The following is a 230,686-nucleotide window of genomic DNA, read 5'->3' as shown; positions in this document are numbered from 1 at the left end:
ACCGCAGGCACCGTCGCCACGCTGGGCGTCGGCACAGGCGGCGGCGCGGCATCCGCGGGGTTGTCGAACAGGTCGACCACCAGGCGGTTGCCATATTGAGCGTTGGGCGCCAGGGAAAAGCTTTTGGGGGTCACGGCCTTTTTCAGGTCGATGACCACGCGCAGATCGGTCGGCGTGCGCTGGGCCGAGCGCATGGCGGTAATGGGTGTGTTGGCGGTGGAGACCTTCAGCGGCGCCGCCAGGCTCGCACCGTTGATGTCGATCACCAGGCGATCAGGCGCCGTGAGGGTAAAGACGCTGTGCTGGACCGGGCCAGACAGGTCGAACACCAGTCGCGTGTTATCCGGCGCCCGCCACAGGCGAACACTTTTCACCTGTGAAGCAGCCAGAGCATTGACAGTCATTGCCGCAAGCAACACCCCCACGACAGCAACCAACGCGCGAAAGCGCATACCTAACCCCACCAATTATTTGAATTCCAGTGCCAAAGCGGCGCACCACGACTGGCCGCGCACGCTCTGGGGCAACAACTTCAACTGACGTCCGTGCTCATGCGGCGTAATGGTAATGGTCATGTCCGGCTTTGGCAAAAAGCCTGTGCCTTTATTTGGCCACTCGATCAGGCATAACGCGTCTTCGTCGAAATAATCACGGATGCCCATGAATTCCAGCTCTTCGGGGTCCACCAGGCGATAGAGGTCGAAGTGGAAAGCGCGAATATTACCGATCTCATAGGGTTCGACCAGGGTGAACGTCGGACTTTTTACCGCACCGGCATGCCCCAAACCGCGAATGATGCCCCGGGACAGCGTGGTCTTGCCCGCCCCCAGGTCGCCCTCGAGGAAGATCAGCCCCGCCCCGGCCGTGACCTGGGCAATGCGCCGGCCCAGGTCGACCATGGCCTCCTCATCGGCCAGGAAAAAAATCACTTCAGACACGGCGACTGCTCCTCCAACAATTGACGAATGGCCGGTATCAGATCACTGGCGGCCAGGCCGCGGCCAAACGTGCCCTGGCGATCCCCTGCCGTGGCGTGCAACCACACGGCCAGGCAGCTTGCTTCATAAGCGGGCATGCCCTGGGCCAGCAGTGCGCCTACCAGCCCGGCCAACACATCGCCCAGCCCTGCCGTCGCCATCGCCGGATGGCCTTGGTCACAGCGCGAAACACGTCCGTCCGGGCTGGCGATCAAACTGCCGGCCCCCTTGAGAATAGTCACCGCGTTGAATCGCTGGCTCAACGCGCGCGCCACCTTAAGGCGGTCGGCCTGAACCTCGGCTGTCGAAATGCCCAACAGGCGCGCGGCTTCGCCCGGATGCGGGGTGATCACGCAGTTGGCCGGCAGGCTGACGCTGCCGGTCGCCAGTTGATTCAAGGCGTCGGCGTCCCAGACTTGCGGCTGCGGCGCGTTGGCGGCGACGGACAGCAGGCTTTTACCCCAGGCTGCGTCACCCAGACCGGGCCCGATCACAATCACCGAGATCTTTTCCAGCAGGCCCATCAGTTGATTGGCCGAACTCACGCCCTTTGTCATCACCTCCGGCAGACGTGCCAGCGCGGCGGGAACATGCTCCACGCGTGTCGCCAGCGACACCATCCCCGCACCACTGCGCAATGCACTTTCGGTACTGAGCAGCGCTGCCCCGCCAAAGCCTCGGTCGCCGCCAATCACCAGCAGGTGGCCAAACTGGCCTTTATGAGCGTCCAGCGAACGCGCAGCCAGTTGCGGCAAGTGGCCCGGCAACAACAGCTGAACGTCGGTTATTTCGTGTTTTGTCTGAGGCATGCGTCTTCAAGCTCCGATGTCTGGCAGAATTATACGCATCTAACCTGTGGTTTCCCGTGTCTCATGCCCGCTATTACCTCCGATCTGCCCGCCCTCGCCCAATCGATCAAAGACTGGGGCCGCGAGCTGGGCTTCCAGCAAGTCGGCATCAGCGGCCTGGACCTGGCCGAGCATGAACAGCACCTGCAACGCTGGCTCGACGCGGGCTACCACGGCGAGATGGACTACATGGGCGCCCACGGCAGCAAACGTTCGCACCCCGACGAGCTGGTGCCGGGCACCTTGCGCGTGGTGTCGCTGCGCATGGATTACCTGCCCGGCGACACCCAGATGGCGCAACTGCTGGCCCAGCCGGAAAAAGCCTATATCTCGCGCTACGCCCTGGGCCGGGACTATCACAAGCTGATCCGCAAGCGTGTGCAGCAACTGGCCGACCGTATCCAGGCGCAGATCGGGCCGTTCGGCTTTCGTGCCTTCGTCGACAGCGCGCCGGTCCTGGAAAAAGCCATCGCCGAGCAGGCCGGCCTCGGCTGGATCGGCAAAAACACCCTGGTCCTCAATCGCAAGGCCGGCAGCTATTTCTTCCTCAGCGAACTGTTTGTCGATTTGCCATTGCCGGTGGACCCACCCCACGCCACCGAACACTGCGGCCGCTGCACCGCGTGCCTGGACATCTGTCCTACCAACGCCTTCGTCGGCCCCTACGTGCTGGATGCCCGGCGCTGCATTTCCTACCTGACCATCGAGCTCAAGAGCGCCATTCCCGAAGACCTGCGCCCACTGATCGGCAACCGTGTATTTGGCTGCGATGACTGTCAGATCGTTTGCCCGTGGAATCGTTTCGCCCGCACCACCGCCGAAAGCGATTTCAAGCCACGGCATAATTTGGATAACGCGGAACTTGCCCAATTGTTTATGTGGGACGAGGATAAATTCCTCAGCAGCACCGAAGGCTCACCCTTGCGCCGCGCCGGTTACGAGCGCTGGCTGCGAAATTTGGCGGTGGGCCTGGGCAATGCGCCGTCGAGCATTGCGGTGCTGGAAGCGTTGAAGGCGCGGCGCGATTACCCGTCGGAACTGGTGCGTGAACACGTGGAGTGGGCGCTCAAGCAACACGCCGCACGCTAGTGTACGTCGTCGTTGTAGACGAACTTGGGCATTTCCCAGTGAAAACGGATCGCCAGCAGGCGTAGTAGAAAGCCGCTGAACAGGGTCAGCAGAATCGCCTGTTCGCTGGGCAATTGCAGATACAGGCACAGCAAGTAGAACCAGGCGGCCAGGAACGACACGCTGGCGTACAGCTCACGGCGAAAGATCAGCGGGATGTCGTTGCAGAAGATGTCTCGCAGGATGCCGCCAAATACGCCGGTGATCACGCCGCTGACTGAGGCCACCAGCATGCCGTGCCCCATTTCCAGGGCGGTCATGCAGCCGATCAGGGTGAATGCCACCAAACCCAAGGCATCCAGCGCCAGGAACAGCGAGCGCAGGCGGCGCATCAGCGGTGCGATAAAGATGGTCACCAGCGCGGCCACCGAGGTCAGCACCAGGTATTCAGGATGCTTGACCCAGGTCAGCGGGTAATGCCCCAGCAGCACATCACGCACCGACCCGCCACCCAGCGCCGTCACGCAGGCAATCAGCACCACGCCAAACCAGTCCATGCCGCGTCGACCGGCGGACAAGGCGCCGGTCATGGCTTCGGCGGTGATGGCGATGAGGTAGAGCATCAACAGCATGATGGCGATCCTTGCAGGGAGGCCGGCAGTCTAATCATTTGCTGATGGCACCAAAAGGGGGCGCTCCGAGATAAACCCGGTCGCCCTTGCACACTTGGATTTGCAAATCCATTCCAATGTGGGAGGGGGCTTGCCCCCGATGGCGGCCTCTGGGCCGACCAGGATGTTGGATCGGACCGTGTACATATCCGTTTCTGCGGTAACGGCTGCTATGGGTTCCGCCCTTACGGCGGCTCACTTTTGAAAAGCGCAAAAGTAAGCAAAACGCTCTTGCCCCACCACTCGGCACCTCGCTAATGCTCGGTGTGCCCGAACGCAGGCTTGAATCCGTGGGCCGCCGCCACGCGCCATCCATGGCGCGGGGCGGCTAACCCGGCGTCCTGCCGGGTTACCCACGGATTCAAGCCTGCGTTCGGCCAGCGTGGTTTAACGGGGCGCCTGAGATCAAGATCAAAAGCCAGATCAAGAGCGACTCGCTGCGCATCGTGGTTACTGTTGGGCACTGCTGAGTTATGTAGATACCTATGCCCCGATAAGGGAGTGTCAGTTAATGCATCCGGGCCTGACACACCGCCATCGGGGGCAAGCCCCCTCCCACATGTCCAGCGGTCGCGTCGAATTCACGCCTTGATGAAATGCTTGCGGTAGTGCTGCAACTCGGCAATCGATTCGCGGATATCGTCCAGCGCCAGGTGCGTGCTGCCCTTATGGAAGCTGTCCTTGACCTCCGGCGCCCAGCGCGCAGCCAGCTCCTTCAAGGTCGACACGTCCAGGTTGCGATAATGGAAGTAGCTTTCCAGCCCCTTCATATGCGTATAAAGGAAGCGCCGGTCCTGGCAGATGCTGTTGCCGCAGATCGGCGACTTGCCCCTGGGTACCCATTTCTCCAGGAAGGCGATGGTTTGGGCTTCGGCTTCGGCCATGCTGATGCGGCTCTCGCGTACGCGCTGGGTCAGGCCCGAGTTGCCATGGGTGCGGGTATTCCACTCGTCCATGGTGGCAAGCACGGCATCGCTGTGGTGAATGGCGATCACCGGACCTTCGGCCAAGGTGTTGAGGTTGCTGTCGGTGACAATCGTCGCCATCTCGATGATGACGTCGGTGTCGGGGTTCAGACCGGTCATTTCCAGATCGATCCAAATCAGGTTCTGTGGGTTTTGCATGGCTTGATTCTCTTGGCACCTTGGCGTAGCTGCGCAGTTTAGCAGGCGGCGCCGTGCTAGACTCGCGACCGTTTTACCCAACTTTTGCATTATCGACACGGAACACCAATGGCCAAACGCCAGCTCAATCGTCGCCAAAACTGGCGCATCGAAAAGATTCAAGGTGAACGCGCAGCGCGCGCCGCCAAACGTGAATCCTCCGCCGTGGAAGCGCTCGAGGGCGGCGACCTGGGGCCCGAACAAACCGGCCTGGTGATCGCGCACTTCGGCGTGCAGGTCGAAGTCGAGGCGCTGGAAGGCGAACTCGCAGGCACTGTGTCCCGCTGCCACCTGCGCGCCAACCTGCCCGCGCTGGTAACGGGCGACAAAGTCGTGTGGCGCGCCGGCAACCAGGGCATCGGCGTGATCGTCGCCCAGTTGCCACGCAGCACTGAACTGCGCCGCCCCGACAGCCGCGGTCAGCTCAAGCCAGTGGCGGCCAACGTCGACATGATCGTGATCGTGTTCGCGCCGCTGCCCGAGCCCCACGCCAACCTGATCGACCGCTACCTCGTCGCCGCCGAGCATGCCGGGATTCGCCCGCTGCTGCTGCTGAACAAATTCGACTTGATCGACGAACAGAACGCTCCGGCGCTCAACGCTTTGCTGGCGGTCTACCGCACCCTGGGCTACCCGGTGCTGGAAGTGTCGGCCCATCACGGCAACGGCATGGAACAACTGCAACAGCAGTTGGACGGGCGCATCAGCGTGTTTGTCGGCCAGTCGGGCGTGGGCAAGTCGTCGCTGGTCAACAGCTTGCTGCCGGAAGTCGACACCCGTGTCGGCCCGCTGTCGGAACTGTCCGGCCAGGGTACGCACACCACCACGACCGCACGGCTGTTCCACTTCCCAGGTGGCGGTGAACTGATCGACTCCCCGGGCATTCGTGAATTCGGCCTCGGCCATGTCAGCCGCAGCGACGTGGAAGCAGGCTTCATCGAGTTCAACGACCTGATCGGCACCTGCCGCTTCCGCGACTGCAAACACGACCGCGAGCCGGGTTGTGCATTGCTCAAGGCGCTGGAGGATGGGCGTGTGCAGCAACAGCGCATGAACAGCTATCGATCGATTATTGCGAGTTTGCCTGAGAGCAGTTACTAAGCCGCCAGCCTCTGTAGGAGCGAGCTTGCTCGCGAAGACACCAAGCGCAACGCGGGCATTCTGAATACACGCGTTATCGTTGACGTTTTTCGCGAGCAAGCTCGCTCCTACAATGAGACGGCCTTGTCGTATCTGGAGATTACGACCCCGGCGCCGGCGCAGGCACCGTCGGGTCCTTCACCCCACCGTCATCAAACAGGTTCAGCTTTTGGCGCAGCTCATGGGCCGGCAGCGGCTCCTGACCTGGCGGGAGCGCGTTCGGGTCCGCCGGCACTTCACCGGGAGCGCCCTCACCCTGTGCAGGCGGTGGTGGCGGCTGATCGCCCTCGATCGCACGCTGGGCCTTTTTGGTCAACACAACGATATCGATACGCCGGTTGATCGGGTTGAACGGATCTTTCGGATCAAACAACTGCGATGACGCAAAGCCCACCACCCGCGCCACTTGCGGGTCCGGGTAGCTGCCGGCCACCAGCGCACGGCGGGCGGCGTTGGCGCGGTTGGCCGAGAGCTCCCAGTTGCCGAAGTCGCCCTGCCCCGCATAGGGCTTGGCATCGGTGTGGCCGCTGACGCTGATCTTGTTCGGCACGGCCTTGATGGTGTCGGCCATGGCCAACAGGATATCTTCGAAGTACGGCTTCAAGCGCGCGCTGCCGGAATCGAACATCGGCCGGTTGGCGGCGTCGGTGATCTGGATACGCAAGCCTTCCGGGGTGATCTCGAAGGAAATCTGATCCTTGAACTTGAGCAGTTGCGGGTTTTCCTCAACCTTGTTCTGCAGTTCTTGCAGCAACAGCTCCAGGCGCTCTTTCTCGACCTGTTCGGCCATGCTCTCGACCTTATCGCGCTCAATCGGGATTTTTTCCTGGGGCGATTCGGTCTGCACCTCCGGATTGATGGTGCGCTCCGGCGCCAACTGCGGCGAGCCACCCAGGTCGATCACGAAGGGTGTACCACTTTCCGAAAAACCAATCGGGTCCTTGAAGTAACCCGCAATGGCGATCTTCTGTTCAGGGGTGGCGGTGGACATCAGCCACAGCACCAGGAAGAACGCCATCATCGCCGTCGCGAAGTCGGCGAAAGCGATTTTCCAGGCGCCGCCGTGATGCCCCGCGGCGAAGCGCTTGACGCGCTTGATGATGATCGGCTGGTTGTTTTCCATGGCTTAGCGACCGCGAACCGCTTGTTCCAGCTCGGAGAAACTTGGGCGATGTTTCGGGTACAAGACCTTGCGCCCGAACTCCACTGCCAGCGACGGCGGCATGCCCGACGCCGAGGCGACCAGGGACGCCTTGATCGCTTCGTAGAGGTTGATTTCTTCCTTGGCGTCATGCGCCAGGGAGGTGGCGAGCGGGCCGAAGAAACCGTAGGCCGCCAGGATACCGAAGAAGGTGCCCACCAGCGCCGCACCGACGTGCATGCCGATGGCCGCCTGATCGCCCTCGCCCAGGGAGGCCATGGTCACCACGATACCCAGTACCGCCGCGACAATACCGAAACCCGGCATGCCGTCGGCAATCCCGGTCACGGCGTGGGAAGGATGCTCCAGCTCTTCCTTTAGGCTGAACAGCTCCATGTCGAACAGGCCTTCGAGCTCATGGGGCGCCATGTTGCCGGAGGACATGATGCGCAGGTAATCGCAGATATACGCGGTCATGCGCTCGTCCTTGAGCACGGCCGGGTACTTGGCGAAGATCGGGCTGGCGGCGGCGTCTTCGATATCCCCTTCGATGGCCATCATGCCTTCGCGGCGGCTCTTGTTGAGGATCTCGTAGACCAGCCCCAGCACTTCCAGATAGAACGTGTGGGAGAAGCGCGAGCTGAACATGCCCAGCGACTTCTTGATCACGTGCATGGTCATGTAGCCGGGGTTGGCCTGCAAGAAAGCGCCAAAGGCGGCGCCGCCAATAATCAACACTTCGAAAGGCTGAATCAGCGCGGCAATCTTACCGTGGGACAGGACGTACCCACCGAGCACACTTGCGATGACGACAATGATGCCGATAATTTTAGCCATAGGGGATCTGTACTTGCGCCGTCGGGTTCATGGACATAGTGGGTGCAGCTGAAAAACTCTTGTTCTACTTATCGGCAAAACTGCGCCAGACTATAGCCCGTTAAGGCGAAAAGCCAATTCAGCCCGTTACGGGTGTGTTGAACACATATGATGATCGCGCCCCAACCATGGCTAATGAAACGACAGTTCCAACTGCAAGACCCACCACCCTCGCCGCCTGGATTCAGCGCTTGGACGACGTGCTGCTGCCCGTTCCCCAGGTCAGCCACGAGCGTGTGTGCAAAGCCATCCGCGACAGCCGCAGCTCATTGAGGGACATTGCCGAGCTGATGCAAGACAGCCCGGCCCTGGTGCTCAGCGTGATGCGCGAGGCCAACAGCCACACTCACGGCAGCCTGGCGGAACCGGCGGAAAACCTCGAAGTGGCGCTCAATCGCCTCGGCCTTAAACGCGCCGAAGAACTGTTGGCGCGCCTGCCGTCGGTGCCGGCCCGTGAGATTCCCGTCGCGCTGCGCCAACTGCTGCTGGTCAGCCAGCACGCGTCCCAGCAAGCCAACGGCCTGTTCGGCAGCCGCCTGGCGCGCCTGTGGCAGGACATCCATTGGGGCAGCCTGCTGTTTCTGTCACCGTTGTGGCCGATGGCCGTGGCCTACCCCAAGCTGCTTGAGGAATGGGAGCTGCGGGTGATCCACAAGGGCGAGTCGGCGCGCAAGGTCGAGCAGCAAGTGTTCGGCGTGCGCCTGTTGGACCTGTGCCTTGGCCTGACTGCGGCCTGGCACCTGCCGATCTGGGTATCCCAGGGCTATAACCTGCTGCTGGGCGAGCGGCGTCTGCTGGTCAAGGCATTGCGTATCGCCCGCGAAGACGACCCGCTGCGCCACCAGCAGTTACTCGACGCCGAACCCAACCTGCGCCGCTGGCTGAATCAGCCGGCCAATACCGTACTGTTGGCCAACGGTCTGGCGATGTCGGCGCAGGAATCCTGGACCTGCCCGCACACCGAGCGCTGGCAATACCTCACTGCGCTGTACCTGCAGGAGCCACTGAGCGAGGTGCAGCAGCAGGTTCACCAGCAAGCGGTCACCAGCGCCCGCAGCACCTTGATGCCTGACCTCTGGCACCCGGCCCTGTCGCTGATCTGGCCGTGGGACGTGCAAAAAGTCCATCGTGGCTTGCTGCCCGCACCGCCGCCGACGGCCGAAGCACTGGCGCTGTGGCGCAACCGTTGCACAGAGCTGCTGGTCGAACCGAGCCGCTTTGCCAATGCGATGCACCTGACCACATGCGCCAAGGAAGCCCTGGTCGCCAGCGGCATGCAGCGCGTATTGCTGTTCATGGCCGATCGCGCCTTGAGCACCTTGCGTGTGCATCAGGCCGATGGCTTGCCGAAGGATGCGGCCAACCTGAGCCTGGACGTGGTCAACAGTACATTGCTGCAACGCCTGCTGGAAAAGTCCGCCCAGGTGCGTCTCGGCCCTGACAACCATGCGCAGTTCGCAGCGCTGCTGCCGCCAATCCTGCGCCGCCTGTTTACCGGCGAGCACCTGCTGTTGCGCTCGCTGAGCTGTAATGGCCGCGTGGTCATGCTGATGGTGGCGGACCAGGGTGGCGGGCCGTTCTCGGAAACCACCGTGCAAGCCTTCGGCAAAACCGCGCAATGCGTCGAAAAAGCCCTGCACAGCTTTACCAACCGCAGCGCCTGATGCTTGCGCTACAATCGCCCTCCTTTATCGCCAACATTTGTGCCCAGGAGACCTCACATGCCTGACTTCTCTGGCTTGCCGCTGGTGATCGAATGCAGCGACCTGCAAGGTCGCCTTGATGCCGAACACCTGATTCTGGTGGACCTCACCAGTGCCGCCCGCTACGCCGAAGGGCATATCCCCGGCGCGCATTTCGTTGACCCCAAGCGCACCCAACTGGGCCAGCCGCATGCACCCGGTTTGCTGCCGCACAAGGCTGACCTGGAAAAGCTGTTCGGCGAGCTGGGCCACACACCCGATGCCACTTATGTGGTGTATGACGACGAAGGGGGTGGCTGGGCCGGACGCTTTATCTGGATGCTCGACGTGATCGGCCACCAGAAGTATCACTACCTCGACGGTGGCCTGCTGGCGTGGCTGGACGAGAAGCACCCTGTTTCCACCGAGATACCCGCGCCAGCCAACGGCGCGGTCAGCCTTACGCTGCACGACGGCCCCACCGCCACCCGCGAATACCTGCAAAGCCGGCTCGGCGCCGCCGACCTGGGTATCTGGGACGCACGCGGCCCGCTGGAGTACTCCGGTGAAAAAGTCCTCGCGGCCAAAGCCGGGCACATCCCCGGCGCCGTGAACTTCGAGTGGACCGCCGGCATGGATACGGCGCGCAGCCTGCGCATCCGCCGCGACATGCCGCAAATCCTCGAAGACCTCGGGCTGACCCGCGATAAAGAAATCATCACCCACTGCCAGACCCACCACCGCTCTGGCTTCACCTACCTGGTGGCCAAGGCGCTCGGTTATCCACGAGTCAAAGGTTATGCCGGTTCCTGGGGCGAATGGGGCAACCACCCCGACACCCCCGTTGAGATTTAAGGTTTAAGGACAGTTATGAAAAAGCAGTTGTTTATCCTCAGCCAGTATTTGCTGCCACACCACTTGCTCTCGCGCCTGGCCGGCTGCATTGCCGAGTGCCGCGTGCGCTGGTTCAAGAATGCCTTCACCCAATGGTTCGCCAAGCGTTACCAGGTGGACATGTCCCAGGCGCTGGTTGAAGACCTGACCGCCTATGAGCACTTCAATGCCTTCTTCACCCGCGCACTGAAAGACGGCGCGCGCCCGCTGGATCAAACGCCGGGCGCCGTACTGAGCCCGGCCGACGGTGCCGTCAGCCAGCTCGGCCCGATCGAACATGGCCGTGTGTTCCAGGCCAAGGGCCACAGCTTCAGCGTGCTGGAACTGCTGGGCGGCGACGCTGCGCTGGCTGCGCCGTTCATGGGCGGCGACTTCGCCACCATCTACCTGTCGCCAAAGGACTACCACCGGGTGCATATGCCACTGGCCGGTACCTTGCGCGAGATGGTCTATGTGCCAGGGCGAATTTTCTCGGTGAACCAGACCACCGCCGAGAACGTACCGGAACTGTTTGCGCGTAACGAGCGGGTGGTCTGCCTGTTCGACACCGAACGCGGCCCGATGGCCGTGGTATTGGTGGGCGCGATGATCGTGGCCTCGATTGAGACCGTATGGGCCGGGCTGGTAACGCCGCCCAAGCGCGAACTGAAAACCTTCCGTTATGACGAAGCTGCCCGTGCACCGATTCACCTGGAAAAAGGTGCGGAGCTGGGGCGCTTCAAGCTGGGTTCGACCGCTATCGTGCTGTTCGGGCCGGATCAGGTGAAATGGACCGAAGCGTTGTTGGCAGGCTCGCCCGTGCAGATGGGCCAGGGTATCGCAACACCCAAGGCCTGACGCAGAACCAAGTGTGGGAGGGGGCTTGCCCCCGATGGCGGTGGACCTGTCAATACATCTCTGACTGGACTACCGCAATCGGGGGCAAGCCCCCTCCCACATTTTTGAGCACGTTTCGTCAGTTAGAGCTGCCCATCACGGTCGCGCAAGCCCAGCAGATACAGCACCCCATCCAACCCCAAGGTCGAAATCGCCTGCTTGGCCGACTGCTTGACCAACGGCTTGGCGCGGAACGCCACGCCCAGCCCGGCAATCGCCAGCATTGGCAAGTCGTTCGCGCCGTCGCCGACCGCAATGGTCTGTTCCAGGCGCAAGCCTTCCTTGTGTGCCAGCTCCCTGAGAAGGTCCGCCTTGCGTTGCGCGTCGACAATCGGTTCCACCGCCACGCCGGTCACTTTGCCATCCACCACTTCCAGCTCGTTGGCAAACACATAGTCAATGCCCAGCTTGGCCTGCAGTTGCTTGGCAAAGTAGGTGAAGCCACCGGACAAGATGGCCGTTTTGTAGCCCAGGCGCTTGAGTTCGGCGAACAGGGTTTCGGCGCCTTCGGTCAGGCGCAGGGAAGCGCCGATGGAGTCGAGCACGCTCACGTCCAGGCCCTTGAGCAGCGCCAGGCGCTCCTTGAAGCTGGCACGGAAATCCAGCTCACCGGCCATTGCCCGCTCGGTAATCTCGCTGACTTGCTCGCCTACACCCGCCGCCTTGGCCAGCTCGTCGATGACTTCGGCTTCGATCAGGGTCGAGTCCATGTCGAACACCGCCAGACGACGATTGCGTCGGAACAGTGAATCCTCCTGGAAGGCGATGTCGACATTCAGCTCCTGGGCCACGCTCAGGAATTCGGCACGCAGCGCTTGCGCATCGGCCGACTCGCCGCGCACGGAAAACTCGATGCAGCCCTTGCCTTTGTCCGCCGGCGTGTCCAGCGGCATACGTCCCGACAGGCGGTCGATATGGTCGATATTCAACCCGTAATGCGCCGTGATCGAGCTGACGCGCTGCAGTTGTTCGGCCGTTACCTTGCGGGTGAGCAACGTCACGATATGGCGTTTTTTGCCCTGGCCTTCGACCCAATGCTGGTAATCGGCTTCGGACACCGGCGTGAAACGCACCTGCTGATCGAGTTTGTAGGCCGTGAACAGGATGTCCTTTAGGACCGACGATGCCTGCTCGGTGCTGGGAATTTCCACCAGAATGCCGAACGACAGGGTGTCGTGGATCACCGCCTGGCCGATGTCGAGAATGTTCACACCACCCTGGGCCAGAACACCGGTAATGGCAGCGGTGAGACCCGGTCGGTCAAGACCTGTGATGTTGATCAGGACAATTTCGCGCAAAGCGCACCCCCAGGCTGGAAAAAAACCGCATTCTACCCACTTTCAGTGACCATCGGGCACAGCCAGCGCTTTGCCGGTCATGGGCCTGTCGCTATACTGCGCGTCAACTTCACGGACCAAGAGCCGAGCGCAAGTGAACCGGCCCACGCCAGTAAAAACCGATAACTTCTTCCTGCTGATCTTCCGGGCACTGCGCCACCGCCGTGTACCGATCGCATTACGCATCGCCAGCCATAACGTGATCCTGGTCGCTCTGGCCCTGGTGATCTACGCCTGCGTGATGGGTTTGCAGTTCAAGCAGGCCATGCATGAGCAAGCCGACGCCCTGGGCGAGAGCCTGACCACCCAGACCGCCACCTCGGCGACTGAGTTGCTGGTGTCCAACGACATTCTCAGCCTCAACGTGCTGCTCAACAACCTGACCAAAAACCCGCTGGTGGCCCACGCTGCCATCTATAGCGTGGACAACCGGATCATGGCCGAAGCCGGGCAGCGCCCGAAAAACGGCCTGCTGGGCGAAGCCGAGGGCCTGTACCAGAGCAATATCACGTTCCAGGATGTGAAAGCCGGCCAATTGCGCATCAGCCTGGACATGCAACAGTTCCAGCAACCGATGACCATCAGCCTGCAAAGCATGGGCATCCTGAGCGCGATCCTGTTGGCCCTGGCCCTGGCCTTGAGCCTGCGCCTGGGGCGGCATATCTCCACGCCGTTGATGCAACTGCGCATCTGGCTGCGCGATATCGACGAACATACCCCGGCCACGGACCGCCAGGACGAAATCGGCGACCTCGCGCGCCAGCTGCATGCCAGCTTCGCGCCGGAGCCGACGGTACCTGAGGTTGAACCCGAGCCGGAGTACGACGAGGCCGACTACAACGACGACGAGCCTGAGTTTGAAGTGCGCGACCTGCGTGACCCAGGCTTTGACGAAAGCGCTCCGGTGGCGGGTTTGAAGCCTGCGCCACGGCATGTGGTCAAGGCCGAAGAAGACGAGCTGGATGACGAAGACCCGTTCGCCGACCTGCGCGATACCGCAGACACCGCGCCTGCCGTAGCGCCGAAAGCGCTTGCGCCCAAGAGCACCGAGCCCCAGTACAGCGCCGTACTGGCCGTGCAACTGGGTGCCCAGGACCAACTGCGCCGCCTGCCCCGCGCCCGCTTGACGGAATTGCTGGAACGCTACCGCGACTGTCTCGACCAGGCGGCCTCGCTCTACCAGAGCGAACTGCACACCCTGAACGACGGCAGCACGTTGATGCTGTTCCACAGCGAAGACAGCGGCGAAGATTACCTGACCAACGCCATCTGCTGCGGCGAGTTGCTGCGCGCCCTGGGCCATGCCTTGCAGATCGAAGTGGCGGACAGCGGCATTACCTTGCAATTGCAGTTGGGCCTGACGGTGGGCGATGACCTGTTCGGCATCAGCCAGATCGACCTCTTGCTGACCGAGATTGCCCAGGATGCCCTGGCCTTGTCCCAGCACAGCCGCAACCTGCTGCTGGTGGAGCGCAAGATCAGTGAAGACACGCTGATCCGCCAGCGCGCACGCATCCGCCCAATTGCCAGCCCTGAGGGCGCCAGCTGTGTGGAGCGTTTGATGGAGCCGTATCCGTCGATGCTGGAGCGCCAGCTGGCGCGGATGCATGAGACCCGCAAGCCCTGAAGCACAATGAGGCATTAATGTGGGAGGGGGCTTGCCCCCTCCCACAGTTAATTGTGGTGCAGCTTAAATTGCAGCCCAAACAAAAGGCCCGCTTACTCAGCGGGCCTTTTGTTTGCCTGGCATTCAGATCAAAACCTGAACACTTCCAGATCCGTACGAATCGGTGTTGCCATCGGCATCTTCGGTTTTTCCGGCGTTGCGGGCTTGGCTTGTGCCGGTGCCTGCTTGCGCGGTGCCTCGGCAATCGGCGGCTGGTTGGCCAGCGGCTTGAGCGCCACCGACAACTGCTGCGCCAGGTGCTGCAACAATACGCCCTGGGCCTGGACCTGGGACGCGGTGGTGCCGGCATGTTCTTCCTGCAGGTGCACGATACGGTTGTCCCGTACTTGCCCGCGACGGTCGATCAAGCGCCACTGTGCATCCAGGATCGCCGGTTGCGACTTGCCGGAGTCAAGCCGCGTGATAGTCAGCAACACCTGCACATCCGGAGAAAACCCGGATGGGCCTGGCGCCAGGACCACGCGCTGGCTGTCCAACTGACCGGCCACCTGACGCAACATCAATTGATTGATATCGGAAGAAAGGCTGCCCGCCCAACGACCATCCGTGGAACCTTGCAGGCTTCCGTCGTTCTGACGTTGGAGCAGGGTCTCGCGTTGCAGGTAATCAGCAACGATGACCGGACCCAGCAGGACCGCCATGCCGGCGGTCTGTGCTGGCTGAGCCGGACTTCCGCTGTCCAGCTGGTACAGCGACACCGGCTGGTGCGTGCTGCAACCCGCCAGCCCCAACAGGCCAGCGAGCATCAAAAATAGAGGAAGGCGTGGAGCAGTCATCATCCCATCCAGGTGGCTGCCACAAGGCGAACCACAATGTAATACTAAAAATAACCTAAACACGCTCGGCCACGCCGGCGCTGGAAAGGCCATATCATCCGTGAATATGCGCCATGACTCCAGCGCCAAAGCGTCGATCTACGCGTTAAATCGTAGATCGAGGCCTCTAGTACGCCTTAAGCAGGCGTTTCTACCAACAAAGCATCCACTCGCTGGAAGCCTCGAGGCAGTTTGTTGCCGCGTCGACCGCGCTCGCCCTTGTAGTGCTCAAGGTCGTCAGGGCGCAGCGACAGCGTGCGCTTGCCGGCCTGAAGCACCAGCGTAGCGCCTTCGGGGATCACGGCAATGTCGGTCACGTACTCTTCGCGACTGGCCACCCGCTCTCCCGGGATACCAATGATCTTGTTGCCCTTGCCCTTGCCCAGCTGCGGCAGGTCGCTGATCTTGAACACCAGCAGACGCCCTTCGGTGGTCACCGAGGCCAGCCAGTTGTGCTCACGATCCTCCACCGGTCGCGGCAGGATCACCTTGGCATTGTTCGGCAGGCTCAGCAGCGCCTTGCCCGCCTTGTTCTTGGCCTGCAGGTCTTCACCCTTGACCACGAATCCGTAACCGGCGTCGGAGGCGATGACATACAGCGAATCATCGTCCGGCAGCAGCACGCACTCGAAATTCGCCCCCGGTGGCGGTGTAAGGCGCCCGGTCAGCGGCTCGCCCTGCCCTCGTGCGGAAGGCAGCGTGTGGGCCGGCACCGAATAACTGCGCCCGGTCGAGTCGATAAACACCGCAAACTGGTTGGAACGTCCGGCGGCGGCGGTTTTGAAGCCATCACCGGCCTTGTACGAAAGCCCCGTGGCGTCAATATCATGCCCTTTGGCGGAGCGAACCCAACCCTTTTCCGACAGAACGACGGTAATTTTCTCGTTAGGCAGCAGCTCGGTTTCTGTCAGAGCTTTCGCTTCCGCACGCTCGACAATCGGCGACCGGCGGTCATCGCCGTAGGTTTCGGCGTCCTTGATCAGCTCGCTGCGCACCAGCTTCTTGAGCTTGGCTTCACTGCCCAGCAGCGCTTGCAGCTTGGCTTGTTCCTTGAGCAGTGCGTCCTGCTCGTCGCGCAGCTTCATTTCTTCCAGCCGCGCCAACTGGCGCAAGCGGGTGTCGAGGATGTAGTCAGCCTGGATCTCGCTCAACTCGAAACGCGCGATCAGCTCGGCCTTCGGGTGCTCGGCGGTACGGATGATATGGATCACTTCATCCAGGTTGAGGTAGGCGATCAACAAGCCGTCCAACAGGTGCAGGCGACGCTCGACCTTATCCAGGCGAAATTGCAGGCGCCGGCGCACGGTCTGTACGCGAAACTCCAGCCATTCCACCAGCAGGTTACGCAGGTTCTTGAGCTGCGGCTTGCCGTCCAGGCCGATGATGTTGACGTTGACCCGATAGCTGGACTCCAGGTCGGTGCTGGCAAACAGATGCTGCATCAGCACTGCATGATCCACCCGGCTGTTGGTCGGGATAATCACGATGCGGCAAGGGTTCTCGTGGTCGGACTCATCGCGCAAGTCGGCGACCTGCGGCAGCTTCGACGGTTTGGCCTGCATCAGCGCGGCGATCTGCTCCAGCACCTTGGCGCCGGACACCTGATGCGGCAACGCGGTCACGATAATGTCGCCATCTTCGACGTGATACACCGCGCGCATGCGCACCGAACCCTTGCCGGTTTCGTACATTTTCAGCAGGTCGGCGCGCGGCGTGATGATTTCCGCTTCGGTCGGGTAGTCCGGGCCCTGAATATGCTCGCAGAGCTGCTCGACCGTGGCTTTTGGCTCATCCAACAGGCGAACGCAGGCGGCGGCGACTTCGCGCAGGTTGTGCGGCGGCACGTCGGTGGCCATGCCGACCGCGATGCCGGTGGTGCCATTGAGCAGGATATTCGGCAAACGTGCCGGCAACACCAGGGGTTCGTCGAGGGTGCCGTCAAAGTTGGGCCCCCAGTTCGCGGTGCCCTGGCCCAGCTCGCTGAGCAATACTTCCGAATAACGCGACAGACGCGCCTCTGTGTAACGCATGGCGGCGAAGGACTTGGGATCATCCGGCGCCCCCCAGTTACCCTGGCCGTCGACCAGGGTGTAGCGGTAGCTGAACGGCTGGGCCATCAGCACCATAGCTTCGTAGCAGGCCGAATCGCCGTGGGGGTGGAACTTGCCGAGCACGTCACCGACGGTACGCGCCGACTTCTTGTGCTTGGAATCGGCGTCCAGGCCCAACTCACTCATGGCGTAGATAATGCGCCGTTGTACCGGCTTCAGGCCGTCGCCGATATGCGGCAGGGCACGGTCCATGATCACGTACATGGAGTAGTTGAGGTAGGCATTTTCGGTGAAGTCAGCCAGCGATCGGCGTTCTACGCCATCTAAGCTGTCTGCGAGGATGTCACTCATGCGGGCCTCATCGTTGGGTAAGGCGCAGCGGAACTGCCGCTGCGCTGATTCAATTCAAAAAAGTCGCGGCTCACGGCTGGGCACTCCAGCCACCGGCCGGGGCGGCAAACCGATAGACCACCGGACGCTTTTCACCGTCGGCACGCGCGCCAAAATTATTGTCGATGCCAATCCAGGCGCCGTCGGCGTCCACCACCAGGGCTTCGGCCAGGCCATAAGGTTGGGGGTAACGCCGTTCGGGCGTCAGGGTTTCGTCGGCAAACGACCAGCACAGCTCAACCTTGGCCGTCACCGTATCGCGTCGGCAAATCTGGAATGCATTGCGCTCCAGGGTGAACAGCTTGTCGTTGAACAGCGCCAGGTCGGCAAAATCCTTGGACACGGCCTTGGCGTTGGTGAACTGCGCCGGCTGCACTTCCAGCCCGGCCTCGCTCAACAATACGCAAGCCCCCTCGCAATCCCACACGCTCTGCCCGCGCTTGATCGAGATCAGGCCACGGCGCTCACGCTCGGCGGCCAGCCAGATCTGATTGCCTTGCGGGTTCACCGTCAGGCCTTCGAACAACGCATTGAAGTGCAGCAACATGCCGCTGGCCCGCGCCTCGCGCACCATGCCCGGGGCGATCTTCAACCATTCGGGGGCGCCGGCTGCCGGTACCTGCAACACCGCCGCATGGGCTTCGCTGACGATGTAGCGGTTGCCTGCGGCATCACAGCTGATGCCTTCGAAATCCAGGTCTCCACCGCGAATGAACGAAGCCGCCTTGGTGCGCGAGCGCAACCCCCACGGCAAGCCGGATTCGGGCACCGGGGGTACGTCGATCGTCAATGCCTCGGCGTTCCAGGTCGGCTCGCGGGTGTCCAGACGATAAATCCGGTCATCATCGCGGTCCGATACCGTCCACAGGTCCTTGCCGCACAGCGCCAGGCCCGACAGGTTGCCGCCGCGCATGCCGTCTACCGGATGTTCCGACACCAACTTGAGCTCAGCCACAGGCGCGGCCACCCCATCGGTGGCTGCCAACCCGCACACCATCAGGATCGCCAGGGCGACGCCTGTGCGCATCAGCCCAATACCTCGGCCAGGTTGCCTTTGGATTCGAGCCAGGCCTTGCGATCCGGCGCACGCTTTTTCGCCAGCAGCATGTCCATCATTTCCGAAGTGCCGGCGAAGTCTTCCAGGGTCAACTGCACCAGACGCCGGGTGTTCGGGTCCATGGTGGTTTCGCGCAGTTGCGGCGGGTTCATTTCACCCAGGCCCTTGAATCGGGTGACCTGTGGCTTGCCGCGCTTCTTCTCGGCCACCAGGCGATCGAGGATGCCATCGCGTTCGGCTTCGTCCAGGGCGTAGAAAATCTCCTTGCCCAGGTCGATGCGGTACAGCGGCGGCATGGCGACGTAGACGTGACCGGCATCCACCAACGGGCGGAAGTGCTGCACGAACAACGCGCACAGCAAGGTAGCAATGTGCAGGCCGTCGGAGTCGGCATCGGCGAGGATGCAGATCTTGCCGTAGCGCAGCTGGCTCATGTCCGCTGCGCCAGGGTCGACGCCGATGGCCACGGCGATGTTGTGCACTTCCTGGCTGGCCAGCACTTCGCTGCCATCGACTTCCCAGGTGTTGAGGATCTTGCCGCGCAACGGCAGGATCGCCTGGAATTCCTTATCCCGCGCTTGCTTGGCGGAACCGCCGGCGGAATCACCTTCCACCAGGAACAGCTCGGAGCGCATCGGGTCCTGCCCGGCGCAATCGGCCAGCTTGCCGGGCAATGCCGGCCCCTGGGTGATGCGCTTGCGCTCGACTTTCTTGCTGGCCTTGAGGCGACGACCGGCGTTGTTGATCGCAAGCTCCGCCAGGGCCAGGCCCAGTTCCGGGTGCTCGTTGAGCCACAGGCTGAAGGCATCCTTGACCACACCGGAGACAAACGCCGCCGCCTCGCGGGAGGACAGGCGCTCCTTGGTCTGGCCGGAGAACTGCGGCTCCTGCATTTTCATCGACAGCACGAACGCAATGCGTTCCCACACGTCTTCCGGCGCCAGCTTCACGCCGCGCGGCAGCAGGCTGCGGTATTCGCAGAATTCGCGCATGGCGTCCAGCAAGCCCTGGCGCAAGCCGTTGACGTGGGTGCCGCCCTGGGCGGTGGGGATCAGGTTGACGTAGCTTTCCTGCACGCTGTCGCCACCTTCGGGCAACCACAACAGCGCCCAGTCGACGGCTTCCTTGTTACCGGCCAGGCTGCCGCAGAACGGCGCGTTGGGCAGGCGTTCGAAGTCGCTGACCGAATCTTCCAGGTAGGAGCGCAGGCCGTCTTCGTAGTGCCACTCGACCTTTTCGCCGGTGCCTTTGTCTTCAAAGCTCACCAACAGGCCCGGGCACAGCACGGCCTTGGCCTTGAGCACATGCTTGAGACGGCTGATGGAGAATTTCGGCGAATCGAAGTATTTCGGGTCCGGCGCGAAGTACACGCTGGTGCCGGTGTTGCGCTTGCCGACGGTGCCGACCACTTCCAGCTCGGTGGCTTTGTAGCCATCGGCGAAGGTCATCTGGTATTCGTTGCCGTCACGCTTGACCTTGACCCTGACCTGCGTGGACAAGGCGTTGACCACGGAAATGCCCACGCCGTGCAAGCCGCCGGAGAACTGGTAGTTCTTGTTGGAGAACTTGCCGCCGGCGTGCAGCTTGGTGAGGATCAGTTCGACGCCCGATACACCCTCTTCCGCGTGAATGTCCACCGGCATGCCGCGACCGTCGTCGGACACTTCCAGGGAGTGGTCGGCGTGGAGAATGACCTGCACCGACTTGGCGTGCCCGGCCAAGGCTTCGTCGACACTGTTGTCGATGACTTCCTGGGCAAGGTGGTTCGGCCGACTGGTGTCGGTGTACATGCCGGGGCGTTTGCGCACCGGGTCGAGGCCCGAGAGGACTTCGATGGCGTCGGCGTTATAAGAGCTAGCGCTGGGAGTGGCCATGGGGTCTCGTCGTGAGTCGTTCGATTAAAAAATGACCTGCGATTTTTACAGTGACGAAAAATCGAAGGATTGATACTGATCAGCGCCAATGCCGGCAAAGCTCAACAATGCCGGCAATTGCTGGGCGAACCCTTGGTAACCGTGGTCGCCACCGGCCTGGATGCGCAAGGCACAGGCCCGGTAATACTGCTGGGCCAGGCGATAATCCAGGGTTTCGTCCCCGGTCTGCAACCACACCTGATAACGCGCGGCGTCCTGAGGAGCCGGTACTTCCAGCTCGGCCAACGCCGTGACGTGGTCGAGGGTCAACTCCCAGCTTTCGTCGGTGTAGAGGTTCTTCTGGGTCCCCAGGTAGCCGTCAAACATCCGATGGGGGCTGACCGCCGGGTTGACCAGCAGCGCCTTGAGGCCATGGCGTTCGGCAAGATGGGTTGCATAGTAGCCGCCCAATGAACTGCCGACCAGCAGCGGCCTGCCCAGTTCTGCGATGGCCTCCTCCAATTGAGGAATCGCCTGACGCGGATGGTGATGCAGCGCCGGAACACGCAGCTGCTCGGACAGGCCAAGCTTGCCCATTACGGTGATCAACTGGCTGGCCTTGTTGGAGGCCGGCGCACTGTTGAAACCGTGAATATAGAGGATCGAAGCGGACATGCCGGGCTCTCCGTGACTCAGCCAAAGAGGCGCAGTTTACAGGGATAAGGGGCCTGTGTGAGAACCCATGTGGGAGGGGGCTTGCCCCCGATGGCTGAGTGTCAGTCAGCACATGTGGCAGCTGACACACCGCCATCGGGGGCAAGCCCCCTCCCACATTTTGATCAGTGTTTACAGCTGTTAATAGCCGTTGCTGCCGTAGTCGACGGTGAAAGCGAAATCCCTGACCCGCTCCACCCCGGTCTCCAACCGCCCGTCGGCATGCAAACGCAGCCAGCGATAGCCTGGGGCCTGGTCGCTGACCTGGAAGTCCTCACTCCCGGGCGCGAACTGGATGCAGGTGGACGGCGACGCCAGCAGGCGCACGCCGTTGCGCTCGCTGTCGATTTCCTGGTGCACATGCCCCCACAAAACCGCTTTCACTTGGGGGAAGCGGTCAAGCACGGCAAACAGCGCGTCCGGATTGCGCAGGCCGATAGGCTCCATCCAGGCGCAGCCGATCGACACCGGGTGATGATGCAGGCACACCAGATGATGCCGGTTCGGCGCTTCGCTCAAGGCCTGGACGAGCAGTTGCAGCTGCTGGTCCTGCAGGTAGCCGGGCACGGAACCGGGTACGGCGGAGTCCAGCAGGGTCACGCGCCAGTTGCCGACGTCAACCACCGGCTCCAGCAGGTCGCTGTGCACGGCGGCGTCGGCCATGATCTGCGGCTCATCGTGGTTGCCGGGCAGCCAGCGCGCGGGAGCGGCTATCGGCGCCGTCATATCGCGAAAATGCTGGTATGACTCAAGTGTGCCGTCCTGGGACAGATCTCCCGTGGCCAGCACCAGATCAATGTGCGACTGCTGTTCGCGAACCAGGTCGATCACCCGCTGCAGGCTTTCGCGGGTGTTCATGCCCAGCAGCGTAACGTCTGCATCGGCAAACAAATGGCTGTCGGACAGTTGCACCAACAGCACAGCGTCAGGGTTCATGGCGGATACGCTCGGCAAGGCGCTCTCCCTAGCGGTCACAGGAATAGACAGGTGGGGCAATTATGCTGGGGCAGGACGCAAAGAGGAAACCCAGGGAAACAAACGCAGTTCACATCTACCGCACGACTTCGAACTCATGGCCCAGGGCCAGGCAGTGACTCAGCCATTCGCCGAGGAACACATTGAGCTGGGCTTTCTCATCGGGCTGGTGCATGAACACATTCGGGTAAGGATAGATGCTGCGAAAGCGTCGCGCATGTTCGGCGCTGATCACTTCGGCCATGCGTGCATCGTGGTACACCTGCACTTCCAGCTGCGGCACCGGCAGCCAGGGCAGGCTGTGCTCCTGGCGCACACGCAGGGTGGTGGTGTACGGGCAATTGACGATGACTTCCAGGGTCAGCACGCCGAGCATCTGGTCGCCGTGGGTCACGGCAATGCGCCGCGCCTGGGGCGTGTGGCGCATGTCGGGGAGCAGGCGCATCAGCCGCGCATAGTTGGCCTCGCACGCGGCTTGCAGCCCGATCAGGTCAACCCGGTAACGTTCCCGTGCCTTTACTGCCATAGCCCCCTCACTTCCGCGCGATTAAGCGCAAGCCATTGCAGGGCGATAATGCTGGCTGCATTGGAAATCCTGCCGTCGCGCACAGCCTGGAAGGCATCTTCGAATGCCCAGGTGGTCACGCGGATATCTTCGGCCTCTTCTTCCAATCCATGGATACCACCGGCCTGTGAGCTGTCGCAACGGCCCAGGTACAGGTGGACGAACTCGGTACTGCCGCCTGGCGACGGGAAATACTTGGTGATCGGCCACAGCGCGGAGAATGTCAGCCCAGCTTCCTCCTCGGCTTCGCGGTGTGCAACCTCCTCGGGTTGCTCGTCCTTGTCGATCAGGCCGGCGACCATTTCCACCAGCCACGGGTTGTCGGCACGCCCCATGGCGCCGACGCGGAACTGTTCGATCAGCACCACTTCATCGCGCTGCGGATCGTAGGGCAGTACGCACACCGCATCATGGCGCACAAACACTTCACGATTGATCACGCGGCTCATGCCGCCGTCGAACTTCTCGTGGCGCAGTTGCACCCGATCGAGCTGATAGAAGCCCTTGTAGGCAGAGTCGCGCTGAACAATCTCGATATTCTTCGGCGTCGACTTCGTAAAGTCCGTCATATTCTTCCTCGTCATAAGCCGTGCAGTGGGCGCCATCCTAACGCGCCCAAGTGGCTCGGCGCAGCCCCTTTCCGGTTGCCGGGATAGACGGCGGGCGTCAAACTCACACTAATCAGTCTAGTGGCGAACTGGCGGCCCTGTTGGCAGTCCAAGCGCTACTCTTTTCGCTTTCCATCGATTTACGAAGGACACACATGTCGCTTTTAAAAATCGCCTCCATGGCTTGTATTGCCTTGACCCTGGGTGCCTGCCAGAGCCTGTTCCAGCCCGGCCAGCTCAAACCGCTGGACGTCACCACCGACAAGTCGGAGCAGATCAAGCCCGGCTGCGGCAGCCCTGATTGTCCGCTGGTGAACATCGACACCGTGCATTTCCCCGCCGACCCGCAACTGGACAAACTGGTCGAGCAGCGCCTGCTGCAGATGACTCGCACCACGCCCGGCGCCAGCGTGCCGGCGACCCTGAATGCCTACCGGGACAGGTTCCTGCGCGAATCCCCCGACCGCCACAGCATGTACTTGCAGGCCAAGGTACGTGAGCAGCATGACGGACTGGTGATCGTTGAAGTGTCCAGCTACCTGGACACCGGCGTGGCCCACGGTGAACCTGGCCGCGGTTTCATCAACTATTCACGGGTGCTGCACAAGGAATTGAGCCTGGCCGACATGCTGTTGCCCGGCCAGGAGCAGGCCTTCTGGAATACCGCGAAAGTTGCCCACAACAGCTGGTTGATCAACACCAAAATGGACCGCGACCCGGAGTTCGTGAAGAACTGGCCGTTCCAGAAAACCCCGAACGTGGCCTTGACCAGCGGCGGCGTGGTGCTCAAGTACAACGTCACCACCATCGCCCCCTACGCCCAGGGGCTGATCGAAATCACCATCCCCTATGCGCGCCTGACCGGTGTGATCAAGCCTGAGCTGATGCCCGCGCGCCACTGACCGCCCGCCCCAGGATGAACTGCAGCAACCCTGCCAGCAGCAATGCCGGCAGGGTTGCGCCGATTTCCGGATACAGGTGCGCCAGCAGGTGGTAGGTGCCGATGCCGCCCAGCCACGCCAGCAGCGCCGGCCAATGCAGCTGGGTCACCGCGCCCTGGCGCCGACGGCGCAGGATGAAGTGATCCACCAGTACCACGCCGAACAGTGGCGCAAACACTGAGCCGATCAGCAACAGGAAGTTCTGGTACTGCGCCAGGGGCGCCAGGCAGGCAATCACGGTGCAAATCACACCGATGGCCAACGCCAGGTGCTCGACTTTCAAACGCAGCAGCATCCCGCTCGACACCGCCGCCGAGTGAATGTCGGCAAAGGCGTTTTCCGACTCGTCCAGCAGGATCAGCAACAGCGGAATACCGAGGCCGGCACCGGCCAGGGCCAACAGCAGCGCATTGACTTCACCGCTGGGCGCAAAGGCCAGGGTGTAGGCCACCCCCAGGCTCATCAGCCAGAAATTACCGATAAAGAACCCCAGCGCGGTGCCGCCGAACACGCTTTTCGCGCGCTTGCCAAAGCGTGAGTAGTCGGCGATCAGCGGCAGCCACGACAGCGGCATGGCGATGGCAATGTCAAAGCCCACCGCAAACGGCATCGAGCCGTCACCGGCCTGGGCCCACAGCGCGACGAGGTCGGCCCTGGCGAACAGGTTCCAGGTCAGCCACAGACAGGCCGCGAGCAGCAGCCAGATGCCCCATTTGCGCAGGATTTGCCGCACGAAGGTCAGCGGGCCACTCACCGCCAGCACGGTGGCAAGGCCACCAAACAACACGGTCCACAACAAGGGGCTCGCCAACAGGCTGCCCTCGCTGAACGCACGCGTACCCAACAAGCTGGCGGCATCGCGCATGACGATGATTTCGAACGAACCCCAGCCAATCAATTGCAGCAGGTTCAACAGCGCCGGCAGGCTCGCACCGCGGCTACCGAGGCTGAGCTTGAGCGTCGCCATGGCGGACAGCCCGGTGTCGCTGCCGATCACGCCGACGGCGGCCAGCAACAGCACGCCGACCAGGGTGCCGAGCAAGATGGCCAGCAATGAACCCGACAACCCCAGGCCCGGCGCCAGTAAGGCGCCGGTTTGCAGGACCATCAGGCCGATGCCGAGGGAGAACCACAGGGAGAACAGGTCGCGGGCGCCGAAGACGCGCCTGTCCTGGGGGACTGCAATGTCCGGCGAATAGGTGCTCGGTTGAATGCTCAAGGGTGGAATCTCTGAGGGGCATTTGTTGTTTGAAAGACGGCTATCGGGGGCAAGCCCCCTCCCACATTTCGAAGTGCGAACACATTCAAGTGTGGGAGGGGGCTTGCCCCCGATGAGGCCGGTACAGGCGCCTGCAATCCCGAATCAGACTTTCTTGTAGAGCTGACTGCCTTCCTGCCTGAACCGCTCCGCCTGCTCGGCCAAGCCCTTGGCCACGTCCACATCCACCGCTTCAATGCGCTGGTTGGCCGCGTACTCACGCACTTCGTGGGTGACTTTCATCGAGCAGAATTTCGGCCCGCACATCGAACAGAAATGCGCGACCTTGGCGGACTCTTTCGGCAGGGTCTCGTCGTGAAACGCCCGCGCGGTGTCCGGGTCCAGGCCCAGGTTGAACTGGTCTTCCCAACGGAATTCGAAGCGCGCCTTACTCAGCGCGTTGTCGCGAATCTGCGCGCCCGGATGGCCTTTGGCGAGGTCGGCGGCGTGGGCGGCGATCTTGTAAGTGATGATCCCGGTCTTCACGTCATCCTTGTTCGGCAAACCCAGGTGTTCCTTGGGCGTGACGTAGCAGAGCATGGCGCAACCGAACCAGCCGATCATCGCCGCGCCGATGCCGGAGGTGATGTGGTCATAGCCCGGCGCAATATCGGTAGTCAGCGGGCCGAGGGTGTAGAACGGCGCCTCATCGCAGCATTCGAGCTGCTTGTCCATGTTCTCCTTGATCAACTGCATCGGCACGTGGCCGGGGCCTTCGATCATGGTTTGCACGTCGTGCTTCCAGGCGATCTTGGTCAGCTCGCCAAGGGTTTCCAGCTCACCGAATTGCGCGGCGTCGTTGGCGTCGGCCACCGAGCCCGGACGCAAGCCATCGCCCAGCGAAAAGCTGACGTCATAGGCTTTCATGATTTCGCAGATTTCTTCGAAATGCGTGTAGGCGAAGTTTTCCTTGTGGTGCGCCAGGCACCATTTGGCCATGATCGCGCCGCCACGGCTGACGATGCCGGTGACGCGGTTGGCGGTCAGCGGCACATAGCGCAGCAATACACCGGCATGGATCGTGAAGTAGTCGACGCCCTGTTCGGCTTGCTCGATCAGGGTGTCGCGAAACAGTTCCCAGGTCAGGTCTTCCGCCACACCGTCGACTTTCTCCAGTGCCTGGTAGATGGGTACGGTGCCGATCGGCACCGGCGAGTTGCGGATGATCCACTCGCGGGTTTCGTGGATGTGCTTGCCGGTGGACAGGTCCATGATGTTATCGGAGCCCCAGCGAATGCCCCAGGTCATCTTCGCCACTTCTTCTTCGATGGACGAGCCCAGCGCACTGTTACCGATATTGCCGTTGATCTTCACCAGGAAGTTACGGCCGATAATCATCGGTTCCAGTTCAGTGTGATTGATATTGGCCGGGATGATGGCGCGGCCACGGGCGATTTCTTCACGGACAAATTCGGGCGTGATGATCTTTGGAATGCTGGCGCCAAAGCTGTGTCCCGCATGCTGCTGCTTGAGCAGGCCGGCGGCGCGGGCTTCCTCAAGCTTCATGTTTTCGCGGATGGCCACATATTCCATTTCGGGCGTGATGATGCCTTTGCGCGCGTAGTGCATCTGGCTGACGTTGGCGCCGGCCTTGGCCCGTCGTGGGTTCTGCAGGTGGGCAAAGCGCAGGTAGGCCAGGTCCGGGTTATCCAGGCGTTCCTGGCCGTAGCGTGAGCTCAGGCAAGCCAGTCGCTCGGTATCGCCGCGCTCTTCGATCCAGGGCGAGCGCACGTCGGCCAGGCCTTTGCGCACGTCGATGATCACGTTGGGATCGGTATACGGACCCGATGTGTCGTAGACCACCACCGGTGCATTGATTTCACCGCCGAACTCGGTGGGCGTCACATCCAGGCTGATTTCGCGCATGGGCACGCGAATATCGGGACGCGAGCCCTGTACATAGATCTTCTGTGAGCGGGTAAACGGCTGCACGGAACCGGAGTCGACCTTGGCCGATTCACTCAAGTGCACGGTGTTTTTTGATTTTTGGCTTTTTAATTCGGTGCTCATCAGGGCTCTCCAACTTATCCGGGCGGTGGATTGTTGTCGGAGCGAACCTGTGACGGACGGACGCACTGAAACCAGTGCTGTGCCTGCGCACGAGGGTTGTTCGATTGTCGAACAACATCCCGGACGAAGCACAAGAGGACTCGCCGGGTGACGAGAAATCTTGTTCCCTACGCAGGCGCTAACCTGATCAGGTTCAACGGGATCCGGTATTTACCGATCTCAGCCTTCCAACAAGGCACCCCGACAAGAACCCGGCCAGTCTAGACCATGGCGTGGGCAAATTGCCAATGACACTGTCGTCAGGATGATAAATGGCGTAATTACAGGATTGTTGTGCCGAAGCCCGCCCACTACACTCCTGAGCTGCCTCAAGGCTTGACGCTCCCTCTTTGCCACCGTAGCCTTGGGCAATAAATTATCATCGTAATATTTATTCAGGGATCGCCTCATGCTGCGCAAACTTTCACTGGCAATTGCCGTGTCTTGTGCGACCAATGGAATGGTCTGGGCAGCTGAAGCGCCCTTGTCCGCCAACACCGACCTGGTCAGCGTCTACCAGGAAGCGGCGAGCAACAACGCCGACCTGGCCGCTGCCCGCGCTCAATATGGCGCGCAGAAAGAAGTCGTGCCCCAGGCGCGCGCAGGCTTGCTGCCGAATCTGTCGGCCGGTGCCGACAGTAACAACGTGCGCACCCAGATCGACCAGCCCGCCGCCACTGCCAGCCGCGACGCGCACTCCTGGCGCGCCACCCTGAGCCAGCCGCTGTTTCGCGCCGATCGCTGGTTCCAACTGCAAGCCGCCGAAGCCGTCAGCGAGCAAGCCTCGCTGCAACTGTCGGCCAGTGAACAGAACCTGATTTTGCAAAGTGCCGAGAGCTACTTTGCAGTCCTGCGCGCGCAAGACAACCTGGCCTCGACCAAGGCCGAAGAAAATGCCTTCAAACGCCAGCTCGACCAGTCCAATGAGCGCTTCGATGTGGGCCTGTCGGACAAGACCGATGTGCTGCAATCCCAGGCCAGCTACGACACCGCTCGCGCCAACCGCATCGTGGCCCAGCGCCAGGTGGACGACGCCTTCGAGGCGCTGATCACCCTGACCAACCGCCAGTACAACTCGATCCAGGGCATCGTCCATACGCTGCCGGTGCTGCCGCCGGCGCCGAACGACGCCAAGGCCTGGGTCGAAACCGCCGGGCGCCAGAACCTCAACCTGCTGGCCAGCAATTACGCAGTGACAGCCGCCGAGGAAACCCTCAGGCAGCGCAAGGCCGGCCACTTGCCGACGCTCGATGCGGTTGCGCAATACGAAAAAGGCGACAACGATGCCCTGGGGTTCAGCAACCCGAACCAGTTGCCCATCCCGTACGGTGGCGATGTGTCGCAACGCACCATCGGCTTGCGGTTGAACATCCCGATCTACAGCGGCGGCCTCACCAGCTCGCAAGTGCGTGAATCCTATTCACGTCTCGATCAGTCCGAGCAGCAACGCGAAGGCCTGCGCCGCCAGGTGGTGGAAAACACCCGTAACCTGCACCGCGCCGTCAACACCGATGTGGAACAGGTGCAAGCACGCCGCCAGTCGATCATCTCCAACCAAAGCGCGGTGGAAGCCACGGAAATCGGCTATCAGGTGGGCACGCGCAATATCGTCGACGTACTGGACGCACAGCGTCAGCTCTACGCGTCAGTGCGCAACTACAACAACAGCCGCTACGACTACATCCTCGACAACCTGCGCTTGAAGCAAGCTGCGGGCACGTTGAACCCGGGGGATCTGCAGGACCTGACGCGCTATTTGAAAGCCGACTACAACCCGGACAAAGACTTCCTGCCACCGGACCTGGCCAAAGCTGCCGCCGAGCAACTGAAGGCCCGCCCAGGTTCTTGACCACACCGCAAAACCAATGTGGGAGGGGGCTTGCCCCCGATAGCGGTCTGTCAGCTCAAGTAGTTTTGACTGACACTCCGTCATCGGGGGCAAGCCCCCTCCCACATTTTGGATGGGTGTTGAGTCAGTGAGCGATCAATCGGTCCAGCCCATCCAGCAAGCGCTTAAGCGCGCCCTGGTTAGCCTGCATCACCTTCAATCCCGCCTCTGCCATCCTGCGCGCATCCTGTGGCAACTCGAACAACTGCCGCACCGCCTCGGCCAAACCGTCTGCGTCATCCACCTCGCGCAACGCCCCGGCCTCGCGCATCATCGCGCTGATTTCCAGGAAGTTGAACAGGTGCGGCCCCATGATCACCGGCTTGCCCAGCGCGGCCGGTTCCAGCGGATTATGCCCGCCGGTCGGTACCAGGCTGCCGCCGACAAAGGCGCTGTCGGCCAAGGCGTAGAGAAACAGCAATTCGCCCATGGTGTCGCCAAGCAGCACTGAGGTATGTACATGGACCGCTTCGCCACTGGAACGCCGCACTGTGGCAAAGCCTTGCTGCACGCACCGCTCGAAAGTCGGCCCGAAGCGCTCCTGATGACGGGGCACCAGAATCAACAGCGCATTGGGATAGCTGGCGAGCAATTGACGATGGGCGGCGAGCACGACTTCGTCTTCGCCTTCGTGGGTGCTGGCGGCGATCCACACCGGACGCTCGCCGGCGCCCCACTGCTCGCGCAAGGCGGCGGCGCGTTCGGGCAGTTGCGGGTCGATGGTCAAATCGAACTTGATCGAACCCGTGACTTCTACCGTCTCAGGCCGAGCCCCCAGATTCAGGAAGCGTTCGGCCTCGGTTTTGGTCTGCACCGCAAACAAGCTCATTTCTGCCAGCATCGGCGCAGTCAGTCTGGCAAAACGCGCATAACCCTTGGCCGAGCGCGCCGACAATCGCGCGTTGGCCAGGGCCACCGGAATGCCGCGTTGGACGCAGGCGTGAATATGGTTGGGCCACAACTCGGTCTCCATGATCACTGCCAACCTGGGCTGTACCCGGTCAAGGAAACGCCTGGCGGCGCAGGGTAAGTCGTACGGCAGATAACAATGCTGGACACGCGGCTCATCGGCAAACAGCGCCCGGATTCGCTCGGAACCTGTGGGCGTCATGCAGGTGACGGTCATCGGCAACTGCGGGTAGCGCTTCAGGAGGGCACGGATCATCGGCGCGGCGGCAATGCTTTCGCCCACCGACACCGCATGCACCCAGATCCCGCCGGGCTGCATCACGGGCAAGCCATAGGAAAACCGCTCGCCCACGCGCCTGGCATAAGCCGGCGCCTTGCGCGCGCGCAACCACAGACGTAAAGCCACCAACGGCAGCGCCAGGTAAAACAGACAGGTGTAGAGAGTTCTATTCATGGCGGCGGAGTTTATCGGCTTTTTCAGTCGATCGCCTGCAAGCACTCGGCAAAACGTTCAGCCAGAAAGCGCGCGGCAGGCCCAAGGTGCTCATCGCGGCGCCACACCAGTTCCACCACCAGCGCCGGCGGCGTCCATTCGCTGTGCAGTTCAACCATCTGCTGTTGATAGGTGGGGTATTGCACGATGTGCCGTGGCAACCAGGCCCAACCCAGGCCGCTCATCAGCCATTCGGCCAACACATAGAAGCTGTCGGCCCGCCATACCAGCGGACTGGCGGCTTCACTGCCGGGGTAGACGCTGGTCTGGGTCGACATGAGCAACTGGCGAAACTGCGCCAATCGTTGACAGTCCACGTACCGCAACTTGGCCAAAGGGTGATTCACACCGCACACCGTGACCATTTCCACGCTGCCCACCACCCGCCGCTCAAGGGCTTCGGGAATCTGGTCGTGGTAGAACAGCAGGCCCAGGTCGGCCTGGCGTTCCACCAGCTTGCGCGCCACATCGCCCTGGGCGGCGCTGGACAACTGCACCTCCAACAACGGGTAGCGCAGCGCCAGCGCCTCAAGACTGTCGAGCACCGGCTGGAACAACATCGCCTCGTCCTGGGCCAGGCGCAGACACGCTTCCTCGCCACGGGTCAGCGAGAGTGCCCGTCCCGTCAGACGCTCACACTGGCGCAGGACTTCACGCGCTTCCTCCAGCAACACGCTGCCGGCTTCGGTCAGGCGCGGCTGACGGCCGCTGCTGCGCTCGAACAGGCTGACGCCGAGGTCCGCCTCAAGCAACGCGATGGCGGTGCTGACGGCCGACTGCGCCTTGCGCTGCCCACGCGCCACGGCGGAAAACGAGCGCTGTTCGGCGACGCTGACAAACAGGCGCATCTGTTCCAGATCCCAAGGCACGCTCATGACTTAACCTATCTTCAATTCGGATAGGTAATGACTTTACCGCATCTGTTGAACCTCTAGAATGCCGACCTTATCAAACCAGCTTCACCTTGAGGATTGCACCATGAACGCCGCCTACTGTTACCTGGCCATCGCCATCTGCTCGGAAGTAATCGCGACCGTGTCCATGAAAGCCATCAAGGGTTGGAGCACACCTGTTCCGCTGTTGCTGGTGATCGTCGGTTATGGCATCGCGTTCTGGATGCTGACCCTGGTCGTGCGCACCGTGCCGGTTGGCGTGGCTTACGCCGTCTGGGCCGGCATGGGCATCGTGATGGTCAGCATTGCCGCGCTGTTCATCTACGGGCAGAAGCTGGATATCCCGGCCATGCTGGGGATGGGGCTGATCGTGCTGGGCGTGGTGGTGATCCAGCTGTTCTCGAAAACCGCCGGTCACTGACCGCCCCTCAACAGCCTGTATACTGCGCCCCTTGTCTTGAACATTGAGGTCGCCGATGCCATCCGTTATTTCCACCGACGTTCTGATTGTCGGCGCCGGGGTTGCCGGCCTCTGGCTCAATGCGCGCCTGCGCCGCCAGGGGTTTTCCACGGTGCTGGTGGAAAGCGCGACCCTGGGTGGCGGGCAAAGCGTGAAGTCCCAGGGGATCATCCACGGCGGTGCGAAATACGCCCTGCACGGCGCCCTCACCGGCGCCTCCGAAGCGATTGCCGACATGCCGCGCCGCTGGCGTGAAGCTCTGGCCGGCAATGGCGAATTGGACCTGTCCGGCGTGCGCCTGCTCTCTGAAGCCCATTACCTGTGGTCACCCGGCACCCTCGCCGGCAATCTCACCAGCTTTTTCGCCAGCAAGGCCGTGCGCGGCCGTGTCGATCAGGTCAAGGGCGACGAACTGCCGGTTGCGCTGCAGGATCGTCGCTTCAAGGGCAAGGTCTACCGCCTCGCGGAATTGGTCGTGGACGTGCCCAGCCTGATCGAACGCCTGGCGGAGCTGGCCGGTAAGGGTTTGCTCGCAGGCGAACATATCGAACCGCTGCGTGACGGCGACACCTTGGTGGGCTTGAAGGTCGATGGCCGCGAAATCCGCGCCCAGCGCATCGTCTTGAGTGCCGGCGCAGGCACCGCCGACTTGCTTGCGGTCCTGGGCTTGAGCCAGCCGGCGATGCAAACCCGCCCGCTGCACATGATCCTCGCCAAAGGCCCGGGCCTGAAGCCGTTGTATGCCCATTGCCTGGGCGGCGGCACCAAGCCGCGTCTGACCGTGACCACCCACCCGGCCGCGGACGGCAACTGGGTGTGGTACATCGGCGGCGATATCGCCGAAGCCGATGGCGTTGCCCGCACACCTCAGAAACAAATCGCTACCGCGCAGAAAGAACTGGCCCAGTTGCTACCATGGATCGACATGAGCCAGACCCAGTGGGCCACCCTGCGCGTCAACCGCGCCGAGCCACTGCAATCGGGCCTGAGCCGTCCCGACAACGCCTTCCTGGCCGAACAGGGTCGCCTGCTCGTGGGCTGGCCAACCAAGCTGGCCCTGGCACCGGACTTCGCCGACCGGGTCATCAACAGCCTCGAACGCGATGGCATCCGCCCAGGCGCCAGCGAACCCCTGCCCGACCTGCCCAAGCCCGTGATCGGCCAACCTGCCTGGGAGCACCTGTTGCCATGAGCCTGCCCACTCTGCACGACCTGCATCGCCCCCTGGGCAGCACCGGCCTGCTGGTGTCGCCCCTGGGCCTGGGCACCGTCAAGCTGGGTCGTGACCAAGGGGTCAAATACCCCAGCGGTTTTCAGATTCCAAATGACGACGAGGCGCGAATGCTGCTGCGCCAGGCGCGCCAGTTGGGTATCAACCTGATCGATACCGCACCCGCCTACGGCCGCAGCGAAGAGCGCCTGGGGCCACTGCTGCGTGACCAGCGCAAGGATTGGGTGATCGTCAGCAAGGTCGGCGAAGAATTCGAGGACGGCGTGTCCCGGCACGATTTCAGCGCCGCCCATACGCGGATGTCGATCGAGCGTAGTCTGAAACGACTTGAAACGGATTTTATCGACCTGGTGCTGGTGCACTCCGATGGCAACGACCTGCACATCCTCAACGACTGCGAGGTTTACCAGACCCTGGCGGAGCTGAAAAAAGAGGGCAAGATCCGCGGTTTCGGCTTCTCCGGCAAGACCGTTGGAGGCGGTGTGAAGGCGCTGGAACAGGGTGATTGCGCCATGATCACTTACAATCTGAACGAACAGGCCGAAAAAGCCGTCATTGATTACGCGGCGGCCCATGGCAAGGGCATCCTGGTGAAAAAAGCCCTGGCCAGCGGCCACGTGTGCCTGACGCCTGGAATGGATCCAATTCAGGCCAGTTTCACGTTGTTGTTTGCGCAAACGGGCGTCGCCAGTGCTATTGTCGGGACCATCAATCCGCTGCACCTGGCCCATAACGTGGCAACCGCTGCCCGGGTCATCCGTCAACTCTGATGCCGCCCACGCGGCCGACCCCGTCGCACAAAGGAGCCGACATGCCGCGTACGCTCATAAGAAAGAACCCGAGCAACTTCAAGACACTGCCGCTGCACGTGGAAGCCACCCCCGAAGGCCTGAGCTACCAGAGCGTCGGCATGCCGCTCAACTTCGCCCAGACCCTGCAACGGCGCAAGCCGGTCGAGGTGCCGGACGCCGAACGCTTCGCCCTGGAACTGGCGAATCTCGGCGTCTCAGTGCGCCTGACCCTGCACTGGCAAAACAAGGATTACTGGGTGCTGGTACGCCAGCGTCGCCAGGATCGCGGCGATGTGGTGCTCAAGCTGATCTCCGGCTACGTCCCCGCCCATGAACTGAACCTGCCGCTGCACACGGCCATTCAGGAAATTGCCGAGGAATGCCTGCTGGAAACCCCTGAGGGCTGGCTCGGCGGGCGCTTCAACGATACCTGGCTGCCGGCGCCCTACTCCGCCGCGCTGCATTACCGTGAAGCCCTGCCGTTTCGCCTGAGCCCGCTGTCCGGCGCCGCGCGTCCGGTGCGCTGCGCCACCACCCAGTTGATCGAGCGTCCTCGGGCCTATGTGCACCTGCCGACGGCGTCACTGCAGCTGATTTACGACCTGCGCCTGGAAGTGCCGAAGGAAGCCAAATCCCTGAGCCTGTTCCATGTGGATGAGCGCCTGGAAGGTGACCAACTGGTCGCACGCCTGGATCGCAAGCGTCCGGACCTGTACCTGATGCCGCTCAAGGACGGCGAGCCCCTTGCCGAGCTGTACACCGTCAAGAAGGACCAACTGTATCCGGCGAGTACACGGGGTTTGTACCTGGCCGAAAGCTTCGCCCGCCAGGACGGCTGGCTGGTGCGTGATGAGCGGATTCGCTGGAAGGACTGGCTCAGGCAGCAAGGCCTGGCAGAGCCGGAAAAAGAGTCGAAGCTCAAGCGCTTGACCGGCAAGGCGCAGCAGATGCTGCGCAAGATCGTGCCGAAGAAAAAAGCCAGGGGCTGACGCACACCCGATATCGCTATCGGCCTGCGGCTCAGCCTTTGAGCAAGCGCTCCAAGCCGACCTTCAACGGGGTAGGTTCAGGCAGGGTGAAGCTTGCCAGCAGGCGCCGATTGTCGGCCCGTGAATGGCGGATATCCCCCAGGCGCGCCGGTCCGTAGGTAATGACCGGCAACGTGCCCACCACTTGCTCCAGTGCCTGCAGCACCTGCTTGAGCGTGGTGGCGTGGTTCCAACCGACGTTGATTGCCCCTGCGGGAATGGTCGGCAACTCGATGGCCTGCACCAGCACATCCACCAGGTCCTCCACATACATGAAATCACGGGTTTGTTCGCCATCGCCAAACACGGCAATGGGCAAGCCCTGCTGCACACGCTCGCTGAAAATGCTGATCACACCGGAATACGGCGATGACGGGTCCTGGCGCGGACCGAAGATATTGAAGAAGCGGAAAATGACCGGCTCCAGGCCATGCTCACGACGGTAGAAGTCGAAGTAGTGCTCACTGGCCAATTTGTCCGAGGCATAGGGTGTCAGCGGCGCCTTGGTCGTCTCTTCGTCGATGGAGGCACCCTCGCCGTTGTTGCCGTAGACCGCTGCGCTGGACGCGTACACCACACGCTTCACGCCGGCCTTGCGCATGGCTTCGCAGATATTCAAGGTGCCGATGAAATTGCTCTGGTGCGTGCTGACCGGATCGTCCACGGATGCCTGGACCGACGCCACGGCCGCCAGGTGAACCACCGCCGACGCGCCAACGACCACTTGAGCCAAAAGCTCGGCGTCGGCCACATCACCTTCCACCAGTTGCACGCGCGAGTTATCCAGGGGCAGGTTGCTGCGCTTGCCGGTAGACAGGTTATCCAGCACCCGCACCGAATAGCCCTTGGCGAGCAACGCGTCAACCAAATGCGAACCGATGAAGCCCGCGCCTCCGGTGATCAATACCCATTTATCAGCGTTATTCATTGTTACGTATTTTCTCGACGATGGCCGTGGTCGAACTGTTTTCTACCAACCCCAGCACTTTGACGGTGCCGCCGTAGGCGCTGACGATGTCCGCACCGACCACCTGGTCGACGGAATAGTCACCGCCCTTGACCAGCACATCAGGCTTGACCTGGGCCAACAGGTTTTCCGGGGTGCCTTCAGAGAAGCTGATCACCCAGTCCACCGCACCCAATCCAGCCAGGACCGCCATGCGCCGGTCGACGCTGTTGATCGGTCGGCCCGGGCCTTTCAAGCGGCTGACGGAGGCATCATCGTTGACCGCGACGATCAGGCGATCGCCCTGGGCGCTCGCCTGCTCAAGGTAGGTCACGTGACCGGCGTGCAGGATGTCGAAACAGCCGTTGGTGAACACGATGCTTTCGTTGTGGGCGCGTGCGTCGTCAATCGCCAACAGCAATTGCTCGAGCCCCAGCACACCGCGCTCCGAACCTTCGGAACGCTGGATGGCGCGACGCAACTCGGGGGCGCTGATGGCCGCGGTGCCCAGTTTACCCACCACAATGCCCGCCGCCAGATTGGCCAGGGCCACGGCATGGGGCAGTTCCTCGCCGGCGGCGATGGACGCGGCCAGGGTGGAAATCACCGTATCACCGGCGCCGGTGACGTCGAACACTTCCCGCGCACGCGCCGGCAGGTGCATCGCCGGATGGCCGGGACGCAGCAGCGTCATGCCATGTTCGCCACGGGTCACCAGCAGGGCGCCGAGTTCAAGGTCGGCCATCAGCGCCGCGCCCTTGCTCACCAGTTCATGCTCATCGGCGCAACCACCGACGACCGCTTCGAACTCGCTGAGGTTGGGCGTGATCAGGCTGGCGCCTCGATAAATCGAGAAGTCCTTGCCCTTGGGATCGGCCAGCACCGGAATGTTGCGGGCCTTGGCGGCCTGGATCAGCACCTGGTGATTCTTCAGGGCGCCTTTGCCGTAGTCGGACAACACCAGCACCTTGATGCCTTCGAGCAACGCATTGACCTGGTCACCCAGGGCCAGGGCGTCGGTGGCAAAGGGTTCTTCGAAATCGATACGCAGCAATTGCTGGTGACGGCTCATGACCCGCAGCTTGACGATGGTCGGCTGATGGGCGATGCGCTGGAACAACGCGCGCACGCCGGCACCGCGCAGGCTGTTGGCCAGGCTGTCGGCCGCTTCGTCGTCACCGGTCACACCCACCAGGGAAGCCGGGGCGCCGAGCGCGGCAATATTGAGGGCAACGTTGGCAGCGCCACCTGGACGGTCTTCGATTTGCTCGACCTTGACCACCGGTACCGGCGCCTCAGGGGAAATCCGTGAGGTACCACCATGCCAGTAACGGTCGAGCATGACATCGCCGACCACCAAGACAGGGGCTTGATTGAATCGCGGCATGGACAACTTCATGGAGCAACCCACATACAAAATGAACAGGGGCGCGATATTAGCACAGGGTTTGCGATGGCTTGCGCCCACCGCAGGGCAAATGTGGGAGGGGGCAAGTCCCCGATCGCCACAGTAGCTTCACAACGCTGTAACGCCCAACGCTAACCACGAGGCGCAGCGAGTCGCTCTTGATCTTAGGCGCCCCTTGAAACCACGCGGCCGAGCGCAAGCTTGAATTCGAGGGTAACCCGCAGAACGCCGGGTTAGCCGCACCGGGCCGGGGATGACCCATTGCGGCGGCCCAGAGGCCGCCATCGGGGGCAAGCCCCCTCCCACATTTGGACCGGGGTCGACACAAAATACCGGTCGGCTCTAAGGCTGCCGTGCTTTTGATCTTGATCTTAGGCGCCCCGTTAAACCACGCTGGCCGAACGCAGGCTTGAATCCGTGGGTAACCCGGCAGGACGCCGGGTTAGCCGCCCCGCGCCATGGATGGCGCGTGGCGGCGGCCCACGGATTCAAGCCGGAGTGAGCAACCGAGCCCAAGCGAGGTGCCGAGTGGTGGGGCAAGAGCCCTTTGGTTACTTTGGGGCTTTTCCAAAGTGACCCGCCGTCAGGGCGGAACCAATAGCAGCCGTTACCGCAGAAACGGATATGTACCCGGTCCGCCCCAACATCCTGGTCGGCCCAGAGGCCGCCATCGGGGGCAAGCCCCCTCCCACATTCGAGCCGTGGCGCCTGTTGGATCAGGTGATGTCGGCCGCTACCGGCGCATCCAGGCCCATGGCATGCAGGCGCGCGTAGTAGCCGTTCTGCGCCAGCAGTTCACCATGGGTGCCGCGCTCGACGATGCGCCCGTCGTCCATCACCAGGATCAGGTCGGCCTTCTCGATGGTGGACAAGCGGTGTGCAATCACCAGCGTGGTGCGGCCCTGCATGACCTTGTCCAGCGCGGCCTGGATATGCCGCTCGGACTCGGTATCGAGGGCCGAGGTGGCCTCGTCGAGAATCAACACCGGTGCGTTCTTGAGCAGCGCACGGGCAATCGCCAGGCGCTGACGCTGACCACCGGACAACAGAACGCCGTTCTCGCCGACCTGGGTATCGAAGCCCTTGGGCAACTGGTCGATAAAGTCCTTGGCGTTGGCATCCGCCGCCGCCGCTTCAACGTCTTCGCGAGGCGCGCCGGCCAGGTCGCCATAGGCGATGTTGTTGGTCACGGTGTCGCTGAACAGGGTCACATGCTGGGTGACCTGGGCAATGTGCTTGCGCAGGTTGAGCAGCTTGTAGTCTTCGATCTCGATGCCATCCAGCAGGATTTCACCGCTCTCATGGTGATAGAACCGCGGGATCAGGCTGGCCAGGGTCGACTTGCCACTGCCCGAACGCCCCACCAGCGCGATCATCTGCCCGGGTTCGGCGGTGAAGCTGATGTCCTTGAGCACATGGCGTTCGGTGCCGGGGTAGGTGAAGTTCAGGTTGCGCACTTCCAGGCGACCGCTGACCTTGTCGCGCTCGAGGGTGCCGTGGTCGACCTCCACCTCTTCGTCCAGCTGTTCGAAAATGCTTTCGGCACCGGCCACGCCTTTCTGAATGGTCGAGCTGACTTCCGAGAGTTGGCGGATCGGCTTGGGCAACAGACCGGCCAGGGTGATGTAGGCCACCATGTCACCGGCCGACGCATCGCCGCGCAGATACAGCACCAGGAACATCAGCACCGCCATCGCGGAGTAGATCACCAGTTGCAGCGCCGGGGTGTAGATCGCCCCGGTGCGGGTCATGCGCAGTTGCTTGTTGGTATTGCTCTGGCTGGCCTTGAGGAAACGCTTCTCTTCATAGACCTCGCCACCGAAGCTGCGCACCACGCGGTAACCCTGGATGGTTTCCGAGGCGACGTGGGTTACGTCACCCATGGCCACCTGGATCTTCTTGCTCTGCTTGCGGAATTTCTTGCTGGCTGTGCTGACCATCACGGCAATCAACGGCAGGATGGCAATCATAACCAGCGTCAGGCGCCAGTTCATGAACAGCAGCGAGGCAAACAGGAAGATCACCGTCATGCCTTCGCGGATCACCACCTTGATCGCATCGGTCGCCGCCCCCGTGACCATGGTCACGTTGAAGGTGATGCGGGAAATCAGGTGCCCGGAATTGTGATTGTCAAAGTAACGGTTAGGCAGCGTCAGCAGGTTGTTGAACAACTGCACACGCAAATCGTGGACCAGGCCCAGGGAGACCTTGGCCAACAGGTAGTTGCCCAGGAATGAGCCCAGGCCCTGCCAGGCCGCGATCAGAATGATCAGCAGCGGCACCGCCTGCAGCAACTGCAGGTCGCGCAGGAACGGCACGGTCGGAAACAGCACGGCTTCGGGATTGGAAAGGCCGTCGACAAAGTATTTGAGGATGTAACCCAGCATCGGTTGGGTCGACGCGAAAATCAGAAATCCAAGGATACTCAGCGCGAACAAGCCCATATAAGGCTTAACGTAACTGAGCAGGCGGAAGTATATTTTCAAGCTCGAAGGGCTTGCGCTCGGACTGGAGTCGGTCATATCACGCGGCGTTTTGAAAAAGGAGGCTGACTTTAGCACAGCTTCTCTGTTGTACTTGCACCCGGCGTACGCCGCGACCCGGCAGGATCACGCGGGCGACATTACATGGCCACCTCCTCGGGAGGGTCGGCTTTCTCTTTCCGGAATGGCTCTATCGTATGCACTCCAAGCGCCTTATCTATGGCTCGAATCGCGTTTTTGACTTCCTGGTCCTGTGGATTTTGCCTGTTGGCTTGCTGTTGCTCTTGAGTGCACTGTTCTTCGTCGGCAACCGCAATGTACTGCACCGGATCGTCTACCTCCTGTTCAGCGTGCCCACCCTGTTCCTGTTGTGCATGCGCCCCAGGGAACTCAAGGACCTCTTGCGCGAACCGATCGCCCTGGCGTTCCTGGCTTTCTCCGCGTGGGCACTGACCAGTCTGCTCTGGAGCCCCGAGCCCAGCGCCGACACCGACCTGTTCAAACGCCCGCTGAACACCTTTATGCTGTTTGGCGGCTGTGGGCTGCTGTTGCACTACCGCAACGAGTTGTTCAAGCCAATCTTCTTCGGTGCCGCAGTGATTGCGCTGGTGGTGTGCCTGGGCAACCTGGTGGCCTTCGCGAAGGCGTACGAACCTGGCATGCGCATGATCGGCGGCCTCGGCGCCCTCGACAATCCGTTGCTCAGCTCCCATCTGTTCGGTTTTTTCACGGTGTACTGGCTGTACGTTTGCATGACAACCCAACGCCTGAAGGTGCTGTGTTTCAGCTTGCCTGCTCTGGCGATCATGACCATGGCGGTGCTGGCAACCGGCTCGCGCACGCCGTTAGTGGCGTTGATACTCGCCGTTGCGTGGATAGCCGTTATCAGCCAGAACCGCCGTTCGGTATTGCTTGTCGCCGGCACTGTGGTTGGCACGGCCGTGATGGTATTTTTCTATCCCGAATCGATTTTTATGCGTGGCAGCTCATTCCGCCTGGAACTCTGGGGTATGTCATTGCAGCTGATTGCCGATCACCCGTGGATCGGCCATAGCTATGACTCCGAGTTGTACTTGACAATGGCCGACGGCTACCAGCTACGCGAACCCCATAGCTTTGCCCTTGGCGTGCTCTATTACGTCGGCATCATCGGCTTCATCCCCTGGGTCTTCATGCTCGGCTATGCCCTGTACAAGGGCATGCAACGACGCGCACAACCGCTGTTCATCCTGGCCTCGTCCCTGCTGGTCTACGGCATCGGTGCGGGCCTGACCGAAGGCGGCGGCATCCTGTCGCGACCCAAGGAGCATTGGTTCCTGCTGTGGATCCCGTTGGCGATCATTACCGGCCTGAGCATCGCCCAGCGCCACCGCAGCCTGCTGCGCATGTCGGTGCAGTCGATCAAGCGCCCGGCGTTTGACCAGCTGTGCAGCAATGCCCAGGTGATTGAAGCCGATGGCCTGGGGCCAAAGGTCCTGCGCCTGGAAGACGGCAGCTTTCTCAAGCTGTTCCGCCCGCGCCGTTGGTACACCTCCGGCAGCTTCAACCCGTATTCCGAGCGTTTTGCCAGCAACAGCGAACAGTTGCGCAGCCTGGGCATTCCCACCCCGCACATCCTTGGCCTCTACCACCTGCCCGACGCCAGCGGTGCCGTGGCCTACACCCCGCTGCCCGGCCTGACCCTGCGCCAGGCCATGCAAAGCCTGGACAGCAGCCTGCGCGAATCGCTGGTCGAGCGTTTCGGCCGGTTCATGGCGCAATTGCACGAACGCGGTGTGTACTTCCGCTCGCTGCACCTGGGCAATGTGCTGCTGATGGACGACGGCGAGTTCGGCCTGATTGACGTCGCTGACCTGCGCATCTACCCCTCGCCCCTGCGCTACGCCTTGCGCCAGCGTAACCTGCGTCACATGCAGCGCTATCCGCAGGACCGCAACTGGCTGTTCGAAACGCATTTCGAGCAGTTGGTTAAGGGCTATGCGACGGTTGCCAGCCCGACGGCCACGGCGAAACTCCGCGAACAAGTACATAGCCTGGCCAGCCCGGCCAGCTGATAAAAAAGGCGACTATCACTGCCGTGATAACCGCCTTTTTTACATCCCTCGTCTTCAGCTCCTCAGCGGCGTCAGATACAGCCGCACCAAGCCACGCATGGTCTTGCGCCCCCAGAATTTCAGCGGGATCTGCTTGAGAATCTCCCGCGCCAATGGCCGGTCACGGTCGGCGGTCTTGAGGAACATCGAGTTCAGGAAGTTGTAGCGCACCGCATCGTAGGCCGGGTGATCGCTGAACTTGGCGTAGGTATTGAGGATGTTCTGGATCATGTAGCGATGGTTTTTGTAGGTATTGCTGGCGTGCTGTCGGTACTGCGCCATGACTACGTCAAGCGCATCGATGGTGTAGCCCGCCGCGGTTATCTTCAATTGAATCAGCAGGTCTTCCAGGGGAATCAGCGGATCGAAACCACCGACTTCCTCCAGCGCTTCGCGGCGGATCAACATGGTTGGCGCGGGTGGAAACGGCTTGCGGTCCATGAACATGTCGTCGAAGTCGAGACTGCGAAACGGCACATCACGGCGTTGTTTTTTCTCCGGATGCAGGTTGCCGTCACCGTCGATCAGCTCGATGTTGCCGGCGCAGATCCCCACCCTGGGCTTGCCCTCCATGTAGGCCACCTGGGTCGCGATACGGTCGGGCAGCATGATGTCGTCTGAGCCGAATGGCGCGATCAGGCTGCCTTTGGCGCGGGCAAGCGCGTTGTTCAGTGTGGCGGTCAGACCCTGATTCTGCTGCACCTGGAAATCAAACCCGTGCTCGGCCTGCAGCCGCCGGATGCACTCGACGCTGTCATCCTTGGAGCCGTCGTCGATCACCAGCAATTCGATGTTCGGGTAAGTCTGGCCGATCACACTCAGGATGCTCTGCTCGATGTACCGAGCGTGGTTGTAGGACGCGATAATCACCGAGACCAACGGTTGTTGCGCTGTCATGCTCTACCTGCTTCTTTCAAACCGGTTTCGATCAAATCCAGATACTTGCCCTGGAACTCAGCCAAGGCATGGTTTGCCTCCAGATAACGGAAGACCTGCTCACCCTTGGCACGTAATTGTTCATCACTCATGGCCAGGTAAGTGTCGAGCGCCGCAGTCAATTGCTCCACATTGCCGGGCTCATGAGACAAGCCGCCCGCCCCTTCAACCAGCGGCAACATGGCCGGCCCGTTGGAGGCGATCACCGGCAGGCGCCCACTCATGCCTTCCAGCAACGCCAGGCCCAAGCCTTCAAGCAGGGACGGCATGGTCCAGATATCGAACGCACGTACGTACTGCAGACCGTCCTCACGAAAGCCCAGCAAATGCGCACGCCCCACGAGCCCAAGACGCTCGATGTCCGCCCGCAGGTCAGCTTCGGCACGGCCGGAGCCGATGATGCCCACCTGAGCCTCTGGATATTTGTCCTTGAGCCGGGCAAACGCCTGCAACAGGTGCGTGTGCCCCTTGATCGGGACCAGGCGCCCCAAGGCACCAATCATCCGTGCCTCCAGAGGCAAGCCAAGGGCCTGCCGCGCCTGCTCACGCGGCAACTGCAAGGCCTCGGCCTGGGGGATGTCGATCGCGTTGGTAACAAAGGTGGTGTTCTCGTGGGTAAAGCCACAGTTCAAGCCCACCAGATAATCCCTCACCGCCGCCGAAACCCCGACAAACCGCCAGGCCGGAGTGACCATGCGGCGCATCTGGCGCCGACGATAGGCCCGCTCATACTCGCCGAAGCCGTGGGAGATGCCGATGCACAGGGGAATCTTCAACCAGCGGTTGAGCGCCAGCATCATGTTCACCGACTTGAAGCGGTTACAGATAACCACGTCGAACTTCTGCTCACGGCAATACTTGTAGATTTCCCACATTGCCCGCAGACGAATGCCCTTCAGGGCTTTCTCGGGAAATTCGAAATATTTGGAATGGTCGGCCACGCTCAGCGGCTGGCCCGGCTGGGGGCGCCCACTGAGGAAGGCCGATGTGACCTCGAACCGTTCAACCGGCAACGACTTGACGATCTGCTCACCGAGGTCGGCAAAATCATGAAGTTTGACGTTGTAGTCCGGCTGTAGCTGCAAAACCTTGAAACGAGGCTTCATATTGCTCCATGAGGCAACCGGGCTACTGCGCGCAGCCCGACGTAAAAATCAACTTCAGTCCTGCTTGAGCACCCAAAGCAGTTCATGACGGCGCACGGCCTTGCGAAAAAACTCATTCTCGCCGTAAGGCGATGGACAACGACCCGCGAGCAATTGTTGCAGCAGACGGCGCACGCGCCGCTTGAAGGGCGGCCGGGGTTGCAGGTCATGCATCATGCCCAGCGCCATGGCCTTGTCCTGCTGCTGGCTCAGGCTCAACACACGGCAGTAGGGTTCGAATACCTGGCCGGCATCGAACTGCGGCGGCAACGCCACACCGGCGCCCGAATTGCCCATGGGCCAGCGGTCGTTATCATGCAGGTGGTTGGCGTACCCGAGCAATGTGCTGGGTTGCCACTCCAGCCCTTGCAACGCTTCAATAACGGCGTTGTAGGCGCAGATATGATCCGGGTGAGGGTCAAGGAGCGGTGTCGGCAACACGATCACCTCGGGCCGGGCCTTGAGCAGCACCGCACGTAGATCGGCAATCAGATTGACCCACGTCGGTGCACCGTCCAGATCGCCGGGCAGGGTCACGCTGTTGAACCGGCGAAACAGCCGCGTATCGTCCAATTGCGCCTCGCGGGATGCCTGGGGCTGATCCGGCGAGGCCTGCATGGCCGGCAGTTGCAGGCAGAAGTAGCCCAATTGCACGCACTGTGCTTCGGGAACACCGGCCCAGCGCGGCACGCAAATGCTGTCCCAGGCACGCAGGCGCCCTTTGAGTCGAGCGGCATCGGCCTGCGCCAGGCCCATCTGCTGATAGTGCTCGGCTTCGATTTCGCCTGCGGTGAGGGTCACGATCCAGCTTTCATCCGCCTGGGCATAGAGGCCAAAGGCGGCCAGTTCGGCGTCGTCGGCGTGGGGGGCGATCACCATGACCCGCTGACGGGCATAATCAGGCTGACGGAAAATCCACAGGCTGGGCTGGCCGACCACGCGGCACAAGCGACCGCGCAACGTCAATTCACCCGCCGCCAGCGTTGCGGCAGAACCGGTCAGATTCAGGTAGCGCTTGCCCGCCACACCGCGCTCGAACGCCTGACAATCCCCCGCCAGCTCGACCGCCGGATCAAGGAAGCGCCCGAGCCACCCGCTCTTGAGCTGCACTTCAAGGATCAGCGTCTCGCCACCCGCCAGTTCCAGCGGCGTCTGCGGCACCCATCGCCCGTTATCCAGGCGCAGGCCAACCTGCTGGCCGCTCGGGGCGAAGTGGTACTGATAGTCGTCATTGGGCGAATAAAACAGATGATCGGCGAACCAGGCTTCGTGAGCCACCCACAGCAGCAGCGCAAGAATCAGCGGCAGCCACCAGGCCACCAGCACACCGGTCGCAACCAGTATCAGCAGGCAGATCAATAGCGCAACGCGCTTATTGCGCCGATGGCGCTTGAGCAATTGCTGTTTGCGGCTCATACGCTGAACACCGGCACCGGGTTACACCAGCGCTCTTTATATTCACGGTCGGCACGCCCGAACGAGAAGCGCAGCGGCAAATCCTGCGCGCGCGCATGTTCCCAGGCACTTTGTGTATTGAGGAAACTCAGCACGCTCCCCGGGCTGAACGCACGGGTCTCAGGGTCGACGCCACCGTTGACGTACTCAACGCTTATCCATTCGGGCGCTTGAACGCGATACACCACCTGCACGGCAATCGGCGCGTCATTGAGAAACAGCACCGAACCGATCAGGAACGCCTTGAGCAATTCCAGCACCTCGGCCAGTCGCTCGGCACCGGTGGCGGGAAAGCCCCAGCGCCGCTGGAACAGATCGCAGTAAATCGCCGCAAGCTCCACGCCGGAAAACTCGCTGACCGGCCGCACCACGCCACCCGCTTCCTCGAGCAAACGCAATTCACGGCGCTGGTTGTAGCGAAATTTTTTCGACAGGTCTTCGGGGGTGCGCGCCATGGCCAATTGCTCGGCCTGGGGCTTGAGCGTACCCACGCGACCTTGGTTCAGCGCCGACAAATAACGGCCACGGTGACGCAGCGGCACCTGCGCATCAGCGGCTATCGGCAGGATGATCTCGGCATTGCCCAGGTCAAACAGGCCCTTCTTGCCGGTGCGCTTGAGCACGTCCTTGGAAAGAGCCAGGTCGCGTCCCCAGGTGGCGATTGCCCCCTTGAGTTCACCTCCTTGCTCCCAGCCCAGGTAACGCACCGGAATTTGCGCCAACCCCGCCAGGCGTTCGATCACCTGGGGATGGGTCGCCACGCTGCCGCCGTAACGCTGCCAGGCCTGGGCGTAGACGTCGGCATCGACAGGCGTCCAGCCACGTTCACGCCAACCCTGGAAGCGGTTCAGCATTTAAACCACAGCGTCATAAGGGTCCACGCCATCCTTGACCACCAGGATGTCTTCCATGATCAGGTACTGCAGGTCGGAGCCGAAGAACATGTTCAGCGCGTCGGTCGGCGAGCAGATCATCGCTTCGCCACGACGGTTGAGCGAGGTGTTCAGGGACACGCCGTTGCCGGTCAGGACTTCCAGCTCTTTCATCATGTCGTAATAGCGCGGGTTGTACTCGCGCTTGAGCACCTGGGCGCGGGAGGTGCCGTCTTCATGCACCACTTCCGGCACGCGGGTCTTCCATTCTTCCGACACTTCAAAGGTGAAGGTCATGAACGGCGCCGGGTGGTCGACCTTGATCATGTGCGGGGCCACGGTGTCGAGCATCGACGGGCAGAAAGGCCTCCAGCGCTCGCGGAACTTGATCTGGTGGTTGATACGGTCGGCCACGCCGGTGGCGCTCGGGCAACCGATGATCGAGCGACCGCCCAGGGCACGCGGGCCAAACTCCATGCGGCCCTGGAACCAGGCCACCGGGTTGCCGTCGACCATGATCTTGGCGATGCGCTTGGGCATGTTTTCGATCTTGCGCCAGTTCGGCTTGCTTTCATGTTTGGCGCAGGCGGCAATGACGTCTTCGTTGCTGTAGGACGGGCCGAGGTAGACGTGTTCCATCTTCTCGACCGGCACACCACGAGCGTGGGACACATAGGCGGCCGCACCCACGGCAGTGCCGGCATCGCCGGACGCCGGCTGCACGAACAGCTCCTTGACGTCATTGCGGGCGATGATCTTCTGGTTCAGCTTGACGTTCAGCGCGCAGCCGCCGGCAAAGGCCAGCTTGCCGGTGTCCTTGAGGATGTCGCCCAGGTAATGGTCGATCATCTGCAGGGCCAGTTTCTCGAACAGCGCCTGCATGCTGGCCGCGTAGTGGATGTACGGCTCGTCGGCGATATCGCCTTCGCGCTTGGGACCCAGCCACTCGATCAGTTTTGGCGAGAAGTAGAAGCCCTTGCCCTTTTCCTTGTAGCGGCGCAGGCCGATGACGTTGGCGTAGTCGGTGTTGATCACCAACTCGCCATTTTCAAAGGAAGCCAGGCGCGAGAAATCGTACTTGCTGGCATCGCCATACGGCGCCATGCCCATGACCTTGAACTCACCGTCGAGCATCTCGAAACCGAGGAACTCGGTGATTGCGCCATACAGGCCGCCCAGGGAGTCCGGATCGTAGAATTCCTTGATCTTGTGGATCTTGCCGTTTTCGCCATAGCCGAAGAACGTGGTGGCGTACTCACCCTTGCCGTCGATGCCCAGGATCGCGGTTTTCTCCTGGAAGCCCGAGCAGTGATAGGCACTGGAAGCGTGGGCCAGGTGGTGTTCAACCGGTTCGATCTTGATTTTCTTCGGATCGAAGCCCAGTTGCTCCAGGCACCAGACAATCTTGTTGCGATAGCGCTTGTAGCGGCGATTGCCCATCAGGATCGCGTCGAGCGCGCGGTCCGGGGCGTACCAGTAGCGTTTGGCGTAGTGCCAGCGCGCCTCGCCGAACAGGCTGATCGGGGCGAACGGGATCGCCACCACATCAACGTCGGACGGTTTGATGCCGGCCTGTTCCAGGCAGAACTTCGCCGACTCGTAGGGCATGCGGTTCTTTGCATGTTTGTCGCGTACGAAGCGCTCTTCTTCGGCGGCCGCAATCAGCTTGCCGTCGATATACAGGGCCGCGGAAGGATCATGGCTAAGGGCGCCGGACAGGCCAAGAATCGTCAATGCCACTGGGGTCTAGCCTCTTTTAGTCTGCATGCAGGCGCAGCGCGCCTGAAAAAAGTGTGCCTCCCGCCCGGGCGGGAAACAGCTAAAGGGCGGGATTATAACTTAAAAGCAGCAGGAAGCTGTTAGCGGCAAGGGGCTAGCGCAGGTCGATGCTGCCGTCGGTGCTTTGCCGGTAGACGGTGTAGGGGAGCAAGAGCGTGTCCATGACGCCTGACAGCGGCACATCAATGAAGGTCCAGGGCACGCTGTTCAGCGCCAGGCTGCTCCCCGTACTCGGCGGCCCGTGCAGAACACACAGGTTATAAGTCACCCCGCTGTAGATACGCGGCACGGACTGGCAATAGGTTTTATCCGCCTTGAGCGCTCTCACGGTGGCGGCATCTTCACGCATCACCGTGGTGACGGTCCCGCAGCCAACCATCATCGACGCACTCCACGCCAGCACCAGCAACTTCATATTTGTTGTGCACATGCCCAGCTCTTCTTTTTTGAATGAGGTCGAAAATCTAGCATCGCCCATCCAACGGTCCAGGCGCCTGGCGCCGTCGCTTTGCGTGGGAAACTTCCTGTTCAGCCCAACGGCAACCAGGTTCGGCAAAATCGAGGGGAATCGTTAAACTTGCGACATTTGCGCCTACGCCACTCAACATGCGTTGCGCCACGGACTCGGCCTCTTCATGACCCTACCCGCTCCCACTCCCCTCGCCCTGCTCCTGCTGGGCCTGTGCAGCACCGTCCAGGCCGAAGAAACGCCGTTGCTGCTGGACCCCAGCGTGGTCACCGGCTCGCGCAGCGCCAGCCCGACCTTCGACCTGCCGTACTCGGTGGACGCCATCAACCGCGAACAGATCAGTGCCGGTCAACTTGGCATCAACGCCTCCGAAGCCCTGTCCCGCGTGCCTGGCCTGGTGGTGCAGAACCGCCAGAACTATGCGCAGGACCTGCAGATTTCTTCCCGTGGCTTCGGTGCCCGCTCGGCGTTCGGGGTGCGCGGCATCAAGCTGATTGCCGATGGCATCCCCGCCAGCACCCCGGATGGGCAGGGCCAGGCGGCAACGTTCAACCTCGACACCGCCGAGCGCATCGAAGTCCTGCGCGGCCCGGCAGCGACCCTGTACGGCAGCAACGCCGGCGGGGTGATCCAGATGTTCTCCCGCGACGGCGCAGGCCCGCCACGCATCGGCGCCGAAACCCTGGTGGGCAGCGACGGGCTGAACAAAAACCACCTCACCGCCGAAGGCGCAACCGAGGGTGCAGGCTTCGTGCTGGACGCCTCGCGCATGGACACCAATGGCTACCGCGACCACAGCAGCGCGCGCCGTGACCAGACGTTCGCCAAGCTCAACTTCCAGCCCGATGACGACAGCAAGCTGGCGTTGATCTACAGCAGCCTGGAACAGAACGGTACCCAGGACCCGCTGGGGCAGACCTGGGCGGCGTACAAGGCTGACCCGCGCTCGGTGAGCACCAATGCGCTGACCTACAACACGCGTAAAAGCATCGACCATCAGCAACTGGGCATGAACTACGAGCGCTACATCGGCGATGCGACGCTGCAGGTCAATGCGTATACGGGGCGGCGCAGTGTGATTCAGTACCTGTCGATCCCCAGGGGCACCCCCGCCAACGAGCGCGGCGGTGGCGTGGTGCAGTTTGACCGCACGTTCTACGGTGGCAGCGCGCGCTGGATGCAGCCTATCCAGAGCGCGCCGGGGGAATTGACGATCATCGCGGGCCTGGACTTCGACCAGAGCGAAGACAGCCGCCACGGTTACCAGAACTACAGCGGCGCCACCCTGGGCGTGAAAGGCCAGCTGCGCCGCGATGAAATCGACACCGCGCGCAGCCTCGACCCTTACCTCCAGGCCAACTGGGCCCTTGGCCGCTGGACCCTGCAGGCCGGCATTCGCCACAGCACCATGGAGCTGGAGGTGGACGATCAATTCCTCGGCAACGGCGACGCCAGCGGCAGCAAGACCTACCAGAAGAACACGCCGTCGATGAGCGTGATGTACGCCTTCACGCCCGACCTGCACGGTTACGTCAGTGCCGGCAAAGGCTTCGAAACGCCCACCCAGGCCGAGCTGGCCTATGCGCCGGGTAACGTCGAGGGTTTCAACTTTGGCTTGAAGCCGTCGCAAAGCACGCAATATGAAATAGGGTTGAAGGCACAACTGAACAGCACCCGCATCAACGCTGCGCTGTTTCAGATCACCACTGATGACGAACTGGTGGTGCAGCAATCCATCGGCGGTCGCACCAGCTATCAAAATGCCGGTCGCACGCTGCGCCGTGGATTCGAACTTGGGGTCGAGAGCCAACTCAGCGAGCAGTGGAGCGCCAACCTCGCCTACACCCGCCTGCAAGCCACCTACGACAGCGACTTTGCCAGCGGCGCGAACACCATCGACAAAGGCAACTACCTGCCCGGCGTGCCGCAAACCACGCTGTTCACCGAGCTGAACTGGAAACCACGGGACTGGGTGAGCACCGCCATCGAAGGCATGTACCGCAGCAAAGTCTATGTCGAAGACACCAACCGCCAACACGCCGCACCGGGCTACAGCGTATTCAACTGGCGCGCACGGTTTGAGCAGAAGATCGAGCACTGGACATTCCACCAGACCTTGCGCCTGGATAACCTGCTGGATCGTCAGTATGTGGGCTCGGTGATCGTGGGGGACGGCAATGGACGCTACTACGAAGCGGCGCCGGGGCGGTCGTGGTATGCGGGGGCTGGGGCTGAATACCAATTCTAATGTGGGAGGGAGCTTGCTCCCGATGCGGTGGGTCAGTTACACAGGCATTCACTGACACACCGCATCGGGGGCAAGCCCCCTCCCACACTGACCGCGTTCACACCTTCAGATGTGTAAATACAGTCAAATGTGGGAGGGGGCTTGCCCCCGATAGGGCCGAAGGCCCGCTTCACCCGGCGACGCTGACCTCTTTGGGCAACCGCTGATCAATCACCCGATACAACGCACTGTCCTGCGGCCAGTTGCGCATGAACCGCGCACGGTCTTTGGCATACGCCGCAGCAAAGCTGGCAACCGAGCTGTGTTGGCACATGGCGTCCAGGTCGATCATCGCCCAGCGCCCTTCGCTCCAGAACAGGTTGTGGCCCTTGAAATCCCCATGACTGATGCGCGCCTCAATCAGCTCGGCGAACAGCCGGTCCAGCGCCAGCAGTTCATCTTCCGGCGCATCGCCGCCTTCAACATAGGGCGCAAAGCGCTCGATGATGTCCGGCCCCGGCAGGTATTCGGTGATCAGATAGGCACGGCTGCGCAACCAGAAAAAGCGCTTCTCCAGGACCGCCAGCGGCTTGGGCGTGGCAAAGCCGAGGAACGCCAGGCGATTGCCTTCGCGCCAGGAATGCCAGGCACGGCTCGGGCGCCAGAAGCGTTTGAGCCAGTGGGTGAAACCCTTGATGTTGTAGCGCTTGATCACCAGAGGCCGGCCGGCCACTTCGACCCTGGCCACGCTCGCGGCGCCGCCGGTCTTGTACAGATGGCCCTGGTCGAGCAGCGCATCGGCCTTTTCAAGCACTGGCAGCATGGCCGCCTCTTCCTCACGGCGAATCGCGCGCAGACCAAAGGCGCCACGTACCACGCTGAACAGGGTGCATTCGCGGCCGACCTTGTTCAGGTAGTCGCGCAAGCGCCAGGCGCTGACTTTGCGCACCTGCTTTTCCAGAGCCTCCAGCGGCAAGGCATGTTCGCCGTTGGCCAGCAGGTAATACACCAGCAACTCTTCGGTAAACGGCGCGAGGTTTTTCGGCAACTGGGCAAAGAACACCCCGAGGTTTTCCAGCACGCGATTGCGCGACAGCGGCTTGCCCGCCTCTTCGACACGAATCCCCGCGCCATCAATCAGATACAGCTTGCCGCCCTGGCGCAGCAGGTTGTCCAGGTGCAGGTCTTCCTGCCACAAGCCCTTGGCATGCATCTGCGCAATCGCGCCCAGCGCGTCGGCGAGCACGGCGGTTTGTTCGTCGGCCAATGGCGGCAAGCCTTCGACAGCAAGCCAGGCGTCGGCCAGGCTGTGGGCGCCTTCGAGAAACTCGAACAGCAGCCAGCCACCCTCGCCTTCCTGCAAACCGTCGGCCAGCAACAGCGGCGTGGTCAGGCCTTGTTCGGCCAGCAAACGCACCCCGCTGCGCTCACGCTGGAAATGCCGCGCCGCCGAATTGCCAACCAGCAGCTTGGCCAGCACCGGGCGACCGCGCCATATTGCGGCGCCGACGTAGCGCTGCCCCGGCAAAACCCGCAGCAGGCTGAGCAGTTGCAGTTGGCCCGGGCCTGCCGCATCGACCAGGTCGAGGGTCAGCGGCAGGCTGGGAGTACGGCCGGCATTCTTCAGCTCGGACAAACGCATCAGCGGTTTTCCTTGTGGCTGCGGCGCGCGGTAAGACGCTGATACCAGGTGGCAACCAGTGCACTGTCTTCAGGCTGCTCAAGATACGCCGCCAGCAGCTGTCGCACCTGCGCATCCGACCATTGCGGCGCGCGGCGCAGCAGGGGTTCGAGGTCCTTGACCCGGTCACGCCAGCCGAACAACAGCGGGCGGGTTTTCTCAAGGTCGATCAACTGCGCGGCGTAACCGTCAGCCGTGGCCTGCAGGAAAATATGCTTGGGATAAAAACAGCCATGCACCTGCCCCACGCTGTGCAACCGACGCGCAAGCCTGCCGCAGGCCAGCAGGATGGCGCGCTGCTGGGCGTCGCTCGACTGCGACCAGTGTTCCAGCAACGAGTCCAAATCGTTCCAACCGTCCAGGGCGCGGGTAAGCAACATCGCACGGCGCTCGCCCTTGACCTTGCGCTCGCCGAAGAACACCGCCTGCAAGGCAGGAATGCCCAGCTTGCGGTACAGGCTGATATTACGAAACTCACGGGCAAAACTTGGCTCGCCGAACGGCCGGTACAAGGTACGCGTCAGGTAGTTGCTCTGACGCTTGAGGTAGTAACCCTGACCCTCAAGTTCCAGGCGATAAACGCTGCTCCATCCGTCGCCGCTGGTGTTGGGCTCATCCACCGCATCCAGTTGCTTGGCCCACAACGTATCGAAGCTGGCCAGGCCGTTGCGCTCAAGCAAAGCGCGGTCTTCGACCGCGAGGAAGTCACTCATTCACGCCCCTCGAAAAACTTCACCACATGGCGAATCCGTTGTTTGTCTGACGTCGTCAGGTGCGTGCGTTGGCGGTATTGCATGTAGAAACGCAGGCGCTGGGTGGCCGACAGATGATACTTGGCGACCTTGTCCAGGCAGGCCAGGTCTTTGGTAATGCGGTATTTGAGCCAGAAGCCGCGCCAGAAATCGCCGTTGGGACAGTCGATCATGTACAGCGTGCGCTGATCGTCCACCAGCAGGTTGCGCCACTTCAAGTCGTTATGGGTGAAGCGATGGTCGTGCATGGTCCGCGTGTACTCGGCGAGCTGACGGCTGATACCGTCGACCCAGCGAGGGTCTTTCAGACGCGGGTCATTACGTTCGGCCAATACCGATAAATCCTCGGTTCTGGGCAGCTCCCGGGTGATCATTGCACCCCGGTCATAGGCCAGGCCCTTGCGATCCAGGCCCCAGGCCACCACATCGGCGGTCGGAATACCCCATTTGGCGAAGCGCTTGAGGTTCTGCCATTCGGATTTCACCCGCGGCTTGCCCAGGTAGCGGCGCAGGCCTTTGCCGGCGCCGACGTACCGCTTGACGTAATAATTGATCCCGCCGCGCTCCACCCGGATGACTTCCGACAGCGGGTCGCGGGTCAGGCGCTCGCCTTGCAGGGCGAACACGGCTTCCAGGCTGCCAAAGTCGTCCGCGAGCGCAGCGTAAGCGGGTTCCAGGTTCCAACCCGCCATCAGAGTGCATCCCCGTAACGCTGCTTGCGCGCGTAGAGCTTGTCGGCCTTGCCTTGCAGCCACAGCAACAGGGCGCTTTCCTCGGCGAGGATCTGGCGCAACGGCTGCTGGAAATAGCCCTTGAGAAAGCGCAGCTTGTCGCGGCGGGTCAGGCCGATGTCCAGCGCCGAGAAGTACAGCGCGGCCAGGTCCTTGTCACGCCAGCGATGGCTGATTTTGTCGCGTGTCTGGGCGCGGTGCAGGTCGATGATCGAGAGCTTGAAGTTATCCGCCGTCACCGGCGTATCGGTGTGCAGCAGGAAGTGGCAGATGTAGCAATCACGGTGGTTGACGCCGCCGCGATGCATCATGCCGGTCATGCGCGCCACTTCAGCGATCAGCGCGCGCTTGAGACGCGGCTGCGGCGGCTGCTTGAGCCAGTCGATGCTGAAATCTTCCAGGCTGACAGTCGGCGCCAGTTCTTCGGTAATGATGAAGGAGTGCTGATCGGCCGGGTTGCTGCCGCGCTCGCCATAGGCCACGGCGGTCATGGTCGGCACGCCCAGTGCCTGCAGGCGCTGGATCGCCAGCCATTCCTGACCGGCGCCCAGCACCGGCAGCTTGGCGGTCACAAGGTTCTTGACGATCTCGCCCCAGCCGATCCCACGGTGGATCTTCACAAAGTAGCCGCGGCCATCTACCTCGGTACGCAGCGTGCGACGCGCCTCCAGTTCACGGTAAACCTCGCCTTGCAGGCGCTCGACAGCGGCGAACGCATCCTGCCCGGCCCAGAGGGTTTTGAACGGTTCGGCAAGCATCAATTTCATCGTTTTGGCTCCGCCAGAATCACATCCGCAGCGTGCTGCGGCATGCTATAGAGGTCGGCCGTCTCGGCGAAGGCCAACCCATTGCGGCCCCAGGCCGCGCGCTGTGCAGAATCAGACAACATCCGCGCCAGGTACCCGTTGAGCTGCGTCTGTTCGAACGGCTCATCCAGGACCAGGCCACTGTCGGCTTCGGCGATGTAATGGGCATAGCCACATACCGCCGAGACCAGCACCGGCAACCCGGCCACCAGGGCTTCGAGCAAGACCGTGCCGGTGTTTTCGTTATATGCCGGGTGGATCAACAGGTCGGCGCCCAGCAGGAAACGCGGGATATCGCTGCGCCCCTTGAGGAACTGCACGTTATCGCCCAAACCCAATGTGGCGCTCTGCAATTGGAATACTTTGGGGTCGTCCTGGCCGATTACAAACAGACGGGTGCGTTTCTTCAATTGCGACGGTAACGCCGCCAGCGCCTTGAGGCTGCGGTCGACGCCCTTGGTCTTGAAGCCCGAACCGATCTGTACCAGCAGCAAGTCGTCCTCGCCCAGGCCGAATTCCTTGCGGAACCCTTCGCGTATCATGGCCGCATCCGGCGGCGCACGGCGATCCTGGGCAATGCCCGGCGGCAGCAGGTGGAAGCGTTCCAGCGGTGTGGCGTAATGCTTGATGAACAGCGGCTGCTGCACCTCGGAAATCATCAGAATTTCGGTCTTGGCGTCCTTGGCAAACACGGCGCGCTCGTAGTCGGCAAAGTGCTTGTAACGACCAAAATAACGGTACAGCGAATGACGCAGGTTTTGCGCCTTGTCTTCAAAGCAGCCGTCGGCGGCGTAGTACACGTCAAGGTCAGGCATCTTGTTGAAGCCGATCAGGCGATCCACCGGGCGTTTGGCAAGGTCGGCTTTCATCCACGCGCTGAGCTTCTCGTTGCGCCGATGGTTGAAGAATGCCTTGACCGGCGCCACCAGCACTTCGAAGCCCGGCGGGATATCGCCCTCCCAGATCAAGGTGTACACGCGGATTTTATGCCCGCGTTGCTGGCACTCCAGGGCGATGCGCATGAAGTCGCGCTGCAGGCCACCGAAGGGAAAATATTTGTACAGTACGAAAGCCAATTGCATCAGTGCAGCTCCTCAGCCAGTAACAACGTGCTCAGCCGGCTCGCTACACGCTCAGGATTCAGGCGCGTGAAGCACAGGGGCGACTCGCGCTTGATGTCGAACCGCCGCAGGTCATCGGCGGTGGGTTGATAAGTGCATTGCTTTTGCAGGCACGGCGCACACGGCCAGTCGCTGGCCAGGTGGATCTGGCCCTTGCCGTAGGCGCCGGTGAGGCCCGGATTGGTAGGCCCGAACAGCGAAATGGTCGGCACATCCAGCGCAGCCGCCAGATGGCCCAGACCGGTATCCACCGCCACACAGGCACGGGCACCGGCCAACACACGGGCCACGCCCGCCAGGTTCAGTTTTGGCAGCACTTCGGCGTTGGCCAGGCCTTGAGCCAGGCGCTCGGCGCGGGCTTTTTCAATGGCGCTGCCCCACGGCAATTTCACGTCCACGCCCAGGCGGCCCATGCGTTCGGCCAGTTCGCGCCAGTAGGCCTCGGGCCAGTGCTTGGTGTCCCAGGTCGTGCCGTGCAGCAGCAACACGAAGGGTTTCTTCGGCGGCAGGCCCAGCAGTTTCTCGACGCTCAGGCCATAGTCGCCCAGGCCCTTGGGCAGGTCGTAACCCAACGCCACGGCAAACAGTTGGCGCAGACGCTCCACCGCATGTTGTCCTCGGGCCACGGCCAGGCGGCGGGAATAAAAGCGCGCCGCCAGGGGTTCGCGTGCCGAGCTTTTATCGAACCCGGCTACCGGCGCCCGCACGTAGCGGGTCAGCCAGGCACTTTTCAACAGGCCCTGGGCGTCGATCACCAGGTCATACCGGGTCGACTGCAGCGCCTGTTTGAACCGCCGCCATTCGCCGCTCTTGAGGGTTTGCCAGAGGTTCTTGCGCCAGCGACGAATCGCCACCGGGATCACCTTGTCTACCGCCGGGTGCCAGGTCGGGATTTCAGCGAAGCCTTCTTCCACCACCCAGTCGAAACGGATGCCGGGGATCGCCCGCGCCGCGTCGGTCAGTGCCGGCAAGGCGTGGATCACGTCGCCCAGGGATGAGGTCTTGATTACCAGTACCCGCAACTCAGTGAACCTCGACCACGTCGCCCTGCAACCGCTGCAACGCGTCGGTCACCGGCTGCGGCAGCAATTGGCGCAGGCAATTGTAGTGGCCGAAACGGCAGGTGCGCTCAAAACAGGGGCTGCAATCCAGGCCCAGGCGCACCACTTCGACCTTGTCCGCCAGGGGCGGGGTGAAGCCGGGTGACGTCGAGCCGTACACCGCCACCAAGGGACGGTTCAGCGCGGCGGCGACGTGCATCAGGCCGGAATCATTGGACACCACTGCGTCGGCGCACGACAGCAGGTCGATGGCCTCGGCCAGGGACGTCTCGCCGCTGAGGTTCACCGCCTCTTCGCGCAGCCCCGGAATCAGACGCTGGCGAATATCCTCACCCACCGAATGATCGTTCTTCGAGCCAAACAGCCACACTTGCCAGCCTTCGCGAATTCTGGCCTCGGCGACTTTGGCGTAATGCTCCGACGGCCAGCGCTTGGATTCGCCAAACTCGGCGCCCGGGCACAATGCCAATACCGGGCGATCCAGCGTCAGGCCGAACTTGGCCAGCGCCGCAGCGCGGGTCAGCGGGTCAATCTGCAAGCTGGGGCGCGGGTACGGCTTGGGCAGCTCAGCGCCCGGCTCGTAGGCCAGGGCCATGAAACGTTCGATCATCAGCGGGTAGCGGGCTTTGTCCAAGGTGCGTACGTCATTGAGCAGCACGTAGCGAAACTCGCCGCGCCAGCCGGTACGCTTGGGGATGCCGGCAAAAAACGGCACCAGCGCCGACTTCAGCGAGTTGGGCAACAGGATGGCCTGGTCGTACTGGCCGGCCATGGCTTTGCCGATGCGACGGCGGGTCGCCAATTCCAGCGCGCCATGGCCGAGCGGAAAGCTCAAGGCCTTGCGCACTTGCGGCATGCGCTCAAGGATAGGCCGGCTCCACTCAGGGGCGAGCACGTCGATCTGGCAGTCCGGATAGCGCAGCCGCAGGCACTGGAACAGTGTCTGCGCCATCACCATGTCTCCGACCCAGCTGGGCCCAACGATCAGAATATTCATGTCATTTCCACAAACGATGCGGGGAGGCTTATGCCTCCCCGCCCTAATAGTGTTTCAGCTCAAGCCCAGCGTTTGCCAGATTCGCATCACCTGTCGCCGTTCGTCGGCGAACTGGTCGCCGGCCACGGTACCGGCCTCGTTCTGCAAGGCTTGGCGGTGCGCGGCTGAGCGGTAGGCCTTATACACTTCACGCAGCAAGTGAGCATCGGCGGCGGGCATCAGCCCGACCTGCTCCAGGCCCTCGAGGATGCGGATATTGTCGGTGTAGCGCAGCAACGATGGATGTTGCGCAGACCACGCCAAAGCGGCGTATTGCACCATAAATTCAATATCGACGATACCTCCGGCGTCCTGCTTGAGGTCGAACAGCGCCGTGGCTTCGAAGGCATTGGCGCCCCTGCCGGCCGTTGTGCTCTTGGTTCCCAGGTTATCGCGCATCTTGGCGCGCATCTCGCTGACCTCCTGGCGCAGCTTGGCCAGATCCCGCTCACGCCCCAACACGTTAGCGCGTACCTGCTCGAATGCATGGCCCACATCCTGGCTGCCGACCAGGACGCGTGCGCGAATCAGCGCCTGATGCTCCCAGGTCCAGGCTTCATTTTGTTGATAGCGATCAAACGCGCCCAGCGAACTGACCAACAAGCCGGACGCCCCTGAAGGTCGCAGGCGCATATCCACTTCGTACAACTGGCCGGAGTTGGTCTGGGTGGTCAGCAGGTGAATGATGCGCTGGCCCAGACGCGTGAAGAACTGCGCGCCGTCGATCGGCTTGGCGCCGTCGGTCTCGGCCTGCGGGTCGCCGTCATGGATAAACACCAGGTCCAGGTCCGAACCATGCCCCAGTTCGATACCGCCGACCTTTCCATAACCGACAATGATGAACCCGGGATCGCACAGGCTGCCGTCCAGCCGTTGCGGCGAGCCGTGACGGGCGACGGTCTGGCGCCAGGCCAGGGCCAGCACTTGCTCGAGAATGGCTTCGGCGAGCCAGGTGAGGTAGTCGCTGACTTTCATCAACGGTAGGCTGCCGGCGATTTCCGACGCCGCCACGCGCAGGCGGTGCGCCAGCTTGAAATGGCGCAGCGCTTCCATCTGCTGCTCGAGGTCGTCTTCGGGGATACGCGTGAGGCGCTCGCGCAACTCGGCAGCCAGTTCCGGCGCCAGCGGTGGCTTGAACAGGCGTCCTTCGTTGAGCAATTCATCCAGCAACAGCGGAAAGCGCGTGATCTGCTCGGCGATCCACGGGCTCGCGGCGCACAGGGTCAATAGACGGCGCAAGGCATCGGGATTCTCGGTGAGCAGCACCAGGTAAGCGGAACGCCGGGCGACGGCCTCCACCAGGGGCAGTACGCGCTCCAGTACCAGGTCCGGATTGGCGTGTTCGACAGCCTGGGCCAGCAAGCGCGGAATAAACGCATCCAGGCGCTCGCGACCGAGGCGCTGCATGGCGCGCAGTTGCGGGCTACCGCGCAGGCCGGCCAGGGCTTTGAGAGCCTTGGGCGCGTCAGTAAAGCCGCCTTCGCCCAATTGGCGGCAGGCCGCGTCGTCGTCCTGGGACTCTTCCCACAGCGGAAGCCACTCCCCACCGACAACCAACTCGCTTTCTTCACCCTCTTCTTCATCAGGGTCGGCAATCACTTGGCGGAAATGCCAATCCACCCGCCCACGCCAATACATCAAGCGCTCGTGGAACGCGGCCCAATCGGCAAAGCCCAGCATGAAGGCAATACGCGCCTGGTCTTCGGGGCTGTCCGGGAGCATTTGGGTCTGGCGGTCGGCAATCGCCTGGATCGCGTGCTCGGTGTAACGCAGGAATTCGTAGCCATTGCGCAGCTCGGCAATCACCGCGGGCGGCAGGTAGCCCTGGCCTTCCAGGGTGCCGAGCACGTTCAACAGCGGGCGTTGCTGCAGGCTGAGGTCGCGACCACCGTGGATCAGTTGAAACGCCTGGGCGATAAATTCCACCTCGCGAATACCGCCCGAACCCAGCTTGATATTGTCGGCCATGCCCTTGCGCCGCACTTCCTGCTGGATCAACTGCTTCATGGTGCGCAGCGCTTCGATGGCCGAGAAGTCCAGGTAACGGCGATAGACGAACGGGCGCAGCATGTCGAGCAGTTGTGCGCCGGCCACCTGGTCTCCGGCGACGACGCGGGCCTTGATCATGGCGTAGCGTTCCCAGTCACGGCCCTGGTCCTGGTAGTACTGCTCCAGCGCGTTGAAGCTGAGTACCAGCGCGCCCGCCGAACCGTAGGGGCGCAGGCGCATGTCGACGCGAAACACGAAACCGTCGACGGTCATCGGGTCGAGGGCCTTGATCAATTTCTGACCAAGACGGATGAAAAACTCCTGGTTATCCAGGGCGCGCTTGACCCCCACTGTCTCGCCGCCTTCGGGGTAGGCGAAGATCAGGTCGATATCCGACGACAGGTTCAGCTCCACGGCCCCGAGCTTGCCCATGCCGAGGATGACCATGTGCTGCGCCTCGCCGCTGCGCCGCCCGGTTGGCGTGCCGAACTGCACGCAATGGCGCTGGTACAGCCACTGGTAGGCCTGGTCGATACAGGCGTCGGCCATGTCGGAGAGGTCGCGACAGGTTTGCACCAGATCAGCCTGGCGGGTCAGGTCGCGCCAGATGATGCGCACCTGCTGGCGCGTGCGCTGGCGGCGCAGTACACGGCCCATCTGGTCTTCTGTTTCAGCCTGTTGCACGGCACCGGCAATCTGCCCGCACAGTTCACCCGGCGCAAAACCCCGGTCCAGTTCGCCCCAGGCCACCAGCTCGAGCAACATCAAAGGGTCACGGACACTCTGTTCAATCACGAAATCACTGGCGGCGCACACCCGCGCGAAGTCGGCCCAGCGTTGCGGCGTCCAGCCAGAAAGGCCATGATCGTCATCCAGCGCGGCCACGGCGTCACGAAATGACTGCTCGGCCCGGCTGGCGTAAGGCAACAGAATGGCCGGCAGTTCGGCCAGCGTAGGAAGGCTCATGGTCTATCCTTGATCGGCGGGTAAATGGCGTGTAGTTGTGAACGCAGGAGCCCTGCTCGATGAAGGACTGTCGAACAAAAGTTAGAAATAGCTGAAATTAAATTAATCTTGGCAGGCAACATCAAACTTTCACCTTTTCTTGTTCGCAATAGACCAACAATAACGATTATGCTCACCAGCCAGACCGAGCCATACGCTCGGTCTTGTGTAGTTTTACTACTCGTATATACATTCGAAAGGCTGAAATGGCCGACGATTTGTAGTAAAACTACAGGACGCCGAAGCAACCTTCGGCCATCCAAGAATTTATGTCGTCTGCCCACAAGGCCAGTCGCAAATTTCAGGCAACCGATTCTGGTAGCCTTTCCGCCCTGGAGCAAGCCATGCAAGACCTCGATCCCGTCGAAACCCAGGAATGGCTGGACGCCCTGGAATCGGTTCTCGACAAAGAAGGCGAAGACCGTGCTCATTACCTGATGACCCGCATGGGCGAACTCGCGACCCGCAGCGGCTCGCAGTTGCCTTACGCCATCACTACGCCATACCGCAACACCATCCCCGTTACCCACGAAGCACGCATGCCTGGCGACCTGTTCATGGAACGCCGCATTCGCTCGCTGGTACGCTGGAACGCCATGGCGATGGTAATGCGCACGAACTTGAAAGATTCGGACCTGGGCGGTCACATCTCCAGCTTCGCTTCCAGCGCAACCCTGTATGACATCGGCTTCAACTACTTCTTCCAGGCCCCGACCGACGAACACGGCGGCGACCTGATCTACTTCCAGGGCCACACCTCGCCAGGCGTCTACGCCCGTGCGTTCATGGAAGGTCGCATCAGCGAAGAACAAATGAACAACTTCCGCCAGGAAGTCGACGGTCAGGGCCTGTCGTCCTACCCGCACCCTTGGCTGATGCCTGATTTCTGGCAGTTCCCGACGGTATCCATGGGCCTGGGCCCGATCCAGGCGATCTACCAGGCACGCTTCATGAAGTACCTGGAAGCCCGTGGCTTCATCCCCGAAGGCAAGCAGAAAGTCTGGTGCTTCCTGGGCGACGGCGAGTGCGACGAGCCGGAATCCCTGGGCGCCATCTCCCTGGCCGGCCGCGAGAAGCTGGACAACCTGATCTTCGTCATCAACTGCAACCTGCAGCGCCTCGACGGCCCGGTTCGCGGCAACGGCAAGATCATCCAGGAACTCGAAGGCGTGTTCCGCGGCGCTCACTGGAACGTGACCAAAGTCATCTGGGGCCGCTTCTGGGACCCACTGCTGGCCAAGGACGTCGACGGTATCCTGCAACGTCGCATGGACGAAGTCATCGACGGCGAGTACCAGAACTACAAGGCCAAAGACGGCGCGTTCGTTCGCGAGCACTTCTTCAACACGCCTGAACTCAAGGCAATGGTTGCCGACCTGTCCGACGACGAGATCTGGAAACTCAACCGTGGCGGCCACGACCCGTACAAGGTCTACGCGGCGTACCACGAAGCGGTCAACCACAAGGAACAACCGACCGTCATCCTGGCCAAGACCATCAAGGGTTATGGCACCGGTGCCGGCGAAGCGAAGAACACCGCGCACAACACCAAGAAAGTCGACGTCGACAGCCTGAAGCTGTTCCGCGACCGCTTCGACATCCCGGTCAAGGACGAAGAGCTGGAGAACCTGCCGTTCTTCAAGCCGGAGCCGAACAGCGCCGAAGCCCGCTACCTCAGCGAGCGCCGTAGCGCCCTGGGCGGTTTCGTGCCGCAACGCCGCGCCAAGAGCATGAGCATCCCGACGCCGCCACTCGATACCCTCAAGGCTATCCTGGACGGCTCGGGCGACCGTGAAATCTCCACCACCATGGCCTTCGTGCGCATCCTTGCGCAACTGGTCAAGGACAAGGAAATCGGTTCGCGCATCGTCCCGATCATCCCGGACGAAGCCCGTACCTTCGGTATGGAAGGCATGTTCCGCCAGTTGGGCATCTACTCCTCCGTCGGCCAGCTCTACGAGCCAGTCGATAAAGACCAGGTGATGTTCTACAAGGAAGACAAGAAGGGCCAGATTCTCGAAGAAGGCATCAACGAAGCGGGCGCCATGAGCTCCTTCATCGCTGCCGGTACTTCGTACTCCAGCCACAACCAGCCGATGCTGCCGTTCTACATCTTCTACTCGATGTTCGGCTTCCAACGTATTGGCGACCTGGCCTGGGCAGCTGGCGACAGCCGTACCCGTGGTTTCCTGATCGGCGGCACCGCCGGCCGTACCACGCTGAACGGCGAAGGCCTGCAACACGAAGACGGTCACAGCCACATCCTGGCTGCCACCATCCCGAACTGCCGCACCTTTGATCCAACCTACGGCTACGAGCTGGCGGTGATCATCCAGGACGGCATGAAGAAGATGACCGAAGAGCAGCAGGACGTTTTCTACTACATCACCGTGATGAACGAGTCCTACCAGCAGCCAGCCATGCCGGCCGGTGTGGAGGAAGGCATCATCAAGGGCATGTACCTGCTCGAGGAAGACACCAAGGAAGCGGCGCACCACGTACAACTGATGGGCTCCGGCACCATCCTGCGCGAAGTGCGTGAAGCGGCGAAGATCCTGCGTGACGAATTCAACGTCGGCGCCGACGTGTGGAGCGTGACCAGCTTCAACGAACTGCGTCGCGACGGCCTGGCCGTAGAGCGCAGCAACCGTCTGCACCCTGGCCAGAAGCCAGCCAAGAGCTATGTCGAAGAATGCCTGGCCGGCCGTAAGGGTCCGGTCATCGCCTCTACCGACTACATGAAACTGTTTGCCGAACAAATTCGCCAGTGGGTCCCGTCCAAGGAATTCAAAGTCCTGGGCACCGACGGTTTCGGTCGCAGTGACAGCCGCAAGAAGCTGCGTCACTTCTTCGAAGTCGACCGTCACTTCGTGGTGTTGGCAGCCCTGGAAGCCTTGGCTGACCGTGGTGAGATCGAACCCAAGGTGGTGGCTGACGCCATCGTCAAGTTCGGGATCAACCCGGAAAAACGCAACCCACTGGACTGCTGAGGAGACTTTTTGTGAGCGAACTCATTCGCGTACCTGACATCGGCAGCGGTGAAGGTGAAGTAATCGAGCTGTTTGTGAAGGTCGGCGACACCGTCGAAGCCGACCAGAGCATCCTGACCCTGGAATCGGACAAGGCGAGCATGGAAATCCCTGCTCCCAAGGCCGGCGTGGTCAAGAGCCTGAAAGTGAAGCTGGGCGACCGCCTGAAAGAAGGCGACGAACTGCTGGAGCTGGAAATCGAAGGTGCTGCCGATGCTGCGCCTGCGGCTGCCGCTCCGGCCGCCGCTGCACCTGCACCTGCTGCTGAACAGCCTGCCGCTGCCGCCGAGGCCCCAGCGGTCCCGGCTGCCGCACCTGCCGCCGCCAGCGTCCAGGACATTCACGTCCCGGACATCGGCTCGTCGGGCAAGGCCAAGATCATCGAGCTGCTGGTCAAGGTCGGCGACACCGTCGAAGCCGACCAGTCGCTGATCACCCTGGAGTCCGACAAGGCCTCCATGGAAATCCCTTCGCCGGCTGCCGGCGTGGTGGAAAGCATTGCGGTCAAGCTGGAAGACGAAGTCGGCACCGGTGACTTCATCCTCAAGCTGAAAGTACAAGGCGCTGCGCCTGCGGCCGCTCCAGCACCGGCCGCCGCTCCGGCTGCCAAGGCTGAAGCTGCTCCGGCTGCTGCCGCCCCTGCGCCTGCTGCAAAAGCTGAGGCCGCTCCGGCCCCTGCTGCTGCCGCACCTGCGCCAAGCGGTGCCAAGGTTCACGCCGGACCGGCTGTACGCCAACTGGCCCGTGAATTCGGCGTCGAGCTGAGCGCCGTCTCGGCCAGCGGTCCTCACGGTCGCGTGCTCAAGGAAGACGTGCAGGCTTACGTCAAGGCCATGATGCAGAAGGCCAAGGAAGCGCCGGCTGCCGGTGGCGCTACCGGGGGCTCGGGCATTCCGCCGATCCGTACCGTGGATTTCAGCCGTTTCGGCGAAATCGAAGAAGTGCCGATGACCCGCCTGATGCAAATCGGCGCGGCCGGCCTGCACGCGAGCTGGCTGAACATCCCGCACGTGACTCAGTTCGACCAGGCTGATATCACCGACCTGGAAGCCTTCCGCGTTGCGCAGAAAGCCGTGGCCGAGAAGGCCGGCGTGAAGCTGACCGTGCTGCCCCTGCTGCTCAAGGCTTGTGCGCATCTGCTCAAGGAACTGCCGGACTTCAACAGCTCGCTGGCGCCAAGCGGCAAAGCGATCATTCGCAAGAAGTACGTGCACATCGGCTTTGCGGTCGACACGCCTGACGGCCTGCTGGTACCGGTCATCAAGAACGTCGACCAGAAGAGCCTGCTGCAACTGGCTGCCGAGGCTGCTACGTTGGCGGCCAAGGCCCGCGACAAGAAGCTCACCCCGGACGACATGCAGGGCGCGTGCTTCACCATCTCCAGCCTCGGTCACATTGGCGGCACTGGCTTCACGCCAATCGTCAACGCGCCGGAAGTGGCGATCCTGGGTGTGTCCAAGGCAACTATCCAGCCGGTATGGGACGGTAAAGCGTTCCAGCCCAAGCTGATGCTGCCACTGTCGCTGTCCTACGATCACCGTGTGATCAACGGCGCCGCAGCGGCACGCTTCACCCAGCGCCTGAGCCAGTTGCTCAACGACATCCGCACCATCCTGCTGTAAGCCGCAGCGGCCTCCCCTGGCGGGAGGCCACCGCCGCATCGATTTCCGAGCGCCACGCTCGTACCTCAACCCCGCCACTTGGCGGGGCTTTTTTTGGGGTTTGCTGTACACATAGGACAGGCTTGTACACCTTCCGTCACCCCGATTGCAGAAATCCCCCGCGTGGCCGATAACAGGCTTATAGCACTTAGCCTTCATCCTCTCTTGTCAGTGCGTGCCGCATGATGCAACCTTGCCGCAAGCAACAGTAAAGAGGGGCGTGAGCCCGGCGCCGTGCGCATTTTCCCAAGCGAGTTTCCCCCATGAAAAGCCAACCCGATGTCGCCCGTATGGCGACCGAGGTAGTGACGCAATTACCGGTGCCTTCGCGCCTCGGTATGCTGCGTTTCGAACGGCTTAATGAGGCAAGCTGGGCGCTGCTCTACCTCGACCCGAACTGCGAGCGCCAATTCGGCCTGCCGGCGGTCGAACTCTGCGCCCTGCTCGGCACGCCGTACGCCAGCCTGATGGAGCCCCAGGCGCGCTATCAGCTGCACGACGCGATCCAGCAGCAACTGACCCATAGCGCCCACTATCTGGTGCGCTACACCCTGCACACCAACGACGGCCCGCTGAGCCTGCTGGAAATGGGCGAGGCCTACAAACAGCACAACCGTCACCTGCTGCGCGGCTACCTGATGGTGGTGGACGGCCTGTTCAGCGAACTGCCCGTCACGGTGCCGACCGCCGACCTGGAAAACCAGAACAGCCGCCTGCAAATCGCCCTGGAACTCAACCAGCGCGCGCAGCAGGAGCAACTGCAGCACCTGGAGCGGGTACGCGCCCAGCAGGAACTGATCCTGCTGTTGGCCCGCCAGCGCTACACCACACCCAATTCGTTGCAAGAAGCCGCTGAACTGATCACCCGCAGCGCCTGCGACATCTATCAGATCGATTGCGCCAGCATCTGGAACCTGGAAGGCCAGCGCCTGGTGCCGATTTCGGCCTATCACCGCGCCGATCAACGCCACCATTTGCCCGAAGCGATCGACGCCAGCTGCTTCCCCGATTACCTCGAAGCCCTGCACAGCAGCCGTGCCATCGATGCCACCCATGCCATGCGCGACCCGCGCACCCGGAAAATGGCCGAAAGCCTGATCGCCAAGGATGTCCACGCCATGCTCGACGCGAGCATCCGCGTGGATGGCCAGGTCGTCGGCGTGCTGTGCCTGGAGCAAAGCGGCAGTTCGCGGGCATGGCAGTCCGATGAAATCGCCTTTGCCGGCGAGCTGGCGGACCAGTTCGCCCAAGTCATCAACAACCACAACCGACGCACCGCCACCAGCGCCCTGCATCTGTTCCAGCGTGCCGTGGAACAGAGCGCCAACGCGTTTCTGCTGGTCAATTGCGATGGTGTGGTGGAGTACGTCAACCCAAGCTTTACCGCCATTACCCAATACAGCGCCGAAGAGGTGCATGGCCACCGCCTGGCGCAGTTGCCGGCCCTGGAGAACCTCAGCGAGTTGCTGTTCGACGCGCCGTCGGTCCTGGCCAAAAGCAACAGCTGGCAAGGCGAATTCAAAAGCCGGCGCAAAAACCTGGAACCCTACTGGGGCCAGTTGTCGATTTCCAAGGTATATGGCGACAACCGTGAGTTGACCCACTACATCGGCATCTACGAAGACATCACCCAGACCAAGCTGGCGCAACAGCGCATCGAACGCCTGGCCTACACCGACAACCTGACCAACCTGGGCAATCGCCCGGCGTTCATCCGCAACCTCGACGAGCGCTTTGCCCGCGACAGCGACAGCCCGATCAGCCTGCTGCTGGTGGACATCGACAACTTCAAGCGGATCAACGACAGCCTCGGCCACCAGACCGGTGACAAGCTGCTGATCAGCCTGGCCCGTCGTCTGCGCAACAGTTTGAGCAGCGGCGGCAGCCTGGCGCGCTTTGCCAGTAACGAGTTTGCGGTGCTGCTTGACGATGCCGACATGGAGACCGGCCAGCAGGTGGCCAGCCAGTTACTGGCCACCCTCGACAAACCGATGTTCGTCGACAACCAGTTGATCAGCGTGACCGGCTCCGTGGGCCTGGCCTGCGCGCCGTTGCACGGGCGCGATCCGCAGACGCTGATGCGCAACGCCGGCCTGGCCCTGCACAAGGCCAAGGCCAACGGCAAACACCAGGTGCAGGTGTTTACCGAAGCGCTGAATGCCGAGGCCAGCTACAAGCTGTTTGTGGAAAACAACCTGCGCCGCGCCCTCACCCAGAATGAGCTGGACGTGTTCTACCAGCCCAAGCTTTGCCTGCGCAGTGGTCGCCTGCTGGGCATGGAAGCGCTGTTGCGCTGGAACCACCCGGAAAAGGGCATGATCCGCCCCGACCAGTTCATCAGCGTGGCCGAAGAGACCGGCTTGATCATCCCCATCGGCAAATGGGTCGCCCGGCAGGCATGCCGCATGAGCCGTCGATTGACGGCCGCGGGCCTGGGTAATTTGCAGGTGGCGATCAACCTGTCGCCCAAGCAGTTTTCCGACCCGGACCTGGTGGCCTCGATTGCCACGATCCTCAAGGAAGAACAGTTGCCGGCCAATCTGCTGGAGCTGGAGCTGACCGAAGGCCTGCTGCTGGAAGCCACCGAAGACACGCGCCAGCAGCTGGACCAACTGAAGAGTTTTGGCCTGACCCTGGCCATGGACGACTTCGGCACTGGTTACTCGTCGCTGAGCTACTTGAAAAAATTCCCCATCGACATCATTAAGATTGATCGAAGCTTTATCCATGAAATCCCGGATAACCAGGACGACATGGAGATCACCTCGGCGGTCATCGCCATGGCCCACAACCTCAAGCTCAAGGTAGTAGCCGAAGGCATCGAGACCGCCGAGCAACTGGCGTTCCTGCGTCGGCATCGTTGCGACGTGGGCCAGGGCTATCTGTTCGACCGGCCAATCCCCGGCGCAGATCTACTGGAAAAGCTCAAACGTTATCCACGCGGGCCAATTGCCTGACAGCGCGGTAACACTCGGGCACACTGGCTGTCTGAAAATTTACTGTTACTCAACCTGACGAGAGGACTGATCATGGTCTTGCGCTCGGAAATTCTGGTGAACAAAAACGTGCTGCCTACTCAAGAACAAGCCTTGCCCGGCCGTGAAACCCCGATGGCATTGCCCGAAACTCACTTCGTCAACGGCAACCCGTTGCTGGGCCCTTTTACTGACGACGTCGGTTTCGCGATCTTCGGCCTTGGTTGTTTCTGGGGCGCCGAGCGCAAATTCTGGGAGCGCGACGGGGTGGTCAGTACCGTGGTCGGCTACGCCGGCGGCTTCACGCCGAACCCGACCTACGAAGAAGTCTGCTCGGGCCTGACCGGCCACAGCGAAGTGGTGCTGGTGGTATACGACCAGGCCAAAGTGAAATACGAAGACCTGCTGAAGATGTTCTGGGAACTGCACAACCCGACTCAGGGCATGCGCCAGGGCAACGACATCGGCAGCCAATACCGCTCGGTGATCTACGCCACCACGCCGGAGCAACTGGCAGCGGCCAAGGCCAGTGCCGAGGCCTATCAGCAAGAGCTGACCAAGGCCGGCCTGGGCGAGATCACCACCGAAATCGACGAAGCGCCGACGGTGTACTTCGCCGAGGCGTATCACCAGCAATACCTGGCGAAGAACCCGCAGGGTTATTGCGGCATCGGCGGCACCGGCGTGACCTGCCCGATCTAAAGCACAACACAGATTAAAAAATGTGGGAGGGGGCTTGCCCCCGATAGCGGAGTGTCAGTTACTGATGTAATGACTGACACCCAGCAATCGGGGGCAAGCCCCCTCCCACATTGGGTTCTGCGTTTGTATTGAGATTAGTTACTCAGCGATGAGCCAATCCATCTGCCACCCGCCCTGGGTCTGGCCAAGCTGTTTGGACAGCCATGGCAGCAGTTCACGCAATTCCTCTTCCAGCCCCCACGGCGGGTTGGCAATCGCCAGGCCCGAGCCGGTCAAGGTGTTGGGCGTGTCCAGCGGGTGCACCAGCAATTCCACGCGCAGCAGCTTCGGCGCGCCGGTGCCGGCCAGGTCCTGGTAAAAGCGGCGCAACATGCGGTGGTCTTTGACCGGGTACCAGATCGCCGCGACGGTCTGACGCATGCGGCTGACGGCTTCCTTGAGGGACGCCGCGCAACGCTGCATTTCATCGAGTTTTTCGAACGGCGGGTCGATCAGCATCAGCGCGCGTTTTTCCGGCACCGGCAACAAGGCGCGCGGCACATGCCAGCCTTCGCCCAGGTGCACCTTGACCCGGCGGTCCCCCTTCATGTTGTCCTTGAGCAGTACGCCGTCTTCCGGGTGTTTTTCGTTGAGCAACACACGGTCCTGGGGGCGCGTCAGGCGGCGCGACAGCTCCGGCGAGCCCGGGTAGTAGCGCAACTGGCCATCCGGGTTCATCTCGTGCAGCACGCGCATGTAATCGGCGGTGAGCGGCGGCAGGTCGTTGGCGCCCCACAGGCGGGCGATGCCTTCCAGGTATTCACCAGTGCGGTTGGCCTGGTCGCCCTGCAGGTCATACAGGCCAATGCCGGCGTGGGTATCAAGGTAGGCGAACGGCTGCTCCTTGCGCGACATCAGGGCGATGAGACGGGTCAAGGTCAGGTGTTTGAAGACATCGGCGTGGTTGCCGGCGTGAAAGGCGTGACGATAATTCATGGTTGCTCCTGCGCAGGGGGCGAAGTTTACCTTCTACCGGCGCAAAGGTGCAGGGCCGCATGGCGGGTGGCATCTTTGTCTAACTCAGCTGCGACTGGAGGTAATCGACCAGCGCCGCATGGCTGGCCCCCCGCCTGCGCACGAACCAGCCAAGTTTGTGCTGCAAGGTGGCCGGCGTAAAGGCGGCATACAGATCAGGACGCTGCGCTTGCAGCCATTGCAGCAGGTTGTCGATCAGCACGCCCGGCGACTGCTCCTCCAGGTGCCTGAGCAACGCGGCTGGCACTCGCCACCACGGGCACGCTTGAGCTGGCGTGACCGGTCCAGTTGCCAACGTCAGCGGCCGGCCATTGATAAGGTAACGCCCAAACACCGGCAAAACCGCGCCTGCCTGGCCATCCAGGTGCTGCCACATCGGCTCAAACCGGGCGCCATCCCAGAAGCGGAAAAACACCGCCTGGTCATTGGGCAGGAATACCTTGCTCAAGCCTTGCAGGTGGGCGACCACGCTTTCCAGTGGGCTGGAAGATACCGCCAGCCACCCCCAATCGTCGGCTGGCGTGGCGGCTACCCAATCGAGAAACGCGCTGCCCGGCTCGACGATGCCCACGTAAGGCATCACCGCCTCCCACTGGGCGTAGGCCGTGCCTGCCCAGATCGCTTGGGGCAGCGGCCCCGCCGCCGTGGCTTGCCAGGCCGCGAGCGGCCTGGCGTCGCTGGCATTGCCCAGTACGGCATAGATTCGCTCATCGGCCCGCAGGGGATGCTGTGCCAGCCAAGTGCAGGGGTCCATGGGTGTGTGCATCAGGAAACACTCCCTGCATGCCCGGTGATGTCGCACTGCCCGGCCCGACAACGCTCGCACTCCTCGCAAAACGGCGCGCTGCGCTTGAGGGTGGCCACTTGCACAGGGCTCAGGGGAAGCGGGATAACCGCCTGCAGCGCCTCCTTCAAACCAGGCGTCAACGGCGCCATCGTAGCGGCAGGCGCCCCGCCAGGCTGAATGGGCACACTGCTGAAAATACCGCCCGCCGACAGCGTGATCGACTGCCCTCCCGCCTGAATCGTAACGCTGGCCCCCGCATCGATGACGATGCTCTGCCCTGCCCCCAGTTGAAGGGTGCGACCGACACGCATGTGCTGCGAACCGCCGACCATCAGGTGGTCATCCTGCTTGAGTTCAGTCAGGCGATTGCCGTGGGTGATGCGTTGCTCTTCGCCCTGCAACTCATGGTGCGACTCGCCGCCCACCGTAACCCGGCGCTGGTTATCGACCTGCACCTGCTGGTCATGCAACACGTGCTGGGTCCAGTCGCGCTGAGCGCGCAGGTAAATTTCCTCGGCGCCCTTGCGGTCCTCGATGCGCAGTTCGTTGTAGCCGCCACCACCGGGGCTGCTCTGGCTGCGAAAGATACTGCGGGTCTTGTCTGCCGGCAGATCGAGGGGCAAACGATTCGCCGCGTTGGGCAGGCAGCCCATCACCAGCGGCATGTCCACGTCGCCATCAACGAAGCCCACCAGCACTTCCATGCCGACGCGCGGGGTCAGCACCGCCCCGTAACGGTCATGGGCCCAGCCGCTCGCCACGCGCAGCCAACAACTGGAATGTTCGTTGTGTTCCCCGTCGCGATCCCAGGCCATCTGCACCTTGACCCGACCGTATTCGTCGCAGTGCACCTCACTGCCGACAGGCCCGGTGACCACCGCGTTCTGGTAACCCGACAGCTGTGGCCGGGTCATGATCACAGGCGTTCGGAACGGCACCTCCCAAGGCGTCACGACAAATTCGTTGCTGTAGCCTGCGGGCACGTCCTCAGGCGCAGACTCCTCCAATACTTGCGGCTGCTGCCCGGTATGGTGCAGCTGGGTGACCAGCCACAGGTCATTCCACTCCTGACGCGGGTGATCGGCCATCTTCAGAAACTGTCCGGTGACCAGGGCCGGCTGGTCGCTGATACCGCTGGCCTGGCGAAAGTCACTGCGATGACGCTCCAACACACGTTGCGCCAGGTACTTGCCGTGCGCTCGATCCGTAAAGTCACCGGGGTAGCGCTGTTCGTCGAGGCAGGGGCGTTGCGCGCTGGAGGCCGTGCTTTCCAATACCAGACTGGGTTTCTTGAAATCGTAGGCCCGCAGGTTCACACCGGCGGTACGGGTTTCGAGCCGCAACATAAAGCGCTTGATCGCCGGAGCCCCGGCCACCATCCCGGAACCGGCCAAATAAGACGTGTCCTGGTCCGGCTGCCTGAACACGCTCTGGTCATCGCCAAACACCAGCAAGTGGCGCTCGGGACTGTGCTGAAAGTGGTAGTGAATGCCCGACTCAACGCACAAGCGCTGGATGAACTGCAAATCGGTTTCGTCGAACTGAACACAGTACTCACGCTCGGGATATTGACCGCTCAGGCGAAACACAAAGGTATTCGCCTGAATATCCTGAGCCTCCAGCACCAGCGCAATGATCTGCGGTACGGTTTTTTGCTGAAAGATTCGCTGGTGGCTGCTGTGTTCCAGATACGCCAACTGCGGCACCAGGGTGATCTGATAACGGGTCAGGCGCTTGCCCGAATCGCCTTGCGCGACGCGGTAAACCTGGCCATGAATGCCATGGCCGTGAGCGTCGAACCCCAGGAATGCCTGGCGGTGCAGAAGGCTGTCGAGGTCAAGGTCGGGTTGTTCGCTGACCAACTCGAGGTCAAAGCGAAAGGGCAGGCTGATGAATTCATCGCCCGTGAATCCATGAACCTTGAGATCACAAGGCTCCCCATCCAGGGTCAGATTAAAGGCACTTTGATTGGCAGGAGCGAACATCCGGTGTTTCTCTGCGAAGGGTGAGTGAGCGATTCTGCAACAGCCGTTTACCGAGTCGGGCACTGCTACGAAAAATAAGTAAGGTCCTACATCCTCAGCGCCGAAATCCTCAAGGCCCAATCGTTCAGGCAAAAAAAAGGCCCGCATCCGTCGGACGCAGGCCTTCTTTTCGATGACCGGGCGATCAACGCCCAGCGGTATTACTTGTTGAGGTTGTAATCTTTTTCCGCCGCATCAAAGCGCTCGACCATACCGGCAGTCGGTGCACCCATCTTGCTCACGAAGTAGATCGCCAGGCTGGCGAAGATGAAGCCTGGGATGATTTCGTACAGGCCGAGCAACTCGAAGTGTTTCCACACGATCACGGTAAACGCGCCCACCAGGATGCCGGCCAGTGCGCCGTTGCGGGTCATGTGTTTCCAGATGACCGAGATCAGCACCACAGGGCCGAAGGCGGCGCCGAAACCGGCCCAGGCGTAGCTGACCAGGCCCAGTACGCGGTTTTCCGGGTTGGCGGCCATGGCGATGGCAATCAAGGCCACTACCAGCACCATGATCCGACCGACCCACACCAGCTCAAGCTGGGAAGCCCCCTTTCGCAGGAATGCCTTGTAGAAGTCTTCGGTCAGGGCGCTGGAACACACCAGCAATTGGCAGCTCAGGGTGCTCATCACGGCCGCCAGGATCGCCGACAGCAACACACCGGCAACCCATGGGTTGAACAGGATTTTGGCCAGTTCGATAAACACACGCTCAGGGTTTTCGGTCACGGGACCGGCCACCTCAGGATGCGCCGAGAAGTAAGCGATGCCGAAGAAGCCCACCGCCACGGTGCCGCCCAGGCACAGAATCATCCAGGTCATGGAGATGCGGCGCGCGTTGGCAATCGACTTTACCGAATCCGCCGCCATGAACCGCGCGAGAATGTGCGGCTGGCCGAAGTAGCCCAGGCCCCAGCCCATCAGCGAGATGATACCGATGAAGGTGGTGTTTTTCAGCATGTCGAAGTTGGTCGGGTCCTTGGCTTCGATGGCCAGGAAGGTGGTGTCCACGCCGCCGGTGGCCAGCAGTACGATGATCGGCGTCAGGATCAACGCGAAGATCATCAGCGTGGCTTGCACGGTGTCGGTCCAGCTGACCGCCAGGAAACCGCCGATGAAGGTGTAGGCGATAGTCGCTGCAGCACCGGCCCATAGCGCCGTCTCGTAGGACATGCCGAAGGTGCTTTCGAACAGGCGCGCACCGGCCACAATGCCGGAGGCGCAGTAAATGGTGAAGAACACCAGGATCACCACGGCAGAAATGATCCGCAGCAGGCCGCTTTTATCTTCGAAGCGGCTGGAGAAGTAATCCGGCAGGGTCAGGGCGTCGCCGTTGTGTTCGGTCTGCACCCGCAGGCGACCGGCCACGAACAGCCAGTTGAGGTAGGCACCGACGATCAGGCCGATGGCGATCCAGCTTTCCGACAAACCCGACATGTAGATCGCGCCCGGCAGGCCCATCAACAACCAGCCGCTCATATCGGAAGCACCGGCGGACAAGGCTGTCACCACGCTGCCGAGGCTGCGACCGCCAAGGATGTAATCGGAAAGGTTGTTGGTGGAGCGATAGGCCATCAGGCCGATCAGCACCATTGCTGCGATATAGATCACGAACGTGATCAGGGTTGGATTGCTAACGCTCATAGAAGTGACGCCCTGGCTTTGTTTTTATGTAGCGACGGTCTGTCAGACCGCTACCGGTAGTAACCCGATAAACGATACTGAATGCCGCGCATTTATGACTGGCGTTTCCCCAGGAAAGCCGCCAGCCGATGAACCAAACCGTAGAGGTGGTTGCACCTTGGTGCGCGAATGCTATTCAACAATGCAAATAAGGTGCAACCAGTTTCTTGCGAATAAGTTGCACCTGCGCGCCTTTGCGCACAAACACCGTGTTTTTGCTCCTTTTCGGAGCAAGAACATTCAATCTCAGAAGCAAATGCACCGACAAGCAGCCGATTCGGTCAAAGGCCGGATTTTTTCCGATCAAGCGTCGTAAATTTCATGAACAAAAAGGGTTGCACCCGGTTGCACCTCGCCATGGGCAAAGCTAATCTTGCCGCCAGCAGATGCCACTCGGTAGTGGCACCCATGAGGATAAGAATATGGCTACGACCACCCTTGGGGTCAAACTCGACGACCCGACCCGCGAACGCCTCAAGGCCGCCGCGTCCTCCATTGATCGCACGCCGCACTGGCTGATCAAACAGGCAATTTTCAATTACCTGGAGAAACTCGAGGGTGGTGCAACCCTGAACGAGCTCAATGGCTTGAGCAACAAGGACGCCGATGATGCGGGCGAGGTGCAGGCCGACCACGCGCACCAGTGCTTCCTTGAGTTCGCCGAGAGCATCCTGCCGCAGTCCGTATTGCGCGCCTCGATCACCGCCGCTTACCGTCGCCCCGAGCCGGAAGTGGTGCCGATGCTGATCGAACAGGCGCGCCTGCCGGCCGACATGGCCGAAGCCACCAACAAGCTGGCCGCCACGATTGCCGAGAAGCTGCGCAACCAGAAGAGCGCCGGCGGCCGTGCCGGTATTGTTCAGGGCCTGCTGCAGGAATTTTCCCTGTCGTCCCAGGAAGGCGTAGCGCTGATGTGCCTGGCCGAAGCGCTGCTGCGCATCCCGGACAAGGGCACTCGCGATGCACTGATCCGCGACAAGATCAGCACCGGCAACTGGCACCCGCACCTGGGTAACAGCCCGTCGCTGTTCGTCAATGCCGCCACCTGGGGCTTGCTGTTGACCGGCAAACTGGTCGCCACCCATAACGAAGCCGGCTTGACCTCGTCCCTGAGCCGCATCATCGGCAAAAGCGGCGAGCCGATGATCCGCAAGGGCGTCGACATGGCCATGCGCCTGATGGGCGAGCAGTTCGTCACCGGCGAAACCATCGCCGAAGCCCTGGCCAACGCGAGCAAGTTCGAAGCCAAGGGCTTCCGCTACTCCTACGACATGCTCGGTGAAGCCGCGCTCACCGAGCACGATGCGCAGAAGTACCTGGCCTCGTACGAACAAGCCATTCACTCCATCGGCAAGGCGTCCCACGGCCGTGGGATCTATGAAGGCCCGGGCATCTCCATCAAGCTTTCCGCCCTGCACCCGCGTTACAGCCGCGCGCAGTACGAGCGGGTCATGGACGAGTTGTACCCGCGCCTCTTGTCGCTGACCTTGCTGGCCAAACAGTACGACATCGGGCTGAACATCGACGCCGAAGAAGCCGACCGCCTCGAGTTGTCCCTGGACCTGCTCGAGCGCCTGTGCTTCGAGCCGCAATTGACCGGCTGGAACGGTATCGGTTTCGTGATCCAGGCCTACCAGAAGCGTTGCCCGTACGTGATCGACTATGTGATCGACCTGGCCCGCCGCAGCCGCCACCGCCTGATGATCCGCCTGGTTAAAGGCGCGTACTGGGACAGCGAAATCAAACGCGCCCAGGTCGAAGGCCTGGAAGGCTACCCGGTGTACACGCGCAAGGTCTACACCGACGTTTCCTACATTGCCTGCGCACGCAAACTGCTGTCGGTGCCGGAAGTCATCTACCCGCAGTTCGCCACGCACAACGCCCACACCCTGGCCGCCATCTACCACATTGCCGGTCAGAACTATTACCCCGGCCAGTACGAGTTCCAATGCCTGCACGGCATGGGTGAGCCGCTGTACGAACAGGTCGTAGGCAAGGTTTCCGAAGGCAAGCTTAACCGTCCGTGCCGCGTGTACGCCCCTGTCGGCACCCACGAAACACTGCTGGCGTATCTGGTGCGTCGCCTGCTGGAAAACGGCGCGAACACTTCGTTCGTCAACCGCATCGCCGACCAATCCATCTCGATCCAGGAGCTGGTGGCCGATCCAGTGGCGAGCATCGAGCAGATGGCGACCGTGGAAGGCGGCTTCGGCCTGCCGCACCCGCGTATCCCGCTGCCGCGTGACTTGTATGGCCGCGACCGCGCCAACTCGGCCGGTATCGACCTGGCCAACGAGCATCGCCTGGCATCGCTGTCCTGCGCCCTGCTGGCCACCGCCCACAACAACTGGAAAGCCGCGCCGATGCTCGGTTGCGCCGCCAGCGAACAACCGGCTGCCGCGGTGCTGAACCCGTCGGACCTGCGCGATGTGGTCGGTCATGTTCAGGAAGCCACGGTCGAAGACGTCGACAATGCGATCCAGTGCGCTATCAGCGCCGCACCGATCTGGCAGGCCACCCCGCCCGCCGAGCGCGCCGCGATCCTGGAACGCGCCGCCGACCTGATGGAAGGCGAAATCCAGCCACTGATGGGCCTGCTCGCCCGTGAAGCCGGCAAGACCTTCGCCAACGCCATCGCTGAAGTACGCGAAGCCGTGGACTTCCTGCGCTACTACGCGGTACAGGCACGCAACGATTTCACCAACGACGCCCACCGCCCATTGGGCCCGGTGGTGTGTATCAGCCCGTGGAACTTCCCGCTGGCGATCTTCAGCGGCCAGGTCGCTGCTGCATTGGCCGCCGGTAACCCGGTACTGGCCAAGCCTGCCGAACAAACCCCGCTGGTCGCCGCCCAAGCCGTGCGCATCCTGCTCGAAGCCGGCATTCCGCAAGGCGTGCTGCAATTGCTGCCGGGCCAGGGCGAAAGCGTCGGTGCCCGCCTGGTCGGTGATGAGCGCGTCAAAGGCGTGATGTTCACCGGTTCCACCGAGGTTGCACGCTTGCTGCAACGCAGTGTGGCCGGGCGCCTGGATGCTCAGGGCCGCCCGATTCCACTGATCGCCGAAACCGGTGGCCAGAACGCGATGATCGTCGATTCGTCGGCGCTCACCGAACAGGTGGTCATCGACGTGGTGTCGTCGGCCTTCGACAGCGCCGGCCAACGTTGCTCGGCCCTGCGCGTCTTGTGCCTGCAGGAAGATTCGGCAGACCGCGTCATCGAAATGCTCAAGGGTGCCATGGCCGAATGCCGCCTCGGCAACCCGGAGCGCCTGTCGGTGGATATCGGCCCGGTGATCGACGCCGAAGCCAAGGCCGGCATCGAGAAACACATCCAGGCCATGCGCGACAAAGGCCGCAACGTTTACCAGGTGGCGATTGCCGATGGCGACGAGATCAAGCGTGGCACCTTCGTGATGCCGACCCTGATCGAGCTGGAAAGCTTCGACGAGCTGCAACGGGAAATCTTCGGTCCGGTGCTGCACGTGGTGCGCTACAAGCGTAAAGAAATCGACCAGCTCATCGGCCAGATCAACGCATCCGGCTACGGCCTGACCCTGGGCGTGCACACCCGCATCGACGAGACCATCGCCAAGGTGATCGACAACGTCAACGCCGGTAACGTCTACGTCAACCGCAACATTGTCGGCGCCGTGGTCGGCGTGCAGCCGTTCGGCGGTGAAGGCCTGTCGGGTACCGGCCCCAAAGCCGGTGGTCCGCTGTACCTGTACCGCCTGTTGTCGACCCGTCCTACCGACGCGATCGAGCAATCCTTCGTACGTGGCGACGCCTTGACCGCACCCGACCTGCGCCTGCGCGACGCCATGAGCCAACCGCTGACCGCGCTGAAAACCTGGGCCGACACTCACAAGTTCAGCGAACTGAGCGCCCTGTGCACACAATTTGCCGCACAGTCGCAAAGCGGTATCACCCGTCAACTGGCCGGCCCGACCGGCGAGCGCAACAGCTATGCGATCCTGCCGCGCGAGCACGTGCTGTGCCTGGCCGAAGTGGAAGGCGACCTGCTGACCCAACTGGCCGCGGTATTGGCGGTAGGCGGTTCGGCGGTATGGCCGGAAACCGAGCTGACCAAGGCCTTGTTCCCACGCCTGCCGAAAGACATTCAGGCGAAGATCAAGCGCGTGGCCGACTGGACCAAGGACGACGTGGTGTTTGACGCGGTCCTGCATCACGGTGATTCCGACCAATTGCGCGCGGTGTGCCAGCAAGTGGCGCAGCGTGGCGGTGCGATTGTTGGCGTGCAGGGTCTGTCGCAGGGCGAAACGGCGATTGCGCTGGAGCGCCTGGTGATCGAGCGGGCGTTGAGCGTCAACACCGCTGCGGCAGGCGGTAACGCCAGCCTGATGACCATCGGCTAACCGCGGTAAAAAATGTGGGAGGGGGCTTGCCCCCGATTGCGATGGATCAGCCAGCTTATGTTTGGCTGACACACCGCTATCGGGGGCAAGCCCCCTCCCACATTTGGCCCCATTTCAATTCCCTGCCTGCGTTTTGCCCCTCTATCACCCAGATCAATCTTGCTATCCACCCTCCATTCGCGCACTTAGACTCAGGCCAATTCCTTCAAAGGTAATCCGCCATGTCCGAGACGCTGCTCAGTTCCCGCAATCTGGCTTTCGAGCTGTACGAAGTCCTCGATGCCGAGGGCCTGACTCAGCGCGAGCGGTTTGCCGAGCACAATCGCGAAACCTTCGATGCCGCCATCAGCACGGCGCGCAGCATTGCCGAAAAGCACTTCGCGCCGCACAACCGCAAGAACGATGAAAACGAACCGCGCTATGAAGACGGCAAGGCGATCCTGATTCCGGAAGTAAAGCCGGCCGTGGATGCCTTTCTTGAAGCCGGTTTTCTCAACGCTGCGCGCAGTTTCGAAGCCGGTGGCATGCAGCTGCCTACATTGCTGTCCCAGGCCTGCTTTGCGCACTTCCAGTCGGCCAACGCCGCGTCGACGTCCTACCCGTTCCTGACCATGGGCGCCGCCAACCTGATTGAAAGTTTTGGCACCGAAGAGCAGAAACAGCGTTTCCTGCAGCCAATGATCGACGGACGTTTCTTCGGCACCATGGCCCTCACCGAACCGCATGCCGGGTCGTCTTTGTCGGATATTCGTACACGCGCAGAGCCAGCGGCGGACGGCACGTATCGCCTGAAGGGCAACAAGATCTTCATTTCCGGCGGCGACCACCCGCTGTCGGAAAATATCGTGCACATGGTGCTGGCCAAGCTGCCCGATGCACCGGCGGGGGTGAAGGGCATTTCGCTGTTTATCGTGCCCAAATTCCTGGTCAACGATGACGGCAGCCTGGGCGAGCGCAACGACGTGCTGCTGGCCGGGCTGTTTCACAAGATGGGCTGGCGCGGCACCACGTCCACAGCGCTTAATTTCGGTGATAACGGCAACTGTGTCGGCTACCTGGTGGGCAAACCGCACCAGGGCCTGAGCTGCATGTTCCAGATGATGAATGAAGCACGCATCGGTGTGGGCATGGGCGCGGTGATGCTCGGTTATGCGGGCTACCTTTACTCGCTGGAGTACGCCCGCGAACGTCCGCAAGGCCGCCTGCCGGACAGCAAAGACCCAGGCACTGCCCCGGTACCGATCATCCAGCACGCCGATATCAAGCGCATGCTGCTGACACAAAAAGCCTATGTCGAAGGCGCCTTCGACCTCGGCCTGTACGCCGCGCGGCTGTTCGACGACACCACCACCCTGCCGACCGACGACGAGCGCAAACAGGCCCACGAGCTGCTGGACCTGCTGACACCCATCGTCAAATCCTGGCCGTCGGAGTTCTGCCTCAAGGCCAACGAACTGGCAATCCAGATCCTTGGCGGCCATGGCTATACCCGTGAATACCCGGTGGAGCAGTACTACCGCGATAACCGCCTGAACCCGATCCACGAAGGCACCCATGGCATCCAGTCCCTGGATTTGCTCGGGCGCAAACTGGCGCAGAACGGGGGTGCCGGGCTCAAGCAATTGATTCGACTGATCGCCGAGACAGGCGCGCGGGCACAGCAGTACCCATCGCTGACCGCGCTGAGGCAACCACTGGAGCACCTGGTCAGTCGCCTGCAAAGCGTCACCCTCGGCCTGCTGGGCGATCTCGCCCAGGGCAAGGTCAACAGCAGCCTGGCGAACTCGGCGCTGTATCTGAAGGTGTTCGGGCACACGGTGATTGGCTGGCGCTGGCTGGAACAGGCGATTCGCGCCGAAGAAGGACTGGCCAGGGGCAACGCGGCCGATGTGGCCTTCTATAAAGGCAAGCTCCAGGCCGCCCGGTACTTCCTGACCTGGGAAGTACCAGGCTGCCATCATGAACTGGCGATTCTGGAGGCACGTGACGATACGTGCCTGGGCATGCAGGATGCGTGGTTCTAGGGCTGGATCGCCTTGGAAATCACCTCGACCGTGGCGCTGACTTGCTCTTGGTAACGGTCGAGTTCCTGTTGGTGAGCCTGCTGCATTTCGATTTGCTCGGCGCACAGGTTCAGCGCGGCCAGTACCAATAATTTGTCACCGATCAGGGTCGGGTACTTTTTCTTGGTGGTGGCCAGGGAGGCCTTGAGCATAGTCACGGCGTGCATCAGGGTCTGGTCTTCCCCGGCCGGTGCCTTGATCGAGTAATCCTCTCCGAGAATCGAAACGACCTTTATCCCTTCGTTCATGCGCTGACAGGCCCTGCGCTTACACGCTCAACCAGTGCCTGGATACGGGCGGCGGTGGCACCGTGTTTTTCTTCCTGTTCCATCAGGTTCAGTTGCAGGCTGTCGTTCTCGTCCCTGGCACGGGCAAGCTCCGCCTTGAGGGATTCGTTGCTGCCCAGCAGGTCTTGATTCTGCTGTACGAGGTCGCTGACCAGTTGTTCCAGTTGGCTGAGGGATGCTTCTAACATTTTGATTTCTCGAGCTTTTAAAAGGGCGGTGACGATAAAGAAAATTCACCTCGGATGCCAGGGTTATCCCCCGGCGCACAGCCCGATTCCGAAGGCCCGGGCCGCACTTTCGAGCCTTAGTGACTGCAATTACCCAATCTGGTTCCTGAATCGCTGAAACCCCTGGTCAGATGCGACAAAAACGCACAGCTCCTTAAGACTTTAGTCGTAGGGCCGATACGCGATGCACACACCACCTCATGGCCGCACGGATCGCGCTCCCCCCAGGATTCCAGCATGTCTCTTCGTAATATGAATATCGCGCCGAGGGCCTTCCTCGGCTTCGCGTTTATCGGCGCCTTGATGTTGTTTCTCGGCGTGTTCGCGCTGAACCAGATGAGCAAGATCCGAGCGGCCACCGAAGACATCACCCTGGCCAGCGTACCCAGCATCCGCGCGCTCGACGAGTTCACCCAACTGACATTGCGCCTGCGCGTGTTGTCGTACCGCTTGCTCACCAACCGCGAGCCGGACGTGCAGCAAAAGACCCTGGAAGCCTTCGACCTGCGCAACCAGCAGATCCGCACCGCCCAAGGCGTGTATGAAAAGCTGATCGAGACCAGCGAAGAACGTTCGACCTACAACGAATACTTGCGATTGCTGGCTCAGTACCATCAGATCGAAGAGCGTATGAAGAGCCTCTCGCAGGGCAACCAGGTCGAGGCATTGCGCGCCCTGCTCAACACCGAACTGCTGACCAACTCCGAGCAGGTCAACGGGGTACTCAACCGCCTGCTGGAAATCAATAACGCCATGGCCCTGGACACCAACCAGCAGGCCGAAGACCAGTACAACCTGGCCTTCAACATGGTCGTGGGCCTGCTGGTGATCGCCACCGCGCTGACCCTGTTGTTCGCCTGGCTGCTGACCCGCAGCATCACCGTGCCGATCTCCCAGGCCCTGGAAGCGGCGGAAGAAGTGGCCGAAGGCAACCTCACGCGCCCGATCAAGGTCGACGGTAACGACGAAGCCGGGCGCCTGCTCGCCGCCATGGCCAAGATGCAAGACAAACTGCGCGACACCCTGCAACGCATCGCCGGCTCGGCCACGCAACTGGCGTCGGCGGCTGAAGAGCTCAATGCGGTCACCGATGAAAGCGCGCGCGGCCTGACCCAGCAGAACAACGAAATCGAACAGGCCGCCACCGCCGTCAACGAGATGACCAGCGCGGTCGAGGAAGTCGCACGCAATGCCGTGAGCACTTCTGAAGCCTCGCGCAACGCCACCACCTCCGCCGGCGACGGGCGCGACCTGGTGCAGGAAACCGTCAGCGCCATCGAACGCATGAGCGGCGATGTGCAAGCCACCGCGACCTTGATCGGTGAGCTGGCCAATGAATCGCGCGATATCGGCAAGGTACTGGACGTGATCCGCGGCCTGGCCGACCAGACCAACCTGCTGGCCCTCAACGCGGCCATCGAAGCGGCGCGGGCCGGTGAGGCCGGGCGTGGTTTTGCGGTGGTGGCGGATGAGGTGCGCGCGTTGGCCCATCGTACCCAGCAGTCCACCAGCGAGATCGAACGCATGATCGGCAGCATCCAGGCCGGCACCGAGCATGCGGTGGATTCGATGCGCAACAGTACCGAGCGCGCCGAATCGACGCTGAACATCGCCAAGGGCGCGGGGCTGTCGCTGGACACCATCAACACCGCAATTGTCGAGATCAACGAGCGCAACCTGGTGATCGCCAGTGCGGCGGAGGAACAGGCGCAGGTTGCACGGGAAGTCGACCGCAACCTGGTGAATATCCGTGACCTGTCGGTGCAATCGGCGACCGGCGCCAGCCAGACCAGCGCGGCGAGCAGCGAGCTGTCGCGCCTGGCGGTGGATTTGAATGGCATGGTCGGCCGCTTCCGTCTCTGACTGACGGCACTGGCTTAAAAATGTAGGAGGGGGCTTGCCCCCGATTGCGGTATGCCAGTCAGCTTATCTGTAGCTGACACACCGCTATCGGGGGCAAGCCCCCTCCCACATTTGGATCTGTGTAGAACCTTCATTATGGGATTCCCCCCACAAAAGCTTTTTGACAGCGCAGCAATTCAACAGGTTAGAATCCCTGGCACGCAGACTGCATGGTCAGTTTGCGCCCTGTCTTCCCTGCTCTGGAGTACTGCCTTTGAATGCGACGACCATCAACAGCCTGTTCTTGATCGGCGCGTTGCTGGTGAGTGCGAGCATTCTGGTGAGTTCTCTGTCGTCGCGCTTAGGGATTCCGATCCTGGTGATCATCCTGGCCGTGGGCATGATCGCCGGCGTCGATGGCGGCGGCATCATCTTCGATAACTACCCGACCGCCTACCTGGTGGGCAACCTCGCCCTGGCCGTGATCCTGCTCGACGGCGGTTTGCGCACGCGGGTGGCGAGTTTCCGTGTGGCGCTCTGGCCGGCGTTGTCCCTGGCCACAGTCGGCGTGCTGATCACCACCGGCCTCACCGGCATGGCCGCGGCCTGGCTGTTCGACCTCAATATCATCCAGGGCTTGCTGATCGGCGCCATCGTCGGCTCCACGGACGCTGCGGCAGTGTTCTCGCTGCTGGGCGGCAAGGGGCTGAATGAACGGGTCAGCGCCAGCCTGGAAATCGAATCGGGCAGCAACGACCCCATGGCGGTGTTCCTCACCGTGACCCTGATCGACATGCTCGCCAGCGGCCAGACCGGCCTGCACTGGAGCCTGCTGACCCACCTGATCCGCGAATTCGGCATCGGCGGCCTGGTTGGCCTGGGCGGCGGCTGGCTGATGCTGCAAATGGTCAACCGCATCAACCTGGCCAACGGCCTGTACCCGATCCTGGTGATCGCCGGCGGCCTGTTCGTCTTCGCCCTGACCAACGCCTTGCACGGCAGCGGTTTTCTCGCCGTGTACCTGTGCGGCCTGGTGATCGGCAACCGTCCGGTGCGCAGCCGCCACGGCATCCTGCATATGCTCGACGGCATGGCCTGGCTGGCGCAGATCGGCATGTTCCTGGTGCTGGGCCTGCTGGTCACGCCCCATGACTTGCTGCCCATCGCCCTGCCCGCCCTGGGCCTGGCGCTGTGGATGATCCTGTTTGCGCGCCCGCTGTCGGTGATGGTCGGCCTGCTGCCGTTCAAGGCCTTCCACAGTCGCGAAAAAGCCTTTATCGCCTGGGTCGGCCTGCGCGGTGCGGTGCCGATCATTCTCGCGGTGTTCCCGCTGATGGCCGGCCTGCCCCATGCGCAGCTGTACTTCAACCTGGCGTTCTTTATTGTGCTGGTGTCGCTGCTGGTGCAGGGCACCAGCCTGCCGTGGGTGGCCAAGTTGCTCAAAGTCACCGTTCCGCCGGACCCGGCGCCGATTTCCCGCGCCGCCCTGGAAGTGCACGTCACCAGCGAGTGGGAGCTGTTCGTCTACCGCCTGGGCGCGGAAAAATGGTGCATCGGCGCCGCCCTGCGCGAGCTGAAAATGCCCGAGGGCACGCGGATCGCCGCACTGTTCCGTGGCCAGCAACTGCTCCATCCGTCGGGTAGTACGGTATTGGAAGTCGATGATTTGCTCTGCGTCATCGGCCATGAACACAACCTGCCGGCCCTGGGCAAACTGTTCAGCCAGGCACCGCAACGAGGCCTGGACCTGCGCTTCTTCGGCGACTTCGTCCTTGAAGGCGACGCCCAGCTGGGCGCGGTGTCGGCGCTGTACGGGCTCAAGCTGGAGGGTATCGACCCGGACATGCCGTTGAGCCGCTTCATCACCCAGAAAGTCGGCGGTGCGCCGGTGGTGGGCGACCAGGTGGAGTGGAACAACACCATCTGGACCATCGCAGTCATGGACGGGAACAAGATTGGCAAAGTCGGCGTCAGATTCCCCGAAGGAAGTCGCCCGGGCCCCGGGCTCTTCCTCTAAACTGCGGGGCGACAACGCCCCGATTCTTCACCTTGCTCGACCGGTCTCTATGCCAATCCTGCGCACTTTTCTCGCTACTGCCCTGCTGGGCCTGACCCTTTGTGTCGGCACCGTCCACGCCGCCGACCCGCCCAGCGCCGACGCTATCCAGCAAACCCTGGACAAGCTGCCCGACCGCAAGCTGCCCGACGCCGACATGAAGGCATTGCAGGGCATCCTGCAACAGACCCTGACGTACCTGGCCAACAAGCAGGATTACGAGCAGCGCCTGGCCGACCTCAAACGCCAGTTGGAGGACGCGCCGCGCCAGACGGTCGACAACCAGCGCGAGCTGACCCGGCTCAAGGCCACCAAAATCGTCCCGGTGGCCCAACGCTACGCCAGCCTGCCCGTGCCGCAGCTTGAGCAATTGCTGGTGCAGCGCAGCACCCAGCAAGGCGACCTGCAAAAAGAGCTGGCCGACGCCAACAGCCTGACCATCGCCGCCCAGACCCGGCCAGAGCGCGCCCAGACCGAGATCAGCAGCAGCCAGACGCGCATCCAGCAAATCAATGCGACCCTCAAGACCGGCAAGGACAACGGCAAAGCCCTCAACGCCGACCAGCGCAACCAGCTCAACGCCGAACTCGCCGCCCTGAACGCGCTGATTCCCCTGCGCCGCCAGGAACTGGCCGGCAACAGCCAGTTGCAAGACCTGGGCAACAGCCAGCGCGACCTGATCCAGGAAAAAACCACGCGCCTGGAGCAGGAAATCCAGGACCTGCAAACCCTGATCAACCAGAAACGCCTGGCCCAGTCCCAGCAGACGGTGACCCAACAGTCCATCGAAGCGCAGAAAGCCGGCGGCAGCAGCCTGCTGGCCACGGAAAGCGCGGCCAACCTGAAGCTCTCCGACTACCTGCTCAAAAGCACCGACCGCCTCAACGACCTGACCCAGAAAAACCTGCAGACCAAGCAGCAACTGGACACCGTGACCCAAAGCGATTCGGCGCTGGACGAGCAAATCAACGTACTCAAGGGCAGCCTGCTGCTGTCCAAGATCCTCTACAAACAGAAGCAGGCCCTGCCGCGCTTGACCGTCGACCGCGACCTGGCCGACGACATCGCCAACATTCGCCTGTACCAGTTCGAGGTCAACCAGCAGCGCGAGCTGATCAGCTCTCCCAGTGCCTATGTGGATAACCTGCTGGCCAACCAGCCGCCGGACGACGTCACCCCGCAATTGCGCCGCACCCTGCTGGAACTGGCGATCACCCGCAGCGACCTGCTGGAGCGCCTGAGCCGTGAATTGAGCGCGCTGCTCAACGAATCCATCACCCTGCAACTGAACCAGAAACAACTGCTCAGCACCGCCACCACCCTGCGCGCCACGCTCGATGAGCAGATGTTCTGGATACCGAGCAACAAGCCGCTGGACACCGAGTGGCTGGAAACCGTACCGGCGCACCTGAGCAAGCAAATCACCACCCTGCCCTGGGCCTCCAGCGTCAGCGAGTTGTATGACGGCCTGACCCAGCGTCCGCTGCTGTTCCTGCCGCTGCTGCTGTTGATCGGCGCGCTGCTGTGGCGGCGCAAGGCGTTGTATCAGCGCCTGAACAAGGTTCACCTGGACATCGGTCACTTCAAGCGCGACAGCCAGTGGCACACGCCGCAGGCGATCCTGATCAATATCCTGCTGGCGATGCCGGTATCCCTGGGCCTGGCGCTGTGCGGCTATGCCTTGCAGATCGACGCCCGTGGGCAGAACGCCAACCTGGGCTCGGCCCTGCTGCAGATCGCCCAGGCGTGGCTGGTGTTCTACACCGCCTACCGCATCCTCGCGCCCGGCGGCGTGGCCGAGCTGCACTTTCGCTGGGAAAAGCCCCAGGTCGAATTCCTCCAGGGCTGGGTGCGCAAGCTCGGGCTGGTGGTACTGGCCCTGGTGGCCGTGGTGGCCATCGCCGAGCACCAACCGGCGGCACTCGCCGAAGACGTGCTGGGCATCGCCGTGGTCCTCACCTGCTACGCCCTGATGGCGTGGCTGCTCAGTCGCCTGCTGCTCAACAGCCCCACCCACGAAAAAGCCTCGCTGTTTCGCAAAGCCGTGGGCCTGTTGTTCACCGCCCTGCCGATTGCGCTGTTTATTGCGGTGTGCTTCGGCTACTACTACACCGCGCTCAAGCTCAGCGACCGCTTGATCAACACCTTGTACCTGCTGATGTTCTGGCTGGTGATCGAAGCCACCTTCGTACGCTGGCTGAGCGTGGCCGCCCGACGCCTGGCCTATGCGCGCGCCCTGGCCAAACGCCAGGCCGCCAAGGAAGCCGGTGAAGGCGAAGCGGTGGTTGAAGAGCCGACCCTGGACATCGAGAAGGTCAACGAACAATCCTTGCGCCTGATCCGCCTCGCCCTGCTCGGCGGCTTTATCGCAGCCCTGTACTGGGTGTGGTCGGACCTCATCTCGGTATTTTCCTACCTGGATAACGTCACACTGTACGAATACACCAGCGGCACCGGTGCGAATATCAGCATGGTGCCGATCAGCATCGGCGACTTGCTCGGCGCGTTGATCATCATCGGTATCACCTTCGCCCTGGCGCGCAACCTGCCCGGTTTACTCGAAGTGCTGGTGCTGTCCAAGCTGGAACTGGCGCAAGGCAGCGCCTATGCCACCACGACATTGCTGTCCTATGTGATCGCCGGCGTCGGTTTCGTCTCCACCTTGTCCACCCTGGGCGTGAGCTGGGACAAGTTGCAATGGCTGGTGGCGGCATTGTCGGTAGGACTGGGCTTCGGCATGCAGGAAATCTTCGCCAACTTCATCTCCGGCATCATGATCCTGTTCGAGCGCCCGGTGCGCATCGGCGACACCATCACCATCGGCAACCTGTCGGGCACGGTGAGCAAGATCCGCATCCGCGCCACCACCATCACCGACTTCGACCGCAAGGACATCATTGTCCCGAACAAGACCTTCATTACCGGGCAACTGATCAACTGGTCGCTGACCGACACCATCACGCGAGTGACCCTGAAACTGGGCGTGGACTACGGCTCCGACCTGGATCTGGTAAAGGAGCTGTTACTCAAGGCCGCCAGGGAAAACCCACGGGTACTGAAGGAACCGGAACCCCATGTGTATTTCCTCAACTTCGGCGAAAGCACCCTCGACCACGAGCTGCGCATGCACGTGCGCGACCTGGGCGACCGCAACCCGGTGCTGGACGAGGTCAACCGCTATATCAACCGTGAGTTCAAGAAGCAGCACATCAACATCTCGTTCCGACAGATGGAGGTGTACTTGAAGAACATGCACGGCCAGGAATACAAACTGGTGCCGGTGGAAGACGAACGCAAGACCCTCGTTGCGCCCGAGCAGGATACGCCCGAGCCGCCCGCCGCAAAGGTCGAGGATGCGCCTGAACCCCCGCCGAGCAAACTCGACTAAAGAACTGAGCCCCAGCCAAATGCTGGGGCATCCTGCTGGAGATGCCCGGTGAAAGCCCTCGACGAACTGACCTTCGACAACCGCTTCGCACGCCTGGGCGATGCGTTCTCAACCCACGTGCTGCCCGAGCCCCTGGACGAGCCGCGCCTGGTGGTGGCGAGCGACGCCGCCATGGCCCTGCTCGACCTCGACCCGGCCGTGGCCGAAACGCCCGTGTTTGCCGAACTGTTCGGCGGCCATAAGCTGTGGGCCGAGGCGCAGCCGCGGGCGATGGTCTATTCCGGGCACCAGTTCGGCGGCTACACCCCGCAACTGGGCGATGGCCGAGGGTTGCTGCTGGGCGAGGTGTATAACCAGGCCGGCGAACATTGGGACCTGCACCTCAAGGGCGCCGGCATGACGCCCTACTCACGCATGGGCGACGGGCGCGCGGTATTGCGCTCCTCGATCCGCGAATTCCTCGCCTCCGAAGCGCTGCATGCATTGGGCATCCCCACCAGCCGCGCCTTGTGCGTGATCGGCTCCAGCACCCCGGTGTGGCGTGAGAAGCAGGAACGCGGGGCCATGGTATTGCGCCTGGCCCCCAGCCATATCCGCTTCGGGCACTTCGAATACTTCTACTACACCCAAAAGTCCGAGCAGTTGGCCGAACTGGCCGAACACGTATTGAACCTGCATTACCCCGAGTGCCGCGAACAGCCTGAGCCGTATCTCGCGATGTTCCGCGAAATCGTCGAGCGCAACGCCGAAATGGTCGCCAAATGGCAGGCGTATGGTTTCTGCCACGGCGTGATGAACACCGACAACATGTCGATCCTGGGCATCACGTTCGACTTTGGGCCGTTTGCGTTTCTGGACGATTTCGACGCGCACTTCATCTGCAACCATTCCGATCACGAAGGGCGTTACTCCTTCAGCAATCAGGTACCGATCGGGCAGTGGAACCTCAGCGCCCTGGCCCAGGCGCTCACACCGTTTATCAGCGTTGACGCACTCAAAGAAGCCCTCGGCCTGTACCTGCCCCTGTACCAGGCGCATTACCTGGACCTGATGCGTCGCCGGTTGGGCCTGACCACCGCCGAAGAAGATGATCAGAAGCTGGTGGAGCGTTTACTCAAACTGATGCAGAACAGCGGCGTGGATTACACGCTGTTCTTCCGGCGCCTGGGCGATGAGTCGGCGGCGCTGGCCGTGGCGCGTTTGCGCGACGACTTTGTCGACCTCGCCGGCTTCGATGCCTGGGCCGAACTGTACAAGGCCCGTGTTGCAAGAGACGGGAACGACAACGAGGCGCAGCGCCGTGAGCGGATGCATGCCGTTAACCCGCTGTACATCCTGCGCAACTACCTCGCCCAAAACGCGATCGCCGCCGCCGAGTCCGGGTACTACAGCGAAGTGCGGCGGCTGCATGAAGTGCTGACCAGGCCGTTCGAGGAACAAGCGGGGATGGAGCAGTACGCACAGCGCCCGCCGGATTGGGGCAAGCATCTGGAGATCAGTTGTTCGTCTTGACCGCTTAGATAAAGGTCTCCACAGACACCCCGAAACGCTCGGCCAGCCAACGAATCTGACGCACGTTGAGCTGGCGCTTTCCGCTCAATATTTCCGAAACGACTGATTGCGCCCCAACCCCCGGAAGGTCGCTTTGGGTGAGATTGTGCTCGCGCATCATGTAGCGCAGCACATCGACCCCACTGGCGACGGGCATTGGGCGGTGCTCACGGTCGTAAGCTTCGATCCAGTCGCTGAGAATGTCGACCAGGCTCATCAGCGGGCTGTCCTCGTCTTCACCCACCAGGCTCAACAACTCATCCAAACCGCACACCAGTGCATCGTAGTCTGCCTCGTTTTCCGGCTTGCGCAGCACTGGCGAAACGAACTGCCAGTGTTCTGCCGCTACTTGCATAAGCGCGCTCATCTGTTTTTTTCCTTCCATTTGTCCTTCTCATAGTCGCGGTGGTCCAGCAGGTGCTTGATGTAAATGCGCTGAATTCGATACTGCACCGACGCAATCAACCTCAGTTTGTTACCGCCAATATCAAAGACATGAAATTCACCTACCTTGTCCGTGGCGGGAAACATGGTTTTCATTGCGGCAAAGTCTTTGGGGGCGTTGCGCTTGATCACGCGATACCACTGATTCAGAGCCGTTGCCGAGCGCGGCCATGCTTCTTTTGCTTCCCAGATCCTCTTTTCACTGATGACTCGCATGCAACGTCCTTATCGCATCTTGCTATGGAGGTTAAACCTGATTTCCGACTATCGCAATTTGCTATAGCCGTAAACAGACCAATGGCGCACAGCAGCAAGCCTAGACAGACGAATCACCCGGCGCGGGAGAAACTGTGAGCGAATGAGTCTCTGCACCCAGCCTTGATAAATCTCAGCCCCGGCACCAAATACAACCTATTGGCCAGTCCCAGGAGCCTCCGATGCCTGAACCTCTCGCAATCCCCTGCCCACATTGCAACGGTCTCAACCGCATCCCCGGCGCACGCCTGGGTGATTCGCCAAAGTGCGGGCGCTGCAAGCAGCCGGTGTTGTTGAACAAGCCGTTTGAATTGAAACAAGGCGACTACGCCAGCCAGATCAAGGGCGACCTGCCGTTGCTGGTGGATGTGTGGGCTGACTGGTGCGGGCCGTGCAAGTCGTTTGCGCCGGTATTCGAGCAGGCTGCCGGGCAGCTTGAAGGTAAATGCCGGTTGGCCAAGCTGGACAGTGAGGCTAATCAGCAACTGTCGGCGCAGTTGGGGATTCGCTCGATTCCGAGTTTGATTCTGTTCAGGAACGGCCGGGAAGTGGCGCGCCAGAGTGGGGCATTCCCATTGCCACAGTTGATGAGCTGGCTGAGTAGCCAAGGGGTGTGATCAACCCTTGAGAACACCACTGAACAGTGTGGGAGGGGGCTTGCCCCCGATAGCGGTGGGTCAGCTACAAATAAGCTGGCTGACATACCGCCATCGGGGGCAAGCCCCCTCCCACATTTGACCGCGTTTTAACTTCAGACCACGGAGACTTCTCGGTCCATCATCTGGCTGACCAGCATGACGCCCAGTTAGCTCAGTTGATGGATAGCCAAAGCCACATCGCGGTGTTCACCGGTGAGGTCGTTGGATAGATTGAGCAATAAGGTGCGGACCGAGGAGAAGGTTTCGTAGCTGTTGATGACCAGCGCTTCGGTGGGGAGGTTGGGTGTAACGGTGAATAAATTCATATTTTCGTTCTCTGCCAGGGCCATCGCCTGCTTGCTACTAAACAAGGGGCGGCAGCTGTACGCAGGTTAGTAGACCGGTAGAACGAAAGCAAAACCCGGCGCACCCGAAGGTGCCCTGCGCACAGCCACCATCGACAGGCAAGAAGCGCCATGCTTTTGGAGCGGTGCACATGCTTTGGTCTGAGTGGGCTACTAAACCCGATCACTGAACATTCAGCGACCGGCAAACCTTAGAGACCCCCATCCAGACGCACAAGCCGGCGGATTCTGGCGTAGCTGTAGGCAAGGTTACAAGGCTTATCCCCTGCTGCCAGACCGCTCCTACAGCCTTCGTAGGATAAGTCCCAGAAACCCAACTGGAATGCAATCCAAATGTGGGAGGGGGCTTGCCCCCTCCCACATTGGGTCTGTGTAGCCCTTAGGATCAGGCGTTTTCCAGCAGGTTATGCAATTCAACAAACTGCTGCGTCAGCTTGTGCCGTGGGTCCAGGTGAATCAGCGGCTTGCTCTCCTGGTGCGACTCACGCATGCGCACCGAACTGGCCAGGTACACCGGCAGCACCGGCAGCCCTTCGGCAATCATTTCATCGAGTATCTGTTGCGGCAGGCTTGCCCGGGCCTGGAACTGGTTGACCACGATACCTTCCACTTCCAGGCCTTCGTTATGGTCTTCCTTCAATTCTTCGATTTCAGCCAACAGGCCATACAGGGCCTGGCGCGAGAAGCTGTCGCAATCGAAGGGGATCAGCACGCGATCAGCGGCAATCAGCGCCGAAACCGCATAAAAATTCAACGCCGGGGGCGTGTCCAGGTAGATACGGTCGTAATCCTCGCTCAACTCATCCAGCAGCTTTCGCAGCTTGTTGATCTTGTGCTTGGCCTCGAGCTTGGGCTGCAGGTCCGCCAGCTCCGGGGTGGCGGTGATGACATGCAGGTTGTCGAAGGGCGTCTCGTAGATATCCACCTTGTTCTTCTTGGAAAACGGCCCGGAAGACAGGGTCTGCTTGAAAAAATCGGCGATTCCCACGGGGATGTCGTCACCGGTAAGCCCGGTGAGGTACTGGGTGGAGTTGCCCTGTGCATCGAGGTCCACCAACAGGGTTCGATAACCTTCGCTGGCGCTGACCGCCGCCAGGTTGCAGGCGATGCTGGACTTGCCCACGCCGCCTTTCTGATTGAACACCACGCGCCGCATGGAAAAGCCTCCGTGTCTCAATGAATAACCCGAGTGTAGAGCGCAAAAGCGCCGGTTAGCTACCTCGTTCATCCCTGCGCTGTGTCTGGCTCACAAATGAATGGGAGCGCTCCCACAATCCAGTTCGACCCTCTGTCGCACACAACGGTAAATTTCAACGACTTTTTTTGTAACCAACAGCGAACAAATTTTAACCAAAATTTGCTAGAACCCCACGGCACCGGGATAATGCGCGCCATTCGGCCATTGCCCTCTGTCCCGGAATCCGGGGCCATTGGCCGCACATGGAAGCCCGCAGGGGCGGGATAACTTCTCAGTGATCAACTTCAACATCGCCCAATGGCGCGCCTGGGCTCCTAGCCTTGAGAGTGCGGACGACTGGCACGCCTGGTGCCGGGACCCGGTGTTGCTGCCTGTCAGCGACGCGTCCCCCGATGTGTCATTTTTGCCAGCTATGCAGCGCCGCCGCCTGAGCCGTCTGGCGCGCATGGCGTTCAGCGTCGGCTGGCCACTGGCTGAAGGCCTTGAAGACCTGCCGCTGGTGTTCATTTCCCGCCACGGCGAAACCCCACGCACCCTCGATATCCTCAGCGACCTGGCCAACGAGCAGCCGCTGTCGCCGACCCAGTTCAGCCTGTCGGTGCATAACGCGGTGATTGGCCTGTGGTCGATCCTGCGCAATGAAACCAGCGAGATGACCGCCCTTGCAGCCGCCGGTGATGGCCTCGAACACGGCCTGCTCGAAGCCGCCGCATTGCTCAACGAAGGCGCCCCGGCCGTATTGCTGATAATTACCGAAGAACAACCGCCCGAGGCGTATGCCAGCTGGATCGCTGACGTGCCCTTCCCCTATGCCCTGGGCCTGTTGCTGACGCCGGGCGACGAGTGGCAACTGGAACTAAACAGCAGCGCTGTCCAACTCACTCAAACCCAGTGGCCCCACGCCCTGAACCTGCTGCGCACCCTGCTGACCGAACAGGGCGCCTGCCAACATGCCTGGAAGAACCGAGTATGGAACTGGCGACGCAAGTCCTGAACGACAAACCACGGCAGGCCTATTACTGGCGCCTGTTCGCCACGGCCGCCAGCTTCTTTGTGTTCGGCGTCGGCGGGCTGTGCCTGCGCTTGCTGGTGTTCCCGCTGCTCAGTTGCCTGCCGGGCGACGCCGGGCAGCATCAACGACGCGCGCGCCACACCATCAGTTGCCTGTTCTGGTTCTTCATTCGCCTGATGAAACGCCTGGGCATCCTCACGTACAGCGTCGAAGGCGCGGAAAAACTCGGCCGCCCGGGGCAGATGATCGTCGCCAACCACCCCTCGCTGATCGATGTCGTGTTCCTGATCGGCCTGATGCGCCAGACCAATTGCGTGGTCAAGCAGAGCCTGTTCCAGAACCCGTTCACCCGCGGCCCGGTGCGCGACGCCGGCTACATCAGCAACGATGGCAGCGCCGACATGCTCGACGCCGCTGCCGATGCCCTGCGCGCGGGGCAAACCCTGATCATTTTTCCCGAGGGCACCCGCACCACACCCGGCGCGCCACCGGCCTTTCATCGCGGCGGCGCGGCGATTGCGCTACGCGGTGCGACCCTCATCACCCCGGTGGTGATCAAGGTCAGCCCCACCACCCTGACCAAGGCCGAGCCCTGGTATCGCATTCCCAAATGCCGATTCCACTTCAGTTTGCGCGTGGGTGCCGATATAGAACCACACGCGTTTGCCGCACTGGGCCCCGCGCCCCAGGCGTCACGCAAGCTCAACGATTACCTGCATCACTATTTCATTAAGGAGCTCGCCGAAGATGAGCGACCAACACCGCCTTGAGCACGATATAAAGCTGCTGATCATCGAGGCCCTGGGCCTGGAAGACATCAGCGCCGACGACATCGGCAGCGACCAGACCCTGTTCGGCGAAGGCCTGGGCCTGGACTCGGTCGACGCCCTGGAGCTGGGTCTGGCCATCCAGAAAACGTACGGCATCAAGATCGATGCCGACGCCAAGGACACGCGCAATCACTTCACCAACGTGGCCAGCCTTGCGGCATTCGTCACAGCCAGACAGGCAGCTTGAGACCGGACCATGCAAACTCGTGACGATATTTTCAACACCCTGCGCGCCGCCCTGGTGGAACTGTTTGAACTGGAACCCGAGCGCGTCACCCTGGACGCCAACCTGTACCAGGACCTGGAAATCGACAGCATTGATGCCGTGGACCTGATCGACCATATCAAGCGCCAGACCGGCAAGAAGATCGCCGCCGAGGAGTTCAAGGCGGTGCGTACCGTCAATGACGTGGTTGAGGCGGTGTACCGTCTGGTCCAACCCGCCGCATGAGCCGGCTGATCGGCCTTGGCCTGTTGCTGGCGGGGCTGCTGTACCCCTTTGCGGTGTATTACGGCACCGAGCATTTTGCCCCATGGCAATTTGGCCTGCTGCTGGGCGGCCTGTGGCTGCTGCGCGCGTTCACCGCCGCGCGACGCCCCGGCAGTCGCTGGATGGCGCTGGTGGTGATTGTGTTTTGCCTGGCGCTCGCCTGGTTCGATAACCCGCAGTGGCTGCGCTGGTACCCCAGCCTGGTCAGCGGGTTCATGCTGGCGCTGTTCGGCCTGAGCCTGAAATACGGGCCGCCGATGGTCGAGCGCCTGGCACGCATGACCGAGCCGGACCTGCCGTCGAACGCGGTGCTGTATACACGTCAGGTCACCGTGGTGTGGAGTGTGTTTTTTCTGTGTAATGGCCTGCTCGCCGCTGCCCTCACCCTGTGGGCGCCGCTGAGCTGGTGGACGTTGTACAACGGCTTGATCGCCTACGGGCTGATGGGACTGTTGTTTGCCGTGGAATGGCTGGTACGACAAAGGGTTCGAGGCCGCGTATGAAAGGTTTGAAACTTGAACATCTGCTGCTCGAGCCGCAGGAACAGCGCCGGGTCACCACTGAGCCCGCGCTCGATCATGCGCAACTGATGGAGCAGGCCCTGCGCCTGGCGGCTGGCCTGCAAGCGCGCGGCATCCAGCGCCTGGCGGTGCACCTGGAGGACGCCGGCGTGCTGGCAATTGCCTTGCTCGGCGCTTGGCGTGCCGGGGTCAGCGTGCTGCTCCCCGCCGACCTGCAGCCGCAAACCCGTCAGCGCTGGGATGCCGTGGTCGATGCCTGGCTGACGGACGCTGCGGACCTTGAAGCGTTGTACCAGACGCCACTGAGCCCAGCCGCCCTCGACCTCGATAGCTGCCAACTGAGCCTGTGCACCTCCGGCTCCAGCGGTGAACCCAAGCGCATCGACAAGTCCCTGCGCCAGCTGGCCAATGAGGTCCAGGCGCTGGAGGCATTGTGGGGCGCGGACCTGAAAGACGCCTGCATTATCGGCAGCGTCGCCACCCAACACATCTACGGCTTGCTGTTCCGCGTGCTGTGGCCTCTGTGCGCCGGTCGCACGTTTTTGCGCAGGCAACTGGCATTCCCCGAGGACATGCAGCGCGCCAGTCGCGAGCATTCGCCATTCGCCTGGGTGGCCAGCCCGGCGCTGCTCAAGCGCATGGGCGATAACCTCGACTGGCCGGCGCTGAGCCAGGTCTCACGGGTGTTTTCCTCAGGGGGAGCCTTGCCTGTCGAAGCCGCCGGCAGCCTCTATGACCGCTTGCAGCAGTGGCCGACGGAAATCCTCGGCAGTTCGGAAACCGGCGGCATCGCCTGGCGCCAGGGCGCACAACCCTGGCAGCCGTTTGCCGACGTTCATCTGAGCCAGGCCGCCGACGGTGCCCTGCGCATCGCCTCGCCCTACCTGCCCGCCGGGCATATCGAACAGACCGCCGACGCCGCGCGCATCCATGCCGATGGCCGCTTCGAACTGCTCGGCCGCCTGGACCGCATCGTCAAGCTGGAAGAAAAACGCATCGCTCTACCGATGCTCGAACAGGCATTGATGACCCATCCGTGGGTCGCTGAAACCCGCCTGGGCGTGGTGCAGGAAAACCGCGCGTCACTCGGTGCCCTGGTGGTACTGAGCGCCAAGGGCCTGCATGTTCTGCGCAACCAGGGCCGGCGCACGGTGACCCAAACCCTGCGCCAGCACCTGAGCCAGCATTGCGAAGCCCTGGCCTTGCCCCGCCGCTGGCGTTTGTTGCGCCAACTGCCGCTCAACAGCCAGGGCAAGCTGCCCCAGGCCGATATCGAGGCGCTGTTGCTGGCCCCCCGCCCCAAGGCGCCGGACGTGCTGGCGCAGGTCGAAACCGACGGCGAATGGACATTGCAACTGAGCGTGCCGCCCGACCTGGCCTATTTCAGCGGGCATTTTCCAGTCACGCCTGTGCTGCCGGGCGTGGTGCAAGTGGAATGGGCCTTCAACCTGGGCCAGCAACTGCTCGACTTGCCGAGTACGTTTGCCGGTATGGAAGTGCTCAAGTTCCAGCAACTGGTACGCCCCGGCGATCACATTCAATTGCACCTGCGCTTTGAACAAGAGCGCGGCAAGCTGTACTTCGCCTATCGCAATGGGGATGCGGCCTGCTCAAGCGGCCGGATCGTACTGGAGACCGCGCATGCATAACCCCTGCGCCCTGATCCCGGTCTACAACCACGAAACCGCCGTGCCCGCCGTGGTGCGCAGCCTGCTGAGCAGCGGCCTGCCCTGCCTGTTGGTGGACGACGGCAGCAGCCAGGCCTGCGCGGCGGTGCTTACACAACTGGCGACGCTGGATAACGTCACCCTGCTGACGCTGTCCCGCAACCAGGGCAAGGGCGCCGCCGTCATGGCGGGCTTTCGCGAAGCCGCGCGCCTGGGCTACAGCCACGCCCTGCAAGTGGACGCCGACGGCCAGCACGACCTGCGCGAAGTCGAGACCTTTATCGACACGTCCCGCAGGCACCCCGACGCGATCATCTGCGGCTATCCCGAATACGACGAAAGCGTGCCCAAGGGCCGCCTCTACGCGCGCTACCTGACCCACGTGTGGGTGTGGATCAACACCTTGTCATTGCAGATTCGCGACTCGATGTGCGGCTTTCGCGTGTACCCGCTGGCACCCACGCTGGCGCTGATGGACTCGGTCTACATCGGCACGCGCATGGATTTCGACTCGGACATCCTCGTGCGCCTGGCCTGGCGCAACCAGCCGATGCGCTGGCTGCCGACCCAGGTGCATTACCCCGCCGACGGCCTGTCGCACTTTCGCCTGTTGCGCGACAACGCGCGCATCAGCGCCATGCATACGCGACTGTTCTTCGGCATGCTGGTGCGCGCGCCCGCCATCCTGTGGCGCCGGTGGCAGGCATGAGCGAGCGCAGCAAACACTGGGCCGACCGCGAGGAGCGCGGCAGCTTCCGGCTGATGAAACTCACGGCGTTCGCGGCAAAGATTCTTGGCCGGCGCCTGTTGAGCCCGTTGCTCTACAGCATCGTGTTCTACTTCTTTGTGTTCGGCCGCACCGCGCGCCGGAGCGCCTGGCAATACCAGCAGCGCCTGGCGCAGTGGAGTGGGCGTGCCGAGCTGCAGCCGAGCCACGCCAAGGTCTTCGGCCAGTTCATGGCCTTCGCCGACTCTCTGCTCGACAAGCTCGACGTGTGGAACGGCAAGCTGCGCCTGGAGCAAATCGAAATCAATGACCCGGCGCAATTGCGCGGCCAGTTGCGTGGCGAGCGCGGGCAGATGCTGGTGGGCGCGCACCTGGGCAATCTGGAAGTGTGCCGCGCGCTGGCGGAGATCGGTGAACAGGTCACCATGAACGTGCTGGTGCACACCAAGCACGCCGAGCGTTTCAACCGCCTGCTGGGCGAAGCGGGCGCGACCCATTTGCGCCTGATCCAGGTCAGCGAGCTGGACCCGGCCACCATGCTGCTGCTCAGCCAGCGCCTGGACGACGGCGAATGGCTGGCGATTGCCGGCGACCGCATCCCGCTGCACGGCGGGCGCACGGTGCACGTGGATTTCCTCGGGCACCAGGCCGCGTTCCCCCAGGGCCCGTGGCTGCTGGCCGGCCTGCTCAAGTGCCCGGTCAACCTGCTGATGTGCCTCAAGCACCAGGGCCGCTATCGCCTGACCATCGAGCCCTTCGCGCCATTGATCGAATGGAAGCGCAGCACCCGTGAGCAGGTCATCGCCCTGTGGGCCGCTCGCTACGCCGCACGCCTGGGCCAGTTCTGCCTGCAAGCGCCGCAACAATGGTTCAACTTTTACCCTTTCTGGAAGACCGATGACCACGTCTCTTGAGCCGATCACCTTTGGCGAACGCCCCCTGCGCATCGAAGACGTCCTGGCCCTGGCCAACCGTCAGGTGCCCACTCGCTTGCAGGACGATGCCGCGTATCGCCGGCGCATCGCCAAAGGCGCGCAGTTTCTTGATTCGCTGCTGGACAAGGAAGGCGTGATCTACGGCGTGACCACCGGCTACGGCGACTCCTGCGTGGTGGCGGTGCCGCTCGAACACGTCGAGGCGCTGCCGCGTCATCTGTACACCTTCCACGGTTGCGGCCTGGGCAAGTTGCTCGATGCCCAAGCCACCCGCGCCGTGCTGGCGGCGCGCTTGCAGTCGCTGTGCCATGGCGTGTCCGGGGTGCGCGTGGAACTGCTCGAGCGCCTGCACGGATTCCTCGAACACGACGTGCTGCCGCTGATCCCTGAAGAAGGCTCGGTAGGCGCCAGCGGTGACCTGACGCCGCTGTCGTATGTGGCGGCCACCTTGTCCGGCGAACGTGAAGTGCTGTTTGGTGGCGAGCGCCGCTTGGCTGCCGATGTACACCGTGAGCTGGGCTGGGAACCCTTGGTGCTGCGCCCCAAGGAAGCCCTGGCGTTGATGAACGGCACAGCGGTAATGACCGGCATTGCCTGCCTCGCCTTCGCCCGCGCCGACTACCTGCTGCAGCTGGCCACGCGCATCACCGCGCTGAATGTGGTGGCGCTGCAAGGCAACCCGGAACACTTCGACGAACGCCTGTTCGCCGCCAAGCCCCATCCCGGGCAAATGCAAGTCGCCGCCTGGCTGCGCCAGGACCTGGCCATCGATGCACCGACGGCCCCGCTGCACCGCCTGCAGGATCGCTACTCCCTGCGCTGCGCCCCCCATGTACTCGGCGTGCTGGCCGACAGCCTGAACTGGCTGCGTTCGTTTATCGAAATCGAACTGAACAGCGCCAACGACAACCCGATCATCGATGCCGAAGAGGAACGCGTGCTGCACGGCGGGCACTTCTACGGCGGGCACATTGCCTTTGCCATGGACAGCCTCAAGACCCTGGTGGCCAATGTCGCGGACCTGCTCGACCGCCAACTGGCGCTGCTGGTGGACGTGCGTTACAACCACGGCCTGCCGAGCAACCTGTCGGGCGCGCCGGCCGAGCGCGCAATGATCAACCATGGCTTCAAGGCCGTACAGATCGGCACCAGCGCCTGGACCGCCGAAGCGCTGAAGAACACCATGCCGGCCAGCGTGTTCTCGCGCTCGACCGAGTGCCATAACCAGGACAAGGTCAGCATGGGCACCATCGCCGCCCGCGATGCGATCCGCGTGCTCGATCTGACCGAACAGGTCGCCGCCGCCACCTTGCTCGCCGCCAACCAGGGCGTGTGGCTGCGTGCCCAGGCTGACGATGCACGGCCGTTGCCACCGGCACTGGCGGCGATGCACGAAGAACTGGCCAGGGACTTCCCGCCGGTCATCGAAGACCGCGCCCTGGAAGGCGAACTGCGCCTGTGCCTGCAACGCATCGCCGAGCAACACTGGAGGCTGCATGCGTAGCCCCGGCGTGTTGCACTGCGACACTCAAATCCTCGTGCCGTTTTTCGACATCGACACCATGCACGTCGTATGGCACGGGCATTACGTGAAATACCTGGAAGTGGCGCGCTGCGCGTTGCTGGACAAGATCGGCCATAACTACACCGCGATGCTCGACGCCGGCTATGCCTGGCCGGTGATCGACATGCAGCTGCGCTACGTGCGCGGCGCCACCTTCGGCCAAACGATCAACGTGCGCGCCAGCCTGGTGGAGTGGGAGAACCGTTTGAAAATCAATTACCTGATTACCGATCTGGCCAGCGGCGAACGCTTGACCCGCGCCAGCACCGTGCAGGTCGCGGTAGAAATCGCCAGCCGCGAAATGCAGCTTGCCTCCCCAACAATATTCACCAACGCCGTCGAAAGGGCCCTGAAATGAGATCCCCTGCAGGAGCGAGCTTGCTCGCGAAGATCGCCAACGATAACGCGGGGCGCCTGACACCCCGTGGGGCCCTCAGGTTTTTCGCGAGCAAGCTCGCTCCTACAGTGGCCGTCGCATTGCTGAGCTTCAACGCCCATGCCTTCGACCTGCAACAACTGAGCGATCAACTGGCCAAACCCAGCGTGATCCACGGCAACTTCATCCAGGAAAAACACCTGCGCGCCCTGCCCCAGCCGCTGGTCAGCAAGGGCACTTTCGTGCTCGCCAAGGACCACGGCCTGTTGTGGCTGCTCAAAACCCCGCTGCAGCAGGACTATCGCATCACCAGTCAGGGCATCGCCCGGCGTGACGCCAACGGCTGGCATCTGCTGCCGAACAAGAGCGCCGGCACCGAGCAGAATCGACTGTTCCTCGCGGTGCTTCAGGGCGACAGCAGCGGCTTGCAGCGTGACTTCGACCTGCAACTGCAAGGCCAGGCGCAAGACTGGAAGCTCACGCTGATTCCGCGCTCACTGCTGCTCAAGCAAGTATTCACCCAAATCAATATCGATGGCGGCGCGCTAGTGAAGACCATCGAGCTGTTGGAAGCCCAGGGCGACAGCACCGTACTGCGCATGCAGGACAGCAGCGCCGACCAACCGTTGAGCGATGCGGAGCAACACGACTTTGCCCAGTGAGCGCCTGCTGCCGCGCCTGTTCCTGATCCTGCTGGTGGCCGTGCTGGCACTGGCCGGCTGGCAGTGGCGTCACGGTGCGCCTTTGTCGGCGAATCTGATGGAGCTGGTGCCCGGCAGTACGCCGGACGCCCTGGAGCTGCAAGCCGAGCAGCGCGTGCAGGAACCGCTGAACCGCGAAATGCTGGTGCTGGTGGGGCATGCCGACCGTCAGCAAGCACTGACCGTGGCGCAGCAACTGGCCGAGCGCTGGCAGGCCAGCGGCCTGTTTGAAAAGGTGCAGTGGAACCTGCAGGCCGACTTGCCGGCGCTGCGCGAACAACTGCTGCGCGGCCGGCTGGCGATGCTGTCGGCCAGGGACCGCGAGCAACTGATCGAACAACCTGACGCCTTCATCCAGCAGCGTGTGCAGTCACTGTTCGACCCCTTCACCGGCTTCAGCCTGGTGCCGAGCCAGGACGACTGGCTGGGCCTGACCGGGCGCATCCAGAACAGCCAGCCACAACACGGCGCGGTACAGCTGGATATCGGCAGCGGCGCGTTGATCGCCGATGCCGACGGCAAAAGCTGGGTGCTCCTGCGGGCGCGCACCACCGGCAATGCATTCGACATGAAACTGCCGCTGCACGTGGCGGATTTGCTCCAGGCCAGTCGCGCCCAAGCCGGCGAGCAAGGCGTGCAACTGCTCGCCGCCAGTGGCCTGCTCTATGCGGCCAACGGGCAGCAGCAAGCCACGCGGGAGATGACCTGGGTCGGCGGCGGCGCAACCCTGGGCATCCTGATATTGCTGCTGCTGGCGTTCCGACGTTGGCGGGTGTTGCTGGCGTTCGTGCCGGTGATGGTCGGCATGCTGTTTGGCGCAGTGGCCTGTGTGGCGCTGTTCGGCCATATGCATGTGATGACCCTGGTGCTGGGCTCGAGCCTGATCGGCGTGGCGGTGGATTACCCGCTGCACTACCTGTCCAAAAGCTGGAGCCTGCAACCGTGGCGCAGCTGGCCGGCATTGCGCCTGACCCTGCCGGGGCTGAGCCTGAGCCTGGCCACCAGTTGCATCGGCTACCTGGCGCTGGCCTGGACGCCGTTCCCGGCGCTGACGCAAATCGCGGTGTTCTCGGCAGCCGGTCTGGTCGGCGCTTATCTGTGCGCCGTGTGCCTGCTGCCGGCACTGCTTAGCGGCGTCGAACTGCGCCCGGCGCAATGGCCGCTGCGCATCGCCGAACGCTTGTGGCAGTGGCGGGCGGCATTGATCAAGCGCGTGCCCGGCGCCGTGTTGCTGGTGTGGGTGCTGCTGTTCTGCGCCGGTGGCCTGTGGCAATTGAACAGTAAAAACGATATCCGCCAGTGGATCGGCGCGCCGCCGCAATTGCTGCAGGAAGCCCAGGCCGTGGCGCGCATTACCGGGTTCCAGCCCACCAGCCAGTTCTTCCTGGTGCGCGCCGACAACCAGCAGCAGTTACTGGAGCGCCAGGCCGCGCTGGGCCAGCGCCTGGATCAACTGGTGAATATGGACAAGCTCCAGGGTTACCTGGCGCTGAATCAACTGGTCAACCTGCCCGCCGAACAGCAGCAACTGCGCGATGCGCTCAATAAGCTTGAGCAGCATTGGCAACCGTTGCTGGACATCGGCATCCCCGTCGATGCGCTGCAAGCTGAAGTCGCGCAGTTGCAGGCGCTGCCCACCGAAGACATCGACGCCGCGCTCAAAGGCCCCCTGGCCGAGCCCTGGCGCACGCTGTGGCTGGGCAAGGTAGACGGCGGCGTGGCGGCGATGGTCAGCCTGCAAGGCCTGAACAACCCGGCGTTGCTGCGGGTGCAGGCGGTGGATCTGCCCGGTGTGCAATTGGTGGATCGCCTGGGTGATTTGAACCGTGTGTTTGCCGACACTCAAATCAGCGCGGCCGAATTGAAATTGCTGTCCTGTGGGCTGATCGTGCTGCTGTTGATGCTGCCCTTCGGCTTCACCGGCGCCTTGCGCGTCGTCGCGCTGCCGTTGCTGGCGGCGCTGTGCAGCCTGGCCAGCCTCGGTTGGCTGGGCCAGCCGCTGACCCTGTTCAGCCTGTTCGGCCTGCTGCTGGTCACGGCCATCAGCGTCGACTACGCGATCCTGATGCGCGAGCAGATCGGCGGGGCCGCCGTCAGCCTGCTGGGAACCTTACTGGCGGCGCTGACCACTTGGTTATCGTTCGGCCTGCTGGCCGTCTCCAGTACCCCGGCGGTGAGCAATTTCGGCCTGTCGGTCAGCCTCGGCCTGGCATTCAGCTTTATGCTGGCGCCCTGGGCCGGGCAACAAAAGCACGCCTTATGAATGTGAATATCGCCAAAGTGGCAAGGAGCCTTCGTGCCCACAGTTGAAATGGAACGTCGCCAGGTGGTGGTGATCGGTGCCGGGCCATCCGGGGCCATCGCGGCCGCGCTGCTCAAGCGCAAAGGGCATGATGTATTGATTATCGAGCGCCAGTATTTCCCGCGTTTCTCGATTGGCGAAAGCCTGCTGTCGCACTGCATCGACTTCATCGAAGAAGCCGGCATGCTCGACGCCGTGCAGGCTGCCGGCTTTCAACTGAAAACCGGTGCGGCGTTCACCTGGGGCGAGCGTTACAGTGCGTTCGATTTCGGTGACACCTTCAGCCAGGGCAAACCGACGACTTTCCAGGTGCAGCGTGCCGAGTTCGACAAGCTGCTGGCCGATCAGGCGGCGTTGCAGGGTGTGGAAATCCGCTACGGCGAAAGCATCGTCGGCGTGGATTTTTCCGCCAGCCATCGCTACCTGCACGTACGCCGCGAAAATGGCAGCGAGTACCACCTCAAGACCACATTCGTGCTGGATGCCAGTGGCTATGGCCGCGTGCTGCCGCGCCTGCTGGACCTCGAAGTGCCGTCCGGTTTCCCGCTGCGCCAGGCCGTGTTCACCCACGTCGAAGACCGCATCGAACACCCAGGCTTCGACCGTACCAAGATTCTGATAACCACCCATCCCCTGCAGCGTGATATCTGGTTCTGGACCATCCCGTTCAGCAACGGCCGATGCTCGGTGGGCGTGGTCGCGGCCAAGGAACATTTCGACGGCCGTGACCACGATCTGGATGCCTGCCTGCGCAGCTTTATCGACGAAACCCCAAGCCTGTCCGGCGTACTGCAGAACGCCGTGTGGGACACCCCGGCGCGCAGCATCGGCGGCTATTCGGCCAACGTCAAAACCCTGCACGGCCCGGGTTTTGCGCTGTTGGGCAACGCGGCGGAATTTCTCGACCCGGTGTTCTCCTCCGGCGTCACCATCGCCATGCGCTCGGCGAGCATGGCCGCGGGCGTGCTGCATCGCCAACTGCAAGGCGAAGCGGTGGACTGGCAAACCGAGTTTGCCGAACCGTTGAAGCGCGGCGTCGACACCTTCCGCTGCTACGTCGAGGGCTGGTACGCCGGGACGTTCCAGGACGTGATTTTCCACGCCGGCAGTTCGCCGCAGATTCGCCGCATGATCAGTTCGATCCTCGCCGGCTACGCCTGGGATGAACGCAACCCGTTTGTCAGCGAGCCCAAGCGCCGCCTGCGGATGCTGTCGCAAATCTGTGCGAGTGAGCCGGTATGACCAGCCCTGCGGTTGAAAAGAACTACCTGAGTAAAAACTACGTCGAAGAAACCCGCTTCGGCTTCTGGTTCCTGCGCAGCCACACCTGGCAGCATCACGTGTTGCGCGTGGCGATCAATGACCTGCGCAGCCTGTTCAGCGAGCCGCTGCCGGTGGCGCCGGTATTGCTCGACGCCGGCTGCGGCCAGGGCAAATCGTTCAAGTTGCTGCAGCAGGTATTTGCGCCCGCGCGCCTGATCGGCCTGGATGCCGACCCTCACAGCCTGGCACTGAGCCGCGAAGAAGCCACTCGCCAGGGCCTGGCCGTGGAGTTGATCGGCAGCGACTGCGCCACCCTCGAGGTACCCGACGCCAGCGTCGATATTGTGTTTTGCCACCAGACCTTTCACCACCTGGTCGAGCAGCATCGCGCCCTCAAGGAGTTCTATCGGGTGCTCAAGCCGGGTGGCTATTTGCTGTTTGCCGAATCCACCGAAGCCTACATCGACACCTGGGTGATTCGCTGGCTCTTCCGCCACCCCATGCATGTGCAGAAAAGCGCCGAGCAGTACCTGGACATGCTGCGCGAGCAGGGCTTTGAATTCGGTGCGCAGAATGTCTCGTACCCCTATCTGTGGTGGAGCCGCTCCAGCGATTTCGGCCTGCTGGAACGTTGGGGCCTGCGCAAGGCGCCGCCGGTGGGCCAGCGCGAGGAAACCCTGGTCAACTGCGTGGCGCGCAAGCCGGCAGAGGCCGTGCGTTCATGATCCGCTGGTTGTTGATGAGTTGCCTGTTGCTGCTCGGCGCGTGCGCCAGCCAGGCGCCGTTGCCGCAAACCATGCCCGCCCTGAACTTGCCGATGCAGCTGCATGTACAACGCCTGGAGGGCGAACTCAGCCAGGATTGGCTGCTGGTGATCCAGCGTGAAGGCCGGGCGATTCGCTGGTCGATGATGGACCCGTTGGGCATTCCCCAGGCCCGGCAGAAGTTGATCGACGGCGAGTGGCAGGCCGATGGCTTGCTGCCGCCCAACCCCCAGGCCCGAGCGCTGTTCGCCGCGCTGTTGTTTGCCCTGGCCTCGGCGGATGACCTGCGTGCGCTGTATCCTGCGGCCCAGGCCATGGACCTTACGCGAACGCTGCCGGGCCATTGGCAAATCGTCTATCAGTCTTCAGAGGTGTTCAGCGTGAACATGGTGGGCCAACCGTTGAGCTATCGCATTACCCCGCTGGGCGTGGGCAAATGAGCGCCTACCTCAATGCCCTGGGCGTGATCTGTGCCCTCGGTCGCGGCCAGGCCGAGGTCAGCCGCAGCCTGTTTGCCGGCGACTGTGGCGGCATGCGCGCCGAGAGCGGCTGGGTGCCCGAGCGCGTGGTGCCGGTCGCGGCCGTGCGCGGCGAGCTGGCGCCCCTTCCGGCACAGTTGGGCCAGCAGAGCAGCCGCAATAACCAGCTGCTGCTGGAAGCGGCGGTGCAGATCGAAGTCTCGATCCGCCAGGCGATCCACACCTACGGCCCCTCACGGGTCGGCGTTGTGCTGGGCACCAGCACGTCGGGCATCGACGAGGCCAGTCGCGGCATTGCCCACTACCTGCGCGATAACGCCTTTCCCGGCGACTACGACTACCAGCAGCAGGAACTCAGCGCGCCGGCGAATTTCCTCGCCGACTGGCTGCAATTGAGCGGCCCGGCCTATGTAATTTCCACCGCCTGCACCTCCAGCGCCCGCGCGTTGATGAGTGCCCGGCGCCTGCTCGACCTGGGCCTGTGCGATGCGGTGATCTGCGGGGGCGTCGACAGCTTGTGCAGGCTGACGCTGAACGGCTTTACCGCACTGGAAGCGGTGTCTGCCGAGCGCTGCAATCCGTTTTCGGTGAACCGCAACGGCATCAATATCGGCGAAGCGGCGGTGGTGTTCCTGATGAGCCGTGAGCCGGCGCCGGTCGCCCTGCTGGGCAGCGGCGCCAGCAGCGACGCGCACCATATCTCCGCCCCCGAGCCCACCGGCAAAGGCGCGTTGCAGGCCATGCGCAAGGCCCTGGCCCAGGCGAAACTCGCGCCCGAGCAGATCGGCTACCTGAACCTGCACGGCACCGCCACCCAGCACAACGACGCCATGGAAAGCCTGGCGGTCGCCAGCCTGTTTCCGGGCGGGGTGGCCTGCTCCTCGACCAAACCCATGAGCGGCCACACCCTCGGCGCGGCGGGCGCACTGGAAGCGGCGTTCTGCTGGTTGAGCCTGACGCACGGGCGAGTCCCTCCCCATGTGTGGGACGGTCACGTCGACCCGGCGCTGCCCGCCTTGCAGTGGGCACACCAGGACGACACCTTGAAAAAACCTTATTTGATGAGCAACTCGTTTGCCTTTGGCGGCAACAACGTCAGCCTGATTATTGGAGAGGCCCCATGATCGCTTGGCCACTCGCCGAACTGCTGCCCCATGCGGGCGACATGATCCTGATCGACCAGGTGCTGTCGTTCGATGAAGAGCAGGTGCACACCCGTCTCACCGTCAAGCCCGGCGGCCTGTTCAGCCAGCCTGACGGCAGCCTGCCGGCCTGGGTCGGTATCGAGCTGATGGCGCAAAGCGTCGCCGCCTATGCCGGGTGCCGCGCGCGCCAGCAAGGCCACGCGGTGGAACTGGGCTTCCTGCTGGGCACGCGAAAATTCGAGTGCAACGTGGCGCACTTTCCCGCCGGCGTCGAGCTGACTATCCACGGCCTGCGCTCGCTGGAGGACGACAACGGCATGGGGGTGTTCGAATGCCACCTCACCGGCGACGGCATCCAGGCCAGCGCACGCTTGAACGTATTTCGACCGCCCCAGGCGGCCACCTATTTAGATGAATCGAAGGACGAAACGCCATGACTGAATCCGTACTGGTCACCGGCTCCAGCCGTGGCATCGGCCGCGCCATTGCCCTGCGCCTGGCCCAGGCCGGGCATGACATCGTGCTGCATTGCCGCAGTGGCCGCGCCGAAGCCGACGCGGTACAGGCCGAAATCGAAGCCCTGGGCCGCCAGGCGCGGGTGCTGCAATTCGATGTTGCCGATCGCGCGGCGTGCAAGGAAATCCTGGAGGCCGACGTCGAGCAACATGGCGCCTATTACGGCGTGGTGCTCAATGCCGGCCTGACCCGCGACGGCGCGTTCCCGGCGCTCTCGGAAGACGACTGGGACGTGGTGATGCGCACCAACCTCGACGGGTTCTACAACGTGCTGCACCCGGTGATGATGCCGATGATCCGTCGTCGCGCCGCCGGGCGCATCGTGTGCATCACCTCGGTGTCCGGGCTGATCGGCAACCGCGGCCAGGTCAACTACAGCGCCTCCAAGGCGGGCTTGATCGGCGCAGCCAAGGCGCTGGCCATCGAGCTCGGCAAGCGCAAGATCACCGTCAACTGTGTGGCACCGGGCTTGATCGACACCGCCATGCTGGACGAAAACGTGCCGGTCGAAGAACTGATGAAAATGATCCCGGCGCAGCGCATGGGCACTCCGGAAGAAGTGGCCGGCGCGGTGAATTTCCTGATGTCGGCCGAGGCAGGCTATATCACGCGCCAAGTGTTGGCCGTGAATGGGGGCCTGTGCTGATGAAACGCGTTGTCGTCACCGGCATGGCCGGCATGACCTCCCTGGGCAGCGACTGGGACACCATCGCGGCCAACTTTCGCGCCAACCGCAGCGGCATCCGGCGCATGGATGAATGGGACCGCTTCACCGAATTGAACACGCGCCTGGCCGGGCCGATTGACGATTTCGCCGTCCCCGCGCACTGGACCCGCAAGCAGCTGCGCAGCATGGGCCGCGTCTCGCGCCTGGCGGTGTGGGCGGCGGAGCAGGCGTTGCAGGACGCCGGCTTGCTTGGCGACGCGTCGATCAAGGACGGGCGCATGGGCGTGGCCTGTGGCTCGTCCACCGGCAGCACCGATGAGATCAAGGCGTTCGGCAATATGCTGCTGAACTCGGTGGCCGAGGGCCTGAATGCCAATTCCTATGTGCGCATGATGCCGCACACCACGGCGGCGAATATCAGCATCTTCTTCGGCCTGACCGGGCGCCTGATCCCCACCTCCAGCGCCTGCACCAGCGGCAGCCAGGGCATCGGTTATGCCTACGAGGCCATCAAGTTCGGCCGCCTGCCGTTGATGCTCGCCGGCGGCGCCGAAGAGCTGTGCCCCACCGAGGCTATGGTGTTCGACGCGCTTTACGCCACCAGCCTGAAAAACGACGCACCGCAAACCAGTCCACGCCCCTACGACAGCGGACGCGATGGCCTGGTGATCGGTGAAGGCGGCGGCATGCTGGTGCTTGAAGAGCTGGAACACGCACTGACACGGGGTGCGCATATCCACGCCGAACTGGTCGGCTTTGGCAGCAATGCCGACGGCCAGCACACCACCCGCCCGGAACAGAAAACCATGCGCCGCGCCATGGAGCTGGCGCTGGAAGACGCCGGGCTTGAACCGTCCGCCATCGGCTACGTGAATGGCCACGGCACAGCCACCGACCAGGGCGACATCGCCGAAACCCTGGCCACCAGCAGCCTGTTCGGCAGCCGCATGCCCATCAGTTCGCAGAAGAGTTTCCTGGGCCACACCCTGGGCGCGTGCGGGGCGCTGGAGTCGTGGTTCAGCATCGAGATGATGAACCGCGACCAGTACGTGCACACCTTCAACCTGGACTCGGTCGACCCGCAATGCGGTGAGCTGGATTACCTGCAAGGTGGCTTTCGCCAGATGCACAACGACTACGTGATGAACAACAACTTTGCCTTTGGCGGCGTCAACACCTCGCTGATCTTTCGCCGCTGGTCCTGACTTTTTAATCGATTGGAGAAAACGGAATGTCTTCCCTGCTACGCGCCACCCTGATTGCCCTGGCCCTGTTGACCGCCGCCGGTTGCACCAGTAAACCGGTGCTCAACACCCAGCACGAGCTGCCGGCCACGCCCCAGCGCAGCGAAGAAACAATGAAACAGGTGATCGTCGCCGCCCTGCAAAAACGCGAGTGGACGGTACAACGCCTGAGCCCGCAACTGGTGCAGGCCGACATCACCGTGCGCGGCCAGTTCTATGCCGCCATCGACATCCGCTACACCCGCAACAGCTACGCCATCAGCTACCGCGACAGCCGCGAACTGGGCTACAAGGACGGCAAGATCCATCGCAACTACAACCGTTGGGTGAGCATGCTGGATCGGGACATTCTGGCGGGGTTGCGCGCGGCGGGGATGCAGTAACCCAGAAACGACAAAGGGCGCCTTTCGGCGCCCTCTTCACAAACAGGTTGGCTTGTCATCGCCGCTTCCTGCCTGGCTCTGCGATGGCTGGTTGCCCAGGATCCTCAGAGTCTCACAAGCCCCTTTCGGGAACTCGGCCAGTATGCCTGAAAACAGGTTGCCTGCAATCAGTGGCAAAACGCCGTCCATCCAGATGCTGCTTTATCGCAAGCCGAGCGCACTGCGCACCGCCGCTTTTATCGCCACAAACTGGTCATGGGTAAGCTCTGCAATTTTGTAAGTTCGTTTGCCATGACGATCTTTACTTTTTATTCGATCCAATCGGCCCAGGCTCACTGTCGCGACAATGTCGCATTTAGCCCAGCATGTCGGACTCGCGCCTTGAAGGTGACTATCAAGCTGCAAATGATGCTCCAACACCTGCTGTGGAGCCGTAGTGCTTAGCGGCACCACCGTTACGAGCAGCTTATTGGTTCGGTGTTTGCGTATCACAATAACGGGCCGGATCTTGATGATTTCCGGAACCTCATAACCGCGAAAATCACAAATCAACACGCTGCCCTCCTTGGGCTGGTAGAGAAGTGCCATCCATATCACTCGGTTGAGAAAAAGTGATTCTGCGCACATTTCCGGCCAATCACTAAGCTGGTTGCGTTACCTGATATGTGAACATACCTACGCCACCGCCCTACGCGTCAACAATTCCACAAACGCCCTCGCCATCGGCGTCTGCGCGCCCTTGCGCTGCACCAGCCATACCGCGGTCACCGCTTCCGGGTCCAGCAACGTGCGATACACCACGCCGTCGATCCGTATTCGTTGATACGACGCCGGCAGCACCGATACGCCCAATCCCGCCGCCACCAGGCCGATGATGGTCATCGCCTCCCCCGCCTCCTGGGCGACATGCGGGCTGAAGCCGGCGTCACGGCACAGGCTGAGCAGTTGCGCATAGAGACCGCTGCCGTAGGTACGCGGGAAAAACACGAACGGCTCTTCTGCCAACTGCGCCAGGTGCAAGCCGCGCTCGCTGCCCTGGGCCAACGGGTGCCCGGCGTTCAGTACCGCCACCAGGGGCTCGCGCATCAGCTCGACCACACACAGTGAGTCGGGCAACGGCAAAGGCCGCATCAGCCCGACCTGGATCGATTCATCCACCAGCGACTCGGCCACCTCGGTGCTGCTCATTTCCTGCAGGCTCAAGTGCACGGCTGGAAAGGCTTGGCGAAACGCAAAGATCGCCTGGGGGATGCTGGCGTTGAATGGCGCCGACGAGGTGAATCCGATTTTCAGCTCTCCCAGCTCTCCCATCTGCGCCCGCCGCGCGACGTCCGCCGCTTTATCCACTTGCGCCAGCACCAGGCGCGCCTCGTGCAGAAACAGGCGTCCCGCTTCGCTCAGCTCGACCCGACGATTGGTCCGCTCAAACAACCGCGCCCCCACCTCTTGCTCCAATGCCTGGATCTGCTGGCTCAGTGGCGGTTGCGAGATGCCCAGCACCTGCGCGGCGCGGCCGAAATGCAGCTCCTCGGCGACGGCGATGAAGTACCGCAAATGACGTAATTCCATGCCAGCCTCATTAGGTCGTTAAAGCTATCAAACAGGTCGAACAATATATTGGAAAGAATCATTAGCCAGCTATATTCTTTTTCGTATTGTCAGTCCTGGCAGACTTTCCTCCCCGAGGTCCCCGTGAATCCTGCTGTTGCTCCGCTTGCCCAACACACCCCGCCTTCAGCCCTCGATGACGTGGTGGCACAGCTCAATGACGAGTACATCGAAAAAGGCACGCCGATGTTCATGCGCACGGTGCTGGCGCTGTTCTCCGGCGGGTTTGCCACCTTTGCCCTGTTGTATTGCGTACAGCCGATGATGCCGGCGCTGTCCCACGAATTTTCCATCAATGCCGCGCAAAGCAGTCTGATCCTGTCGGTCGCCACGGCGATGCTTGCCTTCGGCCTGCTGATCACCGGGCCGATTTCCGACCGGCTGGGGCGCAAGCCGGTGATGGTCGCCGCGCTGTTCTGTGCAGCGCTGGCTACCATCGCCAGCGGTTTGATGCCGAGCTGGGAGGGCATCCTGCTCATGCGTGCGCTGGTGGGCTTGTCCTTGAGTGGCCTGGCCGCCGTGGCCATGACCTACCTGAGCGAAGAGATCCACCCGCAGCACATCGGCCTGGCCATGGGCCTGTACATCGGCGGCAATGCGATTGGTGGCATGAGCGGGAGGTTGATCATCGGGGTATTGATCGACTTCGTCAGTTGGCACACCGCCATGCTGATCATCGGCGGCCTGGCGCTGATCGCCGCCACGGTGTTCTGGAAAATCCTCCCAGAGTCGCGCAACTTCCGCGCCAGCAGCCTCAAGCCGCGCAACCTGCTCGATGGCTTCGTGATGCACTTCAAGGACGCGGGCCTGCCGTGGTTGTTCCTGGAAGCGTTCCTGCTGATGGGAGCGTTCGTGACCCTGTTCAACTACATCGGCTATCGCCTGCTGGCCGACCCGTATGACCTCAGCCAGGCTGTGGTCGGCCTGCTGTCGCTGGTGTACCTGTCAGGCATCTACAGCTCGGCGAAAATCGGCTCTCTGGCCGACCGCCTGGGCCGCCGTCGCGTGCTGTGGGCCACCATTGTGCTGATGCTCGCCGGCATGGCCCTGACGCTGTTCACCCCGCTATGGCTGGTGGTGCCGGGTATGCTGATCTTTACCTTCGGCTTCTTCGGCGCCCATTCGGTAGCCAGCAGCTGGATCGGGCGGCGTGCGGTGAAGGCCAAGGGACAAGCGTCGTCGCTGTATCTGTTTTGCTATTACGCAGGGTCAAGCATTGCCGGGACGGCGGGCGGGTTCTTCTGGCACTTGGGCGGATGGAACGGGATTGGCGGGTTTATCGTCGCGCTGCTGATTGGCGCGTTGCTGGTGGCGTTGAAGCTGGCGAAGTTGCCGCCGTTGGGGCAGGTCTGAAGGTTTCTGGCTTTTAATGTGGGAGGGGGCTTGCCCCCGATAGCGGTGATCCAGTCAATGAATCTGTTGACTGACACTCTGCTATCGGGGGCAAGCCCCCTCCCACATTTTTGCTCTGTGTTTTATTCGTGGTATTGCGCCGACAGTTCATGCACCGCGCGCAGGAAGGCACCCGCGTGCTCCGGGTTCACTTCCGGGGTGATGCCATGGCCGAGGTTGAACACGTGACCGGTGCCCTTGCCGTAACTGGCAAGGATGCGGCCGACTTCGGTGCGGATCGCTTCCGGCTTGGCGTACAGCACGGTGGGGTCCATGTTGCCTTGCAGGGCAACTTGACCGCCAACGCGACGGCGGGCTTCGCCGATATCGCAGGTCCAATCCAGACCCAATGCATCGGCGCCCGCGTCGGCGATGCTTTCCAGCCACAGGCCGCCGCCCTTGGTGAACAGGATCACCGGCACCTTGCGGCCTTCGTGTTCGCGGATGAGGCCGCTGACGATCTTGCGCATGTAGGCCAGGGAGAATTCCTGGTAGGCCGCCGCCGAGAGGTTGCCGCCCCAGGTGTCAAAGATCTGCACCGCTTGCGCGCCGGCCATGATCTGGCCATTGAGGTACGCGGTGACCGACTGCGCCAGCTTGTCCAGCAGCAGGTGCATGGCGTGCGGGTTGTCGTAGAGCATGGCCTTGGTCTTGCGGAAGTCTTTCGACGAGCCGCCTTCGACCATGTAGGTGGCCAGGGTCCAGGGGCTGCCGGAGAAGCCGATCAGCGGCACGCGGCCGTTAAGCTCGCGGCGGATGGTGCTCACGGCGTCCATCACGTAGCCGAGGTCTTTGTGCGGGTCCGGGATCGGCAGGGCTTCGATATCGGCCAAGGTGCTGACGACTTTCCTGAAACGCGGGCCTTCACCCGTCTCGAAGTACAGGCCCTGGCCCATGGCGTCGGGGATGGTGAGGATATCGGAAAAGAGAATGGCCGCGTCCAGTTGGGGGTAGCGGTCCAGCGGCTGCATCGTGACTTCGCAGGCGAACGCAGGATTCATGCACAGGCTCATGAAGTCGCCGGCATGGGCGCGACTGGCGCGGTATTCCGGCAGGTAGCGACCGGCCTGGCGCATCATCCATACGGGCGTGACGTCTACGGGTTGCTTGAGCAGGGCACGAAGGAAACGGTCGTTCTTGAGGGCAGTCATGTCGGCATCCGCAAAAAAAGTGCGGGCATTTTCTCAGAGCGCGACGCAAAAGGCACGGAATGCGCCGTGCCTTTTGTCTATCGGGTCAATTTGTCGCGGACTTGAAAGCGCTGCAAAACAACTGTGGGAGGGGGCTTGCTCCCGATGGCGGTGGGTCAGTCAGTGAATCTGGTGACTGATGCAGCGCTATCGGGGGCAAGCCCCCTCCCACATTTTGACCCCATTTCAACCTGGGATCGGGGTCAGACCTGCAGGTAGTCCAGGATGCCTTCGGCGGCGTTGCGGCCTTCGAAGATCGCGGTTACCACCAAATCAGAGCCGCGCACCATGTCGCCACCAGCGAAGATTTTCGGGTTGCTGGTCTGGTGCTTGTACTGGCCCTGCTCCGGGGCGACGACGCGGCCCTGGCTGTCGGTCTGGATCGCGAACTGCTCGAACCACGGCGCCGGGCTTGGGCGGAAACCGAAGGCGATGACCACGGCGTCGGCCGGGATGATCTCTTCGGAACCCGGGATCGGCTCGGGGCTGCGACGGCCACGGGCATCCGGTTCGCCAAGACGGGTCTCGACCACCTTCACACCTTCGACGCGGTCTTCACCGACGATGGCGATCGGCTGGCGGTTATAGAGGAATCTCACACCTTCTTCCTTGGCGTTCTTCACCTCTTTACGCGAACCAGGCATGTTGGCTTCGTCACGACGATAAGCACAGGTCACCGACTTGGCGCCCTGGCGGATCGAGGTGCGGTTGCAGTCCATCGCAGTGTCGCCACCGCCGAGCACCACGACCTTCTTGCCTTTCATGTCGACGAAATCTTCCGGCGACTTTTCAAAGCCCAGGTTGCGGTTGACGTTGGCGATCAGGAAATCCAGCGCGTCGTACACGCCCGGCAAATCCTCACCGGCAAAGCCGCCCTTCATGTAGGTGTAGGTGCCCATGCCCATGAACACGGCGTCGTATTCGGCGAGCAGTTGCTCCATGGTGATGTCTTTGCCGATCTCGGTGTTGAGGCGGAACTCGATGCCCATGCCGGTGAACACTTCGCGGCGATTGCTCAACACGGTCTTTTCCAGCTTGAACTCGGGGATGCCGAAGGTCAGCAGGCCGCCGATTTCCGGGTTCTTGTCGAACACCACCGGGGTCACGCCGCCACGTACCAGCACGTCGGCACAGCCCAGGCCCGCCGGGCCCGCGCCGATGATGGCGACACGCTTGCCGGTCGGCTTGACCTTGGACATGTCCGGGCGCCAGCCCATGGCGAACGCGGTGTCGGTGATGTACTTCTCCACCGAACCGATGGTCACCGCGCCAAAGCCGTCGTTAAGGGTGCAGGCACCCTCGCACAGACGATCCTGCGGGCACACCCTGCCGCAGACTTCCGGCAGGGTATTGGTCTGGTGCGACAGCTCGGCGGCGGCGAGGATGTTGCCCTCGGCCACAAGCTTCAGCCAGTTGGGAATGAAGTTGTGCACCGGGCACTTCCATTCGCAATACGGGTTACCGCACCCCAGGCAGCGGTGGGCCTGGTCGGCCGAGTGCTGGGGTTTGAAGGGCTCGTAGATTTCCACGAACTCTTTCTTGCGTTGACGCAACAGTTTCTTCTTCGGATCTTTGCGCCCGACATCGATGAACTGGAAGTCGTTATTCAGACGTTCAGCCATGTTAAAACCTCATCAAACTCTTCAGGCGCATATCACTGCGGGTTGGCACGGATGCTGGAAAGCAACGATTTCAGGTTGGCAGCCTTGGGCTTGACCAGCCAGAAACGACGCAGGTAATCATCGAGGTTTTCGGCGAGGTTACGACCCCATTCGCTGCCGGTCTCCTCGACATACTCGTCCAGCACGTGCTGCAAGTGGTTCCGGTAGGATTCCATGGCTTCGCCGCTGATCCGCTGGATCTCGACCAACTCGTGGTTGACCTTGTCGACGAAGGTGTTGTCCTGGTCGAGCACGTAGGCGAAACCGCCGGTCATGCCTGAGCCGAAGTTGTAACCGGTCTTGCCCAGTACCGCGACAAAGCCCCCGGTCATGTACTCGCAGCAGTGATCGCCGGTGCCTTCCACAACTGTGTGGGCCCCGGAGTTACGCACGGCGAAACGCTCACCGGCGGTGCCGGCGGCGAACAACTTGCCACCAGTGGCGCCGTACAGGCAGGTGTTGCCGATGATGGCACTGTCCTGGCTCTTGTAGACGCTGCCTTTAGGCGGAACGATCACCAGCTTGCCGCCGGTCATGCCCTTGCCCACGTAGTCGTTGGCGTCGCCTTCGAGGTACATATGCAGGCCGCCGGCGTTCCACACACCAAAACTCTGGCCGGCAGTACCCTTGAAGCGGAAGGTGATCGGCGCTTTCGCCATGCCCTGGTTGCCGTGCCTGCGCGCGATTTCACCGGAGATGCGCGCGCCGATGGAACGGTCGCAGTTGCAGATGTCCAGGGCGAATTCGCCACCGCTGGCGTCGTTGATCGAGGAGCCGGCCATCTCGACCATTTTCTCGGCCAACAGGCCTTTGTCGAACGGAGGGTTGCGGTCCACCTGGCAGAATTGTGGCTTGTCTGCCGGGATGTGATCGCTGCCCAACAGCGGCGTCAGGTCCAAATGTTGTTGCTTGGCGGTCTGGCCTTCGAGCACTTCGAGCAGGTCGGTACGCCCGATCAGCTCTTCCAGCGAGCGCACGCCGAGCTTGGCCAGCCACTCACGGGTTTCTTCGGCGACGTAGGTGAAGAAATTCACCACCATGTCGACGGTGCCGATGTAGTGGTCCTTGCGCAGCTTTTCGTTCTGAGTGGCCACGCCGGTGGCGCAGTTGTTCAGGTGGCAGATGCGCAGGTATTTGCAGCCCAGGGCAATCATCGGCGCAGTACCGAAGCCGAAGCTTTCGGCGCCAAGGATTGCGGCCTTGATCACGTCGAGGCCAGTTTTCAGGCCGCCGTCGGTCTGTACCCGCACTTTGCCGCGCAGGTCGTTGCCGCGCAGGGTCTGGTGGGTTTCGGCCAGGCCCAGCTCCCACGGCGCACCGGCGTACTTGATCGAGGTCAACGGCGAAGCACCGGTGCCGCCGTCATAGCCGGAGATGGTGATCAGGTCGGCATAGGCTTTGGCCACACCGGCGGCGATGGTGCCGACGCCGGCTTCCGCCACCAGTTTCACCGAGACCAGCGCCTGCGGGTTGACTTGTTTCAAGTCGAAAATCAGCTGCGACAAGTCTTCAATCGAGTAGATGTCGTGGTGCGGTGGCGGCGAAATCAGCGTCACGCCCGGCACTGCATAACGCAGCTTGGCGATGAGGCCGTTGACCTTGCCGCCCGGCAGTTGACCACCCTCCCCCGGCTTGGCGCCCTGGGCCACCTTGATCTGCAGCACTTCGGCGTTGACCAGGTATTCCGGGGTCACACCGAACCGGCCGGTTGCCACCTGCTTGATTTTCGAGCTTTTGAGCGTGCCGTAGCGCGCCGGGTCTTCACCGCCTTCGCCGGAGTTGGAACGCGCACCCAGGCGGTTCATGGCTTCGGCCAGGGCTTCGTGGGCCTCGGGCGACAAGGCGCCCAGGGAAATACCGGCGGAGTCGAAGCGCTTGAGGATAGATTCCAGCGGCTCGACTTCGGCGATGTCCATCGGCGTGTCCAGGGTCTTCACCTTGAACAGGTCGCGGATCATCGACACCGGGCGGTTATCCACCAGGCTCGTGTACTGCTTGAACTTGGCGTAGTCGCCCTGCTGCACAGCGGCTTGCAGGGTGCTGACCACGTCCGGGTTGTAGGCGTGGTATTCGCCACCGTGCACGAACTTGAGCAGGCCGCCTTGCTGGATCGGCTTGCGCGCGCTCCAGGCTTCAGCCGCCAGGGCTTTCTGTTCGGCTTCGATATCGACGAAACGCGCGCCCTTGATACGACTCGGCACGCCACGGAAGCTCAACTCACAGACTTCTTCGGACAGGCCGATGGCTTCGAACAACTGGGCGCCGCGATACGAGGTTACGGTGGAGATGCCCATCTTCGACAGGATCTTCAGCAGGCCTTTGGTGATGCCCTTGCGGTAGTTCTTGAACACCTCGTAGAGGTCGCCCAGCACTTCACCGGTACGGATCAGGTCGCCCAGCACTTCGTACGCGAGGAACGGGTACACAGCCGACGCGCCGAAACCGATCAACACCGCGAAATGGTGCGGGTCGCGGGCAGTGGCGGTTTCCACAAGGATGTTCGAGTCGCAGCGCAGGCCTTTCTCGGTCAGGCGGTGATGCACAGCGCCGGTGGCCAGGGATGCGTGGATCGGCAACTTGCCCGGCGCGATATGCCGGTCGGTCAGCACGATCTGGGTACGACCGGCACGCACGGCTTCTTCGGCCTGGTCGGCGACGTTGCGCACAGCGGCTTCAAGGCCGAGGCTCTCGTCGTAGTTCAGGTCGATGATCTGGCGGTCGAAGCCTGGACGTTCCAGGGTCATCAGCGAGCGCCACTTGGCCGGGGAAACCACCGGCGAGCTAAGGATCACACGGGAAGCGTGCTCCGGCGATTCCTGGAAAATGTTGCGCTCGGCACCGAGACACACTTCCAGCGACATCACGATGGCTTCGCGCAGCGGGTCGATCGGTGGGTTGGTCACCTGGGCGAATTGCTGGCGGAAGTAGTCGTACGGCGTGCGCACGCGCTGGGACAGCACGGCCATCGGCGTGTCGTCGCCCATGGAGCCGACGGCTTCGTAGCCTTGCTCGCCGAGCGGGCGCAGCACCTGGTCGCGCTCTTCGAACGTGACCTGGTACATCTTCATGTATTGCTTGAGCTGATCGACGTCGTAGAAAGCCGAACCGTGGTCGTTGTCTTCCATGGTCGCCTGGATGCGCAGGGCGTTCTTGCGCAGCCATTGCTTGTACGGGTGACGGGACTTGAGGCGGTTGTCGATGGCGTCAGTGTCGAGGATCTGCCCGGTTTCGGTGTCCACGGCGAGGATCTGGCCAGGGCCCACGCGGCCTTTGGCGATGACGTCTTCCGGCTTGTAGTCCCACACACCGATTTCCGAGGCCAGGGTGATAAAGCCGTTAGTGGTGGTGACCCAGCGCGCCGGGCGCAGACCGTTACGGTCGAGCAGGCACACCGCGTAGCGGCCGTCGGTCATGACCACGCCGGCCGGGCCGTCCCACGGTTCCATGTGCATCGAGTTGTATTCGTAGAACGCCCGCAGGTCCGGGTCCATGGTCTCGACGTTCTGCCACGCAGGCGGAATGATCATGCGCACGCCACGGAACAGGTCGATGCCGCCGGTGACCATCAACTCGAGCATGTTGTCCATGCTCGAGGAGTCCGAACCCACGCGGTTGACCAGCGGGCCGAGCTCTTCGAGGTCCATCAGATCGTTGGCGAACTTGGTGCGACGGGCCACGGCCCAGTTGCGGTTGCCGGTGATGGTGTTGATCTCGCCGTTGTGGGCGAGGAAGCGAAATGGCTGGGCCAGCGGCCATTTCGGCAGGGTGTTGGTGGAAAAGCGCTGGTGGAACACGCAGATCGCGGTTTGCAAGCGCTCGTCGCTCAGGTCCGGATAGAAGGCGGTGAGGTCCGCCGGCATCATCAGGCCTTTGTAAATGATGGTCTTGTGGGAAAAGCTGCAGATGTAGTGGTCGGTGTCGGCGGCGTTGAGCACCGACGAACGACGACGCGAGGTGAACAGCTTGATCGCCATGTCCTGATCGCTCAGGCCGTCGCCTGCGATGAACACCTGCTCGATCTGCGGCAGGCGCTCGTTGGCCAGGCGGCCGAGCACGCTGGTGTCGATCGGCACTTTGCGCCAGCCGATCAGTTGCAGGCCGGCGGCGACGATCTCGCGGTTCATGTTCTCGCGAGCGGCTTCGGCTTTGACCGGGTCCTGGTTGAAGAACACCATGCCCACCGCGTATTGCTTGGGCAGGTCGACAGCGAAATGCTCTTTGGCAACGGCGCGCAGGAACTGGTCGGGCTTTTGAATCAGCAAGCCGCAACCGTCACCGGTCTTGCCGTCGGCGTTGATCCCACCGCGGTGGGTCATGCAGGTCAGGGCCTCGATGGCCGTTTGTAAAAGGGTATGACTGGGCTCGCCCTGCATGTGGGCTATCAGGCCGAAACCGCAGTTATCCTTGAATTCATCGGGTTGGTACAGACCTGCTTTCATAGACACTTTCTCACCAGGCTGCCTCTTCTATCGAGGCAAATTTCTTTTCAATTCAACCGGTTACCTTCCACGCCGAACGTACGCCGGCTTAGCGGGGGCAAAAGGGAGGTCATTGTACACACCGACACAGACGCTCACAAATTTAGCGACGAAATGTCGCAAATCTATGTCGCATTTATGAAAGGTTTAAAGCGATATGCTGTGCTAGTCAAAACTTTTTTAATTCTGACCGCTACGACTCAAAAGCTACCGTGACGCAGACACCACAAAGCGCGCGGCCTTCAGGGCTGCACGCTGTTGTCGTTTTTTTTGAGGTGCTGGGAGGGCGGCCTGGGTAAGGCCGCCGGATCTTCAGCGAGTTGTCGCGAGTTCTTGTTGAACGCTGGCGACAGTGCGAGGCCAAGGTTTACCAGCCTGAACCTTCGCTGGCAAGGCTTTGATGGCAGAATCGGCTGCGGCGCGGCTTGGGAAGCTGCCGTAGGTGATCACGTACAGAGGCTTGCCGTTGAGCACTTTCTTGAAGTAACGGTACTGGCCGCCCTGCTCCTTGACGAATGCCTGGGCATTGGCCTCGGAACTGGTGCCGAGGATCTGCACCACGAAATTGCCGGTGGGCTGGCTGCTGTACCAGCTGCTGCCGGCGGCGCCGGCTTTGGCGACGGTGGCGGCAGGTTTTTCAGCAGGCTTGGCCGCAGGCGCGGGAGCCGGAGTTGGTTTGGCAACCGGTGCTGGCTTGGCCGTGGCAACCGTCGGCGCCGGCGTCGGCTTGGCGGCCGGCGCAACCGGGGTGGCGGGGGCCACTGGGGTGGCTGGCGTGCCTGCCGGTACGCCCGAAGGCGGTGCGGTGGTCGTCACGGTTGGCGGCGTGGCGCTGGAGCCTTCCACCGGCACACCGTCGTCGCCTTCGGAGATGCCACCGGCTTCCTCAGCCAGCGGGCCACGCATGACCGGTTGGCCGACCATCGGCAGGTTGGTCGGTTGGCCGGAGTTGGCGAATTCGACATTTGGCGTGGGCTTGCCCAGTGGCAACTGCGCCTGTTCGGTTGGCGCGCCAGCGGTGGTCGGCGCCTTGCTGCGGCCTGGAATCAACCAGGCGGCGGCCACGGCGACCACGACAACGGCGGAAATAGCCAATACGTGCTTCTTAGGCATAGTGAACCCCATCTTTGGACGCTTGACCGCAGAGCGGCTGGCAATCATGGCTTCGATCATTGCATCGCGGGCAACCTGATTGATGTTGCCAGGCCAGCCATCGGAGCTTTCGTGAATATCAGAGATCTGCGCAGCGGAGAAAAGTTCGATACCGGCCCCCGCACCTTCGAGGCGCTGAGCCAGGTATTCGCGGGTCTCTTCCTCTTCGTACGGCTGCAATTCGATGACGTGGAACAGCTCTTGCTCACCGCTGATCTGTTCCAGATCGGCGATCAGCGACGACTCACCGAACAGGAACACATGGGGACGACCTTCCGGCGTACCCGCCGCCAGCGCCAGCAATGCTTCCAGGGCGGACTCGTCGAGTTGCTCGGCGTCATCCACCAGCAGATAGACTTCCTGGCCGGTCAGGCCCAGTTGCACCACCTGCTTGAGGATCGCGTTCGGCTCGGCGTTGGCGACATCCAGCGCCTGCGCCACCTGGCGCAGCACGCCGGCCGCATCACCGGCGCCACGGGCCGAAACCACGACGCTCTGCACCGATTGCTTGTTGGTGCTGGCGACCAGCGCCTGGCGCAGCAATGTCTTGCCGCTGCCCAACGGCCCCGTGACCACCAGCAGCAACTGGCTGTAGCGCGCGAGGTGGTGCAATTGCCCCAGTACCGGCTTGCGCTGGGCAGGGAAGAATTTGAAACCAGGCACCCGTGGAGCGAAAGGGTCATGGCTCAGGTGATAATGGCCGAGGAACGCCTCGTCGGCATGCAAACTAGTCATCGGGATCTTATTAACCTTTAAGCTGGGCCAGGGCGCGGTAATCCGCTCCCAGCGTGGCCTGTAAAATCTCTTTCGGATAATCGTCGGTCACCACCGCTTCGCCCATGTGGCGCAACAGCACCAGCCGCAGGCGACCGTCGATCACTTTCTTGTCTATTGCCATGTGCTCCAGGAAATCCGCCTCGGTCATTTCAGACGGCGGAATCACCGGCAAACCGGCGCGCTGGAACAGACGGATACCGCGATCACGCTCCTGGGCGCTGATCCAGCCCAGGCGCTGCGACATCTCCAATGCCATCACAGTGCCAGCCGCGACGGCTTCCCCATGCAGCCACACACCATAGCCCATGTGGGTTTCGATCGCATGGCCGAAGGTATGGCCCAGGTTCAGGGTAGCCCGTACACCGGACTCCCGTTCGTCGGCATTCACCACCAGCGCCTTGGCTGCGCAGGAGCGGGAAATTGCCTCGGTGAGTGCCACCTGGTCGAGGGCGCGCAGGGCGTCCATGTGTTCTTCCAGCCAGGTCAGGAAGGGCTCGTCGCAGATCAGCCCGTACTTGATCACTTCCGCCAGGCCCGCCGACAGCTCGCGGGGTGGCAAGGTGTTGAGGGTGGCCGTGTCGATCAGCACGGCCTGCGGCTGATAGAACGCGCCGACCATGTTCTTGCCCAGCGGATGGTTGATGCCGGTCTTGCCGCCCACCGATGAATCGACCTGGGACAACAGCGTGGTCGGCACCTGGATAAAGTCCACGCCACGCTGGTAGCAGGCGGCCGCGAAGCCGGCCATGTCGCCGATCACACCGCCGCCCAGGGCGACCACGGTGGTGCGGCGGTCATGCCGTGCGCGCAGCAGGCCATCGAAAATCAGCTGCAGGGTTTCCCAGTTCTTGTGGGCTTCGCCGTCGGGCAGGATTACCGAGATCACCGAGTACGCCGCCAGGCTGCGGCTCAGACGCTCCAGATACAGCGGCGCCACCGTTTCGTTGGAGATGATCGCCACCTGCCGACCGGCAATATGCGGTGCGAGCAGTTCGGGCAGGTCCAACAGACCTTCGCCAATATGGATCGGGTAGCTGCGCTCGCCTAGATCGACCTTAAGTGTCTGCATGTGTCCCCGCGTTGAAGATAGTGTGACGACCGGTAACGCCTGGATCAGACGCTGCCTGCTGGCTCTACGCCATACCCCGCAAGGTCATGGCGCGCCGCCGAGAATAGCGCATTTGCGGCCAGGCTTTAACGGGGTGCCAGCCGTTGCAGGCGCTCAAGAATATCGAGTACCACCATTCGGGGCGGCCGTTCATCGGTTTCCACAACCAGATCGGCGATCTCCCGATACAGCGGATCGCGCAGCGCAAGCAGGTCCCGCAGGGTTTTTTCCGGGTTGGCCGTGCGCAGCAATGGGCGATTGCGATCACGAGCCGTGCGGCCCACCTGCTGCTCGACCGAGGCATGCAGATACACCACCCGACCACCGGCATGCAGGGCGCGGCGATTCTCATCACGCATCACTGCGCCTCCGCCGGTGGCCAATACCACGCCATCGCAGCCGCACAGCTCGGCAATCATTGCCTGCTCGCGGTCGCGAAAGCCCAGTTCGCCTTCCTTATCGAAGATCCATGGGATATTGGCACCCGTGCGCAATTCAATTTCCTTATCGGAATCTTTGAACGGCAGGCGCAGCTCTTTGGCCAGCAAACGGCCGATGGTGCTTTTTCCAGCCCCCATCGGCCCTACAAGAATCAAATTTCGCACAGAATCAACGACTCACAGCAATCGCCTGGTTATTCATGATACGCGGAGTCAGGAATACCAGCAGCTCGGATTTTTTCTCCGACCGCACATCGCGCCGGAAAAGGCGGCCAAGATACGGCACATCGCCCAAAAATGGCACTTTATCTAGCACTTTGCTCTGGGTATTGGAGAAAACCCCGCCGATGACAATGGTCTCGCCATCCTTGACCAGGACCTTGGCATTGACCTCGTTTTTCTTGATCGGCGGCACGTCGTTGAGTTTGTTCAAATAGTCGGGTTCGTCCTTGGTGACTTTGACCACCATGATCACATGATCGTCGGGGGTGATCTGCGGCGTGACCTCCAACGACAGCGAAGCTTCCTTGAACGACACCGAGGTGGCGCCCTGGGACGTGGATTCCTGGTAGGGAATCTCGGTGCCCTTGAGAATGCGCGCGGTTTCCTTGTCCGAGGTGACCACCTTGGGCTGCGAGACGATTTCGCCGTTGCCGGACTTTTCCATGGCGGTCAGCTCAAGGTCCAGCAGCAGGTTGTCGGTGATAAACGCCAGCCCCAGACCCGAGGTGCCGGTCAGCGAACCCAAATCGACAAAGGGTGAACTGGGTGGATTCTGCGGTGGCTGCGCGCCATCTGCCGGGGGTTTTGAAATACCGCCGGCGCCCCAATTGCCGCGATTGAGCCGCCCACCCCAGCGCACGCCCAGGCTTTTGTCGTAATCGACATTGGCCTCGACAATGCGCGCCTCGATCATCACCTGGCGCACCGGGACGTCCAACTGCGCCACGATCCGCCGCAGCTCTTGCAGCCGCTCTGCGGTCTGGTAGGCGATGATATTGTTGGTGCGATCATCCACCGCCACCGAGCCGCGCTCGTCGGTCGCGCCTTCAAAGCCGGCCATGGACTGGAACAGCTTGGCCAGGTCCGCCGCCTTGGCGTAATTGACCTGCAGCAACTCCCGGCGCAACGGCGCCAGTTCGGCCATCTGCTTGCGCGCCTCCAGCGTCAGCAGTTCGCGTGCGGCCAATTCGTCGGCGGGGGCCACCAGCAAGACGCCGGCCTTGACCCGCTTGTCCAACCCCTTGGCTTGCAACACCAGGTCCAGCGCCTGGTCCCAGGGCACGTCCTTGAGCCGCAGGGTGATCGAACCCTGCACCTCGTCTGCGGCCACCAGGTTCAGCCCGGCGACATCGGCGATTTGCTGCAATGCCGCGCGCAAATCGATGTTCTGGAAATTAAGGTTCAGTGTGTCGCCTGTGTAGTCGGCCGACGACGTGCTTTCAGGCGGCGGCAGATGGATAAGGTCGACGCGATTGGGCACAGCAGCAGCCATCGGCACCGTGAACGCTATCCATAGCGCCACGCCGAAGGACAAGAAAATCCTTTTCATTGTTTGATTCCGTTATGAATTGACGTTCAACACCAGCGTTCGTGGGCGCTCCAGCCAGAGGCCCTGTTCATCGGGAAAACGCTCGACCAGTTCCACATGGCCGTCCTGGATGGCCGTGACCTGACCATGATCCGGCCCGAGGTAGTCGCCGACCGCCAGCCGATGCACCGTTGATCCGGCACGCAGCAACGCAAAGCTCTGCCCGCCGCCGGACAGCGTACCGACCATGTCGAACTGGTCGATTGCGATGCCCTCCAGCAGCCCGCGCGGCCGTGTGAGATCCGGAGCAGGGGCGGGCCGCCCAGGCGAATGATCCGGTTGCAAGGCTGTCAGTTGAAACGGGTCGCGCAGGGAGGTCGCGTCGTACACAAAGCGCGGAGCCGGGACGCCCGCCTGTGATGCCTTGCCCCCCTGGAAAACGCCTCGATAGGCCTTGATCAGCAGCTCCAGCCGCAACAAAGCCCCTTCCGAGCGCAACGCCAGGTCATGCACCGTGACGACGCGCTGCGAACTACCCAGGGCGCTGACGAACGCCGCCAGGTCGTGATAACCCCCTGTAACGCCAACCTTCAAGGGCTGTTCGACATGGAACGGCTGCGGCGCCTCGTCCATCACCTCGACGCCCTCGACCCATACGCCCTTGGCAACCGCCAGCCGAGCGATGTCTTCAAGCAAGTCCGGCACTGCAGCGTCACCGGACAGTTGCCCTTGAAGATCCGCGACGGTGTCTTCCATCACCCTGACGCGCTCGGTGTGCGCCTCAAGGTCTGCGGCCACACCGGCACTCTGTTCAAGCTGCCCGCGCAGCACTTGCTCGCGCGCCTCCAACCCGTGTAATCGCGCTCGCGAAGCGCCCAGGTATGACACCTCCGCTATCAACAGCACCAGGCCGCCCAGCGCACAGCCAAGCAGGACCTTTCCAGACCAGGGCCATTTTGCAGCGTTGTAGGTGAGTGCGGAAAAGTCGAGCCCGGACAGGCTCATGGTTGCGCCTCGATGGTTTCCCCCTGGCGCACCATCAACTGAAACTGATGAGCGCCGCGCTCACCGCCTGCCTGAACACGCTCGAGCCGCGCCGAATGGCCGCCTTGCGACGCCTCCAACCCACGCATCAACTGGGCAATATCCTGGTTGCTGTCGGCACTGCCGCGGATGCTGAGCGTATCGCCGTTCGCGACCACCTCATGCAGGTGAACGCCATCGGGCATCGCGCGAGCCAACTGATCGAACAGCCGAGCGCCGGAAGAGCGAGCGTCGTGCAGGTCCTGCATCACCTTCATGCGCTGCGCCAATTGCTGGCTTCGTTCCTGCAGGTCGTCGATGGTCTTGATCCGTAAGTCGTGCTCGGCGATATTCCCGTCCAGGCGCACGTTGCGGGTTACCTGCCGGTCTATCGCCTGGTCGATCACTTGATCGGCCAGCCACACCGCCGCGAGCGCCAGGCAGGCAAACGCCAGCAAAAGCACCAGCAAATACTTGCGGCGCCGCTCGGCCAGCAGTTGGCGCCAAGGCAAAAGATTGATTCGTGTCATCCAGCGAAACTCCTCAGGGCCAACCCGCAAGCCACTCCCATCCCGTGGGCATCGGCGGCCCATTGTGCGCCATCGACTCGATGACCTGGCGTGAAGCTGGCAAAATCCTGACGGCAAGCGCGCTCCAATGCAAATGCTTCGACATCCACCACCCGCGTCACCAGCCCGGCCAGGCCCAGGACCGCCTCGCGCGCCTCGACCTGTTCGCGCAGGCAAGCCGCCAACATGACCTGCACCCGCCCGGCGCCCTGGGACGACGGGCCGCGTACCTGAAAATCGATGGCAACTTCGTCCAGAGGATAAGGAATGTACTGGTCGGCCTCCATGTGTATCTGCCAGGCCCTCTCTTCGTCGCTGAGGCCTGCGTCCATTTCGATCACCCGCGTAATCACCGACGGGCCCGAGACGGCCACGGCTGCGTGCCTGGCGCGACTGTGCAGCCGCGATAATGCCTGCTGCAGCGCCCGCCCGGCCCCTTCAAGGTCGAGCACTGTGCCATCGACCACCGCATGCGCCGGCAACCCCTGCGCGGCGTAGCCCTGAATGCTGAAACCTTGCGCCGAACGGCCCAGCTCGATCAGCTTGATACCTCGGTCATTGATGTCGACGCCGAGAACGATGGCGTGTTTTCGCCTGAAAAATCCCTTTCCCATAAAACTCCCTAAAGCTTTGCCTGTCTTACCGCCTGATTGCCTCCGGGCCGTGCATTCGGTCGACTTGTTTGAGCCGTGCGAATGACGCCCGGAGGCGAAAATGCTTTAATGCCCAGCGTTTTTTCCCGCTTTTTATCTGCCGCCCGGGTCGATCCATCGTTCGCCATGCATGCCCCGACGCGTAACTCTTTCTTTTCTCTGGAAATCCAAAAGCCTTGATTCGTCTGCTGAAGTTTTTCGGGTACTCCATTGTCGCGATCGTCTGCGGGCTGCTGCTCGTACTCAGCGGGGCCTACCTCTACCTTAGTCCGGGTTTGCCGTCGGTAGAGGCCCTCAGAAGTATCCAGTTGCAGATTCCTTTGCGGGTCTACAGCAGCGATGAAAAACTGATCGCGGAGTTCGGCGAAATGCGCCGTACACCGATCCGTTTCGCCGACATTCCGCCCAATTTCATCAACGCATTGCTGTCGGCTGAAGACGATAATTTCGCCAACCACTACGGCGTCGACCCCAGCAGCCTGGTCCGTGCAGCCACGCAATTGGTAAAAAGCGGACACATTCAATCCGGCGGCAGCACCATCACCATGCAGGTGGCGAAGAACTTCTTCCTCACCAGCGAGCGCAGTTTTTCGCGCAAAGCCACCGAGATCCTGCTGGCGCTGCAGATCGAACGCCAGTTGACCAAGGACGAAATCCTCGAGCTGTACGTCAACAAGATTTACCTGGGCAACCGTGCCTACGGTATCGAGGCGGCGTCCCAGGTGTACTACGGCAAGTCGATTCGGGATGCGAGCCTTGCGCAAATGGCGATGATTGCCGGCCTGCCCAAGGCACCGTCGCGCTTCAACCCGCTGGCCAACCCGGCGCGCAGCAAGGAGCGTCGCGACTGGATCCTGGGGCGCATGTACAAGCTCGGCAAGATCGACCAGACGGCTTACGAAAGTGCCGTGGCCGAACCATTGAACGCCAGCTATCACGTGCCGACGCCGGAAGTGAATGCGCCGTATATCGCCGAAATGGCCCGTGCGGAAATGGTTGGCCGGTATGGCAGCGAGGCCTACACCGAAGGTTTCCGTGTAACCACCACCGTTCCGAGCAACTTGCAGGAAATTGCCAACCATTCGCTGCACGATGGCCTGATCACCTATGACCAGCGCCACGGCTATCGCGGCCCTGAATCGCGCCTGCCGGGCAAGACCCTGAGCGCCTGGACCACCGAACTGGGCAAGCAACGTCCGATCAGTGGCCTGGAGCCGGCCATCGTCACCCAGGTCAAGAAAGATGGCGTGCAGGTACTGACCCGCAGCGGCGAAGCGCATGTGCCATGGGACAGCATGAAATGGGCACGTCCATTCCTGAATACCAACAGCATGGGCCCGATGCCCAAGCAGCCGTCCGACGTGGCGCAGGTGGGTGACTTGATCCGCGTGCAACGCCAGGCCGATGACAGCCTGAAATTCAGCCAGGTACCGGTCGCCCAGGGCGCACTGGTGTCCCTGGACCCGCAAAATGGTGCGATCCGCGCCCTGGTCGGCGGCTTCGCCTTCGAACAGAGCAACTACAACCGCGCCACCCAGGCCAAGCGCCAGCCGGGCTCGAGCTTCAAGCCGTTCGTCTACAGCGCCGCGCTGGATAACGGCTACACCGCCGCCAGCCTGGTCAACGATGCGCCGATTGTGTTCGTCGATGAGTACCTGGACAAAGTCTGGCGCCCGAAGAACGACACCAACACCTTCCTCGGCCCGATCCGCATTCGCGAGGCGCTGTACAAGTCGCGCAACCTGGTGTCGATCCGCCTGCTGCAGGCGATGGGCGTGGGCAAGACCATCGACTACATGACCCGCTTTGGCTTCGCCAAGTCTGACCTGCCGCCGAACCTGTCCCTGGCCCTGGGCACCGCGACCCTCACGCCGATGGAAATTGCCACCGGCTGGAGCACCTTTGCCAACGGCGGCTACAAGATTTCGCCGTACCTGATCGACAAGATCGAAAGCCGCAATGGCGACACACTGTTCACCGCCAACCCGCCACGGGTACCCGGCGATGTGGTCAATGGCGTGGCGGCAACCGATGGTCTCGCCGCGCCGAGTAACGGCGGCATCACCATTGAACCGACGCCAGGTACGACGCCTGCCGCAAACCCTCAAGCTCCGGGCGAGCCACAGGCACCGGCGGTGGCTGAACGCATCGTGGACGGCCGCACCACCTATATTCTCAACAGTATCCTGCAGGACGTGATCAAGAAGGGCACCGGCCGACGTGCATTGGCGCTGGGCCGTGCGGACATCGCGGGCAAGACCGGTACCACCAACGAATCCAAGGATGCCTGGTTCTCCGGCTACAACGGTGACTACGTGACCACCGTATGGACCGGTTACGACCAACCGGAAAGCCTGGGCCGTCGCGAATTCGGCGGCACCGTGGCGCTGCCGATCTGGATGAGTTACATGGGCGCAGCCTTGAAAGACAAGCCGCTGCACACCCAGCCGGAACCTGAAGGCATCCTCAGCCTGCGCATCGACCCGGTCAGTGGCCGCGCGGCCTCGCCAAGCACGCCGAACGCCTACTTCGAACTGTTCAAGAGCGAAGACACGCCGCCGTCGGTCAACGAGCTGGGCAACGGCGCCGTACCGGGCAGCCCGCTGCCGGCGGATGAAGGCGCGCCGATCGACCTCTTCTAAGGCGCAACACAGCTTCAATGTGGGAGGGGGCTTGCCCCCGACTGCAGGGACTGATGTACCGCTATCGGGGCATAGATATCTACACAACTCTGTAGCGCTCAACCGTAACCACGATGCGAAGCGAGTCGCTCTTGACCTTGATCTGCTTTTGATCTTGATCTCAGGCGCCCCGTTAAACCACGCTGGCCGAACGCAGGCTTGAATCCGTGGGTAACCCGGCAGGACGCCGGGTTAGCCGCCCCGCGCCATGGATGGCGCGTGGCGGCGGCCCACGGATTCAAGCCTGCGTTCGGGCACACCGAGCCTAGGCGAGGTGCCGAGTGGTGGGGCAAGAGCGTTTTGCTTACTTTTGCGCTTTTCAAAAGTGAGCCGCTGTAAAAGCGGAACCCATAGCAGCCGTTACCGCAGAAACGGATATGTACTCAACCCAATCCAACACCCTGGTCGGCCCAGAGGCCGCCATCGGGGGCAAGCCCCCTCCCACATTTAGAGCGCCACAAGGCTCAATTTAAACGCCAGACACAAAAAAGCCCCGACTCGCGAGAGCCGGGGCTTTTTTGTGGGTGCGCTACGCAGGCTTAGCCGTTGAACACATCATCCACGCTTTGCAGCGGGTAGTTCTTCGGGTACGGCAGGGTTGCCACACCGGTCTCGATGGCAGCCTTGGCCACGGCATCGGAGATCAGGGTGATCAGGCGCTTGTCCATTGGTTTCGGGATGATGTACTCACGACCGAATTCCAGCTTGGCGCCACCGTAGGCGTCGCAGACATCCTGCGGCACCGGCAGCTTGGCCAGTTCACGCAGGGCGTTGGCGGCCGCTACTTTCATTTCTTCGTTGATGCGCTTGGCGCGAACGTCCAGGGCACCACGGAAGATGAACGGGAAGCCCAGCACGTTGTTGACCTGGTTCGGGTAGTCCGAACGACCGGTAGCCATGATCACATCGCTGCGGGTGGCGTGCGCCAGCTCAGGCGAGATTTCCGGGTCCGGGTTGGAGCAGGCGAACACGATAGGGTTCGGCGCCATCGACTTCAGGCCTTCGGCGCTCAGCAGGTTCGGGCCGGAAAGACCGACGAACACGTCAGCGCCGTCGAGGGCGTCAGCCAGGGTGCGCTTGGAGGACGGGTGGGCGAACATCGCCTTGTACTGGTTCAGGTCGGTACGCTCGGACTGGATCACGCCCTTGCTGTCGACCATGTAGATGTTTTCCAGCTTGGCACCCATGCTGATGATCAGCTTCATGCAGGAAATGGCCGCAGCGCCGGCGCCCAGGCAGACGATCTTCGCCTCACCCAGGGTTTTGCCGGCGATTTCCAGGGCGTTGATCATGCCGGCCGCGGTAACGATCGCGGTGCCGTGCTGGTCATCGTGGAATACCGGAATGTCGCACTGTTCGATCAGCGCCTTTTCGATCTCGAAGCACTCGGGTGCCTTGATGTCTTCCAGGTTGATGCCACCGAAGGTGATGGAAATGCGTTTGACGGTGTCGATGAAAGCCTGCGGGCTCTCGGAGTCGACTTCAATGTCGAAAACGTCGATGCCAGCAAAGCGCTTGAACAGCACGCCCTTACCTTCCATGACCGGCTTGGACGCCAATGGTCCGAGGTTACCCAGGCCCAGGATCGCGGTGCCATCAGAAATCACTGCAACCAGGTTGCCCTTGCCGGTGTACTTGTACGCCAGCTCGGGGTCGCGGGCGATTTCACGTACGGGCTCGGCAACGCCAGGGCTGTAGGCCAGCGACAGATCACGGGCGGTGGCAGTGGCTTTGGTGAGCTCTACACTCAGCTTTCCTGGACGAGGATTGGCATGATATTCGAGAGCGGCAGTTTTCAAATCAGACATATCGGCATTCCGCTTTTACTGTTGGTCGACGGACCGCCGAGGATACGCGTGTCGTAAAGCCCCTACAAGACTGGTCAGTCACAGGTGTCAAGGCCCTGCGGCGGCGTACTTTAGTCTAAAGCCACGGGATACAAGGGCTGGACTGTTCACAATCGCATTAAAAAATGTCTACAATTTTTTATTATTGCGTTGATCGAAGCATGCTCGGATCGGTGAGCGGCAACAGCCAACGTGCCTGAGCTTTTTTCACCCCGCCACGCCTGGCGCGGTCCTGCACCCAGCCACGCGCCTCGATTGTCTTGCCTTGCAGACCATTGAGCATGGCGGTATCGAATAAACGGACCCGATCAGGCGCAATGCGTAATACCAGTGAACCCTGCAACTGGATCCAGACGCCACCGCGATTGCGTTCGATCGTGCTGACCCGTCCGCTGACCAAAGCGAACCCGGACCGCTTGAGTTGCGCCACGCGTTGTACCGGCGATTGCCGCCAAAGCCCCAACCGCGTGTTACGCGCACTGTTTTCAGCGGCCTGCTGACAGGCGACCAGCTCGACATTGGGCGCGACGCCCACCTGAAACCCCAGGCCCTCAGCCAGCAACTGCGCCTCAAGGTTGTTGCCGTCAGCGCCATACAGGTGGGCAAGGGTTCGCCCGTAGCGATCTTTACCCTCGCGCCCCGGCACCAGCCCGAGACGCCCATCACTGGCATTGACCAATGCCTGCAGACGCTGGCGCGCGGCAACCGCAAACGGCTCGTCGGAGCGGCCCTTTTTACCGGTTTCCGGCGCGTTGATACCGATCATCCGAACGCTGCGGCCATCCTTGAGGCGCACAGTGTCGCCATCCACCACACGCTGCACGTGCACCGGCGCCACCGACGCCGGCGCGGGGCAGAACACCTGGGCCTGGGCGGCGCAAAGCCAAATCGCAGGCACAAAAAAGGCGCCCGCAAGGGACGCCTTTTTCAACAGCTGGCAAAAGCCCATAAGGCTTTTGAGCCTTACTCTGCCGGAGTAGCAGCAGCAGGCTTCTTGCCGAAAGCACCAAAGCGATCTGCGAAGCGCTGTACACGGCCGCCGGTGTCCAGAGTTTTCTGCTTACCGGTGTAGAACGGGTGGCACTCGTTGCATACGTCAGTACCCAGTGGCTTGCACAGGTTCGAACGGGTTTCGAACTTGTTACCGCAGCTGCAGGTGACTTCGATGGTTTCGTACGCTGGATGGATATCGGCTTTCATGGCACTTCCTCGGGCTAGCGTGCCGCCACTCGACACTATTGTCGAATACCGCACGTAATTAGGCCGCGAATTCTAACAGACCTTTTCAATCACGCAAGCGGCGCGTCCGACTGGAAACCGCCTTTCATCAGAAAACCATGGCATACCCAAGCCCTCCCCTGTCTGCTAGGCTCGCGCCCCTGCGCCACCACCTGCCTAGATGAGACCCTCCGCGTGCCCGACGCCATTTTGCGCCTCGCCCTGCCCTCGCCCCTGCGCCGCCTGTTCGATTACCGGGCGCCGGCGGGTGTGCCGCGTACGCAGTTGGAGCCCGGCATGCGCGTGCGCGTGCCGTTCGGGCGCAGGGAAATGATCGGCATCCTGGTGGAAGTCACCGACCACAGCGAAGTGCCCGCCGAAAAGCTCAAGCCGGCCATCGCCATCCTCGATGCCACCGCGCCGCTGCCGCCCGCGCTGTTCAAGCTGTGCCTGTGGACCGCGCAGTATTACCAGCACAGCCTGGGCGACACGTTGAGTTGGGCGCTGCCGGTGCTGCTGCGCCAGGGCGAACTGGCCGAAGCGCGCCAGGAACGTTTCTGGTCGATGGTTCCCGGCGCGCGCCTGGACGACCCACGCATCGCCCGCGCGCCGCGCCAACGTGAAGCCCTCGCCACCCTGGCGCAGCACCCCCACGGCGTGGCTCATCAGCTATTGAGCAAGCTGATGCTGAGCAAGGACAGCCTCGACCTGCTGCTGGCCAAGGGGCTGGTGCAGGTGGAGATCCGCAAGCACGCCCCCGACCCGCGCCATGAACACTGGCTGGCCCAGCCGGAGCTGCCGCTGAACCCCGAACAACGCGCCGCCTATGAAGCGATCCGCGCAGGGTTCGACAGTTTCCATGCGTTCCTGCTGGCCGGCGTCACCGGCAGCGGCAAGACCGAAGTGTATTTGCAGTTGATCCGCGAAACCTTGCAGGCCGGCAAACAGGCGCTGGTGCTGATCCCCGAGATCAACCTCGGCCCGCAAACCCTGGCGCGTTTCGAACAGCGTTTCAACGCCCGCATCGCCCTCGTGCACTCGGCGGTCAACGACCGTGAGCGCCTGGAGTCGTGGCTGGCGGCGCGGGACGGCGAAGCCGACATTATTATCGGTACGCGCTCGGCGCTGTTCACCCCGATGAAGAATCCGGGGCTGATTATCATCGACGAAGAACACGACGGCTCTTACAAACAGCAGGAAGGCCTGCGTTACCACGCCCGCGACCTGGCGCTGGTGCGCGCGCGCCAGGAGGACATCCCGATTGTGCTGGGTTCGGCCACGCCGTCCCTGGAAAGCCTGCATAACGCCTACACCGGCCGTTATGGCCTGCTACGCCTGAATGAGCGCGCAGGTGGCGCCAAGCAACCACGCTTCCTGCGCCTGGATGTAAAAAGCCGACCGCTGGACAGCGGTATTTCCGGCCCGATGCAGCAAGCCATCGGCCAGACCCTCGCCGCCGGCCAGCAAGTCCTGGTGTTCCTCAACCGTCGCGGTTTTGCGCCGACACTGCTGTGCCACGACTGTGGCTGGATGTCCGAATGCGAGCGTTGCGATGCGCGCATGACCGTGCATCAGCGCTACGGCGAACTGCGCTGCCACCACTGCGGCCATGTGGAACCTGTGCCCCGCCACTGTCCACAATGCGGCAAGGTCGACCTGCGCCCGGTCGGCGCGGGTACCGAGCGCGCCGAAGAACGCCTGGGCATTCTGTTCCCGGATTACCCGGTGCTGCGGGTGGACCGCGACAGTACGTCGCGCAAAGACGCGATGAACCAACTGTTCGCCACCATCCAGAAAGGCCAGCCGTGCATCCTGGTCGGCACGCAGATGCTTGCCAAAGGGCATCATTTTCCACGGGTGACCCTGGTGTCGATCCTGGATGCCGACGGTGGTTTATTCTCCGGTGACTTCCGCGCCAGCGAGCGCATGGCGCAGTTGATCGTGCAGGTCGCCGGCCGCGCAGGGCGCGCCGAAGAGCCGGGCCGGGTGATTATCCAGACGCACCTGGCCGACCACCCGCTGCTGATTCAACTGACCGAGCAAGGTTACTTTGCCTTCGCCGAACAGGCGTTGAGCGAGCGCCGCGCCGCCGGGCTGCCGCCGTTTGCGCACCTGGCGCTGCTGCGCGCCGAGGCGCATAAGCCGGGCCAGGCCGAAGGCTTTCTGGACGAAGCGTGCAGCGCCGCTGAACGTTTGCTGGCAGAGCTGGGTCTGAGCGGCATCGAGCTGCTCGGACCGGTGCCCGCGCCCATGGAACGCCGTGCCGGCCGGTATCGGGCCCAGCTACTCTTGCAGGCAACGTCCCGCGCGCCGCTGCATCGGTTATTAAGCAGCTGGTTGCTGGCCCTGGAGCAAATGCCCAGTGGCCGGCAGGTGCGATGGTCACTGGATGTGGACCCGGTAGATTTGTATTAAGCCGTCCCCTGTAGGAGCGAGCTTGCTCGCGAAAAACTCAAGCACACCACGTTAAATCAGGAAGCCCGAGTTATCGTTGACGATTTTCGCGAGCAAGCTCGCTCCTACAAAATGCTCCACAGGTCCGGAACGGTTGGCAAGCCCGCCCTCGCCACGGATAATGCCCAGTTTTTCCACCTGCGCATCGCGCGCCGCCGCTTGCGGTCGAAAGAGAACACCATGAAAGACACCATTCGCCAGCTGATCCAACAAGCCCTCACCCAACTCGTCAACGAAGGTGTGTTGCCTGAAGGCCTGTCGCCGGCGATCCAGGTGGAGAACACCCGCGACAAGACTCACGGCGACTTCGCCAGCAACATCGCGATGATGCTGTCCAAGCCTGCGGGCATGAAGCCTCGCGACCTGGCGGAAAAAATCATCGCCGCGCTGCCGGCCGACGCCAGTGTCACCAAGGCCGAAATCGCCGGCCCAGGCTTTATCAACTTCTTCCAGAACACCCAGGCCCTGGCCGCGCGCCTGGATGCGGCCCTGGCCGACGCCCACATCGGTGCACGCAAGGCCGGCGACAGCCAGCGCGTGGTCATCGACCTGTCGGCACCTAACCTCGCCAAGGAGATGCACGTCGGCCACCTGCGCTCGACCATCATCGGCGACGGCGTGGCGCGGGTCCTGGAGTTTCTCGGTGACACCGTCATCCGCCAGAACCACGTGGGCGACTGGGGCACCCAGTTCGGCATGCTGATGGCTTACCTGCAGGAAAACCCGATCACCAGCAACGAGCTGGCCGACCTGGAAAACTTCTACCGCGCCGCCAAGAAGCGCTTTGACGAATCCGAAGCATTTGCCGACCGTGCGCGCAGCCTGGTGGTCAAGCTGCAAGCAGGCGATAAGGAATGCCTGGCGCTGTGGGGGCGTTTCCGCGATATCTCCCTGTCCCACTGCCAGGAAATCTACGAGCTGCTCAACGTCAAGCTGACCATGGCCGATGTGATGGGCGAAAGCGCCTACAACGACGACCTGATCAATGTGGTCAACGACCTCAAAGCCGCAGGCCTGCTGGTCGAGAGCAACGGGGCGCAGTGCGTGTTCCTTGAGGAATTCAAGACCGCCGATGGCGAGCCGCTGCCGGTGATCATCGTCAAGGCCGATGGCGGCTATCTCTATGCCACCACCGACCTGGCCGCCGTGCGCTACCGCAGCGGCGTGCTCAAGGCCGATCGCGCGCTGTATTTCGTCGATCAGCGCCAGGCCCTGCACTTCCAGCAGGTGTTCGAAGTGGCGCGCCGCGCCGGCTTCGTCACCCACCCGATGCATATGGAACACATGGGTTTTGGCACCATGAACGGCGCCGATGGCCGCCCGTTCAAGACCCGCGATGGCGGCACCGTGAAGCTGGTCGACCTGCTGACCGAAGCCCAGGAGCGCGCCTACAGCCTGGTCAAGGAAAAGAATCCCGAACTGGCCGAGGCCGACCTGCGCAATATCGCCCGCGTGGTCGGCATTGGCGCGGTGAAATACGCCGACCTGTCCAAGCACCGCACCAGCGACTACAGCTTCAACTTCGACCTGATGCTCAACTTCGAAGGCAACACCGCGCCGTACCTGCTGTACGCCTACACCCGTGTGGCCGGTGTGTTCCGCAAACTGGGCAAGGACTTCAGCGAAGTCGAAGGCCAAATCGTGCTGGACGCACCTCATGAGCAGGAACTGGCCGCCAAACTCGCCCAGTTCGGCGAAGTGCTCAACAGCGTCGGCGAGAAAGGCACGCCGCATATCCTCTGCACCTACCTGTACGAAGTGGCCGGCCTGTTTTCCAGCTTCTACGAGAACTGCCCGATCCTCAGCGCCGACGATGAAGCCCAGAAGCAAAGTCGCCTGCGCCTGGCCGCACTGGCTGGACGGACCCTAAAGCAAGGCCTGGAGCTGTTGGGCCTGGAAACTCTGGAGCGCATGTAAGTTGGCAGCCAAGAAAAAACCTGCACCCAAGCGCGGCGCCAGCCGCTACCAGGCCCCGGCCAAGCAGCCGATTCCGGGTTGGCTGTGGATGGCGATCGGCCTCACGGTCGGCGCATTCGTTGTCTTTCTGATGAAGCTGGAGCCCGGTCAGGGCGATGACGTCAAGCGCGTCAAACAGGAGCAGCAGAAAGCCACGAAAATCGCCGAGGCCAACAAGACTGCGCCGAGCCCGACAGCACCGGTGAAACCGAAGTACGACTTCTACACGCTGCTGCCGGAATCGGAAGTGATCGTGCCGCCCGATGCCGTGCCGGAGAAAACCCTGCCGACGCCGCAAGTGCCGACTACGCCAGTCACACCAGCGGAAGCGGCGAAGATCGACACCGCGCGCGCCCAGGCGGCATTGGCCGGCATTACCCCGCCGCCGGCGCCTCCAGTGGCAGAGACCAAGGCCGCGCCGGTGACCAAGTTCTTCCTGCAGGCGGGCTCGTTCCCCAAACAGGCGGACGCAGACCGTGTACGCGCGCAGATCATTCTGCTGGGCCAGTCGGTGACGGTGGAGTCCGGCACCGTGAAGGAAGCGACCTGGTATCGCGTGCTGGTAGGCCCGTTCAGCAACCGCGAACAGCTGACTGTGGCGCAGAAACAATTGGCGGGCGCCGGGTTTAGCAACCTGCTGTTACAACAACGCCAGAGCCGCTGATCTCGAAGACATAGCAGGACTAATGTGGGAGGGGGCTTGCCCCCGATGGCGGTAGACCAGTCAATATATTCAGCGACTGATACACCGCAATCGGGGGCAAGCCTCCTCCCACATTTGGTTTTGCGGTGTTCTTGAACAGGTGTCGGATCAATAAACACCACTCGTCCGCACTGCCGTCCTACGGTTGAAATCCCCCTCGCCACCCCCATATGAGTTCCATCAGGGCATTTTCGCCCCGCTGCGTGGAGACTCTCCCCTTGACCACCATCGTTTCAGTACGTCGCCACGGCAAAGTCGTCATGGGCGGCGACGGCCAGGTTTCCCTGGGCAATACCGTGATGAAAGGCAACGCCAAGAAAGTGCGTCGCCTGTACCACGGCCAGGTGCTCGCCGGTTTCGCCGGCGCTACCGCCGATGCCTTCACCCTGTTCGAGCGTTTCGAAGGCCAGCTCGAAAAGCACCAGGGCCATCTGGTGCGTGCCGCCGTCGAACTCGCCAAGGAATGGCGCACCGACCGTTCCCTCAGCCGCCTCGAAGCCATGCTGGCGGTCGCCAACAAAGACGCGTCCCTGATCATCACCGGCAACGGCGATGTGGTTGAACCTGAACACGGCCTGATCGCCATGGGTTCCGGTGGCGGCTATGCCCAGGCTGCGGCCAGCGCGCTGTTGAAGAAGACCGACCTGTCGGCCCGTGAAATCGTCGAGACCGCCCTGGGTATCGCCGGCGATATCTGCGTGTTCACCAACCACAACCACACCATTGAGGAGCAGGACCTCGCTGAGTAAGCCGCTGGCTTATTCGCGCTTGAGGCCGCCAAACACTATGTCCATGACTCCCCGCGAAATCGTCCATGAACTCAATCGCCATATCATCGGCCAGGACGATGCCAAGCGCGCCGTTGCCATTGCGCTGCGTAACCGCTGGCGCCGGATGCAACTGCCCGAAGAACTGCGCGTTGAAGTAACGCCCAAGAACATCCTGATGATCGGCCCGACCGGCGTCGGTAAAACCGAAATCGCCCGGCGCCTGGCCAAATTGGCCAATGCCCCGTTCATCAAGGTCGAAGCCACCAAGTTCACCGAAGTCGGCTATGTGGGTCGCGACGTCGAGTCGATCATCCGTGACCTGGCCGACGCCGCCTTGAAGATGCTGCGCGAGCAGGAAGTGACCAAGGTCAGCCACCGCGCCGAAGACGCCGCCGAAGAACGCATCCTCGACGCGCTGTTGCCACCGGCCCGCATGGGTTTCAACGAAGACGCCTCACCGGCTTCGGATTCCAACACCCGCCAGCTGTTCCGCAAGCGCCTGCGTGAAGGCCAGTTGGACGACAAGGAAATCGAGATCGAAGTGGCCGAAGTGTCGGGGGTCGATATTTCCGCGCCACCGGGCATGGAAGAAATGACCAGCCAGTTGCAGAATCTGTTTGCCAACATGGGCAAGGGCAAGAAGAAAAGCCGCAAGCTCAAGGTGAAAGAGGCCCTGAAGCTGGTGCGCGACGAAGAAGCCGGACGCCTGGTCAATGAGGAAGAACTCAAGGCCAAGGCCCTGGAAGCGGTCGAGCAGCACGGCATCGTATTTATCGATGAGATCGACAAGGTGGCCAAGCGCGGCAACTCCGGCGGCGTCGATGTGTCCCGCGAGGGCGTACAGCGCGACCTGCTGCCGTTGATCGAAGGCTGCACCGTGAACACCAAGCTGGGCATGGTCAAGACCGACCACATCCTGTTTATCGCCTCCGGTGCTTTCCACCTGAGCAAACCAAGCGACCTGGTGCCGGAGCTGCAAGGCCGTCTGCCGATCCGCGTGGAACTCAAGGCGCTGACCCCGGGCGACTTCGAGCGCATTCTCAGCGAGCCGCATGCTTCACTGACCGAGCAGTACCGTGAGTTGCTGAAAACCGAAGGCCTGGGCATCGAATTCCAGCCGGACGGGATCAAGCGCCTGGCGGAGATTGCCTGGCAGGTCAACGAGAAGACCGAGAACATCGGTGCGCGTCGCCTGCACACCTTGCTTGAGCGCCTGCTCGAAGAGGTGTCCTTCAGCGCCGGCGACATGGCCGGTGCGCAGAATGGCGAAGCGATCAAGATCGACGCGGATTACGTCAACAGCCACCTGGGCGAACTGGCGCAGAACGAAGACTTGTCGCGCTATATTCTGTAAGCCTCACACAGAATTGCTTCGCTCCAATGTGGGAGGGGGCTTGCCCCCGATGGCGGTCTGTCAGACAGATATAGGCTGACTGACACACCGCTATCGGGGGCAAGCCCCCTCCCACATTTTGAGCCGGTTCCTTCAGGGTTATCTCCAATGTCGAAATTTCCTACTGCCGTAAACCTGCATAAAACCTCCAACACCCTGGGCCTCACCTACGGCCCGGACGAAACCTACCAACTGCCCGCCGAATTCCTGCGCGTGCACTCGCCTTCCGCCGAGGTCCAGGGCCACGGCAAACCCATCCTGCAATTCGGCAAGCTCAACGTTAAATTGATCAAGCTGGAACCGGCCGGCCAGTACGCACTGAAATTGACCTTCGACGACGGCCATGACAGCGGATTGTTCACCTGGGACTACCTTTATCAACTGGCCGTGCGTCAGGACGCGCTGTGGGCCGACTACCTGGCCGAACTGAAAACGGCCGGAAAAACCCGCGACCCGAGTCAGTCGGTCGTGCGGCTGATGCTCTAGTCCAGCCCTCTTGCTCTTTAGAGGGCATTTTCTAATTTCATCTGCTTGAATGCCCTGTCTCGTGGTCAACGATTGGCCCGCTTGCGAAAAAAATTAAACTCGGGTAACCAATGGAACTGGCAAGTTCCCTGCATTTGACGATGTGGTATCAACGGTCACCCGAGCGCAGTACCAGGCTGGTGTCGTGTATCGAAATGGGTGCGCGGAAATCGCCGGTACTCGTCTTTCGGACAATGGAGCGTCGTAGATGAGTAACAAGAATAACGATGACTTGAAACGCCAGGCCTCGGAAAACACCCTGGGGTTGAACCCGATCATCGCGTTACGCAAAAAGGACTTATTGGCCTCGGCGAAGATGGTGCTCACCCAAGCCATCAAGCAACCGTTACACAGCGTCAAACACGTCGCCCATTTCGGGGTGGAGCTCAAGAACGTCATGTTCGGCAAATCGGCACTGGTGCCGGAGAGCGATGACCGTCGCTTCCACGACCCGGCCTGGAGCCAGAATCCGCTCTACAAACGTTATCTGCAGACTTACCTGGCGTGGCGCAAGGAACTGCACGACTGGATCGGCGACAGCAATCTGTCGGAACAGGACATCAGTCGCGGCCACTTCGTGATCAACCTGATGACTGAAGCCATGGCGCCCACCAACAGCGCCGCCAACCCGGCGGCGGTCAAGCGCTTCTTTGAAACCGGCGGCAAAAGCCTGCTCGATGGCCTGTCCCACCTGGCCAAGGACATGGTGCACAACGGCGGTATGCCAAGCCAGGTCAACATGGGCGCCTTTGAAGTGGGCAAGAGCCTGGGCATCACCGAAGGCGCCGTGGTCTTTCGCAATGATGTGCTGGAGCTGATCCAGTACAAGCCCATCACCGAGCAGGTACACGAGCGACCGCTGCTGGTGGTGCCGCCGCAGATCAATAAATTCTATGTATTCGACCTGAGCCCGGACAAGAGCTTGGCGCGCTTCTGCCTGCGCAATGGGCAGCAGACCTTTATCGTCAGCTGGCGCAACCCGACCAAGGCCCAGCGCGAGTGGGGCCTGTCGACCTATATCGAAGCGCTCAAGGAAGCGGTCGATGTGATCACGGCGATTACCGGCAGCAAGGACGTGAACATGCTGGGCGCCTGCTCCGGCGGCATCACCTGCACCGCGCTGCTGGGCCACTACGCGGCGCTGGGAGAGAAAAAAGTCAACGCCCTGACCCTACTGGTGAGTGTGCTGGACACCACGCTGGACACCCAGGTGGCGCTGTTCGTCGATGAGCAGACGCTCGAAGCGGCGAAGCGTCATTCCTATCAGGCCGGCGTACTGGAAGGCCGTGACATGGCCAAGGTGTTTGCGTGGATGCGGCCCAACGACCTGATCTGGAATTACTGGGTCAACAACTACCTGCTGGGCAACGAGCCGCCGGTGTTCGACATCCTGTTCTGGAACAACGACACCACACGCCTGCCGGCCGCCTTCCATGGCGACCTGATCGAGCTGTTCAAGAACAACCCGCTGGTACGCGCCAATGCCCTGGAAGTGTGCGGCACGCCCATTGATCTGAAACAGGTCACGGCCGATATCTATTCGCTGGCCGGCACCAACGACCACATCACACCCTGGCAGTCCTGCTACAAGTCGGCGCAGTTGTTTGGCGGCAAGGTGGAGTTCGTGCTGTCCAGCAGCGGGCATATCCAAAGCATCCTCAACCCGCCGGGCAACCCCAAGTCGCGCTACCAGACCAGCGACGGCCTGGCGGGCACGGCACTGCAATGGCAGGAAAACGCGACCAAGCACACCGACTCGTGGTGGCTGCACTGGCAGGCATGGCAGGCGGAGCGGGCAGGCAAGTTGAAAAAAGCCCCGACAACATTAGGTAATAAAACCTACGCTGCGGCCGAAGCAGCACCGGGCACCTATGTACACGAACGCTAAATTGAAATGCGGTCAATGTGGGAGGGGGCTTGCCCCCGATAGCAGTGGATCAGCTAAAGATGTAATGACTGAAACACCGCCATCGGGGGCAAGCCCCCTCCCACATTTTGACCGCATTTCTCCTGTAACACTTCACAGGGCTTGAGCATGCCGCAACCGTTCATCTTCCGCACCATCGACCTGGATGGCCAAGCCATCCGCACGGCGGTACGACCGGGCAAGCCGCACTTGACCCCGCTGCTGATCTTCAACGGCATCGGCGCCAACCTGGAGCTGGTGTTTCCGTTCGTCCAGGCCCTGGACCCGGACCTGGAAGTGATCGCCTTCGATGTGCCAGGGGTGGGCGGCTCCTCCACGCCCAACCGACCCTATCGCTTCCCCGGCCTGGCCAAGCTGACGGCGCGCATGCTCGATTACCTGGATTACGGCCAGGTGAATGCGGTGGGGGTGTCCTGGGGCGGTGCGCTGGCGCAGCAGTTCGCCTATGACTACCCCGAGCGCTGCAAGAAGTTGATCCTGGCGGCCACGGCTGCCGGCGCCTTTATGGTGCCCGGCAAACCCAAGGTGCTGTGGCTGATGGCCAGCCCCCGGCGCTATATCCAGCCGTCCCACGTGGTGCGCATTGCGCCGATGATTTACGGCGGTTCGTTCCGCCGCGACGCCAAGCTGGCCGCCGAACATGCCAGCAAAGTGCGCTCGGCCGGCAAGCTGGGTTATTACTGGCAGCTGTTCGCGGGGCTGGGCTGGACCAGCATTCACTGGCTGCACAAGATCCGCCAGCCGACCCTGGTCCTGGCCGGGGACGACGACCCGCTGATTCCGCTGATCAACATGCGCATGCTCGCCTGGCGCATCCCCAATGCGCAGTTGCACATCATCGATGATGGCCATTTATTCCTGATCACCCGGGCGGAAGCCGTGGCGCCGATCATCATGAAGTTTCTCGAAGAGGAGCGCCTGCGCGCCGTGATACATCCGCGACCGGCGGTGTGAAGGACCACACCGCCGCGCAACTTGCCAGGAACCGACTATGGTTCTGAATTGGCGTGCCTCTTGATGGCTTGACGAAGGAGTGTTGGCTCATGCGAGACAGACCCGTGACGAACCCGGCGCCCACCCCCGCCGCGTTCATCAACGCGCAAAACGCGATCACCGGCCTGCGCGGTCGCGACCTGCTGTCGACCCTGCGCACCGTGGCGACCCATGGCCTGCGCAACCCGTTGCACACCGCACGCCACGCCCTGGCCCTGAGCGGCCAACTGGGCCGCGTGTTGCTGGGGGACACGGTGCATGAGCCCAACCCCAACGACAGCCGCTTCAAAGACCCCACCTGGGCGCTCAACCCGCTGTACCGGCGCAGCCTGCAAGCCTATTTGAGCTGGCAAAAACACACGCGCAACTGGATCGACGACAGCACCCTCAGCGCGGACGACCGTGCACGCGCACAGTTCGCGTTCGCCCTGCTCAACGACGCCGTATCGCCCTCCAACACGCTGCTCAACCCGCTGGCCATCAAGGAGTTGCTCAACTCCGGCGGCAACAGCGTGGTGCGCGGCGTCAGCCATTTGTTCGAAGACCTGCTGCACAACAACGGCCTGCCGCGTCAGGTCAGCAAGCACGCCTTCGAAGTGGGCAAGACCGTTGCCACCACGCCGGGCTCGGTGGTGTTTCGCAATGAGCTGCTGGAGCTGATCCAATACAAGCCCATGAGCGAAAAACAATACGCCAAGCCCTTGCTGGTGGTGCCGCCGCAAATCAACAAGTTCTACATATTCGACCTCAGCCCGGCTAACAGCTTTGTGCAATATGCGCTGAAAAACGGGTTGCAGACCTTTATGGTCAGCTGGCGCAATCCGGATGTGCGACATCGCGAATGGGGCCTGTCCACCTACGTTGCGGCGCTGGAAGAAGCCCTCAACGCCTGCCGGGCAATCACCGGCGCACGCGCGGTCAACCTGATGGGCGCCTGCGCCGGCGGCCTGACCATCGCCGCACTGCAAGGCCATCTGCAAGCCAAGCGCCAGTTGCGGCGCATCGCCAGCGCCAGTTACCTGGTGAGCTTGCTCGACAGCCAGATCGACGGCCCGGCCACGTTGTTCGCCGATGAACAGACCCTTGAAGCCGCCAAGCGCCGCTCTTACCAACAAGGTGTACTGGACGGTCGCGACATGGCCAAGGTGTTCGCCTGGATGCGCCCCAATGACCTGATCTGGAACTACTGGGTCAACAACTACCTGCTGGGCAAGGAACCGCCCGCCTTCGACATCCTGTACTGGAACAACGACAACACGCGCCTGCCCGCCGCCCTGCACGGCGACCTGTTGGATTTCTTCAAGCACAACCCGCTGAGGCATCCGGGAGGCCTTGAGGTGTGCGGCACCCCCATCGACTTGCAGAAGGTCACGGTCGACAGCTTCAGCGTGGCCGGCATCAACGATCACATCACGCCGTGGGACGCGGTGTACCGATCCACCCAACTGCTGGGCGGCGAGCGGCGCTTCGTACTGTCCAACAGCGGGCATATCCAGAGCATCCTCAACCCGCCCGGCAACCCGAAGGCCAACTACGTCGAGAACCCCAGGCTGAGCAGCGACCCGCGCGCCTGGTACTACGACGCCAGTCACGTCGAAGGCAGCTGGTGGCCGCAATGGCTGGCGTGGATTCAGCAACGTTCGGGCGTGCAACGCGAAACCCTCACCCCCCTGGGCAACCAGAACTACCCACCGATGGAAGCGGCGCCAGGCACCTACGTGCGCGTGCGCTGAGCTCAACGATCAGACTAAGAGGCTGGATGAAGACCCGCGACCGTATCCTTGAATGTGCCCTGCAGTTGTTCAACCACAAGGGCGAGCCGAATGTGTCGACCATGGAGGTGGCCAATGAAATGGGGATCAGCCCCGGCAACCTCTACTACCACTTCCATGGCAAGGAGCCGTTGGTGCTGGGGCTGTTCGAACGTTTTCAAGGCGAGTTGGCGCCGCTGCTCGACCCTCCTGCCGATGCGCAGTTGGAGGCCGAGGATTACTGGCTGTTCCTGCATTTGATTGTCGAGCGCATGGCCCACTACCGGTTCCTGTTCCAGGACCTGTCGAACCTGGCCGGGCGCCTGCCGAAGCTGGCCAAGGGCATTCGCAACCTGCTCACGGCGCTCAAGCGAACACTGGCTTCTTTGCTGGCGCGATTGAAGGCGGCGGGGCAATTGGTCAGTGATACCCAGGCGTTGGGGCAACTGGTGGAGCAGATCACCATGACGCTGCTGTTTTCCCTGGATTACCAGCGAATCCTGGATCGCAAGGGTGAGGTGCGGGTGGTGGTGTACCAGGTCATGATGTTGGTGGCGCCGCATCTGCTGATGCCGGCACGGCTGGCGACCGAGAGGTTCGCGCTGAAATATCTGGATGACGTGGATTGAAGCCCCCCTGATCACACAGGTGACGCAGAGCGTCACGGGCTGCATTCCCACGCGGGAGCGTGGGAACGATCTGTGATAAAAAAACGCCCGACCTTCGCAGGCCGGGCGTTTTTGTGCCCTGTGAAAATCAGGACTGACTGGATGGCGTCGGCGTTACCGGCGTTGCAGTCGGGGTAGCAGCCGTGTGCGACGGTGCGGACACCGAATTGGCTGTCGAAGCGGCCGGTGCTGCCGCTGTTGCCGGCTTTTTCGCTACCGCAGGTTTTTTGGCCGCTGCAGGTTTTGCAGCAGGCTTGGCTGCTGACTTCGCAGCGGCTGGTTTGGCAGCCGGTTTAGCCGCAGGTTTTGCAGCGGCTTTAGCGGCCACTGGCTTAGCGGCAGGCTTGGTGGCCGGTTTGGCGGCAGCGGTTTTGGCTGCGGGCTTGGTGGCAGGTTTTGCAGCAGCCTTGGCGGGCGCCTTGGCCGCAGGTTTTGCAGCCGGTTTGGCGGCCGCTTTAACCACAGGCTTGGCGGCCGTTTTCGCGGCGGGTTTTGCCGCTGCGGTTTTAGCCGCAGGTTTGGCGGCCGGTTTTGCCGCAGGCTTGGCCGCAGCCGTCTTGGCTGGCGCCACTTTGGCGCCTGTGAGTTTTTCGATTTGCCTGGTCAGGGTGTCGACCTTGCTGTGCAGTGTTTTCAGCTCAGCCTTGCTCGGCACGCCCAGTCGCGAAATGGCACTGTTGAGGCGTTTGTCGAAGGTTTCTTCCAACTTGTTCCACGTGTCGGAAATGCTCGACTTGGCCGAACCTGCGCTCGCCTTGGCCGCATCGACTTTTTTACCCACAGTGCTCTTGGTCAACTTCTCGGCTTTCTCACCGTCCTTGACCAGCGTCTCGAAGTATTTGCCGCCGTCACTGCTCACCTTCGAATACACGCCTAAACCAGCAAGCCAGATCTTTCGGGAATATTTTTCAACTTCCCCGACCCACGAGCTGCTTTCTTTCTGAGTAGTTTTTTTAACAGCCATCCCGATGTCTCCTTAGTGTTTACGCGCGACACGTTCGAGCAATGCCGTCAGCTCTTCGAGCTTAGCAGAGAGTGTCTCAACGTCATGTTTAGACGCAATGCCGATTCGATTCAAGGCACTTGCAACACGCGAGTCAAATGCTTTTTCAACTTTATCCAGTTGAACTTCAACGCGGCGGCCGACACTCGAGACGTTACTCTTTACTTGATCAATCTGACTGTTAGCGGCATCAAGTTGTTCAATGGCAACTTTTTTGCTTTTACTTTCAATATGTTGACCGCTCTTAACCAGCTCATTGAAGTATTCGCCGCCCTCGCTGCCGACCTTGGCGTAGGCACCAAGACCCGCCAGCCAGATCCTGCGGGCATAGCGTTTGACCTCACTCAGGGCAGTGGTCTGACTGTCGATTTTTTTCTGCAAAATAACGTTGGCCATGGTGCACCTCACATAGAACCGGGTGGAGGAACCGCCCGCCGGAGTTGGGGGCTTGGGCACAACGTAGGGTGAAAAATTAGAATCGGCACCCTAAGAGCGTCGAGTCAGGCCAGCGCTTTATCCAGGGCTTTTTCGATTTCGGACTTGAGGGTACCGCTCATGGCCGACATCAACAGGCCCAGTTCAACATCGATACGCAATGCATCATCAGAGACCTGAACGGTGCCTTTAACGCCCGACCGCTTGAGGTTCAGGGAATCGCCGGACCACGACGACTCCACGCCATATTTATCCTTGAGTTTCTGCGCCAGCGTGTCGGCCTTCGCCCGTGCGGCGGCTTTACCCAGGGAATGCTCACGCTCAACGGTTATACGCGCCATTGCAATGGCTCCTTTCTATGAGGGCTTGGAAACCTTCCATGCGGCAAAAGGTCTCGATAAGCACCTATCTTACCTTCAGCCTTGCCAAGACAAAGCAGGCCCCGGGGATTATCATGTCCCGCATTCTCTTTTGGTGACAGCGATATGACTGATCAGCGCAAAGGCAGCGATGCCGAACCCACCACTCACTTCGGCTTCAAGAACGTCCCGGAAAGCCAGAAAGCGGAAAAAGTCGCTGAGGTGTTCCACTCCGTAGCCGCCAAGTACGACTTGATGAACGACGTGCTCTCCGGTGGCATGCACCGCCTGTGGAAGCGTTTCACCATCGAATTGTCGGGCGTGCGCACCGGCAATCGCGTGCTCGACATCGCCGGCGGCACGGGCGATTTGGCCGCCAAGTTTTCCAAGCTGGTAGGGCCTACCGGCCAGGTGGTACTGGCCGATATCAACGGCTCGATGCTCAAGGTCGGTCGCGACCGCCTGCTCGACAAGGGCGTGGCCGGCAATATCGAATTCGTCCAGGCCGATGCGGAAAAACTGCCGTTCCCCGACAACCACTTCGATTGCGTGACCATCGCTTTCGGTCTGCGCAACGTCACCCACAAGGAAGACGCGATACGCTCGATGCTGCGCGTGCTCAAACCGGGTGGCCGCCTGCTGGTGCTGGAATTCTCCAAGCCGACCAACGCGCTGATGTCCAAGGTGTACGACACCTATTCGTTCGCCTTCATGCCGTTGATGGGCAAGCTGATCACCAATGATGCCGAGAGCTACCGCTACCTGGCCGAATCGATCCGCATGCACCCCGACCAGGAAACCCTGAAGTCGATGATGGTGGAGGCCGGTTTCGACCGCGTGACCTACCACAACATGACCTCGGGCATCGTCGCCCTGCACCGCGGCATCAAGCCCTGATGCTGCTCGCAGGCCTTCTCGCCAGCGTCGAGCACGGCCTCAACCGTGTTTTGCGCCTGGACAGCACCGCCCTGGCGCGGCTTGCGCACCTGACCGGCAAAGTCATCGCCGTCGATTGCCGCAGCCCTGCCCTGCAGCTGTTTATCCTGCCCAGCGATGAGGGCCTGCTGCTCGCGTCGCAATGGGCCGCCGAGGCCGACTGCACCCTGCGTGCGCCCGCCGCCAGCCTGGTGCACCTGGCCCTGAGCCGCAACAAGACCGCTATCCTGCACAGCCCCGAAGTGGCGCTGGAAGGCGACAGCGCGGTGCTGATGGACCTGGCCGCCGTGCTGCAGGACCTGGAGCTGGACTGGGAATACGAACTCTCGCGCTGGCTCGGCCCCGTCGCCACCCAGTTGCTCGGCGGGCACCTGCGCAGCCGTTCGCGCTGGTACCAGCAAGGGTTCGCCAGCCTCAACCAGAACCTCGCCGAATACCTGAGCGAAGAATCGCGCACCCTGGTCGGGCAACGGGAAGCGCAAGCGCGCTTTCGTGAGCTCGACAAGGCCAAAATCGACCTGGAACGTCTCGAGGCCCGCTTCGAGCGCCTGAGCCGTTCCCTTGATCCAAGCGATAACGCATGAAGCTGCTCGCCGTCCGCCGTTTGTTTCGTATCCAGCGCGTCGTAATCCGCTACCGCCTCGATGACCTGCTGTTTGCCCTGCCCCTGCCATGGTTCCTGCTCGCGGTGCGCTATGTGCTGCCGTGGCGCTGGTTGCCGCGCAGAAAACTGGAACTGAGCCGAGGTGCTCGCGTGCGCCTGGCGTTGCAGGACCTGGGGCCGATCTTCATCAAGTTCGGGCAGATTTTGTCGACCCGCCGCGACTTGCTGCCCGAAGACATCGCCGATGAGCTGATGCTGCTGCAGGACCGTGTGCCGCCGTTCGATTCGCAGTTGTCGATGAAGCTGATCGAAGAGCAACTGGGCAGGAAGATCAGCGAGGTGTTCAGCCGCTTCGATGTCGAGCCGCTGGCTTCGGCCTCGGTTGCGCAGGTGCATGCCGCGCAGCTCAAGAGCGGTGAAGAAGTGGTGGTGAAGGTGATTCGCCCGGGCCTCAAGCCGATCATCGGCCAGGACCTGGCGTGGCTGTTCATCCTGGCCCGCGCCGCCGAACGGTTCTCCGCCGATGCGCGCCTGCTGCATCCGGTGGATGTGGTGGCCGACTACGAAAAAACCATCTACGACGAACTCGACCTGCTGCGCGAAGCGGCCAACGCCAGCCAGCTGCGCCGCAACTTCGAAGGCTCGCAGCTGCTGTACGTGCCGCAAGTGTATTGGGACTGGTGCCGCCCCAAAGTGCTGGTGATGGAGCGCATCTACGGCGTGCAAGTCACCGACCTCGCGACCCTGGCCGACCAGCGCACCGACATGAAAATGCTCGCCGAGCGCGGCGTGGAGATTTTCTTCACCCAGGTGTTCCGCGACAGTTTCTTCCACGCCGACATGCACCCGGGCAACATCTTCGTGAGCACCGTCAACCCGTGGAGCCCGCAGTACATTGCGATCGACTGCGGCATCGTCGGCAGCCTCACGCCGGAAGACCAGGACTACCTGGCGCGTAACCTGTTCGCCTTTTTCAAGCGTGACTATCGCCGCGTGGCGCAGTTGCACATTGATTCGGGCTGGGTGCCGGCGGAAACCAAACTGAATGAATTCGAAGCGGCGATCCGCACCGTGTGCGAACCGATCTTTGAAAAACCGTTAAAGGATATTTCCTTCGGTCAGGTGCTGATGCGCCTGTTCCAGACCGCGCGGCGCTTCAATATGGAAGTGCAGCCGCAGTTGGTGCTGCTGCAGAAAACCTTGCTCAACATCGAAGGCCTGGGCCGCCAGCTGTACCCGGACCTCGATCTGTGGAACACCGCGCAGCCGTTCCTGGAACGTTGGATGCGTGAGCGGATGAGCCCGAAGACCATGCTGGGCAACCTGCACAGCCAGATGGAACAGCTGCCGCACCTGGCCAACATGACCCGCGACCTGCTTGAGCGTATGTCCCAGCCTCATGCCAGGGACCCTGAGCCGCCATGGCGCAAGCGCAAGGACGACTGGTTCCTGCGCCTGCTCGGCGCCGCGCATCTGGTGGGTGGGGTCATGCTGGCGATTGGCGGACCGTTGAATCAACTGGGCCACTGGCCGGCCGGAATCATGGTCGCCGTGGGCGTTTATCTGATCGTGCGTCGATAACCCATCCGGTTATACACTGTCGCAAATTGCCGGAGCCGAACATGAAAGACTGGCTGGACGAGATCAAGTGGGACAGTGACGGCCTGGTGCCGGCCATTGCCCAGGACTACAAGACCGGGCGCGTGCTGATGATGGCCTGGATGAACCGCGAGGCCCTGAGCCTGACCGCCGCCGAGCAGCGCGCCATCTACTGGTCACGTTCGCGTGGCAAACTGTGGCGCAAGGGCGAAGAGTCCGGGCATGTGCAGACCCTGCATGAGTTGCGCCTGGACTGCGATGCCGACGTGGTGATCCTCAAGGTCGAACAGATCGGCGGCATCGCCTGCCACACCGGCCGTCACAGTTGCTTCTATCGCGTGTTCGAGAACGGCGAATGGAAGGTGGTGGAACCGGTGCTCAAAGACCCGCACGCCATTTATTCGGCAGGACATTGATCATGAGCGATACCCTCAACCGCGTGGCCCAGGTGCTGGAAGAGCGCAAGGGCGCGGATGCCGACAGTTCCTATGTCGCCAGCCTGTATCACAAGGGTCTGAACAAGATCCTGGAAAAACTCGGCGAAGAATCCGTCGAGACGATCATTGCCGCCAAGGATGCGCAGATCAGCGGCGATTGCAGCGATGTCATCTATGAGACCGCCGACCTGTGGTTCCATAGCCTGGTCATGCTCGCCCAACTGGGGCAGCATCCACAGGCCGTGCTGGATGAACTGGACCGTCGCTTCGGCCTGTCCGGGCACGCCGAGAAGGCTGCACGCCCGTCCACCTGAACAACTTTTATCGAGGATTTGCAGCATGGGTATTTTTGACTGGAAACACTGGATTGTCATTCTGGTGGTCGTGGTACTGGTGTTCGGCACCAAGAAACTCAAGAACCTGGGCACCGATGTCGGCGAGTCGATCAAGGGCTTTCGCAAAGCCATGAACGACGACGAAAAGCCGGCCGAGCCCACTGCAAACCCGGTTCCACCGGCCCAGCCTGTGCACCCGCAGGCCGCCCAGCCGATCACCGAGCGTCGTACCTTCGACGTGCAGGCTGAAAAAGTCGAAGAGCCGACCCGCAAAGACTCGTGAGCACTGACTAATGTTTGGTATCAGCTTCTCTGAACTGCTGCTCGTCGGCCTCGTGGCCCTGCTGGTATTGGGCCCCGAACGCCTGCCCGGTGCGGCACGCACGGCCGGCCTGTGGATCGGGCGCCTGAAACGCAGTTTCAACGCGATCAAACAGGAAGTTGAGCGGGAAATCGGTGCCGACGAGATCCGCCGGCAATTGCACAACGAGCACATCCTGTCGTTGGAGCAGGAAACGCGCAAGATTCTGTCGCCGGTGCAGGAGCCCGCCAAACCGGTGGAACCTGTGGTCCAGAACAGTATCGCGCCTGTGACTGAAGCCGCCCCCCCGGCACCGACCGCGCCAACCGAGCCTGCGCCGACGCCCGTTGCGTCGCCCGCGCCCCATGACCCTACATTGCCGCCGCGAGCCCCATGAGCGCTGATAAACCGGAAAACGACCAGCACATGCCGCTGGTCTCGCACCTCACTGAGCTGCGTACCCGCCTGCTGCGTTGCGTAGCGGCCATCTTCATCATCTTTGCCGGGCTGTTTGCCTTCACCCAGCAGATCTATACCTTCGTCTCCACGCCGCTGCGCCAGTATCTGCCGGCCGGCGCGACGATGATCGCCACCGACGTGTCTTCGCCGTTCCTGACGCCGTTGAAGCTGACCATGATGGTCTCGCTGTTCCTGGCGATCCCGGTGATCCTGCATCAGATCTGGGGCTTCATCGCGCCGGGGCTGTACAAGCATGAGAAGCGCATCGCCGTGCCGTTGCTGGTGTCGAGCATCCTGCTGTTCTATACCGGCATGGCCTTCGCCTACTTCCTGGTGTTCCCGCTGATCTTCAAATTCTTCGCCGCCGCCACCCCGGCCGGCGTGGAAATGATGACCGACATCACCAGCTACCTCGACTTCGTGATGACGCTGTTCTTCGCCTTCGGCGTAGCCTTCGAAATTCCGGTGGCGGTGGTGTTGCTGGTGTGGATCGGCGTCGTCAACGTGGCTTACCTGAAGAAAATCCGTCCTTACGTGATCATCGGCTGCTTCGTGGTCGGCATGATCCTTACCCCGCCGGACATCTTCTCCCAGACCCTGCTGGCCGTGCCGATGTGGATGCTGTTCGAGATCGGCATCCTGTTCAGCGGCTTGATCAGCAAGCGTGGCGAGCACCCGGACGACCAGACCGCCGACGACGACCAGCCGCCAGCGACCCAGCCGTGAACCTGCTGCTGCTGGAAGACGCCGACTTTATCGCGGCCGACCGGGTGGTGCTGCGTGATCGGCGCCTGGTGCATATGCAGGAGGTGCACCGCGCCGTGGTCGGCGACAACCTGCGCGTGGGCCGCATTGGCGGGCTGATGGGTAGTGCCCAACTGCTGCGCCTGGAAGCCGGGGAAGCCGAGCTGCACGTCGGCTTCGACCAGGCGCCGCCGAGCAAACTGCCGCTGACCCTGCTGCTGGCCCTGCCTCGTCCGAAAATGCTGCGTCGGGTGCTGCAAACGGTAGCCGCCATGGGCGTGCCGAAGGTTGTACTGGTCAACAGCTACCGCGTGGAAAAAAGCTTCTGGCAGACCCCGTTCCTGGAGCCTGAAGCGATTCGCGAGCAGCTTATTCTCGGCCTGGAACAGGCGCGGGACACGGTATTGCCCGAGATCATTATCGAGAAGCGCTTCAAGCCGTTCGTTGAAGATCGCTTGCCGGCCATGACCACCGGCACGCTTGGCCTGATCGGCCACCCCGGCGACTACCCGCCCTGCCCCCGCGGCCTGGATGAACCGGTGACCCTGGCGATCGGGCCGGAAGGTGGCTGGATACCCTATGAAGTCGAATTGCTGAGCAAGGCCGGCCTGCAGCCGGTGCAACTCGGCGCGCGCATCCTGCGGGTTGAAACCGCCGTGACCGCCCTGCTCGCCCGCTTGTTCTAATGTGGGAGGGGGCTTGCCCCCGATGACAGAGTATCAGTCGCCACATTCAGTGGCTGATACACCGCTATCGGGGGCAAGCCCCCTCCCACAGGGGTACTGCGTCGCTTCAGAATTTCATACACATGCCGATAACCCCGGAATAAGTCCAAGCCTTGTTCCAGGGGAGTTTGCAGCATGTATCGTTGGTTAGCCGAAAAGCTGGGGAATGTCAGCGTCAAAACCAAGTTGGGCGTCGGCTTCGGCCTGGTGTTGCTGCTTACATTAATCATCACGCTCACAGGCTGGGCCGGGCTCTCGGGCGTGATCAGCCGTGGCGACAAACTGGGCTACATCGCCAGCCTCAACGATTTGAGCAAGGACCTGCGCATCGCGCGCCTGGACTTTGAAATGCGCCGTGGCGAGCAGGGCCCGGGGGCAGTCAACGGATTTCTGGGCCAGCTGGAAAGCGGCCTGAAAACGGCCCGGGCGCTGATTGAACAGCCCGCCGATATCGCGCTGGTCGATGACCAGCTCGCCGCCGTTGACCAGTACAAGCGCGCCTTCGACGCCATGGTCCAGGCGGGTGCCAATCGCGAAAACGCGCGCAGCAAGCTCGGCGATACTGCTGACAATGCGGTGCTCAAAGTCGGCGAAGTGGAAAAGACCCTGCTACAGGGCGACAGCGTCAGCCAGTTCAACAGCATCGTCGACCTGAGCAAGCTGATCCAGCAGGCGCGGTTCCAGGTGCGCGGCTACACCTACAGCGGCAAAGTCGAAGCCGAGCAGCCCGCGCTGGATGCCATCGATAATGCCCTGAAGAAAATCGCCGCGCTCAACGGCCAGCTACCTGATCAATTTTCCACCAACCTGCAACAGGCCGGCACCTCGCTGCAAGCCTACCGTGCTGCTGTCAGCCAGTACCGTGACTCGCAGGTGGCCAGCGCCGCCGCGCTGAAAATCATGAACGTCCAGGGCGACATTCTGCTGGACCGCAGCAGCAAACTCACTGCCTCGCAAACCGTGGTCCGCGACAGCGACGCCGCCCAAGCCAAACAGCTGTTGCTGCTGTCTACCCTGCTGGCACTGCTGTTTGGCCTCTTCGCCGCCTGGGCCATCACTCGCCAGATCATCATCCCGCTCAATCAAACCCTCAAGGTCGCCGAGCGCGTGGCCTCGGGCGACCTCAGCCACAATCTGGAGTCCGCCCGCCAGGATGAACTGGGCCAACTGCAACGCGCCATGCAAAGCATGACCCTGGGCCTGCGCACGTTGATTGGCGGTATCAGCGACGGCGTCACCCAGATCGCCAGCGCCGCCGAGCAGCTGTCGGCAGTCACCGAACAGACCAGCGCCGGGGTCAACAGTCAGAAAATCGAGACCGACCAGGTGGCCACGGCCATGAACGAAATGGCGGCCACTGTGCAGGAAGTGGCGCGCAATGCCGAAGAAGCGTCGGAAGCCGCCGTGGCCGCCGACGTGCAGGCCCGCGAAGGCGACCGAGTGGTCGGTGAAGCTATCGCCCAGATCGAACGCCTGGCCACTGAAGTCGGCAATTCGACGATCGCCATGGGCGACCTGAAGCGCGAAAGTGACAAGATCGGCAGTGTGCTTGACGTCATCAAGTCCGTGGCCCAGCAAACCAATCTGCTGGCGCTTAACGCGGCCATTGAAGCGGCGCGTGCCGGTGAAGCCGGGCGTGGCTTCGCCGTGGTCGCCGACGAAGTGCGCAGTCTTGCCCAGCGCACACAGAAGTCCACCGAGGAGATCGAGGAGCTGATCGTCGGCCTGCAAAACGGCACGCAGCAGGTGGCGACCATCATGGACAACAGTCGCGGCCTGACCGACAGCAGTGTCGAACTGACCCGCCGCGCCGGCAGCGCGCTGGAGAGCATTACTCGCACCGTGTCGACCATCCAGGCGATGAACTCGCAGATCGCCACCGCCGCCGAGCAGCAAAGCGCCGTTGCCGAAGAGATCAACCGCAGCGTGTTGAATGTGCGCGATGTCTCCGAGCAGACGTCTTCGGCCAGCGAAGAAACGGCGGCGTCCAGTGCTGAGCTGGCGCGCCTGGGCATCTACTTGCAAACCCTGGTCGGACGTTTCCGCATCTGACCCGACTTGCGCGGCAGCCGATTGCGGCTGCCGCTTCTTGTGAAATTTCCTACACGGTTATCAGCCCGCCCTCACCTCGATTCGGATTAGCGTTTGCTCTGTTGCTAAGCGCTTTTTCAGATTTGGAGGTTCACCATGTTTACTTGGCTGACTCGCTCGCTGAGCAACATCAGCGTTCGCCTCAAACTCGCCCTGGGTTTTGGCCTGGTGCTGCTCCTCAGTCTCATCATCGCAGTGACAGGCTGGCAAGCTCTGAATGCCGTGCTTGAACGCTCTTCCAAGCTGACGACATTGGGACAATTGGCTGTTGATGCCGAAGCCATGCGTGCCGATCGAATTGTGTACCGAATACTGGCGGACACTGCCAGCCTGGGCAAAATCAACGCGCAGATCGGAAAAATCGAACTGTATCTCGCTGACCTCTCAATCCGCATGAGTGCGCCCTCCGATCAACGGCACCTTCAGCAGACAACCAACCTGATAGCGGGATTGAAAGCCGCACTCGGCGAGCTGCCGTCGCTGGTCGAACAACGTGAAAAAGCCCGTGCTCCGCTCAAGACAATGGCGCTTGAGACCAGCGACACCCTGGCCCAATTCGCCAGTGATTTGCCTGACCAGGATGACCAGAAAGCCCTTGATGCCATTGAAGACCTGCGCCAGGCAATAACACTTGCTGATGATGCCACCCAGAACCCCGCCTGGGCAGCCGACTCACTGCAAACCTATGCCCAAACAGTCAGCACGGCGCTCGATGCACTGGAGGCTGCTCAGATGGCCGTCATGGCCCTTCCAGTAGATGCCGCGTTGCTCAAAACCCAATTGACCACCTACCGCGAGCAATTGATAACGCTCAAGGAGGCCCAGCTCAATACCGAAGCCGTGCAGAAACGAGTCGAACAACAACTCGATCAAGTACTGGAACAAAACGACCTGTTAAGCCAGGCCCAAGTCTCAAAGCGCGACCGGGAAGCGGACCGAACCCGTACCCTGCTCACCAGCGTCACCGTTGTAGCACTGCTGTTCGGCACCCTGGCCGCCTGGTGGATAGCGCGGCAGATCAGCGTGCCGCTACGCCAGGCGCTTGCGTGCGCCAACCGCATAGCGAACGGCGACCTGAGCCACGATATCCAGGTGGAGCGCCGCGACGAACTGGGCCAACTGCAACACAGCATCGGGCAGATGACCCGCAGCTTGCGCAGCCTGATCAGCAGCATCGGCGACAGCGCCCGCCAGATCGCCGGTGCGGCGACGCAGTTGTCCAGCGTTACCGAACAGACCCGTAACGGGCTCAACGACCAGAAAGATGAAACCGACCAGGTGGCAACAGCGATGAATGAAATGCTCGCCACCGCCCAGGAAGTCGCACGTCATGCCGAACGCGCGTCCGTTGCCGCCAACGAAGCCGACCAGCAGGCCGGCGCCGGTGAGCAGGTGGTCACCCAGGCGGTTGAGCAGATCGGCAACCTGGCCAGTGAAATGGCCTTGTCCGGTCGCGCCATGCTGACCCTGCAACAGGAAAGCCAAAAGATCGCCAGCGTGCTGGACGTGATCAAGTCGGTGTCCCAGCAGACCAACCTGCTGGCCCTGAACGCCGCGATCGAAGCGGCGCGCGCGGGCACTGCCGGCCAAGGCTTCGCCGTGGTCGCCGATGAAGTACGCAGCCTGGCCCAACGCACACAGGAGTCGGCTGAAGAAATCGAAGGGCTGATCCTCGGCCTGCATAACGGCACCCAACAGGTAGCGGACATCATGGACAGCAGCCGCAACCTGACCGACAACAGCGTTGCCCTGACCCGCGACGCTGGTGAGGCCCTGACGGCGATTGCCCGCACGGTGGCGGTGATCCAGGAAATGAACCCGCAGATTGCCGCCGCCGCCGAGCAGCAAAGCGCGGTGGCCGAGGAAATCAATCGCAGTGTATTGAAGGTGCGGGATGTGTCGGAACAGACCGCAGCCGCCAGCGAGGAAACGGCGGCGGCGAGTGTTCAGTTGACGCGGTTGAGCGTGGATTTGCAGACGCTGGTCGGCAAATTCAAGCTCTGAAATGTGGGAGGGGGCTTGCCCCCGATAGCGGTGTAACAGTCAATACAGAAGAGACTGACAGACCGCCATCGGGGGCAAGCCCCCTCCCACATTTATAAAACCTGGCGCAGGAAAGCCTGGGCGCGTGGGTCCTTGGGTGCATCGAAGAACTCCGCCGGCGCCGCGTCTTCCAGCAATTTGCCGTGATCGAAGAACAACACCCGGTCCGCCACTTCGCGGGCAAAGCCCATCTCGTGGGTGACGCAGACCATGGTCATGCCTTCCAGGGCCAGGGTCTTCATGACGTCGAGCACCTCGCCGACCATTTCCGGGTCCAGCGCCGAGGTCGGTTCGTCAAACAGCATCACCTTGGGCTCCATTGCCAGGGCTCGGGCAATCGCCACCCGCTGCTGCTGGCCTCCGGAAAGGCGCGACGGAAACTCATTGGCTTTCTGGGCGATACCAACCTTCTCCAGCAATGCCAGGGCCTTGGCCTCACGCTCTCGCTTGCCGCGCTTGCGCACGACCTTTTGCGCCAGGCACAGGTTCTCCAGCACGGTCATATGAGGGAACAGGTTGAAATGCTGGAACACCATGCCGACTTCACGGCGGTAGGCATTCACATCGGTCTTCGGGTCGGCCAGTTGCAGGCCGTCGATGCTGACCGAACCTGAATCGAACTCCTCCAGCCCATTAAGACAGCGCAGAAAAGTGGACTTGCCGGAACCGGACGGGCCGATCACCACCAGCACTTCGCCCCTGGCTACCTGGGTGGTGACATGGTCCACGGCGCGCACCACATGGCCACGGGTATCGAAGACTTTTACCAGATCGCGGACTTCAATCACTTTGCGCGAGCCTCCGCTCAAGCCGGCTGGCCATTTTCGACAGCGGCAGGTTGATCAGCAGGTACAGGCCTGCCACACAGAACAGAATTTCAAAGGGCGAAAATGAGGTGGTAATCACTTCGCGTCCGCTCTTGAGCAGCTCAGTGATCGCGATCACCGAGACCAACGAAGTGTCTTTCACCAGGCTGATGAATTGACCGGCCAGCGGCGGCAGGACGCGCTTGAACGCCTGCGGCAACACCACATGCCGCATCGACTGGCTGGCGCTCAAGCCCAGGGAGCGCGCGGCCTCGTCCTGGCCACGGGTGATCGACTGCACACCGGCACGCACGATTTCCGCCACGTAGGCGCCGGTGAACAGCGACAGCGCCGCGATCCCGGCAAACTCCCGGGACAGGTTGAGCACCGTGCCGATAAAGAAATAGAAAATGAAGATCTGCACCAGCAGCGGCGTACCGCGCACCAGTTCGACGTAGATCGTCGACAGGTCGCGCAAGGTCGGGTTGCTGGACAACCGGCACAAGCCGGTGGCCAGGCCAATCGCCAGGCCCAGGATGCCGGACACCACCGACAACCACAGCGTGGTCCACAAGCCCCACATCAGCGGGCCCAATGCCCAATGACGGTTGACACCGATGACGTCACCTTCAGCCACATCATCGCCGCGCGCCACTTGCAGGCTGTTGTCGGCGACCGTCACCTTTTGCTCGGCACCGGCATCACTGCGCAGCGTCACCTCGGCCACATCGCCCTTGCGGACCAGCTCGATGACGGTGGAAATAACGGCTGCACGCTGCGCTTCTTCGGCCTGATAGGCGAAATACTGGGGCACCCGGTTCCAGCGCCATTCGTAGGACATCAGCGAGGTGGCGTAGTACAAGGCGCCGGCCAGGCCGACCAGCACGACCACGGTCAGCAGGTGCCAGGGCCATTGGGCTTTTTTCTGTTTCATTTCACTGTCCGCATAGGTGTTGCCTGGCCGGCCGCCATCGGGGGCAAGCCCCCTCCCACATTTGGAATGCGTTTCCCTGTGGGAGGGGGCTTGCCCCCGATACAGGCAACTCGGTCTTAAGCCTTATTCCATATCCTTGAGCCACTCGGAGCTCTTGAACCACTTGTCATGGATGCGATCGTAGGTGCCGTCGTTCTTGATCTGGTGCAGGAAGTTGTTGATGAAGTTGACGCTGTCGTAGTCGCCTTTCTTCAAGCCGAACGCCAGGGGCTCAAAGGTGAAGGGTTCGTCAAGGAACACCAGCTTGCCGTTACCGACTTTCTTCTCGGCGACCACGTTGTACGGCGCGTCGTAGACAAAGGCGTCCGCCTTGCCGTTGACCACGTCCAGCACACCTTCCTGCTCGTTGTCATAACCGTGGTACTTGGCTTTGGCGATCAGCTTTTTGGCAACCATCTCACCGGTGGTGCCCAGCTTGGAGGTCAGGCGGTATTTTTCGTCGTTCAGGTCTTTATAGGACTTGATGGTGCCTTCCAGCTCCTTGCGAATCAGCAGGGTCTGGCCGACCACGATGAAGGGTTCGCTGAAGTTCAGGCGCAGGTTGCGCTCCTGGGTCAGGGTCATGCCGCTGCCGATCATGTCGAACTTGCCGGTCAGGAAGGCCGGGATAATGCCGTCGTAGCCGGTGGACACCAGCTCCAGCTTGACGCCCATGGACTTGGCCATGGCCTTGAGGATGTCGACTTCGAAGCCGATGATTTCACCACGTTTGTCGGTCATTTCGAACGGCATGTAGGTCGGGTCCATGCCGACTTTCAGCGTGCCGCGCTTGACCGCATCATCGATGGCGCCGGCCTGTGCCGCAGTGGCCGCCACCAGCGCAGTGACGCCGAGCATCAGCATCGAAAGATACTTTTTCATCATCAAGTCCCCTGAACGGTTTTTATAAGGTTGGCGCGCTATGGGCTGCGCTATTTCGGGGTGCGATCCTAACCCACTCGTTGCTCGTCACAAAGGTTTCACGACTAAATGTTATCGAGGCCTGCAAGAGAGGCCCTACAGCGCGGCGCCTGACTAAAGACCTAGACAGGTCGCTGCACGGACTCGCTAATGAGTTGATGTGTAAGTAGTTATGACGATCATTCAATCTCCGCGAGCCAGGCAGTGTCCCTGAACCACTTGTCGTGCAATTGATCGTAGGTGCCGTCCTGGGCCACTTGATTGAGGAAGTGATTGATCCAGTTGACGCTGTCGTAATCACCCTTTTTCAGGCCGAACGCCAGGGGTTCGAAGGTAAAAGGTTGCTCAAGCGTCAGTAATGCGCTGTTCTCGGGCCGGGTCATGGCGATCAGGTTGTAGGGCGCATCATAAATAAAGGCGTCGGCCTTGCCCTCCACCACCTGGCGCACGCCGTCCTCCGGCGCTATGAAACGCTGGAGCCGGGCCGCCCCCAGAAAGCGCTGCGCCGCGGCCTCGCCCGTGGTGCCTTCGGTGACCGCGATTCGATAACCCGCCTCGTCCAGGTCTTCGATACTCGATACCCTGCCGGCCAGGCGCGAATTCAGCAGGACGGATTGGCCCACCACGATAAAGGAATCACTGAAGTTGAGCTGCAGGTTACGTTCCTGGGTGACCGTCATGCCGCTGCCGATCAAGTCGAACTTATTCTCCATCAGCCCCGGCAGCAATTGTGTGTAGGGCACCGCGACCAGTTCGAGTTCAACCCCCAGCGCGCGGCTCATCGCCTGAAGCAAATCGATCTCGAAGCCTATGATGCGCCCCTGCTTGTCCGTCATTTCGAACGGTACGTAAGTCGGCGTGGTGCCCACTTTCAGCACGCCACGGCGCACAGCGTCGTCAATCGCCCCGGCAGAGAGCAAGCCGGTGTGAAGCAATACGACAACACCTATCAGCAGTGCCGAACAATACCTTTTGAACATGTGTGCCCCCGTGGCGCGTCAAATTTGGGGGGCGATGCTACCCCAGCCACAGGCACGACAATACGCTTCGAACGAAGGTCTTTTGTTTCGAAATAACAAGGAGTTAGGGAGGAAAGGAAGCGGCGCCAAACGCTGTAGGACCAGCGCTTGAAACGCCCCCGAGGTGAGCCCTCGGGGGCGTCTGAATCAGGCCGGTTGTGCCTGGGACGACAGTGGTTGCAGCGGGAGCAATGGCGCGTGCGGATCCGCCTTGATCGAAGCACGCCAAGCATCCAGCCACTCGGCGTGGCCTTCGCTCCACACCTGCTCATGCAAGCGAGCCAGGGCTACCGGGTCGCTGAGCAGGGCCAGGCGTTCGCTGTTGGTGAGGCCGGCCGGGCCGACTTTCAACGCGTGGCGAACACGCTCCACCCGCAGGTACTCGATCGGCTCCGCCTCGCGGTGCCGCGAGGTCGCCAGGGCACAGGCCAGGGCGTTCTGCTGCGGGTCGACCACCGAACGCACAAACCCGTCATTGAGCGCGTGCCAACGGTTTTCGTGGGTGTACTTCTCGGTCGACAGCAATGCCTGCGGCGGATTGTATTCCTCGGGGATCAGGAACAGGCTCTCATCGCGGGACTTGAGGCCCAGCTTGACCCGGCTGGAAATCACCGACACCGGGATCGACAGCATCAGCGAACCGACGATCGGGATCAGCCACCACAAGAAGCTTGGGTTGAGCCACACCACCAGTAACGCCCACAAAAAGCCCAGCAAGGTCTGCGGACCGTGACGCTTGACCGCTTCGCTCCACGGCGTGGAGTCATCGTCGCGCTGCGGCGAGTTCCAGGTCGCGGCCCAGCCGAGGAACGCGGCCAGTACGAAACGGGTGTGGAAGATCATGCGCACCGGCGCCAGCAGCATGGAGAACAGCATCTCCAGCAGCATCGACAAGGTCACCTTGAACTTGCCGCCGAACTCTTTGGCGCCCTTGGCCCAGATCAGGATGATGCTCAGCAGTTTAGGCAGGAACAGCAGCACGATCGTGGTGGAAAACAGTGCCACCGCCTTGTCCGGATGCCATTGCGGCCACAGCGGGTACAACTGGCGCGGCGCCATGAAGTACTGCGGCTCCATCAGGGTGTTCACCGCCAGCAAGGCCGTCGACAACACCAGGAAGAAAAACCACAACGGCGCCGACAGGTAGGACATCACGCCGGTTAGGAACACCGCACGGTGCACCGGGTGCATGCCCTTGACCAGGAACAGGCGGAAGTTCATCAGGTTACCGTGGCACCAGCGACGGTCACGCTTGAGTTCGTCCAGCAGGTTCGGCGGCAGTTCTTCGTAGCTGCCCGGCAGGTCGTAGGCAATCCACACGCCCCAGCCGGCGCGGCGCATCAGCGCTGCTTCAACGAAGTCGTGAGAGAGGATCGCACCGGCAAACGCGCCCTTACCTGGCAATGGCGCCAGGGCGCAGTGCTCGATAAACGGTTTCATGCGGATGATCGCGTTGTGGCCCCAGTAATGGGATTCACCCAACTGCCAGAAGTGCAGGCCGGCGGTAAACAGCGGACCGTAGACGCGGGTGGCGAACTGCTGCATGCGCGCATACAGGGTGTCCATCCCCGACGCACGCGGCGCGGTCTGGATAATCCCGGCATCCGGCGTGGCTTCCATCAGGCGTACCAGGCTGGTCAGGCATTCGCCGCTCATCACGCTGTCGGCGTCGAGCACCACCATGTACTTGTAGTCACCGCCCCAGCGACGGCAGAAGTCGTCGAGGTTGCCGCTCTTGCGCTTGACGCGACGGCGACGGCGGCGATAGAAAATCTTGCCGAAACCACCGGCTTCACGGCACACGTCGAGCCAGGCTTGCTGTTCGGCGATGCAGATATCCGCTTCATTACTGTCGCTGAGCACGAAGAAGTCGAAACGGTCCAGGTCGCCGGTCGCGGCCACCGATTCGAACGTGGCGCGCAGACCGGCAAACACCCGGGGCACATCCTCGTTACAGATCGGCATCACCAGCGCGGTGCGTGCATCCTTGGGAATCGGCTCGTCGCCGGCACTTTTACCGGAGATACGGTATTTGTCGTGACCGGTCAGCAGCTCGAGGAAGCCCATCAGCGCGGTCCAGAACCCGGCCGACACCCAGCAGAACAGAATCCCGAACATGATCAGGATGCTGGTCTGCAGTGCGTAAGGCAGTACCTGGGTAGCGGTTTGCAGCAGGGTCTGGTTGCGGATCTCGTCGAAGTCGACCAGCGACCAGCCCTGGTACGGCATGATGCCTTTCATGTACCAGCCGGCGACGATGGTCTGGCCCAGCATCAGCACCAGCAGGATATAGCGGCGGATCGAACCCACGGTACGCCAGCGCGCGGCGGGCAGTACCCGTTCGTCCTTCGGCGGCTTCGGCGGGTTGGTGCGCCCGGTCATCCGGCGCCAGCCGCGTACTAGGATGTTGGTGCGCCAGGGCTCGGGCACCACTTTGGTCCGACGGATCGGCGGCGTGGCCTTCAGGCAGACGCGGCCGCTGGCGTCGAGCGCCAGCATCTCCGCGTCCTGCAGCTCTTCGGCCGTGCTGAGGGTCAACCTGCGGCCCACCGACGCCTGGGCGGCATCGGTGGGTGCGTCGAAGGTGGCGGACGACAGGCGTTCGTGCAGCTCGCTGAAGGAGCTGCAGCCTGCCAGCTCGGCGCGCTGCTCAGCTGTCATGGGGAGATGCGCCAGGTACTCGGTCAGAGTTTCTGGCTTAACGTGTGAATTACTCATCGGCGGGCAACTGGTAGCTCCAGGTTTCGGTCAGGACTTGCTCGGTCTTGGCCGGCTCGGGCGTGACAGGGGCCGGGGCAGCTTCTGGCTGCTTGGCGTCCTTGTCCTTCGCCTCTTTGGCGTCTTTCTTGGCCTGTTTCTCGTGTTGCTTGGCCAGGACCTTGTCAGCCTTGAGCACGTGGGTCGACACCTGCTCGGGCTCAGCCTGTGCGATCTCCTGCACCAGCGCCGCACGCATTTCAGTCGGCTTGCTCGCGTCCTTGATCTTCATGCGCAGGGTCAGGCGCCAGCCTTTGGTGTGCTCGTTGTAGCGCACGCTGTTTTCAACCAGCTCAGCGTTATCGCCAACGCTCACCTGGCTGCGCACCGGAGCGTCGGGCAGCAGTTTCTTCAGGGCCGGGCCTTCGAAGTCCACCAGATAAGCGACGGTGCCATCCGGCTGACGGATCAGGTTGGATTGCTTCACGTCACCGGTGGAACGCAGGGTCTGCTTGACCCAGGCACTGTCCGGCGAATGGAAGGCGGCATCGTCCAGCGTCCAGTGCAGACGGTAGGACACATCCAGCGGCTTGCCGACTTCCGGCAGTTCGGCCGGGCTCCAGAAGGCAACGATGTTGTCGTTGGTTTCGTCAGCGGTCGGAATCTCTACCAGGTCGACGGTGCCTTTGCCCCAGTCGCCCTCAGGTTCGATCCAGGCGCTTGGGCGCTTGTCGTAGTTGTCGTCCAGGTCTTCGTAGTGGCTGAAGTTGCGACCGCGTTGCAGCAGACCGAACCCACGCGGGTTTTCCACGCTGAAGTTGCTGACCGACAGGTGTTTAGGGTTGTTCAGCGGGCGCCAGATCCACTCGCCATTGCCGGCATGGATCGACAGGCCGCTGGAATCGTGCAGTTCACGACGGTAGTTGAGGACCTTGGATGGCTGGTTGGCGCCGAACAGGAACATCGAGGTCAGCGGGGCCACGCCCAGCTTGCTCACCTTGTCGCGCAGGTACATCTGGGATTTGACGTCGACCACCGTGTCGGTGCCCGGACGCAGGATCAGGCGGTAGGCGCCCGTCGCACGCGGGGAATCAAGCAGGGCGAAGATCACCAGGTGCTTGTCGCCCGGCTTCGGACGCTCGATCCAGAACTCGGTGAAACGCGGGAATTCTTCACCGGACGGCAGCGCCGTGTCGATCGCCATGCCACGGGCGGACAGGCCATACACCTGGTCCTTGCCGACGACGCGGAAATAGCTGGCGCCAAGCATGGTCATGATTTCGTCTTGCTTGTCGGCCTTGTTGATCGGGAACAGCACCCGGAAGCCAGCATAGCCCAACTGTTCGGTAGCTTTCGGATCAAATTTCACGTCGCCGAAATCGAAGCGATTCGGGTCGTACTTGATTTCCTGGACGCTGTCAGCGGTGACTTCATTGATTTTCACCGGTGTATCGAAGTGCATACCCTGGTGATAGAAGGACAGCTTGAACGGAGTGTTCTGATCGGCCCACTCGGCTTTTTCATTGCGGAAACGAATCTTCTGGTAATCAGCGAATTTCATTTCGCGGAATTCGTTCGGCAGATTGCTGCGCGGAGCTTCGTATTTCTGCCCGGCCAGCTCTTTTGCCTTGGCCGATACATCGTCCAGGCTGAATGCCCACAGTTGACCCGCGCCGAACAGGCAGAACAGGGCAGAGCCCGTCACCAGTGCGTTTCGTAACCGTTTGGCAGACAATTTTGGTGCATTACAGGGACTAACAATCACGAGCAACCCTCGCCGAAAACAGATCAAAAAACCAACGGCCAGCTATCTATATGCCAGGTTGGCGAGCATTGTTCCGACTCCGCAGGGGCAAAATGATTCCCCACTGGTTTGTCGGACAAGTCTCTACCTAAGTCAAAAATGGACCAAACAACGCTGATCCCCGTAGCGCGCGATTATCTAGCAGCCCGCGAGACAACGCATCAGGGACAACGAAGTATTTGTAGCGAAACCCTGCGTTTTTAGGCATTAAAGTCGTTTTTCATACATTCAGGTCTGTAACAGAAAGGTCACAGGGCCATCATTGACCAAATACACCTGCATATCCGCGCCAAAACGCCCTGATGCCACCTTGCCATGCAATTGTTGCGCTTGTAACAACAAGTGATCAAAAAGCGCCGCTCCGAGGGCCGGCGGGGCTGCCGTGGAGAAGCTCGGCCGCAGTCCGCTTTTGGTATCCGCCGCCAGGGTGAACTGCGATACAAGCAGCAGCCCGCCGTCGACATCCTTCAACGACAGGTTCATCTTGCCCTCATCGTCGCTGAACACCCGATAGTTAAGCAGCTTGTGCAGCAGTTTATCGGCGCTCTCGGGCGTATCTGAAGGTTCGACGGCCACCAGCACCAGTAAACCCTGGTCAATTGCCCCAACTATTTCACCGGCCACCTCGACACGGGCGCCTCGCACCCGTTGCAACAAGCCCTTCATGCTTCCTCAGGCGGTAAATCAAGCAGGCGTCGTGCCATTTCGCCGGTTGCGCGGACCAGCGCATCGGTAATGCCGGGCTCGGACGCGGCATGCCCCGCCTCGCGAATCACCTGCAACTCACTGTTCGGCCAGGCCTGATGCAGGTCCCAGGCGTTATCCAGCGGGCAAATCATATCGTAGCGGCCGTGGATGATGACCCCGGGCAGATGGGCGATCTTGTGCATATCGCGAATCAGCTGGTCAGGCTCCAGAAACGAGTTATTGGTGAAGTAATGGCATTCAATGCGGGCAATGGACAAGGCACGCTGCGGCTCGGAGAAGCGCTCCACATGCTGCGGGCTCGGGCACAGGCCCAGCATGCGCCCTTCCCAGCCGGACCAGGCCTTGGCCGCGTGCATCTGGGCGATCTGGTCGTTGCCGGTCAGACGCTTGTGATACGCCGCGATCATGTCGTGACGCTCTTCCACCGGGATCGGTGCCAGGTAGTCCTGCCAGTAATCCGGGAACAGCCGGCTCGCGCCCTCCTGGTAGAACCAGTGAATGTCCTGAGGACGCGCCAGGAAAATGCCGCGCACGATCAAGCCATGCACACGCTCGGGGTGGGTTTGCGCGTAGGCCAGGGACAGCGTCGAACCCCAGGAGCCACCGAACAGCACCCATTTGTCGATACCCAGGTGCTCGCGGATGCGCTCAAGGTCGGCGACCAGGTCCCAGGTGGTGTTGTTTTCAAGGCTGGCGCGGGGGGTGGAGCGTCCGCAACCGCGCTGGTCGAAGGTGACGATGCGGTACAGGTTCGGATCGAAGTAGCAACGGCTCTGCGCGTCGCAACCGGAGCCGGGGCCGCCATGGATGAACACCACCGGCAGGCCCTCGGGGGAGCCGCTTTCATCGACGTACAGGGTGTGAACATCATCGACTGCCAGATCGTGCCGGGCATAGGGTTTGATCTGCGGGTACCAAGTCTGCATTGCGCGCTCCGTGGGGGTGTCGGGTTCATCCCTGGGGGGACGTCTATTATTCTGCCGTCTGGCATCATAAACCCGAATTGTGCAATGAGCATGTCCTTGAGCGCCTGGACCCGCGTCAGCCTTTATCGATAGTGCGCTTGCCCCCACGCCAGCAAGGCTTGCAGCAATTGTTTCAACACCACCTGGGTCGGCTCGGCCAGGTCCGGGCGATAGCGGAACGGCTCAACCTCTTCCATATACGTGCTCTGGCACAACTCCAACTGCACTGCATGAATATCCTGCGCCGGATTACCGTAGTGGCGGGTAATGTGACCGCCCTTGAAACGCCCGTTCAGCACGTGGGTGTACTGAGGATGCCGGGCGCAGATGGCTTCCAGCTGGCCGGCCAGTCCGGGATCGCAGGCGGCGCCATTGAAGGTGCCGAGGTTGAAGTCCGGCAATTTGCCCTCGAACAGGTGCGGGATCACCGAGCGGATCGAGTGCGCGTCGAACAGCAGCGCGTAGCCGAATTCGGCCTTGAGGCGCGCCAGTTCTTCTTGCAGCGTGCGGTGATACGGGCCCCAGATTTTCTGCAGGTAGGTGGCGCGCTCGGCCTCGGACGGTGCCTGCCCTTCACGGAACAACGGCACGCCATCGAACAGCGTCTCCGGGTACAGGCCGGTGGTGGCGCCCGCATAGAGCGGCTTGTTATCGGCTGGCCGGTTCAGGTCGATGACGAACCGCGAATACTCGGCCGCCAAGGTGCTGGCGCCCAGTTCCTCGGCAAAGTCATACAACAAGGGAATATGCCAGTCGGTGTCCGGCAGGCTTTGCGCCTCGGGGATCAACCCGGTCTCGACCGCAGGCGTCAGGCGCAGGCCGGCGTGGGGCATGCTGATCAGCAGCGGTACGCGGCCTTGTTTGAATGTCAGAACCTTATCCACAACGCTTCTCCTCAAACAGTGACGTCGACGCCATGGCGCACAACGCGTTTATCCAGCTCGCCACCCAGCCAATAGGCCAGGTCGGCGGGGCGATCGATCTGCCAGGCGACAAAATCCGCGACCTTGCCCACTTCCAGCGAACCATGGGTGTCGCCCATGCCCAAGGCGGTAGCCGCATGTTGCGTGGCGCCGGCCAGGGCTTCTTCCGGGGTCATGCGGAACAGGGTGCAGGCCATGTTCAACATCAGGCGCACCGACAGCGCCGGCGAAGTGCCGGGGTTGAGGTCGCTGGCGATGGCAATCTTCACACCGTGTTTGCGCAGGGCGTCCATCGGCGGCAATTGGGTTTCGCGCAGGAAGTAGAAGGCCCCTGGCAGCAACACGGCAACGGTGCCGGCAGCGGCCATGGCGATGGCATCTTCCTCGGTCATGAACTCCAGGTGGTCCGCCGACAACGCCTGGTAACGCGCGGCCAGGCTGGAACCGTGCAGCGACGAGAGTTGCTCGGCATGCAGCTTCACCGGCAAGCCCAGTTGCCGGGCGACTTTAAACACGCGCTCGACCTGCTCGGTGGAGAACGCCAGGTATTCACAGAACGCATCCACCGCATCCACCAGGCCCTCTGCGGCCAGGGCCGGCAGCATCTCATTGCAGATGTGCTCGATGTAGTCATCGGCGCGGTCCTTGTACTCCGGCGGCAACGCATGAGCCGCCAGGCAGGTGGCGCGCACGCTCACCGGCAGCGCTTCACCCAGGCGCCGCGCCACGCGCAGCATCTTGCGTTCGTTGGCCAGGTCCAGGCCGTAGCCGGACTTGATCTCCACCGTGGTCACGCCGTCGCGCAAAAGACTGCGCAGGCGCTTTTCGGCACTGGCAAACAATTGATCTTCCGTCGCAGCACGGGTGGCCCGCACGGTACTGGCAATACCCCCGCCCCGGGCCGCGATGTCGGCGTAGCTGACGCCTTCAAGGCGCTGCTCGAATTCGCCGCTGCGGTTGCCGCCGAACACGGTGTGGGTGTGGCAGTCGATCAGTCCAGGCGTGACCCACGCGCCTTGCAGGTCATGCACCTGGGCGTAATCCGCCGTCGGCGCCTGGCTGCGCGGGCCGATCCACTCGATCAGCGAGCCCGCAGTCACCATGGCGGCATCCTCGATAATCGAGTATTTGCCCTGGGCCATGGTTGCCACGTGGCAGTGTTGCCAAAGGGTTTTCATTAACGCCTCCCTAAGTTATCGATGAGACAAAGTCTATTCGAGCGTTGAGCCCGCGTTTCAAACCTTTTTCTGGCGGGTGCATTTCTCGTCCCTATTATTCTTATGAGGAGAAGATCGTTCCCACGCTCTGCGTGGGAATGCATCCTGTGACGCTCCGCGTCACTACTCTAAAAAGCGAACGCAGAGCGTCCGGGGCGGCATTCCCACGCAGAGCGTGGGAACGATCGGCGCAGTGGGGCGGCGACGTGTTAGAGACTTGGCAGCAGCTTGGCCGGCACCAGCTCATTCAGGCAGCGGCTGGCAAGCAGTTCGCTGGCGGCGATGATGTCCGGGGCGAAGAAGCGGTCCTTGTCGTAGAACGCCACTTTGTCACGCAACAGGCCACGGGCCTTTTCAAGCGCGGGCGAGGTTTTCAAGCCGTCGCGCAGATCCAGGCCCTGGCAGGCGGAGAGCCATTCCACAGCGAGAATGCCACGGGTGTTCTCGGCCATTTCCCACAGGCGCTTGCCCGCAGCCGGGGCCATGGACACGTGGTCTTCCTGGTTGGCCGAGGTCGGCAGGCTGTCGACGCTATGGGGATGGGCCAGTGCCTTGTTCTCGCTGGCAAGCGCCGCAGCGGTGACCTGGGCGATCATGAAGCCGGAGTTGACCCCGCCATTGCCCACCAGGAACGGCGGCAGTTGCGACATGTGCTTGTCCATCATCAACGAGATACGGCGCTCACTGAGCGAACCGATTTCGGCAATCGCCAACGCCATGTTGTCGGCCGCCATGGCCACCGGCTCGGCGTGGAAGTTACCGCCGGAAATCACATCGCCTTCGGCCGCGAACACCAGCGGGTTGTCCGACACGGCGTTGGCCTCCACCACCAGCACCTCGGCGGCCTGGCGGAACTGGGTCAGGCAGGCGCCCATGACCTGCGGCTGGCAGCGCAGGGAGTAAGGGTCTTGCACCTTGTCGCAGTTCTGGTGGGACTGGGACACCTGGCTGCTTTCACCGAGCAGGTCGCGATAGGCCGCAGCGGCGTCAATCTGCCCACGTTGGCCGCGTGCGGCATGAATCCGCGCGTCGAACGGCGAGCGCGAGCCGAGCACCGCTTCCACGGTAAGGCCACCGCACGCGAGAGCGCCGGCGAACAGGTCTTCGCCTTCAAACAGGCCGCGCAAGGCATAGGCGGTGGACACCTGGGTGCCGTTGAGCAGGGCCAGGCCTTCTTTGGCGGCGAGGGTCAGCGGCGTCAGGCCGGCGACTTTCAGCGCGTCGGTCGCCTCCAGCCATTCGCCCTTGTAGCGCGCCTTGCCTTCGCCGAGCAGCACCAGGGACATATGGGCCAACGGCGCCAGGTCACCGGATGCACCGACCGAACCTTTAAGCGGAATGTGCGGGTACACCTCGGCGTTGATCAGTGCGATCAGCGCGTCGATCACCTGCCGACGAATCCCGGAGAACCCACGGCTCAGGCTGTTGACCTTGAGCACCATGACCAGCCTGACCAGCGCATCGCTGATCGGCTCACCCACCCCAGCGGCATGGGACAGCACCAGGGAACGCTGGAGGTTTTCCAGGTCTTCGCTGGCAATGCGAGTCGAGGCCAGCAGGCCAAAACCGGTGTTGATGCCATAGGCGGTGCGGTTCTCGGCGAGAATCTGCTCCACGCACGCCACACTGGCTTCGATCTGCGCCGTGGCGCTGTCATCCAGGCTGAGGGTTACCGGCTGCTGGTAGATGGCCCGCAGTTGGGCAAGGCTCAGTTGGCCTGGAATCAGGGTTAGCGCAGTCACATTCATTCTCCTTGTGAATTGTTCTTCTAGGCATTCAATACAAATTCGGTGATGCGGTGTCTTTGATCAGGTCGGCGGCCGCGGCAATATCCGGCGCCAGCCAGCGGTCCTGCTCGTAAGCCGGAACCACTTCGCGCAGCAGGCGCCAGGCGCGGTCGGTGCCGGCGCCGAAGCGCTGGCCCTTGAGAAACTCGAACGCCTGGGCCGCCAGCAGGTATTCGATGGCCAGAATCTGGGTAACGTTGAGCAATACCTGATGCAGCTTGAGCGCCGCATTGGTGCCCATGCTCAAGTGGTCTTCCTGCAGGCCCGAGGTGACGAAGTTGTCGAGCACCGCCGGTTGCGCCAATTGGCGGTTCTGCCCGCACAACGACGCGGCGACGTACTGCACGATCATCATCCCGGAGTTGACCCCGGGGTTGCTCACCAGGAACGCCGGCAAGCCGCTGACGTGCGGGTTGATCAGGCGGTCCAGGCGACGTTCGGCCACCGAGCCGATTTCGGCCATGGCAATCGCCAGCAGGTCGGCCGCCAGCGCCACGGACTGGCCGTGGGGGTTGGCCTGGGACACTACGCGGTAGTTGTCCGGCGTGCCGAGGACCAGCGGGTTGTCGGTGGCGCTGTTGAGTTCGGTCTCGATCTGGCGGGTGGCGTGCGCCACCTGATCGCGCGCCGCGCCGTGGATCTGCGGGATCGAGCGGATGCTCAGGGCGTCCTGGGTACGGATGTCCCGGCTGGTGGCGATCACTTCGCTGCCGTCGAGCAAGGCGCGCAGGTTACGCCCGACTTCCTGCATGCCCGCATGGGGCTTGAGGGCAATGATTTCTGCGTCGAAGGCATCGATCTGGCCGCGCTGGGCTTCGAAACTCATGGCGCCGATCACGTCGGCCCATTGCAGCAAGTGATGCGCATCGGCCAGGGCCAGGCAGCTCAGGCCGGTCATGCACGGCGTGCCGTTGACCAGGCACAGGCCGTCCTTGGCGCCCAGGACGACGGGCTGCAAACCTTCGGCGGCCAAGGCTTCTTGTGCGGTCACAACCTGGCCGCGATAGCTGACGTTGCCGACGCCGAGCAGCGCCACGCCGACATGGGCCATGTGGGTCAGGTAGCCCACCGAGCCCTGGGACGGTACTTGGGGCGTGATGCCGTGGTTGAGCAGCGCCAGCAGCGCCTGCACCACTTGCCGATGCAGGCCGGATTTGCCGTGGCTGTAGTTGATGATGGCGGCGCAGATGATCGCGCGGGTCTGCTCGTCGCTCAAGACAGGGCCGACGCCGCAGGCGTGGCTGAGCAAGGTGTTGCGCGACAACTGGCTCAGTTGCTCGCCCTCCAGCGACACGTTGCACAGCGCGCCCAGGCCTGTGTTCACGCCATACGCGCGTTCGCCGCTGGCGACGATGCACTGCACGACGGCCTGGGCATTGTCGATCCGTGCCCAAGCCTGGCTCGAAAGTTCGAGCACTGCGCCGTGGCGGGCGACGGCGGCGACGTCCTGCCAGCGCATTGGGGTGTCGGCGATGATGATTGTTGTTGCCTGGGGCATCTTTGTACCTTCTTCAATTTTTGTGCAGCTTTGCCGGCCCTATCGGGGGCAAGCCCCCTCCCACCTTTGAAATGCATTCCCCTGTGGGAGGGGGCTTGCCCCCGATGAGGCCGGCAGCCTCAGCACCAAACCCGGATCAGACCACCGCCGCCCGCCGCTGAACAAAGCGATCCACATACTCATCCGCCGGCGAGTGCAAGATCTCGCGCGGCGTGCCGACCTGGATCAGCTTGCCGTCCTTGAGAATCGCAATGCGGTTGCCGATGCGCACGGCCTCGTCGAGGTCATGGGTAATAAACACGATGGTCTTGTGCAGGGTCTTTTGCAGCTCGAGCAACTGGTCCTGCATCTCGGCGCGGATCAGCGGGTCGAGGGCGCTGAAGGCTTCGTCCATCAGGATGATATCGGTGTCGGCCGCCAGTGCGCGGGCCAGGCCCACACGTTGACGCATGCCGCCGGAGAGCTGGTGCGGGTATTTGTTTTCATAGCCTTTGAGGCCCACGGTTTCGATCCAGTGCAGGGCGCGTTCGGCGCAGACCTGCTTGGTTTCGCCACGCACTTTCAGGCCATAGGCGACGTTGTCGAGCACGCTTTTGTGGGGCAACAGGCCGAAGCTCTGGAACACCATGCTGATCTTGTGGCGACGGAATTGACGCAGGGCTTCCATGTCCAGTTGCAGGATGTCTTCGCCATCCACCAGGATCGCGCCGCTGGTGGGGTCGATCAGGCGGTTGAAGTGACGCACCAGGGTGGACTTGCCGGAGCCGGACAGGCCCATGATCACAAAGATTTCACCGGTAGCGATGCTCAGGGACAGGTCGTTCACGCCGACCACGCAGCCGGTCTCGGCCAATACCTGGTCCTTGGTCTTGCCCTGGCCAATCAGCGCCAGCGCTTCCCTGGAGCGGTTGCCGAAGATCTTGAAGACGTTTTTGACTTCGATTTTGCTGACGGTAGTCATTTGCTCGCCTCATGCCGTGGACGACCATAGGCCTGGGTAATGCGGTCGATGACCACTGCAAGAATCACAATCGCCAGACCGGCCTCCAGGCCACGCCCGACGTTGAGGGTCTGGATGCCGACGAGGACATCTTCACCCAAACCACGCGCGCCGATCATCGAAGCGATCACCACCATCGACAACGCCATCATGGTGGTCTGGTTGATGCCCGCCATGATGCTCGGCAGAGCCAACGGCAGTTGCACGCCGAACAATTGCTGCCAGCGGTTGGCACCGAAAGCGTTAATGGCTTCCATGACTTCGCCATCGACCTGGCGAATGCCCAAGTCGGTCAGGCGGATCAGCGGCGGCGCGGCGTAAATGACCGTGGCGAAAATCGCCGGTACCTTGCCCAGGCCAAACAGCATCAGCACCGGGATCAGGTACACGAAGCTGGGCATGGTTTGCATGATGTCGAGCAACGGCATCAGCACCGAGCGCAAGCGATTGCTGCGCGCGGAAAGGATGCCCAGGGGAATGCCGATCAGCACCGAGATCACCGTGGCGACCATCATCAGCGCCAGGGTCTGCATCAGTTTGTCCCACAGGCCGACCGCACCGACGAGGAACAACAAACCGACTATCACGGCCGTGGTCACCACCTTGCGGGTGGCATGCCAGGCGATCACGCCAACGATGGCCAGCATCAACCACCAGGGCGCCGCGCGCAGCAGCCCTTCCAGATTGACGATGGCCCACAGCAGGGTGTCGGAGATGTGCCGGAACACATCGCCGTAGTTGGTGACCAGCGAGTCCACCCAACCGTTGACCCAGTCGGCGATGGAAAACGTAAAACTCTCGGGAAACATAGCGTGCTCTCGATCCAGTGGGTTGAGGCCAGGCGTCCGGCTGCCTCTCAGGGTAGCCGGACACGCTTTACCTACAAGGCCGCGTCGATTTTCCTGGCGGCGTCTTCGCTCACCCAGGCGTGCCAGACTTCAGGATGTTCCTTGAGGAAAATTTTCGCCAGCTTCGGCGACTCGATCCGTTCCTTGGCCATGCGGCCCAGGTTCTGGTTCAGCAGGTCGATGGGCAGGTTGACCTTTTCCAGCACGGCCACCAGTTCCGGCGCTTGCTCGTGGAAGGTCTTGGACAGGCCGACCTTGATGCTCACGCGCTTATCCACGCCCGGTTTTTCTTCCAGCTTGACCAGGTCCACCTGGCCCATCAGCGGCGTCGGCGACCAGTAGTAGAACAGGATCGGCTCGCCGCGCTTGTAGCTCGACAGTACCGCCGCGTCCAGCGCCGGGCCGGTGCCGGGGCGGAAGTTGGTGTAGGTGCTTTCCAGGCCGTAGCTCTTGAGCATTTCGCTGTTGTCCAGTTCACAGGTCCAGCCGGCCGGGCAGTTGTAGAAGCGGCCCTTGGACGGTTCTTCCTGGTCCTTGAACACGGCGGCGTACTTGGCCAGGTCAGCGATGTTCTTCAGGTCAGGCGCCTTGGCTTCCAGCTTGCGCTTGGCGTCACCTTCGATCACATAGCGCGGCACGTACCAGCCTTCAACCGCGCCAACCACCGGCGCGCCGACGCCGACGACCTTGCCGGCCTTCTCGGCCTTGTTCCAGACTTCGCTGCGGCCCACCCACTCCTCGGCAAACACCTGGATGTCATTACTGCCCAGGGCGTTTTCCATGGTGATGGAGTTGCCCGGCAGGCTGTCGGTTTTGCAGTCGTAGCCTTTCTCCAGCACGGTTTGCAGGATGTCGGTGAGCAACATGCCGCTTTCCCAGTTCAGCCCGGCGAATTTCACCGGCTTGCCGGATTCGCACCAGCCGGCCGCCTGGGCGCCGGCGCTTGCCAGCAAGCCCGCAGACAGCAACGTGGTCAGCAGGGTCTTATGCATTTTCATTATGTGACGCTCCCAATCATGAAATGGATTACGGCAGTCAAAAGGCGTCCTGCCTTGTCCACGTCCCATCAGGCTTGCGCAGGCAGCCCGTCTGTTGTGAGTAAAGCGCCCTGCTCTTTCGGCAGGATCAGATGATCGGGCACCGTGCCGTGCCATTTTTTCGCACACACGTAATACACGGCTGCAGGCAGTACCAGGCCGATGATCCAGGAAATATCCACGTCCCCCAGCGCAGCCACCAGGGGCCCCGTGTAGAACTTGGTTGAGATGAACGGCAACTGCACCAGCACGCCGAACACATAGACGCTGATCCCCAACAGGTTCCAGCGACCGTAGCGTCCGTTCGGGTCGGACAAGGCCGGCACGTCGTAGCGCTCGCGGGTGATGCAGTAGTAATCCACCAGGTTGATCGCGCTCCAGGGCGTGAAGAACGCCAGCAGGAACAGGATGAACGACTTGAACGCACCGAGGAACGAGTGCTGGCCGAGCAACGCGATCAGGGTTGCCGCACCGACGATGACGAGCACGAACACCAGGCGCTGCAAACGGGTGACCTCAAGGCGGCCACGAAAACCGCTGATGATGGTCGCAATGCACATGAAGCTGCCGTAGGAATTGAGCGTGGAGATGGTGACCTTGCCGAACGCGATGCTGAAGTACAGCAACGCCGCAGTGGCCCCCGTACCGCTCAAGCCAACGATGTAGGCCACTTCATGCCCGGCGAATTGGCCGTTGGACATGGCGGCGGCAAACACACCGAGCACCATCGCCACCTGTGCACCAATCACTGAGCCCGCACCCGCGGCGAAGAAGGTTTTCACCGATGACGTCTTGCTCGGCAGGTAACGCGAATAGTCCGCAACGTAGGGGCCGAAGGCGATCTGCCAGGAGGCCGCAAGCGACACCGCCAGCAGAAAACTGCTCCAGCTGAAGTGACGGATCTGCAGGAGTGCGCCAACATCGGTCTGGCTCATCAGGCGACTGAACAGGTAGACAAAGGCGATCACGCCGATGACGCTGGCAACACGCCCAATGAAATGGATCACCCGGTAACCAAGCACCGTGACCAGCACGATGACACTGGCAAAGATCAGGATGCCCACGCTGTCGCTGACCCCGAACAACTGGCCCAGCGCCTGCCCGGACAACACGGTGCCGGTGGCGGTAAAGCCCAGGTACATCAGGCACACCAGCACGATCGGGATGGCCGCGCCATACACGCCGAACTGCACCCGGCTGGAGATCATCTGCGGCAGGCCAAGCTTGGGCCCCTGCGCCGCATGCAACGCCATGACGCCGCCGCCGATCAGTTGACCGATCAAAAGACCGATCAACGACCAGAACACATCACCGCCCAGCACCACGGCCAGGGCCCCGGTGACAATCGCGGTGATTTGCAGGTTGGCCCCCATCCACAGGGTGAACTGGCTCAGTAGACGACCATGTCGTTCCGCTTCGGGGATGTAGTCGATCGAACGCCTTTCGATCAACGGGGTGGTGTCGTTCGCAGCCATGCTGTTCAACCTCTGATGGATTGTCTTTATGTAGTACACCGGCCAATGTGGGAGGGGGCTTGCCCCCGATGGCGGTGTATCAGCCAACAGATCAGGTGACTGATCCACCTCTATCGGGAGCAAGCCCCCTCCCACATGGGTTACTTGATCATCGGCAGATTCAGGCCCTGTTCCCTGGCGCAATCGATAGCGATCTGGTAACCCGCATCCGCGTGACGCATCACCCCGGTCGCCGGATCGTTATGCAGCACCCGAGCAATGCGTTCGGCCGCTTCGTCGGTGCCGTCACACACGATCACCATGCCCGAGTGCTGCGAGAAGCCCATGCCGACGCCGCCACCGTGGTGCAACGAAACCCAGGTCGCGCCGCTGGCGGTGTTGAGCAAGGCGTTGAGCAGCGGCCAGTCGGACACGGCGTCGGAGCCATCCTGCATGGATTCGGTTTCGCGGTTCGGGCTCGCGACCGAGCCGGAGTCGAGGTGGTCACGGCCGATCACCACCGGTGCCGACAATTCGCCGCTGCGCACCATTTCGTTGAAGGCCAGGCCAAGTTTGGCGCGCTGGCCCAGGCCGACCCAGCAGATACGTGCCGGCAAACCCTGGAAGCTGATGCGTTCGCGGGCCATGTCCAGCCAGTTGTGCAGATGGGCGTCGTCGGGGATCAGCTCTTTGACTTTGGCGTCGGTCTTGTAGATGTCCTGCGGGTCACCGGACAGCGCCGCCCAACGGAACGGGCCGATGCCACGGCAGAACAGCGGGCGGATGTAGGCCGGTACGAAACCCGGGAAGTCGAAGGCGTTTTCCACGCCCTCTTCCTGGGCCATCTGGCGGATGTTGTTGCCGTAGTCGAACGTCGGGATGCCCTGCTTCTGGAACTCCAGCATGGCTTTGACGTGCACGGCCATCGACTGCTTGGCTGCCTTGATTACGGCGGCGGGCTCAGTCTTGGCGCGGGCGCGGTATTCGTCCCAGGTCCAGCCGGCCGGCAGGTAACCGTTGAGCGGGTCGTGGGCGCTGGTCTGGTCGGTGACCATGTCCGGACGCACGCCACGCTTGACCAGCTCAGGCAAAATTTCGGCGGCGTTGCCCAGCAGGGCGATGGAGATGGCTTTGCCTTCCCCGGTGTACTTGGCGATGCGCGCCAGGGCGTCGTCGAGGTCGGTGGCTTGCTCGTCGACATAGCGGCTGTTCAAGCGGAAATCGATGCTGACCTGCTGGCACTCGATGTTCAACGAGCAGGCACCGGCCAGGGTCGCGGCCAGTGGTTGCGCGCCACCCATGCCGCCCAGACCTGCGGTAAGCACCCAACGGCCTTTGAGATTCGAATCGTAATGCTGGCGACCGGCTTCAACGAAGGTTTCGTAGGTGCCCTGGACGATGCCCTGGCTGCCGATATAGATCCAGCTGCCGGCGGTCATCTGGCCGTACATGGCCAGGCCCTTGGCATCCAGTTCGTTGAAGTGTTCCCAACTGGCCCAGTGTGGCACCAGGTTGGAGTTGGCGATCAATACGCGCGGGGCGTTGCTGTGGGTCTTGAACACGCCTACCGGCTTGCCCGATTGCACCAGCAGGGTTTCGTCGTCATTGAGGTGGGTGAGGCTCTCGACGATCTGGTCGTAGCATTCCCAGTTGCGCGCCGCACGACCAATACCGCCGTATACCACCAGTTCCTTGGGGTTCTCGGCCACTTGCGGGTCGAGGTTGTTCATCAACATGCGCAGCGGCGCTTCGGTCAGCCAGCTTTTGGCGGTGAGCGTGTTACCGCGGGCGGCGCGGATTTCGACGTCACGGTATTTTGTAGGCCTTGCTTTCGAAAAATCGGTCACAACTGGACTCCTCGGCGATCGATGCGCGGACTTGGACGGTGCGAAGAAGAGTCTTACGCACACACCTTTACTTGTATGTACAAGCATATGCAATCGAGCGGCCAACTTTCCGCGAGAGGGGCTTGGATTTTTTTGCACAGCGCGTGGGAGCCTTGGAAATTAAGGCTTCCAGGCTTGATGAAATTTCTTACAGAGGAATTTACGACGGGGGAAAGGTAGTCACGACAGCATGGCTTTGCGTCACGCTGGGGCATTCGGTAACAAATTGGTGCACAGGTTGGAAACGCCGCAGAAACAAATGTGGGAGGGGGCTTGCCCCCGATTGCAGAGTGTCAGCCACCAGATCTTTGGCTGATACACCGCTATCGGGGGCAAGCCCCCTCCCACATGTTTTAACCGCGCTGTGTCAGTTCGATGATGCAGCAGCGGCCACTGACCGAGATATCCAGCAAGCCGGTGTTACCGTCCACTTGCAGGCAATCGTGATGGCCGAGTTTCTCGCCCAGCACCTTCACCTCATCGGCAACGCTGAACACCAGCACCGTCCGGGCCGTGCTGAAAAAGCGTTGCACGCCATCCACCCACTGCAAGCGCGCATGGTAACGCTCAGGCGAGTAGATCAGGTTGAAATCGCGGATCGGCCCGGTGATCAAGCGGCACGACACCTGGCTGTCACCGGCAAAGGCAAACGGCTGCAGCGGTAACAAACCGCGCTGTTCCTCACCGTCGACGGTCAACACCATGCCCGCGCCCTTGATCACCGTAATCACGCGCTGGTAACCGGCGAAGGTGGAAAACCCGCCCGACTCGGCAATATCAGCGATCGACAGGCGCCAGCCGAAACCCTCAAGGCCGGTGCCCGCGTCGCGGGTGATTTCTTCGGTACTGCCGCCGCCGTTCTTCCACGGCATGCGCACATAGTCGGCGGCGCGCCAGACGTTGACTGAACTCATTTACTGAAGCGTCCTTCGAGGCTGTGCCGGGAACCGGGGTGAATCAGGCGCGCTGCCGTGACCGGCTGGCGGCCGGACCAGGTGCGCCGGCGAATCAGCAGGCAGGGCTCGCCCGCTTCGATCTGCAGCAGCTTGCATTCGGCGGCATCGGCGAGGATCGCTTCAACCACGTGCTCGCCTTCGGTCAGCGGGGCCACCTGGTTGAGGTAGGCGTAGGGCGTTTGCTGGGTGAAATCCTGCTGCAAGTATTCCGGGGCGACCAGGGCGTTGACGAAACGGTCTTCGATCTGCACCGGAATGTCGTTTTCGAAATGCACGATCAACGAGTGAAACACCCGCCCGCCTTCGCGCATTTCCAGGGCAACGGCGCGTTCGGAACCGGCCGCTTCCTCGCCCAGGGTAATGACCTGGCACGTATGGCGATGGCCACGGGAGGCGATCTCATCGGCAATGTTGTGCACTTCAAACAGCGCCGACTGACTCTTGGGCTCGGCGACGAACGTACCCACACCCTGCATGCGCACCAGCAACCCTTCGGCCGTCAGCTCACGCAACGCGCGGTTGATGGTCATGCGGCTGAAGCCCAGTTGGCTGACCAGCTCGCTCTCCGACGGCACGCGGTAATGGGGCGGCCAGTTGCCGTTGAGGATCTGCTGGCTGATCATCTGTTTGACGCGGGCATACAAGGGCGCCGGACTTTCGTCCATGTGGGCAGCCAGCGAAGACTTGGCAGGCGGAGTCGGCACGAGGAATCCTTGCAAGGGAAAAAGATGCATAGATTGCCGGAGTTTACCGAGCAGGCAAACGTCTGTATATGTATATACAAATAAACACACGACCGGGGTGACTTGATCATGTCTGCTTTCTTTGCCGAACGCGCGCTGCTGCCTGATGGATGGGCCAATGATGTACGTCTTGAAATCAGCGCCGATGGGCGGCTGACGAAGGTAGAGGCCAATGCCACGGCAGACGGCGCCGAGCGGCTCAGGGGGCCGGTACTGGCCGGCATGCCGAACCTGCATTCCCACGCCTTCCAGCGCGCCATGGCGGGCCTGGCTGAAGTGGCAGGCAATCCGAACGACAGTTTCTGGACCTGGCGCGACCTGATGTACCGCATGGTCGGCAAAATCAGCCCGGACCAGTTGCAGGTCATCGCCCGCCAGCTGTACATCGAAATGCTCAAGGCCGGCTATACCTCGGTGGCCGAGTTTCACTATGTACACCACGACGTCAGCGGCCAGCCCTATGCCGACCGCACAGAGCTGTCGCGCCAGATCAGCCAGGCAGCCGCCAGCAGCGGGATCGGCTTGACCCTGCTGCCGGTGCTTTATACGCATTCGGGGTTCGGTGGCCAGGCCCCCAACGACGGGCAGCGCCGGTTTATCAACAGCACCGAAAACTACCTGGATTTGCAGGCGCGCCTGCAGCCGATGCTTGCCGCGCAACCTGCGCAGCACCTGGGCCTGTGTTTCCACTCCCTGCGGGCAGTCACGCCCGAGCAGATCAAGCAAGTGCTGGCCGCCAGCGACACGGCTTGTCCGGTGCACATCCACATTGCCGAACAGCAAAAGGAAGTCGACGACTGCCTGGCCTGGAGCGGCAAACGCCCATTGCAGTGGCTGTATGACAATGTCGACGTGAATGAACGCTGGTGCCTGGTTCATGCCACCCATGCCGACTCCGATGAAGTGACGCGCATGGCCAGGAGCCGGGCGATTGCCGGTTTGTGCCTGACCACCGAAGCCAACCTGGGTGATGGCATTTTCCCGGCAGTGGATTTTCTGGCCCAGGGCGGCCGCATGGGTATCGGCTCCGACAGCCATGTGTCACTGAGCGTGGTGGAAGAATTGCGCTGGCTGGAATACGGCCAGCGCCTGCGCGATCAACGGCGCAATCGTCTGTATCGCGACGACCAGCCGATGGTGGGCCGCACGCTGTTCGATGCGGCGCTGGACGGTGGCGCCCAAGCGCTGGGGCAGCCGGTTGGCCGCCTGGAAGTGGGCAAGCGGGCGGACTGGATCGTGCTGGACGGTAACGATCCGTACCTGGCCACGGCCAGTGAAGACGGGATTCTCAATCGCTGGCTGTTTGCCGGTGGTGATCGGCAAGTGCGTGATGTACTGGTCAACGGCCAGTGGGTGGTGCGCGATGGGCGTCATGCTGGCGAAGAAGACAGCAGCCGGGCATTCACCCAGGTCTTGAGGGATTTGTTGAGCTAAAGGCCAACATCTAACCAATGTGGGAGGGGGCAAGCCCCCTCCCACATTTTGATTACTGCGAACTCTTGGCCATCTGCTTATCTGGAGTACGGAAGATCAACCGCGTCGTGTCATACCCCTGCTGCCGCGCCCTGCTCAGGAGGTCCTCACGGGTGTCGGCGCTCACCGTTGGCGTACGCGACAGGATCCACATATAACGCCGGCTAGGGCTGCCGACGATGGCCGTCTTGTAGTCATCGCTGACATACAGCACCCAGTAATCGCCCTTGGCGACGCCGGGCAGTAACGACGTAAACCAGTTGTCGAATTCCACCCAGAGCTTGTCGGTCTTGCCCGGCACCTGGGGCGTGGCCGTGCCTTTGGCTTCCTGCCATTTCCATTCAGGCGTCAGGCAGCGGTTGAACACCGACATGTCGCCATCGGGCAACAAGGTGTAGCGCGCTTCGGACTGCGCACAATTGCGCTGGAAGTACATCGGCAAGCGGGCCAGCTCATACCAGGTGCCCTGGTAACGCTTGAGGTTGACGTGACTCGCGGTCTTGGGTTGCAGATCATCGCCAGAATGGCTGGCACAGCCCGCCAAAAACAGGCTGGCGCAAAGGAACACAACAAAACGCATCATTCTTCTTCTCCCGCAGGCTCGCGCCCCGGTTTACTTCAGGCCTTGCCCGGAAAACATCAGAACCTTGTCACCGGCATACTGCACGCTGATAAAGCTGTTTTTATCGCCCCAGGTGCAACTGGACATGCCCAGTGCGCCGGAACAATCGGTCGGCTTGCCCAGCAACGACTCCACCTCGGCCTTGGCCATGCCGGCCGACAGCTTCTGGTAATTTTCTTGGTTGACCTTGCTGCAAGCGGCCAACAGCACGCAAAAAGCCAGCAGGGCGAGACGGCGTAAAGACATGGAAAAAGCTCCTGGAGAGACAAAGCAGCTGGGGTATCTGCCAGAAGCTTAGAAGGGAAAAGAGGTGTCTGGTTCCCGACGAACGAAAACAAAAAAGCCCCGAAAACGCTGAAACGTTTCGGGGCTCAGGGTAGGAACGATCATGAAGCGGGCTGTCTGGATGCCCGCGTCGCCTGTCAGCTTTTCGCGAGCAAGCTCGCGCCTACTTGTGATAAGCCGTCACACGCTCAACTTCTTCCTTCGAACCCAGGAACACCGCCACTCGCTGGTGCAGGCCTTCGGGCTGGATGTCGAGGATGCGCTGGTGGCCGTCAGTGGACGCACCGCCCGCCTGCTCAACCAGAAACGACATCGGGTTGGCTTCGTACATCAGGCGCAGCTTGCCCGGCTTGGAAGGCTCGCGGCTGTCACGTGGGTACATGAACAGACCGCCACGGGTCAGGATGCGGTGCACGTCGGCCACCATGGCCGCGACCCAGCGCATGTTGAAGTTTTTCTTCAACGGGCCTTCTTCGCCTTCCATCAATTCGTTGACATAGCGTTTCACCGGTTCTTCCCAGTGACGCTGGTTGGACATGTTGATCGCGAATTCCTGGGTGGAGGCAGGAATGGAGATGTCTTCGTGGGTGAGTACGAAGCTGCCCATTTCGCGGTCCAGGGTGAAGCCCTTGACGCCATCGCCCAGGGTCAGGACCAGCATGGTCTGCGGGCCGTAGATCGCGTAACCGGCGGCGACCTGCTCGGTGCCGGGCTGCAGGAAGGCCTTTTCGTTCAGGGCTTCGTTCTGGCTCAGGTATTCGTTCGGGCAACGCAGTACCGAGAAGATGGTGCCGACCGGGGCATTGATGTCGATGTTGGACGAGCCGTCCAGTGGGTCGAATACCAGCAGGTACGCGCCTTTAGGGTATTTACCCGGGATCTGGTAGGCATTGTCCATTTCTTCGGACGCCATGCCGGCCAGGTGACCGCCCCATTCGTTGGCTTCGAGCAGGATCTCGTTGGAGATGACGTCGAGCTTCTTCTGCACTTCGCCCTGCACGTTTTCAGTGCCCATGCTGCCCAGGACACCACCCAGTGCGCCTTTGGACACGGCGTGGCTGATTTCCTTACAGGCACGCGCCACCACTTCGATAAGGAAGCGCAGATCGGCAGGCGTGTTGTTGCTGCGGGTCTGCTCGATCAAATAGCGACTCAAGGTAACGCGGGACATGGAAGGCTCCGGAGAATGGGGGGCTGAAAACCCGCGCAGTTTAACGCGAGTCGGGGCGTATTTCCTCTAATCAGAGGATTTAACGCCAATAGAGTTCACGGCGTGGCGCAACGGGCCGCGCTGTATTTACACAGAACCCAATGTGGGAGGGGGCTTGCCCCCGATGGCGGTGTACCAGTCGACACCTGTGTAAACTGACACTGCGCAATCGGGGGCAAGCCCCCTCCCACATGTTGTATTGCGTTAGTTAGTCGAGGGCTTTCCAGATTTCGGTGGCGTATTCGCGGATGGTACGGTCCGAGCTGAACCAGCCCATCCGCGCCGTGTTCAACACCGCCGAGCGCCACCAGGCCTTGGAGTCGTGCCAATGCGCCTCGACCCGCGCCTGGGCGTCCCAGTAGGAGTCGAAGTCGGCACACACCAGGAAGCGGTCGTAGTCGATCAGCCCGTCGATCAACCCCACATACCGGCCCGGATCATCCGGCGAGAACACCCCGCCACGGATCGCTTGCAGCACATCGTTCAACCGGTGGGACGCGGCAATATCCGGCCCTGCATTGAATTCGCCGGCATGCTTGCGGGCTTCCACCTGCTGGGCACTGAGGCCGAAGATGAACATATGCTCGGCGCCCACGCGCTCGTGCATCTCCACGTTGGCGCCGTCCATGGTGCCGATGGTCAGCGCGCCGTTGAGGCCGAACTTCATGTTACTGGTACCCGACGCCTCGAAACCGGCGGTGGAAATCTGCTCCGACAAATCCGCCGCCGGAATGATGCTTTCCGCCAGGCTGACGTTGTAGTTGGGCAGGAACACCACCTTGAGCAGGTCGCGCACGGTCGGGTCGTTGTTGACGGTGCGGGCGATGTCGTTGGTCAGCTTGATGATCAGCTTGGCCTGGTGATAACTCGCCGCCGCCTTGCCGGCGAAGATTTTCACCCGCGGCACCCAATCGACTTCCGGCTCGGCGCGGATCGCCTGGTACAACGCCACGGTGTGCAGCAGGTTGAGCAACTGGCGCTTGTACTCGTGAATCCGCTTGACCTGCACGTCGAACATTGCCGCCGGGTTCACCGAAATGCCCAGGCGCTCATGGATGATGTCGGCCAGCGCCCGCTTGCTGTGCAGGCGTTGGTCGGCGAAGGCTTTGCGGAAGGTCTGCTTCTCGGCGAAGGTTTCCAGCTCGCCCAGCCGCGTTTCCATGGTGTCGAGAATGTCCGGGCCCAGCGCGTCCACCAGCATCGACGTGAGCTTGGGATTGGCCTGGTACAGCCAGCGACGGAAGGTGATGCCGTTGGTTTTGTTGTTGATGCGCTCCGGGTAGAGCTTATGCAGTTCGGAAAACACCGTGCTGCGCATCAGTTGAGTGTGCAGCCCGGACACGCCGTTGACACTGTGGGAACCGAGGAACGCCAGGTTGCCCATGCGTACGCGACGGCCGTTGTCCTCTTCAATCAATGACACCGCGCGCAGTACGTCGAAGTCATGAATGCCCTTGGCGCGCAGCGAGTCGATGTGTCGGGCGTTGATCAGGTAGATGATCTGCATGTGCCGGGGCAGCATGCGTTCCATCAAGCCGACAGGCCAGGTTTCCAACGCCTCGGGCAACAAGGTGTGGTTGGTGTAGGAAAGCGTTTCGACGGTGACGTCCCACGCGGCCTCCCACGGGATATCGTGCAGGTCGACCAACTGGCGCATCAACTCGGCCACGGCGATGGACGGGTGGGTGTCGTTGAGCTGGATGGCGGCATGTTCGCCCAGGCTCAGCACCGTGCCGTGCATGTTCTTGTGGCGGCGCAGCAAGTCCTGCAACGAGGCGGACACGAAGAAGTATTCCTGACGCAGGCGCAGCTCCTGCCCCGCTTCGGTGCTGTCGGCCGGGTAAAGCACGCGGGAGATGCTTTCGGCGCGGGCCACCTCGGCCACGGCGCCCAGGTGGTCACCGGCGTTGAAGCGTTCCAGGTGCAGGTCTTCCACCGCGCGGGCACGCCACAGGCGCAGTGTGTTGACGCTGGCGCCACGCCAGCCGACTACCGGGGTGTCATAGGCCACCGCGCGTACGGTTTCGCTGGGCGACCACACCTGAATCATCTTGCCGGACGCGTCCGCCAGGGTTTCCACGCTGCCGCCGAAACCGATCGGGTAGATCACTTCGGCGCGTTCGAACTCCCAGGGGTTGCCGAAATCCAGCCAGCGTTCGGTCTGCTCCTGCTGCCAGCCATCGACAATTGCCTGGCGGAACAAGCCGTGCTCGTAACGAATGCCATAACCGTGACCGGCAATGCCCAGGGTCGACATACTTTCCATGAAGCACGCCGCCAGGCGGCCCAGGCCACCGTTGCCAAGCGCCGCGTCGGGTTCGAGCAGGCGAATGCGCTCAAGGTCGACGCCGAGCTCGGACAGGGCTTCGCGAGCGATCTCCAACACGCCAAGGTTGCTCAGGCTGTCGTAGAGCAGGCGGCCGATAAGAAATTCCAGCGAGAGGTAATACACGCGCTTCTGGCCTTTGCGGTAGATGCGCCGCGTGTGGTCCATCCAGTGGTCGACCATCTGGTCGCGTGCGGCCAGGGCAATGGCCTCGAACCAGTCATGGTCGAAGGCGTGGTCCGGGTCCTTGCCCACCGCGTAGGTGAGTTTGGTCAAGACGGCATCGCGAAATGCGGCTACCTCTGCTTCTCGTGCAAGTGGTTCCTGAGACATCAATTGCGACCTCGGGCGAGATAGAAGGAGTTGCTAGAGCCTAGACGGTCTGACAGACGGTAGACGCTCTGGTTCGTCAATTTTTTAACTCATTCACGGTTGCGTGAATTTGATGCAGAGGTCGTGCCCGATCGCCGTTCGCGCAGAAACCCTGAAAAGATTGTTCAAAAAACCACCAATCCCGGTATGATCGCGCGCCCGGATACAGCCCCACCTTTTGGAACCCCGATGAAGCCTCAACTGATCGCCGCCGCGGAACTCGACCGTCTCGAGACCTGGCAGAAATATTCCGCCCACATGTGCGGCGGCTGCGTGTCCAGCTGCTGCACGCTGCCGGTCGAGGTGAAGATCAAGGACCTGATCCGCATTGGCATCGTCGATGAGTTCGAGCGCGGCGACCCGCCGAAGAACATCGCCAAGCGCTTGCAAAAGGAAGGCATCGTCGAGCGCTACAACAATAAATCCGAGATTTTTACCCTGCAGCGCATGAGCAACAATGATTGCTTGTACCTGGATCGTAAGACGCGCTTCTGCACTATTTATGACAAGCGCCCGGATACCTGCCGCAATCACCCCAAGATCGGCCCGCGGCCGGGGTATTGCGCGTACAAGCCGAAAGAAGTGGTGCGCGAGACCAAGTTCAAGACCCTCGATAAGTTCTGATCCAGGGTTTGTGGGGCTCTCAAGGGCCTCATCGGGGGCAAGCCCCCTCCCACACTTGAATGTGTTCACAGATCAAAATGTGGGAGGGGGCTTGCCCCCGATAGGGCCAGTACAGACACCACACAAACAGCAGGCATAAAAAAACGCCCCCGGCCTTTCGACCGGGGGCGTTTTTCATTCAGCCTGAGTTAACTCAGTTCTTGGCTTTCTTGGCAGCGCGGGTACGCTCGCCTTCGTCCAGGATCTTCTTACGCAGGCGGATCGACTTAGGCGTGACTTCACACAGCTCGTCGTCCTGGATGAATTCCAGGGCCTGTTCCAGGGTGAAGCGAACAGGTGGAACCAGAGCGATGGTTTCGTCTTTACCCGAAGCACGCATGTTGTCGAGCTTCTTGCCTTTGGTTGGGTTGACGCCCATGTCGTTGTCACGGCTGTTCAGACCAACGATCTGACCGTTGTAGATCTCTTGACCGTGTTCAACGAACAGCTTGCCACGTGCCTGAAGGGTTTCCAGGGAGTAGGTCAGCGCCTTGCCGGTTTCTACCGATACCAGAACACCGTTCTGACGACCGGACATGTCGCCGGACTTCATGGTGTCGTAGCGATCGAAGATCGAGGTCAGGATGCCAGCACCGTTGGTCAGGGTCAGGAACTGGTTACGGAAACCGATCAGGCCACGCGCAGGGATGTTGTATTCCAGACGTACACGGCCCTTGCCATCCGGCACCATGTTGGTCAGGTCGCCCTTACGCAGGCCCATCTCTTCCATGACCTTGCCCTGGGATTCTTCAGGGGTGTCGATGGTGACGTTTTCGAACGGTTCCTGCTTCACGCCGTCAACCTGACGGATGATCACTTCCGGACGACCAACACCCATTTCGAAGCCTTCGCGACGCATGGTTTCGATCAGTACCGAGAGGTGCAGCTCACCACGGCCGGAGACCTTGAACTTGTCGGCCGAGTCGCCTTCTTCAACGCGCAGTGCAACGTTGTACAGCAGCTCTTTGTCCAGACGCTCCTTGATGTTACGGGAGGTCACGAACTTGCCTTCCTTACCGCAGAACGGCGAGTCGTTCACCTGGAAGGTCATGGAAACGGTTGGCTCGTCAACGGTCAGAGGCTTCATCGCCTCGACGGTGTCCGGCTGGCACAGGGTGTCGGAGATGAACAGCGAGTCCATGCCGCTGACGCACACGATGTCACCGGCGAAGGCTTCTTCAACGTCGATGCGGTGCAGGCCGTGGTGACCCATCAGCTTCAGGATACGACCGTTACGCTTCTTGCCGTCGGCGCCGATGGCAACAACCGGGGTGTTCGGCTTGACGCTGCCACGCGCGATACGGCCAACGCCGATAACACCCAGGAAGCTGTTGTAGTCCAGTGCCGAGATTTGCATCTGGAACGGACCGTCACGGTCAACCTTCGGTGGTGGAACGTGGTCAACGATTGCTTGGTACAGCGGGGTCATGTCTTCCGCCATGGCGGTGTGTTCCAGACCGGCAATACCGTTCAGGGCCGAGGCGTAGATGACTTGGAAGTCCAGCTGTTCTTCGGTAGCGCCGAGGTTGTCGAACAGGTCGAAGATCTGGTCCAGAACCCAGTCCGGACGCGCGCCTGGACGGTCAACCTTGTTGATGCACACGATCGGACGCAGGCCGGCTTCGAACGCCTTCTTGGTCACGAAACGGGTTTGCGGCATAGGGCCGTCTTGAGCGTCAACCAGCAGCAGAACGGAGTCAACCATCGACATTACGCGTTCTACTTCGCCGCCGAAGTCGGCGTGGCCCGGGGTGTCCACGATGTTGATGTGGTAGCCGTTCCAGTTGATGGCGGTGTTTTTCGCCAGGATGGTAATACCGCGCTCTTTTTCCTGGTCGTTGGAGTCCATCACGCGCTCGTCGTTGAGCTCGTTGCGCTCCAGGGTGCCGGATTGACGCAGGAGTTTGTCTACCAGGGTGGTTTTACCATGGTCAACGTGAGCAATGATGGCGATGTTACGTAGATTTTCGATCACTTGTGTATCTCGATCAGAGGATTCGGTGTGCTGACAGGTCGTGGCAGCGATTAACAGTAGAGTCAGGCCTTGCCGTTACAGCTTGACGGCAGAGTCGGGGGGCCGGTGACGCAGGCCACAGGCAAACAGCCCCGGGCTCTTAGCTCGGTCGATAAACGCGCACATTGGCATGCCCCTCACTGAGCAAATGGTGGGCATGCAGGCGACTCATCACGCCTTTGTCGCAATACAGCAGGTACTGACGGCTGTCATCCAGTTCCTTGAAACGCGCGTTCAATGCATAAAACGGCAGCGTTTGTACGTCGATGCCAGGAATCTCCAGGGGCTCGTCTTCGGCGGCATCCGGGTGACGGATGTCGACGATGATCTGGCCGGCCAGGGCTTCGCTGACTTCTTCGATCTGCACATCCTGGCCCAGCTCGTCGATGACGCGATCGATCGGGACCAGTTTGGCGTTCTCGAGCGCACGCTCCAGAATCGCCATGTCGAACTGTTGTTCTTCATACTCCACGCGGTTGCGCTTGGCGTGGGTCTTGGGGTTCACCGAAATGACCCCGCAATACTCGGGCATATGCTTGGCAAAGTCGGCGGTGCCGATTTCTTCTGCCAGGTCGATGATGTCCTGCTTGTGGCTGGCGATCAGCGGGCGCAGCACCAGCTTCTCGGTCACGCAGTCGATCAACGACAGGTTCGGCAACGTCTGGCTGGATACCTGGGAGATCGCTTCACCGGTCACCAGCGCATCGATCTGCAACTGGTCGGCGATCCGGGACGCGGCGCGCAACATCATACGCTTCAAAACTACGCCCATATGACTGTTATCGACTTTGCCGAGAATTTCGCCCAGCACTTCTTCGAACGGCACGCTTACAAATAGCACGCGCTGGGAGCTGCCGTACTTCTTCCAGATAAAGTGCGCCACTTCCATCACGCCCAATTCGTGTGCACGACCGCCCAGGTTGAAGAAGCAGAAGTGGCTCATCAGGCCGCGCCGCATGATCTGGTAGGCCGCGACCGTGGAATCGAAACCGCCGGACATCAACACCAGGGTCTGTTCCAGGGCGCCCAGCGGGTAACCGCCGATGCTGTTGTGCTGGCTGTGGATCACAAACAACCGTTGGTCGCGAATTTCCATGCGCACTTCGATTTGCGGCGCTTTGAGGGAGATTCCGGCCGCGCCGCACTCGCGACGCAGCTTGCTGCCGACGTATTTCTCCACATCCATGGAGCTGAACGGATGCTTGCCGGCGCGCTTGCAACGCACCGAAAAAATCTTGCCGGCAAGCTCATCACCAAAGTGCAGCCGGCACTTCTCGGTGATGTCGTCGAAGTCGCCCAGCGGGTACTCGTCCACTTGCAGGAAATGCGCGATGCCCGGCATGCAGCTCAGGCGCTCGGTCATGTCCTTCAAGGCTTTGGCGTCGGTCAGGCGGGTTTCCAGCTCGAGATTGTCCCACACGCCGTTCACCACCACAGCCGGGTCCAGATCGCGGAGCACGGCACGGATGTTCTTGGCCAACTGACGGATGAAACGCATCCGTACCGGTCGGCTCTTGATGGTGATCTCGGGGAAGACTTTTACGATTAATTTCATGGAAACAGCGCGCGCCGGGCCTGCTGAAAAAGGGGGGCGCGGATTATAGCGGAAATCGCTCAAGGTTTAACCAGTTAATATGCATCGCATGTGCAACGCACCAAAACAGGTCATTTGCACCCAATAACGCTACATTGCGGTGCGACATTTATCACTCGTTGGCCGTTTGCACCGTTATAGGGGCCATTTTGAAGCAAAAAGACCATGTTGGCGCACTGGCATGCAATTTGCTCTCTTGTGAGGCAGGTTGCCTTGGCGGAGTATCCGCGCCGGCATCACCCAAATTCTAAGGGCTAACTCCACTACCAAGCCCGAAGCCACCCGGAGGACACCATGTCGAAGTCGGTTCAACTCATCAAAGATCATGACGTTAAATGGATTGATCTGCGCTTCACGGACACCAAAGGTACTCAGCACCACGTGACCATGCCGGCTCGCGACGCGCTGGATGATGCTTTCTTCGAAGAAGGCAAGATGTTCGACGGTTCCTCCATCGCCGGCTGGAAAGGCATCGAAGCCTCCGACATGATCCTGATGCCGGACGACAGCACGGCCGTCCTCGACCCGTTCACCGAAGACCCAACCCTGATCATCGTCTGCGACGTGATTGAGCCTTCGACCATGCAAGGCTACGACCGCGATCCACGTGCGATCGCCAAGCGTGCCGAGGAATACCTGAAGTCGACCGGTATCGGCGACACCGTATTCGTAGGCCCGGAGCCTGAATTCTTCATCTTCGATTCGGTCAAGTTCAAGTCCGACATCTCCGGTTCGATGTTCAAGATTTTCTCCGAACAAGGTTCGTGGATGTCCGACCAGGACGTGGAAGGCGGCAACAAAGGCCACCGTCCAGGCATCAAGGGCGGCTACTTCCCGGTCCCGCCATTCGACCACGACCACGAAATCCGTACCTCCATGTGCAACGCCATGGAAGAGATGGGCCTGGTCATCGAAGTTCACCACCACGAAGTGGCGACTGCCGGCCAGAACGAAATCGGTGTGAAGTTCAACACCCTGGTCGCCAAGGCTGACGAAGTCCAGACCCTGAAGTACTGTGTACACAACGTGGCGGATGCCTACGGCCGTACCGCTACCTTCATGCCCAAGCCGCTGTACGGCGATAACGGTTCGGGTATGCACGTTCACCTGTCCATCGCCAAAGAAGGCAAGAACACCTTCGCCGGCGAAGGTTATGCCGGCCTGTCCGACACCGCCCTGTACTTCATCGGCGGCATCATCAAGCACGGTAAGGCCCTGAACGGCTTCACCAACCCGTCGACCAACTCCTACAAGCGTCTGGTCCCAGGTTTCGAAGCGCCGGTAATGCTGGCCTACTCGGCCCGTAACCGTTCCGCCTCGATCCGTATTCCTTACGTGTCCAGCCCGCGCGCTCGCCGTATCGAAGCCCGCTTCCCGGACCCGGCAGCCAACCCGTACCTGGCCTTCGCTGCGCTGGTCATGGCCGGCCTGGACGGTATCCAGAACAAGATCCACCCTGGCGACGCCGCCGACAAAAACTTGTACGACCTGCCGCCTGAAGAGGCCAAAGAGATCCCACAAGTGTGCGGCAGCCTGAAAGAAGCCCTGGAAGAACTGGACAAGGGCCGTGCGTTCCTGACCAAGGGCGGCGTGTTCAGCGACGACTTCATCGATGCCTACATCGAGCTCAAAAGCGAAGAAGAAATCAAGGTTCGCACCTTCGTACACCCACTGGAATACGAGCTGTACTACAGCTGCTGATCCGGTAGCGCTGCTTGACGTAGCGTGATGATAAAGACCTCCTTCGGGAGGTCTTTTTTTGCCTGTGGATTGTCAGATGGCCGCTTGGCGGTCGAGCATACGGCTGACCATCAGCGTCCCCATGGCGCTCAATTGGTGAATGGCCAGTGCGATATCGCGGTGCTTGCCATCCAGGTCTTCGCAAAGGTCCAGCAACAAGGTGCTGACCGAGGAGAAGGTTTCGAAGCTGTTGATCATCAAGGCTTCGTCGTCGATATCGGCGGCAATGGTGAAGACGGATGGGGGTGGATTTGGGGTTGGCTTGAACATGTCTTAACTTCCTCGAATGAGGCCGCCATCGACTCGCTACTAAACGATTGGGTGGCAGCTGGGCGCAGGTTAGTAGACCGGGGAAGTTAAGCAAAAACCGGCGCATCCGAAGATGCCCTGCACACAGCCGCCATAAAGAACGGTGCGGTACACGCTTAACTTGACCCTCAGGCTACTAAACCTGATCGCTGATGAGCAGCGACCGAGCAACCTTAGAGACGACAAGCCAGCCGTACAAGCCGGCGGATTCTGGCTTACCTGTAGGCAACCGCGCAAGCTAAGGTAGCCTGCGCCTGACGCCCTACGCGACCACTGTAGGAGCGAGCTTGCCCGCGAAAAACGCCAGGACACCACATTTCTTCAACATTTACGCGTTATCGTTAACGACCTTCGCGAGCAAGCTCGCTCCTACAGGGGATTTCCTTTGAAACGTCGATTTGTGTTCGCTCTGTTATTTGTCAGCGTCACCGCCAGTGCCGCGCCGCCCACGCTTGAGCCGTTGCTCAACAGCATCGCCGAACGCCTGGAGATCGCCGACCAGGTGGCCTTGAGCAAATGGGACAGCCACAAGCCCGTTGAAGACAAAAAGCGCGAGCAGGAAGTGATCGCCAGCGTCGTCGCCCAAGCCCCGAGCTACAAACTGGACCCCGCCGCCGCCGAGCAGTTTTTCTCAGCGCAGATCGAGGCGAACAAACTGGTGCAATACACCCACCTGTCCGACTGGCAGTTCCAGGGCAAGGCGCCGGACGATCCGCGCCCGGACCTGGTCAAGCAGATTCGCCCACGACTGGATGAACTGCAAAAACGCCTGCTGCAACAACTGGCCGACTTCACCCCGCAGCGTACCGACCCGCAGTGCCCGCAGTGGCTGGCCGCGGCGGTGCATGAACCGTTGAACGATCCGCTGCGCCAACTGGCGATGATCCGCGCCACCGCCGAGCTGTGCATATACAAAGGCTAGCCCCTGTAAACCCAATTAAAAATGTGGGAGGGGGCTTGCCCCCGATGGCGGTGGTTCAGTTGATGTATAGGCTGACTGACACCCTGCTATCGGGGGCAAGCCCCCTCCCACACTTGGCCTGTATGCATTCAGGGCCATCTCTGGCAGCTTCCTGAACAACCTTCACAAAACCGCACTATATTGGTGCGATAGCCTGCACCCTGCGCAGTTGTCCAGCCCATTTTGGTTCGAAACTTCCCGCTTAAGCTGGCAGAACGCCACAGTTTCGTGCCAAAACTCCCTATTTCAGGGCCTTAACGCTTCTTTTCGGAGCCTTGGTTTGGTTTTTGCATTTTCCTTGTATCAGCGTGTGCCTCAAGCCTGCGCCTTGCTCCAAAAGAGGTCCCGATGACCATCAGCGATGCACTGCACCGTTTGTTACTCGACAACCTGACCACCGCGACCATTCTGCTCAATGCCGACTTGCGCCTTGAGTACATGAACCCGGCGGCGGAGATGCTCCTGGCCATCAGCGGCCAGCGCAGCCATGGGCAGTTCATCAGCGAATTGTTCACCGAGTCCGCCGAGGCCCTGAGCTCGTTGCGCCAGGCCGTGGAGCAGGCGCACCCGTTCACCAAGCGCGAAGCAATGCTCACCGCCCTGACCGGGCAGACGCTGACCGTCGACTACGCGGTGACACCAATCCTGAGCAATGGCGCCACCCTGCTGCTGCTCGAAGTGCACCCCCGCGACCGCCTGCTGCGCATCACCAAGGAAGAGGCGCAGCTGTCCAAGCAGGAAACCAGCAAGATGCTGGTGCGTGGCCTGGCCCATGAGATCAAGAACCCCCTGGGCGGCATTCGCGGCGCGGCGCAGTTGCTGGCCCGCGAGTTGCCGGAGGAGCATCTCAAGGACTACACCAACGTCATCATCGAAGAGGCCGACCGCCTGCGTAACCTGGTGGACCGCATGCTCGGCTCCAACAAGCTGCCGTCCCTGGCCATGACCAACGTGCACGAAGTGCTCGAGCGCGTCTGCCAACTGGTCGACGCCGAAAGCCAGGGCTGCATCACCCTGGTGCGCGACTACGACCCAAGCATTCCCGACGTCTTGATCGACCGCGAGCAAATGATCCAGGCAGTACTCAACATCGTGCGCAACGCCATGCAGGCCATCAGCAGCCAGAACGAGTTGCGCCTGGGCCGCATCAGCCTGCGCACCCGCGCGCTGCGCCAGTTCACCATTGGCCATGTACGCCATCGCCTGGTGACCAAGGTCGAGATCATCGACAACGGCCCGGGCATTCCGGCCGAACTGCAGGAAACCATCTTCTTCCCCATGGTCAGCGGCCGCCCGGACGGTACCGGGCTGGGCCTGGCCATTACCCAGAACATCATCAGCCAGCACCAGGGCCTGATCGAATGTGAGAGCCATCCCGGCCACACCACGTTCTCGATCTTCCTGCCATTGGAACAAGGAGCCCCCACGACATGAGCCGTAGTGAAACTGTCTGGATCGTCGATGACGACCGTTCTATCCGCTGGGTCCTGGAGAAAGCCTTGCAACAGGAAGGCATGACCACCCAGAGCTTCGACAGCGCCGACGGTGTGATGAGCCGCCTGGCTCGCCAGCAGCCGGACGTGATCATCTCCGATATCCGCATGCCCGGCGCCAGCGGCCTGGACTTGCTGGCGCGCATTCGCGAGCAGCACCCGCGCCTGCCAGTGATCATCATGACCGCGCACTCGGACCTGGACAGCGCTGTCGCGTCCTACCAGGGCGGCGCCTTTGAGTACCTGCCCAAGCCGTTCGATGTGGACGAGGCGGTGGCGCTGGTCAAGCGCGCCAACCAGCACGCCCAGGAGCAACAGAACCAGGAAGCCCCGCCGGCCCTGACCCGCACCCCGGAAATCATCGGTGAAGCGCCGGCGATGCAGGAAGTGTTTCGCGCCATCGGGCGCTTGAGCCACTCCAACATCACCGTGCTGATCAACGGCGAATCGGGCACCGGTAAAGAGCTGGTGGCCCACGCCCTGCACCGTCACAGCCCTCGGGCAGCCTCGCCGTTCATTGCACTGAACATGGCCGCAATCCCGAAGGACTTGATGGAGTCCGAGCTGTTCGGCCATGAAAAAGGCGCGTTCACCGGCGCGGCCAATCTGCGCCGTGGACGTTTTGAACAGGCCGACGGCGGCACCCTGTTCCTCGATGAAATCGGTGACATGCCGGCCGATACCCAGACCCGCCTGCTGCGGGTGCTGGCCGACGGCGAGTTCTATCGGGTGGGCGGGCACACGCCGGTCAAGGTGGATGTACGCATCATCGCGGCCACCCACCAGAACCTGGAAACCCTGGTGCACGCCGGCAAGTTCCGTGAAGACTTGTTCCACCGCCTCAACGTGATCCGCATCCACATTCCGCGCATGTCGGACCGCCGCGAAGACATCCCCACCCTCGCCCGCCACTTCCTCAGCCGCGCCGCCCTGGAACTGGCCGTGGAGCCGAAGCTGCTCAAAAGCGAGACCGAGGAATACCTGAAGAACCTGCCATGGCCCGGCAACGTACGCCAGCTGGAGAACACCTGCCGCTGGATCACGGTAATGGCGTCCGGGCGCGAAGTGCACATCAGCGACCTGCCACCGGAGCTGTTGAGCCTGCCGCAGGACTCGGCCCCAGTGACCAACTGGGAACAGGCGCTGCGCCAATGGGCCGACCAGGCCCTGGCACGCGGCCAGTCGAACCTGCTCGACAGCGCCGTACCGGCGTTCGAGCGGATCATGATCGAGACCGCGCTCAAGCACACCGCCGGCCGCCGTCGCGATGCCGCCGTGCTGCTGGGTTGGGGCCGCAATACCCTGACGCGCAAGATCAAGGAACTGGGGATGAAGGTGGATGGCGCAGATGACGACGACAGCGACGACGCCTGATCACCGCTCTCTGCTCCACTGAAAATCCAATGTGGGAGGGGGCTTGCCCCCGATTGCAGTGGGTCAGCTACAGATAGGCTGGCTGATACACCGCTATCGGGGGCAAGCCCCCTCCCACATTTGGATCGTCACAAGATTTGAAGGTTGTGCACTGCTTCAATGCACCATGAACCGGCATTGGGCACTGACTTGAGACCTGAAAGATCGCTATCGCTCAAAAATTCTTGAACGCTGAAACCACCAAAGCCCCGGATTTCGGGGCTTTGCGCTTTCTTGCAATCATTTACCGCGCCAATTGCAAACTTTGGCACGCGCCCTGCAATAACCCTGGTACTACCCAGTTTCGGGGACCTTGGTACAGGCAGGCCGAGAATCCCCTCTTTAACACCGAAGCCTCTGGCTTCACCCCGTTTTGGGAGCCCTGGTACAGGCAGGCCGGGAACTCCCTCTTTTATTGCTCTTGGAGATGGATCTCCAGCCGCCAGCGGTCATCCACCTCCTGGCCGTTCCACTCCCCACGCAATGGCCGCGCCGCCACCAGATTGAGCAGCAAACCGCCGTCGGTCTTGCGCACGCGCCAGTTCACGTCCTTGTCATTGACCTTCAGTTGCCCATTGGCAGCCTTGCCCTGTGCGTCGAACAACAGCGCCACGGCGCCGTCGATATGTTCGCCGTGCAGCTTGGGCTCGCGGTTGAACCACACCAGCAGACCGTCCGCCACAGGTTCTATCTGTTGCAGCTCGACCGGCTCCGGGGTGGTCAGGCGACCAATCATCAAGCCCACCATCAGGCCGACAATCGCCAGCGAGCCGAGTACCCTGGGCAATAGCTTCGGCCTTGGATCGTCTTCAGGGGTAGAATGCAGCGCATCTTTGCCTTCGGAGCCGTGCATGTTTCACGTCATCCTTTTTCAACCAGAAATTCCGCCGAATACCGGCAACGTTATCAGGCTGTGCGCCAACAGTGGCTGCCACCTGCATTTGATCGAACCGCTGGGCTTCGACATGGACGATAAACGCCTGCGCCGCGCCGGGCTGGATTACCACGAGTACGCCACTCTCCAGCGCCATGCCGACCTGGCAAGCTGCCTGGAAAGCCTGGGCCAGCCACGCGTGTTCGCGTTCACCACCAAGGGCTCGCGACCGTTTCATGATGCCAGCTTTGCCGAGGGCGACGCGTTTCTGTTTGGCCCGGAGAGCCGCGGCCTGCCGGCCGACGTGCTCGATGCCCTGCCTGATGGCCACCGCCTGCGCTTGCCGATGCGCGAGGGCTGCCGCAGCCTGAACCTGTCCAACACCGTCGCCGTCGCCGTCTACGAAGGCTGGCGCCAACTCGGTTTCAAGTAACACCGCATAGCAAATGTGGGAGGGGGCTTGCCCCCGATTGCGGTGGGTCAGCTACAGATAGGCTGGCTGATACACCGCTATCGGGGGCAAGCCCCCTCCCACATTTTTTTACCGCGTCGACTTATTGAACCGTCGACGAACCTTCCTGTTGCATGCGCTGCAGCTCTTGAGCGTACAGGGCATCGAAGTTCACCGGCGCCAGCATCAACGCCGGGAACGAGCCACGGGTGACCAGGCTGTCCAGGGTCTCACGGGCGTACGGGAACAGGATGTTCGGGCAGAACGCGCCCAGGGTGTGGCTCATGGACGCTTCGTCCAGGCCCTGGATCAGGAAGATACCCGCCTGTTGCACTTCAGCGATGAAGGCCACTTCTTCGCCGTTCTTGACGGTGACCGACAGGGTCAGCACGACTTCGTGGAAGTCACCTTCCAGGGCTTTCTGGCGGGTGTTCAGGTCCAGCGCGACGCCTGGGGTCCATTCCTGGCGGAAGATAGCCGGGCTTTTCGGCGCTTCGAACGACAGGTCACGCACGTAGATGCGCTGCAGCGAAAACTGTGGGCCTTGGTCTTGCGCTGCTTCGGTGTTCGGTTGATCAGTCATCGCAGATCCTTCTTTATCTTGGGGTCTTTTAGGGGTTAGGCGGACAGCAGCGCATCGAGTTTACCGGCGCGCTCCAGAGCCATCAGGTCGTCACAGCCACCGATATGCCTGTCGCCGATCCAGATCTGCGGCACCGACGTGCGGCCAGCCTTCTGGGCCATTTCAGCGCGTACTTGGGGCTTGCCGTCGACCTTGATTTCTTCGAAGGCGACCTTCTTGCTCTGGAGCAACTGCTTGGCTCGAATGCAGTAAGGGCAGTAATCGCTGGAATACACGACAACCTGGCTCATATCACTTCACCAACGGCAGGTTATCGCCACGCCAGCTGCTGATACCACCGGACAGCTTGGCGGCGGTAAAGCCGGACTTGAGCATCTCGCGGGCATGCGTGCCGGAGTGCTGGCCTTGGGCGTCGACCAGGATAATGGTCTTGGCCTTGTATTTCTCCAGTTCGGCCAAGCGCGCGATCAGCTTGTCCTGGGGAATGTTCAGGGCGCCGACGATATGGCCGGCGGCGAAATCCTTGGCCGGGCGAATATCCACGACAACCGCCTCATCCTTGTTGACCAGGGCGGTCAGCTCCGATGTGCTCAGGCTGCGGCCACCACGGCTCAATTCGTGAGCGATCAGCAGCGCCAGCAGGATGACGAAGGCACCCACGAGCAGATAGTGGGCAGTGGCAAATGCAATCAGGTGATCAACCATCAAGGAGGTTCCAGGGCGTTAAAATGGCGGTAAGTATACACAGCCGTCGGGGGCGGCCAACCCCCGTAAAGCGGTGACGCGGTTGGAACTTCGCTTTAAACTGCCACTCACTTTTCCATTGCCTTCCTTTATTACCGCCGCGAGAGGATCTATGACTACCACGCCTAAACCTTTGGTCCTGATAATTCTCGATGGCTTCGGACACAGTGAAAGCCACCACGACAACGCGGTGTACGCCGCCCGCAAGCCTGTGCTGGACCGTCTCACCGCCACCGTGCCCAACGGTTTGATCTCAGGCTCCGGCATGGACGTGGGCCTGCCGGACGGCCAGATGGGCAACTCGGAAGTCGGTCACATGAATCTCGGCGCCGGACGAGTGGTCTATCAGGACTTCACCCGCGTGACCAAAGCGATCCGCGATGGCGAGTTCTTCGAGAACCCGACCATCTGCGCAGCGGTGGACAAAGCCGTCGCCGCCGGCAAGGCCGTGCACTTCATGGGCCTGCTCTCCGATGGCGGCGTACACAGCCATCAGGACCACCTGATCGCCATGGCCGAACTGGCCTTCAAGCGCGGCGCCGACAAGATCTACCTGCACGCCTTCCTTGACGGTCGCGACACCCCGCCCAAAAGCGCGCAGTCGTCCATCGAACTGCTGGACGCCACCTTCGCCGCCCTGGGCAAAGGCCGCATCGCCAGCCTGGTAGGCCGTTACTTTGCCATGGACCGCGACAACCGCTGGGACCGCGTGGCCCAGGCCTACAACCTGATCGTCGATGGCCAGGCCGAATTCAACGCCGCCACCGCCCAGCAAGGCCTGGAAGCCGCCTACGCCCGTGGCGAGAGCGATGAATTCGTCAAGGCCACCACCATCGGCGAGCCGGTGAAAGTCGAAGACGGCGACGCCATGGTGTTCATGAACTTCCGCGCCGACCGTGCCCGTGAGCTGAGCCATGTGTTTGTCGACGACGGTTTCAAGGACTTCGAACGCGCACGCCAGCCGAAAGTCGAGTTCGTCATGCTCACCCAATACGCCGCCAATATCCCGGCCCCGTCGGCTTTTGCGCCGGGCAGCCTGGAAAACGTGCTGGGCGATTACCTGGCGAAAAACGGCAAGACTCAACTGCGCATCGCCGAAACCGAAAAATATGCCCACGTGACCTTCTTCTTTTCCGGCGGACGTGAAGAACCTTTCCCTGGCGAAGAGCGCATCCTGATCCCATCGCCAAAAGTCGCCACCTACGACCTGCAGCCGGAAATGAGCGCACCGGAAGTCACCGACAAGATCGTCGACGCCATCGAGCATCAGCGTTATGACGTCATCGTGGTCAACTACGCCAACGGCGACATGGTCGGCCACAGCGGCAACCTGGAGGCTGCCACTAAGGCCGTGGAATGCCTGGACCTGTGCGTGGGCCGCATCGTCGACGCCCTGGACAAAGTCGGTGGCGAAGCGCTGATCACCGCCGACCACGGCAACTGCGAGCAGATGTCCGACGAGTCAACCGGCCAGGCCCACACAGCCCACACCACCGAGCCGGTGCCGTTCATCTACGTCGGCAAGCGCGATTTCAAAGTGCGTAACGGCGGCGTACTGGCGGATGTGGCGCCGACCATGCTGATGCTGATGGGGCTGGAAAAGCCTAAGGAAATGACCGGGACCTCAATTCTGGTCTGATCTAAACAACACTGTAGATCCAGTGTGGGAGGGGGCTTGCCCCCGATGACGGAGTGTCAGTCAACACTTATGTGACTGGTCCACCGCTATCGGGGGCAAGCCCCCTCCCACATTGGCCCTTCGGTGTTTGGAAGATATCTTTTTGCCATACCACCACCACTCGGCACCTATCTTGCCCGCCCGCTCCAATTGGACGTTTTTTTTGCGGCGCTTGGCGGGCATACTAGAGCGTCCCTTTCCCCTGGTGTCGCCCGCCTCTATGCTTCGCGCCTTGATTACCCTCGCTCTTGTCTGCCTGCTCCAACCGGCATTTGCCGATGAGCGTGCACAAACCCAACAACAGTTGGACGCTACGCGTCAGGACATTACCGAGCTGAAAAAACTGCTCGGCAAGCTCCAGGAAGAAAAGTCCGGGGTGCAGAAAGACCTGCGCGGCACGGAAACCGAAATGGGCAAGCTGGAGAAGCAGGTCCAGGAGCTGCAAAAAGAATTAAAGAAGAGCGAGTCGGAACTGGAGCGACTCGACGCTGAGAAAAAAAAACTCCAGAGCGCACGCGTTGAACAGCAACGCCTGATCGCGATCCAGGCCCGCGCCGCCTACCAGAGCGGCCGCCAGGAATATCTCAAGCTGCTGCTCAACCAGCAGAACCCGGAAAAATTTGCCCGCACCCTCACCTATTACGATTACCTGAGCCAGGCGCGCCTGGCGCAGTTGAAGGGCTTTAACGAAACGCTGCGCCAGTTGGCCAATGTCGAGCAGGAGATCAATGATCAGCAGGCTCAACTGCTCGACCAGAAGACTGCGCTCGACACCCAGCGCAACGAGTTGGACAAGGTCCGCAAGGAACGCCAGCAAGCCCTGGCCAAGCTCAATAATGACGTAAAAGCCCGCGACGCCAAGCTCCAGGCCCGCGAGCAGGACCAGGCCGACCTGGCCAAAGTGCTCAAGACTATCGAAGAAACCCTGGCGCGCCAGGCACGCGAGGCCGAGGAGGCGCGGCAAAAAGCGCTGATCGCCCAGCAGGAAGCCGAAAAAAAGCGCCAGCGTGAGGCCGAACTGGCAGCCACTACCGATGCGCCGGCCCCGCGCAAACCGGCGCACGCAGCGCCTGGCCCACTGGTTTCCAGCAGCGGCGAGTCGTTCGGCGGGCCTTTTGCTTCAGCGCGCGGCAAACTTCCATGGCCAGTTGATGGTCGACTGTTGGCACGCTTCGGCGAAACCCGTGGCGATGACACCCGTGCCAAGTGGGATGGTGTGATGATCAGCGCGTCAGCGGGCAGCCAGGTCCACGCCGTCCACGGCGGGCGCGTGGTGTTTGCCGATTGGCTGCGCGGGGCCGGCCTGCTGGTGATTCTTGACCACGGTAATGGCTATTTGAGCCTTTACGGCCACAATCAGACGTTACTCAAGTCGGCAGGTGATGTGGTAAAAGCCGGTGAATCCATCTCCACTGTCGGTAACAGTGGTGGCCAGGACACCCCGGCGCTGTACTTCGCTATTCGTCAGCAGGGCCGCCCGAGCGACCCTGCACAATGGTGCAGATCCCAAGGATAGGGTCTCATCTACATTAGGAGTTCGTTCGACATGCTGCATTTGTCCCGCCTCACTTCGCTGGCCCTGACGATCGCCCTGGTGATCGGCGCGCCTCTGGCTTTTGCCGACCAGGCTGTCCCCGCCGCGACCGCTGCGACCACCAAGGCGCCGTTGCCGCTGGACGAGCTGCGCACCTTTGCCGAGGTCATGGACCGGATCAAGGCAGCCTATGTCGAACCCGTAGACGACAAGACCCTGCTGGAAAATGCCATCAAGGGCATGCTCAGCAACCTCGACCCGCATTCGGCCTACCTGGGCCCGGAAGACTTCGCTGAACTGCAGGAAAGCACCAGCGGTGAATTCGGTGGCCTGGGCATTGAGGTCGGTTCCGAAGACGGCAACATCAAGGTGGTCTCGCCCATCGACGACACCCCGGCATCCAAGGCCGGCATCCAGGCGGGTGACTTTATCGTCAAGATCAACGGCCAGCCGACCCGCGGCCAGACCATGACCGAAGCCGTCGACAAGATGCGCGGCAAGATCGGCCAGAAAATCACCCTGACCCTGGTGCGCGACGGCGGCAATCCGTTCGACGTGACCCTGACCCGCTCCACCATCGTGGTCAAGAGCGTGAAGAGCCAGCTGCTGGAGTCGGGCTACGGCTACATCCGCATCACCCAGTTCCAGGTCAAGACCGGCGACGAAGTGGCCAAGGCCCTGGCCAAGCTGCGCAAGGACAACGGCAAGAAGCTCAACGGCATCGTGCTCGACCTGCGTAACAACCCGGGCGGCGTGTTGCAGTCGGCGGTGGAAGTGGTCGACCACTTCATCACCAAGGGCCTGATCGTCTACACCAAGGGCCGCATCGCCAATTCCGAGCTGCGCTTCTCGGCCACCGGCAACGATCTGAGCGAGAACGTACCGCTGGCCGTGCTGATCAACGGCGGCAGCGCCTCGGCCTCGGAGATCGTCGCCGGCGCCCTGCAGGACCAGAAGCGCGGTGTGCTGATGGGCACCACGACCTTCGGTAAAGGCTCGGTGCAAACCGTATTGCCGCTCAATAACGAGCGTGCACTGAAGATCACCACGGCGCTGTACTACACGCCCAACGGTCGCTCGATCCAGGCCCAGGGCATTGTGCCGGACATTGAGGTGCGCAAGGCCAAGATCACCAACGAGATCGACAGCGAGTACTACAAAGAGGCGGACCTGCAAGGCCACCTGGGCAATGGCAACGGCGGCGCCGACCAGCCGACCGGCAGCGGCGCCAAAGCCAAACCGATGCCGCAGGACGACGATTACCAGTTGGCCCAGGCGCTGAGCCTGCTCAAGGGCCTGAGCATCACGCGCAGCCGTTGATATGCGTGTTGCGCTGATTATCGCTGTGCTGTGCAGCCTGGCCGGATTCGCGCAAGCGACGCCGGTCGGCGAGCCGCACAAAGCCTATCTCACCCTGATCATCGACGACCTCGGGCAGAACCTGCCCAGGGATCGTCGCGTGCTGGGCCTGCCCGGGCCGGTCACCACCGCGATCATGCCTGACACCCCTCACGCCGCCGAATTCGCCCGCGAGGCCCACAAGGCCGGCAAGATCGTCATCCTGCATATGCCCATGGACCCGGCCACCGGTCCGTTTGCCTGGCACCCCGAGCTGTCGATCGAAGAACTGGCCAAGCGCCTGGACGCCGCCTTCACGGCCGTGCCCTACACCGCCGGCATCAATAACCATATGGGCAGCCGCATGACGGCGCAGCCGCAGGCAATGGCGTGGTTAATGGGCGAGCTGCAGCGGCGCCACAAGTTCTTTGTGGACAGCCGCACCAGCGCACAGACTGTCGCCGCCGCCGAGGCGCAGAAGATTGGACTGGCGCATGTTTCGCGGGATGTGTTCCTGGATGACGAACGCACCGAGGCAGCGATCACCACGCAGCTGCAAACCGCAATCAAGCTGGCGCACAAGCAGGGTTCGGCGGTGATGATCGGGCACCCTTATCCCCAGACCCTGGCGGTGCTGGAGCGCGAATTGCCCAAGCTCAAGGCGCAGGGTGTGGAGTGGATCGATATCAAGTTGATGATCAGCGTGCGCAGTAATCGGGCCATGGCCGGGCACGGCAAAGACGGCATTTACCGCTGAATGAAGGTGGCGAAAATCCAATTCCCAATGTGGGAGGGGGCTTGCCCCCGATGGCGGTGTGTCAGCTTAAAATATATTGGCTGATCTACTGCTATCGGGGGCAAGCCCCCTCCCACATTTTTGATCGCGTTTATTCTTCGGAACGGTCAACTTTAGAGGTAACGCGCCATGATTTCGTCTACTCGACCGCTCTTGCGTAACTCATCCAGCGCAGCCTGGAGCCTGGCAACCACCTCGTCCGGCACATCCTTGTTCAACGCCAGGTAAAGCTGCGCACTGTTGAAACGCAGTACCGTCTTGAGCCCGTTCACCCCCACCTGCCGCGCCAGGTAACGGCCAGCAGGGTCGCCGGTGGCCCACAGGTCGATCTGGCCCTCCATGAGCTTTTGCGCATTGTCCTGGTCACGCAAGGCGACAACCGGCTTGAGCCCCTGCTTGTCCAGGCTCTGGGCAATGGCATCGCCTTTGTAGGCGCCAATCCTGTAGCGGCGCGCCTGCTCCAGGCCTTCTAACTGGATTTTGCTGTCAGCCTTGGCCAACAGCACCCAATCGTCCGGGCCGATGGGGCCGACCCATTTGAACAAGGCTTCACGGTCCGGCAAACGCGCCGTGACGAACACACCATAGCCGGGTTTTTCCAGGGCGAGTTTGTAGATTCGCTCCCAGGGGAAACGCAGGGTGAGGTTGTAGGAAATACCGGCACGCTTGAAGGTCTCGCGCATGATGTCCACGGCGATGCCTTCGATGTTCTCGTCCCTGGCGAAGTTCTTGCCGTTTTTCGCCATGTTGTAAGGCGGGAAATTTTCCGTCAGCAGCACCAGTGAGGTGTCAGACGATTCGTCGGCGTGCACCGTAGCCGCCATGAGCATGGAGGAACTGGCAAGGGCGAGCAGCAGGTGTTTGAACATGAAGGCTACCGGAATCCATGGCAAGCGCAGAGAGTGCCGCGCGCCTGCCATGCTGTCCAGCGGCGTTTAGCGCACGACGATACCGCGTGCGGCCATGTAGGCCTTTGCCTCGGGCACGGTGTATTCGCCGAAGTGGAAAATACTCGCCGCCAGCACCGCGCTGGCATGCCCTTCGATGACGCCATCGGCCAAGTGCTGCAGGTTGCCGACGCCGCCGGAGGCGATGACCGGGATGCCCAGGGCATCGCTGATGGCGCGGGTTACGCCCAGGTCAAAGCCGTTTTTCATGCCGTCCTGGTCCATGCTGGTCAGCAGGATTTCACCGGCGCCGAGGGCTTCCATCTTCATCGCCCACTCCACCGCGTCCAGCCCGGTCGGTTTGCGCCCGCCGTGGGTGAAGATTTCCCAGCGCGGGGTTTCACCGGGGCCGGAAACTTTCTTGGCGTCGATGGCGACCACGATGCATTGCGAGCCGAAGTGCTGCGCGGCTTCGCCGACAAATTCAGGGTTGAACACGGCGGCGGTGTTGATCGAGACCTTGTCCGCGCCGGCATTGAGCAGATTGCGGATGTCTTGCACGGTGCGCACGCCGCCGCCCACGGTCAGCGGGATAAACACCTGGCTGGCCATGCGCTCGACGGTATGCAGCGTGGTGTCGCGGCCGTCGACGCTGGCAGTGATGTCGAGAAAGGTAATTTCGTCGGCACCCTGCTCATCGTAGCGACGGGCGATTTCCACCGGGTCGCCGGCATCACGGATGTTCTCGAACTTGACGCCCTTGACCACGCGACCGTTGTCGACGTCCAGGCAAGGGATGATGCGTTTGGCCAGCGCCATGGTCAGTCCTCAGCCGTTGTAGGCATCGCAGTAAGCCTGAGCTTCGGCGACGTCCAGGGTGCCTTCATAGATTGCGCGGCCGGTGATCGCGCCGATGATGCCGGGGGCCTTGGCGTCCAACAGTGACTTGATGTCACCCAGGTTGTGAATGCCGCCGGAAGCGATCACCGGGATCTTCGTCGCAGCGGCTAGCGCGGCGGTGAACGGTACGTTGCAGCCCTGCATCATGCCGTCTTTGGCGATGTCGGTATAAACGATGGCGGACACGCCGTCGGCTTCGAACTGCTTGGCCAGGTCGATCACCTGCACGGTACTGATCTCGGCCCAGCCGTCGGTGGCGACAAAGCCGTCCTTGGCGTCCAGGCCGACGATCACCTTGCCCGGGAAGGCGCGACAGGCTTCGGCGACGAAGGCCGGGTCTTTCACGGCCTTGGTGCCGATGATCACGTAGCTCACGCCTGCCTTGACGTAGTGCTCGATGGTTTCCAGGGAGCGGATACCGCCACCGATCTGGATCGGCAGGTTCGGGTAGCGCCTGGCAATCGCGGTGACCACCTCGCCATTGACCGGCTGGCCTTCGAACGCGCCGTTCAAGTCCACCAGATGCAGACGACGGCAGCCCCCTTCCACCCATTTGGCGGCCATGCTCACCGGGTCATCGGAGAACACCGTGGAATCTTCCATGCGGCCCTGGCGCAGACGGACACAGGCGCCGTCCTTGAGATCGATAGCGGGGATAATCAGCATCTGGCAAACCTTATTCGATATTCAGCAATGCTTGGGAAATCAGGGTTTCTCAAGCGACCACAAGTCGCTTTCGATGCTTTCGAACCTTTCTTTAAGGAGCGTCTGCGTGTCGAAAATCGCCCTGTTGTAATAGTGCGGTGCCACTTCGGTGGTGAACAGCTCGAGAATCTCGGCGACCTCGAACGAGCCCAGCTTGAGCTCGAAGCGGTCTTCCATGAAACGCTTGATCTTGTCGGTGGCCTCACGCTCCTGCTCGGGCGCAAGGTTCAAGATCGGCGGCTTCGACTTCCTGGCCATTTACCAGCGCCCATCCCACGCGGCGAAGTTCTGCAGCAATTGCAGGCCATGGGTATGGCTCTTCTCCGGGTGAAACTGCACGGCAAAGCGCGAACCGTCGGCCAGCGCGGCGGCGAAGTCGACGCCGTAATGCCCGCCCCCCACCACCTGGCGCGGGTTACCGGCGGCGATGTAATAGCTGTGCACAAAGTAGAAGCGCGCCATGTCCGGAATCTCGTGCCACAGCGGGTGATCCACCGCGCGACGCACTTCGTTCCAGCCCATGTGCGGCACCTTGAGGTGCTCGCCGTCTTCATGCAGGTCTTTGCCGAAGAACTTCACCTGGCCGGGAAACAGACCGATGCAGTCGACACCGCCGTTCTCTTCACTGCTGTCGAGCAAGGCTTGCATGCCCACGCAGATACCGAGGAACGGACGGTCCTGGCTGACTTCGCGCACCAGGCTGTCAAAGCCCAGGCGACGGATCTCGGCCATGCAATCGCGAATCGCGCCAACGCCTGGAAACACCACGCGGTCGGCTTCACGAATCACATTGGCATCGCTGGTGATCAGCACCTTGCCGGCACCCACGTGCTCGAGGGCCTTGGCCACCGAGTGCAGGTTACCCATGCCGTAATCGATAACCGCGACCGTCTGCATTACAGAACGCCCTTGGTCGAAGGCATTTGCCCGGCCATGCGCTCATCCAGCTCCACGGCCATGCGCAGCGCGCGGCCGAAAGCCTTGAACACGGTTTCGATCTGGTGGTGGGTGTTGGTGCCGCGCAGGTTGTCGATGTGCAGGCTGACCAGGGCGTGGTTGACGAAACCCTGGAAGAATTCCTGGAACAGGTCGACGTCAAAGCCACCCACGGTGGCGCGGGTGTAGGGCACGTGCATCTGCAGGCCTGGGCGGCCGGAGAAGTCGATGACGACGCGCGACAGCGCTTCGTCCAGCGGGACATAGGCGTGGCCGTAGCGACGGATGCCTTTTTTGTCGCCGATGGCCTTGGCAAAGGCCTGGCCGAGGGTGATGCCCACGTCTTCCACCGTGTGGTGGTCGTCGATGTGCAGGTCGCCCTTGCTGACAATATCCAGGTCGATCAGCCCATGACGGGCGATCTGGTCCAGCATGTGCTCAAGAAAAGGTACACCGATATCAAATCGGGCCTTTCCGGTGCCATCCAGGTTGATCGAGGCTTTGATCTGGGTTTCCAGAGTGTCGCGCTCGACGGACGCCATACGTTCGACCATCACCAGCTCCGCAAATCATTGGGCGAAAAAGGCAGCCATTATAGGGGCGCGGGCGCTAAACAGAAACATCGAAGGGGATAAGACTGACGAGTTGAAGCGGGGAATGTCGGGGATAGACATGTGCATACATGTGGGACCCAGCCCACCAGAACACTGAACAACCAATGTGGGAGGGGGCTTGCCCCCGATAGCGGTGGATCAGTCAACAATGCATTGACTGATGCGCGGCCATCGGGGGCAAGCCCCCTCCCACAAAGGTTTTGCAGTGTTAGTGGAACAGTACTGCGGTCTTCTGCAGGGTCACCCACACACCCCACGCCAACGGAATGCCCACCACCAGCCAGGCGGCGACCGCCAATGGCTTGCTGCCAGGGGAGGCTTTCCACTCCAGCACGGTGCTGGCATCAGCGCCTTTGTCATGCCCCAGCGCCTGCTCGGCGGCCAGTTCGGCGTCGGTCATGAAGTATTTGTCGGCCACCGGACGCACCAGCAGGTTGCAGATAAAGCCCAGCACCAGCAGGCCTGCGAGGATGTACAAGGTGATGTCATAGGCCGCAGCGCGCTCGACGCCGATGCTCAACTGATATTCACGCAGGTAGTTCACCAGTACGGGGCCCAATACGCCGGCAGCGGCCCAGGCGGTCAGCAGGCGACCATGGATGGCGCCGACCATTTGCGTACCGAACAGGTCGGCCAGGTAAGCCGGGACCGTGGCAAAACCACCGCCGTACATCGACAGGATGATGCAGAACGCCGCGACGAACAGCGCCACGTTGCCCAGGTGCCCCAGGTTCGGGATCAGCGCGTACAGGGCAAAGCCCAGGGCGAAGAACACGAAGTAGGTATTTTTACGCCCCAGGTAATCGGAGAACGACGCCCAGAAGAACCGGCCACCGATGTTGAACAGGCTCAACAGGCCGGTGAAGCCTGCGGCGATGGCAGCGATCGATGCGAGTTGCCCGGCATCCAGTTGACCAAACGGCACATCCACACCCAGCAACTTGCCGCCGAACACTTCCTGCAGCAGCGGCGAAGCCATGCCGAGGATGCCGATACCGGCCGACACGTTCAGGCACAGCACCAGCCATACCAGACGGAATTGCGGGGTTTTCCACGCCACGTTCACATGCACATGACGGTGAGTGATCATCGCGTTGCTGGCTTTTTTCGCCGGCGCGGTCCAGCCCTCAGGCTTCCAGCCGGTCGGCGGAACGCGATAGGACAAGGCGCCGCCGATCATGAACACGAAGTAGATCGCAGCCATCACCAGGAAGCTCTGCCATACGCCCACGCTGGTCGGCGAGGCGAAGTGGCCCATCAGTGCTGCCGCCAGCGGTGCACCGACCATCGCGCCGCCGCCGAAGCCCATGATCGCCATGCCGGTCGCCATGCCGCGCTTGTCCGGGAACCACTTGATCAGGGTCGATACGGGCGAGATATAGCCCAGGCCCAGGCCGATACCGCCGATGACCCCGGAGCCGATCCACATCAGCCAGATCTGGTGGGTATAGATACCCAACGCCGAGATCAGCAGGCCGCCGCACCAGCACAACGCCGAGACAACACCGGCCTTGCGTGGCCCGGCATGTTCCAGCCAGCCGCCCCAGATTGCTGCCGAGCAGCCCAGGAAGATGAAGAACAGGGTGTAGATCCAGCCCAGCATGGAGATGGGCCAGTCGCATTGGGACGAGAAGACCTGGGCGATAAAGCTCATGTCCGGCGCGCAGGCCACCGGCGCAGTGATGCCCAGCGCCTTGGACAGCGGCAGCCAGAACACCGAGAAGCCGTAGGCCATGCCGATGCACAGATGTATGGCCAGCGCGGCCGGTGGAACCAGCCAGCGGTTGAAGCCGGGCTTGGCGATAATGCGCTCCTTGGACAGGAACGCAGGCGGTGCGGCATTGGTACCGGCCGCAGTGCTAGTGCTCATTGGTGTTTCCCCCAGTTATTGGTATGCATCCGTCAGGCGCGCTTCCCCTCGGCCTTGCACGCAATGCGTGGCCGTTTTTGTGAGTGAAGCTCCATTTTGGCGCGACGATACGTCGCAGAAGGCGGACGAACGCGCAGAGATTAGCACCTGCAGATACGAGAAAAACCAAATTGACATCACTTTTTTCAACCTATCTGTTTTATTTGACGCCAAAATCCCGTTTCGCTGGTCGTAGATACAATGTAACGATCCACGAACTGATGCAGGCCTTCGGGCGTTATACTCTGCGGCTAAATTTTGAAATCGACATACAAGGACTCGCCCATGAAAGCGTTCGGCAAAATCCTGGGTCTGGTATTTCTCGGGCTGTTGCTGATCATTGTGGCTCTCGGCTTTGCCCTGACCCATCTCTTCGATCCCAACGACTACAAAGAAGAAATTCGCCAGATAGCCCGCGACAAGGCCCACATCGAGCTGACGCTCAATGGCGACATCGGCTGGAGCCTGTTCCCCTGGCTGGGCCTGGAGTTGCACGAAGCCGGCGTGGCAACCCTGACCAATCCGACCCAACCGTTTGCCGACCTGCAGATGCTCGGCCTGTCGGTACGTGTGCTGCCGCTGCTGCGCCGCGAAGTGCAGATGAGCGATGTGCGGGTCGAAGGCCTGAACCTGCGCCTGAACCGCGACAAGAACGGCCACGGCAACTGGGAAGACATCGGCAAGAACCTGCCCGACGAAACCCCGGGTGCCGCCACCCCGGCGCCGGCCGAACCGGTGGCTGAAGCCAAGCCGGAAAAACCGCCGCAGCCGATCCGCCTGGACATCGACAGCCTGACCATCAACAACGCCCGCGTTGAATACAACGATGAACAGACCGGCAAGCAATTGAGCGCCGAAAGCATCCAGCTCAGTGCCGGCGCCATCCACGAAGGCGCCAACATTCCGCTGAAACTCACAGCTTTCCTGGGCAGCAACCAGCCGGTGATGCGCCTCAAGACCGAGCTGAACGGCAACTTGCGCATCCAGCGCGCCCTCAAGCGCTACCAGTTCGAAGACATGCGCCTGAGCGGCGAAGCCACTGGCGAACCCTTGCAGGGCAAGACGCTGACCTTCTCCACCCAGGGTCAATTGCTGGTCGATCTTGCCGCCAACATCGCCGAATGGACCAACCTGAAACTCTCGGCCAACCAATTGCGCGCACTGGGCGAACTGCGGGCCACTGACCTGAGCAACACCCCGCAGATCAGCGGCGCGCTGTCGGTCGCGCAGTTTGACCTGGCCAAGTTTCTCGAAAGCGTCGGCCACCCTCTGCCGGCCATGGCACCGGGCAGCCTGAGCAAAGTCGAATTGGTCAGCCGCCTCAAAGGCACGCCGACCAATGTCGCGCTGGAGGACCTGAACCTGAAACTCGATGGCGGCACCTTCACCGGTCGCGTTGCCGTGGATGATTTCGCCAAGCAGTCACTGCGCGTGCAGCTCAAGGGCGACACGTTCAATGCCGACAATTACCTGCCGGCCAAATCCGAAGCCGCCAAAGGCACGGCGGCCGCACGCCAGGCCGAAGTGCAAAGCAGCGAGGCCGGTGCAATGGCCGCCGGCGGTAACAGCCCACTGCCGGAAGCGCCGACCAAAGCCGCCTGGAGCAGTGACAAACTGCTGCCGCTGACCCGCCTGCGCAGCCTGGATATCAACGCGGACCTTGCGTTCGGCCAACTCACCTTGAGCCAGCTGCCGATCCAGAACGCGGTACTGAAAGCCTCGGGCATCGATGGCCAGCTCAGCCTCGACGCGCTGAGCGGTGGCCTCTACAACGGCACGTTCCAGGCCAACGGCACCCTCGATGTACGCCAGGACACCCCGCTCCTGGCGCTGCAAACCCATATCAAGCAGGTACCGGTAGAAAAAATCCTGCAGGCCCAGGGGAAAACCCCACCAGTCAAAGGCCTGGTCACCCTGGACAGCAACCTGACCGGGCGTGGCAACAGCCAGAAGGCCTTGATCGACAGCCTCAACGGCACCGCCGGCATCGTCATCAACAACGGTGTGCTGCTCAACGCCAACATCGAGCAACAACTGTGTACCGGTATCGCCCTGCTCAACCGCAAAACCCTGAGCACCACGCCGCAAGGCAAAGACACGCCCTTCCAGGAACTGCGCGGCAACCTGACGTTACGCAACGGCGTGGCCAGCAACCCTGACCTGAAAGTGCGCATTCCGGGGCTGACCCTCAACGGCAATGGCGATGTCGACCTGCGCGTATTGGGCATGGACTACCGGGTGGGCATCATCGTCGAAGGCGACCAGCGCGACGTGCCGGACCCGGCCTGCCAGGTCGGCGCAAACTTCCAGGGTATCGAAGTGCCGCTGCGTTGCCGTGGCCCGCTGGAACTGGGCGCCAAGGCCTGTCGCCTGGACAAGGACGGCCTCGGCCAGGTCGCCATCAAAGCGGCGGGCAATCGTCTCAACGAGAAACTCGAAGAGAAGCTCGACAAGGTCAACCCCAAGCTCAAAGACGCATTGAAAGGCCTGTTCAACCGATGAGAAACGAGCAGTTTTCACAGGCGGTGCTGGACTGGTACGACCGCCACGGTCGCCACGACCTGCCCTGGCAACAGGGCATCACGCCGTATCGGGTGTGGGTGTCGGAGATCATGCTGCAACAGACCCAGGTCAGCACCGTGCTCAATTACTTCGACCGGTTCATGGCGTCCTTGCCGACGGTCCAGGCGCTGGCCGCCGCGCCGGAAGACGAAGTGCTGCACCTGTGGACCGGCCTGGGTTACTACACCCGGGCGCGCAACCTGCAAAAGACTGCAAAGATCGTGGTCGCCGAATACGGCGGCGAGTTTCCCAGGGATGTCGAAAAACTTACCGAGCTGCCCGGCATCGGCCTGTCCACTGCCGGCGCAATTGCCAGCCTGAGCATGGGACTGCGCGCGCCGATCCTCGACGGCAACGTCAAGCGCGTGCTGGCACGCTTTACCGCGCAAGAGGGCTACCCGGGCGAACCCAAGGTCGCCAAGCAGCTGTGGGCGACCGCAGAGCGCTTTACGCCACACGACCGCGTCAACGCCTACACCCAGGCGATGATGGACATGGGCGCCACACTCTGTACCCGCAGCAAACCCAGCTGCCTGCTCTGCCCGCTGGAAAAAGGCTGCGAAGCCCACATGCTTGGCCTGGAGACACGCTACCCGATCCCCAAGCCACGCAAGACCATCCCCCAGAAGCGCACGCTGATGCCGATGCTCGCCAATGCCGAAGGCGCGATCCTGCTTTACCGTCGTCCCTCCACGGGCCTGTGGGGCGGTTTATGGAGCCTGCCGGAGCTGGACGACCTGGAAGACCTGGATCATCTGGCCAACCAGCACGCGCTGGCCTTGGGCAAACATCAGGAACTGCCGGGGCTGATCCACACCTTCAGCCACTTCCAGCTGGCCATCGAACCCTGGCTGGTCCAGGTCGAGGAAAGCGCCCATCACGTGGCCGAGGCCGACTGGCTCTGGTATAACCTCGCCACCCCACCGCGCCTGGGCCTTGCCGCCCCGGTGAAAAAACTGCTGAAGCGCGCGGCTGAAGTATTGAACGCAGGAGAGTCGTCATGACCCGCACCATCATGTGCCGCAAGTACCACGAAGAACTGCCCGCCCTCGAACGCGCCCCTTTTCCGGGTGCCAAAGGCCAGGACATCTACGATAACGTCTCCGCCAAGGCGTGGGCCGACTGGCAAAAACACCAGACCCTGCTCATCAACGAAAAACGCTTGAACATGATGAACGCCGAAGACCGCAAATACCTGCAGGGCGAAATGGACAAGTTCTTTTCCGGCGAGGATTACGCCAAGGCCGACGGCTACGTACCACCTGCTCAATAATTGATCAAAAACCGGGGTCTGCACGTAAGCGACGGTAATAATTAAATATTTTTTGAAAACTTGCTTGACGACCCCCTGAAAAACCCGTTTAATGCGCCCCGTTGCCCAGATAGCTCAGTCGGTAGAGCAGGGGATTGAAAATCCCCGTGTCGGCGGTTCGATTCCGTCTCTGGGCACCAAAATACCGAGAAACCCCAAGGAACAATGTGTTCCTTGGGGTTTTTTATTGCCTGCGATTTAATGGCGGCCGGCTGCGTGCGGTCACGATGTCGCAGCAGCACGATTGAGGGTTGTTTTTCGCTGGACTCAATCGTCCAGCCTTTACCCAATTCCCAGTTGTAAGGTTTTTTCCATGACCCGCTTCTTGCTCTGCACGCTCTTGCTACTGACCGCAATGCTCAGTGGATGCGCCACGCAAATGGACGTAGCAATCAACGCAACGCCTGACCCCGACTACCACTTCGACCGCCAGGCCACCGTACTGGTGACGTCCACCGGCGGCAGCGACGAAAACGCGCTCAACGCCCGCTACTACCTGCGCGACATGGTCAGCGCCATGAAAGACCAGGGCTTTCGCAATGTCTTCACCGACACCACCCTGCCCAAAGACCATGCACCGATCAAAATGACCGTCACCCTGGACGTCGACAGCAAGCAGGTCACCTACCGCTATACCGCCACCGAATACGGCCAGGTGGCAAACAGCACCACCACGCAGTGCAAGAAGAACAAAAAGAAAACCGACCAGCTGACCTGCACCAGCACCCCAAACACCACCTACGGCCCCGTAGGCACCTCTGAGCGCACCGGTTACACCACCCTCACCACGTTCAGGGCCACCGCCCGGGATGAGGCGAGCAAGCGCGCGGTGTACGTGCTGCGGGCGTCGTCCTACAACGACGACTGCCAGGCCGAGAAGGTGGAAGCCTTTTTGGTGGAACAGGGGCTGCGCAATCTGAATTTCCAGGATCGGGTGCAGCGTAATTACACGGTTACGATGCCGGAGGGGTTTCGTTGTAAATAAGTGCTTTCCAAAGAGCCATCTCAGTTGAGCAAAAACACCATCAACGCATTGTCATTCAACCGCCCCTGAAAGCTCGGCGCCAACGGCTCGACCGGCGAGCCCTTCAACAGCGCCGCGTCCTTGCGCGCCACAATCACCCAGGATGGCCGGGGCAATGTGGCGAGCTTTTCCAGCTCGTTACGCCCGACGAAAAACGGCTGTTCATCGTGGTCCAGGTTCATCACATAGCGCACCGCCCAGGTGTCCCGGCCCAGGTCGACAAATACCAGAGGGCCCGGCTGCGCATCCCGCAACGCCTCCACCTGGCTGACAAACTCCCGCGTATCGAACTGAAGATCCTTGGCCGGCTCGATGACGGTGACCAGCAGCAACCACTGCGCCGCCAGGGCGATAGTGCTCAGCCACACCAACCGCCCGGCCCGACGCCACGCCACCAGCGCCGCCACTTGCATCAGTACGAGCGCGCCGATCAATAGCGGCATCGAAACATCAGGCCAATAGCCGTGCTTGTGCCAGGCATACCGACACGCAAACAGCACCACCACGCACAGCGCCGGCAGCGCGACGACGAGCCCCTCGTAGCAGCGGCGCACGCCAACGAGCCAGCCTTGCGCCTCAAGCAGCCCGTAGGCCGCCACAGCAGCAAACATCGGCACCATGGGCAGGATGTAATAGGCACGCTTGAAGTGCGGTACTGACAGGCCGAGCAAAATCATCAAGCCGCACGCGCCGAGGCGTATCAGCAACTGCGCATCATCATTGACCCAGCGCTGCGCCCAGCGGTGACGCAGCGCGATCAACGTCGCAAGGGCCAACGGCACCACCGGGAAATACCGGTACAAACTCAGCTGGAAGTAGAAGTAAAACGGCTCGCCGGACTCATCCAGCCGCCCGCCGACCTGCATCTTGAACACCTCATCGGCAAAGGCATCGCCCCCGCTGATTCGCGCGAGTTTCATCAGCACCCACCAGCACGCCACCAGCATCAACAAGCCGACCACGCCGTGAACCAACACCTGCCTGACCCGCTCCCCCGGCCGGCTCAGCGCCCAGTACACACATGTCACGCCACACACCTCGATCAACCCCAGCGGCCCACGAATCGCGAAGGCCAGGACAAACAAGGGGAAAACTGCGAGTTGCCTGAACCGTGAGCCCAGCCGCTCGCCACTGTGCAGCAGGTAGAAACTGCCGACGCACAGCAGCGCGACCATCTGGTCCAGGCACACCGAGCGCGACTTTTCGAGCAGTTGGGTGGTGAGCAGAGTCAGCAGCACTGTCAGTAATGCCCAAGGCCGGCTGGACGGTGCCAGCAGGCGATAGATCAGGGCAACGGCCCCCGCCGAAGCGAGCGCGGTGGGCAGCACGTTCGCCAGATGGTTCGGCGCGTCAAACAGCCGGGCAAAGACAAAACTGAAGAACGTCGCAGTGCCGGGGTAATCCGCGTACGGCTGGCCGTAGGTGGTAGGGAAAAGACTCGCGCGGTGGCGAAACATTTCCTGCAGGAACAACGCCCATCGTCCGTCGAAACCCTGAGGCTGCTGATCCCAGATACCCAGGGTGAACAGCAACAAGGCGATCAGAAAGATGCCCAGTGACTCCAGGCGAAAGCGGTTGTGATGATCCATCGGGTGACCTGTCAGGTGGGAAGCGCGGGCTTATGGTGCCGACCGTCCCCCTGAACAGCGTCTGAACGAACCTGCACATTCATGCATTACCGACTGGCGCGCCATACCAGGGCCGGGATCAGGCGGATGTAGATCAACTGCGCAACCAGTTCGACCAATGTTTGCAGGATCACCGCCGTCGCGGCCAAACCGCGCACTCCGTCAGGCAACGCCAGCGCCAGGGGCAACACCACCAGGGAATTGCGGGTGGATGCGCTGAACGCCACCGCACGTGCCGTCGCCGCCGGCAGCGCGAACAGCCGCGCGGCCAACATCCCCATCAGCGGCGCCAGCAGCACGAAGCCCGCGTAGATGGGCAGCACCGGCAGAAGCAGGTTGATATCCCGAAGCACTGATGTGATCTGCGACCCGATCACCACAAACAGCACGAGGGCCATCGCCGGTACCGGCAACCAGGCCCAGGCGCTGTTCCACCGGCGGATCAGCGTTGACCTTCGCGCGAAAAATGCAGTCATCGCGGCCAGCACTATCGGCAACGCGATCAACAACAGGAACGCTTCGATAAACGGCCCGACCGCGATCACCACCTCCGACTGCGCTCCCAGCATCAAACCCAGGTACACCGGCAGCAGTGCCAACTGCACCAGCAGCAGTAACGGCGTGGCCGCCAGCATCGACCGCGAGTCACCTTTGCCAATGTGGGTAAACACCACCACATAATCGATACACGGCGTCAGCAATACCAGCAACGCGCCCACCAGCAGCGCGGGATACCCCAACAGGCCACGGGTCAGCGCCCATACCAGCAAGGGTACCAGGAGGAAATTGGCCAGCAGCAACGCCAACATAAAGCGCCTGCTGCCCCAGCCGCGGCGCAGGTCGAGGAAAGGGATTTGCAGGAACATCGCGTACATCAACATCGCAATGGCGGGGGTGATCAGTACGCTGAGGCCCTGGGCAAAAGACGGCGCAAACGCACCACAGAGCGCGGCCAGCGCGATGGCGACAAAGTAGAGGGGAATCTGGTTGTGCTCAAGGGTGTCGCGGGTCATGAAGACGCTCTGGCAGGTGGCGAAAGCCAAGCCTATTCATCTATTGCCCGGTGGTCGAGTTGGATGAGCGAGCAAACCTGCTTGGGATTTCCCCCAACCTGCGCTTCAATACCTGCCCCAACCCAAGGACGTGACGCCCATGGCCTCGCCAAACAAGCAGCAAAAACGCGCCCAGCGGGCAAAAACCAAGGCCAAGCAAAACCGTACCCAGCGCGCCGTCGCCACCAAGCCGGACGCATTCGCCGGCGACGACAGACGTATCGACCTTGAGTCAGTGGACTTGACCGAGCTGTTCGTGGAGATGCGCACGGCGGGCGAAACCAGCCAGCAGGCGCTGTGTGCGGTATTCCTCGCGCACCCGCTGCTGGCGCTGGTGCTGGAACAGGAAGGCGAAGAGGAAGCGACCGACTTTATCCTGGCCGCGCTGATTGAATATCGGCAATGGGCCACCGACAGCGATGACGAGGCAGCCGCATTGGCGTGGGTCGAATCGCCGCAGTTCCAGGCGGACTACGTCGCCGCATCCCAAGCGCTGGCAAACTCAGCAGACTGACACATACCAAATGTTGGAAGGGGGCTTGCCCCCGATGGCAGTGTGTCAGTCACTTATTTGTTAACTGACCCACCGCTATCGGGGGCAAGCCCCCTCCCACATTTTGATCTACATCTTGTCAGTTCAGTACGGGAGCGCCGGCTCCCTGGGCCTTGCGACGACTGGCTACAAACAGCCCCGCCAACACCACCAGCAAGCTCAGAACGCCCGTCGCGATGATCTCCACCCGATGGGCTTCCTGGAACAGCTCACCCGCCGCCGTACATTGGCGTGGATCGAATCGCCGCATCCCAAGCGCTGACGAATTCAGCAGACTGACACATACAAATGTGGGAGGGGGCTTGCCCCCGATGGCAGTGTGTCAGTCACTTATTTGTCAACTGACCCACCGCTATCGGGGGCAAGCCCCCTCCCACATTTTGATCTGCATTTTGTCAGTTCAGTATGGGAGCGCCGGCTTTCTGGGCCTTGCGGCGACTGGCTACAAACAGCCCCGCCAACACCACCAGCAAGCTCAGAATGCCCGTCGCGATGAGCTTCCTGGAACAGCTCACCCGCCGCCGTACATTGGCGTGGATCGAGTCGCCGCATCCCAAGCGCTGACGAATTCAGCAGACTGACGCATATCAAATGTGGGAGGGGGCTTGCCCCCGATGGCAGTGGGTCAGTCACCTATTTGTCAACTGACCCACCGCTATCGGGGGCAAGCCCCCTCCCACATTTTGATCTACATGTTGTCAGTTCAGCACGGGAGCGCCGGCTCTCTGGGCCTTGCGGCGACTGGCTACAAACAGCCCCGCCAACACCACCAGCAAGCTCAGAACGCCCGTCGCGATGAGCTTCCTGGAACAGCTCACCCGCCGCCGTTCATTGGCGTGGATCGAATCGCCGCATCCCAAGCCCTGACGAATTCAGCAGGCTGACGCATATCAAATGTGGGAGGGGGCTTGCCCCCGATGGCAGTGGGTCAGTCACTTATTTGTCAACTGACCCACCGCTATCGGGGGCAAGCCCCCTCCCACGTTTTGATCTACATTTTGTCAGTTCAGTACGGGAGCGCCGGCTCTCTGGGCCTTGCGACGACTGGCTACAAACAGCCCCGCCAACACCACCAGCAAGCTCAGAATGCCCGTCGCGATGATCTCCACACGATGGGCTTCCTGGAACAGCATGATGGTCAACGTACCGACGATAAACACCATCACCGCGTAGGTCAGGCCCGGGAACAGCCACATCTTGAAGACAATCTTTTCACCCGCCGCCATACGCTTCTGACGCATGCGCAGTTGCGACACCGCAATCACCAGGTACACCAGCAGGGCAATGGCGCCGGAACTGGCCAGCAGGAATTCAAAGACCGCCGCCGGTGCCACATAGTTGGCAAATACCGCCAGGAACGCAGCGCCGGTGGACAGCAGCACCGCCCAGTAAGGCGTACCGCTTTTATTGGTGCGCTTGGCCACAGCCGGGGCATCACCACGACGACCCAGGGAGAACAGCATGCGCGAGGCGGTGTACAGCGCCGAGTTGAGGCAACTGGTCACGGCAACCAATACCACCAGGTCGACGATCAGCTTGGCGTTCGGGATGCCCATGCGCTCGAGCACGGTCTGGTAGGAACCCACGGCAGCCAGTGTCGGATCATTCCACGGCACCAGGGACACGACGATGAAGATCGACAAGAGATAGAACAAACCAATCCGCCAGATCACCGAGTTGGTGGCCTTGGTGATTTGCTGGCCGGGATTCTTCGACTCCGCGGCGGCAATGGTGACGATCTCAGTGCCCATGAACGAGAACATGGTGGTCAGGATCGCCGCCAGCACCGCGCCCATGCCGTTCGGCATAAAGCCCTGGGTGTCGAACAGGTGCGATACGCCGCTGACCTGGCTGGTGGGCAGCAAGCCGAAAATCGCCGCCAGGCCGAGGATAACGAAGCCCACGATCGCCACGACCTTGATCAGCGCAAACCAGAACTCGAACTCACCGTAGTTCTTCACACTGAACAGGTTGGTCGCGGTCAGCAGCAAGGTAATGATCAGGGTAAAGGCCCAGATCGCAACGTCTGGGAACCAGGCATGCAGGATGGTCGCCGCCGCGTTGGCTTCCAGCGGAATCACCAGCACCCAGAACCACCAGTACAACCAGCCGATGGTGAACCCGGCCCAGTGGCCGATTGCGCGGTCGGCGTAAGTCGAGAATGAGCCGGTGTCCGGCGACGCAACCGCCATCTCGGCCAGCATGCGCATCACCAAGACCACCAGCGTACCGGCAGCCGCATAGGCCAGCAGTACGGCCGGGCCGGCGGCGGCTATCGCGTGGCCGGAGCCGACAAACAAACCGGCACCGATAACACCGGCAATCGACAGCATGGTGACATGCCGCGGTTTGAGCCCCTGTTCGAGGTCATTGGAGCTTTGCGTACTACTCATTGACACACCTTTGCGAGGAATTGCGAAAACGGTTCGCCGGGCCTGCGGTCTTTCTCGTGAAAAGAAACCAACAGGGCGTTCTTTATTTTTTACGCAAGATTTGCGCCAAAATGTTACAAAGGCACAGTTGACGTGGGCTGTAGGAAAATTCAGTAGTGATCGCAAGTCTTTGAGAACAATGGCATTCCGCTATAGCGTTACCGTGCGACTCACCTTGCAGACGGAAAGGTGCACCAAAAACACACACAGAAAGTGCGTGACGCTCCATTAAAGTGCTGATAAGCGCCGTTTGCCCGGTTAACCCTTCCAACACCTGCCCAAAGCTGGCACCATCGCGCCCTTTTTTACGCGAAGCCTGTAGATGCTCCGGGTTCAAACGTCTGTTCGGTTGTAGATGGCGCGACACGCCGCTGTGCCGATGCGACACCCTGCCGCAGACCACCCGTTAACCGTCCGCAGCGCTGTTGGCTGTCATCCAAACGCTATGCTAGCTTGGCGCCTCGCCAGGAAGGCGGCCCAACAGCGAAGATCGCAACGAACACAATGAGGACCGCACATGGCCGAGGCCACGCCCGCGCTTGAAATCCGCAACTTGCATAAACGCTATGGTGAGCTGGAGGTACTCAAAGGTATCTCGCTGACCGCTCGCGACGGCGATGTGATCTCGATCCTGGGTTCCTCCGGCTCCGGCAAGTCCACCTTCCTGCGCTGCATTAACCTGCTCGAAAACCCGCACCAGGGGCAGATCCTGGTGGCCGGTGAAGAACTCAAGCTCAAGGCCGCGAAAAACGGCGAATTGTTTGCCGCCGACGGCAAGCAGATCAACCGCCTGCGCAGCGAAATCGGTTTTGTGTTTCAAAACTTTAACCTGTGGCCGCACATGAGCATCCTCGACAACATCATCGAGGCGCCTCGCCGTGTACTCGGCCAGAGCAAGGCCGAGGCGACAGAAGTGGCCGAAGCCCTGCTGGCCAAAGTCGGCATCGCTGACAAGCGTCACGCCTACCCTGCGCAACTGTCCGGTGGCCAGCAACAACGCGCCGCCATTGCGCGGACGTTGGCCATGCAGCCTAAAGTCATTCTGTTCGATGAGCCGACGTCGGCGCTTGACCCGGAAATGGTCCAGGAAGTACTTAATGTGATCCGCGCGCTGGCCGAAGAAGGCCGCACCATGCTGCTGGTCACCCACGAAATGGGCTTCGCCCGCCAAGTGTCCAGCGAAGTGGTGTTCCTGCACCAGGGCCTGGTCGAAGAGCAAGGATCGCCACAGCAGGTGTTCGACAACCCGCTTTCGGCGCGCTGCAAACAATTCATGTCCAGCAACCGCTAACGGAGCAACATGCATGCAGACCTATAAAAAATTCCTTCTGGCCGCGGCCGTCTCGATGGCGTTCAGCGCCACGGCCATGGCGGAAACCTTGAAGATGGGGATCGAAGCGGCCTACCCGCCCTTCAACAATAAAGACGCCAGCGGCAATGTCGTCGGTTTCGACAAGGACATCGGCGACGCCCTGTGCGCCAAGATGAAAGTCGAGAAGTGCGACGTGTATGTGTCCGACTGGGACGGCATCATCCCGGCCCTGAACGCCAAGAAGTTCGACTTCCTGGTGTCCTCGCTGTCCATCACCGATGAGCGCAAGCAGGCCGTCGACTTTACCGACCCGTACTACTCCAACAAGCTGCAGTTCATTGCGCCCAAAGCCACGGCGGATTTCAAGACCGACGCCGCCTACCTCAAGGGCAAGGTGATCGGTGCACAACGTGCAACGCTGGCCGGTACCTACCTGGAAGACAAGCTGCCCGACACCGAGGCCAAGCTGTATGACACCCAGGAAAACGCCTACCTCGACCTGACGTCCGGCCGCCTCGACGGCATCCTGGCCGATAAGTACGTGCAGTACGAATGGCTCAAGAGCAAAGACGGTTCGGCCTATGAATTCAAGGGCGACCCGGTGGTAGAGAGCGACAAGATCGGCATCGCCGTACGCAAGGGCGACCCGCTGCGCGAGCGCCTGAACAAAGCCCTGGCAGAGATCAAGGCAGACGGCACCTACAAGAAGATCAACGACAAGTACTTCCCGTTCAGCATCGAATGATCTGAACGGCCTGCCCGGCGCGCTCACCTGAGCGCGTCGGCTTTCAGCAATGCCTGCCGCGATATGAAAACACCATGAATTTCGATCTCTACGGATTCGGCCCGGCGCTTGCCGCCGGCGCGCTGATGACCGTCAAACTGGCGCTCACGGCCCTGTGCCTGGGGCTGGTGCTGGGTCTGGCCGGCGCCCTGGCCAAGACTTCACCGTACAAGCCGCTGCAATGGCTGGGTGGTACCTATTCGACCATCGTTCGCGGTATTCCCGAACTGCTGTGGGTGCTGCTGATTTATTTCGGCACCGTCAACCTGATGCGCGCCCTCGGGGAGTTTTTTGGTAACCCCGACCTTTCCCTGAGCGCCTTTGCCGCCGGGGTCATCGCCCTGGGCCTGTGCTTTGGCGCCTACGCCACGGAAGTGTTCCGTGGCGCGATCCTCGCCATTCCCAAGGGCCACCGCGAAGCCGGTGTGGCATTGGGGCTGTCGAAATTCCGGATTTTCACGCGACTGATCATGCCGCAGATGTGGCGCATCGCCCTGCCGGGCCTGGGCAACCTGTTCATGATCCTGATGAAGGACACTGCACTGGTGTCAGTGATCGGCCTGGAAGAAATCATGCGCCACGCGCAGATCGGCGTGACCGTGACCAAGCAGCCGTTCACCTTCTTCATGGTCGCCGCATTCATGTACCTGGGCCTGACCGTATTGGCCATGACCAGCATGCACTTCCTGGAAAAACGCGCCGCCCGCGGCTTTGCAAGGAGCGCCCAATGAGCGGTGATTACAGCTGGCTGTCGCATTTCGACCTGGGCCTGAACTGGGCCGTGATCATCAAGTGGCTGCCTAAATTGGCCCAGGGCGCAACCCTGACCCTGGAGCTGGTGGCGATCGCCGTGATTGCCGGCCTGTTGCTGGCGATCCCGCTCGGCATCGCTCGGTCTTCGCGCCGCTGGTACGTGAGCGCCCTGCCCTATGGCTACATTTTCTTCTTCCGTGGCACGCCGTTGCTGGTGCAGTTGTTCCTGGTCTATTACGGCCTGGCGCAGTTCGACGCCGTGCGCCACAGCTTCATGTGGCCCTACCTGCGCGATCCGTTCTGGTGCGCCACGGCCACCATGACCCTGCACACCGCCGCCTATATCGCTGAAATCCTGCGCGGTGCGATCCAGGCCATTCCCCCAGGCGAGATCGAAGCCGCTCGCGCCCTGGGCATGTCCAGGCCCAAGACGCTGTTCTACATCATCCTGCCCCGCGCCTCGCGTATCGGCCTGCCGGCCTATAGCAACGAAGTGATCCTGATGCTCAAGGCCAGCGCCCTGGCCAGCACCGTGACCTTGCTGGAACTGACCGGCATGGCCCGGACCATCATCGCGCGCACCTACTTGCCGGTGGAGATCTTCTTCGCGGCCGGGCTGTTCTACCTGTTGATGGCCTACGTGCTGGTGCGCGGTTTCAAACTGCTGGAAAAATGGCTGCGCGTCGATGCGTGCCAAGGACGTTGAGGCACGCTTCCAGGCACTGGATGCGTATCTGATCGAGCACCAGGGGCTGTGGCGACCACGGCCCTTCACCCACCTGCAATTACCCTGGGAAAACGAGCATCCCGCATTATCCCAGTGGCTACGCCAGCGCTCGCTGGAAGACGCCGAAGCCAGTCACAATCATCCCCACGACCTGCCGGCGCCCGCGCCTTTTCCACAACTGGCGGCCCTGGCGCTGCGCCTGGGCACTGTGGATAAGTTGCCGACCCACGCGCTTGCACCTGCAGGCCATCGCCTGAATGTCGACGTTCCGGGGCGTAAATGGCAACAGATCGAAGCCTTCGGCGCCGCCCTGAGTTTTGCCGTAACGCCCAACCACTGGCTGGACTGGTGCGCCGGCAAAGGCCACCTCGGCCGCCGCCTGCTGCAACCTGGCCAACAACTGACCTGCCTGGAATATGATCCGGCCCTGATCGCCTCAGGCAAAGCCTTGAGCGATCACCACGGTTTGCCCGTCACCCATCGCCTGCAAGACGTGATGGCAGAGGTCACGATCAGCGCCGAACACACACCAGTCGCCCTGCACGCCTGTGGCGACCTCCACGTGCGCATGCTGCAACTGGCCAGCGCTGCCCGCTGCAAACAACTGGCGCTGGCACCGTGCTGCTATAACCGCATCAACGCGGACCACTATCAAGCGCTGTCCGCGACCGGGCGCGCCTCTGCACTGCAACTGTCAATCGATGACCTGGGCCTGCCGCTGAGCGAAACCGTCACCGCCGGCAACCGCGTACGCCAGCAACGCGATACCTCCATGGCCCGGCGCCTGGGCTTTGACCGCCTGCAACGACAACTGCGCGGATGCGACGACTACCTGCCCACGCCCTCCCTGCCCGCCAAATGGCTGGATAAATCTTTCGCTGAATATTGCCGGGAGCTGGCACGCCTCAAGGGTTTATCCACAGGTGATCAAGATTGGCTGGCGCTGGAAGCCCATGGCTGGCGGCGCCTGGCCGAAGTACGAAACCTGGAATTGGTCAGAGGCCTGTTTCGTCGCCCGCTGGAATTATGGCTGGTGCTGGATCGGGCCCTGTTCCTGATGGAGCAGGGTTACAACGTCGAGGTGGGCAGCTTCTGTGAACCGAGCCTCACGCCACGCAACTTGATGGTGCTGGCCCAGCGCAATTAAGGGGCAAAAATTCCTACAGCGCCCTGTGGATAACTCTGTTGATGAATTCTTTACGAAGGCTGTAACCATCAGCGCTACAGACCAAAAGCAGCACTGGTCATTTTTTGTTCAAAAAATAAAACGCACACAAAACAGGCAGTTGCAGCGTGTTGAGAACGCCTCCACAAAATGGCTGTTATGTGACGCCTGTTACTAACCGATTGTGCATAAGCATCTGGGCTAAACCGTATAAACCGCGCTTTCACGCGTTTTTTTCGATGCCTTCAGCAGCAGGCACAGCGCATTGATGTCGTCACTGGCGAGCCGCTTCGTCACGTTATCCAAGGGGTCTGCCGCAGAGGCCAACGCTTCGTTGATCGCCACGTCGCGGTGAACTTCAAACGGCTCATTGCCGAGGCGATGTTGGAGCGTCTCGACCATGTCCAGGCTGAACGCACTGCTTTCATCCACCTGGTTAACCACCACGTGCACGGCAGGTGGGCACTGGCCTTCAAGATGCGGCGCAAGCAGCCTATCCAGCTGATCCAGCGTGACAAGGCACGCAGCGTCCGGCTGCACGACCGCCAACACCACATCGGCAACGCTCAGCGCTTGATGGAAATACACGTTATTACCGGCGGGCGTATCGATAATCACCGTCTGCCGCTCGCTCAAGCCCAATGCCCCAAGACGTCGCGCCAGCCAGGCGGGCTCCTGCTTGAGCCAACGCTCCAGGCTCTCCTGCTGCTGGACATCGATATCGCCGAAAGTAATCACCCGGCACCCGGCAAAACCCAACTGCTGCAGCGGGCCCCATTGCCCATGCTCCAGGCTGGTGCGCCCGATACCCGGCAATGTGCAACTGACGCCAAAGTGGTGATGCAAGGCATTCTGCGGGTCCAGATCCAGCGCCACCACAGACTCCCCATGACGCTGCAAACCGCTGCTCAACGCCGTCACCAGCGTGCTGCGACCCACACCGCCATTGATAGACACCAGCGCCACTATTTTTGGACGCAACACAGGGCTCTCCAGCGGCTGGACAGGTTGATGAGATTCTTGAGGGATAGTGCCGAAAAAATGCATTCGCGCATTGATGCCGTCGGCATCACGGATGACGTCCTTGCCGAATAACGCCAGGATTTCTCTGCCAAGCCCCATTACCTGCTCCTCACGACGCAACTTAAGACGTGAAGCTCGGCAAGCGCGGGTACTTACCGCAGGTCTTATTATCAGTCGCCCTTGTGTGGGGCATTCTGTGACAGCAGGGTGGTAAGTGTCATTATTTTGGTGCTATTGGCGATGGAATTTTGGATGAACGGTAAATGGTCAATTTTATGACCTTCCTTGGTGTATTTGTCTGTGCGGGTTTTCAGGCGGTGAAAATGTGGAAAAAACACGGCGATCGCGAAAAACCACAGGGTTTGCAAAAATAGTCAGAATTCAGGGGTTTACAGAACCTTTTCAGTCGCTATAATCGTCGCCCTAACACGCCGGTATAGCTCAGTTGGTAGAGCAACTGACTTGTAATCAGTAGGTCCCGGGTTCGACTCCTGGTGCCGGCACCATATCTCAAAGCCCCGCAATGCGGGGCTTTGTGGTTTCTGGGGTTTGGAAATCTCAAAATTTTAATGAGCCGTTTTCTTCAAAACGTCCAAAAAACGTCCACACTTCGTTTTCAGCCTGCTACGTAGCGTCGGCATGAAGAACCCGCAAACTGATGAGTAATGATGCCGCGT

195 protein-coding genes, 2 tRNA genes, 4 pseudogenes and 1 riboswitch (1 of these 202 cut by a window edge) are annotated in these 230,686 nt (G+C 61.7%); of the genes and pseudogenes, 93 read left to right on the top strand and 108 right to left on the bottom strand.

Going from position 1 to position 230,686, the window contains the following annotated elements; translation table 11 throughout:
* The 3 genes in view from BOP93_RS02490 to BOP93_RS02480 are tightly spaced (at most 15 nt apart) and all read right to left on the bottom strand, a layout consistent with a single transcriptional unit that may run on beyond the window.
* On the bottom strand, positions 1-452 hold the 5' portion of the coding sequence (locus tag BOP93_RS02490; RefSeq protein WP_065886524.1) for an N-acetylmuramoyl-L-alanine amidase. The gene continues 970 nt to the left of window position 1, outside the view; only the first 452 of its 1,422 coding nucleotides appear in the window; the start codon lies at positions 450-452; its stop codon lies off the left edge, out of view.
* A 15-nt stretch (positions 453-467) separates the two neighbouring features.
* On the bottom strand, positions 468-938 hold the full coding sequence (gene tsaE / locus BOP93_RS02485; protein ID WP_065894498.1) for a tRNA (adenosine(37)-N6)-threonylcarbamoyltransferase complex ATPase subunit type 1 TsaE: 471 nt from the start codon (positions 936-938) through the stop codon (positions 468-470).
* Positions 926-1,786 carry an NAD(P)H-hydrate dehydratase gene (locus BOP93_RS02480; RefSeq protein ID WP_104501435.1) on the bottom strand — a complete coding sequence of 287 codons (861 nt, stop codon included), beginning with the start codon at positions 1,784-1,786 and terminating at the stop codon, positions 926-928. Before BOP93_RS02480 ends, tsaE begins: the two co-directional genes overlap by 13 nt.
* Before the next feature lie 63 nt (positions 1,787-1,849).
* On the opposite strand from BOP93_RS02480, the gene queG reads away from it, so the two are divergent.
* Positions 1,850-2,914 carry a tRNA epoxyqueuosine(34) reductase QueG gene (gene queG, locus BOP93_RS02475; RefSeq protein WP_065886527.1) on the top strand — a complete coding sequence of 355 codons (1,065 nt, stop codon included), beginning with the start codon at positions 1,850-1,852 and terminating at the stop codon, positions 2,912-2,914.
* Here queG and BOP93_RS02470 read toward each other — a convergent pair.
* Both BOP93_RS02470 and orn read right to left on the bottom strand, forming a co-directional pair.
* On the bottom strand, positions 2,911-3,528 hold the full coding sequence (locus BOP93_RS02470) for a trimeric intracellular cation channel family protein (RefSeq protein ID WP_170827587.1): 618 nt from the start codon (positions 3,526-3,528) through the stop codon (positions 2,911-2,913). The two genes, queG and BOP93_RS02470, sit on opposite strands and share 4 nt — an antisense overlap.
* A gap of 617 nt (positions 3,529-4,145) precedes the next feature.
* Complete coding sequence (orn, locus tag BOP93_RS02460; protein WP_104501434.1) at positions 4,146-4,688, bottom strand: oligoribonuclease; 543 nt, start codon at positions 4,686-4,688, stop codon at positions 4,146-4,148.
* A 108-nt stretch (positions 4,689-4,796) separates the two neighbouring features.
* Here orn and rsgA point away from each other — a divergent pair, with 108 nt between their 5' ends.
* The gene (gene rsgA / locus BOP93_RS02455) at positions 4,797-5,828 is read left to right on the top strand and encodes a small ribosomal subunit biogenesis GTPase RsgA (protein ID WP_065886530.1); all 1,032 of its coding nucleotides are present in this window, start codon (positions 4,797-4,799) and stop codon (positions 5,826-5,828) included.
* 139 nt (positions 5,829-5,967) lie between these two features.
* Here the strand turns inward: rsgA and motB are convergent, their stop codons facing one another.
* Positions 5,968-6,990 (bottom strand): flagellar motor protein MotB, encoded by a 1,023-nt coding sequence (gene motB / locus BOP93_RS02450; RefSeq protein ID WP_104501433.1) that lies wholly within the window; start codon positions 6,988-6,990, stop codon positions 5,968-5,970.
* A 3-nt stretch (positions 6,991-6,993) separates the two neighbouring features.
* Positions 6,994-7,845 (bottom strand): flagellar motor stator protein MotA, encoded by an 852-nt coding sequence (gene motA, locus BOP93_RS02445; protein WP_065886533.1) that lies wholly within the window; start codon positions 7,843-7,845, stop codon positions 6,994-6,996.
* 167 nt (positions 7,846-8,012) lie between these two features.
* Here motA and BOP93_RS02440 point away from each other — a divergent pair, with 167 nt between their 5' ends.
* From BOP93_RS02440 to asd, 3 genes are read left to right on the top strand one after another with little or no spacing between them, the layout of a single operon-like run.
* On the top strand, positions 8,013-9,548 hold the full coding sequence (locus BOP93_RS02440; RefSeq protein WP_104501432.1) for an HDOD domain-containing protein: 1,536 nt from the start codon (positions 8,013-8,015) through the stop codon (positions 9,546-9,548).
* 57 nt (positions 9,549-9,605) lie between these two features.
* Entirely contained in the window at positions 9,606-10,421 is an 816-nt protein-coding gene (locus tag BOP93_RS02435) for a rhodanese-like domain-containing protein (RefSeq protein ID WP_104501431.1), read from the top strand.
* 15 nt (positions 10,422-10,436) lie between these two features.
* Positions 10,437-11,297 carry an archaetidylserine decarboxylase gene (gene asd / locus BOP93_RS02430; RefSeq protein WP_104501430.1) on the top strand — a complete coding sequence of 287 codons (861 nt, stop codon included), beginning with the start codon at positions 10,437-10,439 and terminating at the stop codon, positions 11,295-11,297.
* Between the two features lie 122 nt (positions 11,298-11,419).
* Here asd and serB read toward each other — a convergent pair whose 3' ends face one another.
* A complete protein-coding gene (gene serB, locus BOP93_RS02425; protein ID WP_104501429.1) occupies positions 11,420-12,634 on the bottom strand; it encodes a phosphoserine phosphatase SerB in 1,215 nt (404 codons plus the stop codon).
* 133 nt (positions 12,635-12,767) lie between these two features.
* Here serB and BOP93_RS02420 point away from each other — a divergent pair, with 133 nt between their 5' ends.
* Positions 12,768-14,300, top strand: coding sequence for an AhpA/YtjB family protein (locus BOP93_RS02420; RefSeq protein ID WP_104501428.1), 1,533 nt, complete (start codon positions 12,768-12,770; stop codon positions 14,298-14,300).
* A 128-nt stretch (positions 14,301-14,428) separates the two neighbouring features.
* Here the strand turns inward: BOP93_RS02420 and BOP93_RS02415 are convergent, their stop codons facing one another.
* The 8 genes from BOP93_RS02415 to BOP93_RS02380 form a co-directional block, all read right to left on the bottom strand.
* Positions 14,429-15,139 (bottom strand): PqiC family protein, encoded by a 711-nt coding sequence (locus tag BOP93_RS02415; RefSeq protein WP_065894482.1) that lies wholly within the window; start codon positions 15,137-15,139, stop codon positions 14,429-14,431.
* Positions 15,140-15,312: 173 nt separating this feature from the next.
* Positions 15,313-17,577: a DNA topoisomerase IV subunit A gene (parC, locus tag BOP93_RS02410; RefSeq protein WP_065886541.1), complete on the bottom strand. Its 2,265-nt coding sequence runs from the start codon at positions 17,575-17,577 to the stop codon at positions 15,313-15,315.
* A gap of 70 nt (positions 17,578-17,647) precedes the next feature.
* Positions 17,648-18,643, bottom strand: a complete 996-nt coding sequence (locus BOP93_RS02405; protein ID WP_065886542.1) for an esterase-like activity of phytase family protein — start codon at positions 18,641-18,643, stop codon at positions 17,648-17,650.
* Positions 18,643-20,547 carry a DNA topoisomerase IV subunit B gene (gene parE, locus BOP93_RS02400; RefSeq protein ID WP_104501427.1) on the bottom strand — a complete coding sequence of 635 codons (1,905 nt, stop codon included), beginning with the start codon at positions 20,545-20,547 and terminating at the stop codon, positions 18,643-18,645. The genes BOP93_RS02405 and parE overlap by 1 nt, the downstream gene beginning before the upstream one ends.
* A 45-nt stretch (positions 20,548-20,592) precedes the next feature.
* Positions 20,593-21,201: a YqiA/YcfP family alpha/beta fold hydrolase gene (locus BOP93_RS02395; RefSeq protein ID WP_065894478.1), complete on the bottom strand. Its 609-nt coding sequence runs from the start codon at positions 21,199-21,201 to the stop codon at positions 20,593-20,595.
* A 180-nt stretch (positions 21,202-21,381) separates the two neighbouring features.
* The gene (gene cpdA, locus BOP93_RS02390) at positions 21,382-22,194 is read right to left on the bottom strand and encodes a 3',5'-cyclic-AMP phosphodiesterase (protein ID WP_104501426.1); all 813 of its coding nucleotides are present in this window, start codon (positions 22,192-22,194) and stop codon (positions 21,382-21,384) included.
* A 97-nt stretch (positions 22,195-22,291) separates the two neighbouring features.
* Positions 22,292-22,741 (bottom strand): DUF1249 domain-containing protein, encoded by a 450-nt coding sequence (locus BOP93_RS02385; RefSeq protein WP_065886546.1) that lies wholly within the window; start codon positions 22,739-22,741, stop codon positions 22,292-22,294.
* Positions 22,732-23,349: an NUDIX domain-containing protein gene (locus BOP93_RS02380; RefSeq protein WP_065886547.1), complete on the bottom strand. Its 618-nt coding sequence runs from the start codon at positions 23,347-23,349 to the stop codon at positions 22,732-22,734. Before BOP93_RS02380 ends, BOP93_RS02385 begins: the two co-directional genes overlap by 10 nt.
* 194 nt (positions 23,350-23,543) lie before the next feature.
* Here BOP93_RS02380 and BOP93_RS02375 point away from each other — a divergent pair, with 194 nt between their 5' ends.
* Positions 23,544-24,290 (top strand): RsiV family protein, encoded by a 747-nt coding sequence (locus BOP93_RS02375; RefSeq protein ID WP_104501425.1) that lies wholly within the window; start codon positions 23,544-23,546, stop codon positions 24,288-24,290.
* Here BOP93_RS02375 and cytX read toward each other — a convergent pair.
* Together cytX and thiC are read right to left on the bottom strand one after the other, a co-directional pair.
* Positions 24,259-25,548, bottom strand: a complete 1,290-nt coding sequence (cytX, locus tag BOP93_RS02370) for a putative hydroxymethylpyrimidine transporter CytX (protein WP_104501424.1) — start codon at positions 25,546-25,548, stop codon at positions 24,259-24,261. The two genes, BOP93_RS02375 and cytX, sit on opposite strands and share 32 nt — an antisense overlap.
* A 144-nt stretch (positions 25,549-25,692) precedes the next feature.
* Positions 25,693-27,597, bottom strand: coding sequence for a phosphomethylpyrimidine synthase ThiC (gene thiC / locus BOP93_RS02365; RefSeq protein ID WP_065886550.1), 1,905 nt, complete (start codon positions 27,595-27,597; stop codon positions 25,693-25,695).
* 147 nt (positions 27,598-27,744) lie between these two features.
* Positions 27,745-27,850: riboswitch (TPP riboswitch) on the bottom strand.
* A gap of 195 nt (positions 27,851-28,045) precedes the next feature.
* Between thiC and BOP93_RS02360 the strand changes: the two genes are divergently transcribed.
* Complete coding sequence (locus tag BOP93_RS02360) at positions 28,046-29,485, top strand: TolC family outer membrane protein (RefSeq protein ID WP_104501423.1); 1,440 nt, start codon at positions 28,046-28,048, stop codon at positions 29,483-29,485.
* A gap of 124 nt (positions 29,486-29,609) precedes the next feature.
* Here BOP93_RS02360 and waaA read toward each other — a convergent pair whose 3' ends face one another.
* On the bottom strand, positions 29,610-30,887 hold the full coding sequence (gene waaA / locus BOP93_RS02355; RefSeq protein ID WP_104501422.1) for a lipid IV(A) 3-deoxy-D-manno-octulosonic acid transferase: 1,278 nt from the start codon (positions 30,885-30,887) through the stop codon (positions 29,610-29,612).
* Between the two features lie 23 nt (positions 30,888-30,910).
* The gene (locus BOP93_RS02350; protein WP_104501421.1) at positions 30,911-31,801 is read right to left on the bottom strand and encodes a LysR family transcriptional regulator; all 891 of its coding nucleotides are present in this window, start codon (positions 31,799-31,801) and stop codon (positions 30,911-30,913) included.
* A 103-nt stretch (positions 31,802-31,904) separates the two neighbouring features.
* On the opposite strand from BOP93_RS02350, the gene BOP93_RS02345 reads away from it, so the two are divergent.
* Genes BOP93_RS02345 through BOP93_RS02330 form a run of 4 tightly spaced genes read left to right on the top strand, consistent with a single transcriptional unit; the run spans position 31,905 to position 35,290 of the window.
* A complete protein-coding gene (locus BOP93_RS02345; RefSeq protein WP_104501420.1) occupies positions 31,905-32,240 on the top strand; it encodes a DMT family transporter in 336 nt (111 codons plus the stop codon).
* Positions 32,241-32,295: 55 nt separating this feature from the next.
* Positions 32,296-33,471, top strand: a complete 1,176-nt coding sequence (locus BOP93_RS02340; RefSeq protein ID WP_104501419.1) for an NAD(P)/FAD-dependent oxidoreductase — start codon at positions 32,296-32,298, stop codon at positions 33,469-33,471.
* Complete coding sequence (locus BOP93_RS02335) at positions 33,468-34,280, top strand: aldo/keto reductase (RefSeq protein ID WP_104501418.1); 813 nt, start codon at positions 33,468-33,470, stop codon at positions 34,278-34,280. Before BOP93_RS02340 ends, BOP93_RS02335 begins: the two co-directional genes overlap by 4 nt.
* Before the next feature lie 41 nt (positions 34,281-34,321).
* The gene (locus BOP93_RS02330) at positions 34,322-35,290 is read left to right on the top strand and encodes a metal ABC transporter ATPase (RefSeq protein ID WP_104501417.1); all 969 of its coding nucleotides are present in this window, start codon (positions 34,322-34,324) and stop codon (positions 35,288-35,290) included.
* 31 nt (positions 35,291-35,321) lie between these two features.
* Here BOP93_RS02330 and BOP93_RS02325 read toward each other — a convergent pair whose 3' ends face one another.
* The 3 genes from BOP93_RS02325 to msbA all read right to left on the bottom strand — a co-directional run bounded on the left by BOP93_RS02325 (position 35,322) and on the right by msbA (position 40,205).
* Positions 35,322-36,257 (bottom strand): NAD-dependent epimerase/dehydratase family protein, encoded by a 936-nt coding sequence (locus BOP93_RS02325; RefSeq protein ID WP_104501416.1) that lies wholly within the window; start codon positions 36,255-36,257, stop codon positions 35,322-35,324.
* Positions 36,250-37,674: a bifunctional D-glycero-beta-D-manno-heptose-7-phosphate kinase/D-glycero-beta-D-manno-heptose 1-phosphate adenylyltransferase HldE gene (gene hldE, locus BOP93_RS02320; RefSeq protein ID WP_065886558.1), complete on the bottom strand. Its 1,425-nt coding sequence runs from the start codon at positions 37,672-37,674 to the stop codon at positions 36,250-36,252. Before hldE ends, BOP93_RS02325 begins: the two co-directional genes overlap by 8 nt.
* 725 nt (positions 37,675-38,399) lie before the next feature.
* The gene (msbA, locus tag BOP93_RS02310; RefSeq protein ID WP_104501415.1) at positions 38,400-40,205 is read right to left on the bottom strand and encodes a lipid A export permease/ATP-binding protein MsbA; all 1,806 of its coding nucleotides are present in this window, start codon (positions 40,203-40,205) and stop codon (positions 38,400-38,402) included.
* Positions 40,206-40,363: 158 nt separating this feature from the next.
* On the opposite strand from msbA, the gene BOP93_RS02305 reads away from it, so the two are divergent.
* Positions 40,364-42,220, top strand: a complete 1,857-nt coding sequence (locus BOP93_RS02305) for an O-antigen ligase family protein (protein ID WP_104501414.1) — start codon at positions 40,364-40,366, stop codon at positions 42,218-42,220.
* Between the two features lie 54 nt (positions 42,221-42,274).
* Here the strand turns inward: BOP93_RS02305 and BOP93_RS02300 are convergent, their stop codons facing one another.
* The 6 genes from BOP93_RS02300 to BOP93_RS02275 form a co-directional block, all read right to left on the bottom strand.
* Positions 42,275-43,156 carry a glycosyltransferase gene (locus tag BOP93_RS02300; protein WP_104501413.1) on the bottom strand — a complete coding sequence of 294 codons (882 nt, stop codon included), beginning with the start codon at positions 43,154-43,156 and terminating at the stop codon, positions 42,275-42,277.
* Complete coding sequence (locus tag BOP93_RS02295; protein WP_104501412.1) at positions 43,153-44,301, bottom strand: glycosyltransferase family 4 protein; 1,149 nt, start codon at positions 44,299-44,301, stop codon at positions 43,153-43,155. Before BOP93_RS02295 ends, BOP93_RS02300 begins: the two co-directional genes overlap by 4 nt.
* Positions 44,302-44,355: 54 nt before the next feature.
* Positions 44,356-45,756: a PIG-L deacetylase family protein gene (locus tag BOP93_RS02290; RefSeq protein WP_104501411.1), complete on the bottom strand. Its 1,401-nt coding sequence runs from the start codon at positions 45,754-45,756 to the stop codon at positions 44,356-44,358.
* Entirely contained in the window at positions 45,753-46,649 is an 897-nt protein-coding gene (locus BOP93_RS02285; RefSeq protein ID WP_104501410.1) for an antimicrobial resistance protein Mig-14, read from the bottom strand. Before BOP93_RS02285 ends, BOP93_RS02290 begins: the two co-directional genes overlap by 4 nt.
* Entirely contained in the window at positions 46,650-48,407 is a 1,758-nt protein-coding gene (locus BOP93_RS02280) for a carbamoyltransferase family protein (protein WP_104501409.1), read from the bottom strand.
* 133 nt (positions 48,408-48,540) lie between these two features.
* The gene (locus BOP93_RS02275; protein WP_104501408.1) at positions 48,541-48,876 is read right to left on the bottom strand and encodes a YceK/YidQ family lipoprotein; all 336 of its coding nucleotides are present in this window, start codon (positions 48,874-48,876) and stop codon (positions 48,541-48,543) included.
* A 205-nt stretch (positions 48,877-49,081) separates the two neighbouring features.
* Between BOP93_RS02275 and BOP93_RS02270 the strand changes: the two genes are divergently transcribed.
* Positions 49,082-51,163 carry a TonB-dependent receptor family protein gene (locus tag BOP93_RS02270; protein WP_104501407.1) on the top strand — a complete coding sequence of 694 codons (2,082 nt, stop codon included), beginning with the start codon at positions 49,082-49,084 and terminating at the stop codon, positions 51,161-51,163.
* Between the two features lie 169 nt (positions 51,164-51,332).
* Here the strand turns inward: BOP93_RS02270 and BOP93_RS02265 are convergent, their stop codons facing one another.
* The 8 genes from BOP93_RS02265 to glnE are packed head-to-tail and all read right to left on the bottom strand — an operon-like array spanning position 51,333 to position 61,285.
* A complete protein-coding gene (locus BOP93_RS02265) occupies positions 51,333-52,784 on the bottom strand; it encodes a lipopolysaccharide kinase InaA family protein (RefSeq protein WP_104501406.1) in 1,452 nt (483 codons plus the stop codon).
* Complete coding sequence (locus BOP93_RS02260) at positions 52,784-53,536, bottom strand: lipopolysaccharide kinase InaA family protein (RefSeq protein WP_065896706.1); 753 nt, start codon at positions 53,534-53,536, stop codon at positions 52,784-52,786. Before BOP93_RS02260 ends, BOP93_RS02265 begins: the two co-directional genes overlap by 1 nt.
* Positions 53,533-54,267 (bottom strand): lipopolysaccharide kinase InaA family protein, encoded by a 735-nt coding sequence (locus BOP93_RS02255; RefSeq protein WP_065886570.1) that lies wholly within the window; start codon positions 54,265-54,267, stop codon positions 53,533-53,535. The genes BOP93_RS02260 and BOP93_RS02255 overlap by 4 nt, the downstream gene beginning before the upstream one ends.
* A complete protein-coding gene (gene rfaP, locus BOP93_RS02250; RefSeq protein WP_065886571.1) occupies positions 54,267-55,073 on the bottom strand; it encodes a lipopolysaccharide core heptose(I) kinase RfaP in 807 nt (268 codons plus the stop codon). Before rfaP ends, BOP93_RS02255 begins: the two co-directional genes overlap by 1 nt.
* Positions 55,070-56,194 (bottom strand): glycosyltransferase family 4 protein, encoded by a 1,125-nt coding sequence (locus BOP93_RS02245; RefSeq protein WP_104501405.1) that lies wholly within the window; start codon positions 56,192-56,194, stop codon positions 55,070-55,072. The genes rfaP and BOP93_RS02245 overlap by 4 nt, the downstream gene beginning before the upstream one ends.
* Positions 56,194-57,255, bottom strand: coding sequence for a lipopolysaccharide heptosyltransferase I (gene waaC, locus BOP93_RS02240; RefSeq protein ID WP_065935988.1), 1,062 nt, complete (start codon positions 57,253-57,255; stop codon positions 56,194-56,196). Before waaC ends, BOP93_RS02245 begins: the two co-directional genes overlap by 1 nt.
* A gap of 1 nt (position 57,256) precedes the next feature.
* Positions 57,257-58,291: a lipopolysaccharide heptosyltransferase II gene (waaF, locus tag BOP93_RS02235; protein ID WP_104501404.1), complete on the bottom strand. Its 1,035-nt coding sequence runs from the start codon at positions 58,289-58,291 to the stop codon at positions 57,257-57,259.
* 54 nt (positions 58,292-58,345) lie between these two features.
* Positions 58,346-61,285 carry a bifunctional [glutamate--ammonia ligase]-adenylyl-L-tyrosine phosphorylase/[glutamate--ammonia-ligase] adenylyltransferase gene (gene glnE / locus BOP93_RS02230; protein WP_104501403.1) on the bottom strand — a complete coding sequence of 980 codons (2,940 nt, stop codon included), beginning with the start codon at positions 61,283-61,285 and terminating at the stop codon, positions 58,346-58,348.
* A 383-nt stretch (positions 61,286-61,668) separates the two neighbouring features.
* On the opposite strand from glnE, the gene aceE reads away from it, so the two are divergent.
* The 4 genes from aceE to msrA all read left to right on the top strand — a co-directional run bounded on the left by aceE (position 61,669) and on the right by msrA (position 69,691).
* The gene (gene aceE / locus BOP93_RS02225; RefSeq protein WP_065894434.1) at positions 61,669-64,314 is read left to right on the top strand and encodes a pyruvate dehydrogenase (acetyl-transferring), homodimeric type; all 2,646 of its coding nucleotides are present in this window, start codon (positions 61,669-61,671) and stop codon (positions 64,312-64,314) included.
* Positions 64,315-64,325: 11 nt separating this feature from the next.
* Positions 64,326-65,975 (top strand): dihydrolipoyllysine-residue acetyltransferase, encoded by a 1,650-nt coding sequence (gene aceF / locus BOP93_RS02220; protein WP_104501402.1) that lies wholly within the window; start codon positions 64,326-64,328, stop codon positions 65,973-65,975.
* A 302-nt stretch (positions 65,976-66,277) separates the two neighbouring features.
* Positions 66,278-68,971: a putative bifunctional diguanylate cyclase/phosphodiesterase gene (locus BOP93_RS02215; RefSeq protein WP_104501401.1), complete on the top strand. Its 2,694-nt coding sequence runs from the start codon at positions 66,278-66,280 to the stop codon at positions 68,969-68,971.
* A gap of 72 nt (positions 68,972-69,043) precedes the next feature.
* Positions 69,044-69,691 (top strand): peptide-methionine (S)-S-oxide reductase MsrA, encoded by a 648-nt coding sequence (gene msrA, locus BOP93_RS02210; RefSeq protein WP_065886579.1) that lies wholly within the window; start codon positions 69,044-69,046, stop codon positions 69,689-69,691.
* 138 nt (positions 69,692-69,829) lie between these two features.
* On the opposite strand, the gene BOP93_RS02205 is transcribed toward msrA, so the two are convergent.
* From BOP93_RS02205 to putP, 4 genes are all read right to left on the bottom strand, one after another.
* Positions 69,830-70,666: a 23S rRNA (adenine(2030)-N(6))-methyltransferase RlmJ gene (locus BOP93_RS02205; RefSeq protein ID WP_104501400.1), complete on the bottom strand. Its 837-nt coding sequence runs from the start codon at positions 70,664-70,666 to the stop codon at positions 69,830-69,832.
* A 79-nt stretch (positions 70,667-70,745) separates the two neighbouring features.
* Positions 70,746-71,471, bottom strand: a complete 726-nt coding sequence (locus BOP93_RS02200; RefSeq protein WP_104501399.1) for a DUF4123 domain-containing protein — start codon at positions 71,469-71,471, stop codon at positions 70,746-70,748.
* Complete coding sequence (locus BOP93_RS02195; protein ID WP_104501398.1) at positions 71,471-73,477, bottom strand: type VI secretion system tip protein VgrG; 2,007 nt, start codon at positions 73,475-73,477, stop codon at positions 71,471-71,473. Before BOP93_RS02195 ends, BOP93_RS02200 begins: the two co-directional genes overlap by 1 nt.
* A gap of 200 nt (positions 73,478-73,677) precedes the next feature.
* Positions 73,678-75,162 (bottom strand): sodium/proline symporter PutP, encoded by a 1,485-nt coding sequence (putP, locus tag BOP93_RS02190; RefSeq protein ID WP_104501397.1) that lies wholly within the window; start codon positions 75,160-75,162, stop codon positions 73,678-73,680.
* 461 nt (positions 75,163-75,623) lie between these two features.
* Here putP and putA point away from each other — a divergent pair, with 461 nt between their 5' ends.
* Both putA and BOP93_RS02180 read left to right on the top strand, forming a co-directional pair.
* On the top strand, positions 75,624-79,577 hold the full coding sequence (gene putA, locus BOP93_RS02185) for a trifunctional transcriptional regulator/proline dehydrogenase/L-glutamate gamma-semialdehyde dehydrogenase (RefSeq protein WP_104501396.1): 3,954 nt from the start codon (positions 75,624-75,626) through the stop codon (positions 79,575-79,577).
* A 221-nt stretch (positions 79,578-79,798) separates the two neighbouring features.
* Positions 79,799-81,601: an acyl-CoA dehydrogenase gene (locus tag BOP93_RS02180; RefSeq protein ID WP_104501395.1), complete on the top strand. Its 1,803-nt coding sequence runs from the start codon at positions 79,799-79,801 to the stop codon at positions 81,599-81,601.
* On the opposite strand, the gene BOP93_RS02175 is transcribed toward BOP93_RS02180, so the two are convergent.
* Entirely contained in the window at positions 81,598-81,888 is a 291-nt protein-coding gene (locus BOP93_RS02175; RefSeq protein WP_057724383.1) for a cell division protein ZapA, read from the bottom strand. The genes BOP93_RS02180 and BOP93_RS02175 overlap by 4 nt on opposite strands.
* Complete coding sequence (locus BOP93_RS02170; protein WP_057724384.1) at positions 81,885-82,115, bottom strand: hypothetical protein; 231 nt, start codon at positions 82,113-82,115, stop codon at positions 81,885-81,887. The genes BOP93_RS02175 and BOP93_RS02170 overlap by 4 nt, the downstream gene beginning before the upstream one ends.
* A 276-nt stretch (positions 82,116-82,391) precedes the next feature.
* On the opposite strand from BOP93_RS02170, the pseudogene BOP93_RS28075 reads away from it, so the two are divergent.
* The 5 genes and pseudogenes from BOP93_RS28075 to selO form a co-directional block, all read left to right on the top strand.
* A pseudogene (locus tag BOP93_RS28075) lies at positions 82,392-83,162 on the top strand (MCP four helix bundle domain-containing protein); the annotation flags it as partial.
* Positions 83,145-84,017, top strand: a complete 873-nt coding sequence (locus BOP93_RS28070) for a methyl-accepting chemotaxis protein (protein ID WP_420893032.1) — start codon at positions 83,145-83,147, stop codon at positions 84,015-84,017. The pseudogene BOP93_RS28075 and the gene BOP93_RS28070, both read left to right, overlap by 18 nt.
* 253 nt (positions 84,018-84,270) lie before the next feature.
* Complete coding sequence (locus tag BOP93_RS02160; protein WP_104501393.1) at positions 84,271-86,013, top strand: potassium/proton antiporter; 1,743 nt, start codon at positions 84,271-84,273, stop codon at positions 86,011-86,013.
* A gap of 49 nt (positions 86,014-86,062) precedes the next feature.
* Positions 86,063-89,440, top strand: coding sequence for a mechanosensitive channel MscK (gene mscK / locus BOP93_RS02155; RefSeq protein WP_104501392.1), 3,378 nt, complete (start codon positions 86,063-86,065; stop codon positions 89,438-89,440).
* 48 nt (positions 89,441-89,488) lie between these two features.
* A complete protein-coding gene (gene selO / locus BOP93_RS02150; protein WP_104501391.1) occupies positions 89,489-90,952 on the top strand; it encodes a protein adenylyltransferase SelO in 1,464 nt (487 codons plus the stop codon).
* 4 nt (positions 90,953-90,956) lie between these two features.
* Here the strand turns inward: selO and BOP93_RS02145 are convergent, their stop codons facing one another.
* Together BOP93_RS02145 and BOP93_RS02140 are read right to left on the bottom strand one after the other, a co-directional pair.
* Complete coding sequence (locus BOP93_RS02145; RefSeq protein WP_057724389.1) at positions 90,957-91,358, bottom strand: helix-turn-helix domain-containing protein; 402 nt, start codon at positions 91,356-91,358, stop codon at positions 90,957-90,959.
* Positions 91,355-91,651 carry a type II toxin-antitoxin system HigB family toxin gene (locus BOP93_RS02140; RefSeq protein ID WP_104501390.1) on the bottom strand — a complete coding sequence of 99 codons (297 nt, stop codon included), beginning with the start codon at positions 91,649-91,651 and terminating at the stop codon, positions 91,355-91,357. Before BOP93_RS02140 ends, BOP93_RS02145 begins: the two co-directional genes overlap by 4 nt.
* A 221-nt stretch (positions 91,652-91,872) precedes the next feature.
* Here BOP93_RS02140 and trxC point away from each other — a divergent pair, with 221 nt between their 5' ends.
* A complete protein-coding gene (gene trxC, locus BOP93_RS02135; protein WP_104501389.1) occupies positions 91,873-92,307 on the top strand; it encodes a thioredoxin TrxC in 435 nt (144 codons plus the stop codon).
* 188 nt (positions 92,308-92,495) lie between these two features.
* Here trxC and BOP93_RS02130 read toward each other — a convergent pair whose 3' ends face one another.
* A complete protein-coding gene (locus tag BOP93_RS02130) occupies positions 92,496-92,654 on the bottom strand; it encodes a DUF6124 family protein (protein ID WP_205885785.1) in 159 nt (52 codons plus the stop codon).
* Positions 92,655-93,078: 424 nt separating this feature from the next.
* Positions 93,079-93,849 (bottom strand): ParA family protein, encoded by a 771-nt coding sequence (locus tag BOP93_RS02125; protein WP_104501387.1) that lies wholly within the window; start codon positions 93,847-93,849, stop codon positions 93,079-93,081.
* Between the two features lie 316 nt (positions 93,850-94,165).
* Between BOP93_RS02125 and BOP93_RS02120 the strand changes: the two genes are divergently transcribed.
* From BOP93_RS02120 to BOP93_RS02025, 20 genes are read left to right on the top strand one after another with little or no spacing between them, the layout of a single operon-like run.
* The gene (locus tag BOP93_RS02120; protein ID WP_104501386.1) at positions 94,166-94,885 is read left to right on the top strand and encodes a beta-ketoacyl synthase chain length factor; all 720 of its coding nucleotides are present in this window, start codon (positions 94,166-94,168) and stop codon (positions 94,883-94,885) included.
* On the top strand, positions 94,861-95,673 hold the full coding sequence (locus tag BOP93_RS02115) for a lysophospholipid acyltransferase family protein (protein ID WP_104501385.1): 813 nt from the start codon (positions 94,861-94,863) through the stop codon (positions 95,671-95,673). Before BOP93_RS02120 ends, BOP93_RS02115 begins: the two co-directional genes overlap by 25 nt.
* A complete protein-coding gene (locus tag BOP93_RS02110) occupies positions 95,651-95,920 on the top strand; it encodes a phosphopantetheine-binding protein (protein ID WP_027604978.1) in 270 nt (89 codons plus the stop codon). The genes BOP93_RS02115 and BOP93_RS02110 overlap by 23 nt, the downstream gene beginning before the upstream one ends.
* Before the next feature lie 9 nt (positions 95,921-95,929).
* Positions 95,930-96,184 (top strand): acyl carrier protein, encoded by a 255-nt coding sequence (locus BOP93_RS02105; RefSeq protein ID WP_104501384.1) that lies wholly within the window; start codon positions 95,930-95,932, stop codon positions 96,182-96,184.
* Positions 96,181-96,726: a hypothetical protein gene (locus BOP93_RS02100; protein ID WP_104501383.1), complete on the top strand. Its 546-nt coding sequence runs from the start codon at positions 96,181-96,183 to the stop codon at positions 96,724-96,726. Before BOP93_RS02105 ends, BOP93_RS02100 begins: the two co-directional genes overlap by 4 nt.
* Positions 96,723-98,393, top strand: a complete 1,671-nt coding sequence (locus BOP93_RS02095) for an acyl-CoA synthetase family protein (protein WP_104501382.1) — start codon at positions 96,723-96,725, stop codon at positions 98,391-98,393. Before BOP93_RS02100 ends, BOP93_RS02095 begins: the two co-directional genes overlap by 4 nt.
* Complete coding sequence (locus tag BOP93_RS02090; protein WP_104501381.1) at positions 98,386-99,120, top strand: glycosyltransferase family 2 protein; 735 nt, start codon at positions 98,386-98,388, stop codon at positions 99,118-99,120. Before BOP93_RS02095 ends, BOP93_RS02090 begins: the two co-directional genes overlap by 8 nt.
* Positions 99,117-100,052, top strand: a complete 936-nt coding sequence (locus BOP93_RS02085; RefSeq protein ID WP_104501380.1) for a glycosyl transferase — start codon at positions 99,117-99,119, stop codon at positions 100,050-100,052. Before BOP93_RS02090 ends, BOP93_RS02085 begins: the two co-directional genes overlap by 4 nt.
* Positions 100,036-101,577 (top strand): HAL/PAL/TAL family ammonia-lyase, encoded by a 1,542-nt coding sequence (locus tag BOP93_RS02080; protein ID WP_104501379.1) that lies wholly within the window; start codon positions 100,036-100,038, stop codon positions 101,575-101,577. Before BOP93_RS02085 ends, BOP93_RS02080 begins: the two co-directional genes overlap by 17 nt.
* On the top strand, positions 101,570-101,995 hold the full coding sequence (locus BOP93_RS02075) for an acyl-CoA thioesterase (protein ID WP_065897121.1): 426 nt from the start codon (positions 101,570-101,572) through the stop codon (positions 101,993-101,995). The genes BOP93_RS02080 and BOP93_RS02075 overlap by 8 nt, the downstream gene beginning before the upstream one ends.
* Positions 101,992-102,675, top strand: a complete 684-nt coding sequence (locus tag BOP93_RS02070; protein WP_104501378.1) for an outer membrane lipoprotein carrier protein LolA — start codon at positions 101,992-101,994, stop codon at positions 102,673-102,675. Before BOP93_RS02075 ends, BOP93_RS02070 begins: the two co-directional genes overlap by 4 nt.
* The gene (locus BOP93_RS02065) at positions 102,647-104,977 is read left to right on the top strand and encodes an MMPL family transporter (RefSeq protein ID WP_104501377.1); all 2,331 of its coding nucleotides are present in this window, start codon (positions 102,647-102,649) and stop codon (positions 104,975-104,977) included. The genes BOP93_RS02070 and BOP93_RS02065 overlap by 29 nt, the downstream gene beginning before the upstream one ends.
* A 33-nt stretch (positions 104,978-105,010) precedes the next feature.
* Entirely contained in the window at positions 105,011-106,258 is a 1,248-nt protein-coding gene (locus BOP93_RS02060; protein WP_104501376.1) for an NAD(P)/FAD-dependent oxidoreductase, read from the top strand.
* On the top strand, positions 106,255-107,004 hold the full coding sequence (locus BOP93_RS02055; protein ID WP_104501375.1) for a class I SAM-dependent methyltransferase: 750 nt from the start codon (positions 106,255-106,257) through the stop codon (positions 107,002-107,004). The genes BOP93_RS02060 and BOP93_RS02055 overlap by 4 nt, the downstream gene beginning before the upstream one ends.
* Positions 107,001-107,483 carry a hypothetical protein gene (locus BOP93_RS02050; protein WP_104501374.1) on the top strand — a complete coding sequence of 161 codons (483 nt, stop codon included), beginning with the start codon at positions 107,001-107,003 and terminating at the stop codon, positions 107,481-107,483. Before BOP93_RS02055 ends, BOP93_RS02050 begins: the two co-directional genes overlap by 4 nt.
* Entirely contained in the window at positions 107,480-108,646 is a 1,167-nt protein-coding gene (locus BOP93_RS02045) for a beta-ketoacyl-[acyl-carrier-protein] synthase family protein (RefSeq protein ID WP_104501373.1), read from the top strand. The genes BOP93_RS02050 and BOP93_RS02045 overlap by 4 nt, the downstream gene beginning before the upstream one ends.
* Positions 108,643-109,104: a hotdog family protein gene (locus BOP93_RS02040; protein ID WP_104501372.1), complete on the top strand. Its 462-nt coding sequence runs from the start codon at positions 108,643-108,645 to the stop codon at positions 109,102-109,104. Before BOP93_RS02045 ends, BOP93_RS02040 begins: the two co-directional genes overlap by 4 nt.
* Entirely contained in the window at positions 109,101-109,829 is a 729-nt protein-coding gene (gene fabG, locus BOP93_RS02035) for a 3-oxoacyl-ACP reductase FabG (RefSeq protein WP_104501371.1), read from the top strand. Before BOP93_RS02040 ends, fabG begins: the two co-directional genes overlap by 4 nt.
* A complete protein-coding gene (locus BOP93_RS02030; RefSeq protein WP_104501370.1) occupies positions 109,829-111,055 on the top strand; it encodes a beta-ketoacyl-ACP synthase in 1,227 nt (408 codons plus the stop codon). The genes fabG and BOP93_RS02030 overlap by 1 nt, the downstream gene beginning before the upstream one ends.
* A 26-nt stretch (positions 111,056-111,081) precedes the next feature.
* Positions 111,082-111,477 (top strand): hypothetical protein, encoded by a 396-nt coding sequence (locus BOP93_RS02025; RefSeq protein ID WP_104501369.1) that lies wholly within the window; start codon positions 111,082-111,084, stop codon positions 111,475-111,477.
* Between the two features lie 201 nt (positions 111,478-111,678).
* Here the strand turns inward: BOP93_RS02025 and BOP93_RS02020 are convergent, their stop codons facing one another.
* Together BOP93_RS02020 and BOP93_RS02015 are read right to left on the bottom strand one after the other, a co-directional pair.
* On the bottom strand, positions 111,679-112,065 hold the full coding sequence (locus BOP93_RS02020; protein WP_065883096.1) for a type II toxin-antitoxin system PemK/MazF family toxin: 387 nt from the start codon (positions 112,063-112,065) through the stop codon (positions 111,679-111,681).
* An 87-nt stretch (positions 112,066-112,152) separates the two neighbouring features.
* Entirely contained in the window at positions 112,153-113,046 is an 894-nt protein-coding gene (locus tag BOP93_RS02015) for a LysR family transcriptional regulator (RefSeq protein ID WP_104501368.1), read from the bottom strand.
* A 180-nt stretch (positions 113,047-113,226) separates the two neighbouring features.
* Here BOP93_RS02015 and BOP93_RS02010 point away from each other — a divergent pair, with 180 nt between their 5' ends.
* Positions 113,227-114,438, top strand: coding sequence for an MFS transporter (locus BOP93_RS02010; protein ID WP_430758788.1), 1,212 nt, complete (start codon positions 113,227-113,229; stop codon positions 114,436-114,438).
* 122 nt (positions 114,439-114,560) lie between these two features.
* Here the strand turns inward: BOP93_RS02010 and hemE are convergent, their stop codons facing one another.
* The 10 genes and pseudogenes from hemE to pilM form a co-directional block, all read right to left on the bottom strand.
* Positions 114,561-115,628: a uroporphyrinogen decarboxylase gene (gene hemE / locus BOP93_RS02005; protein WP_065892112.1), complete on the bottom strand. Its 1,068-nt coding sequence runs from the start codon at positions 115,626-115,628 to the stop codon at positions 114,561-114,563.
* Between the two features lie 242 nt (positions 115,629-115,870).
* Positions 115,871-117,289, bottom strand: coding sequence for an FAD-dependent oxidoreductase (locus tag BOP93_RS02000; protein WP_065892113.1), 1,419 nt, complete (start codon positions 117,287-117,289; stop codon positions 115,871-115,873).
* 32 nt (positions 117,290-117,321) lie between these two features.
* Positions 117,322-121,767 (bottom strand): glutamate synthase large subunit, encoded by a 4,446-nt coding sequence (gene gltB, locus BOP93_RS01995; RefSeq protein WP_104501366.1) that lies wholly within the window; start codon positions 121,765-121,767, stop codon positions 117,322-117,324.
* Positions 121,768-122,118: 351 nt separating this feature from the next.
* The gene (locus BOP93_RS01985; protein WP_104501365.1) at positions 122,119-123,693 is read right to left on the bottom strand and encodes an SPOR domain-containing protein; all 1,575 of its coding nucleotides are present in this window, start codon (positions 123,691-123,693) and stop codon (positions 122,119-122,121) included.
* Positions 123,694-123,703: 10 nt separating this feature from the next.
* Complete coding sequence (gene aroB / locus BOP93_RS01980; protein ID WP_065885697.1) at positions 123,704-124,804, bottom strand: 3-dehydroquinate synthase; 1,101 nt, start codon at positions 124,802-124,804, stop codon at positions 123,704-123,706.
* Positions 124,805-124,929: 125 nt separating this feature from the next.
* Positions 124,930-125,448: a shikimate kinase AroK gene (gene aroK / locus BOP93_RS01975; protein WP_065885698.1), complete on the bottom strand. Its 519-nt coding sequence runs from the start codon at positions 125,446-125,448 to the stop codon at positions 124,930-124,932.
* Between the two features lie 4 nt (positions 125,449-125,452).
* A pseudogene (locus tag BOP93_RS01970) lies at positions 125,453-126,706 on the bottom strand (type IV pilus secretin PilQ); the annotation flags it as partial.
* Between the two features lie 141 nt (positions 126,707-126,847).
* Positions 126,848-127,819, bottom strand: a complete 972-nt coding sequence (locus BOP93_RS01965) for a pilus assembly protein PilP (RefSeq protein ID WP_104501364.1) — start codon at positions 127,817-127,819, stop codon at positions 126,848-126,850.
* Positions 127,816-128,367 (bottom strand): PilN domain-containing protein, encoded by a 552-nt coding sequence (locus BOP93_RS01960; RefSeq protein WP_104501363.1) that lies wholly within the window; start codon positions 128,365-128,367, stop codon positions 127,816-127,818. Before BOP93_RS01960 ends, BOP93_RS01965 begins: the two co-directional genes overlap by 4 nt.
* Positions 128,364-129,020 (bottom strand): type IV pilus biogenesis protein PilM, encoded by a 657-nt coding sequence (gene pilM, locus BOP93_RS01955; RefSeq protein WP_065885701.1) that lies wholly within the window; start codon positions 129,018-129,020, stop codon positions 128,364-128,366. The genes BOP93_RS01960 and pilM overlap by 4 nt, the downstream gene beginning before the upstream one ends.
* Positions 129,021-129,238: 218 nt before the next feature.
* Here pilM and BOP93_RS01950 point away from each other — a divergent pair, with 218 nt between their 5' ends.
* Positions 129,239-131,701, top strand: a complete 2,463-nt coding sequence (locus BOP93_RS01950; protein WP_430758787.1) for a penicillin-binding protein 1A — start codon at positions 129,239-129,241, stop codon at positions 131,699-131,701.
* Between the two features lie 578 nt (positions 131,702-132,279).
* On the opposite strand, the gene BOP93_RS01940 is transcribed toward BOP93_RS01950, so the two are convergent.
* The 3 genes from BOP93_RS01940 to rpmE all read right to left on the bottom strand — a co-directional run bounded on the left by BOP93_RS01940 (position 132,280) and on the right by rpmE (position 134,787).
* Complete coding sequence (locus tag BOP93_RS01940) at positions 132,280-133,548, bottom strand: malic enzyme-like NAD(P)-binding protein (protein WP_014716577.1); 1,269 nt, start codon at positions 133,546-133,548, stop codon at positions 132,280-132,282.
* Positions 133,549-133,729: 181 nt separating this feature from the next.
* The gene (locus tag BOP93_RS01935; RefSeq protein ID WP_104501361.1) at positions 133,730-134,536 is read right to left on the bottom strand and encodes a thermonuclease family protein; all 807 of its coding nucleotides are present in this window, start codon (positions 134,534-134,536) and stop codon (positions 133,730-133,732) included.
* Positions 134,537-134,550: 14 nt separating this feature from the next.
* Positions 134,551-134,787, bottom strand: coding sequence for a 50S ribosomal protein L31 (gene rpmE, locus BOP93_RS01930; protein ID WP_003237330.1), 237 nt, complete (start codon positions 134,785-134,787; stop codon positions 134,551-134,553).
* 213 nt (positions 134,788-135,000) lie between these two features.
* Between rpmE and BOP93_RS01925 the strand changes: the two genes are divergently transcribed.
* A complete protein-coding gene (locus BOP93_RS01925; protein WP_104501360.1) occupies positions 135,001-137,220 on the top strand; it encodes a primosomal protein N' in 2,220 nt (739 codons plus the stop codon).
* 51 nt (positions 137,221-137,271) lie between these two features.
* Here the strand turns inward: BOP93_RS01925 and BOP93_RS27260 are convergent, their stop codons facing one another.
* The gene (locus BOP93_RS27260) at positions 137,272-137,472 is read right to left on the bottom strand and encodes a hypothetical protein (RefSeq protein WP_124356682.1); all 201 of its coding nucleotides are present in this window, start codon (positions 137,470-137,472) and stop codon (positions 137,272-137,274) included.
* On the opposite strand from BOP93_RS27260, the gene argS reads away from it, so the two are divergent.
* The 9 genes from argS to BOP93_RS01880 all read left to right on the top strand — a co-directional run bounded on the left by argS (position 137,440) and on the right by BOP93_RS01880 (position 147,906).
* The gene (argS, locus tag BOP93_RS01920) at positions 137,440-139,176 is read left to right on the top strand and encodes an arginine--tRNA ligase (RefSeq protein WP_104501359.1); all 1,737 of its coding nucleotides are present in this window, start codon (positions 137,440-137,442) and stop codon (positions 139,174-139,176) included. The genes BOP93_RS27260 and argS overlap by 33 nt on opposite strands.
* A gap of 1 nt (position 139,177) precedes the next feature.
* Positions 139,178-139,879 carry an SPOR domain-containing protein gene (locus BOP93_RS01915; protein ID WP_057724430.1) on the top strand — a complete coding sequence of 234 codons (702 nt, stop codon included), beginning with the start codon at positions 139,178-139,180 and terminating at the stop codon, positions 139,877-139,879.
* Positions 139,880-140,136: 257 nt separating this feature from the next.
* Positions 140,137-140,667: an ATP-dependent protease subunit HslV gene (hslV, locus tag BOP93_RS01910; RefSeq protein WP_065885707.1), complete on the top strand. Its 531-nt coding sequence runs from the start codon at positions 140,137-140,139 to the stop codon at positions 140,665-140,667.
* A 37-nt stretch (positions 140,668-140,704) separates the two neighbouring features.
* Complete coding sequence (gene hslU, locus BOP93_RS01905) at positions 140,705-142,042, top strand: ATP-dependent protease ATPase subunit HslU (protein WP_104501358.1); 1,338 nt, start codon at positions 140,705-140,707, stop codon at positions 142,040-142,042.
* A gap of 147 nt (positions 142,043-142,189) precedes the next feature.
* Positions 142,190-142,567 (top strand): gamma-butyrobetaine hydroxylase-like domain-containing protein, encoded by a 378-nt coding sequence (locus BOP93_RS01900; RefSeq protein ID WP_104501357.1) that lies wholly within the window; start codon positions 142,190-142,192, stop codon positions 142,565-142,567.
* Positions 142,568-142,814: 247 nt separating this feature from the next.
* Entirely contained in the window at positions 142,815-144,494 is a 1,680-nt protein-coding gene (phaC, locus tag BOP93_RS01895) for a class II poly(R)-hydroxyalkanoic acid synthase (RefSeq protein WP_104501356.1), read from the top strand.
* Between the two features lie 147 nt (positions 144,495-144,641).
* A complete protein-coding gene (gene phaZ / locus BOP93_RS01890) occupies positions 144,642-145,487 on the top strand; it encodes a poly(3-hydroxyalkanoate) depolymerase (RefSeq protein ID WP_104501355.1) in 846 nt (281 codons plus the stop codon).
* Between the two features lie 89 nt (positions 145,488-145,576).
* The gene (gene phaC / locus BOP93_RS01885; RefSeq protein WP_104501354.1) at positions 145,577-147,259 is read left to right on the top strand and encodes a class II poly(R)-hydroxyalkanoic acid synthase; all 1,683 of its coding nucleotides are present in this window, start codon (positions 145,577-145,579) and stop codon (positions 147,257-147,259) included.
* Positions 147,260-147,285: 26 nt separating this feature from the next.
* Positions 147,286-147,906 carry a TetR/AcrR family transcriptional regulator gene (locus BOP93_RS01880; RefSeq protein ID WP_104501353.1) on the top strand — a complete coding sequence of 207 codons (621 nt, stop codon included), beginning with the start codon at positions 147,286-147,288 and terminating at the stop codon, positions 147,904-147,906.
* 127 nt (positions 147,907-148,033) lie between these two features.
* On the opposite strand, the gene BOP93_RS01875 is transcribed toward BOP93_RS01880, so the two are convergent.
* The 3 genes from BOP93_RS01875 to BOP93_RS01865 form a co-directional block, all read right to left on the bottom strand.
* Positions 148,034-148,909, bottom strand: a complete 876-nt coding sequence (locus tag BOP93_RS01875) for a phasin family protein (RefSeq protein ID WP_104501352.1) — start codon at positions 148,907-148,909, stop codon at positions 148,034-148,036.
* A gap of 12 nt (positions 148,910-148,921) precedes the next feature.
* Positions 148,922-149,344 carry a phasin family protein gene (locus tag BOP93_RS01870; RefSeq protein ID WP_065885715.1) on the bottom strand — a complete coding sequence of 141 codons (423 nt, stop codon included), beginning with the start codon at positions 149,342-149,344 and terminating at the stop codon, positions 148,922-148,924.
* A 104-nt stretch (positions 149,345-149,448) separates the two neighbouring features.
* On the bottom strand, positions 149,449-149,724 hold the full coding sequence (locus BOP93_RS01865) for a polyhydroxyalkanoic acid system family protein (protein WP_104501351.1): 276 nt from the start codon (positions 149,722-149,724) through the stop codon (positions 149,449-149,451).
* 144 nt (positions 149,725-149,868) lie between these two features.
* On the opposite strand from BOP93_RS01865, the gene ubiE reads away from it, so the two are divergent.
* The 12 genes and pseudogenes from ubiE (at position 149,869) to BOP93_RS01810 (ending at position 159,977) form a co-directional block, all read left to right on the top strand.
* Complete coding sequence (ubiE, locus tag BOP93_RS01860) at positions 149,869-150,639, top strand: bifunctional demethylmenaquinone methyltransferase/2-methoxy-6-polyprenyl-1,4-benzoquinol methylase UbiE (RefSeq protein ID WP_003171186.1); 771 nt, start codon at positions 149,869-149,871, stop codon at positions 150,637-150,639.
* The gene (locus BOP93_RS01855; protein ID WP_065893707.1) at positions 150,639-151,262 is read left to right on the top strand and encodes a ubiquinone biosynthesis accessory factor UbiJ; all 624 of its coding nucleotides are present in this window, start codon (positions 150,639-150,641) and stop codon (positions 151,260-151,262) included. The genes ubiE and BOP93_RS01855 overlap by 1 nt, the downstream gene beginning before the upstream one ends.
* Entirely contained in the window at positions 151,259-152,863 is a 1,605-nt protein-coding gene (gene ubiB / locus BOP93_RS01850) for a ubiquinone biosynthesis regulatory protein kinase UbiB (protein ID WP_065885718.1), read from the top strand. The genes BOP93_RS01855 and ubiB overlap by 4 nt, the downstream gene beginning before the upstream one ends.
* 41 nt (positions 152,864-152,904) lie before the next feature.
* Entirely contained in the window at positions 152,905-153,297 is a 393-nt protein-coding gene (gene hisI, locus BOP93_RS01845; protein WP_065893709.1) for a phosphoribosyl-AMP cyclohydrolase, read from the top strand.
* A gap of 2 nt (positions 153,298-153,299) precedes the next feature.
* Positions 153,300-153,632 (top strand): phosphoribosyl-ATP diphosphatase, encoded by a 333-nt coding sequence (locus BOP93_RS01840; protein ID WP_057724443.1) that lies wholly within the window; start codon positions 153,300-153,302, stop codon positions 153,630-153,632.
* A gap of 25 nt (positions 153,633-153,657) precedes the next feature.
* On the top strand, positions 153,658-153,936 hold the full coding sequence (locus BOP93_RS01835) for a twin-arginine translocase TatA/TatE family subunit (protein ID WP_065885720.1): 279 nt from the start codon (positions 153,658-153,660) through the stop codon (positions 153,934-153,936).
* A gap of 10 nt (positions 153,937-153,946) precedes the next feature.
* Positions 153,947-154,351 (top strand): Sec-independent protein translocase protein TatB, encoded by a 405-nt coding sequence (gene tatB / locus BOP93_RS01830; protein WP_104501350.1) that lies wholly within the window; start codon positions 153,947-153,949, stop codon positions 154,349-154,351.
* Positions 154,348-155,139 carry a twin-arginine translocase subunit TatC gene (gene tatC / locus BOP93_RS01825; protein WP_065885722.1) on the top strand — a complete coding sequence of 264 codons (792 nt, stop codon included), beginning with the start codon at positions 154,348-154,350 and terminating at the stop codon, positions 155,137-155,139. Before tatB ends, tatC begins: the two co-directional genes overlap by 4 nt.
* The gene (locus tag BOP93_RS01820) at positions 155,136-155,843 is read left to right on the top strand and encodes a 16S rRNA (uracil(1498)-N(3))-methyltransferase (RefSeq protein WP_104501349.1); all 708 of its coding nucleotides are present in this window, start codon (positions 155,136-155,138) and stop codon (positions 155,841-155,843) included. The genes tatC and BOP93_RS01820 overlap by 4 nt, the downstream gene beginning before the upstream one ends.
* 174 nt (positions 155,844-156,017) lie before the next feature.
* Positions 156,018-157,028, top strand: a pseudogene (locus tag BOP93_RS28065) (methyl-accepting chemotaxis protein); the annotation flags it as partial.
* A 33-nt stretch (positions 157,029-157,061) separates the two neighbouring features.
* On the top strand, positions 157,062-157,934 hold the full coding sequence (locus BOP93_RS28060; RefSeq protein WP_430758786.1) for a methyl-accepting chemotaxis protein: 873 nt from the start codon (positions 157,062-157,064) through the stop codon (positions 157,932-157,934).
* A gap of 135 nt (positions 157,935-158,069) precedes the next feature.
* Positions 158,070-159,977: a methyl-accepting chemotaxis protein gene (locus BOP93_RS01810; RefSeq protein ID WP_104501347.1), complete on the top strand. Its 1,908-nt coding sequence runs from the start codon at positions 158,070-158,072 to the stop codon at positions 159,975-159,977.
* A 92-nt stretch (positions 159,978-160,069) separates the two neighbouring features.
* Here BOP93_RS01810 and BOP93_RS01805 read toward each other — a convergent pair whose 3' ends face one another.
* The 19 genes and pseudogenes from BOP93_RS01805 to hutC form a co-directional block, all read right to left on the bottom strand.
* Entirely contained in the window at positions 160,070-160,804 is a 735-nt protein-coding gene (locus BOP93_RS01805; protein ID WP_065885726.1) for an amino acid ABC transporter ATP-binding protein, read from the bottom strand.
* On the bottom strand, positions 160,797-161,756 hold the full coding sequence (locus tag BOP93_RS01800) for an amino acid ABC transporter permease (protein WP_104501346.1): 960 nt from the start codon (positions 161,754-161,756) through the stop codon (positions 160,797-160,799). The genes BOP93_RS01805 and BOP93_RS01800 overlap by 8 nt, the downstream gene beginning before the upstream one ends.
* 123 nt (positions 161,757-161,879) lie before the next feature.
* Positions 161,880-162,677, bottom strand: a complete 798-nt coding sequence (locus BOP93_RS01795; RefSeq protein WP_104501345.1) for a transporter substrate-binding domain-containing protein — start codon at positions 162,675-162,677, stop codon at positions 161,880-161,882.
* Between the two features lie 218 nt (positions 162,678-162,895).
* Positions 162,896-163,696 (bottom strand): transporter substrate-binding domain-containing protein, encoded by an 801-nt coding sequence (locus BOP93_RS01790; RefSeq protein ID WP_104501344.1) that lies wholly within the window; start codon positions 163,694-163,696, stop codon positions 162,896-162,898.
* Positions 163,697-163,880: 184 nt separating this feature from the next.
* A pseudogene (gene mdoH / locus BOP93_RS01785) lies at positions 163,881-166,453 on the bottom strand (glucans biosynthesis glucosyltransferase MdoH); the annotation flags it as partial.
* Positions 166,446-168,197 (bottom strand): glucan biosynthesis protein G, encoded by a 1,752-nt coding sequence (locus BOP93_RS01780; RefSeq protein WP_065893742.1) that lies wholly within the window; start codon positions 168,195-168,197, stop codon positions 166,446-166,448. The gene BOP93_RS01780 and the pseudogene mdoH, both read right to left, overlap by 8 nt.
* Before the next feature lie 267 nt (positions 168,198-168,464).
* On the bottom strand, positions 168,465-168,902 hold the full coding sequence (gene dtd / locus BOP93_RS01775; protein ID WP_104501342.1) for a D-aminoacyl-tRNA deacylase: 438 nt from the start codon (positions 168,900-168,902) through the stop codon (positions 168,465-168,467).
* Positions 168,899-169,870, bottom strand: coding sequence for a prolyl aminopeptidase (gene pip / locus BOP93_RS01770; RefSeq protein ID WP_104501341.1), 972 nt, complete (start codon positions 169,868-169,870; stop codon positions 168,899-168,901). Before pip ends, dtd begins: the two co-directional genes overlap by 4 nt.
* Before the next feature lie 122 nt (positions 169,871-169,992).
* Positions 169,993-170,793 carry an N-formylglutamate deformylase gene (hutG, locus tag BOP93_RS01765; protein WP_104501340.1) on the bottom strand — a complete coding sequence of 267 codons (801 nt, stop codon included), beginning with the start codon at positions 170,791-170,793 and terminating at the stop codon, positions 169,993-169,995.
* Positions 170,794-170,804: 11 nt separating this feature from the next.
* Positions 170,805-172,010: an imidazolonepropionase gene (gene hutI, locus BOP93_RS01760; protein ID WP_104501339.1), complete on the bottom strand. Its 1,206-nt coding sequence runs from the start codon at positions 172,008-172,010 to the stop codon at positions 170,805-170,807.
* Between the two features lie 248 nt (positions 172,011-172,258).
* Entirely contained in the window at positions 172,259-173,797 is a 1,539-nt protein-coding gene (gene hutH, locus BOP93_RS01755; RefSeq protein ID WP_104501338.1) for a histidine ammonia-lyase, read from the bottom strand.
* Between the two features lie 28 nt (positions 173,798-173,825).
* Complete coding sequence (gene hutH / locus BOP93_RS01750; protein ID WP_104501337.1) at positions 173,826-175,334, bottom strand: histidine ammonia-lyase; 1,509 nt, start codon at positions 175,332-175,334, stop codon at positions 173,826-173,828.
* 136 nt (positions 175,335-175,470) lie between these two features.
* Complete coding sequence (locus BOP93_RS01745) at positions 175,471-176,295, bottom strand: quaternary amine ABC transporter ATP-binding protein (RefSeq protein ID WP_065885735.1); 825 nt, start codon at positions 176,293-176,295, stop codon at positions 175,471-175,473.
* Complete coding sequence (locus BOP93_RS01740) at positions 176,292-177,143, bottom strand: ABC transporter permease (RefSeq protein ID WP_065885736.1); 852 nt, start codon at positions 177,141-177,143, stop codon at positions 176,292-176,294. The genes BOP93_RS01745 and BOP93_RS01740 overlap by 4 nt, the downstream gene beginning before the upstream one ends.
* 71 nt (positions 177,144-177,214) lie before the next feature.
* On the bottom strand, positions 177,215-178,180 hold the full coding sequence (locus BOP93_RS01735) for an ABC transporter substrate-binding protein (RefSeq protein WP_104501336.1): 966 nt from the start codon (positions 178,178-178,180) through the stop codon (positions 177,215-177,217).
* Positions 178,181-178,248: 68 nt separating this feature from the next.
* Positions 178,249-179,694: a purine-cytosine permease family protein gene (locus tag BOP93_RS01730; protein WP_065935779.1), complete on the bottom strand. Its 1,446-nt coding sequence runs from the start codon at positions 179,692-179,694 to the stop codon at positions 178,249-178,251.
* A gap of 140 nt (positions 179,695-179,834) precedes the next feature.
* Positions 179,835-181,520, bottom strand: a complete 1,686-nt coding sequence (hutU, locus tag BOP93_RS01725) for a urocanate hydratase (protein ID WP_104501335.1) — start codon at positions 181,518-181,520, stop codon at positions 179,835-179,837.
* Between the two features lie 392 nt (positions 181,521-181,912).
* Entirely contained in the window at positions 181,913-182,473 is a 561-nt protein-coding gene (locus tag BOP93_RS01720; protein WP_104501334.1) for a HutD/Ves family protein, read from the bottom strand.
* Positions 182,470-183,180 carry a histidine utilization repressor gene (gene hutC, locus BOP93_RS01715; RefSeq protein WP_170827588.1) on the bottom strand — a complete coding sequence of 237 codons (711 nt, stop codon included), beginning with the start codon at positions 183,178-183,180 and terminating at the stop codon, positions 182,470-182,472. The genes BOP93_RS01720 and hutC overlap by 4 nt, the downstream gene beginning before the upstream one ends.
* Positions 183,181-183,327: 147 nt before the next feature.
* Between hutC and BOP93_RS01710 the strand changes: the two genes are divergently transcribed.
* The gene (locus tag BOP93_RS01710; protein ID WP_104501333.1) at positions 183,328-184,692 is read left to right on the top strand and encodes a formimidoylglutamate deiminase; all 1,365 of its coding nucleotides are present in this window, start codon (positions 183,328-183,330) and stop codon (positions 184,690-184,692) included.
* A 52-nt stretch (positions 184,693-184,744) separates the two neighbouring features.
* Here BOP93_RS01710 and BOP93_RS01705 read toward each other — a convergent pair whose 3' ends face one another.
* The 4 genes from BOP93_RS01705 to BOP93_RS01690 form a co-directional block, all read right to left on the bottom strand.
* On the bottom strand, positions 184,745-185,314 hold the full coding sequence (locus BOP93_RS01705) for a lipocalin family protein (protein ID WP_104501332.1): 570 nt from the start codon (positions 185,312-185,314) through the stop codon (positions 184,745-184,747).
* 30 nt (positions 185,315-185,344) lie between these two features.
* Positions 185,345-185,599, bottom strand: coding sequence for a lipoprotein (locus tag BOP93_RS01700; RefSeq protein WP_033897714.1), 255 nt, complete (start codon positions 185,597-185,599; stop codon positions 185,345-185,347).
* A 202-nt stretch (positions 185,600-185,801) separates the two neighbouring features.
* Positions 185,802-186,809, bottom strand: a complete 1,008-nt coding sequence (locus BOP93_RS01695) for a class 1 fructose-bisphosphatase (RefSeq protein ID WP_065885744.1) — start codon at positions 186,807-186,809, stop codon at positions 185,802-185,804.
* A gap of 247 nt (positions 186,810-187,056) precedes the next feature.
* Positions 187,057-189,507 (bottom strand): glycogen/starch/alpha-glucan phosphorylase, encoded by a 2,451-nt coding sequence (locus tag BOP93_RS01690; protein WP_104501331.1) that lies wholly within the window; start codon positions 189,505-189,507, stop codon positions 187,057-187,059.
* A 228-nt stretch (positions 189,508-189,735) separates the two neighbouring features.
* Here BOP93_RS01690 and BOP93_RS01685 point away from each other — a divergent pair, with 228 nt between their 5' ends.
* Complete coding sequence (locus BOP93_RS01685) at positions 189,736-190,170, top strand: YkgJ family cysteine cluster protein (protein ID WP_024072902.1); 435 nt, start codon at positions 189,736-189,738, stop codon at positions 190,168-190,170.
* Between the two features lie 193 nt (positions 190,171-190,363).
* Here BOP93_RS01685 and typA read toward each other — a convergent pair whose 3' ends face one another.
* Entirely contained in the window at positions 190,364-192,184 is a 1,821-nt protein-coding gene (typA, locus tag BOP93_RS01680; RefSeq protein ID WP_034117299.1) for a translational GTPase TypA, read from the bottom strand.
* A 139-nt stretch (positions 192,185-192,323) separates the two neighbouring features.
* Positions 192,324-193,778, bottom strand: coding sequence for a tRNA uracil 4-sulfurtransferase ThiI (thiI, locus tag BOP93_RS01675; RefSeq protein ID WP_104501330.1), 1,455 nt, complete (start codon positions 193,776-193,778; stop codon positions 192,324-192,326).
* 333 nt (positions 193,779-194,111) lie between these two features.
* Between thiI and glnA the strand changes: the two genes are divergently transcribed.
* Positions 194,112-195,518, top strand: a complete 1,407-nt coding sequence (gene glnA / locus BOP93_RS01665; RefSeq protein ID WP_024072899.1) for a glutamate--ammonia ligase — start codon at positions 194,112-194,114, stop codon at positions 195,516-195,518.
* Positions 195,519-195,590: 72 nt separating this feature from the next.
* Here glnA and BOP93_RS01660 read toward each other — a convergent pair whose 3' ends face one another.
* Positions 195,591-195,827, bottom strand: coding sequence for a DUF6124 family protein (locus tag BOP93_RS01660; RefSeq protein WP_065893727.1), 237 nt, complete (start codon positions 195,825-195,827; stop codon positions 195,591-195,593).
* 424 nt (positions 195,828-196,251) lie between these two features.
* On the opposite strand from BOP93_RS01660, the gene BOP93_RS01655 reads away from it, so the two are divergent.
* From BOP93_RS01655 to ntrC, 3 genes are all read left to right on the top strand, one after another.
* Positions 196,252-196,788: a chorismate mutase gene (locus BOP93_RS01655; RefSeq protein ID WP_104501329.1), complete on the top strand. Its 537-nt coding sequence runs from the start codon at positions 196,252-196,254 to the stop codon at positions 196,786-196,788.
* Positions 196,789-197,175: 387 nt separating this feature from the next.
* Positions 197,176-198,261: a nitrogen regulation protein NR(II) gene (gene glnL, locus BOP93_RS01650; protein WP_057724492.1), complete on the top strand. Its 1,086-nt coding sequence runs from the start codon at positions 197,176-197,178 to the stop codon at positions 198,259-198,261.
* On the top strand, positions 198,258-199,694 hold the full coding sequence (ntrC, locus tag BOP93_RS01645) for a nitrogen regulation protein NR(I) (RefSeq protein WP_065885751.1): 1,437 nt from the start codon (positions 198,258-198,260) through the stop codon (positions 199,692-199,694). The genes glnL and ntrC overlap by 4 nt, the downstream gene beginning before the upstream one ends.
* Before the next feature lie 451 nt (positions 199,695-200,145).
* On the opposite strand, the gene BOP93_RS01635 is transcribed toward ntrC, so the two are convergent.
* Positions 200,146-200,586: a hypothetical protein gene (locus BOP93_RS01635; protein WP_065893729.1), complete on the bottom strand. Its 441-nt coding sequence runs from the start codon at positions 200,584-200,586 to the stop codon at positions 200,146-200,148.
* Between BOP93_RS01635 and BOP93_RS01630 the strand changes: the two genes are divergently transcribed.
* Positions 200,585-201,040, top strand: a complete 456-nt coding sequence (locus BOP93_RS01630) for a tRNA (cytidine(34)-2'-O)-methyltransferase (RefSeq protein WP_065893730.1) — start codon at positions 200,585-200,587, stop codon at positions 201,038-201,040. The genes BOP93_RS01635 and BOP93_RS01630 overlap by 2 nt on opposite strands.
* A gap of 121 nt (positions 201,041-201,161) precedes the next feature.
* Here BOP93_RS01630 and secB read toward each other — a convergent pair whose 3' ends face one another.
* From secB to BOP93_RS01615, 3 genes are read right to left on the bottom strand one after another with little or no spacing between them, the layout of a single operon-like run.
* Positions 201,162-201,641, bottom strand: coding sequence for a protein-export chaperone SecB (gene secB / locus BOP93_RS01625; protein ID WP_104501328.1), 480 nt, complete (start codon positions 201,639-201,641; stop codon positions 201,162-201,164).
* 35 nt (positions 201,642-201,676) lie between these two features.
* Positions 201,677-201,931, bottom strand: coding sequence for a glutaredoxin 3 (gene grxC, locus BOP93_RS01620; protein WP_104501327.1), 255 nt, complete (start codon positions 201,929-201,931; stop codon positions 201,677-201,679).
* A 1-nt stretch (position 201,932) separates the two neighbouring features.
* Positions 201,933-202,346 carry a rhodanese-like domain-containing protein gene (locus tag BOP93_RS01615; protein WP_057025458.1) on the bottom strand — a complete coding sequence of 138 codons (414 nt, stop codon included), beginning with the start codon at positions 202,344-202,346 and terminating at the stop codon, positions 201,933-201,935.
* A 151-nt stretch (positions 202,347-202,497) separates the two neighbouring features.
* Here BOP93_RS01615 and gpmI point away from each other — a divergent pair, with 151 nt between their 5' ends.
* The 4 genes from gpmI (at position 202,498) to BOP93_RS01595 (ending at position 207,692) form a co-directional block, all read left to right on the top strand.
* Positions 202,498-204,024, top strand: coding sequence for a 2,3-bisphosphoglycerate-independent phosphoglycerate mutase (gene gpmI / locus BOP93_RS01610; RefSeq protein ID WP_065885755.1), 1,527 nt, complete (start codon positions 202,498-202,500; stop codon positions 204,022-204,024).
* A 259-nt stretch (positions 204,025-204,283) separates the two neighbouring features.
* The gene (locus BOP93_RS01605) at positions 204,284-205,579 is read left to right on the top strand and encodes a murein hydrolase activator EnvC family protein (protein ID WP_065885756.1); all 1,296 of its coding nucleotides are present in this window, start codon (positions 204,284-204,286) and stop codon (positions 205,577-205,579) included.
* Positions 205,580-205,609: 30 nt separating this feature from the next.
* Positions 205,610-206,917: a S41 family peptidase gene (locus BOP93_RS01600; RefSeq protein WP_065885757.1), complete on the top strand. Its 1,308-nt coding sequence runs from the start codon at positions 205,610-205,612 to the stop codon at positions 206,915-206,917.
* A gap of 1 nt (position 206,918) precedes the next feature.
* Complete coding sequence (locus BOP93_RS01595) at positions 206,919-207,692, top strand: divergent polysaccharide deacetylase family protein (protein WP_104501326.1); 774 nt, start codon at positions 206,919-206,921, stop codon at positions 207,690-207,692.
* 152 nt (positions 207,693-207,844) lie between these two features.
* On the opposite strand, the gene BOP93_RS01590 is transcribed toward BOP93_RS01595, so the two are convergent.
* The 7 genes from BOP93_RS01590 to BOP93_RS01560 all read right to left on the bottom strand — a co-directional run bounded on the left by BOP93_RS01590 (position 207,845) and on the right by BOP93_RS01560 (position 213,643).
* Positions 207,845-208,600 (bottom strand): substrate-binding periplasmic protein, encoded by a 756-nt coding sequence (locus tag BOP93_RS01590; RefSeq protein ID WP_104501325.1) that lies wholly within the window; start codon positions 208,598-208,600, stop codon positions 207,845-207,847.
* A 66-nt stretch (positions 208,601-208,666) separates the two neighbouring features.
* On the bottom strand, positions 208,667-209,437 hold the full coding sequence (gene hisF, locus BOP93_RS01585; protein WP_017138643.1) for an imidazole glycerol phosphate synthase subunit HisF: 771 nt from the start codon (positions 209,435-209,437) through the stop codon (positions 208,667-208,669).
* Positions 209,438-209,446: 9 nt separating this feature from the next.
* Positions 209,447-210,184 carry a 1-(5-phosphoribosyl)-5-[(5-phosphoribosylamino)methylideneamino]imidazole-4-carboxamide isomerase gene (hisA, locus tag BOP93_RS01580; RefSeq protein ID WP_065885760.1) on the bottom strand — a complete coding sequence of 246 codons (738 nt, stop codon included), beginning with the start codon at positions 210,182-210,184 and terminating at the stop codon, positions 209,447-209,449.
* A 39-nt stretch (positions 210,185-210,223) separates the two neighbouring features.
* Entirely contained in the window at positions 210,224-210,481 is a 258-nt protein-coding gene (locus tag BOP93_RS01575) for a DUF2164 domain-containing protein (protein WP_104501324.1), read from the bottom strand.
* Complete coding sequence (gene hisH / locus BOP93_RS01570; RefSeq protein WP_057724503.1) at positions 210,482-211,120, bottom strand: imidazole glycerol phosphate synthase subunit HisH; 639 nt, start codon at positions 211,118-211,120, stop codon at positions 210,482-210,484.
* Positions 211,120-211,713, bottom strand: a complete 594-nt coding sequence (gene hisB / locus BOP93_RS01565) for an imidazoleglycerol-phosphate dehydratase HisB (RefSeq protein WP_065885762.1) — start codon at positions 211,711-211,713, stop codon at positions 211,120-211,122. Before hisB ends, hisH begins: the two co-directional genes overlap by 1 nt.
* Before the next feature lie 268 nt (positions 211,714-211,981).
* Positions 211,982-213,643 carry an OFA family MFS transporter gene (locus tag BOP93_RS01560; protein ID WP_104501323.1) on the bottom strand — a complete coding sequence of 554 codons (1,662 nt, stop codon included), beginning with the start codon at positions 213,641-213,643 and terminating at the stop codon, positions 211,982-211,984.
* A gap of 324 nt (positions 213,644-213,967) precedes the next feature.
* Between BOP93_RS01560 and BOP93_RS01555 the strand changes: the two genes are divergently transcribed.
* From BOP93_RS01555 to BOP93_RS01535, 5 genes are all read left to right on the top strand, one after another.
* Positions 213,968-216,184, top strand: coding sequence for an AsmA family protein (locus BOP93_RS01555; RefSeq protein WP_104501322.1), 2,217 nt, complete (start codon positions 213,968-213,970; stop codon positions 216,182-216,184).
* Entirely contained in the window at positions 216,181-217,248 is a 1,068-nt protein-coding gene (mutY, locus tag BOP93_RS01550) for an A/G-specific adenine glycosylase (protein ID WP_065885765.1), read from the top strand. Before BOP93_RS01555 ends, mutY begins: the two co-directional genes overlap by 4 nt.
* Positions 217,245-217,517 (top strand): oxidative damage protection protein, encoded by a 273-nt coding sequence (locus BOP93_RS01545; protein WP_065885766.1) that lies wholly within the window; start codon positions 217,245-217,247, stop codon positions 217,515-217,517. Before mutY ends, BOP93_RS01545 begins: the two co-directional genes overlap by 4 nt.
* A 103-nt stretch (positions 217,518-217,620) precedes the next feature.
* Positions 217,621-217,696 (top strand) — tRNA-Phe (locus tag BOP93_RS01540).
* Between the two features lie 173 nt (positions 217,697-217,869).
* The gene (locus BOP93_RS01535) at positions 217,870-218,541 is read left to right on the top strand and encodes a hypothetical protein (RefSeq protein ID WP_104501321.1); all 672 of its coding nucleotides are present in this window, start codon (positions 217,870-217,872) and stop codon (positions 218,539-218,541) included.
* 20 nt (positions 218,542-218,561) lie between these two features.
* On the opposite strand, the gene BOP93_RS01530 is transcribed toward BOP93_RS01535, so the two are convergent.
* Complete coding sequence (locus BOP93_RS01530) at positions 218,562-220,169, bottom strand: ArnT family glycosyltransferase (RefSeq protein ID WP_104501320.1); 1,608 nt, start codon at positions 220,167-220,169, stop codon at positions 218,562-218,564.
* An 86-nt stretch (positions 220,170-220,255) separates the two neighbouring features.
* Positions 220,256-221,221 (bottom strand): arsenic resistance protein, encoded by a 966-nt coding sequence (locus BOP93_RS01525; RefSeq protein WP_104501319.1) that lies wholly within the window; start codon positions 221,219-221,221, stop codon positions 220,256-220,258.
* Positions 221,222-221,360: 139 nt separating this feature from the next.
* On the opposite strand from BOP93_RS01525, the gene BOP93_RS01520 reads away from it, so the two are divergent.
* A complete protein-coding gene (locus tag BOP93_RS01520; RefSeq protein ID WP_104501318.1) occupies positions 221,361-221,774 on the top strand; it encodes a hypothetical protein in 414 nt (137 codons plus the stop codon).
* Positions 221,775-221,892: 118 nt separating this feature from the next.
* On the opposite strand, the gene BOP93_RS27255 is transcribed toward BOP93_RS01520, so the two are convergent.
* Positions 221,893-222,063: a hypothetical protein gene (locus BOP93_RS27255; protein ID WP_157943441.1), complete on the bottom strand. Its 171-nt coding sequence runs from the start codon at positions 222,061-222,063 to the stop codon at positions 221,893-221,895.
* A gap of 751 nt (positions 222,064-222,814) precedes the next feature.
* Entirely contained in the window at positions 222,815-224,206 is a 1,392-nt protein-coding gene (gabP, locus tag BOP93_RS01515) for a GABA permease (RefSeq protein WP_104501317.1), read from the bottom strand.
* Positions 224,207-224,762: 556 nt separating this feature from the next.
* Here gabP and BOP93_RS01510 point away from each other — a divergent pair.
* The 5 genes from BOP93_RS01510 to BOP93_RS01490 all read left to right on the top strand — a co-directional run bounded on the left by BOP93_RS01510 (position 224,763) and on the right by BOP93_RS01490 (position 228,968).
* Positions 224,763-225,536, top strand: a complete 774-nt coding sequence (locus BOP93_RS01510) for an ABC transporter ATP-binding protein (protein WP_104501316.1) — start codon at positions 224,763-224,765, stop codon at positions 225,534-225,536.
* 13 nt (positions 225,537-225,549) lie between these two features.
* Positions 225,550-226,302 carry an ABC transporter substrate-binding protein gene (locus tag BOP93_RS01505; protein WP_104501315.1) on the top strand — a complete coding sequence of 251 codons (753 nt, stop codon included), beginning with the start codon at positions 225,550-225,552 and terminating at the stop codon, positions 226,300-226,302.
* A 74-nt stretch (positions 226,303-226,376) separates the two neighbouring features.
* Positions 226,377-227,072: an ABC transporter permease gene (locus BOP93_RS01500; protein WP_065892679.1), complete on the top strand. Its 696-nt coding sequence runs from the start codon at positions 226,377-226,379 to the stop codon at positions 227,070-227,072.
* A 38-nt stretch (positions 227,073-227,110) separates the two neighbouring features.
* Positions 227,111-227,800 (top strand): ABC transporter permease, encoded by a 690-nt coding sequence (locus BOP93_RS01495; RefSeq protein WP_065892682.1) that lies wholly within the window; start codon positions 227,111-227,113, stop codon positions 227,798-227,800.
* On the top strand, positions 227,781-228,968 hold the full coding sequence (locus BOP93_RS01490; RefSeq protein WP_104501314.1) for a methyltransferase: 1,188 nt from the start codon (positions 227,781-227,783) through the stop codon (positions 228,966-228,968). The genes BOP93_RS01495 and BOP93_RS01490 overlap by 20 nt, the downstream gene beginning before the upstream one ends.
* 219 nt (positions 228,969-229,187) lie before the next feature.
* Here BOP93_RS01490 and bcsQ read toward each other — a convergent pair whose 3' ends face one another.
* On the bottom strand, positions 229,188-230,108 hold the full coding sequence (gene bcsQ / locus BOP93_RS01485; RefSeq protein ID WP_104501313.1) for a cellulose biosynthesis protein BcsQ: 921 nt from the start codon (positions 230,106-230,108) through the stop codon (positions 229,188-229,190).
* Positions 230,109-230,439: 331 nt separating this feature from the next.
* Here bcsQ and BOP93_RS01475 point away from each other — a divergent pair.
* Positions 230,440-230,515, top strand: a tRNA-Thr gene (locus BOP93_RS01475).
* Positions 230,516-230,686: the final 171 nt, after the last annotated feature.

Origin of the sequence: Pseudomonas orientalis (genome assembly GCF_002934065.1) — a bacterium.
Classification (GTDB): Bacteria; Pseudomonadota; Gammaproteobacteria; order Pseudomonadales; family Pseudomonadaceae; genus Aquipseudomonas; species Aquipseudomonas orientalis_A.
This window is presented reverse-complemented; position numbering and strand designations above follow the sequence as displayed.

What these genes read in the sequence shown, in the direction of transcription:
- BOP93_RS02480 (WP_104501435.1), bottom strand. Translation starts at nt 1,786, where the DNA reads ATGCCTCAGACAAAACACGAAATAACCGACGTTCAGCTGTTGTTGCCG.
- queG (WP_065886527.1), top strand. Translation starts at nt 1,850, where the DNA reads ATGCCCGCTATTACCTCCGATCTGCCCGCCCTCGCCCAATCGATCAAA.
- orn (WP_104501434.1), bottom strand. Translation starts at nt 4,688, where the DNA reads ATGCAAAACCCACAGAACCTGATTTGGATCGATCTGGAAATGACCGGT.
- rsgA (WP_065886530.1), top strand. Translation starts at nt 4,797, where the DNA reads ATGGCCAAACGCCAGCTCAATCGTCGCCAAAACTGGCGCATCGAAAAG.
- motB (WP_104501433.1), bottom strand. Translation starts at nt 6,990, where the DNA reads ATGGAAAACAACCAGCCGATCATCATCAAGCGCGTCAAGCGCTTCGCC.
- motA (WP_065886533.1), bottom strand. Translation starts at nt 7,845, where the DNA reads ATGGCTAAAATTATCGGCATCATTGTCGTCATCGCAAGTGTGCTCGGT.
- BOP93_RS02440 (WP_104501432.1), top strand. Translation starts at nt 8,013, where the DNA reads ATGGCTAATGAAACGACAGTTCCAACTGCAAGACCCACCACCCTCGCC.
- BOP93_RS02435 (WP_104501431.1), top strand. Translation starts at nt 9,606, where the DNA reads ATGCCTGACTTCTCTGGCTTGCCGCTGGTGATCGAATGCAGCGACCTG.
- asd (WP_104501430.1), top strand. Translation starts at nt 10,437, where the DNA reads ATGAAAAAGCAGTTGTTTATCCTCAGCCAGTATTTGCTGCCACACCAC.
- BOP93_RS02415 (WP_065894482.1), bottom strand. Translation starts at nt 15,139, where the DNA reads ATGATGACTGCTCCACGCCTTCCTCTATTTTTGATGCTCGCTGGCCTG.
- parC (WP_065886541.1), bottom strand. Translation starts at nt 17,577, where the DNA reads ATGAGTGACATCCTCGCAGACAGCTTAGATGGCGTAGAACGCCGATCG.
- BOP93_RS02405 (WP_065886542.1), bottom strand. Translation starts at nt 18,643, where the DNA reads ATGCGCACAGGCGTCGCCCTGGCGATCCTGATGGTGTGCGGGTTGGCA.
- parE (WP_104501427.1), bottom strand. Translation starts at nt 20,547, where the DNA reads ATGGCCACTCCCAGCGCTAGCTCTTATAACGCCGACGCCATCGAAGTC.
- BOP93_RS02395 (WP_065894478.1), bottom strand. Translation starts at nt 21,201, where the DNA reads ATGTCCGCTTCGATCCTCTATATTCACGGTTTCAACAGTGCGCCGGCC.
- BOP93_RS02385 (WP_065886546.1), bottom strand. Translation starts at nt 22,741, where the DNA reads ATGGCAGTAAAGGCACGGGAACGTTACCGGGTTGACCTGATCGGGCTG.
- BOP93_RS02380 (WP_065886547.1), bottom strand. Translation starts at nt 23,349, where the DNA reads ATGACGGACTTTACGAAGTCGACGCCGAAGAATATCGAGATTGTTCAG.
- BOP93_RS02375 (WP_104501425.1), top strand. Translation starts at nt 23,544, where the DNA reads ATGTCGCTTTTAAAAATCGCCTCCATGGCTTGTATTGCCTTGACCCTG.
- thiC (WP_065886550.1), bottom strand. Translation starts at nt 27,597, where the DNA reads ATGAGCACCGAATTAAAAAGCCAAAAATCAAAAAACACCGTGCACTTG.
- BOP93_RS02360 (WP_104501423.1), top strand. Translation starts at nt 28,046, where the DNA reads ATGCTGCGCAAACTTTCACTGGCAATTGCCGTGTCTTGTGCGACCAAT.
- waaA (WP_104501422.1), bottom strand. Translation starts at nt 30,887, where the DNA reads ATGAATAGAACTCTCTACACCTGTCTGTTTTACCTGGCGCTGCCGTTG.
- BOP93_RS02350 (WP_104501421.1), bottom strand. Translation starts at nt 31,801, where the DNA reads ATGAGCGTGCCTTGGGATCTGGAACAGATGCGCCTGTTTGTCAGCGTC.
- BOP93_RS02345 (WP_104501420.1), top strand. Translation starts at nt 31,905, where the DNA reads ATGAACGCCGCCTACTGTTACCTGGCCATCGCCATCTGCTCGGAAGTA.
- BOP93_RS02340 (WP_104501419.1), top strand. Translation starts at nt 32,296, where the DNA reads ATGCCATCCGTTATTTCCACCGACGTTCTGATTGTCGGCGCCGGGGTT.
- BOP93_RS02335 (WP_104501418.1), top strand. Translation starts at nt 33,468, where the DNA reads ATGAGCCTGCCCACTCTGCACGACCTGCATCGCCCCCTGGGCAGCACC.
- BOP93_RS02330 (WP_104501417.1), top strand. Translation starts at nt 34,322, where the DNA reads ATGCCGCGTACGCTCATAAGAAAGAACCCGAGCAACTTCAAGACACTG.
- BOP93_RS02325 (WP_104501416.1), bottom strand. Translation starts at nt 36,257, where the DNA reads ATGAATAACGCTGATAAATGGGTATTGATCACCGGAGGCGCGGGCTTC.
- hldE (WP_065886558.1), bottom strand. Translation starts at nt 37,674, where the DNA reads ATGAAGTTGTCCATGCCGCGATTCAATCAAGCCCCTGTCTTGGTGGTC.
- msbA (WP_104501415.1), bottom strand. Translation starts at nt 40,205, where the DNA reads ATGACCGACTCCAGTCCGAGCGCAAGCCCTTCGAGCTTGAAAATATAC.
- BOP93_RS02305 (WP_104501414.1), top strand. Translation starts at nt 40,364, where the DNA reads ATGCACTCCAAGCGCCTTATCTATGGCTCGAATCGCGTTTTTGACTTC.
- BOP93_RS02300 (WP_104501413.1), bottom strand. Translation starts at nt 43,156, where the DNA reads ATGACAGCGCAACAACCGTTGGTCTCGGTGATTATCGCGTCCTACAAC.
- BOP93_RS02295 (WP_104501412.1), bottom strand. Translation starts at nt 44,301, where the DNA reads ATGAAGCCTCGTTTCAAGGTTTTGCAGCTACAGCCGGACTACAACGTC.
- BOP93_RS02290 (WP_104501411.1), bottom strand. Translation starts at nt 45,756, where the DNA reads ATGAGCCGCAAACAGCAATTGCTCAAGCGCCATCGGCGCAATAAGCGC.
- BOP93_RS02285 (WP_104501410.1), bottom strand. Translation starts at nt 46,649, where the DNA reads ATGCTGAACCGCTTCCAGGGTTGGCGTGAACGTGGCTGGACGCCTGTC.
- BOP93_RS02275 (WP_104501408.1), bottom strand. Translation starts at nt 48,876, where the DNA reads ATGTGCACAACAAATATGAAGTTGCTGGTGCTGGCGTGGAGTGCGTCG.
- BOP93_RS02270 (WP_104501407.1), top strand. Translation starts at nt 49,082, where the DNA reads ATGACCCTACCCGCTCCCACTCCCCTCGCCCTGCTCCTGCTGGGCCTG.
- BOP93_RS02265 (WP_104501406.1), bottom strand. Translation starts at nt 52,784, where the DNA reads ATGCGTTTGTCCGAGCTGAAGAATGCCGGCCGTACTCCCAGCCTGCCG.
- BOP93_RS02260 (WP_065896706.1), bottom strand. Translation starts at nt 53,536, where the DNA reads ATGAGTGACTTCCTCGCGGTCGAAGACCGCGCTTTGCTTGAGCGCAAC.
- BOP93_RS02255 (WP_065886570.1), bottom strand. Translation starts at nt 54,267, where the DNA reads ATGGCGGGTTGGAACCTGGAACCCGCTTACGCTGCGCTCGCGGACGAC.
- rfaP (WP_065886571.1), bottom strand. Translation starts at nt 55,073, where the DNA reads ATGAAATTGATGCTTGCCGAACCGTTCAAAACCCTCTGGGCCGGGCAG.
- BOP93_RS02245 (WP_104501405.1), bottom strand. Translation starts at nt 56,194, where the DNA reads ATGCAATTGGCTTTCGTACTGTACAAATATTTTCCCTTCGGTGGCCTG.
- waaF (WP_104501404.1), bottom strand. Translation starts at nt 58,291, where the DNA reads ATGAATATTCTGATCGTTGGGCCCAGCTGGGTCGGAGACATGGTGATG.
- glnE (WP_104501403.1), bottom strand. Translation starts at nt 61,285, where the DNA reads ATGAGCCTTCCTACGCTGGCCGAACTGCCGGCCATTCTGTTGCCTTAC.
- aceE (WP_065894434.1), top strand. Translation starts at nt 61,669, where the DNA reads ATGCAAGACCTCGATCCCGTCGAAACCCAGGAATGGCTGGACGCCCTG.
- BOP93_RS02215 (WP_104501401.1), top strand. Translation starts at nt 66,278, where the DNA reads ATGAAAAGCCAACCCGATGTCGCCCGTATGGCGACCGAGGTAGTGACG.
- msrA (WP_065886579.1), top strand. Translation starts at nt 69,044, where the DNA reads ATGGTCTTGCGCTCGGAAATTCTGGTGAACAAAAACGTGCTGCCTACT.
- BOP93_RS02205 (WP_104501400.1), bottom strand. Translation starts at nt 70,666, where the DNA reads ATGAATTATCGTCACGCCTTTCACGCCGGCAACCACGCCGATGTCTTC.
- BOP93_RS02200 (WP_104501399.1), bottom strand. Translation starts at nt 71,471, where the DNA reads ATGCACACACCCATGGACCCCTGCACTTGGCTGGCACAGCATCCCCTG.
- BOP93_RS02195 (WP_104501398.1), bottom strand. Translation starts at nt 73,477, where the DNA reads ATGTTCGCTCCTGCCAATCAAAGTGCCTTTAATCTGACCCTGGATGGG.
- putP (WP_104501397.1), bottom strand. Translation starts at nt 75,162, where the DNA reads ATGAGCGTTAGCAATCCAACCCTGATCACGTTCGTGATCTATATCGCA.
- putA (WP_104501396.1), top strand. Translation starts at nt 75,624, where the DNA reads ATGGCTACGACCACCCTTGGGGTCAAACTCGACGACCCGACCCGCGAA.
- BOP93_RS02180 (WP_104501395.1), top strand. Translation starts at nt 79,799, where the DNA reads ATGTCCGAGACGCTGCTCAGTTCCCGCAATCTGGCTTTCGAGCTGTAC.
- BOP93_RS02175 (WP_057724383.1), bottom strand. Translation starts at nt 81,888, where the DNA reads ATGAACGAAGGGATAAAGGTCGTTTCGATTCTCGGAGAGGATTACTCG.
- BOP93_RS02170 (WP_057724384.1), bottom strand. Translation starts at nt 82,115, where the DNA reads ATGTTAGAAGCATCCCTCAGCCAACTGGAACAACTGGTCAGCGACCTC.
- BOP93_RS28070 (WP_420893032.1), top strand. Translation starts at nt 83,145, where the DNA reads ATGGCCAAGATGCAAGACAAACTGCGCGACACCCTGCAACGCATCGCC.
- mscK (WP_104501392.1), top strand. Translation starts at nt 86,063, where the DNA reads ATGCCAATCCTGCGCACTTTTCTCGCTACTGCCCTGCTGGGCCTGACC.
- BOP93_RS02145 (WP_057724389.1), bottom strand. Translation starts at nt 91,358, where the DNA reads ATGAGCGCGCTTATGCAAGTAGCGGCAGAACACTGGCAGTTCGTTTCG.
- BOP93_RS02140 (WP_104501390.1), bottom strand. Translation starts at nt 91,651, where the DNA reads ATGCGAGTCATCAGTGAAAAGAGGATCTGGGAAGCAAAAGAAGCATGG.
- trxC (WP_104501389.1), top strand. Translation starts at nt 91,873, where the DNA reads ATGCCTGAACCTCTCGCAATCCCCTGCCCACATTGCAACGGTCTCAAC.
- BOP93_RS02130 (WP_205885785.1), bottom strand. Translation starts at nt 92,654, where the DNA reads ATGAATTTATTCACCGTTACACCCAACCTCCCCACCGAAGCGCTGGTC.
- BOP93_RS02125 (WP_104501387.1), bottom strand. Translation starts at nt 93,849, where the DNA reads ATGCGGCGCGTGGTGTTCAATCAGAAAGGCGGCGTGGGCAAGTCCAGC.
- BOP93_RS02115 (WP_104501385.1), top strand. Translation starts at nt 94,861, where the DNA reads ATGGAACTGGCGACGCAAGTCCTGAACGACAAACCACGGCAGGCCTAT.
- BOP93_RS02110 (WP_027604978.1), top strand. Translation starts at nt 95,651, where the DNA reads ATGAGCGACCAACACCGCCTTGAGCACGATATAAAGCTGCTGATCATC.
- BOP93_RS02105 (WP_104501384.1), top strand. Translation starts at nt 95,930, where the DNA reads ATGCAAACTCGTGACGATATTTTCAACACCCTGCGCGCCGCCCTGGTG.
- BOP93_RS02100 (WP_104501383.1), top strand. Translation starts at nt 96,181, where the DNA reads ATGAGCCGGCTGATCGGCCTTGGCCTGTTGCTGGCGGGGCTGCTGTAC.
- BOP93_RS02095 (WP_104501382.1), top strand. Translation starts at nt 96,723, where the DNA reads ATGAAAGGTTTGAAACTTGAACATCTGCTGCTCGAGCCGCAGGAACAG.
- BOP93_RS02090 (WP_104501381.1), top strand. Translation starts at nt 98,386, where the DNA reads ATGCATAACCCCTGCGCCCTGATCCCGGTCTACAACCACGAAACCGCC.
- BOP93_RS02085 (WP_104501380.1), top strand. Translation starts at nt 99,117, where the DNA reads ATGAGCGAGCGCAGCAAACACTGGGCCGACCGCGAGGAGCGCGGCAGC.
- BOP93_RS02080 (WP_104501379.1), top strand. Translation starts at nt 100,036, where the DNA reads ATGACCACGTCTCTTGAGCCGATCACCTTTGGCGAACGCCCCCTGCGC.
- BOP93_RS02075 (WP_065897121.1), top strand. Translation starts at nt 101,570, where the DNA reads ATGCGTAGCCCCGGCGTGTTGCACTGCGACACTCAAATCCTCGTGCCG.
- BOP93_RS02070 (WP_104501378.1), top strand. Translation starts at nt 101,992, where the DNA reads ATGAGATCCCCTGCAGGAGCGAGCTTGCTCGCGAAGATCGCCAACGAT.
- BOP93_RS02065 (WP_104501377.1), top strand. Translation starts at nt 102,647, where the DNA reads ATGCGGAGCAACACGACTTTGCCCAGTGAGCGCCTGCTGCCGCGCCTG.
- BOP93_RS02055 (WP_104501375.1), top strand. Translation starts at nt 106,255, where the DNA reads ATGACCAGCCCTGCGGTTGAAAAGAACTACCTGAGTAAAAACTACGTC.
- BOP93_RS02050 (WP_104501374.1), top strand. Translation starts at nt 107,001, where the DNA reads ATGATCCGCTGGTTGTTGATGAGTTGCCTGTTGCTGCTCGGCGCGTGC.
- BOP93_RS02045 (WP_104501373.1), top strand. Translation starts at nt 107,480, where the DNA reads ATGAGCGCCTACCTCAATGCCCTGGGCGTGATCTGTGCCCTCGGTCGC.
- BOP93_RS02040 (WP_104501372.1), top strand. Translation starts at nt 108,643, where the DNA reads ATGATCGCTTGGCCACTCGCCGAACTGCTGCCCCATGCGGGCGACATG.
- fabG (WP_104501371.1), top strand. Translation starts at nt 109,101, where the DNA reads ATGACTGAATCCGTACTGGTCACCGGCTCCAGCCGTGGCATCGGCCGC.
- BOP93_RS02030 (WP_104501370.1), top strand. Translation starts at nt 109,829, where the DNA reads ATGAAACGCGTTGTCGTCACCGGCATGGCCGGCATGACCTCCCTGGGC.
- BOP93_RS02025 (WP_104501369.1), top strand. Translation starts at nt 111,082, where the DNA reads ATGTCTTCCCTGCTACGCGCCACCCTGATTGCCCTGGCCCTGTTGACC.
- BOP93_RS02020 (WP_065883096.1), bottom strand. Translation starts at nt 112,065, where the DNA reads ATGGCACTTCTCTACCAGCCCAAGGAGGGCAGCGTGTTGATTTGTGAT.
- BOP93_RS02015 (WP_104501368.1), bottom strand. Translation starts at nt 113,046, where the DNA reads ATGGAATTACGTCATTTGCGGTACTTCATCGCCGTCGCCGAGGAGCTG.
- hemE (WP_065892112.1), bottom strand. Translation starts at nt 115,628, where the DNA reads ATGACTGCCCTCAAGAACGACCGTTTCCTTCGTGCCCTGCTCAAGCAA.
- BOP93_RS02000 (WP_065892113.1), bottom strand. Translation starts at nt 117,289, where the DNA reads ATGGCTGAACGTCTGAATAACGACTTCCAGTTCATCGATGTCGGGCGC.
- gltB (WP_104501366.1), bottom strand. Translation starts at nt 121,767, where the DNA reads ATGAAAGCAGGTCTGTACCAACCCGATGAATTCAAGGATAACTGCGGT.
- BOP93_RS01985 (WP_104501365.1), bottom strand. Translation starts at nt 123,693, where the DNA reads ATGACTAGTTTGCATGCCGACGAGGCGTTCCTCGGCCATTATCACCTG.
- aroB (WP_065885697.1), bottom strand. Translation starts at nt 124,804, where the DNA reads ATGCAGACACTTAAGGTCGATCTAGGCGAGCGCAGCTACCCGATCCAT.
- BOP93_RS01965 (WP_104501364.1), bottom strand. Translation starts at nt 127,819, where the DNA reads ATGAGCCTGTCCGGGCTCGACTTTTCCGCACTCACCTACAACGCTGCA.
- BOP93_RS01960 (WP_104501363.1), bottom strand. Translation starts at nt 128,367, where the DNA reads ATGACACGAATCAATCTTTTGCCTTGGCGCCAACTGCTGGCCGAGCGG.
- pilM (WP_065885701.1), bottom strand. Translation starts at nt 129,020, where the DNA reads ATGGGAAAGGGATTTTTCAGGCGAAAACACGCCATCGTTCTCGGCGTC.
- BOP93_RS01940 (WP_014716577.1), bottom strand. Translation starts at nt 133,548, where the DNA reads ATGTCTGATTTGAAAACTGCCGCTCTCGAATATCATGCCAATCCTCGT.
- BOP93_RS01935 (WP_104501361.1), bottom strand. Translation starts at nt 134,536, where the DNA reads ATGGGCTTTTGCCAGCTGTTGAAAAAGGCGTCCCTTGCGGGCGCCTTT.
- rpmE (WP_003237330.1), bottom strand. Translation starts at nt 134,787, where the DNA reads ATGAAAGCCGATATCCATCCAGCGTACGAAACCATCGAAGTCACCTGC.
- argS (WP_104501359.1), top strand. Translation starts at nt 137,440, where the DNA reads ATGAAAGACACCATTCGCCAGCTGATCCAACAAGCCCTCACCCAACTC.
- hslU (WP_104501358.1), top strand. Translation starts at nt 140,705, where the DNA reads ATGTCCATGACTCCCCGCGAAATCGTCCATGAACTCAATCGCCATATC.
- BOP93_RS01900 (WP_104501357.1), top strand. Translation starts at nt 142,190, where the DNA reads ATGTCGAAATTTCCTACTGCCGTAAACCTGCATAAAACCTCCAACACC.
- phaC (WP_104501356.1), top strand. Translation starts at nt 142,815, where the DNA reads ATGAGTAACAAGAATAACGATGACTTGAAACGCCAGGCCTCGGAAAAC.
- phaZ (WP_104501355.1), top strand. Translation starts at nt 144,642, where the DNA reads ATGCCGCAACCGTTCATCTTCCGCACCATCGACCTGGATGGCCAAGCC.
- phaC (WP_104501354.1), top strand. Translation starts at nt 145,577, where the DNA reads ATGCGAGACAGACCCGTGACGAACCCGGCGCCCACCCCCGCCGCGTTC.
- BOP93_RS01880 (WP_104501353.1), top strand. Translation starts at nt 147,286, where the DNA reads ATGAAGACCCGCGACCGTATCCTTGAATGTGCCCTGCAGTTGTTCAAC.
- BOP93_RS01875 (WP_104501352.1), bottom strand. Translation starts at nt 148,909, where the DNA reads ATGGCTGTTAAAAAAACTACTCAGAAAGAAAGCAGCTCGTGGGTCGGG.
- BOP93_RS01870 (WP_065885715.1), bottom strand. Translation starts at nt 149,344, where the DNA reads ATGGCCAACGTTATTTTGCAGAAAAAAATCGACAGTCAGACCACTGCC.
- BOP93_RS01865 (WP_104501351.1), bottom strand. Translation starts at nt 149,724, where the DNA reads ATGGCGCGTATAACCGTTGAGCGTGAGCATTCCCTGGGTAAAGCCGCC.
- ubiE (WP_003171186.1), top strand. Translation starts at nt 149,869, where the DNA reads ATGACTGATCAGCGCAAAGGCAGCGATGCCGAACCCACCACTCACTTC.
- BOP93_RS01855 (WP_065893707.1), top strand. Translation starts at nt 150,639, where the DNA reads ATGCTGCTCGCAGGCCTTCTCGCCAGCGTCGAGCACGGCCTCAACCGT.
- ubiB (WP_065885718.1), top strand. Translation starts at nt 151,259, where the DNA reads ATGAAGCTGCTCGCCGTCCGCCGTTTGTTTCGTATCCAGCGCGTCGTA.
- hisI (WP_065893709.1), top strand. Translation starts at nt 152,905, where the DNA reads ATGAAAGACTGGCTGGACGAGATCAAGTGGGACAGTGACGGCCTGGTG.
- BOP93_RS01840 (WP_057724443.1), top strand. Translation starts at nt 153,300, where the DNA reads ATGAGCGATACCCTCAACCGCGTGGCCCAGGTGCTGGAAGAGCGCAAG.
- BOP93_RS01835 (WP_065885720.1), top strand. Translation starts at nt 153,658, where the DNA reads ATGGGTATTTTTGACTGGAAACACTGGATTGTCATTCTGGTGGTCGTG.
- tatB (WP_104501350.1), top strand. Translation starts at nt 153,947, where the DNA reads ATGTTTGGTATCAGCTTCTCTGAACTGCTGCTCGTCGGCCTCGTGGCC.
- tatC (WP_065885722.1), top strand. Translation starts at nt 154,348, where the DNA reads ATGAGCGCTGATAAACCGGAAAACGACCAGCACATGCCGCTGGTCTCG.
- BOP93_RS28060 (WP_430758786.1), top strand. Translation starts at nt 157,062, where the DNA reads ATGCAAAGCATGACCCTGGGCCTGCGCACGTTGATTGGCGGTATCAGC.
- BOP93_RS01810 (WP_104501347.1), top strand. Translation starts at nt 158,070, where the DNA reads ATGTTTACTTGGCTGACTCGCTCGCTGAGCAACATCAGCGTTCGCCTC.
- BOP93_RS01800 (WP_104501346.1), bottom strand. Translation starts at nt 161,756, where the DNA reads ATGAAACAGAAAAAAGCCCAATGGCCCTGGCACCTGCTGACCGTGGTC.
- BOP93_RS01795 (WP_104501345.1), bottom strand. Translation starts at nt 162,677, where the DNA reads ATGAAAAAGTATCTTTCGATGCTGATGCTCGGCGTCACTGCGCTGGTG.
- BOP93_RS01790 (WP_104501344.1), bottom strand. Translation starts at nt 163,696, where the DNA reads ATGTTCAAAAGGTATTGTTCGGCACTGCTGATAGGTGTTGTCGTATTG.
- dtd (WP_104501342.1), bottom strand. Translation starts at nt 168,902, where the DNA reads ATGAAGGGCTTGTTGCAACGGGTGCGAGGCGCCCGTGTCGAGGTGGCC.
- pip (WP_104501341.1), bottom strand. Translation starts at nt 169,870, where the DNA reads ATGCAGACTTGGTACCCGCAGATCAAACCCTATGCCCGGCACGATCTG.
- hutI (WP_104501339.1), bottom strand. Translation starts at nt 172,010, where the DNA reads ATGAAAACCCTTTGGCAACACTGCCACGTGGCAACCATGGCCCAGGGC.
- hutH (WP_104501338.1), bottom strand. Translation starts at nt 173,797, where the DNA reads ATGAATGTGACTGCGCTAACCCTGATTCCAGGCCAACTGAGCCTTGCC.
- hutH (WP_104501337.1), bottom strand. Translation starts at nt 175,334, where the DNA reads ATGCCCCAGGCAACAACAATCATCATCGCCGACACCCCAATGCGCTGG.
- BOP93_RS01745 (WP_065885735.1), bottom strand. Translation starts at nt 176,295, where the DNA reads ATGACTACCGTCAGCAAAATCGAAGTCAAAAACGTCTTCAAGATCTTC.
- BOP93_RS01740 (WP_065885736.1), bottom strand. Translation starts at nt 177,143, where the DNA reads ATGTTTCCCGAGAGTTTTACGTTTTCCATCGCCGACTGGGTCAACGGT.
- BOP93_RS01735 (WP_104501336.1), bottom strand. Translation starts at nt 178,180, where the DNA reads ATGAAAATGCATAAGACCCTGCTGACCACGTTGCTGTCTGCGGGCTTG.
- BOP93_RS01730 (WP_065935779.1), bottom strand. Translation starts at nt 179,694, where the DNA reads ATGGCTGCGAACGACACCACCCCGTTGATCGAAAGGCGTTCGATCGAC.
- BOP93_RS01720 (WP_104501334.1), bottom strand. Translation starts at nt 182,473, where the DNA reads ATGAGTTCAGTCAACGTCTGGCGCGCCGCCGACTATGTGCGCATGCCG.
- hutC (WP_170827588.1), bottom strand. Translation starts at nt 183,180, where the DNA reads ATGGACGAAAGTCCGGCGCCCTTGTATGCCCGCGTCAAACAGATGATC.
- BOP93_RS01710 (WP_104501333.1), top strand. Translation starts at nt 183,328, where the DNA reads ATGTCTGCTTTCTTTGCCGAACGCGCGCTGCTGCCTGATGGATGGGCC.
- BOP93_RS01705 (WP_104501332.1), bottom strand. Translation starts at nt 185,314, where the DNA reads ATGATGCGTTTTGTTGTGTTCCTTTGCGCCAGCCTGTTTTTGGCGGGC.
- BOP93_RS01700 (WP_033897714.1), bottom strand. Translation starts at nt 185,599, where the DNA reads ATGTCTTTACGCCGTCTCGCCCTGCTGGCTTTTTGCGTGCTGTTGGCC.
- BOP93_RS01695 (WP_065885744.1), bottom strand. Translation starts at nt 186,809, where the DNA reads ATGTCCCGCGTTACCTTGAGTCGCTATTTGATCGAGCAGACCCGCAGC.
- BOP93_RS01690 (WP_104501331.1), bottom strand. Translation starts at nt 189,507, where the DNA reads ATGTCTCAGGAACCACTTGCACGAGAAGCAGAGGTAGCCGCATTTCGC.
- BOP93_RS01685 (WP_024072902.1), top strand. Translation starts at nt 189,736, where the DNA reads ATGAAGCCTCAACTGATCGCCGCCGCGGAACTCGACCGTCTCGAGACC.
- thiI (WP_104501330.1), bottom strand. Translation starts at nt 193,778, where the DNA reads ATGAAATTAATCGTAAAAGTCTTCCCCGAGATCACCATCAAGAGCCGA.
- glnA (WP_024072899.1), top strand. Translation starts at nt 194,112, where the DNA reads ATGTCGAAGTCGGTTCAACTCATCAAAGATCATGACGTTAAATGGATT.
- BOP93_RS01660 (WP_065893727.1), bottom strand. Translation starts at nt 195,827, where the DNA reads ATGTTCAAGCCAACCCCAAATCCACCCCCATCCGTCTTCACCATTGCC.
- glnL (WP_057724492.1), top strand. Translation starts at nt 197,176, where the DNA reads ATGACCATCAGCGATGCACTGCACCGTTTGTTACTCGACAACCTGACC.
- ntrC (WP_065885751.1), top strand. Translation starts at nt 198,258, where the DNA reads ATGAGCCGTAGTGAAACTGTCTGGATCGTCGATGACGACCGTTCTATC.
- BOP93_RS01630 (WP_065893730.1), top strand. Translation starts at nt 200,585, where the DNA reads ATGTTTCACGTCATCCTTTTTCAACCAGAAATTCCGCCGAATACCGGC.
- BOP93_RS01635 (WP_065893729.1), bottom strand. Translation starts at nt 200,586, where the DNA reads ATGCACGGCTCCGAAGGCAAAGATGCGCTGCATTCTACCCCTGAAGAC.
- secB (WP_104501328.1), bottom strand. Translation starts at nt 201,641, where the DNA reads ATGACTGATCAACCGAACACCGAAGCAGCGCAAGACCAAGGCCCACAG.
- grxC (WP_104501327.1), bottom strand. Translation starts at nt 201,931, where the DNA reads ATGAGCCAGGTTGTCGTGTATTCCAGCGATTACTGCCCTTACTGCATT.
- BOP93_RS01615 (WP_057025458.1), bottom strand. Translation starts at nt 202,346, where the DNA reads ATGGTTGATCACCTGATTGCATTTGCCACTGCCCACTATCTGCTCGTG.
- gpmI (WP_065885755.1), top strand. Translation starts at nt 202,498, where the DNA reads ATGACTACCACGCCTAAACCTTTGGTCCTGATAATTCTCGATGGCTTC.
- BOP93_RS01605 (WP_065885756.1), top strand. Translation starts at nt 204,284, where the DNA reads ATGCTTCGCGCCTTGATTACCCTCGCTCTTGTCTGCCTGCTCCAACCG.
- BOP93_RS01600 (WP_065885757.1), top strand. Translation starts at nt 205,610, where the DNA reads ATGCTGCATTTGTCCCGCCTCACTTCGCTGGCCCTGACGATCGCCCTG.
- BOP93_RS01595 (WP_104501326.1), top strand. Translation starts at nt 206,919, where the DNA reads ATGCGTGTTGCGCTGATTATCGCTGTGCTGTGCAGCCTGGCCGGATTC.
- BOP93_RS01590 (WP_104501325.1), bottom strand. Translation starts at nt 208,600, where the DNA reads ATGTTCAAACACCTGCTGCTCGCCCTTGCCAGTTCCTCCATGCTCATG.
- hisF (WP_017138643.1), bottom strand. Translation starts at nt 209,437, where the DNA reads ATGGCGCTGGCCAAACGCATCATCCCTTGCCTGGACGTCGACAACGGT.
- hisA (WP_065885760.1), bottom strand. Translation starts at nt 210,184, where the DNA reads ATGCTGATTATCCCCGCTATCGATCTCAAGGACGGCGCCTGTGTCCGT.
- BOP93_RS01575 (WP_104501324.1), bottom strand. Translation starts at nt 210,481, where the DNA reads ATGGCCAGGAAGTCGAAGCCGCCGATCTTGAACCTTGCGCCCGAGCAG.
- hisH (WP_057724503.1), bottom strand. Translation starts at nt 211,120, where the DNA reads ATGCAGACGGTCGCGGTTATCGATTACGGCATGGGTAACCTGCACTCG.
- hisB (WP_065885762.1), bottom strand. Translation starts at nt 211,713, where the DNA reads ATGGTCGAACGTATGGCGTCCGTCGAGCGCGACACTCTGGAAACCCAG.
- BOP93_RS01560 (WP_104501323.1), bottom strand. Translation starts at nt 213,643, where the DNA reads ATGAGCACTAGCACTGCGGCCGGTACCAATGCCGCACCGCCTGCGTTC.
- BOP93_RS01555 (WP_104501322.1), top strand. Translation starts at nt 213,968, where the DNA reads ATGAAAGCGTTCGGCAAAATCCTGGGTCTGGTATTTCTCGGGCTGTTG.
- mutY (WP_065885765.1), top strand. Translation starts at nt 216,181, where the DNA reads ATGAGAAACGAGCAGTTTTCACAGGCGGTGCTGGACTGGTACGACCGC.
- BOP93_RS01545 (WP_065885766.1), top strand. Translation starts at nt 217,245, where the DNA reads ATGACCCGCACCATCATGTGCCGCAAGTACCACGAAGAACTGCCCGCC.
- BOP93_RS01535 (WP_104501321.1), top strand. Translation starts at nt 217,870, where the DNA reads ATGACCCGCTTCTTGCTCTGCACGCTCTTGCTACTGACCGCAATGCTC.
- BOP93_RS01530 (WP_104501320.1), bottom strand. Translation starts at nt 220,169, where the DNA reads ATGGATCATCACAACCGCTTTCGCCTGGAGTCACTGGGCATCTTTCTG.
- BOP93_RS01525 (WP_104501319.1), bottom strand. Translation starts at nt 221,221, where the DNA reads ATGACCCGCGACACCCTTGAGCACAACCAGATTCCCCTCTACTTTGTC.
- BOP93_RS01520 (WP_104501318.1), top strand. Translation starts at nt 221,361, where the DNA reads ATGGCCTCGCCAAACAAGCAGCAAAAACGCGCCCAGCGGGCAAAAACC.
- BOP93_RS27255 (WP_157943441.1), bottom strand. Translation starts at nt 222,063, where the DNA reads ATGCGGCGATTCGATCCACGCCAATGTACGGCGGCGGGTGAGCTGTTC.
- gabP (WP_104501317.1), bottom strand. Translation starts at nt 224,206, where the DNA reads ATGAGTAGTACGCAAAGCTCCAATGACCTCGAACAGGGGCTCAAACCG.
- BOP93_RS01510 (WP_104501316.1), top strand. Translation starts at nt 224,763, where the DNA reads ATGGCCGAGGCCACGCCCGCGCTTGAAATCCGCAACTTGCATAAACGC.
- BOP93_RS01505 (WP_104501315.1), top strand. Translation starts at nt 225,550, where the DNA reads ATGCAGACCTATAAAAAATTCCTTCTGGCCGCGGCCGTCTCGATGGCG.
- BOP93_RS01500 (WP_065892679.1), top strand. Translation starts at nt 226,377, where the DNA reads ATGAATTTCGATCTCTACGGATTCGGCCCGGCGCTTGCCGCCGGCGCG.
- BOP93_RS01490 (WP_104501314.1), top strand. Translation starts at nt 227,781, where the DNA reads ATGCGTGCCAAGGACGTTGAGGCACGCTTCCAGGCACTGGATGCGTAT.
- bcsQ (WP_104501313.1), bottom strand. Translation starts at nt 230,108, where the DNA reads ATGGGGCTTGGCAGAGAAATCCTGGCGTTATTCGGCAAGGACGTCATC.